Below are 230,686 nucleotides of genomic sequence, written 5' to 3'. Positions count from 1 at the left end.
ACCGCAGGCGTGCAGGGCGACGGGTGTGTGTTCGGCGCTGATGGTTACGGGGGCCATGACGTCTTGCAGGCGATGGGTCGCGGGCAGGCCATGGTGATCGCTCAGTGCCTGCCCGGCGGCGACCAACGCCGGGTCATATTCAAGGCAAGTCAGCTGTTGCCCGGTTTGCAGCAAGCGGCGGCCCAGGTGGCCTTTGCCGGCGCACCAGTCCAGCCAGTGCTTGGGGGCTTGCGCGAACTGCAGGGCGGCGCCGAAGGCTTCGATCTGCTGCCACTTGCGGCCCGGCACATCGACATTCAGGCGGTGATGCGCGGCGGGCAGGGGGCGGGTCGGCAACTTATCCACAGCACTGAGCTGGCGAGCCTGCGCAGCGAGCTGTGGAAACGGCGCGGGCGCCGCAAGATCGTAGGGGTTGTTGTGGCTGGCTTCGGCGTCGTCCAGCGAGCGTTGACGCAGCCAGCGCGCAAGCTCGGGGTGTCGGGATTCCCAGGCCAGTTGGCGATGGGTAAAGGGCCGTGGTTTCCACAGCCCTTGATGCTCGATCAGGAAGGCATCGAGTGCCTGGAAGCGCGCCTCAACGTCCCTGGCAGGCATCGACGCGCAGCCAGCGTTCCAGCAGTTTGAAACCGCGTACCAGGATGTACGCCATCAACAGGTAGAACAAACCGGCGGCAAAGAAGATCTCCACCGGCAGGTAGGTCCGGGCAATGATGGTTCGCGCCATGCCGGTCAGTTCCAGCAGCGTCACGGTACTGGCCAGGGCGCTGGCCTTGAGCATCAGGATCACTTCGTTGCTGTAGGCCGGCAGGCCAATGCGCGAGGCGCGGGGCAGGATGATATAGAACAGCGTCTTGGGCCTGGACATGCCCAGGGCGCGGGCGGCTTCGATTTCACCCGGTGGGATGGCCTGGATCGCCCCGCGCAGGATCTCGGCGATATAGGCGGCGGTATGCAGGGTCATGGTGGCGGTGGCGCACCAGAACGGATCGCGCAGGTAGGGCCACATGAAGCTGTTACGCACCGCATCGAACTGTGCCAGCCCGTAGTAGACCAGGAACAGCTGCACCAGCAGTGGCGTACCCCGAAAGAAGAAAATGTAAGCGTAAGGCAGGGCGCTCACATACCAGCGGCGCGACGAGCGGGCGATGCCCAGGGGGATTGCCAGCAGCAGCCCGGCGATGACCGCGATGGCCACCAGCTCCAGGGTGAGGACGGCGCCCTGTGCCAATTTGGGCAGCCATTTGATGATCACGGCCCAGTTCAGGCCCAGGTCGAAATGCGCCAGCCAGCTGTAGTCGCCGCTCATTGGGTGCTCCTTGCAAAGCCGCGGGCGGCGCGTTTTTCCAGGAAGTGCAGGGTGGTCATGGCCAGTACGGTGAGCCCCAGATACATGAGCGCCGCGACCATGAAGAACGTGAACGGTTGCTTGGTCACCGTAACGCCGATCTGTGCGTGACGCATGATTTCTTCCAGGCCGATCACCGACACCAGTGCAGTGTCTTTCATCAGGATCATGAACAGGTTGCCCAGGCCCGGCAGGGCGATGCGCCACATCTGCGGCATGATCAGGCGGGTGAAGATCCGCAGCTTCGACAGCCCCAGTGCGACGCCCGCTTCGCGGTGGCCCTTGGGGATGGCGAGGATCGCGCCACGGAATACTTCGGTGGCGTAGGCGCCGAAGCACAGGCCGAGGGCGATGACGCCTGCGGCAAAGGCGCTGAGGGACAGGTCGGGATTGCCGAAGAACTCCCCGAGCGCGCGCATCAGGTTGACGGTGCCAAAGTAAATCAGCAGCACCCATAGCAGCTCGGGAATGCCGCGAACAAGGGTCGAGTACGCACCGCCAAGCCACTGCAGCGGCTTGTACGGGGATGTCTTGGCCAGGGCGCCGGCCAGGCCGAGCACCAGCCCCAGGCACAGGGCCGTGAGTGCCAGTTTGACGGTCATCAGCGCGCCGGCGGCGAGCGCCGGGCCGAATCCGTAAAGGTCGAAATTCATGGTGTTTTCATATCGCGGCAGGCATTGCTAAAAGCCGACGCGCGCAAACGAGCGCGCCGGGCAGGCCGTTCAGGTCATTCGATGCTGAACGGGAAGTACTTGTCGTTGATTTTCTTGTAGGTGCCGTCTGCCTTGATCTCTGCCAGGGCTTTGTTCAGGCGCTCGCGCAGCGGGTCGCCTTTGCGTACGGCGATACCGATCTTGTCGCTCTCCACGACAGGCTCACCTTTGAATTCAAAGTTGGAGCCGTCTTTGCTTTTGAGCCACTCATACTGCACGTACTTATCCGCCAGAATGCCATCGACACGCCCGGAGATCAGGTCGAGGTAGGCGTTTTCCTGAGTGTCATAAAGGCTGACCTTGACGTTGTAGTCATCTTCCATGTTGCGGTCGTCCAGCCAGGTGCCGGCGAGTGTTGCGCGTTGGGCACCGATGGTCTTGCCGCTGAGATAAGCCTTGTCTGTCTTGAAGTCGGTGGCCTTGGGCGCGATGAACTGCAGCTTGTTGGAGTAGTACGGTTCGGTGAAGTCGACGGCCTGCTTGCGTTCGTCGGTGATCGACAGCGAGGACACCAGGAAGTCGAATTTCTTGGCGTTCAGGGCCGGGATGATGCCGTCCCAGTCGGACACATACACTTCGCACTTCTCGACTTTCATCTTGGCGCACAGGGCGTCGCCGATGTCTTTGTCGAAGCCGACCACTTGGCCACTGGCGTCTTTATTGTTGAACGGCGGGTAGGCCGCCTCGATCCCCATTTTCAAGGTTTCTGCCATGGCCGTGGCGCTGAACGCCATCGAAACGGCTGCGGCCAGAAGGAATTTTTTATAGTTCTGCATGCATGTTGCTCCGTTAGCGGTTGCTGGACATGAATTGTTTGCAGCGCGCCGAAAGCGGGTTTTCAAACACCTGCTGTGGCGATCCTTGTTCCTCGATCAAGCCCTGATGAAGGAACACCACCTCACTGGACACCTGGCGGGCAAAGCCCATTTCGTGGGTAACCAGCAACATGGTGCGGCCTTCTTCGGCCAGCGCGCGGATCACACTAAGTACTTCCTGAACCATTTCCGGGTCAAGCGCGGAAGTGGGCTCGTCGAACAGGATGACCTTGGGCTGCATCGCCAGGGTGCGGGCAATGGCGGCGCGTTGCTGCTGGCCGCCGGACAATTGCGCCGGGTAGGCATGGCGCTTGTCGGCAATGCCGACCTTGGCCAGCAGGGCTTCGGCCACTTCGATGGCTTCGGCCTTGCTCTGCCCGAGCACACGGCGGGGCGCCTCTATGATGTTGTCGAGGATGCTCATGTGCGGCCACAGGTTAAAGTTTTGAAACACAAAACCGATTTCGCTGCGCAGGCGGTTGATCTGCCTGCCGTCGGCAGCCATCAGCTCGCCGTTCTTGGCAGCCTTGAGCTTGAGTTCTTCGCCGGCCACCAGGATCTGGCCCTGGTGTGGGTTCTCCAGCAGGTTGATGCAGCGCAGGAATGTGGACTTGCCGGAACCGGAAGAACCCAGGATCGAGATCACGTCGCCGTCGCGAGCGGTCAGCGAGATACCTTTGAGTACCTCCAGCTCACCATAACGTTTATGCAAGTTGCGGATTTCAAGCGCGGGCGTGGCCTCGGCCATGTGGGGTCCTCATTGTGTTCTGCGTGCCTGCTGCAGGGCCGCCTTCATGGCGAGGCGCCAAGCTAGCATAGCGTCCGGATGGCAGCCAACAGCGTGGCGGGCGGTAAACAGACGGCGTGCGGCAGGGTGTCGCATCGGCACAGCGGCGTGTCGCGCCGTCAACAACCGAACAAGCGTTTGAACCCGCAACGCCGCAGGCTTCGCGTCAAAAAGGGCGCGATGGTGCCAGCTTTGGCAAGGTGTTGGAAGGGTTAAAGGGGCAAACGGTCGCTATCGGCGCTTTTATGGGGCGCTACTTATTTTTTGTGTGTGTTTTTGGTGCGCGTATCGGCCTGAATAGTGAGTCGCTCGGTAACGCTATAGCGGAATGCCATTGTTCTCAATGACTTGCGTGCGCTGTGGAAAAGTCCTACAGCCCGCGTCAATCGCGGCTTTGTAACATTTTGGCGCAAATCTTGCGTAAAAAATAAAGAACGCCCTGTTGGTTTCTTTTCACGAGGAGGATCCCAGGTCGGGCGGACCGTTTTCGCAATTCCTCGCAAAGGTGTGTCAATGAGTAGTACGCAAAGCTCCAATGACCTCGAACAGGGGCTCAAGCCGCGCCACGTCACGATGCTGTCGATTGCCGGCGTCATCGGTGCCGGTCTGTTTGTCGGCTCCGGCCACGCGATTGCCGCTGCCGGCCCAGCGGTGCTGCTGGCCTATGCCGCCGCGGGCACGTTGGTGGTGCTGGTGATGCGCATGCTGGCCGAAATGGCCGTGGCGTCGCCCGACACCGGTTCGTTTTCCACGTATGCCGACCGTGCGATCGGCCATTGGGCCGGTTTTACCATCGGTTGGTTGTACTGGTGGTTCTGGGTGCTGGTGATTCCATTGGAAGCCAACGCGGCCGCCACGATCCTGCATGCCTGGTTCCCTGACGTGGCGATCTGGGCGTTCACGCTGGTGATTACCCTGCTGTTGACGGCCACCAACCTGTTCAGTGTGAAGAACTACGGTGAGTTCGAGTTCTGGTTCGCGCTGATCAAGGTCGTGGCCATCGTGGGTTTCGTGATCCTCGGCCTGGCGGCGATTTTCGGTTTCCTGCCGACCAGCCAGGTCAGCGGCGTCTCGCACCTGTTCGACACTCAGGGCTTTATGCCTAACGGAATGGGCGCGGTGCTGGCTGCCATCCTGACCACCATGTTCTCGTTCATGGGCACTGAGATCGTCACCATCGCCGCGGCCGAGTCGAAGAACCCGGGCCAACAGATCACCAAGGCGACCAACTCGGTCATCTGGCGTATCGGCCTGTTCTACCTGTTGTCGATCTTCATTGTTGTCTCCCTGGTGCCTTGGAACGATCCGACTCTGGCTGCGGTAGGTTCCTACCAGACCGTGCTTGAACGCATGGGCATTCCGAATGCCAAGCTGATCGTTGACCTGGTAGTGCTGGTGGCGGTGACCAGTTGCCTGAACTCGGCGCTGTATACCGCATCGCGCATGCTGTTCTCCCTGGGCCGTCGTGGTGACGCCCCGGCCGTGGCCAAACGCACCAACAAGAGCGGTACGCCTTACTGGGCGGTGATGCTGTCCACCGGCGCGGCATTCCTTGCCGTGTTCGCCAACTACGTGGCTCCGGCCGCGGTGTTCGAATTCCTGCTGGCCAGCTCCGGCGCTATCGCCTTGCTGGTGTATCTGGTAATCGCAGTGTCGCAACTGCGCATGCGCCAGAAACGCACGGCGGCAGGCGAGAAGATTGTCTTCAAGATGTGGCTGTTCCCCGGCCTGACCTACGCGGTGATGGTGTTCATCGTGGGCACGTTGACCATCATGCTGTTCCAGGAAGCGCATCGCGTGGAGATCATCGCGACGGGCATCCTGAGCCTGCTGGTAGTGGCGGCGGGGTTGATGGTGTCGAGCCGGCGCAAGGCTCAGAGAGTAGGGGCTGCGGTGCTTAACTGACCGCCATTCCAATGTGGGAGGGGGCAAGCCCCTCCCATTTTTTGTCAGTCTTGCGAGTTGGTAAGGGCTTGGGAGGCGGCAATGTAGTCCGCTTGAAACTGCGGCGATTCGATCCACGCCAGTGCGGCGGCTTCATCATCGCTGTCCGTGGCCCACTGCCGGTACTCGATCAGTGCCGCCAGGATAAAGTCGGTAGCTTCTTCTTCGCCTTCCTGCTCAAGTACCAGCGCGAGCAGCGGGTGGGCCAGGAATGCCGCGCATAGCGCTTGCTGACTGATCTCGCCGGCAACGCGCATCTCCACGAACAGCTCTGTTAAATCCACCGACTCCAAATCGATACGGCTGTCATCGCCGGCGAACGCATCCGGCTTAGTCGCGACCGCGCGCTGGGTGCGGTTCTGTTTGGCCTTGGCCTTGGCCCGGTGGGCACGTTTTTGCTGCTTGTTCGGCGAGGCCATGGGCTCACGTCCTTGGGGTCAGGATCTGGGTCAGGTATTGAAGCGCAGGTTGGCGCAAATCCCAAGGGTATCTGCCATTAATTGGCTGGCATGTTCTCGCCGTTCCAGCCGCTCGCCTGGTAATCACGCCAGTAGATGCTTAGGCTTGCGCCTTTGCGTTCCACCAGGGCGTTTCCATGACCCGCGACACCCTCGAACATCACCAAATCCCTATCTACTTCGTCACCGTCCTGCTGGCTGTCGGCTTCGGCCTGCTTGCGCCTTCGTGGGGGCACGGCCTGGGTGTGTGGATCACACCGGCCATCGCGGTGCTGATGTACGCGATGTTCCTGCAAATTCCGTTTCTGGACCTGCGCGAAGGCTTGAGCCGCAAGCGCTTCATGGCGGCCTTGCTGCTGGCTAATTTCATCCTGGTGCCCTTGCTGGTGTGGGGGCTGACCCTTGGCTTGGCGGAGCGTCCGGCGCTGCTGGTGGGGGCGTTGCTGGTGTTGCTGACGCCGTGCATTGATTACGTGGTGGTGTTTACCCATATCGGTAAGGGCGATTCGCGGTTGATGCTCGCGGCGACGCCGGTGCTGCTTTTGCTGCAGTTGCTGCTGTTGCCGCTGTACTTGGGGCTGATGCTGGGGGCGCAATCCGGCGTGGTGATTGACGCGCAGCCGTTTGTGCAGGCGTTTGTGCTGCTGATTGTGGTGCCGATGGTGGCGGCGGTGGCGACCACGTTTGTGGCGCGCAGGTCGGCGCAGGTCGGCGCTTGGAGCGCGGCTTGGGCCTGGCTGCCGGTGCCAGCGATGGCGCTGGTGCTGTTTGTGGTGATCGGTTCGCAGATCACGTCGGTAGTGCGCGATTTCAGCCTGTTGCTGCCGGTCATTCCGGTCTATGTAGGTTTCCTGTTGCTGGCGCCGCTGACGGGCGCCTTGGCCGCGCGGCTGTTCGCGTTGCCGAGTGCGCCCGCGCGGGCGGTGACGTTCAGCGCGTCGACGCGCAATTCGCTGGTGGTGCTGCCGCTGGCGTTGGCATTACCCGAGGAGGTGCGTGGGCTGGCCGCTACGGCTGTCATCCTGCAAACCCTGGTGGAGCTGGTCGGCGAATTAATCTACGTGCGCCTGGTACCCGCACTGGTATGGCGTGGCGGGCGCTGAAGGGTGAAAGATTGAGGGTTGTTCAGGCGTTATTCAGCAGGGCGACCGGCACCATAGGTCGGCGCTTTCTACCTGGCAGGTCAATCGATGGATCACCGCAACCGCTTTCGCCTGGAGTCCCTGGGCATTTTTCTGTTCGCCCTGATGCTGTTTACGCTGGGCATCTGGGACCAGCAGCCGCAGGGATTTGACGGGCGCTGGGCGCTGTTCCTGCAAGAAATGTATCGCCATGGCGCCAGTCTTTTTCCCACCACGTACGGCCAGCCCTACGCGGACTACCCCGGCACCGCGACCTTCTTCAGTTACCTGTTTGCCCGCCTGTTCGGTGCGCCCAATCATCTGGCCAACGTGCTGCCCACGGCGCTGGCTTCCGCCGGTGTGGTAGCGCTGATGTATCGCTTGCTGGCCCCTTCGAGTCGTCAGTGGGCGCTGCTCAGCGTGCTGTTGACACTGCTCACCACGCAATTGCTCGAAAAGTCCCGTTCGGTGTGTCTGGATCAGATGGTGGCGTTGCTCTGTGTAGGTAGTTTCTATCTGCTGCACACGGGGGAGCGCTTGGGTTCTCGATGCAGGCACCTGGCGGTCTTCCCGCTATTCGTGCTGGGCTTTGCCATACGCGGGCCGCTGGGGTTGATCGAGGTGTGCGGTGTGGTGTGCGTGTATTGGGCGCTGGGCAAACCGGGCGAGCGGGTCAGGCAGGTACTGATCCACGGCATCATCGGACTGATTTTGCTGGCGGCGTGCTGGCTGCTGCTGATGAGGCTCGCGCGGTTCAGCGGGGGCGAGGGGTTTGCCGCCGAGGTATTCAGGATGCAAGTGGGCGGGCGCCTGGATGAAAGCGGCGAGCCGTTCTATTTCTACTTCCAACTGAGTTTGTACCGCTACTTTCCGGTAGTGCCCCTGGCGCTGGCAGCGTTGTTTGCGTTGCGTCATCGCTGGTCTGAGCGTTGGGTAAATGATGACATGCAGCTCATGGTGCGACTGGGAGCCTGCGGTTTGATGATCCTGATCGGGTTGTCGGTGCCGCATTTCAAGCGGGCTTATTACATCCTGCCCATGGTGCCGATGTTCGCCGCTGTCGCCGCCTATGGGCTGCTCCAGGCGCAAGGCTGGCTGACTGGCGTGCGCCGCTGCTACGAAGTGCTTGTCGCGGCTTTGCCGTCGTTGTGCGTGGTCGCGGTGTTTGTGTGTCGGCATGCATGGGAGAAACACGGTTACTGGCCTGACATCTCGTTGCCGCTGTTGATTGGTTCGCTGCTGGTGCTGCAGGTGGCCGCGCTGATCGCCTGGCGTCGGCCGCTGCGCTTGGTGTGGCTCAGTTTGATAGCGCTGCTGGGGCAATGGCTGATGCTGGTAAGCGTGGTGGAGCCGGCCAAGGACCTGCAATTCGATACGCGGCAGTTTGTCGGCCAGGTCGAGGCCCTGCGTGCCACGCAGCCGGGGCCGTTGGTGTTTGTCAATCTGGCGCGGGACACCTGGGCGGTGCGCTACATGATGAACCTGAATCACGATGAACAGCCGCTGTTCGTCGGTCGTGATCAAGTGCAGCGCCTGGCAGCGTTACCGCGCCCGGTATGGGTGATCGTCGCGCGCAAGGAAACCGCGTTGTTGAAGCAGACGCCGTTGGAGCATCTGGCTCCGGCGTTCAATGGGCGATTGAATGACAATCCGCTGATGGTGTTTTTGCTGGAGTGAGGTGAGTTTTTTGTCTTGCGGGAAAGCCTCGAAGGAATGGGGCTAATAGAGCGGTTCATTGCTTCGAGAACAGGCCTGGGGGCGTCAAATCCCAGGCAATAAAAAACCCGCACCAGGCGGGTTTCTTATGCGTTTCAGATGATATGTGCACCACCTGAAACTAATGAGTGGTGCCCAGAGACGGAATCGAACCGCCGACACGGGGATTTTCAATCCCCTGCTCTACCGACTGAGCTATCTGGGCAACGGGGCGCATTAAACGGGTTTTTCAGGGGGTCGTCAAGCAAGTTTTCAAAAAATATTTAATTATTACCGTCGCTTACGTTCCGACCCCGGTTTTTGATCAGTTATTGAGCAGGTGGTACGTAGCCGTCGGCCTTGGCGTAATCCTCGCCGGAAAAGAACTTGTCCATTTCGCCCTGCAGGTATTTGCGGTCTTCGGCGTTCATCATGTTCAGGCGTTTTTCGTTGATCAGCAGGGTCTGGTGTTTTTGCCAGTCGGCCCAGGCTTTGGCGGAGACGTTGTCGAAAATGTCCTGGCCCTTGGCGCCGGGAAACGGCGCGCGTTCCAGGGCAGGCAATTCTTCGTGGTACTTGCGGCACATGATGGTGCGGGTCATGACGACTCTCCTGCGTTCAATACATCGGCCGCGCGTTTGAGCAGTTCTTTCACCGGGGCGGCAAGGCCCAGGCGCGGCGGGGTGGCGAGGTTATACCAGAGCCAGTCGGCCTCGGCCACGTGATGGGCCGATTCCTGCACACGGACCAGCAGCGGTTCGATGGCCAACTGGAAGTGGCTGAAGGTGTGGGTCAGCCCCGGCAGTGCCTGTTGCCTGCCCAGCTTGAGCGCATGCTGGTGGGCGAGGTGTTCCAGGTCCTGCAGGTCGTCCAGTTCCGGCAGGCTCCACAGGCCGCCCCACAAACCGGTGGACGGGCGGCGGTAAAGCAGAATCGCGCCCTCGGCATTGGCCAGCATCGGCATGAGCGTGCGCTTCTGCGGAATGCTCTTGCGTGGCTTGGGAATCGGGTAGCGCGTTTCCAGGCCTAGCCTATGGGCCTCGCAGCTCGTTTCCAGCGGGCACAACAGGCAACTGGGTCTGCTGCGGGTGCACAGGGTTGCGCCCATGTCCATCATCGCCTGGGTATAGGCGTTGACTCGGTCATGAGGTGTAAATCGCTCGGCGGTGGCCCACAGTTGCTTGGCTACCTTGGGCTCGCCTGGATAGCCTTCCTGAGCGGTAAATCGTGCCAGTACGCGCTTGACGTTACCGTCGAGGATCGGTGCGCGCAGGCCCATGCTCAGGCTGGCGATCGCGCCGGCGGTGGACAGGCCGATACCGGGCAGCTCGGTGAGTTTTTCCACATCCCGCGGAAACTCGCCGCCGTACTCGGCGACCACAATCTTCGCGGTCTTTTGCAGGTTGCGTGCGCGGGTGTAGTAACCCAGGCCCGTCCACAGGTGCAGCACTTCGTCTTCCGGTGCGGCGGCCAGGGCTTGGACCGTCGGCAGCGAGGCCATGAACCGGTCGAAGTAGTTGAGCACGGTGCTCACCTGGGTCTGCTGCAACATGATCTCCGAAACCCACACCCGGTAGGGTGTGATGCCCTGTTGCCAGGGCAGGTCATGGCGACCGTGGCGGTCGTACCAATCCAGCACCGCCGTTGAAAACTGCTCGTTTCTCATCGTTTGAACAGGCCTTTGAGCGCGTCTTTGAGTTGCGGGTTGACCTTGTCGAGTTTCTCTTCGAGCTTCTCGTTGAGGCGGTTGCCGGCGGCCTTGACGGCAACCTGGCCGAGGCCGTCCTTGTCCAGGCGGCAGGCTTTGGCGCCCAGCTCCAGCGGGCCGCGGCAACGCAATGGCACTTCGATACCCTGGAAGTTGGCACCCACTTCGCAGGCCGGGTCGGGCACTTCGCGCTGGTCGCCCTCGACAATGATGCCAACCCGGTAATCCATGCCCAGCACGCGCAGGTCCACGTCACCGTTGCCGTTGACCGTCAGGCCGGGGATGCGCACTTTCAGGTCCGGGTTGTTGGCCACGCCGTTACGGAACGTCAAGTTGCCCCTCAGCTCCTGGAATGGCGTGTCCTTGCCGCGTTGCTCGCCGCTCAAGGTTTTGCGGTTGAGCAGGGCGATGCCGGTGCACAGTTGCTGTTCAAGGTTGGCGTTGAGCAGCACGCCATTGTTGATTACGAAGCTGGCGGTGCCGTTAAGGCTGTCGATCAGGGCTTTCTGGCTGTTGCCACGGCCGCTGAGGTTGCTGTCCAGCGTCACCTGGCCTTTGACCGGCGGCGTCTGCCCCTGGGCCTGCAGGATGCGTTCGACGGGGACTTGTTTGATGCGGGTTTGCAGCGCGAGCACCGGGATGTCCTGGCGCACATCCAGATTGCCGTTTGCCTGGAAGGTGCCGTTGTAGAGCCCGCCGCTCAGGGTGTCGAGCTTGAGCTGGCCATCGACGCCGGATGCTTTGAGCACCGCGTTCTGGATCGGCAGTTTGCTCAAGGTCAATTGGCCGAACGCGAGGTCTGCATTCACGTCGAGCGTGCGCAGGCGCGTCAGCGGCAGCAGCTTGTCGGTGCTCCAGGCGCCTTTGGTCGGCGCCTCCGGCAGCGGCGTGGTGCCGCCGGCGGCCATCGCGCCGGCCTCGCTGTTCTGGACTTCGGCCTGGCGTGCGGCGCTGGCACCCTTGGCAGATTCGGACTTGGCGGGTAGGTAATTGTCGGCGTTGAACGTGTCGCCCTTGAGTTGAACGCGCAGCGACTGCCTGGCGAAGTCATCCACCGCCACGCGACCGGTGAAGGTGCTGCCGTCGAGTTTCAGGTTCAAATCTTCCAGGGCGAGGCTGGTCGGCGTGCCTTTGATACGGCTGACCAGTTCGACTTTGCTCAGGCTGCCCTCGGCCATCGGCGGCAGCGGGTTGCCCACGCTGTCGAGGAACTTGGCCAGGTCGAACTGAGCGATCGACAAAGCGCCGTTGAGTTGCGGGGTCTTGTCCAGGTCGTTGATCTTCAGCTCGCCCAGGGCACGCAATTGGTTGGCCGAGAGCTTCAGGTTGGTCCATTCGGCGATGTTGGCCGCCTGGTCCACCAGCAACTGGCCTTGGGTGGAAAAGCTTACGGTCTTGCCTTGCAGCGGTTCGCCCGTGGCTTCGCCGCTGATGCGCATGTCTTCGAACTGGTAGCGCTTGAGCGCACGCTGGATGCGCAGATTGCCGGTCAGTTCGGTCTTGAGGCGCATCACCGGCTGGTTACTGCCGAAGAACGCAGTGAGCTTGACCGGAATGCTCGCGCCTTCATGAATGGCGCCGGCGCTCAACTGAATGCTTTCGGCGCTGAACTGCTTGCCGGTCTGTTCGTCGTTGTATTCGACGCGCGCGTTGTTGATGGTCAGGCTGTCGATGTCCAGGCGGATGGGCTGGGCCGGTTTCTCCGGTTTGACCTCGGCGGCTGGCTGCGCCGGTGTGGGCGCGCTGGCGGTCGCTTCGGAGGCGTCAGGGACGTTCTTGCCGATGTCTTCCCAGTTGCCGTGACCCTGCTTGTCGCGGTTCAGGCGCAGGTTCAGGCCTTCGACACGCACATCGCTCATTTGCACTTCACGGCGCAGCAGCGGCAGCACGCGTACCGACAGGCCGAGCATCTGCAGGTCGGCGAACGGTTGGGTCGGATTGGTCAGGGTCGCCACGCTGGCTTCGTGCAGTTCCAGGCCCAGCCAGGGGAACAGGCTCCAGCCGATGTCGCCATTGAGCGTCAGCTCGATGTGGGCCTTGTCGCGGGCAATCTGGCGGATCTCATCTTTGTAGTCGTTGGGATCGAAGAGGTGGGTCAAGGCAAAGCCGAGAGCCACAATGATCAGCAACAGCCCGAGAAGTACCAGACCCAGGATTTTGCCGAACGCTTTCATGGGCGAGTCCTTGTATGTCGATTTCAAAAATTAGCCGCAGAGTATAACGCCCGACGGCCTGCGTCAGTTCACCGATCGTTACATTGTATCCATGGGGGCGAGAACAGGTTTTTGGCGTCAAACAAACTGAAATTCCTTAAAAAGGTGATGGCATTTTGGTTTTTTTCGCGTTTGTAGATGCTAATCTCTGCGCGTTCGTCCGCCTTCTGCGACCTATCGTCGCGCCAAAATGGAGTTTCGCTCAATAAAACGGCCACGCTTTGCGTGCAAGGCCGGGGGGAAGCGCGCCTGACGGACGCATACCAATAACTGGGGGAAACACCAATGAGCACTCGCACGGCGGCCGCTTCTACAGCCGCACAGCCAGCGTTCCTGTCCAAGGAACGCATCATCGCCAAGCCCGGGTTCAACCGCTGGCTGGTCCCACCGGCCGCCCTGGCCATCCACTTGTGCATCGGTATGGCCTATGGCTTCTCGGTGTTCTGGTTGCCGTTGTCCAAGGCGCTGGGGATCACCGCTCCGGTTGCCTGCGCGCCGGACATGAGCTTCATCGCACAAGTTTTCTCGTCCCAATGTGACTGGCCTATCTCGATGCTGGGCTGGATCTACACCCTGTTCTTCATCTTCCTGGGCTGCTCGGCGGCGATCTGGGGCGGCTGGCTGGAACACGCCGGGCCGCGCAAGGCCGGCGTTGTATCGGCATTGTGCTGGTGCGGCGGCCTGCTGATCTCGGCGCTGGGGATCTATACCCACCAGATCTGGCTGATGTGGATCGGCTCCGGCGTGATCGGCGGTATCGGCTTGGGCTTGGGGTACATCTCGCCCGTGTCGACCCTGATCAAGTGGTTCCCGGACAAGCGCGGCATGGCCACCGGCATGGCGATCATGGGTTTCGGCGGCGGCGCGATGGTGGGTGCACCGCTGGCCGCGGCGCTGATGGGCCATTTCGCCTCGCCGACCAGCGTCGGCGTGTGGCAGAGCTTTCTGGTGATGGCTGCGATCTACTTCGTGTTCATGATCGGTGGCGCGCTGTCCTATCGCGTTCCGCCGACCGGCTGGAAGCCTGAGGGCTGGACCGCACCGGCGAAAAAAGCCAGCAATGCGATGATCACCCACCGTCACGTACACGTGAACGTGGCGTGGAAAACCCCGCAATTCCGTCTGGTATGGCTGGTGCTGTGCCTGAACGTCTCGGCCGGTATCGGCATTCTGGGCATGGCGTCGCCGCTGTTGCAGGAAGTGTTCGGCGGCAAGCTGCTGGGCGTGGACGTACCGTTCGGCCAGCTGGATGCCGGGCAACTGGCCTCGATCGCAGCGATTGCCGCAGGCTTCACCGGTCTGTTGAGTCTGTTCAACATCGGTGGCCGGTTCTTCTGGGCGTCGTTCTCCGACTACCTGGGGCGTAAAAATACCTACTTCGTGTTCTTCGCCCTGGGCTTTGCCCTGTACGCGTTGATCCCGAACCTGGGGCACCTGGGCAATGTGGCGCTGTTCGTGGCCGCGTTCTGCATCATCCTGTCGATGTACGGCGGTGGTTTTGCGACCGTGCCGGCGTACCTGGCCGACCTGTTCGGTACCCAGATGGTCGGTGCGATCCACGGTCGACTGCTGACGGCCTGGGCGGCGGCGGGCGTATTGGGCCCGGTGCTGGTGAACTACTTGCGTGAATATCAACTGAGCATCGGCGTTGAACGCGCTGCGGCCTATGACATCACCTTGTACATCCTCGCCGGCCTGCTGGTGCTGGGTTTCATCTGCAACCTGCTGGTGCGCCCGGTGGCCGACAAGTACTTCATGACCGACGCGGAACTGGCCGCCGAGCAGGCGCTGGGCCATGACAAGGGTGCCGATGCCAGCACCGTGCTGGAGTGGAAAGCATCCGCCGCCAGCAAGCCAATGGCGATCGCCGCCTGGCTGGTGGTGGGTATACCGTTGGCGTGGGGTGTGTGGGTAACCCTGCAGAAGACGGCTGTCCTGTTCCACTAAGTTGATCGCAGGCGGGCGCACCATCCTGGAGCGCCCGCTTGTATGCACATGTCTATCCCCGACATTGCCCGCCTCAACTCGTCAGTCTTATCCCCTCCGATGTTTCTGTTTAGCGCCCGCGCCCCTATAATGGCTGCCTTTTTCGCCCAACGATTTTGCGGAGCTGGTAATGGTCGAACGTATGGCGTCCGTCGAGCGCGACACTCTGGAAACCCAGATCAAAGCCTCGATCAACCTGGATGGCACCGGAAAGGCCCGATTCGATATCGGCGTCCCTTTTCTTGAGCACATGCTGGACCAGATCGCCCGTCACGGGTTGATCGACCTGGATATCGTCTGCAAGGGCGACCTGCATATCGATGACCACCACACCGTGGAAGACGTCGGCATCACGCTCGGGCAGGCGTTTGCCAAAGCCATCGGCGACAAAAAAGGCATCCGTCGCTACGGTCACGCCTATGTGCCGCTGGACGAAGCGCTGTCGCGCGTGGTGATCGACTTCTCCGGCCGCCCTGGCCTGCAGATGCACGTGCCATACACCCGCGCCACCGTGGGCGGCTTCGATGTCGACCTGTTCCAGGAATTCTTCCAGGGCTTCGTTAACCACGCCCTGGTCAGCCTGCACATCGACAACCTGCGCGGCACCAATACCCACCACCAGATCGAAACCGTGTTCAAGGCTTTCGGCCGCGCGCTGCGCATGGCCGTGGAGCTGGATGAGCGCATGGCCGGGCAAATGCCCTCGACCAAGGGCGTGCTGTAATGCAGACGGTCGCGGTTATCGATTACGGCATGGGTAACCTGCACTCGGTGGCCAAGGCCCTCGAGCACGTAGGCGCCGGCAAGGTGCTGATCACCAGCGATGCCAAGGTGATTCGCGAAGCCGACCGTGTGGTGTTCCCAGGCGTTGGCGCGATTCGCGATTGCATGGCCGAGATCCGCCGCCTGGGCTTTGACAGCCTGGTGCGTGAAGTCAGCCAGGACCGCCCGTTCCTCGGCATCTGCGTGGGCATGCAAGCCTTGCTCGACAGCAGTGAAGAGAACGAAGGCGTCGACTGCATCGGCCTGTTCCCAGGCCAGGTGAAGTTTTTCGGCAAAGACCTGCATGAAGACGGTGAACACCTGAAGGTCCCGCACATGGGCTGGAACGAAGTCCGCCAGACCGTGGATCACCCGCTGTGGCACGAAGTGCCGGACATGGCGCGTTTCTACTTCGTGCACAGCTACTACATCGCCGCCGCCAAGCCCGGCCAGGTGGTGGGTGGCGGGCACTACGGCGTCGACTTTGCCGCGGCGCTGGCCGACGGTTCGCGGTTTGCCGTGCAGTTCCACCCGGAGAAAAGCCATACCCATGGCCTGCAATTGCTGCAGAACTTCGCCGCGTGGGACGGGCGCTGGTAAGTGGCCAGGAAGCCGAAACCGCCGATCCTGACCCTCACGCCCGAACAGGAGAGTGAGGCGACCGTCAAGATCAAGCGATTCATGGAGGACCGCTTCGAGCTCAAATTGGGCTCGTTCGAGGTCGCCGAGATTCTTGAGCTGTTCACCACCGAAGTGGCTCCGCACTATTACAACAGGGCGATTTTCGATACGCAGACGCTCCTTAAAGAACGGTTCGAAAGCATAGAAAGCGACCTTTGGTCGCTTGAAAAGAGCAGCTGAAAGCTTCAAGCCCAGGCTGCAAGAATTGATACGCGTGCTTGCTTGCAGCTTATAGCTTGCAGCTTGCAGCTCTTTGACGAAGGAAAAGCATGCTAATTATCCCCGCTATCGATCTCAAGGACGGCGCCTGCGTACGTCTGCGCCAAGGCCGCATGGAAGATTCCACCGTGTTCTCCGATGACCCGGTGAGCATGGCTGCCAAATGGGTGGAAGGGGGCTGCCGTCGTCTGCATCTGGTGGACTTGAACGGCGCCTTCGAAGGCCAGCCGGTCAATGGTGAAGTCGTCACCGCCATCGCCAAGCGCTACCCGAACCTGCCGATCCAGATCGGCGGCGGTATCCGCTCCCTGGAAACCATCGAGCATTACGTCAAGGCAGGCGTGAGCTACGTGATCATCGGCACCAAGGCGGTCAAAGACCCGGCGTTTGTCGCCCAAGCCTGTCGCGCGTTTCCCGGCAAAGTGATCGTGGGCCTGGATGCCAAGGACGGTTTCGTCGCCACCGACGGCTGGGCTGAGATCAGCACCGTGCAGGTGATCGACCTTGCCAGGCAGTTCGAAGCCGATGGCGTGTCCGCCATCGTTTATACCGACATCGCCAAAGACGGCATGATGCAGGGCTGCAACGTGCCGTTCACCGCGGCACTGGCGGCGGCGACGAAGATTCCGGTGATCGCTTCCGGCGGTATCCACAACCTGGGTGACATCAAGTCACTGCTGGACGCCAAGGCCCCCGGCATCATTGGCGCCATCACCGGCCGTGCGATCTATGAGGGCACGCTGGACGTGGCTGAAGCTCAAGCTTTTTGTGATGGCTACGCGGCCAGCTCCAAGTCGTAGGCTGCAAGCTGCAAGTAAAAGCAGATCTGCTTCTACTTGCAGCCTATAGCTCAAAGCTTGCAACTCTTATCGGAGATAAGCCCATGGCTTTAGCCAGACGCATCATCCCTTGCCTGGACGTCGACAACGGTCGCGTGGTCAAGGGCGTCAAGTTCGAGAACATCCGCGACGCCGGCGACCCGGTGGAAATCGCCCGTCGCTACGATGAGCAGGGTGCCGACGAGATTACCTTTCTCGACATTACCGCCAGCGTCGACGGCCGCGACACCACCCTGCACACCGTTGAGCGCATGGCCAGCCAGGTGTTTATCCCGCTGACCGTCGGCGGTGGCGTGCGCACCGTGCAAGACATCCGCAACCTGCTCAATGCCGGCGCCGACAAGGTTTCGATCAACACGGCGGCAGTGTTCAATCCCGAGTTTGTCGGCGAAGCGGCACAGCACTTCGGCTCGCAATGCATCGTGGTGGCCATTGACGCCAAGAAGGTCTCCGGCCCCGGCGAAACCCCGCGCTGGGAGATCTTCACCCACGGCGGCCGCAAACCTACCGGCCTGGACGCGGTGGAATGGGCGATGAAAATGGAAGGCCTGGGCGCCGGTGAAATCCTGCTGACCAGCATGGACCAGGACGGCATGAAAAACGGCTTCGACCTGGGTGTGACGCGCGCCATCAGCGATGCTTTGGGCATTCCGGTGATCGCTTCCGGCGGCGTCGGCACCCTGCAGCACTTGGCTGACGGTGTCATCGAAGGCCACGCCAGCGCGGTGCTGGCGGCGAGTATTTTCCACTTTGGCGAGTACACCGTTCCTGAGGCCAAGGCCTACATGGCAGCTCGCGGTATCGTCGTTCGCTAAACGTTGCTGGACACCATGGCAGGCGCGCGGCACTCTCTGCGCTTGCCATGGATTTCGGTAACCTTCATGTTCAAACACCTGCTGCTCGCCCTCGCCGGCACCTCCCTCCTGTTGGCCGGCTCGGCCCGCGCCGACGACGCATCCGGCAGCCCTCTGGTGCTGCTCACGGAAAATTTCCCGCCCTATAACATGGCCAAAAACGGCAAGAACTTCGCCAAGGACGAGAACATCGAAGGCATCGCCGTGGACATCGTGCGCGAAACCTTTAAGCGCGCCGGGATCTCTTACGACCTCACCTTGCGTTTCCCTTGGGAACGAATCTACAAGCTCGCCCTGGAAAAGCCCGGTTATGGTGTGTTCGTCATGGCGCGCCTGCCGGACCGCGAAGCGCTGTTCAAATGGGTCGGCCCCATCGGTCCGGATGACTGGGTATTGCTGGCCAAGGCCGACAGCACTATCCAGCTGGACGACCTGGAGCACGCACGGCGCTACAAGATCGGCGCCTACAAAGGTGACGCCATCGCTGAAAGCCTCGAAAAACAGGGGCTCAAGCCTGTGGTCGTGCTGCGTGATCAAGACAACGCGCAAAAGCTCATGGATGGCCGGATTGACCTATGGGCCACCGGCGACCCGGCCGGGCGATACCTGGCGCGGCAAGTCGGCATCACCGGCTTCAAGACGGTTTTGCGCTTCAATAGCGCCCAGCTCTACCTCGCGCTGAACAAGAACGTACCGGACGAGCAGGTGAGCAAACTGCAGGCGGCGCTGGATCAGCTGCGCAAAGAAGGCGTGATCGACGAGATCATGGCGCGTTACCTCTAGCCTCAGCGCGGCTTGAGCAGGTCCACACGCAGGGTAGACGGCTGGTCCGCCTGGTCGAAGGCATAGGTACAGATTTTGTACGGTGTGTTTCTGACGCTGATCACCTGGGCATACTTTTCCAGCACCATGCCGGGGTGATCATTGAGTGGGTAGACCAGGTCGATGATCTCGTCCTCTTCATCCGCCGCCGCAGGCGCCGGCGGGATGGGCTGATAGCCCACGGGGCGCAGGCAATCGGTGGTCGCCGCAGGGCCGTACTTGTAGGTATAGCGGTGCATGAATGGCGGCGCCAGGTTCCAGATGACGGTATAGGCCGCCGAGCCTTGTTTATCCAGGTTGATGGTCACATTCGGCGTACGTGCCGGCCCTGGCTCGGCGAGCTCGACCGCAAGGGTCAGGGCGTTTCTCATCATGCCGTTGGTTACGCGCTGTTCTGCGGACTCGACCCCGACAATACACAGCATGTGCATCCCCGTTTGCGGGCCGATGGCGTCGTTCACGTAGGCGCCTTGCGCTTTGATCGGCACGCTGTAGAGCGCCGGATTTTCGCAGTCGATGGCGCGGCGGGTGGTCTTGTAGCGATAGAACGGAGTATTGGTGGTGAAGGTCAGGTTCCAGCGCGGCACGATGTCTTTGCCTTTGCCATCTGCGGGCTTGATGAAGTACTGCTGGATGGGCTCCGGGTTCTGAAAGGTGATGGATGTGGTCGGGTAGAGATCGCAGTGTTCGCTGTCGGCCTGCAGCATGCCGTCGACGAAACACTGATTGAGGAAGCTCACCGGGCTGCCGTAGTTCGTCTCGGGGTGCCAGACAGCTGTACCGCCATGGATTTCACACGGTGCATCGCGCTGGCATTTGCGCTCCTCTGGCTGGCCTGTGGTGCTGGTGCTGAGGATGCCGAACAGCTGGTTGGTCGTCCGGTCCAGCAAAGGCGCGCCGAAGCTGCCCACGCCGACGCCCTGGCACTGGTTCTTCATGGTGACCCGCCACACAAACGGCTGCTCCACCAGTTCGCGTGACGTTTGTTGCGTGCAGGCGGACAGGTGCAGGGTGTCCCATTCCGGAGCGATCAGGGTGAGAATATCACTGCCACTGGCAGGCACTTCTTCCGCCAGTTTCAATGGCTGGATGCCGGCCTTGATCAGGTCGGCCAGTGAAGCCTGCAACTCGACAATCGCCAGGTCGACCCCTTGGCTGCTTCCCCATTTCAGGGTTTTCAGCGGGTAGGTCTTGAGGGCTTCGAGGGTGTCGTCGAAGTAGTTGAAGCTGATGCTGCCCTTGATCGGCAAGTCGCGTTGCACCGCGCCGTTCAGGCGGTGCAGGCAGTGACTGCTGGTCAGCACATAGGCCGGACCGGACGTGCCGTCCTCGGTGCGCGTGTCCAGCAGGCTGGCGGTACAGAGCGTCTGGGTTTCGTTTCTGATTCGGCCGATACCGTTCCAGTGGTCGTGCTGATGCTGGGCGTTGGTTAGAAGGCGGGCAGGGCTGGCGTTGGCCAGGCCTTCGCCGAAATCCTTGGGCGCGGCATGCAGCGTGGCGCAGAGACTGCCGAGCAGCAGCCCTGAAACAACCCTGTGTGTGATGTTCATAGAGTGTCCTTACAGAATGAGTCGAAGGCTCACTATTCAGGACTGAGGGGCGCGAAACGCTGTAGTTATCTAGGGGCCGGGCGGTAAGTGCCGTCCCTGCCATGCCCGGCCATGGCCAGGTTGCTGCGCACGCTGATCATCAATTTGATATCGATCCACTCAACGCCTTGGGCCTTGAGCTTGGGCAACTCGCGCTCCAGCACCGCGAGGGTTTGCGGGTAAGGATGCCCGATCATTACTGCCGAGCCCTGTTTGTGCGCCAGCTTGATCGCGGTTTGCAGTTGCGTGGTAATCGCCGCTTCCGTGCGTTCGTCGTCCAGGAATACATCCCGCGAAACATGGGCCAGGCCAATTTTCTGCGCCTCGGCGGCGGCCACGGTCTGTGCGCTGGTGCGGCTGTCGACGAAAAACTTGTTGCGCCGTTGCAGCTCTGCCATCAGCCAGGCCATGGCTTGTGGCTGGGCGGTCATGCGGCTGCCCATATGATTATTGATGCCGGCCGTATAGGGCACCGCATTGAAAGCCGCATCCAGGCGTTTGCCGAGTTCTTCGATGGGGAGTTCGGGGTGCCAGGCGAATGGGCCGGTGGCTGGGTCCATGGGCATGTGCAGGATCACGATCTTGCCGGCCTTGTGTGCCTCGCGGGCGAATTCGGCGGCATGGGGCGTGTCGGGCATGATCGCCGTGGTGACCGGCCCCGGCAGGGCCAGCACGCGACGATCCCTGGGCAGGTTTTGCCCAAGGTCGTCGATGATCAGGGTGAGATAGGCTTTGCGGGGCTCGCCGGCAGGGGCCGCGTGGGCGACACCTGCCAGGCTGCACAGCACAGCGATGATCAGGGCAAAACGCATATCAACGGCTGCGCGTGATGCTCAAGCCCTTGAGCAGGCTCAACGCCTGGGCCAGTTGGTAATCGTCGTCCTGCGGCATCGGCTTGGCTTTGGCGCCGCTGCCGGTCGGCTGGTCGGCGCCGCCGTTGCCATTGCCCAGGTGACCTTGCAGGTCGGCCTCTTTGTAGTACTCGCTGTCGATCTCGTTGGTGATCCTGGCCTTGCGTACTTCGATGTCCGGCACGATGCCCTGAGCCTGGATCGAACGCCCGTTCGGCGTGTAGTACAGCGCCGTGGTGATCTTCAGAGCGCGCTCGTTGTTCAGCGGCAACACGGTCTGTACCGAACCTTTGCCGAAACTGGTGGTGCCCATCAGCACGCCACGCTTCTGGTCCTGCAGGGCACCGGCGACGATTTCCGAGGCCGAGGCGCTGCCGCCGTTGATCAGCACGGCCAACGGCACGTTCTCGCTGAGGTCGTTGCCGGTGGCCGAGAAGCGCAGCTCGGAATTGGCGATGCGGCCCTTGGTGTAGACGATCAGGCCCTTGGTGATGAAATGGTCGACCACTTCCACCGCCGACTGCAGCACGCCGCCCGGGTTGTTGCGCAGGTCGAGCACAATACCGCTGAGCTTCTTGCCGTTGTCCTTGCGCAGCTTGGCCAGGGCCTTGGCCACTTCGTCGCCGGTCTTGACCTGGAACTGCGTGATGCGGATATAGCCGTAGCCCGACTCCAGCAACTGGCTCTTCACGCTCTTGACCGTGATGGTTGCGCGGGTCAGCGTCACGTCGAACGGGTTGCCGCCGTCGCGCACCAGGGTCAGGGTGATTTTCTGGCCGATCTTGCCGCGCATCTTGTCGACGGCTTCGGTCATGGTCTGGCCGCGGGTCGGCTGGCCGTTGATCTTGACGATAAAGTCGCCGGCCTGGATACCGGCCTTGGAGGCCGGGGTGTCGTCGATCGGCGAGACGACCTTGATGTTGCCGTCTTCGGCGCCGACTTCAATGCCCAGGCCGCCGAACTCACCGCTGGTGCTTTCCTGCAGCTCGGCGAAATCTTCCGGCCCGAGGTACGCGGAGTGCGGGTCGAGGTTGCTGAGCATGCCCTTGATGGCATTTTCCAGCAGGGTCTTGTCGTCTACGGGTTCGACATAGGCTGCCTTGATGCGGTCCATGACCTCGGCAAAGGTGCGCAGCTCTTCCAGCGGCAACGGCGCCTTGGTGGTCGCGGCCGTGGCGGCGGGTGCAGCCGGAGCGGCCTGGTCGGCAAAAGCCAGAGGCGCGCCGATCACCAGGGCGATCGTCAGGGCCAGCGAAGTGAGGCGGGACAAATGCAGCATGTCGAACGAACTCCTAATGTAGATGCGACCCTTATCCTTGGGTTCTGCACCATTGTGCGGGATCGCTTGGGCGACCCTGCTGACGAATAGCGAAGTACAACGCCGGGGTGTCCTGGCCGCCACTGTTACCGACAGTGGAGATGGATTCACCGGCTTTTACAACATCACCTGCCGACTTGAGTAATGTCTGATTGTGGCCGTAAAGGCTCAAATAGCCATTCCCGTGGTCGAGAATCACCAATAAACCGGCCCCGCGCAGCCAATCGGCAAACACTACGCGGCCACCGTGGACGGCGTGGACCTGGCTGCCGGCAGCGGCGCTGATCATTACACCATCCCACTTGGCGCGGGTGTCGTCGCCGCGGGTTTCTCCGAAGCGTGCCAGTAATCGACCATCAACCGGCCATGGAAGTTTGCCGCGTGCCGAAGCAAATGGCCCGCCGAAGGATTCCCCGGCGCTGGAAACCAGCGGGCCGGGAGCCGCGTGCGCCGGTTTACGCGGCGCCGGCGCATCCGAGGTGGCGGCCAGCTCGGCCTCGCGCTGGCGCTTTTTTTCCGCTTCCTGCTGGGCGATCAGCGCTTTTTGCCGTGCTTCTTCGGCCTCACGCGCCTGGCGGGCCAGGGTTTCTTCGATGGTCTTGAGTACTTTCGCCAGGTCGGCCTGGTCCTGTTCACGGGCCTGCAGCTTGGCGTCGCGTGCCTTTACATCGTCATTGAGCTTGGCCAAGGCCAACTGGCGTTCCTTGCGAACCTTGTCCAGTTCGTTGCGCTGGGCGTCCAGGCTGCTCTTCTGGTCTTCCAGCTGCGACTGCTGGTTAGTGATCTCCTGTTCCACATTGGCCAACTGGCGCAGGGTCTCGTTGAAGCTTTTCAATTGCTCCAGGCGGGCCTTGCTCAGGTAATCGTAGTAGGTCAGGGTGCGCGCGAATTTTTCCGGGTTCTGCTGGTTGAGCAGCAGTTTTAAGTATTCCTGGCGGCCGCTCTGGTAGGCGGCGCGGGCCTGGATCGCGATCAGGCGTTGCTGTTCAACGCGTGCGCTCTGGAGTTTTTTTTTCTCAGCGTCGAGTCGCTCCAGTTCCGACTCGCTCTTCTTTAGTTCTTTTTGCAACTCTTGGACTTGCTTCTCCAGCTTGCCCATTTCGGTTTCCGTACCGCGCAGGTCTTTCTGCACTCCGGATTTTTCTTCCTGGAGCTTGCCGAGCAGTTTCTTCAACTCGGCAATGTCCTGACGCGTAGCGTCCAACTGTTGTTGGGTTTGTGCGCGCTCGTCGGCAAACGCCGGTTGGAGCAGGCAGACAAGAGCAAGGGTAATCAAGGCGCGAAGCATAGAGGCGGGCGACACCAGGGGGAAAGGGACGGCCTAGTATGCCCGCCAAGCGCTGCAAAAAAAACGCCCAATTCGGGCTCGCGGACAAGTTAGGCGCCGAGTGGCGGTGGTATGGCAAAAAGATATCTACCAAACACCGCAGATCCAATGTGGGAGAGGGCAAGCCCCTCCCACACGGTTGTTTAGATCAAACCAGGATTGAGGTGCCAGTCATCTCTTTGGGCTTCTCCAACCCCATCAGCATCAACATGGTCGGTGCCACGTCCGCCAGCACGCCGCCCTCACGCACTTTGAAATCGCGCTTGCCCACATAGATGAACGGCACCGGCTCGGTGGTGTGGGCCGTGTGGGCCTGACCGGTGGATTCGTCGGACATCTGCTCGCAGTTGCCGTGGTCGGCCGTGATCAGCGCTTCGCCGCCGACGTTTTCCAGGGCGTCGACAATGCGGCCGACGCACCGGTCCAGGCATTCGACGGCCTGGGTGGCGGCCTTGAGATTGCCGCTGTGGCCGACCATGTCGCCGTTGGCGTAGTTGACCACGATCACGTCGTAGCGCTGGTGTTCGATGGCGTCGACGATTTTGTCGGTGACTTCCGGCGCGCTCATTTCCGGCTGCAGGTCGTAGGTGGCGACTTTCGGCGATGGGATCAGGATACGTTCTTCGCCGGGAAACGGCTCTTCGCGGCCGCCGGAGAAGAAGAAGGTCACGTGGGCGTATTTCTCGGTTTCAGCGATACGCAGCTGGGTCTTGCCGTTTTTCGCCAGGTAATCACCCAGTACGTTTTCCAGGCTGCCGGGGGCGAAAGCCGACGGCGCCGGGATGTTCGCGGCGTATTGGGTGAGCATCACGAACTCGACTTTCGGCTGGCGCGCGCGCTCGAAGTCTTTGAAGCCGGCGTCGACGAATACGTGGCTCAGCTCGCGGGCGCGGTCGGCGCGGAAGTTCATGAACACCACGGCGTCGCCGTCTTCGACTTTCACCGGCTCGCCGATGGTGGTGGCTTTGACGAACTCATCGCTCTCGCCCCGCGCATAGGCAGCTTCCAGGCCTTCCTGGGCGGTGGCGGCGTGGAATTCGGCCTGGCCGTCGACAATCAGGTTGTAGGCCTGGGACACGCGATCCCAGCGATTGTCGCGGTCCATGGCGAAGTAGCGGCCCACCAGGCTGGCGATGCGGCCCTTGCCCAAGGCGGCAAAGGTGGCATCCAACAGCTCGATAGACGATTGTGCGCTTTTGGGCGGCGTGTCGCGGCCATCAAGGAAGGCATGCAGGTAAATCTTGTCGGCGCCGCGCTTGAACGCCAGTTCTGCCATGGCGACCAGATGGTCCTGGTGGCTGTGCACGCCGCCATCGGACAGCAGGCCCATGAAGTGCACGGCCTTGCCCGCAGCGACTGCTTTATCTACCGCCGCGCAGATGGTTGGGTTTTCGAAGAACTCGCCATCGCGGATCGCTTTGGTCACGCGGGTAAAGTCCTGATAGACCACTCGTCCGGCGCCCAGATTCATATGGCCGACTTCCGAGTTGCCCATCTGGCCGTCCGGCAGGCCCACGTCCATGCCCGAGCCGGAGATCAGGCCGTTGGGCACAGTGGCGCTCAGGCGATCCAGTACGGGCTTGTCGGCCGCGTATACGGCGTTGTCGTGGTGGCTTTCACTGTGTCCGAAGCCATCGAGAATTATCAGGACCAAAGGTTTAGGCGTAGTAGTCATAGATCCTCTCGCGGCGTTAATAAGGAAGACAATAGAAAAGGGAGTGGCAGTTTAAAGCGAAGTTCAGACCACGTCACCGCTTTACGGGGGTTGGCCCCCCCTGGCGGCTGTGTATACTTACCGCCATTTTAACGCCCTGGAACCTCCTTGATGGTTGATCACCTGATTGCATTTGCCACTGCCCACTATCTGCTCGTGGGTGCCTTTGTCATTCTGCTGGCGCTGCTGATCGCTCATGAAATGAGCCGTGGTGGCCGCAGCCTGAGCACATCGGAACTGACCGCGCTGGTCAACAAGGATGAAGCCATCGTGGTGGATATCCGCCCCGCCAAGGATTTCGCCACCGGCCATATCGTCGGCGCCCTGAACATTCCGCAGGACAAGCTGATCGCACGCCTGCCCGAGCTGGAAAAGCACAAGGCCAAGACCATCATTCTGGTCGATGCCCAGGGCCAGCACGCCGGCACCCACGCCCGCGAGATGCTCAAGACTGGTTTCACCGCTGCCAAGCTGTCGGGCGGTATCAGCAGCTGGCGCGCCGATAATCTGCCGCTGGTGAAGTGATATGAGCCAGGTCATCGTGTATTCCAGCGATTGGTGCCCTTACTGCATGCGGGCCAAGGCCTTGCTCGAGAAGAAGGGCGTTGCTTTCGAAGAGATCAAGGTCGACGGCAAACCCCAGGTGCGTGCCGAGATGGCCCAGAAAGCGGGGCGTACGTCCGTGCCGCAGATCTGGATCGGTAGCCGGCATGTTGGTGGCTGCGATGATCTGTTTGCCCTGGAGCGCGCCGGTAAGCTCGATGCGTTGCTGGACGCCTGACTCCCAACCCTTAAAGACCCCAAGATAAAGAAGGATCTGCGATGACTGATCAACAGAACACTGAAGCAGCAGAAGCCCAAGGCCCGCAATTCTCGCTGCAACGCATCTATGTGCGCGACCTGTCGTTCGAAGCGCCGAAAAGCCCGGCAATCTTCCGCCAGGAATGGTCCCCCAGCGTTGCACTGGACCTCAACACCCGCCAGAAATCCCTGGAAGGCGACTTCCACGAAGTGGTGCTGACCCTGTCGGTTACCGTCAAGAACGGCGAAGAAGTGGCCTTTATCGCTGAAGTTCAACAGGCCGGCATCTTCCTGATCCAGGGCCTGGACGAAGCGTCCATGAGCCACACCCTCGGCGCGTTCTGCCCGAACATCCTGTTCCCGTATGCCCGCGAGACCCTGGACAGCCTGGTCACCCGTGGCTCGTTCCCTGCGCTGATGCTGGCTCCGGTGAACTTCGATGCCCTGTACGCTCAAGAGCTGCAGCGTATGCAACAGGAAGGTTCGTCGACGGTTCAGTAAGCGCGAACCCAATGTGGGAGGGGGCTTGCCCTCGATAGCGGAGTTTCAGTCGTCATCCAGGTGACTGACCTACCGCTATCGGGGGGCAAGCCCCCTCCCATATTTGTTTGTGTATTACTTGAAACCGAGCTGGCGCCAGCCCTCGTAGACGGCTACGGCGACGGTGTTCGACAGGTTCAGGCTGCGGCAACCCTCGCGCATCGGCAGGCGCAGGCGATGGCCATCGGGCAGTGCGTCAAGTACGTCGGCGGGCAGTCCCCGGCTTTCAGGGCCGAACAGGAAGGCATCGCCTTCGGCAAAGCTGGCATCGTGGAACGGCCGCGAGCCTTTGGTGGTGAACGCGAACAAGCGCGGCTGGCCTAGGCTCTCCAGGCAGCTGGCGAGGTCGGCATGACGCTTGAGGGTTGCGTACTCGTGATAATCGAGGCCGGCGCGGCGCAGGCGTTTGTCGTCCATGTCGAAGCCCAGCGGCTCGATCAGGTGCAGGTGGCAGCCACTGTTGGCGCACAGCCTGATAACGTTGCCGGTGTTCGGCGGAATTTCTGGTTGAAAAAGGATGACGTGAAACATGCACGGCTCCGAAGGCAAAGATGGGCTGCATTCTACCCTCGAAGAGGACCCAAGACCGAAGCTATTGCCGAAGGTCATGGGCTCGCTGGCGATTGTCGGCCTGATGGTGGGCCTGATGATCGGCCGCTTGACCATTCCCGGCCCGGTTGAATTGCAGCAGGTAGAGACGGCGGCGGACGGCGTTGTACTGTGGTTCAACAGTGAACCCAAACTGCATGGCGAACACATCGACGGTACGCTGGCGTTGTTGTTTGACGCCCAGGGAAAGTCTGCCAGTGGGCAAGTCAAGGTCAACGACAGGGATGTGAATTGGCGCATCCGCAAGACCGACGGCGGCTTGCTGCTGAACCTGGTCGCGGCGCGGCCGTTGCGTGGGGAGTGGAAAGGCGAGGAGGTCGATGACCGCTGGCGGCTGGAGGTCCATCTCCAAGGGCAATAAAAGAGGGAGTTCCCGGCCTGCCTGTACCAGGGCTCCCAAAACGGGGTGAAGCCGCGAAGGCTTCGATATTAAAGAGGGGATTCTCGGCCTGCCTGTACCAAGGTCCCCGAAACTGGGTAATACAAGAGTTATTGCAGGGCGCGTGCCAGAGTGGCTAAGTTGTGCCAAAAAACTTCTTCAGAACGCGCAAGGCCCCGGGATACGGGGCCTTGATGTTTTCGGTGTTCAATTTTTACTCCGCGGCTCTGAGGTTTCAGGCCTTGGATCCATGCTCGATGCCGGTTCATGGTGCATTGAAGCGGTGCATGCTCTTGAAGCTTTATGAAGGTCCAAATGTGGGAGCCCTTCCCACATTAAACCTAGGTAGATTGGAGATCAGGCGTCGTCGCCCTCATCGTCATCCCCACCATCCACCTTCATGCCCAGTTCCTTGATCTTGCGCGTCAGGGTATTACGACCCCAACCCAGCAACACAGCGGCATCGCGACGGCGGCCGGCGGTGTGCTTCAGTGCGGTCTCGATCATGATCCGCTCGAATGCCGGTACAGCGCTGTCCAGCAGGTTCGACTGACCGCGTGCCAGGGCCTGGTCGGCCCATTGGCGCAAGGCCTGTTCCCAGTTGGTCACTGGTGCCGAATCCTGCGGCAGGCTCAGCAGCTCCGGCGGCAAGTCGCTGATGTGCACTTCGCGCCCGGACGCCATCACCGTGATCCAGCGGCAGGTGTTCTCCAGCTGGCGTACGTTACCCGGCCATGGCAGGTTCTTCAGGTATTCCTCGGTTTCGCTTTTGAGCACCTTCGGCTCGACGGCCAGTTCCAGGGCGGCGCGGCTGAGGAAGTGGCGGGCGAGGGTCGGGATATCTTCGCGGCGGTCCGACATGCGTGGGATATGGATGCGGATCACGTTGAGACGGTGGAACAAGTCTTCACGGAATTTGCCCGCGTGCACCAGGGTTTCCAGGTTCTGGTGGGTGGCGGCGATGATGCGCACATCGACCTTGACTGGGGTGTGCCCGCCGACGCGGTAAAACTCGCCATCGGCCAGTACGCGCAGCAAGCGGGTCTGAGTGTCGGCCGGCATGTCGCCGATTTCGTCGAGGAACAGCGTGCCGCCGTCGGCCTGTTCAAAGCGCCCGCGACGCAGGTTGGCCGCGCCGGTGAAGGCGCCTTTCTCATGGCCGAACAGCTCGGACTCCATCAGATCCTTGGGGATCGCCGCCATGTTCAGCGCGATAAACGGCGATGCCGCCCGCGGGCTGTGGCGGTGCAGGGCGTGGGCCACCAACTCTTTACCGGTACCCGACTCGCCGTTGATCAACACGGTGATGTTGGAATGGCTCAGACGCCCGATAGCGCGAAACACTTCCTGCATCGCCGGCGCTTCGCCGATGATTTCCGGGGTGCGGGTCAGAGTCGGTGGCGCTTCCTGATTCTGCTGCTCCTGGGCGTGCTGGTTGGCGCGCTTGACCAGCGCCACGGCCTCGTCCACATCGAAAGGCTTGGGCAGGTACTCAAAGGCGCCGCCCTGATAGGAGGCGACAGCGCTGTCCAGGTCCGAGTGCGCGGTCATGATGATCACCGGCAGGCGCGGATGCTGCTCGCGAATCCGCGCCAGCAGGTCCAGGCCACTGGCGCCGGGCATGCGGATGTCGGAGATGATCACGTCCGGCTGCTGGCGTGCCAGGCGGCTCATCACGCCGTCGGCGCTGTCGAAACTCTGGGTGGTCATGCCTTCCTGTTGCAAGGCTTTCTCCAGGACCCAGCGGATAGAACGGTCGTCATCGACGATCCACACAGTTTCACTACGGCTCATGTCGATGGGGCTCCTTGTTCCAGTGGCAGAAAGATCGAGAACGTGGTGTGGCCGGGATGGCTCTCACATTCGATCAAGCCCTGATGCTGGCTGATGATGTTCTGGGTAATGGCCAGGCCCAGCCCGGTACCGTCCGGGCGGCCGCTGACCATGGGAAAGAAGATTGTTTCCTGCAGTTCCGCAGGAATGCCCGGGCCGTTGTCGATGATCTCGACCTTGGTCACCAGGCGGTGGCGCACATGGCCGATGGTGAACTGGCGCAGGGCGCGGGTGCGCAGGCTGATGCGACCCAGGCGCAGCTCGTTCTGGCTGCTGATGGCCTGCATGGCGTTGCGCACGATATTGAGCACCGCCTGGATCATCTGCTCGCGGTCGATCAACACGTCGGGGATGCTGGGGTCGTAGTCGCGCACCAAGGTAATGCAGCCTTGGCTTTCGGCCTCCACGAGTTGGCAGACGCGTTCGAGCACCTCGTGCACGTTGGTCAGCGCCAGCGACGGCAACTTGTTGGAGCCGAGCATGCGATCCACCAGGTTACGCAGGCGGTCGGCTTCTTCGATGATGACGTTGGTGTAGTCCTTGAGGTTCTCGTCCGGCAACTCGCGGGCCAGCAGCTGTGCCGCGCCACGGATACCGCCGAGGGGGTTCTTGATCTCGTGGGCCAGGCCGCGCACCAGCATCTTGCTGGTTTCCTGCTTGGACAGCTGAGCTTCCTCTTTGGTAATGCGCAGCAGGCGATCGCGGGGGTGTACTTCAAGCAGCAGCAGGGTGGCGCCGTTGCTCAGGATCGGGGTTACGGCGTAGTCGACGGTGAGGGTCTGGCCGGTAAGGGCGGTGAGCATCGCTTCGCGCTTGGTGAAGGGATGCGCCTGTTCAACCGCCTGGCGCAACGAACTCAAGGCCTCGGCCGACTCGGTGAACAACTCGCTGATGAACTGGCCATGGCTGCGCTGGCCGCTGATGGCCAGGAGCATCTCCGCCGCCGGGTTCATGTACTCAAGACGCAGATCGTCGTTGAGCAGGATGGTCGCGGTGGTCAGGTTGTCGAGTAGCAAACGGTGCAGTGCATCGCTGATGGTCATCAGGACCTCTTTTGGAGCAAGGCGCGGGCTTGAGGCACACGCTGATACCAAGAAAATGCAAAAACCAAACCAAGGCTCCGAAAAGAAGCGCGCAGGCCCTGAAATAGGGGTTTTTAGCGCGCAACTATGGCGTTCTGCCAGCTTTGCCGTGAAGTTTCGAACCAAATTGGGCTGATGGGTTGAGTAGGGTGCAGCTTGTTGCACCAATATAGTGCGAATTGATGACGTTTGTTCAGCAAGCGTGAGGGCAGGGTCGTTTAGGGCAAACGATCCTGCGCTGCGTACAACGGTCAGTGGGTTCGAGAAAGCGGTATACCGGGGCTGCCGGCATAGAACACCAGCAGTTCGACCGGCGTGTCGCCGGTATTGCCGCGATGCTCGATGCCCACCATTTCGGCCAGCGTATCGCCTTGGCGCAATGTGCGGGTGGCACCGCTCTTACGGGCTTCGACCAGCAATTCGCCGGAGAGGATATACGCCGCGTTGGGAATGGGATGGGTGTGCCACGGCAATTGGGTATTGGCCGGGATTTTGAGGCGTATCAGGGTCAGCTGTGGGACGCCCGAAGGGTAAGCCGTGTAAGGCGTGCCATCCCATGACTCGCTGCTTTGCAGCAGTAACTCGGTTTTGATGGGGGTCGTATTCGGTTGTGAAGTGGTGCAGCCGAGCGCGGACAGGCACGCGGCTGCAGCGATCAAGCCGTGGAGGGATTTCATGGGGCCATCCTGTGTGGTGAATGACCCGTCAGGCTAGGGTGAGCCTCCAGTCGGAAGATGCCGGAAACTGCCTAGGATGAGGTAGTCCACGTATTTATTTGCTGACGGGTGCCTGGAGGCAAAGCTCGCCAGTGGCGCGGGCTCCCGCTATCTGCATCAAGGGCTCGTGCAGCGGCTCGTGAATTGCCATGGCCACCCATTGAGGGCATTGCGGGTTGTGGCGCTCTGGGGCGAAGTCGGCTAATTGCTGCAAGAGGCGTTTTTGCAGCTGATCCAACTGCGGGCGGATTTTACCCACCAAGTCCGGGCGTGGCAGGTCCGGGGCCTTGCCCATGAACTGCCAGTCGGACAGGCGCGTGTATTGCACGAGTTTGTTGGCCTCGATCTGCGCGGCGAAAAACTGCTCGGCAACGGCGGGGTCGAGTTTGTAGCTGGGTGCCTGGGCTGCGACGCTGGCGAGCACGTCCTGTTCACGCTGTTTATCCTCAACCGGCTTTTTGCTGTCCCATTTGCTCAGGGCGACCTGGTCGGCGATGGTCAGGCGTTCGGTGATGCTGTTGAGTAAAGGTTCCAGGCTGGGCGGTGCAGCGAATGCACTGGCGCTGACAAATAACAAAGCGAACACAAGTCGACGTTTCAAGGCTGTTCTCCTTGTGGCAGGGGGCTAAACCCCGATAGCAGCGTGTCAGTCAGCACCTGTATCAGCTGATCCACCGCTATCGGGAGCAAGCGCCCTCCCACCTGATTGGGTTTGCAGATACGGAGCTGTGTAATCCGCGGGCAAAAAAAGACCTCCCGAAGGAGGCCTTTTTCATCACGCTGCGTCAAGCAGCGCTACCGGATCAGCAGCTGTAGTACAGCTCGTATTCCAGTGGGTGTACGAAGGTGCGAACTTTGATTTCTTCTTCGCTTTTCAGCTCGATGTAGGCATCGATGAAGTCGTCACTGAATACGCCGCCTTTGGTCAGGAACGCACGGCCCTTGTCCAGCTCTTCCAGGGCTTCTTTCAGGCTGCCGCACACTTGTGGGATCTCTTTGGCCTCTTCAGGCGGCAGGTCGTACAAGTTTTTGTCGGCGGCGTCGCCAGGGTGGATCTTGTTCTGGATGCCGTCCAGGCCGGCCATGACCAGGGCCGCGAAAGCCAGGTACGGGTTGGCTGCCGGGTCCGGGAAGCGCGCTTCGATACGGCGAGCGCGTGGGCTGGACACGTAAGGAATACGGATCGAGGCGGAACGGTTGCGAGCCGAGTAGGCCAGCATGACCGGTGCTTCGAAACCTGGGACCAGACGCTTGTAGGAGTTGGTCGACGGGTTGGTGAAGCCGTTCAGGGCCTTACCGTGCTTGATGATGCCGCCGATGAAGTACAGGGCGGTGTCGGACAGGCCGGCATAACCTTCGCCGGCGAAGGTGTTCTTGCCTTCTTTGGCGATGGACAGGTGAACGTGCATACCCGAACCGTTATCGCCGTACAGCGGCTTAGGCATGAAGGTCGCGGTACGGCCGTAGGCATCAGCCACGTTGTGTACGCAGTACTTCAGGGTCTGGACTTCGTCAGCCTTGGCGACCAGGGTGTTGAACTTCACACCGATTTCGTTCTGGCCGGCAGTCGCCACTTCGTGGTGGTGAACTTCGATAACCAGGCCCATTTCTTCCATGGCGTTGCACATGGATGTACGGATTTCGTGGTCGTGGTCGAACGGCGGGACCGGGAAGTAGCCACCTTTGACGCCTGGACGGTGGCCTTTGTTGCCGCCTTCCACGTCCTGGTCGGACATCCAGGAACCCTGTTCGGAGAAGATCTTGAACATCGAGCCGGAGATGTCGGATTTGAATTTGACCGAATCAAAGATGAAGAACTCTGGCTCCGGGCCTACGAATACGGTGTCGCCGATACCGGTGGACTTCAGGTATTCCTCGGCGCGCTTGGCGATCGCACGTGGGTCGCGGTCGTAGCCTTGCATGGTCGAAGGTTCGATCACGTCGCAGACGATGATCAGGGTTGGGTCTTCGGTGAACGGGTCGAGGACGGCAGTGCTGTCGTCCGGCATCAGGATCATGTCGGAGGCTTCGATGCCTTTCCAGCCGGCGATGGAGGAACCGTCGAACATTTTGCCTTCTTCGAAGAACGCATCATCCAGCGCATCGCGAGCCGGCATGGTCACGTGGTGCTGAGTGCCTTTGGTGTCCGTGAAGCGCAGATCAATCCATTTGACGTCATGATCTTTGATGAGTTGAACCGACTTCGACATAGTGTCCTCCGGGTGGCTTCGGGCTGGGGTAGTGGAGTTAGCCCTTAGAATGTGGGTGATGCCGGCGCGGATAGTCCGCCATGGCAACCTGCCTCACAAGAGAGCAAATTGCATGCCAGTGCGCCAACATGGGTTTTCTGTTCCAAAAACGCCCCTATAAAGGTGCATTGCGACAAAACCGCAAAAACAGCGCACTGCAATGTCGCATCATCTGCATCAAATGCACTTCTTTGGTGCGTGACAGCTGATGTGCATATTAACTGGTTAAACCTTGAGCGATTTCCGCTATAATCCGCGCCCCCCTTTTTCGGCAGGCCCTGCGCGCGCTGTTTCCATGAAATTAATCGTTAAAGTCTTCCCCGAGATCACCATCAAGAGCCGACCGGTACGGACGCGTTTCATCCGTCAGTTGGCCAAGAACATCCGTGCCGTGCTCCGCGATCTGGACCCGGCTGTGGTGGTGAATGGCGTGTGGGACAACCTCGAGCTGGAAACCCGTGTCACCGACCCCAAAGCCTTGAAGGACATGACCGAGCGCCTGAGCTGCATGCCGGGTATCGCGCATTTCCTGCAGGTGGACGAATACCCGCTGGGCGACTTCGACGACATCACCGAGAAGTGCAAGCGGCACTACGGCGGCGCGCTGGAAGGCAAGATTTTTTCGGTGCGCTGCAAGCGTGCCGGCAGGCATTCGTTCAGCTCGATGGATGTCGAAAAATACGTCGGCAGCAAGCTGCGTCGCGAGTGCGGCGCAGCCGGAATTTCCCTGAAAGCGCCGCAAATTGAAGTGCGCATGGAAATTCGCGACCAACGGTTGTTCGTGATCCATAGCCAGCACAACAGCATCGGCGGCTACCCGCTGGGCGCTTTGGAACAGACCCTGGTGCTGATGTCCGGCGGTTTCGATTCCACGGTGGCGGCCTACCAGATCATGCGCCGCGGCCTGATGAGCCATTTCTGCTTCTTCAATCTGGGCGGGCGTGCACACGAATTGGGCGTGATGGAAGTCGCGCACTACATCTGGAAGAAGTACGGCAGCTCCCAGCGTGTGCTATTTGTGAGCGTGCCGTTCGAGGAAGTGCTTGGGGAAATTCTCGGCAAAGTCGATAACAGTCATATGGGCGTAGTATTGAAGCGTATGATGTTGCGCGCTGCGTCCCGAATCGCCGATCAATTGCAGATCGACGCGCTGGTGACCGGCGAAGCGATTTCCCAGGTCTCCAGCCAGACGCTGCCCAACCTGTCGATCATCGACTGCGTTACCGAGAAACTGGTGCTGCGCCCACTGATCGCCAGCCACAAGCAGGACATCATCGACCTGGCAGAGCAGATCGGCACCGCCGCCTTTGCCAAGCATATGCCGGAGTACTGCGGGGTCATTTCGGTGAACCCCAAGACCCACGCCAAGCGTCACCGCGTGGAGCATGAAGAGAAAGAATTCGACATGGCGATTCTGGAGCGTGCGCTCGAGAACGCCAAGCTGGTCCCGATCGATCGCGTGATCGACGAGCTGGGCCAGGATGTGCAGATCGAAGAAGTCAGCGAAGCCCTTGCCGGCCAGATCGTCATCGACATCCGTCATCCGGATGCCGCTGAAGATGAGCCGCTGGAAATTCCTGGCATCGACGTACAAACGCTGCCGTTCTATGCATTGAACGCGCGTTTCAAGGAACTGGATAACAGCCGTCAGTACCTGCTGTATTGCGACAAAGGCGTCATGAGTCGCCTGCATGCTCACCATTTGCTCAGTGAGGGGTATGCCAATGTGCGCGTTTATCGACCGAGCTAAGAGCCCGGGGCTGTTTGCCTGTGGCCTGCGTCACCGGCCCCCCGACTCTGCCGTCAAGCTGTAACGGCAAGGCCTGACTCTACTGTTAATCGCTGCCACGACCTGACAGCACACCGAATCCTCTGATCGAGATACACAAGTGATCGAAAATCTACGTAACATCGCCATCATTGCTCACGTTGACCATGGTAAGACCACCCTGGTAGACAAACTCCTGCGTCAATCCGGCACCCTGGAGCGCAACGAGCTCAACGACGAGCGCGTGATGGACTCCAACGACCAGGAAAAAGAGCGCGGTATTACCATCCTGGCGAAAAACACCGCCATCAACTGGAACGGCTACCACATCAACATCGTGGACACCCCGGGCCACGCCGACTTCGGCGGCGAAGTAGAACGCGTAATGTCGATGGTCGACTCCGTGCTGCTGCTGGTTGACGCTCAAGACGGCCCTATGCCGCAAACCCGTTTCGTGACCAAGAAGGCTTTCGAAGCCGGCCTGCGTCCGATCGTGTGCATCAACAAGGTTGACCGTCCAGGCGCGCGTCCGGACTGGGTTCTGGACCAGATCTTCGACCTGTTCGACAACCTGGGCGCCACCGAAGAACAGCTGGACTTCAAAGTCGTCTACGCCTCGGCCCTGAACGGCATCGCCGGTCTGGACCACAACGACATGGCCGAAGACATGACCCCGCTGTACCAGTCGATCGTCGACAACGTACCTGCGCCGAAAGTCGACCGTGACGGTCCGTTCCAGATGCAAATCTCGGCACTGGACTACAACAGCTTCCTGGGTGTTATCGGCGTTGGCCGTATTGCCCGCGGCAGCGTCAAGCCGAACACCCCGGTTGTGGCTATCGGCGCCGATGGCAAGAAACGCAACGGCCGTATCCTGAAGCTGATGGGTCACCACGGTCTGCACCGTATCGACGTTGAAGAAGCTTTCGCCGGCGACATCGTATGCGTGAGCGGTATGGACTCGCTGTTCATCTCCGACACCCTGTGCCAGCCGGACAACGTCGAGGCGATGAAGCCTCTGACCGTTGACGAGCCAACCGTTTCCATGACCTTCCAGGTAAACGACTCGCCGTTCTGCGGTAAAGAAGGCAAGTTCGTGACCTCCCGTAACATCAAGGAGCGTCTGGACAAAGAGCTGCTGTACAACGTTGCACTGCGCGTTGAAGAAGGCGACTCGGCCGACAAGTTCAAGGTATCCGGCCGCGGTGAGCTGCACCTCTCGGTACTGATCGAAACCATGCGTCGCGAAGGCTTCGAAATGGGTGTTGGTCGTCCGGAAGTGATCATCCGTCAAGTTGACGGCGTGAAGCAGGAACCGTTCGAAAACGTCACCATCGACACCCCTGAAGAATCCCAGGGCAAGGTCATGGAAGAGATGGGCCTGCGTAAGGGCGACCTGACCAACATGGTGCCGGATGGCAAGGGCCGTGTACGTCTGGAATACAACATCCCTGCTCGCGGTCTGATCGGTTTCCGTAACCAGTTCCTGACCCTGACCAACGGTGCTGGCATCCTGACCTCGATCTTCGATCGCTACGACACCATGAAGTCCGGCGACATGTCCGGCCGTCAGAACGGTGTTCTGGTTTCGGTTGAAACCGGCAAGGCGCTGACCTACTCCCTGGAAACCCTGCAGGCGCGTGGCAAGCTGTTCGTTGAACACGGTCAAGAGATCTACAACGGTCAGATCGTTGGTCTGAACAGCCGTGACAACGACATGGGCGTCAACCCAACCAAGGGTAAGAAGCTCGACAACATGCGTGCTTCGGGTAAAGACGAAACCATCGCCCTGGTTCCACCTGTTCGCTTCACCCTGGAACAGGCCCTGGAATTCATCCAGGACGACGAGCTGTGCGAAGTCACGCCGAAGTCGATCCGCCTGCGTAAGAAGATCCTGGACGAAGGCGAGCGTACCCGCGCTGCCAAGAAAGCCAAGAACTGAGTTAACTCAGGCTGAATGAAAAACGCCCCCGGTCGAAAGGCCGGGGGCGTTTTTTTATGCCTGATCGTTCCCGCGCTCTGCGTGGGAATGCAGCCCGTGACGCTCTGCGTCGCAAGGTGCACAAGGCTCGGGTCTTGCGTGCTTGTCGGGACGCGGAGCGTCCGGGAAGGCGTTCCCACGCAGAGCGTGGGAACGATCAGATCAGAACTTATCGAGGGTCTTGAAGTTAGTCTCGCGCACCACTTCTTTAGGCTTATACGCGCAATACCCCGGCCGCGGCCCGATCTTCGGGTGGTTACGGCAGGTGTCCGGGCGCTTGTCGTAGATGGTGCAGAAGCGCGTCTTGCGGTCCAGGTACAGGCAATCGTTGTTGCTCATGCGCTGCAGGGTAAAAATCTCGGATTTGTTGTTGTAGCGCTCGACGATGCCTTCCTTCTGCAAGCGCTTGGCGATGTTCTTCGGCGGGTCGCCGCGTTCGAACTCATCAACGATGCCAATGCGGATCAGGTCCTTGATCTTCACCTCAACCGGCAGCGTGCAGCAGCTGGACACGCAGCCACCGCACATATGGCTGGAATATTTCTGCCAGGTTTCGAGACGGTCGAGTTCCGCGGCGGCGATCAGTTGAGGCTTCATCAGGGTTCCAGGATGGGGCGGTAGCAGGGCGCGCGATCATACCGGGATTGATGATTTTTTGAACAATATTTTCAGCTTTTTCCTTTGCGGCAGGGATTGGGCACGCCCCCTGCATCTAATCCCGTCAACAGTAAATGAGTTAAAAAATTGACGAACCAGAGCCTGCAACCGCGTGTCAGAGCGTCTAGGCTCTAGCAACTCCTTCTATCTCGCCCGAGGTCGCATTTGATGTCTCAGGAACCACTTGCACGAGAAGCAGAGGTAGCCGCGTTCCGCGATGCCGTCTTGACCAAACTCACCTACGCGGTGGGCAAGGACCCCGATCATGCCTTCGACCACGACTGGTTCGAGGCCATTGCGCTTGCCGCCCGCGACCAGATGGTCGAACACTGGATGGACCATACCCGGCGCATCTACCGTAAGGGCCAGAAGCGGGTGTATTACCTCTCGCTGGAATTCCTGATCGGTCGCCTGCTCTACGACAGTCTGAGCAACCTCGGCGTGCTGGAGATCGCCCGCGATGCGCTGGCCGAACTGGGCGTCGACCTGGAACGCATCCGCCTGCTCGAACCCGATGCGGCGTTAGGCAACGGTGGCCTCGGACGCCTGGCTGCATGCTTTATGGAAAGCATGTCGACCTTGGGGATTGCCGGTCACGGTTATGGCATTCGTTATGAGCACGGCCTGTTCCGCCAGGCGATTGTCGATGGCTGGCAGCAGGAGCAGACCGAACGCTGGCTGGACTTCGGCAACCCGTGGGAGTTTGAGCGGGCCGAAGTGATTTACCCGGTCGGTTTTGGCGGTGCGGTGGAAACCCTGCCCGACGCTTCCGGCAAAATGATTCAGGTATGGACGCCGGCCGAGACCGTACGCGCAGTAGCCTACGACACGCCTGTGGTGGGCTGGCGCGGTGCCAGCGTCAACACCCTGCGTCTGTGGCGTGCCCGGGCGGTCGAAGACTTGCACCTGGAGCGCTTCAACGCCGGTGACCATTTGGGCGCCGTCGCCGAGGTGGCCCGCGCCGAAAGCATCTCCCGTGTGCTTTACCCGGCCGACAGCACCGAAGCCGGTCAGGAACTGCGCCTGCGCCAGGAATATTTCTTCGTCGCAGCCTCTTTGCAAGACCTGCTGCGCCGCCACAAGAACATGCACGGCTCGGTGCTGAGCCTCGGCGAGCATGCCGCGATCCAGCTCAACGACACCCACCCCTCCATCGCCGTGGCCGAATTGATGCGCCAGTTGGTCGACCTGCACGATATTCCGTGGGAAGCCGCGTGGGACGTGACTGTCGAAACCCTGTCGTACACCAACCACACCCTGCTGCCCGAAGCACTGGAAACCTGGCCGGTCGGCCTGATGGAGCGCATGTTGCCGCGGCACATGCAGATCATCTACCTGATCAACGCCCAGCACATCGACTCGCTGCGCGCCAAGGGCATCCACGATTTCGACGTATTGCGCGCCGTGTCGCTGATCGAAGAAGACAACGGCCGCCGCGTGCGCATGGGCAACCTGGCGTTCCTGGGTTCCCACAGCGTCAACGGCGTATCCGGCCTGCACACCCAACTGATGCGCAGCACGGTGTTCTCCGAGCTGCACAAGCTGTACCCGGAACGTATCAACAACAAAACCAACGGCATCACCTTCCGCCGCTGGCTGTACCAGGCCAACCCCAAGCTCACCCAGATGCTGGTAGACGCGTTGGGCCCGGATATTCTCGACAACATGGAGACGCGCCTGGGCGAGCTGGAAACCTTCGCCGAGAAGCAGGCCTTCCGTAAAGCTTTCGCCGAGCAGCGTCTGCACAGCAAACGCGCCCTGGCCGAGATCATCCACGAGCGCCTGGGCATTTCGGTGAACCCGGCGGCGATGTTCGACGTGCAGGTCAAGCGCATCCACGAATACAAGCGCCAGTTGCTCAACCTGCTGCACACCGTGGCGTTGTACCAGGCGATCCGTGCCGAGCCGGGCACCGACTGGGTGCCGCGCGTGAAGATCTTCGCCGGCAAGGCCGCGGCGAGTTATCACCAGGCCAAGCTGATCATCAAGTTGACCAACGACATCGCCCGCACCGTCAACAACGACCCGACCGTGCGCGGACTGCTCAAAGTGGTGTTCCTGCCTAACTACAACGTCAGCCTGGCGGAAAGCATCATCCCGGCGGCGGACTTGTCGGAGCAGATCTCCACGGCGGGCTTCGAAGCTTCGGGCACCAGCAACATGAAATTCGGCCTCAACGGTGCGCTGACCATCGGCACCATGGACGGCGCCAACGTGGAGATGCACGAGCGCGTGGGCGCCGATCACATGTTTATCTTCGGCCTCAGCGCCCAGCAGGTGGAAGCGCGCAAACACGCCGGTGAATTCCACGCCGGGCCGGACATTGCCGTGTCCCATCGTCTCAACGATGTGCTGCAGGCGATCCGTGGCGGGGTGTTCTCGCCGGACGATCCGGGCCGCTACGTCGGTTTGATCGACGGTCTGATCGATTACGACCGTTTCCTGGTGTGTGCCGACTTCGATTCCTACTGGGATGCCCAGGCGCGGGTCGAAGCGCATTGGCATGACTCCAAGGCGTGGTGGCGTTCGGCGGTGCTCAACACCGCGCGGATGGGTTGGTTCTCTTCGGACCGGACCATTCGCGAATACGCCACCGAGATCTGGAAAGCGCTCGACTAAACCTGGCAAATCGAAAGTACGGGAGGGGGCTTGCCTCCGATGGCAGGGTGTCAGTTTGCAGATATGTGGACTGGTACACCGCTATCGGGAGCAAGTCCCCTCCCACATTGGTTGCGCGTCGATATACTGAGCGCCGGTTCGCTTAGGGAATATCGTCGATGCAATGGATTTTCATGCTGGTTGGCCTCGTGCTCGGCTGGACGCTCGATGAGTCGTTCTATGATGCAGGCATGGCTGCGCTGCTGGGGCTGGGCATTGGCCAGGCCATTCGCCTGTCGATGCTGTCGTCCAAGGCGGACCAACAGGCGCGCCAGCTGGAGATCGCGCAAAAAGCCCTGAGCGCTGTCGAGCAGCGTCTGGCGCAATTGGAGAAACCCGCACGACAACCCGATCCCACGCCTGCGCCGGCTGCACGCGCGGTGTTTGTCGAGGCGCCTGTCGCCGAATCCGCCAAAACCCCACCCACACCGCAAACCAAGGCGCCCGAACTCGTCTGGGAATTGCCGCCTGACCTCGCACCCGTGGCCGTCGCCAAACAAGCCAGCCAACCATTGCCCGACGATGTGTGGGCATCGGCTCCAGTACCTGCACCTGCACCGCGTGCTAAAGAACCTGCCGTACCCCGTGGCCCCAACCTGATTGAGCGTGCCCTCGGCGGCGCGCGTAACTGGCTGTTTGGCGGCAATACCGTGCTGCGCGTCGGTGTGGTGCTGTTATTTCTCGGCCTGGCGTTCCTGCTGCGCTATGCCACCGAAGGCATGGTGGTGCCGATCGAGGTGCGTTACGCCGGGGTGGCGGCGGCGGCCGTCGGCCTGCTGGGCCTGGGCTGGTGGTTGCGACTGCGCAACAGTCACTATGGGTTGATGCTGCAAGGCACCGGGATTGCGGTGTTGTACCTCACGGTGTTCGCCGCGATGCGTCTGCACCCGCTGATCGATCCGAGCGCGGCGCTTGGGCTTTTGGTGGCGGTGACGGTGTTTTCGGCCATCCTGGCGATTACCCAGGACGCGCTGGGGCTGGCCTGCGCGGCGGCGCTTGGCGGGTTTGCCGCGCCGATCCTGACGTCTACCGGTTCAGGTAATCATGTGGCGTTGTTCAGTTACTTCGCCTTGCTCAATACCGGCATCCTCGCCATCGCCTGGTTCAAGGCCTGGCGCTTGCTCAACCTGATCGGTTTCGTCGGCACCTTCGGTATCGGCTTTGCCTGGGGCCTGCGTTCCTACACCCCGGAACTGCTGTGGAGCACCGAGCCGTTCCTGGTGTTGTTCTTCCTGATGTACCTGGCCATCGGCCTGTTGTTTGCGCGCCGCAAATTGTTGGAGATGCGCGACGCGCCGGAAGACGACAGCCGTGGCGCACTGTTGCGCTGGTCGGCGGCCAAGGGCGATTACGTCGACGGCAGCATGCTGTTCGGCCCGCCGCTGGTGGGCTTTGGCCTGCAGTTCGCGCTGGTGCAGCACCTGGAATTCGCGGCGGCGTTCAGCGCGTTGGGCCTGGGCATCATCTATATGGGCCTGGCCCGAATACTCAGCGGCGGGCGCGCGTTGCTGCTGGCGGAAACCTGCCTGGCTCTGGGCGTCATATTCGCCAGCCTGGCTATTCCACTGGGGCTGGACGCACGCTGGACCGCTGCCGCCTGGGCGGTGGAAGGTGCCGGCATCTTCTGGCTCGGCTTGCGTCAGCAGCGGCCATTGGCCCGGGCATTCGGCCTGTTGCTGCAACTGGGCTCTGCGTTGGCGTTCCTCAGCGAACTGCATCGGGGCGAGCACACCCTACTCGAAGGCGCGCCATTGGGCGCGCTGCTGCTGGGCGCGGCGTTGCTGTTCAGCTTCGATCAATTACGCAAAGCTTCGACCGAGCAGGCCGCAGAGTGGGAGCGTAAAGGCCTGCCGGTACTGGCCAGCCTTGGCTTGAGCTGCCTGTACCTGCTGGCACCGTTGCTGCTGCTGACCCAAGGTACCGCGATCAGCTGGGCCGTCGCCGGCCTGGTGACACTGTTGATCGGCCTGCGCATCGGCTCCAGGACGTTCCTGTTTACCGCATTCGCCGTACAACTATTGGGCGGAGCGCTGTTCCTGCTGCGCCTGAAGGGCGGTGAAGGCGAAGCGGTGTTCGACGCCGGCTGGAGTGGTTTGTTGACCGCGTCACTCATCGGCCTGGCCTTGATCGGCGGCATGTTGCTGGCGGCGCGTGACGACCGGGTGCGCGGCGATGTGCGGCTGTTGCGTGGGTTATCGGTGGTATTGCTCGCCGGCCTGGTGCTGATCAACCTCGCGGTGCTGTTCGTGCTGCCATGGGCCAGCGCCAGTGGCGTATGGGCACTCAGTGGTTTGTTGATTATCTGGCTGAGCCTGTACCTGCAACAGCGCGTGAGCTTTGTGTTTGGGTTGTTGCTGCAACTGATCGGCGGCGGTTCGTTCCTGCTGTCGGTGTCGGCGCTGCTCGGGCCGTTGTCCGGCGAGGCTCTGCGGCCCCTGGCGCACAGCGGCTTCTGGACACCGATGGTGCTGGGCCTGGCCGCGCTGGTCGGCGCCTGGCGCCTGCAACGTCAGCCTCATGCGCCGCTGTTTACCGCGCTGAAGCTGCAGCGTCTGTCCGACCTGCTGCTGGTGTGGGGCGCGGCCTGGTGGACCCTGGCGGTGAGCGGCGAAGTGCTGCGGTTTATTCCCGACGAGCTGCAAGGCTCCGTCTTGCTGGGGACTGCGGCGCTCAGCGTGGCGATCTGGAGTGTCTGCGCGACGCGCTTGCGCTGGGCCTCCCTGGGCATGCTTTGCACCCTGCTGATGCCGGCGGCGGGCATGGTGTTGCTGGTGTCCGCCCATACCTATTACCACCCGGCGGCGCACTACGGCTGGCTGGCCTGGTTGGCAGTGTTTGCCGTGCATTTCGTCTCGCTGCGGCGGTTGGCGGCGGTGGTGCCTGGCAAAGTGCTGAGTATTGCCCACGTGTTGGGCTGCTGGATGCTGATCGGTGTGCTGGCCCTGGAACTGCGTTACGGCCTGTTGAGCCTGTCCAGCGAATACAACGCCTGGCGTTGGCTGGGCTGGGCGATTCTGCCGAGTCTGTACCTGGTGCTGGCCGCCGCGCCGCGCCAATGGCCGTGGCCGGTGGCGGTGTATCCGCGTGAGTACCGTGTGCTCGCCGCGCTGCCCCTGGCGGTGTTGATGCTCGGCTGGTTCTGGCTGGCCAACACCTTCAGTGACGGCACGGCCAAGCCGCTGCCGTATGTGCCGCTGCTCAACCCGCTGGACCTGGGCCTGCTGTTCGCCTTGCTGGGTGTGTACCTGTTGTCGCGCAGTGTGGCGCCGCAACGTGGACCACGGGCGCAGCTGATCGCACAAGGTGTGGCGGGTGTTTCGCTGTTTGCGTTCTTCACCGCGCTGGTGATGCGCACCGCGCACCATTGGGGCGGCGTGCCATTCCAGCTGGATGCGCTGCTGGCGTCGATGCTGGTGCAGGCCAGCCTGTCGATCGTGTGGACGCTGATCGCCCTCGGCCTGATGATCGGCGGCCATTTGCGTCATCGTCGCGATGTATGGCTGATCGGTGCGGCGCTGATCGCAGTGGTGGTCGCCAAGCTGTTCTTTGTCGAGCTGAGCAACCGTGGTGGCCTGGCGCGGATCGTATCGTTCATCGGCGTGGGCGCGTTGTTGCTGGTGGTGGGCTATTTCGCACCGCTGCCGCCCAAGCGTGCCGAACCCGTATTGGAAACTGAAGGAGCAACCTCTTGATCGGTAAGTTGAGCGTGGCCGTGGCGGGCATGTGTGTGGCGCTGTCTGTGGGGGCCCAGGAAGGTCCGGCTGATTTCACCACGCAGGTGCCGCTGAGCGTCAGCGGCAACGGCCCCTGGTATCGCCTGGAACTGCCCTTGGCCGTACAACTGAATGCGCGCCAGGCCGATCTGAGCGACCTGCGGGTGTTCAATGCCGCCGGCGAGCCGCAGGCGTATGCGTTGTCGCGCCAGGCATCGTCAAGCTCGGAAAGCCGTGTGCTGACCGACGTGAAGTGGTTCCCGCTGTACGCCGCCGACACCCGCGAAACGTTACCCGGCGTGGTGATGAAAACCACCACCGAAGGCACTCTGGTAGAGATCAAGCCGTCCACTGCCGCCAAGCCCGGCGGGCAGGTGCTGCGCGGTTGGGTGCTGGATGCCAGTGCGATCAAGGCGCCGTTGCAGCAGTTGAGCCTCGACTGGAGCCTTGAACAGGAAGGCTTCCAGCGTTTCACTATCGAAGCCAGCGATGACCTGCAGCACTGGGAATCCTGGGGCGATGGGCAAGTGGCGCGATTGTCGTTCGCCGACCAACGGGTTGAACAGCATGATGTCAGCCTGCCCGGTCAGTCCGCGCGTTACCTGCGCCTGCTGTGGCAGGGCCAGGCAGCGCCAGTGCTGACATCGGCCAAGCTGGTAAGCGCTACTCGCAGCAGCCTGCCGCAGCCGCTGGTGTGGTCGCCGCCGCTGGCGGGCGAGCGATTGGGGGCCGGTGAATACAGCTGGCAACTGCCCGCGGGCCTGAGTGCCGAGCGCATGCGCATCGAATTATCGCAGCCCAACACCCTGGCGCCGGTCAATGTGTCCGGGCGGCGCGACAGCCAGCAGAGTTGGCAGCCGTTGAGCTCGGGCCTGCTTTATCGCCTGACTCAGAACGGCCACGACGTGGTGCAGGATGAGTTGCCGTTGCCGGGCCAGGTGCTCAACCAGATCCGCTTGCAGGTGGACGAGCGCGGCGGTGGCCTGGGTGCCCAGGCGCCGGCGTTGCGTTATGCGGTGCGCGCCACGCAGGTGGTGTTCCTGGCGCGGGGCGAACCGCCGTTCACGCTGGCGCTGGGCAATATCACGGTGAAGGCCGCAAGCCTGCCGCTGTCCACGCTGATCCCTGACTACAGTGCCGAGCGTCTGAACGCCCTGGGGCAGGCCAGGGTAGCGGGCGAGGCAGTGGTCAAACCGGCTGTCGTTGTCGTAGCCCCCGAGGTGGGTCGCGACTGGAAGAAGCTGGGTCTATGGGCCGTGCTGCTGCTGGGCGTGGCCGTGCTGGGAGCCATGGCCTACAGTTTGTTGCGCAAACCGCAGGGCCAGCCGTGAACTCTATTGGGGTTAAATCCTCTGATGAGAGGAAATCAGCCCCGACTCGCGCTAAACTGCGCGGGTTTTCAAGCCCCCCCATTCATCGGAGCCTTCCATGTCCCGCGTTACCTTGAGTCGCTATTTGATCGAGCAGACCCGCAGCAACAACACGCCTGCCGATCTGCGCTTCCTTATCGAAGTGGTGGCGCGTGCCTGCAAGGAAATCAGCCACGCCGTGTCCAAAGGTGCACTGGGCGGTGTCCTGGGCAGCATGGGCACTGAAAACGTGCAGGGCGAAGTGCAGAAGAAGCTCGACGTGCTGTCCAACGAGATCCTGCTTGAAGCCAACGAATGGGGCGGTCACCTGGCCGGCATGGCGTCCGAAGAAATGGACAATGCCTACCAGATCCCGGGCAAATACCCTAAAGGCGCCTACCTGCTGGTATTCGACCCTCTGGACGGTTCTTCCAACATCGACATCAACGCACCGGTGGGCACGATCTTCTCGGTACTGCGTTGCCCGAACGAATACCTGAGCCAGAACGAAGCCCTGAACGAAAAGGCCTTCCTGCAGCCAGGCACCGAGCAGGTCGCCGCCGGTTACGCGATCTATGGTCCACAGACCATGCTGGTACTGACCCTGGGCGACGGCGTCAAGGGCTTCACCCTGGACCGCGAGATGGGCAGCTTCGTGTTGACCCACGAAGACATCTCGATTCCTGCTTCCACCCAGGAATTTGCGATCAACATGTCCAACCAGCGTCACTGGGAAGCGCCGGTACAGCGCTACGTCAATGAGTTGATGGAAGGCGAAGAAGGCCCGTTGAAGAAGAACTTCAACATGCGCTGGGTGGCGGCAATGGTGGCCGACGTGCACCGTATCCTCACCCGTGGCGGCCTGTTCATGTACCCACGCGACAGCCGCGAGCCGTCCAAGCCGGGCAAGCTGCGCCTGATGTACGAAGCCAACCCGATGTCGTTCCTGGTCGAGCAGGCGGGCGGTGCGTCCACCGACGGCCACCAGCGCATTCTCGACATCCAGCCTGAAGGCCTGCACCAGCGCGTGGCGGTGTTCCTGGGTTCGAAGGAAGAGGTTGAGCGCGTCACGGCCTATCACAAGCAGTAAGCTGCCGCGACCGGTAATCGGTGTGGTTGTGAGCCGGTTCACCGTTAAGGAAGCCCCGAAACGTTTCAGCGTTTTCGGGGCTTTTTTGTTTTCGCCCGTCGGGAACCAGACACCTCTTTTCCCTTCTAAGCTTCTGGCAGATACCCAAGCTGCTTCGCCCCTCCAGGAGTTTTCCCATGTCGTTACGTCGTCTCGCCCTGCTGACTTTTTGTGTTGTGTTGGCCGCTTGCAGCAAGGTCAACCAAGAGAACTACGCAAAGTTGTCGGCCGGGATGCCCAAGGCCGAGGTGGAGTCGCTGCTGGGTAAGCCGACGGACTGTTCCGGCGCACTGGGTATGTCCAGCTGCACCTGGGGCGATAAAAACAGCTTTATCAGCGTTCAATATGCCGGTGACAAGGTTCTGATGTTTTCCGGGCAAGGCCTGAAGTAAACCGGGGCGAGAGCCTACGGGAGAAGAAGAATGATGCGTTTTGTTTTGTTTCTTTGTGCCAGCCTGTTTTTGGCGGGCTGCGCCAGTCATTCTGGCGATGATCTGCAACCCAAGACCGCGAGCAACGTCAACCTGCATCGCTACCAGGGCACCTGGTATGAGCTGGCTCGCTTGCCGATGTACTTCCAGCGCAACTGCGCGCAATCCGAAGCCCGCTACACACTGATGCCCGACGGCGATATGTCGGTGTTCAACCGCTGCCTGACGAACCAGTGGAAGTGGGAAGAAGCCAGGGGCACGGCCACACCGCAGGTGCCGGGCAAGACCGACAAGCTCTGGGTCGAATTCAATAACTGGTTCACTGCACTGTTGCCGGGCGTCGCCAAGGGCGATTACTGGGTGTTGTATGTCAGCGATGACTACAAGACCGCCATCGTCGGCAGCCCGAGCCGTCGCTATATGTGGATTCTGTCGCGCACGCCGACCGTGAATGCCGACACCCGCGAAGACCTGCTCAGCAGGGCGCGTCAGCAGGGGTATGACACCACCCGGTTGATCTGGCGTACGCCGGACAAGCAGATGGCCAAGAGTTCGCAGTAACCCTGGATCACCACAAGGCTACATGTGGGAGGTGGTAAGCCCCTCCCACATTAGTGATGGGTCGTCTGTCAGCCCAACAAATCCTTCAGCACTTGTGTGAATGCCCGGCGACTGTCTTCCTCTCCAGCATGCTGCACATCGCGCACGACCCACTGGCCGTTGACCAGCACATCGCGCACCTGCCGATCACCGCCGGCAAATAACCAGCGATTGAGAATGCCGTCCTGCGTGGCGGTGGCCAGGTACGGGTCGTTACCGTCCAGCACGATCCAGTCCGCGCGTTTGCCCACTTCCAATCGGCCTATCGGCTGCCCCAGCGCCTGGGCGCCGCCGTCCAGTGCGGCATCGAATAAAGTGCGCCCGACCATCGGTTGATCGCTGCGATACAAGCGATTGCGGCGCTGATCGCGCAAGCGTTGGCCGTATTCCAGCCAGCGCAGTTCTTCGACCACGCTCAGGGACACATGGCTGTCGGAGCCGATGCCCAGGCGCCCCCCTTGAGCAAGAAAATCCACCGCCGGGAAAATCCCATCGCCCAAATTGGCTTCAGTGGTCAGGCACAGACCGGCAATCGCCCGGCTTCTGGCCATGCGCGCGACCTCTGCCGCGTCGGCATGCGTGGCGTGCACCAGGCACCAGCGCTCGTCGACTTCGACGTTGTCATACAGCCATTGCAGCGGACGCTTGCCGCTCCAGGCCAGGCAGTCGTCGACTTCTTTTTGTTGCTCGGCGATATGGATATGCACCGGGCACGCCTTGTCGCTGGCTGCCAGGACGTCATTGATCTGTTGGGGCGTCACAGCGCGCAAGGAGTGGAAGCACACGCCCAGATGCTGTGCCGGTTGTGCTGCCAGGATCGGTTGCAGGCGTGCTCGCAGATCCAGGTAGCTTTCCGTGCTGTTGATAAAGCGCCGCTGGCCGTCATTTGGCGCCTGGCCACCAAACCCGGAGTGGCTGTAGAGCACCGGTAGCAGGGTCAGGCCGATGCCGCTGGCACTCGCCGCCTGGCTGATCTGTCGCGACAGTTCCGCAGGGTCGGCATAAGGCTGACCATTGATGTCGTGGTGCACGTAGTGAAATTCGGCCACCGAGGTGTAGCCCGCCTTGAGCATCTCGATATACAGCTGACGCGCGATCACCTGCAGTTGGTCCGGGTTGATCTTGCCCACCATGCGGTACATCAGGTCGCGCCAGGTCCAGAAACTGTCATTCGGGTTGCCGGCCACTTCGGCCAGGCCCGCCATGGCGCGTTGGAATGCGTGGGAGTGCAGGTTCGGCATGCCCGCCAGCACCGGGCCTCTGAGCCGTTCGGCGCCATCTGCGCTCGCGTGGGGTTCAACGTGGGCCAGCAGGCCATCGGCGCTGACTTCAAAGCGTACATCGTTGGCCCATCCACTAGGCAGCAGCGCGCGTTCGGCGAAGAAAGCGGACATGATTAGAGCACCCCGGTCGTGTGTTTATTTGTATATACATATACAGACGTTTGCCTGCTCGGTAAACTCCGGCAATCTATGCATCTTTTCCTACTGCAAGGATCCCCCGTGCCGACTCCGCCCGCCAACTCTTCGCTGGCTGCCCACATGGACGAAAGTCCGGCGCCCTTGTACGCCCGCGTCAAACACATGATCAGCCAGCAGATTCTCAACGGTAACTGGCCGCCTCATTACCGCGTACCGTCGGAGAGCGAGCTGGTCAGCCAATTGGGCTTCAGTCGCATGACCATCAACCGCGCCCTGCGCGAGCTCACCGCTGAAGGTTTGCTGGTGCGCATGCAGGGCGTCGGCACCTTCGTCGCCGAGCCGAAAAGCCAGTCGGCGCTGTTCGAAGTGCACAATATCGCCGATGAAATCGCCTCCCGTGGCCACCGGCATACCTGCCAGGTCATCACCCTGGGCGAGGAAGCGGCGGGCTCCGAACGCGCCGTCGCCCTGGAGATGCGCGAAGGCGGGCGGGTATTCCACTCGTTGATCGTGCATTACGAAAACGATATTCCCGTGCAAATCGAAGACCGTTTCGTCAACGCCCTGGTCGCGCCGGAATACCTGCAGCAGGACTTCACCCTGCAAACCCCCTACGCGTATCTCAATCAAGTGGCGCCGCTGACCGAAGGCGAGCACGTGGTGGAAGCGATCCTTGCGGACGCCGCCGAATGCCAGTTGTTGCAGATAGAACCCGGCGAGCCGTGCCTGTTGATCCGTCGCCGCACCTGGTCCGGCCGTCAGCCGGTGACCGCCGCGCGTTTGATCCACCCCGGTTCCCGTCACAGTCTGGAAGGACGTTTCAGTAAATGAGTGCAGTAAAAGTCTGGCGCGCCACTGAATACGTGCGCATGCCGTGGAAGAACGGCGGCGGCAGCACCGAAGAAGTCACCCGCGATGCCGGCGAGGGCCTGGAAGGCTTCGGCTGGCGCCTGTCGATTGCCGACATCGCCGAATCGGGCGGGTTTTCCACCTTTGCCGGCTACCAGCGCGTGATCACTGTGATCAAAGGCGCAGGCATGGTGTTGACGGTGGATGGCGAGGAGCAGCGCGGGTTGTTACCGCTGCAACCGTTTGCCTTCAAAGGCGACAGCCAGGTGTCATGTCGCTTGATCACCGGGCCGATCCGCGATTTCAACCTGATCTATTCCCCTCAGCGTTACCACGCGCGGTTGCAATGGGTGGATGGTGTGCAGCGGTTCTTCAGCACTGCGCAAACCGTGCTGGTGTTCAGTGTTGCGGATGAAGTGAAGGTGATGGACCACATATTGGGTCAGCATGATTGCCTGCAGGTAGACGGTAACAACGGCTTGCTGGATATCGCTATCGCCGGTCGCAGTTGCATCATCGAACTCACTACGCGCGGTTAAAAAAAGTGGGAGGGCTTGCCCCCTCCCACATTTTTTTCTCACTGTTCTTACGATGTGTTTCCAGGTCTCGCACCAATTTGTTACCGAACGCCCCAGCGTGGCGCAAAACCGCGCTGTCGTGACAAATCTTCCTCGCTATAAAACTCCTTCGTAAGAAATTTCATCATCCCTCGAAGCCTCAATTTCCAAGGCTCGTGCGGTCTTTGCAAAAAAAACCAAATCCCCTGCACAGAAAGTTGGCCGCTTGATTGCATATGCTTGTATGTACAAGTAAAGATGTGTGTGTAAGACCCTGCTTCGCACCATCCCTGTTCGCGCATCGATCGCCGAGGAGTCTGAGTTGTGACCAAGCCTACAAAATACCGTGACGTTGAAATCCGCGCCGCCCGCGGTAACAAGCTCACTGCCAAGAGCTGGCTGACCGAAGCGCCTCTGCGCATGCTGATGAACAACCTCGACCCGCAAGTGGCCGAGAACCCGAAAGAACTGGTGGTCTACGGCGGTATCGGCCGTGCCGCGCGCAACTGGGAGTGCTACGACCAGATCGTCGAGAGCCTCACCCAACTGAACGACGACGAGACCCTGCTGGTGCAATCGGGCAAACCGGTCGGCGTGTTTAAAACCCATAGCAACGCTCCGCGCGTATTGATCGCCAACTCCAACCTGGTGCCGCACTGGGCCAGTTGGGAGCACTTCAATGAGCTGGATGCCAAGGGCCTGGCCATGTACGGCCAGATGACTGCCGGCAGTTGGATCTACATCGGTAGCCAGGGCATCGTCCAGGGCACCTACGAAACCTTCGTCGAGGCTGGCCGCCAGCATTACGACAGCAATCTCAAAGGCCGCTGGGTGCTTACCGCCGGCCTCGGCGGTATGGGCGGCGCGCAGCCGCTGGCCGCGACCCTGGCCGGTGCATGCTCGTTGAACATCGAATGCCAACAGGTCAGCATCGATTTCCGCCTGAATAGCCGCTACGTCGACGAGCAGGCCAGCGACCTCGACGACGCCCTGGCCCGCATCGCCAAATACACCCAGGAAGGCAAGGCCATCTCCATCGCGCTGCTGGGTAACGCGGCGGAAATCCTGCCGGAACTGGTCAAGCGCGGCGTGCGCCCGGACATGGTCACCGACCAGACCAGCGCTCACGACCCCCTTAACGGCTACCTGCCGGCCGGCTGGACCTGGGACGAATACCGCGCCCGCGCCAAGACCGAACCGGCCGCCGTGATCAAGGCCGCCAAGCAGTCGATGGCCGTGCACGTCAAGGCCATGCTGGAGTTCCAGAAACAAGGCATCCCGACCTTCGACTACGGCAACAACATCCGCCAGATGGCCCAGGAGGAAGGCGTCGAAAACGCATTCGACTTCCCAGGTTTCGTACCGGCCTACATCCGTCCGCTGTTCTGCCGTGGCATCGGCCCGTTCCGCTGGGCGGCGCTGTCGGGCGACCCGCAGGACATCTACAAGACGGACGCTAAAGTCAAAGAGCTGATCCCCGACGATGCACACCTGCACAACTGGCTGGACATGGCGCGCGAGCGCATCAGCTTTCAGGGCCTGCCGGCGCGTATCTGCTGGGTCGGCCTGGGCCAGCGCGCCAAGCTCGGCCTGGCGTTCAATGAAATGGTGCGCAGCGGCGAGTTGTCGGCACCGGTGGTGATCGGCCGCGACCATCTGGACTCCGGCTCGGTGGCCAGCCCGAACCGCGAAACCGAATCCATGCAGGATGGCTCCGACGCCGTGTCCGATTGGCCACTGCTCAACGCCCTGCTCAACACCGCCAGCGGCGCCACCTGGGTTTCGCTGCATCACGGCGGTGGCGTGGGTATGGGCTTCTCCCAGCACTCGGGCATGGTCATCGTGTGCGACGGCACCGACGAAGCGGCCGAGCGAATTGCCCGCGTGCTGCACAACGACCCGGCCACCGGGGTGATGCGTCACGCAGACGCCGGGTACCAGATCGCCATCGATTGCGCCAAAGAACAGGGCCTCAATCTCCCGATGATCAAGTAACCCCATGTGGGAGGGGCCAAGTCCTCTCCCACCGTTGACCGGCGGCGAACTCAAGACAATCCATCAGAGGTTGAAAGTAAATGGCTGACACACGTGCAACCACCCCATTGATCGAAAGGCGTTCGATCGATTACATCCCGGAAGCGGAAAGACACGGTCGTCTCTTGAGCCAGTTCACCCTGTGGATGGGCGCCAACCTGCAGATCACCGCCATCGTCACCGGAGCCTTGGCCGTGGTGCTCGGCGGCGATGTGTTCTGGTCGTTGATCGGTCTGTTGATCGGCCAACTGCTGGGCGGCGGCGTGATGGCATTGCACGCGGCGCAAGGCCCCAAGCTGGGCCTGCCGCAGATGATCTCCAGTCGGGTGCAGTTCGGGGTCTACGGCGCGGCCATTCCGATTGTGCTGGTATGCCTGATGTACCTGGGCTTCACCGCCACCGGCACGGTGTTGTCCGGCCAGGCGCTGGGCCAGTTGTTCGGCGTCACCGACAGCGTCGGAATTCTGATCTTCGCCAGTGTCATCGTGTTGGTCACGGTGCTCGGTTATCGGGTGATCCACTTCATCGGCCGCGTGGCCAGCGTTATCGGCGTGATTGCCTTTGTCTACCTGTTCAGCCGCCTGATCAGCCAGGCCGACGTCGGCGCGCTCCTGCAGATCCGTCATTTCAGCTGGAGCAGCTTCCTGCTGGCGGTGTCGCTCGCGGCATCCTGGCAGATCGCTTTCGGGCCTTACGTGGCGGACTATTCACGCTACCTGCCGAGCGGGACGTCCTCGGTGAAAACCTTTCTCGCCGCAGGCGCAGGTTCGGTGGTTGGCGCGCAAGTGGCGATGGTCCTCGGCGTGTTTGCCGCGGCCATGTCCAACGGGCAATTTGCCGGTCACGAAGTGGCCTACATTGTGGGGCTGGGCGGCACGGGTGCCACTGCGGCGCTGCTGTATTTCAGCATCGCGTTCGGCAAGGTCACCATCTCCACGCTGAACTCCTACGGCAGCTTCATGTGCATTGCGACCATCATCAGCGGCTTTCGCGGTCGCCTGGAGGTCACGCGCATGCAGCGTCTGGTGTTCGTGCTGGGCATTGTCGGTACGGCGACCCTGATCGCCTTGCTCGGGCAGCACTCGTTCCTCGGCGCGTTCAAGTCCTTCATCCTGTTCCTGCTGGCGTTTTTTACCCCCTGGAGTGCGATCAATCTGGTCGACTACTACTGCATCACGCGCGATCGCTATGACGTGCCGGCGCTGACCGATCCGAATGGTCGCTATGGACGTTGGAACCTGCTCGGTATCAGCGTTTATGTCGTCGGTGTACTGGCGCAGTTGCCGTTCATCTCCACCAAGTTCTACACCGGCCCCCTGGTGGCCGCCCTGGGCGATGTGGATATTTCCTGGATCATCGGCCTGCTGCTTCCCGCCGCGCTTTACTACTGGGCTGCGAAAAAGTGGCCTGCCGCACACCCCGAACACCTGATCCTGCCGCCAGAGCAGGGCGCTGCACCGATGACAAACGGGCTGGTTGCACAAGCCTGAGGGGACGTGGACAGGGCAGGATGCCTACTGACTGCCGTAATCCATTTCATGATTGGGAGCGTCACAACAATGAAAATGCATAAGACCCTGTTGGCCACCGTGTTCTCTGCGGGCTTGCTGGCCACTGCCGGCGCCCAGGCGGCCGGTTGGTGCGAGTCCGGCAAACCGGTGAAATTCGCCGGCCTGAACTGGGAAAGCGGCATGTTGCTCACCGACATCCTGCAAACCGTGCTGGAAAAAGGCTACGACTGCAAAACCGACAGCCTGCCGGGCAATTCCATCACCATGGAAAACGCCCTGAGCAGCAACGACATCCAAGTGTTCGCCGAAGAGTGGGTCGGCCGCAGCGAAGTCTGGAACAAGGCCGAGAAGGCCGGCAAAGTGGTCGGCGTCGGCGCTCCAGTGGTAGGGGCGATCGAAGGTTGGTACGTGCCACGCTACGTGATCGAAGGCGACGCCAAGCGCAAGCTGGAAGCCAAAGCGCCGGGCCTGAAAAACATCGCTGACCTGGGCCAGTACGCCGCCGTGTTCAAGGACCCGGAAGAGCCGTCCAAAGGCCGTTTCTACAACTGCCCGGCGGGCTGGACCTGCGAGCTGGACAACAGCGAAATGCTTAAAAGCTACGGTCTGGAAAGTTCCTACACCAACTTCCGCCCAGGCACCGGCCCGGCGCTGGATGCCGCCGTATTGTCGAGCTACAAGCGCGGCGAGCCGATCCTGTTCTACTACTGGTCGCCGACGCCGCTGATGGGCCAGGTCGACCTGGTCAAGCTTGAAGAAAAACCCGGTGTGGATAAGAGTGTGAGCATCAAGGTCGGCCTGTCCAAGACCTTCCACGAGCAAGCGCCGGAACTGGTGGCCGTGCTGGAAAAGGTCAACCTGCCGATCGACCTGCTCAACCAGAACCTGGGTCGCATGGCCAAGGAGCGCATCGAGTCGCCGAAGCTGGCGAAAATCTTCCTCAAGGAACACCCTGAAGTCTGGCACGCCTGGGTGAGCGACGAGGCTGCCAAGAAAATCGACGCGGCCTTGTAGGTCGAGCGTGCCCGGCTACCCTGAGAGGCAGCCGGGCGCCTGGCCACACCCCACTGGATCGAGAGCACGCTATGTTTCCTGAGAGTTTTACCTTTTCCATCGCCGACTGGGTCAACGGTTGGGTGGATTCACTGGTCACCAACTATGGCGATGTGTTCAGGCACATCTCCGACACCCTGTTATGGGCCATCGTCAACCTGGAAGGCCTGCTGCGCGCCGCGCCCTGGTGGCTGATGCTGGCCATCGTCGGCGCCGTTGCCTGGCACGCCACCCGTAAAGTCCTGACCACGGCGGTGATCGTCGGGCTGTTGTTCCTGGTGGGTGCCGTCGGCCTGTGGGACAAACTGATGCAGACCCTGGCGCTGATGCTGGTCGCCACGGTGATTTCGGTGTTGATCGGCATCCCGCTGGGCATTCTGTCGGCCCGCAGCAATCGCCTGCGCTCGGTATTGATGCCGCTGCTGGACATCATGCAGACCATGCCCAGCTTCGTGTACCTGATCCCGGTGCTGATGCTGTTCGGCCTGGGCAAAGTGCCGGCGATTTTCGCCACGGTGATCTACGCCGCACCGCCGCTGATTCGCCTGACGGACCTGGGCATTCGCCAGGTCGACGGCGAGGTCATGGAAGCTATCAACGCCTTTGGCGCCAACCGCTGGCAGCAACTGTTCGGCGTGCAACTGCCGCTGGCGCTGCCAAGCATCATGGCCGGTATCAACCAGACCACCATGATGGCGTTGTCGATGGTGGTGATCGCCTCGATGATCGGCGCCCGAGGCCTGGGTGAAGATGTACTGGTCGGCATCCAGACGCTGAACGTCGGCCGTGGCCTTGAAGCCGGGCTGGCGATCGTGATTCTTGCAGTGGTCATCGACCGCATAACCCAGGCCTATGGTCGTCCACGGCATGAGGCGAGCAAATGACTACCGTCAGCAAAATCGAAGTGAAAAACGTCTTCAAAATTTTCGGCAATCGTGCCAAGGACGCGCTCTCGCTGATCGGCCAGGGCAAGACCAAGGACCAGGTGCTGGCCGAGACCGGCTGCGTGGTCGGTGTCAACGACCTGTCCCTGAGCATCGGCACCGGCGAAATTTTTGTGATCATGGGCCTGTCCGGCTCGGGCAAGTCGACCCTGGTGCGCCATTTCAACCGCCTGATCGACCCCACCAGCGGCGCGATCCTGGTGGACGGCGAAGATATCCTGCAACTGGACATGGAAGCCCTGCGTCAATTCCGTCGCCACAAGATCAGCATGGTGTTCCAGAGCTTCGGCCTGCTGCCCCACAAAAGCGTGCTCGACAACGTCGCCTACGGCCTCAAGGTGCGCGGTGAAAGCAAACAGGTGTGCGCCGAGCGCGCCCTGCACTGGATCGACACCGTGGGCCTGAAGGGCTACGAAAACAAATACCCGCATCAGCTCTCCGGCGGCATGCGCCAACGGGTGGGCCTGGCTCGTGCCCTGGCGGCCGACACCGACATCATCCTGATGGACGAAGCCTTCAGCGCCCTCGATCCGCTGATCCGCGCCGAGATGCAGGACCAGTTGCTGGAACTGCAGAAGACCCTGCACAAGACCATCGTGTTCATCACCCACGACCTCGACGAAGCCGTGCGCATCGGCAACCGCATCGCGATCCTCAAGGACGGCAAATTGATCCAGGTCGGCACCCCGCGCGAGATCCTGCATTCGCCGGCGGATGAGTATGTAGACCGGTTTGTCCAGCGGCGGGCGGCGGTGGTCTGACCCAGGTCCTGTGGTGAGGCTGCTGGCCCTATCGGGAGCAAGCTCCTTCCCACATTTGATCGGGTTCACACTGTCCCAACGTGGGAGGGGGGCTTGCCCCCGATGAGGCCGGCAAAGCTGTAGAGAATATGAAGAGATCAACAATGTCCCAGGCACCAAAAATCACCATCGCCGACACGCCATTGCGCTGGCAGGACGTGGTCGCCGTGGCCCGTCATGGCGCGGTCCTCGAACTGTCGACCCAGGCCTGGGCGCGGATCGATAACGCCCAGGCCATCGTGCAGCGCATCGTCAGCAGCGGTGAGCGCGCCTACGGCGTGAACACCGGGCTGGGGGCGCTGTGCAATGTGTCGCTGCAAGGCGAACAACTCAGCCAGCTGTCGCGCAACACCTTGCTCAGCCACGCGTGTGGCGTCGGCCCGGCGCTGAGCGATGAACAGACCCGCGCGATCATCTGCGCGGCCCTTGTCAACTACAGCCACGGCCATTCCGGCCTGCACCCGCAGGTGGTGCGGGCGCTGCTGGCGCTGCTCAACCATGGCATCACCCCGCAGGTGCCGTCCCAGGGATCGGTGGGTTACCTGACCCATATGGCCCACGTCGGCGTAGCGTTGCTGGGTGTCAGCAATGTGAGCTATCGCGGCGGCATCGTCTCGGCGCAGCAAGCCTTGCAGGCCGAAGGCTTGCAGCCCGTTGAGCTTGGCGCCAAGGACGGGCTGTGCCTGGTCAACGGCACGCCGTGCATGACCGGCCTGAGCTGCCTGGCCCTGGCCGATGCCCATCATCTGCTGCAATGGGCCGACGTGATCGGCGCCATGAGCTTCGAGGCCCAGCGCGGTCAGCTCGATGCGTTCGACGCAACCATCATCGCCCTCAAGCCCCACCCAGGCATGCAACAGGTGGGCGCCAACCTGCGCGCGTTGCTCGACGGCAGCGAGGTGATCGCCGCCAGCCAGGGCATTCGTACCCAGGACGCTTTGAGCCTGCGCTCGATCCCGCAGATCCACGGTGCGACGCGTGACCAGGTGGCGCACGCCACGCGGCAGATCGAGACCGAACTCAACAGCGTGACCGATAACCCGCTGGTGCTCGGCACGCCGGACAACTACCGGGTGGTGTCCCAGGCCAACCCCCACGGGCAGTCGGTCGCGCTGGCGGCGGATATGCTCGCCATCGCCATGGCCGAAATCGGCTCGGTGGCCGAGCGCCGCCTGGACCGCTTGATCAACCCCCATGTCAGCGGCTTGCCGGCGTTTCTGGTGAGCAACCCCGGGGTCAACTCCGGCATGATGATCGTGCAGTACGTCGCCGCGTCGTTGTGCGGGCAGAATCGCCAACTGGCGCAGCCGGCGGTGCTCGACAATTTCGTTACCTCGGGCCTGCAGGAAGACCACCTGAGCATGGGCACCAATGCCGCGCTCAAGCTGCACCAGGTATTAGCCAACGTGACCCAGATCCTCGCCATCGAGTACTTGCTGGCGGCCCAGGCCTTTGAATTTTTAAAGGCGCAGCGCTTCGGCGTCGGCACCGAGCGTGCCTGGCGTTTACTGCGTGAACATATCCCGCCCTATGAGCAGGACCGCTGGCTGGCGCCGGATATCGCGACCGCCGCCGCGTTGCTCAAGGACACCGCTTTGCTGCATCAAGCACTTCCCCATTTGCACTGAACAATAATTCCAAAGGAGCATCACTGTGACTGCGCTAAACCTGATTCCGGGCCAACTGAGCCTCGCCCAACTGCGGGCCATCTATCAGCAGCCGGTAACCCTCAGCCTGGATGACAGCGCATCGGCGCAGATCGACGCCAGCGTGGCGTGTGTCGAGCAGATCCTCGCCGAAAACCGCACCGCCTACGGCATCAACACCGGTTTTGGCCTGCTGGCCTCCACGCGTATCGCCAGCGCCGATCTGGAAAACCTCCAGCGTTCCCTGGTGTTGTCCCACGCCGCCGGTGTTGGCGAGCCGATCAGCGACGCGTTGGTGCGGCTGGTCATGGTGCTCAAGGTCAACAGCCTCAGCCGTGGCTTCTCCGGTATCCGCCGCGTGGTGATTGACGCGCTGATCGCGCTGATCAACGCAGAGGTGTACCCGCATATTCCTTTGAAAGGTTCGGTGGGCGCCTCCGGTGACTTGGCTCCCCTGGCCCACATGTCCCTCGTGCTGCTCGGCGAAGGCAAGGCGCGCTACAAAGGCGAATGGCTTGAAGCGAAAGACGCGCTCAAGATCGCCGGCCTCGCGCCGCTGACCCTGGCGGCGAAGGAAGGCCTGGCGCTGCTTAACGGTACTCAGGTGTCCACGGCGTATGCCTTGCGCGGCCTGTTCGAAGGTGAAGACCTGTTCGCCGGCGCCCTGGCGTGCGGCGGTCTTACCGTGGAAGCGGTGCTGGGTTCGCGCTCGCCCTTCGACGCACGCATTCATGCGGCTCGCGGTCAACGCGGGCAGATCGATTCGGCGGCGGCCTACCGTGATCTGCTGGGTGAAAGCAGCCAGGTCTCGCAGTCGCACCAGAACTGCGACAAGGTGCAGGATCCGTATTCCCTGCGTTGCCAGCCACAAGTCATGGGCGCCTGCCTGACCCAGTTCCGCCAGGCTGCCGAAGTGCTGGCGGTGGAGGCCAACGCCGTCTCCGATAACCCCCTGGTATTTGCCGCCGAAGGCGACGTGATTTCCGGCGGTAACTTCCACGCCGAGCCGGTGGCCATGGCCGCCGACAACATGGCACTGGCCATCGCCGAAATCGGTTCGCTCAGCGAGCGCCGTATCTCGCTGATGATGGACAAGCACATGTCCCAGTTGCCGCCGTTCCTGGTGGGCAATGGCGGGGTCAACTCCGGCTTCATGATCGCCCAGGTCACCGCCGCCGCGCTGGCCAGTGAGAACAAGGCATTGGCCCATCCCCACAGCGTCGACAGCCTGCCGACCTCCGCCAACCAGGAAGACCATGTTTCAATGGCCCCGGCTGCCGGCAAGCGCCTGTGGGAAATGGCCGAAAACACCCGTGGCATCCTCGCCGTGGAATGGCTGGCGGCGTGCCAGGGCCTGGACCTGCGCGAAGGCTTGAAAACCTCGCCGAAACTGGAAAAAGCCCGTGGCATCCTGCGCAGCAAAGTGGCGTTTTACGACAAGGACCGCTTTTTCGCCCCGGACATCATCGCCGCCAGTGAACTGCTCGCCGGCCGCTGCCTGAACGAGCTGGTCCCGGCCCGGTTGCTGCCGAGCCTGTAACCCAAGGAGTGTCGGATGAAAACCCTTTGGCAGCACTGCCACGTCGCAACCATGGCCCAGGGCAAGTACTCGATCATCGAGGATGCGGCCATGGTCACCGCCGGTTCGCTGATCGAGTGGATCGGCCCACGCAGCCAGGCGCCGAGCGCGGATTACGCCCAGGTCCACGACCTGCAAGGCGCGTGGGTAACCCCCGGGCTGATCGATTGCCACACTCATACGGTGTTCGGCGGCAACCGCAGCGGCGAATTCGAGCAACGCCTTGAAGGCGTGAGCTATGCCGAGATCGCGGCCCAGGGCGGCGGGATCGCCAGCACCGTGCGCGCCACCCGCGCCGCCAGTGAAGATGAACTGTTCGCCAGCGCTCATAAGCGCCTGCGCAGTCTGCTGCGTGACGGTGTGACCACGGTGGAAATCAAATCCGGCTACGGCCTGGACCTGGCCAACGAGCGCAAGATGCTGCGCGTGGCCCGACGCCTGGGGGAAGCGCTGCCGGTCAGCGTGCGCGCTACCTGCCTGGCCGCCCATGCCTTGCCGCCGGAGTACAAGGACCGTACCGACGACTATATCGAGCATATCTGCAGCGAAATGCTGCCGGCCCTGGCGGCCGAAGGGCTGGTGGATGCGGTGGATGCGTTCTGCGAATACCTGGCATTTTCCCCGGCACAGGTGGCCCGCGTGTTTGACGTCGCGCAGCAACTTGGCCTGCCGGTGAAGCTGCACGCCGAACAACTGTCCTCGCTGCACGGCTCCAGCCTGGCGGCGCGTTATCACGCATTGTCGGCGGACCACCTGGAGTTTATGACCGAAGAAGACGCCATCGCCATGGCCGCCGCCGGCACCGTTGCGGTGTTGCTGCCGGGGGCATTCTACTTTCTGCGTGAGACTCAGTTGCCGCCCATGGAGGCCCTGCGCAAGCACGGTGTGAAAATCGCCATCGCCAGCGACCTCAACCCCGGCACCTCGCCAGCGCTGTCTGTGCGCCTGATGCTGAACATGGCCTGCACCTTGTTCCGCATGACCCCGGAAGAAGCCCTGGCCGGCGCCACGCAACACGCGGCCACCGCCCTGGGCATGGGCCACACCCACGGTTCGCTGGAGGTGGGCAAGGTTGCGGATTTTGTCGCCTGGCAAATCGACCGTCCAGCCGACCTGGCTTACTGGCTGGGCGGCGAACTGGATAAACGCGTCGTGCGCCATGGCGTCGATGCCATCGTCTAAGGAGTACCGTTGTGGATAAGGTTCTGAACTTCAAACAAGGCCGCACACCGCTGCTGATCAGCATGCCTCACGCCGGCTTGCGCCTGACGCCTGCGGTAAAGGCCGGGCTGATCCCCGAGGCGCAAAGCTTGCCGGACACCGACTGGCATATTCCTTTGCTGTATGACTTTGCCGAGGAATTGGGTGCCAGCACCTTGTCGGCGGAGTATTCGCGGTTTGTCATCGATCTGAACCGACCGTCCGACGACACGCCGCTGTATGCCGGCGCCACCACCGGCCTGTACCCCAGGACCCTGTTCGATGGCGTGCCGTTGTTTCTCGACGGCCAGGAACCCTCCGAGGAAGAACGGGCGACCTACCTGCAGAAAATCTGGGGCCCCTACCACCGCGCGCTGCAGGAGGAGCTGGCACGCCTCAAGGCAGAGTTCGGCTATGCGCTGCTGTTCGATGCGCACTCGATTCGCTCGGTGATCCCGCACCTGTTCGACGGCAAACTGCCGGACTTCAACCTCGGCACCTTCAACGGCGCGGCCTGCGCCCCGGAACTGGCCGGCCAATTGGAAGCCATCTGCGCCAGGCACCCGCAGTACACCCATGTGCTCAACGGGCGCTTCAAGGGCGGGCATATCACCCGGCATTACGGCGACCCGGCCGAGAATATCCACGCCGTGCAGCTGGAATTGTGCCAGAGCACCTATATGGAGGAGTTCGAACCGTTCAAGTACCGCGCCGACCTGGCCGAGCCGACGCAGGTGGTGTTGAAACAGTTGCTCGAAGGCCTGCTGGCCTGGGGGCGCAAGCGTTACGGCTAGGCAGGATCTGCAGCGCAGGTCTTGCCCTCAGCCCAAGACAGCCCCAACCGTGGGAGGGGCCTGCCCTGGATAGCACCCTGCCAGGCACTTATCCCACCAATGGCTGGCTAAGCCTTCCTAAGCTGGGCGAAGGGCTGACACAGGTCTAAGCGCTCAAGGACATGCTCATTGCACAATTCGGGTTTATAGTGCCAGACGGCAGAATAATAGACGTCCCCCCAGGGATGAACCCGAACCCCTACGGAGCGCGCAATGCAGACTTGGTTCCCGCAGATCAAACCCTACGCCCGGCACGATCTGGCTGTCGATGACACGCATACCCTGTATGTCGATGAAAGTGGCTCCCCCGAAGGCTTGCCGGTTGTATTCATCCATGGTGGCCCCGGCGCCGGTTGCGATGCCCAAAGCCGTTGCTATTTCGATCCCAACCTGTATCGCATCGTTACCTTCGACCAGCGCGGTTGCGGTCGCTCTACGCCGCGCGCCAGCCTGGAGAACAACACCACCTGGGACCTGGTCGCCGACATGGAGCGCATCCGCGAGCACCTGGGCATCGATAAATGGGTGCTGTTCGGCGGTTCCTGGGGCTCGACCCTGGCGCTGGCCTATGCGCAGACCCATCCCGAGCGCGTGCATGGCCTGATCGTGCGCGGCATCTTCCTGGCCCGCCCGCAGGACATTCACTGGTTCTACCAGGAAGGCGCGAGCCGCCTGTTCCCGGATTACTGGCAGGATTACATCGCGCCGATCCCGGCCGACGAGCGTCACGACATGATCGCGGCGTATCACAAACGCCTCACCGGCAATGACCAGATCGCCCAGATGCACGCGGCCAAGGCCTGGTCCGGCTGGGAAGGGCGCATGCTCGGCCTGTGTCCGAGCCCGCAGCATGTGGAGCGGTTTTCCGAGCCGCAGCGGGCGCTGTCGATTGCGCGCATCGAGTGCCATTACTTCACCAACCACTCGTTCCTGGAGCCTGACCAGCTGATTCGCGATATGCACAAGATCGCGCACCTGCCTGGCGTAATCATCCACGGGCGCTACGATATGATCTGCCCGTTGGATAACGCCTGGGAATTACACCAGGCGTGGCCCAACAGCGAGCTGCAGGTGATCCGCGAGGCGGGCCATGCGGCGTCCGAGCCAGGCATCACGGATGCGCTGGTACGCGCGACCGGCGAAATGGCCCGGCGTTTGCTCGACCTGCCGCCTGAAGAAGCATGAAGGGCCTGCTGCAGCGGGTGCTTGGCGCCCGAGTCGAGGTGGCGGGTGAAACCGTGGGTGCCATCGACCAGGGGTTGCTGGTGCTGGTGGCGGTGGAGCCTTCAGATACGCCCGAAAGCGCCGACAAACTGCTGCACCGGCTGCTGAACTATCGGGTGTTCGGCGATGACGAAGGCAAGATGAACCTGTCGCTCAAGGACATTGACGGCGGATTGCTGCTGGTCTCGCAGTTCACCCTGGCGGCGGACACCAAGAGCGGGTTGCGGCCCAGCTTCTCCACAGCGGCCCCTCCGGCCCTGGGAGCGGCGCTTTTTGATCACTTGCTGTTACAAGCGCAACAATTGCATGGCAAGGTGGCTTCGGGCCGTTTTGGCGCGGATATGCAGGTGCATTTGGTCAATGATGGCCCTGTGACCTTCCTCCTGCAGACGTGAATGTATTGAAAACGACTTTTAATGCTTAAAAACGCAGGTTTTCGCTACAAATACTTCGTTGCCCCTGATGCGTTGTCTCGCGGGCTACTAGATAATCGCGCGCTACGGGGATCAGCGTTGTTTGGTCCATTTTTGACTTAGGTAGAGACTTGTCCGACATCCACTGGGGAATCATTTTGACCCAGGGGAGTCGGAACAATGCTCGCCAACCTGGCATATAGATAGCTGGCCGTTGGTTTTTTGATCTGTTTTCGGCGAGGGTTGCTCGTGATTGTTAGTCCCTGTAATGCACCAAAATTGTCTGCCAAACGGTTACGAAACGCACTGGTGACGGGCTCTGCCCTGTTTTGCCTGTTCGGCGCGGGTCAACTGTGGGCATTCAGTCTGGATGATGTGTCGGCCAAGGCAAAAGAGCTGGCTGGGCAGAAATACGAAGCTCCGCGCAGCAATCTGCCGAACGAATTCCGCGAAATGAAGTTCGCGGACTACCAGAAGATTCGTTTCCGCAATGAAAAAGCCGAGTGGGCCGATCAAAACACCCCGTTCAAGCTGTCCTTCTATCACCAGGGTATGCACTTCGATACACCGGTGAAAATCAACGAAGTGACCGCTGACAGCGTCCAGGAAATCAAATACGACCCGTCGCGTTTTGACTTCGGCGACGTGAAATTTGACCCTAAAGCCACCGAACAGCTGGGTTATGCCGGTTTCCGTGTGCTGTACCCGATCAACAAGGGCGACAAGCAAGACGAAATCATGACCATGCTCGGCGCCAGCTACTTCCGCGTCGTGGGCAAGGATCAGGTGTATGGCCTGTCCGCCCGCGGCATGGCGATCGACACCGCGCTGCCGTCCGGCGAAGAGTTCCCACGCTTCACCGAGTTCTGGATCGAGCGTCCTAAGCCGGGTGACAAGCACCTGGTGATCTTCGCCCTGTTGGACTCGCCACGCGCGACCGGCGCCTATCGCCTGACCCTGCGTCCGGGCACCGACACGGTGGTCGACGTCAAATCCCAGATGTACCTGCGCGACAAGGTCAGCAAGCTGGGCGTTGCCCCATTGACCAGCATGTTCCTGTTCGGCGCGAACCAGCCGTCCAAGGTGCTCAACTACCGTCGCGAGCTGCATGATTCCAGCGGCCTGTCGATCCATGCCGGCAACGGCGAGTGGATCTGGCGTCCACTGAACAACCCTAAACACCTGTCGGTCAGCAACTTCAGCGTAGAAAACCCGCGTGGTTTCGGTCTGCTGCAACGTGGCCGCAACTTCAGCCACTACGAAGACCTGGACGATAACTACGACAAGCGTCCAAGCGCCTGGATCGAACCTGAAGGCGATTGGGGCAAAGGCTCCGTGGACCTGGTTGAGATCCCGACCGCCGACGAGACCAACGACAACATCGTTGCGTTCTGGAGCCCGGAAAAACTGCCGGAAGTCGGCCAGCCGCTCGACGTCGCCTACCGCCTGCACTGGACCCTCGACGACGCCGCGTTCCACTCGCCGGACAGCGCGTGGGTCAAGCAGACCCTGCGTTCGACCGGTGACGTCAAGCAATCCAACCTGATCCGTCAGCCGGATGGCAGCGTCGCGTACCTGGTGGACTTCGAAGGCCCGTCCCTGAAAAAACTGCTGCCGGATGCGCCCGTGCGCAGCCAGGTGAGCGTGGGTGACAACGCTGAACTGGTTGAAAACAGCGTGCGTTACAACGAGCACACCAAAGGCTGGCGCCTGACCCTGCGCATGAAGATCAAGGACGCGAGCAAGCCGACCGAAATGCGTGCTGCCCTGGTGCAGGACGTTGCTCCGGCCGAGCCTGAGCATGTGTCCACCCAGGTTCTCAAGGCCGACAAGGTCCTGGCCAAGCAACATGAGAAGCAGGCCAAAAAAGACGCCAAGGACAAGGAAGCCAAGCAGCCGGAAGCTGCCCCAGCCACACCGGAGCCGATCAAGACTGAAGAAGTCCTGACCGAAACCTGGAGCTATCAGTTGCCTGCCGATGAGTAATTCCCAAGCCCAGCCAGAGACTCTGTCCGAGTATCTGGCGCATCTCCCGATGACCCCAGAGCAGCGCGCCGAACTGGCGGGCTGCACCTCCTTCGCCGAACTGCACGAGCGCCTGTCGTCCGCAACCTTCGACGCGCCGGTCGACGCCGCACAGGCGTCGGTTGGCCGCCGGTTGACGCTCAACACCGCCGAAGAGCTGCAGGACGCGGAAATGCTTGCGGTCGACGCCGCCGGTCGCGTGTGCCTTAAGGCCACGCCGCCGATCCGTCGTACCCGCGTAGTGCCGGAGCCGTGGCGCACCAATATCCTGGTGCGCGGCTGGCGTCGCATCACCGGGCGCAGCAACCCGCCCAGGCCGCCGAAGGATGAACGCGTACTGCCGGCCGCGCGCTGGCGCACCGTCGGCTCGATCCGCCGCTACATCCTGCTGGTGCTGATGCTGGGCCAGACCATCGTGGCCGGCTGGTACATGAAAGGCATCATGCCGTACCAGGGCTGGTCGCTGGTCGACTTCGACGAAATCCGCAACCAGACCTTGCTGCAGACCGCGACCCAGGTGCTGCCCTACGCGCTGCAGACCAGCATCCTGATCATGTTCGGGATTTTGTTCTGCTGGGTGTCGGCCGGTTTCTGGACGGCGCTGATGGGCTTCCTCGAATTGCTCACCGGTCACGATAAATACCGGATCTCCGGTAAAAGTGCCGGTGACGAGCCGATTCCGAAAGACGCCCGTACCGCGCTGGTGATGCCGATCTGCAACGAAGACGTGCCCCGGGTATTCGCCGGTCTGCGCGCCACGTTCGAATCGGTGGCCGCCACCGGTGACCTGGACCGTTTCGACTTCTTCGTGCTCAGCGACAGTAACGACGCCGACATCTGCATCGCCGAACAGCAGGCCTGGCTCGACGTGTGCCGCGAAGCCGGTGGCTTCGGCAAGATCTTCTATCGCCGTCGCCGTCGTCGCGTCAAACGCAAGAGCGGCAACCTCGACGACTTCTGCCGTCGTTGGGGCGGTGACTACAAGTACATGGTGGTGCTTGACGCCGACAGCGTCATGAGCGGCGAATGCCTGACCAGCCTGGTACGCCTGATGGAAGCCACGCCGGATGCCGGGATTATCCAGACTGCGCCACGTGCGTCGGGCATGGACACCCTGTATGCGCGCATGCAGCAGTTCGCCACCCGCGTGTACGGCCCGCTGTTCACCGCCGGCCTGCACTTCTGGCAGCTGGGTGAATCCCACTACTGGGGTCACAACGCTATCATCCGCATGAAGCCGTTTATCGAGCACTGCGCCCTGGCGCCGTTGCCGGGTAAAGGTGCGTTCGCCGGGTCCATCCTGTCCCACGACTTTGTTGAAGCGGCGCTGATGCGCCGTGCCGGCTGGGGCGTGTGGATTGCCTACGACCTGCCGGGCAGCTATGAAGAACTGCCGCCGAACCTGCTGGACGAACTCAAGCGTGACCGTCGCTGGTGCCACGGCAACCTGATGAACTTCCGTCTGTTCCTGGTTAAAGGCATGCACCCGGTACACCGTGCGGTGTTCCTGACCGGCGTGATGTCCTACCTGTCGGCGCCGTTGTGGTTCCTGTTTCTGGTGCTGTCCACCGCGCTGCTGGCGGTAAACACCCTGATGGAGCCGCAGTACTTCATGGCGCCGCGCCAGCTTTACCCGCTGTGGCCGCAATGGCATCCGGACAAGGCGGTGGCGCTGTTCTCCACCACCATCGTGCTGCTGTTCCTGCCTAAACTGCTGAGCATCATCCTGATCTGGGCCAAGGGCGCGAAAGAGTTCGGCGGCAAGTTCAAGGTCACGATGTCGATGCTGCTGGAGATGCTGTTCTCCATGCTGCTGGCGCCGGTGCGGATGATTTTCCACACCCGTTTCGTGCTCGCCGCCTTCCTCGGCTGGGCCGCGACCTGGAATTCGCCCAAGCGGGATGACGACTCCACCACGTGGGGCGAGGCGTTCAAACGCCACGGCACGCAAACCTTGCTGGGCTTCCTGTGGGCCTTGCTGGTGGTGTGGTTGAACCCAAGCTTCCTGTGGTGGCTGGTGCCGATCGTCGGTTCGCTGATGTTGTCGATTCCGGTGTCGGTGATCTCCAGCCGGGTGAACCTGGGCATCAAGTCCCGCGATGAGAGCCTGTTCCTCATTCCTGAGGAATACAATCCGCCGCAGGCGCTGTTGTCGACCGACAAGTACACCCACGAGAACCGTTGGCACGCGCTGCACGACGGCTTCGTGCGCTCGGTGGTCGACCCGCAGCAGAATGCCCTGGCCTGTGCACTGGCGACGTCGCGTCACGGCCAGGCCGAGCCGATCGAGTACCTGCGTGCCGAACGGGTTCGTCATGCCTTGAAGGTCGGTCCCGCCGGCCTCAACAATGCCGAACGCGTGGCTTTGCTCAGCGACCCGGTGGCCCTGGCTCGCCTGCACGAGCAGGTCTGGAGCGAAGGGCATCCCGAATGGCTCGCCGCCTGGCGTGACTCGATCAAGGCCGACCCTCACGCGCCGTTGCTGCCGTTGCAACCGCAGTCGTCCCAGGCCCAACCAGCCTGATTCAGACACCCCCGAGGGCTCACCTCGGGGGTGTTTCAAGCGCAGTTCCTACAGCGCTTACCGCTTGCCTCCTATCGCCGTAACCTCTTGTTATTTCGAAACAAAATACCCGGTTCCAGGGCGTATTGACGTGCCCGTGAGTAGGTTAGGATCGCCCCCAAATTCGACTCGGCCACAGGGGGATTCATGATCAAAAGGTACTGTTCGGCGTTGCTGATGGGGGCTGTCGCGTTGATTCACAACGGCGTGACGCAGGCGGGCGCCATTGACGATGCTGTGCGGCGGGGCGTGCTGAAAGTAGGCACTACGCCCACCTACATTCCTTTTGAAATGACCGATAAGCAGGGCCGCATCGTCGGTTTTGAAATCGACCTGCTCAAGGAAATGAGTCAAGCCATGGGCGTCGAGCTTGAGCTGGTCGCCGTGCCGTATACCGAGCTGTTGCCGGGGCTGCTGGCGAAAAAATTCGACATCATCGGCAGCGGCATGACCGTCACCCAGGAGCGCAACCTGAAGCTCAACTTCAGCGACTCCTTCATCGTGGTCGGCCAGACCGTGCTGCTGCACCCAAGCCTGGCCGGCAAAGTCACCAGCGTGGAAGATCTGGACGATGCCGGTTATCGCATCGCTGTCACCGAAGGCACCACCGGCGAAGTCGCGGCGAAACGCTTCCTGGGAGCGGCCCGATTGAGCAGCTTTGCCACCCCGGAGGAGGGCGTGCGCCAAGTCGTCAACGGAAACGCCGATGCGTTTATCCACGACGCGCCCTACAACCTGATCGCCCTGAGCCGGATGCAAAACAGCCGGTTATTGCTGCTGGAGCAGCCGTTCACCTTTGAGCCCTTGGCCTTCGGCTTGAAAAAAGGCGATTTCGACAGCCTCAACTGGATCAACCACTTTCTCAATCAAGTGGCCCAGGACGGCACCTACGATCGCCTGCATGACAAGTGGTTCAAGGACACGGGCTGGCTGGTGGGCGTCGACTGACCGCTGAGGGTTTGCATATCGGTGTCTCGCAGGTATTCCGACAAGCGCCGACAACAATTGCCTGTGAAACCTTTGTGACAGGCGGCGAGTGGGTTAGGATCGCACCCCGAAATGGTGCAGCCCTTTTGCGCGCCGACCTTATAAGAATGGTTCAGGGGACTTGATGATGAAAAAGTATCTTTCGATGCTGCTGCTGGGCGTCACCGCACTGGTTGCCGCCCATGCGGCCCAGGCCGGCGCCATCGACGATGCGGTCAAGCGCGGCACGTTGAAAGTGGGCATGGACCCGACGTATATGCCGTTCGAAATGACGGACAAGCGCGGCGAGATCATTGGCTTCGAAGTCGACATCCTCAAGGCCCTGGCCAAGTCCATGGGCGTCAAGCTGGAGCTGGTCTCCACCGGCTACGACGGCATCATCCCGGCCTTCCTGACCGGCAAGTTCGACATGATCGGCAGCGGCATGACCCTGACCCAGGAGCGCAACCTGCGCCTCAACTTCAGCGAACCGTTCATCGTGGTCGGCCAGACCCTGCTGATTCGCAAGGACCTGGAAGGCACCATCAAGTCCTACAAAGACCTGAACGACGAGAAATACCGCCTGACCTCCAAGCTCGGCACCACCGGGGAAATGGTCGCCAAAAAGCTGATCGCCAAGGCCAAGTACCATGGCTACGACAACGAGCAGGAAGGCGTGCTGGACGTGGTCAACGGCAAGGCCGATGCCTTTGTGTATGACGCTCCATATAACGTGGTGGCCGAGAAGAAAGTCGGCAATGGCAAGCTGGTGTTCCTGGAAGAACCCTTCACCTTCGAGCCTCTGGCATTTGGTTTAAAGAAAGGCGACTACGACAGCATCAACTACATCAACAACTTCCTGCACCAGATCAGGAACGACGGCACCTACGATCGCATCCATGACAAGTGGTTCAAGAGCTCCGAGTGGCTCAAGGACATGGAATAAGGTCTGACTGAACACCGCGTAGCGCCCATCGCGGGCAAGCCCGCTCCCACCGTCGACAGTTGGAACTCGGTCAAGTTGTGGGAGTGGGGCTTGCCCACGATGGCGGCCTGCCAGGCAACACACATCCGGAAAGTGAAATGAAACAGAAAAAAGCCCAATGGCCCTGGCACCTGCTGACCGTGGTCGTGCTGGTCGGCCTGGCGGGCGCCCTGTACTACGCCACCTCGTTGATGTCCTACGAATGGCGCTGGAACCGCGTGCCGCAGTACTTCGCTTATCAGGCCGAGCAAGCCGAGCGTGCAGCGGACATCTCCACCGTCATCGAGCTGGTCCGCAAAGGCGACGTGGCCGAAGTGACCCTGCGCAATGACGCAGGCGCCGAGCAAAAGGTGACGGTCGCCGACAATAGCCTGCACGTGGCCCGTGGTGACGATGTCGCCGAAGGCGATGTCATTGGCGTAAACCGGCATTGGGCATTGGGCCCGCTGATGTGGGGCTTGTGGACCACGCTGTGGCTGTCGGTGGTGTCCGGCATTCTCGGGCTGGCGATTGGCCTGGCGACCGGTCTGTGCCGCTTGTCCAGCAACCCGACCCTGCGTGACCTGTCGACGCTCTACGTCGAATTGGTGCGCGGCACGCCGCTGCTGGTGCAGATTTTCATTTTCTATTTCTTTATCGGCACGGTGCTCAACCTGTCCCGCGAGTTTGCCGGGATCGCCGCACTGTCGCTGTTCACCGGGGCCTATGTGGCGGAAATCGTGCGCGCCGGCGTGCAGTCCATCACCCGTGGCCAGGACGAAGCCGCACGCTCCCTGGGCCTGAGTGCCAGCCAGTCGATGCGCCACGTTGTGTTGCCGCAGGCGTTCAAGCGCGTGCTGCCGCCGCTGGCCGGGCAATTTATCAGCCTGGTGAAGGACACCTCGCTGGTGTCGGTAATCGCCATCACCGAACTGCTCAAGAGCGGCCGCGAAGTGATCACCACCTCGTTCTCGCCGTTCGAAATCCTGTTCTGCGTCGCAGGGTTGTACCTGCTGATCAACCTGCCGCTGTCGAAAATGGCTAGCCGGCTTGAGCGGAGGCTCGCGCAAAGTGATTGAAGTCCGCGATCTGGTAAAAGTCTTCGACACCCGTGGCCAGGTGGTGCGCGCGGTGGATAACGTTACCACCCAGGTGGCCAGGGGCGAAGTGCTGGTGGTAATCGGCCCGTCCGGCTCCGGCAAATCGACGTTCCTGCGCTGCCTCAATGGCCTGGAAGAATTCGACTCGGGCTCGGTGAGCATCGACGGCCTGCAACTGGCCGACCCGAAAACCGATGTGAATGCCTACCGCCGTGAAGTCGGTATGGTGTTCCAGCATTTCAACCTGTTCCCCCACATGACAGTGCTGGAGAACCTGTGCCTGGCGCAGAAGGTTGTGCGCAAGCGCGGCAAGCAAGAGCGCGAGGCCAAGGCCCTGGCGCTGCTGGAGAAGGTTGGTATTGCGCAAAAAGCCAATGAGTTTCCGTCCCGTTTGTCCGGCGGCCAGCAGCAGCGCGTCGCCATCGCCCGTGCGCTGGCGATGGAACCCAAGGTCATGCTGTTCGACGAGCCCACGTCGGCGCTCGACCCGGAGATGGTCGGCGAAGTACTCGACGTGATGAAAACCCTGGCCCTGGAAGGCATGACCATGGTCTGCGTCACCCACGAAATGGGCTTTGCCCGCGAAGTGGCCGACCGGGTGCTGTTTTTCGACCACGGCAAGTTGCTGGAAGACGCGGCGCCGGCGGAGTTTTTCGAGGCGCCCAAAGACCCTCGCGCCCAAGCGTTCCTGCGTCAGGTTCTGTAGTGCTGTCAGGCCGGTTTAGAGCTTGAATCTATCGATCAGCGTCTGCAGATCCAGGCTCAACCGGGTCAACTGAACGCTTGCCGTCGCAGTCTCCTCGCTGGCGGCGGCGGTTTGTTCGGATACGTCCCTCACCTTCAATACGCTGCGATTGATCTCTTCGGCTACCGCGCTTTGTTCCTCGGCGGCTGCGGCAATCTGCGGGTTCATTTCCTGGATGACCGACACCGTGCGGGCAATGGCCATCAGTGCGTCGCCGGCGTCGCGGGTCAACTGCACGCTGTGGTCGGTCAGGCTGCGACTGCTGTCCATGATGTCCGCGACTTGCTGGGTGCCGTTGTTCAATCCGAGGATCAAGCCTTCGATTTCTTCGGCCGACTCCTGGGTGCGTTGGGCCAGGCTGCGCACTTCATCGGCGACTACCGCAAAGCCTTGGCCGGCACTCCCCGCGCGGGCCGCTTCAATGGCCGCATTTAATGCCAGCAGGTTGGTCTGCTGCGACACCGACTTGATCACGTCCAGCACGCTGCCGATCTTCTGGCTTTCCCGCTGCAGCCTCAGCATCGCCTGGCCGGAAAGCTCCATTTCACTGGCCAGGTTGCCGATCTGCTCGATCGCCTGCGCGACCACTTTGTCACCGGCGCTGGCCTGCAGGTCGGCTTCATTGGCCGCCTGCGAGGCTTGCTCGGCATGCCGGGCGACTTCCTGGGCGGTGGCGAGCATTTGGTTCATGGCGGTGGCGACCTGGTCGGTTTCTTCCTTCTGATTGTTCACCCCGGTGCGTGTCTGTTCGGTGACGGTGGAGAGCTGCCCGGCCGCGCCGGCGATCTGCCGCGCACTGTCGCCAATGCCGCTGATCAGCTCGCGCAGGTTGAGGGTCATGCGCCGGATGCTGTGCTGTAACTGGCCCAGCTCATCCTGGCGCTGTGTCTCGGCATCATGGCTAAGGTTGCCCTCGGCAACGCGATTGGCGGCAGCGAGGGCCTGGCGCAACGGCAGGGTGATCAGCCGCGCAATCCACCAGGCGGCGAGGCCCCCAAGCAGCAGCGCAGCCGCCGTGACACTGACCAGCAGCGTGCGGGTGTGATCCGCCTCCAGGTCGCGCTTGGCGGTCTGGCCCTGGCTGACTTGATCGCTGTGCTCCAGTAACTGGTCCAGTTGCTGTTCGAATCTGTCCTGCACGGTTTCGGTCTTGACCTGGGCCTCCTTGAGCAGGAGCAACTGGGTGCGGTAGTTGTCCAGGTCGGTTTTGAGCAATGTTGAATTCACCGGCAGGCGGGTGACGGCCGTCAGCGCAACGTTCAGCGCCTCCAGTGTCCGGTCGACGGCCTCGGTGTAGGCTTGCAACGACGTGGCGGCCCAGGCCGGGCTCTGGGCGCGATCCTCCGCGTGCTCCATGGCCTGGCGCAATGCCTCGATGGCGTCGAGGGCGCTCTGATCCTCCTGGTCGGGCAATTCGCTGGCCAGTTGCGCGAGGGTGTCGCTGGCCTGGAGCGAGACTTTTTTGAGGGGCGGGCGAATACTTTCACGGTGCTCGATCAAGTCGGGCAACTCGCTGATCTCTTCTTTGAAAAGCGCCACCAGGCGCTCCGCTTCTCTGATGTGTTGCAGGTCGTTGGGGTCTTTGAGGGTCTGGGACAAGTAGCCCAGGTGCTCATCGATAGTTGCGATCTGCGCATTCATTTTGCCCAGGCTGGCGGCGTCACTGAGGGTTCGATAAAGGATACGGTCGGCACGCATGGCCTCGGCCGACACGGCCAATTGCCCCAGAACGGTCAGGTTGCCCGACCGAAACAACGCGGCATTCAGGGCTTGCCAGCCTGTCACCGCAATCACCAGGCTGAGCAACAGCACTTGGACAAAGCCCAGGGCGAGTTTGATGCGGACGCTGGCATTGACCAGCAAGCGGATCAGTTGAGGAAACATGGGTTGAGCTCCTAATCTGAAAAAAGCGCTTCTCGACGGAAGAAACGCTAAATCGATTCGGAGACCCGAGGGGCTGATAACCGCGTAGGAAATTTCACAACTTGCCCTGCGCGACGACCAGGGGCGGCCGTCGCGCAGGACGGATCAGATGCGGAAGCGTCCGACCAGGGTCTGCAAGTAAACGCCCAGGCGGGCCAACTCGGCGCTGGAGGCGGCGGTTTCTTCGCTGGCGGCCGAGGTTTGCTCGGACACGTCGCGCACGTTGAGCACGCTGCGGTTGATCTCTTCGGCCACCGCGCTCTGCTGCTCGGCGGCCGTGGCGATCTGCGAGTTCATCGCCTGGATTGTCGATACCGTGCGCGTGATGCTGGCCAGGGCGCTGCCGGCGCGGCGGGTCAGTTCGACGCTGCTGTCGGTAAGGCCACGGCTGTTGTCCATGATGCTCGCCACTTGCTGGGTACCGCTTTGCAGGCCGGCAATCAGTTCTTCGATCTCTTCGGTGGACTTCTGGGTGCGCTGGGCGAGGCTGCGCACTTCATCGGCCACGACCGCGAAACCGCGCCCGGCTTCACCGGCGCGCGCGGCTTCAATGGCCGCATTAAGGGCCAGCAGGTTGGTTTGCTGGGCCACGGATTTGATCACGTCGAGCACGCTGCCGATCTTGTCGCTTTCGCGCTTGAGATGGCCCATGGCTTCGGTGGAGTTGCCCACCTCGGTGGCCAGGCGTTCGATCTGCGTGATGGCTTCGTTGACGACTTTGTCGCCTTCGCGAGCCTGCTGGTCCGCCGCCACGGCGGCTTCCGAGGCTTCTTCGGCGTTGCGTGCCACTTCCTGCACCGTTGCAGCCATCTCGTTCATCGCGGTGGCCACCTGATCGGTCTCGACCTTCTGGCTGTTGACCCCGGCGCTGGTCTGTTCGGTCACGGCCGACAGTTGCTCGGCGGCACTGGCGATCTGGGTGACGCCTTCGCTGATGCCGCCGATCAACTCGCGCAGGCCCACGGTCATGCTCTGCATGGCGCGCTGCAATTGGCCCAGTTCGTCCTGGCGCAGTGAGGTCAGGTTGTGGCTCAGGTCGCCTGAAGCGACGCGTTCGGCGACCTTGAGGGTCTGCTCCAGTGGAATGATGATCTGGCGGGTGATGGCCCATGCGGCCACCAGGCCTACGATCAGCGCCAGGACGGTGGCGAGCAACAACAGGTTTTTTGCGTGGGCGGCATCGGTGTCGCGCACGACGGTCTGGGACGCGGTCAACTTGTCGCTGCGGTCCAGCAAGGTATCGCCTTGTGCGCCCATGATTTTTACCGCGGCGGCGCTCGCTACCTGGGAATCGCGGTATTGGCTGACTGCGGCGCGGTAGGCTTGCAGCGAGACGCTGGCCTGTTGCAGGTTGGTCGAAAATTGATCAGGGAGTTGGCCATTGAGGCTGGTGATTTTCTTCAAGGCGTTGTCGATGGCATCCAGCGCGGGTTGTTCGGCTTCGACTTTGCCGCTGTAGGTGTAGCCGCGCACCTGGAAGCGGGCCTGCTGAATCAGCTTGCTCAGGTCGACGATGCTGTTGAACTGGCTGACGCTTTCGCCTTGCAGCAGAGCCTTTTCAACTTCAGCGACCTTGAGTACCGCATTGTCGGCGGTATCGCCCAATTTGCTGCGGGCGTTTTCGCGGTTGGCACCGGCTTGCGCCATGGCGTCGAACGCGCGCTTGTAGGCGTCGACCGCCGCTAATTGTTCGTCGATCAAGGCAATGTCGGCAGGCTGCTCGATCAGCGTGCGCGCGGTTTTCAGGCCGCCGTCCAATTTATCCAGCAGGCCGTTGACGGCGGTCGTGCCCTGTTCGCCACGGCGCATTTCGTAATCCATGCGTGCGATACGCAGGTCTTTGGTCAGGTCGTTGAGGCTGGCGATATACCCCAGCTTGTCACCGCGACTGATCACGCCCGACAGGCCGGTCCAGCCGGTGAGCGTGATCATCAAGGTCAAGAGCAGCACCAGGCCGAAGCCCACGGCCAGCTTGGTTTTAACGCTGACATTTCCCAGTTTTTCGGCTAACCAACGGTACATGCTGCAAACTCCCCTGGAACAAGGCTTGGACTTATTCAGGAGTTATCGGCCTGCCTGCGCAATTCTGTAGCGACGCTGTCCCCCTCAACCCAGGCACTTCGGCGTGTCAGGTGGAACCGCGTCGCGTGGAAGGGGGCCGCTTTGCGTCCCAGCGCAGGGCAAGCCTGCTCACCACAGGGCAAGCCTGCACACCACAGAGTTATTGGAGCCTTTGGTTCCACTGCGTGCTCAGTGTTAACTGAAAAAATGTGGGAGGGGCAGGTCGTGTTAGAAGAGGCGGGCGAGCAGGGCGGTGACGGCCGTTTCGACGCGCAGGATACGCGCGCCCAATTGCACCGGCTGCAAGCCGGCCTTGGTCAGCAGCTCCACCTCGTAGGGGATCCAGCCGCCTTCCGGGCCGATCGCCAGTGTGACCGGCTCATCCAGTGCGCGCGGGCACGCCGGGTAATCCCCGGGATGGCCGATCAGGCCCAGTGTGCCGTCAGTCATGGCCGGCAGGCGGTCTTCGACGAATGGTTTGAAGCGCTTCTCGATGATGATTTCAGGCAGCACTGTGTCCCGCGCCTGCTCCAGGCCCAGGACCAGTTGCTCGCGAATCGCCTCGGGCGCCAGGAACGGGGTCTGCCAGAAACTTTTCTCCACCCGGTAGCTATTGACCAGCACCACCTTGGGCACACCCATGGACGCCACGGTCTGCAGCACCCGACGCAGCATCTTCGGGCGTGGCAGGGCCAGCAGCAGGGTCAGCGGCAGTTTGTCCGGGGGCGGCAGATCGAAGCTGACCTGCAACTCAGCCTCCGTGGCGTCAAGGCGCAGCAGTTGCGCGTTGCCCATCAGCCCACCGATGCGCCCGACGCGCAGGTTATCGCCCACCGTTGCACGATGGACATCCTGCATATGCACCAGGCGCCGATCGCGCAGGATCACCCGGTCGGCCGCGATAAAGTCGGCGTCTTCCAGCAGCAGCAGGTTCACGGTTGCGTCGCTGGCGGCTGGTCGTCGTCGGCGGGTTGGTCATCCGGGTGGTCGCTGCGCTTGCTGATCAGCCCGCTGAACAGAATGCCGATCTCGAACAGCATCCACATCGGCACGGCCAGCAGGGTCTGGGAAAAGATGTCCGGCGGGGTCAGGATCATGCCGACCACGAAGCAGCCGATGATCACGTAAGGGCGGATCTTCTTCAGGTATTTAACGTCGACCACGCCGATCCACACCAGCAGCACCACCGCCACCGGGATTTCGAAGGCCACGCCAAAGGCGAAGAACAGCGTCATCACAAAGTCGAGGTAGCTGGTGATATCGGTCATCATCTCCACGCCGGCCGGGGTGGCGGCGGCGAAGAATTTGAAGATCAACGGGAACACCAGGAAGTAGGCGAACGCCATGCCGGTGTAGAACAGCAGGATGCTCGACACCAGCAGCGGCACCGCGATGCGCTTCTCATGCTTGTACAGGCCCGGTGCGATAAAGCCCCAGATCTGATGCAGGATCACCGGGATCGCCAGGAACAGCGAGACCATCATCGTCAGCTTCAACGGCGTGAGAAACGGCGATGACACATCGGTGGCGATCATCGTCGCGCCGGCCGGCAGGTACTGGCGCAGGGGCGTGGAGACGAACGTATAGATCTGCTGGGTAAAGGCAAACAGCCCGGCAAAGATAATGAAGATGGCCGCTACGCAACGCAGCAGGCGGGTACGCAGCTCGGTGAGGTGCGAGACCAGCGGCATGTGCTGGTCGTTTTCCGGTTTATCAGCGCTCATGGGGCTCGCGGCGGCAATGTAGGGTCATGGGGAGCCGGCGACGCGGTCGGCGCCGGTGCTGGCTCCGGCGGGGTCGGCGCGGCCTCGATGGCGGGTGCCGGTGCAATGCTGTGTTCAATCACAGGCGCTGCCGGTTTGTCCGGCTCCTGCACGGGCGACAGGATCTTGCGCGCCTCCTGCTCCAACGACAGGATGTGTTCGTTGTGCAGTTGCCGGCGAATTTCGTCGGCGCCGATTTCCCGTTCAACTTCCTGTTTGATGGCGTTGAAACTGCGTTTCAGGCGCCCGATCCACAGGCCGGCCGTGCGTGCCGCGCCGGGCAGGCGTTCCGGCCCCAGCACCAGCAAGGCGACGAGGCCGACGAGGAGCAGTTCAGAGAAGCTGATACCAAACATTAGTCAGTGCTCACGAGTCTTTGCGGGTCGGCTCTTCGACTTTTTCGGCCTGCACGTCGAAGGTGCGACGCTCGGTGATCGGCTGGGCGGCCTGAGGGTGCACAGGCTGGGCTGGTGGCACCGGGTTGGCGGCAGGGTCGGCAGGCTTCTCATCGTCGTTCATGGCCTTGCGAAAGCCCTTGATCGACTCGCCGACGTCGGTGCCGAGGTTTTTCAGTTTCTTGGTGCCGAACACCAGCACCACCACCACCAGAATGACGATCCAGTGTTTCCAGTCAAAAATGCCCATGCTGCAAATCCTCTAATAAACGTTATTCAAGCGGACGGGCGCGAGGCCTTTTCGGCATGCCCGGACAGGCCGAAGCGACGGTCCAGTTCATCCAGCACGGCCTGCGGATGCTGCCCCAGTTGGGCGAGCATGACCAGGCTGTGGAACCACAGGTCGGCGGTCTCGTAGATCACATCGCTGCAGTCGCCACTGATCTGGGCGTCCTTGGCGGCAATGATGGTCTCGATCGATTCTTCGCCGAGCTTCTCCAGGATCTTGTTCAAGCCCTTGTGGTACAGGCTGGCGACGTAGGAGCTGTCGGCGTCCGCACCTTTGCGGTCCTCCAGCACCTGGGCCACACGGTTCAGGGTATCGCTCATGTTCAGTGTCCTGCGGAGTAAATGGCGTGCGGGTCTTTAAGCACCGGTTCGACCACTTTCCATTCGCCGTCCTCGAACACGCGATAGAAACAGCTGTGACGGCCGGTGTGGCAGGCAATGCCGCCGATCTGCTCGACTTTCAGGATAACGACATCCGCATCGCAATCCAGACGCAGCTCGTGCAGGGTCTGCACATGCCCGGACTCTTCGCCCTTGCGCCACAGTTTGCCACGCGAACGTGACCAGTAGATGGCGCGCTGCTCGGTGGCAGTAAGGCTCAGGGCCTCGCGGTTCATCCAGGCCATCATCAGCACGCGCCCGGTCTTGTAGTCCTGGGCAATGGCCGGCACCAGGCCGTCACTGTCCCATTTGATTTCGTCCAGCCAGTCTTTCATGTTCGGCTCCGGCAATTTGCGACAGTGTATAACCGGATGGGTTATCGACGCACGATCAGATAAACACCCACCGCGACCATGATGCCGGCTGGCCAGTGGCCCAATTGGGTCGGCGTGCCGCCGATCGCCAGCATCACGCCACCCACCAGGTGGGCCGCACCCAGCAGGCGCAGGAACCAGTCGTCCCGGCGCTGGCGCCAGGGTGGCGCGGGGTCTTTGGCATGGGGCTGGGACATGCGTTCGAGCAGGTCGCGGGTCATATTGGCCAGGTGCGGCAGTTGTTCGAACTGGCTGTGCAGGTTGCCCAGCAGGGTCTTCGGGCTGACCCGCTCGCGCATCCAGCGTTCCAGGAAGGGCTGCGCCGTCGCCCACAAATCGAGGTCCGGGTACAGCTGGCGACCCAGGCCTTCGATGTTGAGCAGGGTCTTTTGCAGCAGGACCAACTGCGGCTGCACTTCCATATTGAAGCGCCGCGCGGTCTGGAACAGGCGCATCAGTACCTGGCCAAATGAAATATCTTTTAATGGTTTTTCAAAGATCGGCTCGCACACGGTACGGATTGCCGCTTCGAACTCATTGAGCTTGGTCTCCGCCGGCACCCAGCCCGAATCGATGTGCAGTTGCGCCACGCGGCGGTAATCGCGCTTGAAGAAGGCGAACAGGTTGCGCGCCAGGTAATCCTGGTCTTCCGGCGTGAGGCTGCCGACGATGCCGCAGTCGATCGCGATGTACTGCGGGCTCCACGGGTTGACGGTGCTGACGAAAATGTTGCCCGGATGCATGTCGGCGTGGAAAAAACTGTCGCGGAACACTTGGGTGAAGAAGATTTCCACGCCGCGCTCGGCGAGCATTTTCATGTCGGTGCGCTGGTCGGCCAGGGTGGCCAGGTCAGTGACCTGCACGCCATAGATGCGCTCCATCACCAGCACTTTCGGGCGACACCAGTCCCAGTACACCTGCGGCACGTACAGCAACTGCGAGCCTTCGAAGTTGCGGCGCAACTGGCTGGCATTGGCGGCCTCGCGCAGCAGGTCGAGCTCGTCGTAGATGGTTTTTTCGTAGTCCGCGACCACATCCACCGGGTGCAGCAGGCGTGCGTCGGCGCTGAAACGCTCGGCGGCGCGGGCGAGGATGAACAGCCATGCCAGGTCCTGGCCGATGATCGGCTTGAGGCCGGGGCGAATCACCTTGACCACCACTTCTTCGCCGGTCTTGAGCTGCGCCGCGTGCACCTGCGCCACCGAGGCCGAGGCCAGCGGCTCGACGTCGAAGCGGCTGAACACTTCGCTGATCTTGCGGCCCAGTTGCTCTTCGATCAGCTTCATCGATTGCTGGGAATCGAACGGCGGCACGCGGTCCTGCAGCAGCATCAGTTCGTCGGCGATGTCTTCGGGCAACAGGTCGCGACGAGTGGAGAGGATCTGCCCGAACTTGATAAAGATCGGCCCCAGGTCCTGCAACGCCAGGCGCAGGCGCGCGCCACGGCTGAGCGCCAGGCGTCTGCGCGGAAACCAGCGCCACGGCAGCACATAACGCACCGCCAGCAGGAACCACGGCAGCGGCAGGGCGAACAGCAGGTCATCGAGGCGGTAGCGGATTACGACGCGCTGGATACGAAACAAACGGCGGACGGCGAGCAGCTTCATGCGTTATCGCTTGGATCAAGGGAACGGCTCAGGCGCTCGAGGCGGGCCTCAAGGCGTTCCAGGTCGATTTTGGCCTTGTCGAGTTCGCGAAAGCGCGCTTGCGCTTCCCGTTGCCCGACCAGGGTGCGCGATTCTTCGCTCAGGTATTCGGCGAGATTCTGGTTAAGACTGGCGAACCCTTGCTGGTACCAACGTGCGCGGCTGCGCAGGTGGCCGCTGATCAACTGGGTGGCGACGGGGCCGATCCAGCGCGAGAGCTCGTATTCCCAATCCAGTTCCAGATCCTGCAGCACGGCGGCCAGATCCATCAGCACCGCGCTGTCGCCTTCCAGCTCCACTTCGGTGCTGTGCAGGATGGCGGTCTTGTTGCGGCTCAGCGCCAGGTGCAACAGGCTCGATGCCGGCGCGCGCAGGGTGCAGTCGGCGTCGGCGGCCCATTGGGTCGCCAGCATCAGGCCTTCGTCGCTGGGCAGGATAAACAGCTGCAGGGCAGGGCTGCTGCAGTCCACGGCGATGACCTTGCCGTTCAAGTGCGCAAGCCGCGCCAGAGCGGTGCTGTCCAGGCGCAGTACACGGTTGAGGCCGTGTTCGACGCTGGCGAGAAGGCCCTTGAGCAGCATCAGGGCTTGATACCGCGATGCAGGGCGACGATGCCCGAGGTCATGTTGTGGTAGGTCACGCGGTCGAAGCCGGCCTCTACCATCATCGACTTCAGGGTTTCCTGGTCAGGGTGCATGCGGATCGATTCGGCCAGGTAGCGGTAGCTCTCGGCGTCATTGGTGATCAGCTTGCCCATCAACGGCATGAAGGCGAAGGAGTAGGTGTCGTAGACCTTGGACATCAGCGCGTTGGTCGGCTTGGAGAACTCCAGCACCAACAAGCGGCCACCGGGCTTGAGCACGCGCAGCATCGAGCGGATCGCGTCTTCCTTGTGGGTCACGTTGCGCAGGCCGAAGGCGATGGTCACGCAGTCGAAGTGGTTGTCGGGGAACGGCAGCTTTTCAGCGTCGGCCTGGACGAATTCGATATTGCCGGCCACGCCCTTGTCGAGCAGGCGGTCGCGGCCGACCTTGAGCATCGAGCCGTTGATGTCTGCCAATACCACCTGGCCGGTCGGGCCGACGAGCTTGGAAAACTTGGCGGCCAGGTCGCCGGTGCCGCCGGCGATGTCCAGCACGCGATTGCCGGGGCGTACGCCCGACAACTCGATGGTGAAGCGCTTCCACAGGCGGTGCATGCCACCGGAGAGCACATCGTTCATCAGGTCGTACTTGGCGGCTACCGAGTGGAACACCTCAGCGACTTTTTCCGCTTTCTGGCTTTCCGGGACGTTCTTGAAGCCGAAGTGAGTGGTGGGTTCGGCATCGCTGCCTTTGCGCTGATCAGTCATATCGCTGTCACCAAAAGAGAATGCGGCACATGATAATCCCCAAGGCCTGCTTTGTCTTGGCAAGGCTGCAGGTAAGATAGGCGGCCACCGAGGCGTTTTGCCGCATTCACAGGGTGCAAGTCGCTGTTTTTCAAGTCTCTGCAAGAGGAATCATCGCAATGGCCCGTATCACCGTTGAGCGTGCACACTCCCTGGGTAAAGAAGGGGCGCGGGCAAAGGCCGACAAGTTGGCCAGTAAACTCAAGGAACAATATGGCGTGGACTCCTCCTGGTCCGGCGATACCCTGAACCTCAAGCGCTCCGGGGTTAAGGGCACGGTAGCCGTTGAAGACGATTCACTGCGTATCGATGTGGAACTGGGCCTGTTGATGTCGGCCATGAGCGGCACTCTCAAGGCCGAAATCGAAAAAGCCCTGGACAAGGCGTTGGCCTGACCGGTTGCCGTTAGGGTGCCGATTCTAATTTTTGCTCCTACTTTGTGCCCAAGCCCGCAACTCCTGCGGGCCGTTCCTCCACCCAATCCTGCGTGAGGTGCACCATGGCCAAAGTTATCCTGAAGAAAAAAATCGACGCCCCGTCCAGCGCCCTGGGTGATGTCAGAAGCTATGCCCGCAAGATCTGGCTGGCCGGCCTGGGGGCCTACGCCAAGGTCGGCAGCGAGGGCGGCGAATACTTCAAGGAACTCGTTAAGAGCGGACAACATATTGAAAGCAAAGGCAAAAAAGTTGCAGTTGAACAACTTGATGCGGCCAACAGTCAGATTGATCAAGTAAAGAGTAATGTCTCGTCGGTCAAAGGTCTGGTAGAAGTTCAGCTGGATAAAGTTGAAAAGGCTTTTGATACTCGTGTTGCAAGTGCCTTGAATCGAATCGGCATTGCGTCTAAACATGACGTTGAGACACTCTCTGCTAAGCTCGAAGAGCTGACGGCATTGCTCGAACGTGTCGCGCGTAAACACTAAGGAGACAACGGGATGGCTGTTAAAAAGAATACTCAGAAAGAAGGCAGCTCGTGGATCGGGGAAGTTGAAAAATACTCCCGTAAGATCTGGCTTGCTGGTTTAGGCGTGTACTCGAAGGTCAGCAGTGATGGCGGCAAGTACTTCGAGACATTGGTCAAGGATGGCGAGAAAGCCGAGAAGTTGACCAAAACCACGGTCGGCAAGAAAGTCGACGCGGCCAAGGCAAGCGCGGGTTCAGCCAAGACAAGCATTTCCGATACCTGGGGCAAGTTGGAAGAAACATTCGACAAGCGTCTCAACAGTGCCATTTCACGCCTGGGCGTGCCCAGTAAAGCTGAACTCAAGACGCTGCACAGCAAGGTCGACACCCTGACCAAGCAGATCGAAAAACTCACCGGCGCCAAAGTGGCCCCGGTAAAAGCCGCCGCTGCCAAACCTGCGGCTAAAACGGCGGCTGCCAAGCCGGCCGCAAAAACCGCCGCCAAGCCGTTGGTGAAAGCCGCCGCCAAGGCGCCGGCCAAAGCGGCAGCCAAACCGGCTGCGACTGCCAAGCCTGCGGCCAAAACCGCTGCAGCGAAACCGGCCGCCAAGGCCGCCACTAAGCCGGCAGCGGCTAAAGCAGCGGCCAAGCCCGCCGCCAAAGCCGCGGCAAAACCTGCGGCCAAGCCAGCAGCGAAGCCTGCGGCCAAAACCGCCGCCGCCAAGCCGGCCAGCGCAAAGCCTGCGGCCAAACCTGCCGCGACGAAGAAACCCGCCGCCGCCAAAAAGCCTGCGACCAGCAAGGCAGCGGCCCCGGCAGCGTCACCTTCCAGCGCCAACTCGGTGTCCGCGCCGACGCCTGCCGCGACCACCCCGACTGCAACGCCGTCCAGTGCGACGCCTTCCAGTCAGTCCTGATTTTTCCAGGACCTGAAAAATGCCCGGCCTGCAAAGGTCGGGCATTTTTTTGCGCGCTCAGTGGTAAGTGATCGACACGGTCACGGTGCTGGCCAACGTACCCTGGGTCAGTATTGCGCCGGTTTTATGGTAGGCGGCCGTCAGCGGCAGTACGGCCTTCCTGTTGCTGGTCGCCACCGTGCGGCTGCGTTGCGTCGGGGTGCCGTTGGCCGGAATGATCGAAAAGGCTGGCGCCCGATGGGCCAGCCACAGCGCCGTGCCGCCTGAGGTGCCGGTGTTGGCGAACAGCGAGGCGTCCCCGCCCGCGGGTGTGCCGGTGAACAGGAACGTCACACTGCTGATATCCGATTCGCAATCGGCGGAGAGCTCAAAATCCAACGTTCCGGCATAGGCGGCCTGGTCGAAGTCTGAAATTTTGATGGTCGGCAGGGTGATGCTGCGATTGACGTCGCCGGCATCGAGGTCGCAGGTGCCGGCGTCGACCTGGCCGCTGAAACGCAAGGTGCCGGTGGTGGCGGCCTGAGCCGCGGTTGTCGCCAGGCAGGCAGTCATTGCCAGCCGGAGCGCAAGGTTTCGGATGCTTATCAAATCGTTCTCCAGGCCTCAGTTGTACGTCAGGGTCACGGTGGCGGTGCTGGCGAGGGAGCCTTGGCTGACCGTGCCGTTCTTGTGATAGGCCGCGCCGAGCGGCAGTACGGCGCGATTGGCGGATACGGCCACTGTGCGACTGCTGTCGGTGCCATTGGCAAGGATGTCCTGGGTGCCGCCGTTAAGCCGTGAATACAGGCGCAGCGCGATTCCGCCGGCAGTCCCGGTGTTGGCAAACAGTCGGTCATTGCCTGGTGCCGGACTGCCGGTGAAGCGAAAGGTGACCTGTGCGGCATCGCTGCAATTGGCGGTTAACTCAAAGTTGCGCGCACCTGCGCTGGTGGCGCTCTGAAAGTCGCTGACTTTTACCGGCGCCAGGGCAATCGTTCGGTCCACGTCGCCGACGGACAGATCGCACGTTGCAACGGGACGGACAAAGCGCACCGAGTTGCCCAGCCGCAGCAAAAAACCGTTGGGCCCGCTGCCCCAGCGATCCAGGAAAATATCGCCGCTGGGCACGACCCCGGTGGTGACTGGCCCGATTTTGTAGAACGTCGCCTCTGCACGGGTGAGGGTGTAGTACGAGCCGGGCGGCATCACGGTGCTTTGGCTGAACAGTCCGTAGGCATTAGTCACGCCTCGGGCATCGGTAATGGTGATGCGGATGCCCACCCCTTGCACCTCGGTGTGATAGGCGCCGGTGCTCGGATCGGTAACCTGTGGATAACGCCCGATGACGGTCCGCCACGTGTGTGAGGGGCAACGAATGAGCTGGCCCGGTGCCGTGCCGCTGAAATGCGCGCGGGTTATGACGCCTCCCACCGCCAGACTGTTGGGCACGGTGATTGTTGCCGGAAGGGTGAGCGTGTGCGTGGAGTTGGGGTAGCTTACGCAATCGGCCCGGGCGCCGAGGGCCAGGCCCAGCCCCAGGAGTATCGACAGGCCAGTGAGGACGCGCTTCATCTTTGATCTCCCAAAAAACAGGGGTGAACCTTGGCCGGTCATAGGGACGCAGGCCGTGGGTGGCGGGTCGGCTTCAGTTGTACGGCAATGGCGGGGCTGCCCCGGCACGTGCCGGCGTTCACGTGGCGCAAACGCCTGGCGCTGTCGGTGTTGCCCCTGGTGCCGAGGGCATACGCCAATCGGCAGCTGGCATGGGCCTGGGTGCCCCACTTGACGCTCAACCACCCCTGGGGCTGTGCCACGCGCACAAAGGCTTTGCCACCCTGGGCGACAATCCCGACGCTGGCGCCCTGCTCATCGAACACGTCCGAGCCGAACGGCAGCGCGCTGCCGTCTTCGCGCAGGGCTGTGATCAACAGCGCCTGGCCGCTGACCGTCTCAAAGTGCAGCCTGACCACCGCGCCCGCGCGCGGCGCCACGTTTTGCGCGGCGGTCTTGAGTTCGACGTCCACCGACAAATCCTTGGGGTCCAGCTCGACGACGTTCTGTCGATAGGGCGTGAGATGGGGTACCACGGCATAGCCGTTCCCGCCGATCTGGCCACTGTGGTTGCCATTGATGCGCGCGCCTTGCGCATCCGGCGCCTGCACAATGCCAAGGGTGTCGCCCAGCTCTGGGGCGAAGGTCACGCCGCCGGCGTGGGCGACCAGGCCGCCTGTCATGCCCAGCGAGGTGGTGCGGTAGGCGTTGCTCTGGCCAAACCCGGCGGACAGCGCGCTGTAGGGCGTCTGGTACTTCACGTCCGCATAGGTGGCCTGGGTGCTGCCGCGTGCGCGGCTGGCACCCAGGCCGTAGGTCAACTCACTGCGCTCACCGAGGCTGCCGCCCAGGCTGACAAGTTCGCCGCTGCTTTGGCTGCCGTGGTACGCGGTGGTGGTCAGGGTTGGCGAGCGCGCGCCGTGGCCCAGGGGCAGGCTGAAGGTAAGGTCGATTTGTTTGTCGACCTTTTCCGTCAGCAGATCGCGGGTTCGTTGGGCGCTGAGGGTGCAGTGCAGCCCGCGCCAATTGGCGCTGTAACCGGCGGTGAAGGTCAGGTTGCCCTGGGTGCGGTTCCAGTAATTCTGCGACGACCCGGTGAAGTACACCGAGCCGTTGCCCAGGCTCTGGTTAAGGCTGAGGTCCATGCGGTCACGCAGGCGCGACACGTTATCGAGGTTGCCGGCGTCGATGGCCAGGTCACGTAGGCGCGCCGAATCGCGCACGCTCAGGAAACCCTCGGTGGAGTATCGATAGGCACCGAGCGCGAAATGGGTGCCGGTCTCGGTGAAGTTCTTGCTGTAGCGAAGCTGCACACTTTGCCCCTGGCGAGTGCCGTGGCCGGGCAGACTGGCATCGGAGTGAGTCAGGTCCAGCGACAACGCGCCCAGGGGGGTATTGAAGGCTGCGCCCAGCAATTGCGAGCGATAGTCCTCGCCCAGCACCGCGCCGGCGTAACCGGTGAGCAGGTTGCTCAGGCCACGCTGATAGGTGGCCTGCAGCAGCTTGGGCGGATGGCGCAGGCCCACCTCATCCAATTGGCCGACGCTCAGCGCATAGCGCTGGTGGCCGGGGCGCAGCAGGTTGGCGTTGGCGGCGAACGGCACGATGAATTCACGCTTGCGTCCGTCGGCCTCAGTCACCGTTACCGTAAGATCGCCGCCGTAGCCGGTGGGAAACAGATCGTTGAGCACAAACGGCCCGGGGGCCACCGACACTTCATCGAGCAGCACGCCGCGCTGGCGCACGCTGACCCGCGCATTGGTGAGGGCGACGCCACGCACCACCGGCGCAAAACCGGTCTGGGAGTCGGGTAGCATCCGATCATCGCTGAACAGGCTGGCACCGCGCAGGCGAACACTGTCGAACAGCTCGCCGGGGGTGTAGATCTCACCCGTCAGCAGTTGCGCGCGCAGCGGGCTCACTTCGCGTTGCACATAGGTGGCGCTGCTCTGATACCCGGAAGCGGCCTGGGAGTGGCTGTAACTGCCGTCGTGGCGCCAGTGCCAGTCGCCCAGATTGAGTCCGGTGTTCAGGCCCAGGTAGCGGGAGGCCAGGGAGCGGTCGTTGGTCCTGGTGGAAAATGTATCGGCGTTGTAGCGCACAAAGGCGGCGTCCACGCCGCTGTCCCAGTGCCGAGGGTCCACATAGCCGCGCGCCGTGCGTGGCAGGTAGATCTGCGGAATGTGCAGGTCCAGGCGGTTTTCACCCGAGTCGTACAGGCTGCGGGCGCCGGGCAGGTAGGTTGCGATGTCGGCGCAAGCGGCAAACGGTGCGATGGCGGTGGTGCCTGCTTCGATGGCGTGCTGCTGGACATTGTCCATGTCGACGCCCAATCGCAGCAGCGCCTCGCGCGAAAGGCACAGCTGGGCGTTATCGCGACCGTCGAGCGCGGCGAACACCAGGGTTTCTCGTCCCATCCATTGGCCATTCAGATGCACGTCGGCGCGGTAGCTGCCGGGCAGTACAACGTTGCCCTGGCTGAACCTGGACACATCCACCGACTGGCCCGCCGCGCTGTCGGTAAAAAACGCCGGGTTGAACTCGACGTACTCGGCACCGTGGGCCTGCAGCACGTCGGCGCCGGCAAGCAGCAACAAAGAGCGGGCGGCCAGTTTCAACCGATGGTGGTCCAGGGACCAAGTGCCGGGTCTGGCCGGCGTGTGCGAACTCATGTCTAGCGTTTCCAAAAAGCGGGGGCGGTGCGAATGCCGGCATGGGAAATCCCTGCCCGCATAAAAGGGCATCAGCCGAAGGTGTGTGATCGATCCAATAGCGTCGGCGACGACGCTACGGCGGATGGCGTGGCGCCAGGGCGGTCATTGCGCGACCTTCGCCTGGTGTGAAACCTTGACCCCGAAGTCGTCGAGCGTCTGGAACGCGACGGTCGCCGCAGCCGCGGGCGGCGGGTTGAACCCCGGCAGAGCGAAGCGGCTGCGTGCACCGGGCGCCACCATGGTGCCGGCGCCGTATGTCGCGACCGCATAGGCCGGGCGTTGGTCGGCGCCACGCAGTTCGATGTGTTCGAACGTCACGTGATACGGGCTCGGGTTATAGGCTTCCAGCACCTGGCCCTGAGCGGTCTGCACGTAGCGCCATTGCAGCTTGGCGGGCGCCGCTTCGACCGCGTACGCCAGGTTCGGTGGGCGCAGGAACAGCTTGATCCGCGAACGAAAGGCCAGTTGCAGCTGGTTGCTGCGTGGTGCGTCCGCCGGCTGCGACGGCACCTCCAGCAGGTTGAGCCAGAACAGACGCTCCTGGGCGCCGGGCTGCAGATCGCCGGTGTAGGCCAGCCGTAGCACCTGTTGCTTGCCCGGGTCCATGCGAAAGATGGGCGGGGTGGCAATGAAGGGAACGGCGGTGAGGTCCGGCGTGGCGTTTTCGTCGCCGTCGTCCAGCCAGGCCTGGATCAATACGGGGGCCTGGTTCTTGCTCTCGAGCCTGACCGTGACCTCCTTATCGTTCTGGGGGTAGACGATGCGCGTGCTGTTGATCACCACGCTCGCCCGCGCCGAAGCCACACTCGACAGCACTGACACCAGCAGTACAAGTAGGGTCGGTGCGTGGAAAATCGACGTCGCGTTCATGGCTCAGTCACCCGGCGCAGGAGAGGGCAAGGTCGGTCGAGTGCGGCACTCGCGCGCCGAAGTCGCTGACCGTGGTGAATTCGACCGTGGCTGAGCCGCAAGGACGATGGCGCAGCAGCGGCAGTGCGAACCGTTTGACGTCACCGGCCGGCAGTAACAGGCTGTCATTGGCTGCCTGGTTCGGGGCTTTTTCAAAACGTCGGCCGGCGCTGAGCAAGGTCACCTTGGCCAGGGAAACATGGTACGGCGTAGGGTTGGTGGCCTGCAGCGCGAACCCTTGGGAATGCTCGACCAGTTTCCATTGCAGCCTGGCGGCCGCAGCGGCGACGGGGTAGGGCAGGGCGTGCGGGCGCAGGAACACGCGCAAGCGGGTGCGGAAGGACAGTTCCAGCTGATTGTTTTGCCCCGCATCCACCGAGCGCGGCGGTACTTCCAACACGTTGAGCCAGAACAGCCGCTCCCGGTCGGCCGCCAATGGCTCGCCGACGTAGCGCAGGCGCAAGGCCTGTTGTTGCTGGGGCTCGATGCGAAAGATCGGCGGCGACAGGGCGAAGGGCGTCCTGGCTGTGGCCGGGGTGGACTGACGGTCGCCCGTGTCCACCCAGGTCTGCACCAGGGCGGGTCGGTTACCGCGGTTTTCCAGGCGAACCACGACTTCCGCCCTGTCGGCCGGGTAAACCACACGCGTGCCATGCACGATCACGCCGGCGTGGCCGGTGGAGGCCGCCAGGGCACAGGCGGCAAGTGTGAAACAGACCCATGTCTTCATCGTTTGAACGCTCCCCGAATCAGGGGGGCCCCCGACACCTTGGGTGCAGCCCCCACGAGCCTCACTCGGCGTACTCGACCGTGAAGCCGACCCGCGTACTGACCGTGCCCTCGGAAGCGGCTCCGGTGGCATACAGCTGCGCGGCCAGCGGGATGACGGCCTGGTTGTCGGCAATCACCACGCCGGCGGACTTTTCGGTGTAGACATTGATCGGCGAGCCGTCGCGGTTGGTGACTTCCACTTGGACGTTCTTGGCGTGAGTGGTGTCGGAAGGGTCGTCAAAACCGTCGATGTTCAAGCGGCCGGTGGCCACATCGATGGCTGCGCTGGTGGGGTCGAAGGCCACCATCGCGGTGCGTCCGTTGGTGCAGCTGCCTTCGCCGGGTGCGCCTATGCGAATCGTGAAGCCCGTGAGGTTGGCGCGGCTGCCGGCGGTGGCCAGACGCGAGGCCGAGACGCCTCCCAGGTTGACGTCCTTGACCACGGCACCCGAGCCCGGTGCCGCGCCTTCCACGGTGCAGGTCACATCGGTGACCAGGCCGCTGAAGTTGATAACACCGTCGTTGGCGTATGTGGCCTGTGACGCGGCAACGGACAAGACCAGCGCAGCGGTTGCAGTGCAGAGAGCATTAACGTTCATGGTATTTCCAAGGCTGATGGAGAGTGTTCCCGGTCGCGGGTGATGACGCTGCATCCGGGATGCGTGTCCAGTTGTTCGCGATTGGCGGGATCACTAATTTGTATCTAGAAGTTAATTGTCTCTATAGAAGAGTGACGAGTTTCAGTTCGAAAATGTTCGAAAGCGTACTGTTTTACTTGAACTTTCTAAAATAGCTGTTGGGTGTGTATGAAGTTTCGTTAAGTCTTTTCTGTCGGGAAGTTCTGTAGGGCAAGTGGGTATTAATTGTCGGCTTGTATTGAAGCGTAGATATCGCTGGGCTATACCGAGCAGGTAATAACCGATGATGGTGCGTGCAGCGTTGCATTAACTTGGGTGGGTGCCTTTATGCCTGCAGCAGATTCCACTCCTTATACGGTCATGTTGCTTGATGACCATGAAATGGTGCGGCAGGGCATCGAGTGGGGCCTGAGCCAAGCCGCCGACATCAAGGTGATCGGTTCCTTCGGGACAGGCAGGCAATTGCTCGAAGCGCTCGCCCGGCAGACTGCGGACGTGGTGGTGATGGATTTTATCCTGGCACCCTCGGAAATCGACGGCCTGAACCTGCTCCAGGCGCTCAATCGGCGCTTCAGTCAGTGCCGGCCGTTGATTGTGTGTTCGCACTACACGCCAGCGACGGTGGCGCTGTCGTTGAAGGCCGGTTGCTGGGGGATTCTCGGTAAAACTCAGAACCTGGCTGAGTTGACCACGGCTGTACGCACCGTCGCACAGGGCCGACTTTACTTGCAGCCGTGTATGGTGCCCGAACTGCAGGGCATGCAGTCGGTGTTGGAAGTGGCGAACAAGAGAGCGAATGCGGACTTTTGCGCGTCGGGTCGTTTGAATAACGGTCTTACGCCCAAAGAGCAGGAAGTATTGCGCTGTTTTCTGGATGGCATGTCCGTCAGTTCAATTGCCGCCAAGTTCTCACGCAGTGCAAGTACCATCAGCACACAAAAACAATCGGCTTATCGAAAACTGGGGATAAGCAGCGACAGTGAGCTGTTCAAGTTTTCTCACCAGTTCGGTGAACCTGGATAGCCACCCCAACGCTTAAATCCGATCATCCAGATAACGCAGTGCCAGGCGCTCGGTGGCGTGCCGCGCCGGCGCCAGCAGATGCGGCGCCACCAGCATCATGATTTGGTACACCACCACGCGCACTTCCCCTTCGCGGTCGAGAATGCGTTGGTAGTCCAGGGAAAACAGTAACGTCAGGGTGATCTGTTCCACCAGTTGCCCGAGTGCCTGCGTATCGCTGACCAATTGCCCGCCCGCCTTCAAGCGTGCCAGCAGTGACGCCAGTGTGCGCTTGAGCGCCGTGAGCAGATTGCGAATGCCCTTGGCCAGCTTCGGCAGGCGCCCGGCCAGGTTCGACAGGTCCTGGAACAGGAACCGGTAATGGGCCATGCGTTCGATGATCAGGTGCAGGAACAGCCAGTAATCCTGAGGCTCCAGCTGCGCATCCGCCGGTGGGTCGAGCAGCGGCGCCAGTTCATTTTGAAAACGTTCGAACAACCCCAGTACCAACGGCTCCTTGCCGTGGAAGTGGTAATAGAGGTTGCCGGGACTGATCCCCATTTCATTGGCCACCTCCATGGTCGACACGTTGGGTTCGCCCTTGTGGTTGAACAGTTGCAGAGCGCATTCAAGAATTCGATCGCGGGTCTTCATCCAGTCTTCTTAATCTGTCGTCGAGCTCAGCGCACCCGCACATAGGTGCCCGGCGCCGCTTCCATCGGTGGGTAATTCTGGTTGCCCAGGGCGGTAAGGGTGTCGCGCTGCACGCCCGAACGTTGCTGTACCCAGTCCAGCCACTGCGGCCACCAGCTGCCTTCGACATGGTTGGCGTCGTAGTACCAGGCGCGTGGGTCGCTGCTCAGCCTGGGGTTTTCGACGTAATTGGCCTTGGGGTTGCCCGGCGGGTTAAGGATGCTCTGGATATGCCCGCTGTTGGACAGCACGAAGCGGCGATCACCGCCCAGTAATTGCGTGGAGCGATACACCGCGTCCCACGGCGTGATGTGGTCGTTGATACCGGCCACGCTGAAGCTGTCCACGGTGACCTTCTGCAGGTCGATGGGCGTGCCGCACACTTCCAGGCCGCCTGGATGGCTGAGCGGGTTGTGCTTGAAAAAGTCCAGCAGGTCGCCGTGCAGCGCGGCGGGCAGGCGTGTGTTGTCGTTGTTCCAGTACAGGATGTCGAACGCCGGCGGTTCCTTGCCCAGCAAGTAATTGTTGATCCAGTAGTTCCAGATCAGGTCGTTGGGGCGCATCCAGGCAAACACCTTGGCCATGTCGCGCCCGTCCAGCACACCTTGTTGGTAGGACCGACGCTTGGCGGCTTCCAGGGTCTGTTCATCGGCGAACAGCGTGGCGGGGCTGTCGATCTGGCTGTCCAGCAGGCTCACCAGGTAGCTGGCGCTGGAGATACGCCGCAATTGGCGCTTGGCCTGCAGGTGGCCTTGCAGGGCGGCGATGGTCAGGCCGCCGGCGCAGGCGCCCATCAGGTTGACCTCGCGCGCACCGCTGATGGCCCGGCAAACATTGAGCGCTTCTTCCAGCGCCGCCACGTAGGTCGACAGGCCCCATTCGCGATGCCGCACATCCGGGTTGCGCCAGCTCACGATAAACGTCTGCAGGCCGTTCTTGAGCGCGTACTGCACAAAGCTGTTGGCCGGGCTCAGGTCGAAAATGTAGTACTTGTTGATTTGCGGCGGCACGATCAGCAGCGGCCTGGTGTACTGTTTTTCGCTCATCGGTTTGTACTGGATCAGCTCCAGCAGCTCGTTGCGAAACACCACCGAGCCGGGTGTAGCGGCAACGGTCTTGCCGACTTCGAACGCGTGCTTGCTGACTTGGCGCGGCAGTCCATTGTTGTGCAGCAAGTCGTCGAACAGGTTGCTCACCCCGCGCACCACGCTGTTGCCGCCGGAGTTGAGCAGCTCTTTGACCGCCAGCGGATTGAGCAAGGTGTTGGAGGGCGATACCGCATCGTTGAACAGCGACAGGGCAAAGTGCGCCCGCGCCCGGTCATCGTTGCCCAGGGTGCTGTCGTCGATCCAGTGCCGGGTCTGTTTCTGCCAGCTCAGGTACGCCTGCAGGCTGCGCCGATACAAGGGGTTGAGTTGCCAGGTGGGGTCGACGAAGCGGCCGTCGCGGGGGTTGGGCTCATGCACCGTCTCGCCGAGCAGGACGCGGCCCAGCTGGCCGCCCAGGGCGAGGGCGTGACGCGCAGTGTGCACCGGGTTACGCAGGCCATGAGCGGCCACGCTGCGCAGGGTCGACAGCAGGTCGCGGCCTCTCAGCCCGGTGATCGCATTTTGCGCATTGATGAACGCGGCAGGGGTGGGCGCCGGGTTCGTCACGGGTCTTTCTCGCATGAGCCAACACTCCTTCGTCAAACCATCAACAGGCAGGCCAAGTCAGAACCATAGTCGGTTCCTGGCAAGTTGCGCGGCGGTGTGGTCCTTACACCGCGGGTCGTGGGTGAATCACTGCGCGCAGGCGCTCCTCCTCCAGGAATTTCATGATGATCGGCGCCACGGCCTCTGCGCGGGTGATCAGGAACAGGTGGCCGTCATCGATGATGTGCAGCTGCGCATTGGGAATGCGCCAGGCAAGCATGCGCATATTGATCAGTGGGATCAGCGGGTCGTCGTCCCCGGCCAGTACCAGGGTGGGCTGGCGGATCTTGTGCAGCCAATGGATGCTGGTCCAGCCCAGCCCCGCGAACAGTTGCCAGTAGTAGCCGAGCTTGCCGGCCGAACGCACTTTGCTGGCATGTTCGGCCGCCAGCTTGGCGTCGCGACGGAATGAGCCGCCGTAGATCATCGGCGCGATGCGCACCACATGAGACGGCTGGATATAGCGGCGCGGGCTCGCCATCAGCCACAGCACCTTCGGCTTGCCCGGTACCATGAAGGCGCCTGCGGCGGTCGCCGCCAGGATCAGCTTCTTGCAGCGCTCCGGGTAGTCATAGGCGAACTGCTGAGCCAGCGCGCCGCCCCAGGACACCCCGACTGCGTTTACCTGGCCGTAGTCGAGGTAATCGAGCATGCGCGCGGTGAGCTTGGCCAGGCCGGGGAAGCGGTAAGGCCGGCTGGGCGTCGAGGAGCCGCCCACCCCAGGAACGTCGAAGGCAATCACCTCCAGGTCCGGGTCCAGGGCCTGGACGAACGGAAACACCAGCTCCAGGTTGGCGCCGATGCCGTTGAAGATCAGCAATGGCGTCAAGTGAGGCTTGCCCGGACGTACCGCCGTGCGGATGGTCTGGCCATCCAGGTCGATGGTACGAAAGATGAACGGTTGCGGCATGGGGGAACCCTTAGGGTTAGAGGGGCAGCTTCAAGCTACAAGCCTCAAGCTGAACTCAATCGGCTCGAGGCTTGTAGCTTGAAGCTAACGTTCATGCACATAGGTACCTGGCGCCGCTTCGGCTGCGGCGTACGTCTTGTTGCCTAATACCGTTGGGGCCTTTTTCAGCTTGCCCGCCCGCTCCGCCTGCCATGCCTGCCAATGCAACCACCACGAATCGGTGTGCTTGGTGGCGTTTTCCTGCCATTCCAGCGGCTTGCCTGCCAGGCCATCGCTGGTCTGGTAGCGCGCCTTGGGGTTGCCCGGCGGGTTGAGGATGCTCTGGATATGTCCGCTGCTGGACAGCACGAACTCCACCTTGCCCCCAAACAACTGCGCCGATTTGTAGCACGACTGCCATGGGGTGATGTGGTCGTTGGTGCCGGCCAGGGAGTAGATATCGGCGGTCACTTGCTTGAGGTCGATCGGCGTGCCGCACACTTCCAGGGCGTTGGGGCGAACCAGCGGGTTGTTCTTGAACAACTCGATCAGGTCGCCGTGAAACGCCGCCGGCAGGCGCGTGGTGTCGTTGTTCCAGAACAGGATGTCGAACACCGGCGGCTCGTTACCCAGCAGGTAGTTGTTGACCCAGTAGTTCCAGATCAGGTCATTGGGGCGCATCCACGCGAACACCTTGGCCATGTCGCGGCCTTCCAGCACGCCGGCCTGATAGGAGTGACGCTTGGCCGCTTCCAGGGTCTGCTCGTCGACAAACAGCGCGACCTGGGTGTCCAGGGTGGTGTCCAGTACGCTTACCAGCAATGTCAGGGCGTTGACTTTCTTCTCGCCCAGCGCCGCGTAGTGGCCCAGCAGCGCAGTGCAGGTGATGCCGCCGGAGCAGGCGCCGAGCATGTTGATGTCCTTGCTGCCGGTGATCGCCGTGACCACATCGACGGCTTCCTTGAGCGCCTCGATATAGGTCGACAAGCCCCACTCGCGCTGGGCCTTGGTCGGGTTGCGCCAGCTGATGATGAAGGTCTGCTGGCCGTTGCGCAGGCAGAAGCGCGCCAGGCTTTTATCCGGACTCAAGTCGAATACATAGAATTTGTTGATCTGCGGCGGTACCACCAGCAGCGGGCGTTCGTGCACCTGCTCGGTGACGGGCTTGTACTGGATCAGCTCCAGCACATCGTTGCGAAACACCACCGCGCCTTCGGTGGTGCCCAGGCTCTTGCCCACTTCGAAGGCGCCCATATTGACCTGGCTCGGCATGCCACCGTTATGCACCATGTCCTTGGCCAGGTGGGACAGGCCGTCGAGCAGGCTCTTGCCGCCGGTTTCAAAGAAACGTTTGACCGCCGCCGGGTTGGCCGCGCTGTTGGTGGGCGCCATGGCTTCGGTCATCAGATTGATCACGAAGTGGCCGCGGCTGATGTCCTGTTCGGACAGGTTGCTGTCGCCGATCCAGTCGTGCAGTTCCTTGCGCCACGCCAGGTAGGTTTGCAAGTAACGTTTGTAGAGCGGGTTCTGGCTCCAGGCCGGATCGTGGAAGCGACGGTCATCGCTTTCCGGCGCCAGCGCCGATTTGCCGAACATCACGTTTTTCAGTTCCACGCCGAAATGGGCGACATGCTTGACGCTGTGCAACGGTTGCTTGATGGCTTGGGTCAGTACCATCTTCGCCGAGGCCAATAAATCCTTTTTGCGTAGCGCGATGATCGGGTTCAACCCCAGGGTGTTTTCCGAGGCCTGGCGTTTCAAGTCATCGTTGTTCTTGTTACTCATCTACGACGCTCCATTGTCCGAAAGACGAGTACCGGGTACCGCTGCGCACCAAGTTTCGATACACAACACAAGCCTGGTACTGCGACTCGGGTGACCGTTGATACCGCATCGTCAAATGCAGGGAACTTGCCAGTTCCATTGGTTACCCGAGTTTAATTTTTTTCGCAAGCCGGCCAATCATTGGCCTATAGACAGGGCATTCAAGCAGATGGAATTAGAAAATGCCCTCTAAAGAGCAAGACGGCTGACTTAGAGCATCAGGCGCACGACCGATTCACTCGGGTCGCGGGTTTTGCCGGCGGCCTTGAGTTCGGCGAGATAATCGGCCCACAACGTTTCCTGACGCACGGCCAGTTGGTAGAGGTAGTCCCAGGTGAACAGCCCGCTGTCGTGACCGTCGTCGAAGGTCAATTTCAGTGCGTACTGGCCGGCGGGCTCGACCTTGGTCAGCCGCACGTTCAGCTTGCCGAATTGCAGGATGGGTTTGCCGTGGCCCTGGACCTCGGCGGAAGGCGAGTGCACCCGCAGAAACTCGGCGGGCAACTGGTAGACCTCATCGGGGCCGTAGGTGAGGCCGAGGGTGTTGGAGGTTTTGTGCAAATTAACAGCGGTGGGGAATTTCGGCATTGGGGACACCTTGGGCTGCAAGCTACAAGCCGCGAGTTGAATGTGCTCAACTCGCGGCTTGTAGCTTACAGCTTGCGGCTTACAGAATGTACCGCGACAAGTCTTCGTTCTGCGCCAATTCGCCCAAGTGGCTGTTGACGTAGTCGACGTCGATTTTGATCGCTTCGCCATTCTGCAAGCCCGCCATGTCGCCGGCGCTGAAGGACACTTCTTCAAGCAGGCGCTCAAGCAGGGTGTGCAGGCGACGGGCACCGATGTTCTCGGTCTTCTCGTTGACTTGCCAGGCGATCTCCGCCAGGCGCTTGATGCCATCGGCCTGGAACTCGATGCCCAGCCCTTCGGTTTTCAGCAACTCGCGGTATTGCTCGGTAAGCGAAGCGTGCGGCTCGCTGAGGATGCGCTCGAAGTCGCCCGGAGTCAGGGCCTTGAGCTCGACGCGAATCGGCAGGCGACCCTGCAGCTCCGGCACCAGATCGCTGGGCTTGCTCAGGTGGAACGCACCGGAAGCGATGAACAGGATGTGGTCGGTCTTGACCATGCCCAGCTTGGTATTGACGGTGCAGCCTTCGATCAGCGGCAGCAGGTCGCGCTGTACGCCTTCACGGGACACATCGACGCCGCCGGAGTTGCCACGCTTGGCCACCTTATCGATCTCGTCGATAAACACAATGCCATGCTGCTCGACCGCTTCGAGGGCCTTGGCCTTGAGTTCTTCTTCATTCACCAGGCGCCCGGCTTCCTCGTCGCGCACCAGCTTGAGCGCTTCCTTGACCTTGAGCTTGCGGCTCTTCTTCTTGCCCTTGCCCATGTTGGCGAACAGGTTCTGCAACTGGCTGGTCATTTCTTCCATGCCAGGCGGCGCGGAGATGTCGACGCCGGACACTTCGGCTACTTCGATTTCGATCTCCTTGTCATCCAACTGACCTTCGCGCAGACGCTTGCGGAACAGCTGGCGTGTGTTGGAATCCGACGCTGGTGCGGCGTCTTCATTGAAACCCATGCGCGCCGGTGGCAGCAGGGCGTCAAGAATGCGTTCCTCGGCGGCGTCTTCGGCGCGATGGCTGACCTTGGTCATCTCCTGCTCGCGCAGCATCTTCAGCGCGGCGTCGGCCAGATCGCGAATGATCGACTCGACGTCACGGCCCACATAGCCCACTTCGGTGAACTTGGTGGCCTCGACCTTGATGAACGGGGCGTTGGCCAGTTTGGCCAGGCGTCGGGCGATTTCGGTTTTACCGACACCGGTGGGGCCGATCATCAGGATGTTCTTGGGTGTTACTTCAACGCGCAATTCTTCGGGCAATTGCATCCGGCGCCAGCGGTTACGCAGTGCGATGGCAACGGCGCGCTTGGCATCGTCCTGGCCGATGATATGGCGGTTGAGTTCATGGACGATTTCACGGGGAGTCATGGACATAGTGTTTGGCGGCCTCAAGCGGAATAAGCCTACGGCTTACTCGGCGAGGTCCTGCTCCTCAATGGTCTGGTTGTGGTTGGTGAACACGCAGATATCGCCGGCGATACCCAGGGCGGTCTCGACGATTTCCCGTGCCGACAGGTCGGTTTTCTTCAACAGCGCACTGGCCGCGGCCTGGGCATAGCCCCCGCCGGAGCCCATGGCAATCAGGCCATGCTCGGGCTCGACCACATCGCCATTGCCGGTAATGATCAGGGACGCGTCTTTGTTGGCGACGGCCAGCATGGCTTCCAGACGGCTGAGTGAGCGGTCGGTGCGCCATTCTTTGGCGAGCTCGACGGCGGCGCGCACGAGGTGGCCCTGGTGTTTTTCCAGTTGGCCCTCGAAACGTTCAAAGAGGGTGAATGCGTCGGCAGTGGCACCGGCGAAACCGGCGAGCACCTGGCCGTGGTACAGGCGACGCACTTTTTTCGCGTTGCCTTTCATCACGGTATTACCCAGGGAAACCTGGCCGTCGCCGCCCATGACGACTTTGCCGTGGCGACGTACTGAAACGATGGTGGTCAAGGGGAGAGTCTCCACGCAGCGGGGCGAAAATGCCCTGATGGAAACTCATATGGGGGTGGCGGGGGGGATTTCAACCATGGGGGGTGATGGCGGACGAGTGGTGCTCAAGGGTCTGACACACATTCCAGAGCCGGCAATACCAAGTGTGGGAGGGGGCTTGCCCCCGATGACGGTGCATCAGTAACAGATGTACTGGCTGACACACTGCATCGGGGGCAAGCCCCCTCCCACACTGTTTGGTGCTGATTCTGGGTCAGCGGCTCTGGCGCTGTTGTAACAACAGGTTGCTAAACCCGGCCCCGGCTAACTGCTTCTGCGCCACGGTCAGCTGTTCGCGGTTGCTGAACGGCCCCACCAACACGCGATACCAGGTGGCATCCTTCACCGTGCCCGACTCCACCGTCACCGTCTGGCCCAACAGAATGATCTGGGCACGCACGCGATCCGCATCGGCCTGCTTCGGGAACGAGCCCGCCTGCAGGAAGAACTTGGTCACCGGTGCGGCCTTGGTTTCGGCAACCGGCGGTGCTGGCGGAGGAGTAATCCCGGCCAACGCCGCCTGGGCCCGCGCCGTGTCGATTTTCGCCGCTTCCGCCGGGGTGACTGGGGTGGTCGGCACTTGCGGTGTCGGCAGGGTTTTCTCCGGCACAGCGTCAGGCGGCACGATCACTTCTGATTCCGGCAACAGCGTGTAGAAGTCGTATTTCGGCTTCACCGGCGCCGTAGGGCTTGGAGTGGTCTTGTTGGCTTCGGCGATCTTCGAGGCTTTCTGCTGTTCCTGCTTGACCCGTTTGACGTCATCGCCCTGACCCGGGTCCAGCTTCATCAGAAACACCACAAACGCACCGACCGTGAGGCCGATAGCCATCCACAACCAGCCCGGGATCGGCTTCTTCGCCGGGGCCTGGTAGCGGCTCGCGCCGCGCTTGGGTGCAGGTTTTTTCTTGGCAGCCAACTTACATACGCTCCAGGGTTTCCAGGCCCAACAACTCCAGGCCTTGCTTGAGGGTCCGTCCAGCCAGTGCGGCCAGGCGCAGGCGACTCTGCTTCTGGGCTTCGTCGTCGGCGGTGAGGATCGGGCAGTTCTCGTAGAAGCTGGAGAACAACCCGGCTACTTCGTACAAATAGGTGCAAAGGATATGCGGCGTGCCTTTTTCGCCGACGCTGTTCAGCACTTCGCCGAACTGCGCCAGCTTGGCGGCCAGGTCCTGTTCATGGGGCGCGTCCAGCACGATCCGGCCTTCGACCTGGCTGAAGTCCTTGCCCAGTTTGCGGAACACACCGGCCACGCGGGTGTAGGCATACAGCAGGTACGGCGCGGTGTTGCCTTCGAAGTTGAGCATCAGGTCGAAGTTGAAGCTGTAGTCGCTGGTGCGGTGCTTGGACAGGTCGGCGTACTTCACCGCGCCGATGCCTACTACGCGGGCGATATTGCGCAAGTCGGCCTCTGCCAGCTCCGGGTTCTTTTCCTTCACCAGGTTGTAGGCCCGCTCCTGGGCTTCGTTAAGCAGGTCGATCAGCTTGACCGTGCCGCCATCGCGGGTCTTGAACGGTCGGCCGTCGGCGCCGTTCATGGTGCCGAAGCCCATGTGTTCCATGTGCATCGGGTGGGTGACGAACCCGGCGCGACGTGCCACCTCGAACACCTGTTGGAAGTGCAGGGCCTGGCGCTGGTCGACGAAGTACAACGCACGGTCCGCCTTGAGCACGCCGCTGCGGTAGCGCACGGCCGCCAGGTCGGTGGTGGCGTACAGATAGCCGCCATCGGCCTTGACGATGATCACCGGCAGCGGCTCGCCGTCGGCGGTCTTGAATTCTTCGAGGAACACGCACTGCGCGCCGTTGCTCTCCACCAGCAAACCCTTGGCCTTGAGGTCGTTGACCACATTGATCAGGTCGTCGTTATAGGCGCTCTCGCCCATCACGTCGGCCATGGTCAACTTGACGTTGAGCAGCTCGTAGATTTCCTGGCAGTGGGACAGCGAGATATCGCGGAAGCGATTCCACAGGTCCAGGCATTCCTCGTCGCCGGCCTGCAGCTTGACCACCAGGCCACGGGCGCGATCGGCGAACGCTTCGGATTCGTCGAAGCGCTTCTTGGCGGCGCGGTAGAAGTTTTCCAGGTCCGACAGCTCATTGCTGGTGATCGGATTTTCCTGCAGGTAGGCCATCAGCATGCCGAACTGGGTACCCCAGTCGCCGACGTGGTTCTGGCGAATCACGGTGTCGCCGAGGAACTCCAGCACCCGTGCCACGCCGTCGCCGATGATGGTCGAGCGCAGGTGGCCGACGTGCATCTCTTTAGCCAGGTTGGGCGCCGACAGGTCGATGACCACGCGTTGGATGTCGCCGGCCTTGCGCGCGCCGATACGGGCATCGGCCAGCGCGGCGTCCAGGCGCGAGGCCAGGGCCTGGGTGTTCTGGAAAATATTGATAAAGCCCGGGCCTGCGATCTCGGCCTTGCTCACCTGCGGGTCGGCGGGCAGGGCGGCGATGATTTTCTCCGCCAGGTCGCGCGGCTTCATGCCGGCCGGCTTGGCCAGCATCATCGCAATATTGCTGGCGAAGTCGCCGTGGGTCTTGTCACGGGTGTTCTCCACCTGGATCGCCGGCGTCAGGCCTTCAGGCAACACACCTTCGTTGACGAGTTGGGTGAGGGCTTGTTGGATCAGCTGGCGAATGGTGTCTTTCATGGTGTTCTCTTTCGACCGCAAGCGGCGGCGCGCGATGCGCAGGTGGAAAAACTGGGCATTATCCGTGGCGGGGGCGGGCTTGCCAACCTTCGCGGGACCTGTGGCCAGGCTTAATACAAATCTACCGGGTCTACGTCCAACGACCATCTCACCTGGCGACCGCTTGGCATTTGCTCCAGCGCAAGTAACCAGCTACTTAACAGGCGATGCAAGGGCGCACGTGACGTTGCCTGCAAAAGCAGTTGAGCACGATAACGTCCGGCGCGGCGTTCCATGGGCGCGGGCACCGGGCCGAGCAGTTCGATGCCGGTCAGACCCAGCTCGCCGAGCAAACGTTCGGCGGCGCTGCAGGCTTCATCCAGAAAACCTTCGGCCTGCCCGGGTTTATGAGCCTCGGCGCGCAGCAGCGCCAAGTGCGCGAATGGCGGCAGGCCGGCGGAACGACGCTCGCTCAGGGCCTGTTCGGCAAAGGCAAAATAACCTTGTTCGGTCAGCTGGATCAGCAACGGATGGTCGGCCAGGTGCGTCTGGATGATCACTCGCCCAGGCTCCTCGGCGCGTCCCGCGCGGCCGGCGACTTGCACGATCAACTGGGCCATGCGTTCGCTGGCACGGAAATCCCCGGAAAACAGGCCGCCGTCGGCGTCCAGGATCGACACCAGCGTCACCCGAGGGAAGTGATGACCCTTGGCGAGCATCTGCGTGCCCACGAGGATGCACGGCTGGCCCTTCTGGATCGTGGCGAACAGCTGGTTCATCGCGTCTTTGCGCGAGGTGCTGTCGCGGTCGACCCGCAGCACCGGGTAGTCAGGGAACAGAATGCCCAGGCGCTCCTCGGCGCGCTCGGTACCCGCGCCGACCGGTCGCAGGTCCACTTTGCCGCATTGCGGGCAGTGGCGTGGCACCCGTTCCACGTGGCCGCAGTGATGGCAACGCAACTCGCCGTAGCGCTGATGCACGGTCATGCGCGCATCGCAGCGTTCGCACTCGGACATCCAGCCGCAGTCATGGCACAGCAGGGTGGGGGCAAACCCGCGGCGGTTGAGGAACACCAGCACCTGCTGGCCGGCGGCAAGGGTCTGGCCGATGGCTTGCTGCATCGGCCCGGAAATGCCGCTGTCCAGCGGGCGACTTTTCACGTCCAGCCGCAGGAAACGTGGTTGTTTGGCGCCACCGGCTCGCTCATTCAAGCGCAGGAGTCCGTAACGGCCGGTGTAGGCGTTGTGCAGGCTCTCCAGCGATGGCGTGGCCGAACCCAGCACAATCGGAATGTCTTCCTGGCGCGCGCGCACCAACGCCAGGTCGCGGGCGTGGTAGCGCAGGCCTTCCTGCTGTTTATAGGAGCCGTCGTGCTCCTCGTCGATGATGATCAGCCCAGGGTTTTTCATTGGCGTGAACAGCGCCGAACGGGTGCCGATAATGATATCGGCCTCGCCGTCCCGCGCCGCCAGCCAGGACTCCAGGCGCTCACGGTCGTTGATCGCCGAATGCACCAGGGCAATGCGTGCATTGAAGCGTTGTTCGAAGCGGGCCAGGGTTTGTGGGCCGAGGTTGATCTCCGGGATCAGCACCAGGGCTTGTTTGCCGGCCTGCAGGGTTTCACGGATCAGTTGCAGATAAACTTCGGTCTTGCCACTGCCGGTCACGCCGGCCAGCAGGAACGCATGGAAGCTGTCGAAGCCGGCGCGAATCGCTTCATAGGCGGCACGCTGCTCGGCATTCAACGGCAGTTCCGGCTGGGCCAGCCAGTGTTCGTGGCGGGCGTCGGGGGCATGCTTGCGGATTTCCACCTGCACCAGGCCTTTGGCGAGCAGCAGGTCGAGGCTGTCCTTGCTCAGCATTAGCTTGCTCAACAATTGATGCGCCACGCCATGGGGGTGTTGAGCCAGCGTCGCCAGGGCTTCACGCTGGCGCGGGGCGCGGGCGATGCGTGGGTCGTCCAGGCGCGCGCCGGGCACCGTCGACCAGAAACGTTCCTGGCGCGCCTCGGCCAGTTCGCCCTGGCGCAGCAGAACCGGCAGCGCCCAGCTCAAGGTATCGCCCAGGCTGTGCTGGTAATACTGCGCGGTCCACAGGCATAGCTTGAACAGCGCAGGCGGCAGCGGCGGGGTGGCGTCGAGGATCGCCAAGGCCGGCTTGAGTTTCTCGGCCGGCACCTCGCTGTGGTCGGCCACTTCCACCAGGATCCCGATCATTTCCCGACGGCCGAACGGCACACGCACGCGCATCCCCGGCTGCAACTGCGCACGCAGCACGCCGGCCGGCGCACGGTAATCGAACAGGCGGCGCAGGGGCGAGGGCAGGGCGAGGCGCAAAATGGCGTCGGGCACGCGGGGAGTCTCTTATAAAGGCAGGCGGTGGCGCAGGGGCGCGAGCCTAGCAGAGGAGGGCGTTAATGGGTATGCCGTGGTTTTCTGATGAAAGGGGCTTTTCTGGCATAGGGGCCGCTTGCGCGATTACAAAGGTCTGGTAGAATCCGCGGCCTAATTACGTGCGGTATTCGACAATAGTGTCGAGTGGCGGCACGCTAGCCCGAGGAAGTCACCATGAAAGCCGATATCCATCCAGCGTACGAAACCATCGAAGTGACCTGCAGCTGCGGCAACAAGTTCGAAACTCGTTCGAACCTGTGCAAGCCACTGGGTACTGACGTATGCAACGAGTGCCACCCGTTCTACACCGGTAAGCAGAAAACTCTGGACACCGGCGGCCGTGTACAGCGCTTCGCAGATCGCTTTGGTGCTTTCGGCAAGAAGCCTGCTGCTACTCCAGCAGAGTAAGGTTCAAAAGCCTTATGGGCTTTTACCTGTGGTTGAAGAAGGCGTCCCTTGTGGGCGCCTTTTTTGTGCCTGGGATTTGGCTGTCGGCCGTTCAAGCGCAGGCCTTTTGCAGCGCGCCGGCGTCCTTGGTGCAGGTGCAGGTGGCGCGGGTGGTGGATGGCGACACCGTGCGTCTCAGCGATGGTCGCAGCGTGCGCATGATTGGCCTCAATGCGCCGGAAATCGGCCAGAAGGGGCGCCCTGACGAGCCGTTCGCTGTCGCCGCGCGCCAGCGTCTGCAGGCGTTGGTGCAGGCCAGTGGCGGGCGAGTCGGCCTGGTGCCGGGACGCGAGGCCAAGGATCGCTACGGGCGAACCCTGGCCCATCTATACGGCGCCGATGGCCGCAACCTGGAAGCGCAGTTGCTCGCCGACGGCCTGGGGTTTCAGGTCGCGGTCGCGCCGAATGTCGACCTGGTGACATGCCAGCAGGCTGCCGAAGCCAGCGCGCGCAATGCGCAAAAGGGGTTGTGGCGCCAATCGCCGGTGCGCACGGTGGCACACGTCAAACGTTCCGGATTCGCCGTGATCAGTGGGCAAGTTCGCGGTATCGAACGCAACCGTGGCGGAATCTGGATCGAGTTGCAGGGCTCATTGGTATTACGCATTGCGCCCGATCTGGCCGGGCACTTCGACAGTCGCCTGCTGAGGAATCTGCAGGGCGAGACCGTCGAGGCTCGAGGCTGGGTGCAGGATCGCGCCCGGCGCGGTGGCATTAAAACTCATCAGGCGCGTTGGTTATTGCCACTGACCGATCCCGGCATGCTGAAAGTGCATCGCTGATAAAAAATTGTAGACATTTTTTAAGTGGATTGTGAACAGTCAAGCCCTTGTATCCCGTGGCTTTAGACCAAAGTACGGCGCTTTGGGGCCTTGACACCGGTGACTGCCCAGTCTTGTAGGGACTTTGCGACACGCGTATCCTCGGCGGTCCGTCGACCAACAGTAAAAGCGGAATGCCGATATGTCTGATTTGAAAACTGCCGCTCTCGAATATCATGCCCATCCTCGTCCAGGAAAGCTGAGTGTAGAGCTCACCAAAGCCACCGCCACCGCCCGCGACCTGTCGCTGGCTTACAGCCCTGGCGTGGCCGAGCCCGTACGTGAAATCGCTCGCGACCCCGAGCTGGCGTACAAGTACACCGGCAAAGGCAACCTGGTTGCAGTAATTTCCGATGGCACCGCGATTCTCGGCCTGGGCAACCTCGGCCCATTGGCATCCAAGCCGGTCATGGAAGGTAAAGGCGTGCTGTTCAAGCGCTTTGCCGGCATCGACGTGTTCGACATCGAAGTCGATTCCGAAAGCCCGCAGGCCTTCATCGACACGGTCAAGCGCATTTCCATCACTTTCGGTGGCATCAACCTGGAAGACATCAAGGCGCCTGAGTGCTTCGAGATCGAAAAGGCCCTGATCGAACAGTGCGACATTCCGGTATTCCACGATGACCAGCACGGCACCGCGATCGTGACCGCGGCCGGCATGATCAATGCCCTGGAAATCGCCGGCAAAACCCTGGCTGACGCCAAGATCGTCTGCCTGGGTGCCGGTGCGGCGGCCATCTCCTGCATGAAGTTGATCGTCAGCATGGGCGCCAAGCTGGAAAACATCTACATGGTCGACAGCAAGGGCGTTATCCAGTCCGAGCGTACCGACCTGAACCAGTACAAGGCGATGTTTGCCCACCCGTCCTCCAAGCGCACCCTGGCTGACGCGCTGAACGGCGCTGACGTATTCGTCGGCCTGTCCGGCCCGAACCTGCTGAGCGCCGAAGGCCTCAAGTCCATGGCGGCCAACCCGATCGTGTTCGCCTGCTCCAACCCGGACCCTGAAATCGCGCCGGAACTGGCTCACGCCACCCGCAGCGACGTGATCATGGCCACCGGCCGTTCGGACTACCCGAACCAGGTCAACAACGTATTGGGCTTCCCGTTCATCTTCCGTGGTGCCCTGGACGTTCGCGCCAAGCGCATCAACGAAGAAATGAAAGTAGCGGCCGCCAACGCCCTGCGTGAGCTGGCCAAGCTGCCGGTGCCTCAGGACGTGTGCGACGCCTACGGTGGCGCCAAGCTGGAATTCGGACGTGAGTACATCATCCCGAAACCAATGGACAAGCGCCTGATCACCCTGATCTCCGACGCCGTGGCCAAGGCTGCGATCGAGACCGGTGTGGCGACCCTGCCGTATCCGAAGAACTACCCGCTGCAGAGCGTGGATGATGTGTTCAACGGCTAAGCCGTAGACCCGTAGACCCATAAAAAAAACCGGCTAAGAACGCCGGGTTTTTTTATGGGGAAGTTTCAAGCTGCAAGCGACAAGTTCAAGAACGGCACATCGCAGCTCTTAACTTGCCGCTTGTAGCTGACAGCTTGCCGCTCTCTAAAAGAGATCGATCGGCGCGCCTTCATCCGCCGGCAGCGGGCTGCCCGGCACGACGCCATTGCCCAGTTCGTTGACCGACGGCGGCGTGTCTTCGCTCTTGAACAGTTCGAAGTACGCATTCGGCGTGCTTGGCGAGGCCGCACGGCCACTCACCGGGTCGATCCTCAGGCTGAGGATGCCTTCCGGTTCCGGCTGGGTGTGCAGCGGCTTGTCCTTCAAGGCTGCGCCCATGTAGCTCATCCAGATCGGCAGCGCGACGGTGCCGCCGAACTCACGGCGACCGAGGCTTTCCGGTTGGTCATAGCCGGTCCACACCGTGGTGACGTAGTCGCCGTTGTAGCCGGAGAACCAGGCGTCCTTGGATTCGTTGGTGGTACCGGTCTTGCCCGCGATATCCGCGCGGCCCAGGGCCAGGGCGCGGCGGCCGGTGCCCTTCTTGATCACATCTTCCAGGATGCTGTTGAGGATGTAGGTGGTACGGCCATCCACCACGCGCTCGGCCACAGCCGGTGCCTGCGGTTCGCTGGGGGCGCTGGGGTTGGCGGCTGCCGGAGTCGTGCCGGGTGTTGGCTCGATGGTGATGCCGCCGTGGCTCGGCGCGGCCAGGCCGTCAGTGGCCGCCACACCGTTGACCACATCGCCCGGAACGCGTGGCGGGTTGGCGGTGAAGAGGGTGTCGCCGTTGCGGCTTTCGATCTTGTCGATCAGGTACGGCGTGATCTTGTAGCCGCCGTTGGCAAAGGTGCTCCAGCCGGTGGCGATTTCCATCGGCGTGAGGGTGGCGGTGCCGAGCGCCAGCGACAGGTTCGGCGGCAGGTCTGACTTGTTGAAGCCAAAGCGCGTGATGTAGTCGATGGTCTTGCCGACGCCCATGGCCTGCAGCAGGCGGATCGACACAAGGTTGCGCGACTTGTACAGCGCTTCACGGATACGGATCGGACCGAGGAAGGTGTTGGTGTCGTTCTTCGGGCGCCAGACCTTGTCCAGATACTCGTCTACAAACACGATCGGCGCATCGTTGACCAGGCTGGCAGCCGTGTAGCCGTTATCCAGCGCGGCGCTGTAGATGAACGGTTTGAAACTCGAACCCGGTTGGCGCTTGGCCTGGGTGGCGCGGTTGTAGTTGCTCTGTTCGAACGCGAAGCCGCCGACCAGGGCACGAATCGCACCGTTCTGCGGGTCCAGCGATACCAGCGCGCCCTGGGCCAATGGCACCTGGCTGAATTTCAGGCTGTCGTCCTTCTGGCGTTGCACACGGATCAGGTCGCCCACCTGCGCGACGTCCGATGGCTGCTTGGGCATGGCGCCCATGCTGTTGGTATTCAGGAAAGGGCGCGCCCATTTCATGCTGTCCCAGGCCACATGGGCTTCGCCGGTACGGGTGAGCACTTGCAGGCCGTCTTTCTTGACCTGGGTGACAATGGCCGGCTCCAGGCCGCTGATCGGGCGCTGTTTACCCAACTCTGCGGTCCAGGCGCTCAGGGTCTTGCCTGGCAGGCGTGATTCTGGACCGCGGTAGCCGTGACGCTGGTCGTAGGCAACCAACCCGGAATGCACCGAATCGTTGGCAATTTCCTGCAAATCGCTCGGAACGGTAGTGGTCACGCGAAAGCCTTCGGTGTAGGCGTCGCTGCCGTAGCGACCGACCATCTCGGCGCGGGCCATTTCGGCGATATACGGTGCATTCACTTCCGGCGTCGGCACGTGATAGCTGGCATTCAGCGGCTCGGCCACGGCGCTTTCGTAAGCACTCTGGGAAATCTTGCCCAGCTTGTACATGCGTCCCAGGATCCAGTCGCGACGCTCTTTGCTGCGTGCCGGGTTGGCCAGGGGGTTGAAGCGCGACGGAGCCTTGGGCAGACCGGCGATCATGGCCATCTGCGCCAGGCTGGCGTCGCGGATGGACTTGCCGTAGTACACCTGGGACGCGGCTTCGATGCCGTAGGCGCGGTTGCCCAGGTAGATCTTGTTGACGTACAGCTCGAGGATCTCGTCCTTGGTCAGCTGGCGCTCGATCTGCAGGGCCAGGAGGATCTCGGTGGCCTTGCGTGAAAAACTGCGCTCGCTGGTGAGGAAGAAGTTCTTCGCCACCTGCATGGTGATGGTGCTGCCGCCGGATTGAATATGTCCGCTTTTTACCAACTGTGTCGCGGCGCGCACCAGGCTGCTGGGGTCGACGCCATAGTGGTTGGCAAAATTATCGTCCTCGGCCGACAGCAGGGCGCTGATGAAATTGGGCGGAATGTCGGCAAAACGGATCGGTGTGCGGCGCATTTCGCCGAACTCCGCGATCAGTTTTTCATCGCTGCTGTAGACCCGCAGAGGAATCTGCAACTGGATACTTCTGAGGGCCTCTACCGACGGTAAACCCGGACTAAGGTAGAGATACGCCCCGCTGAGCACGAGCAGGAGCCCGCAGACGATGGCGACAATGGAGTACCCGAAAAACTTCAGCAGACGAATCAAGGCTTTTGGATTTCCAGAGAAAAGAATGGGTTAGGCGTCGGGGCATGCATGGCGAACGATGGATCAACCCGAGCTGCAGATAAAAGCGGGAAAAAACGCTGGGCATTAAAGCATTTTCGGCCTGGGGCGTCATTCGCGCCTCTGCAACAAGGCGACCGAATGCACGGTGTCAGGCAACCAGGCGGTATGACAGGGAAAGTTTTGGGGAGTTTTATGAGAAAAGGATTATTCAGGCGAAAAGTCGACACCTTGCTGGGCATCGATATCAGCGACACGGCCATCAGGCTCGTCGAGTTGCGGCTCGATCCCGCTGGTTACAGCGTCGCAGGGTATGCCATCCACGGGTTGCCCGCCCGGGCGGTGGTAGATGGTGCTTTTTTGGACTTCGAAGGCATCGGGCAGGCCCTGCGCGCGGCGCTGCCCAGGGTTCAGGCAACGTCCAGGCGCGCTGCAGTGGCGGTGTCGGGCCCTTCGGTCATCACGCGATTGATCGAGCTGGAGGCCGGGCTCGCGGAGGAAGAGATGGCGGGGGTGGTCGAGAGGGAGGCAGAGCAGTACATTCCATACCCGTTGGATGACATGGCCTTCGACTTTCAAGTCCAGGGGCGCTCGGTTGCTGACCCGACACGGGTCGAGGTATTGCTGGCGGCGTGCCTGAAGGAACATGTGGAGGCCCGGGAGGCCGTTCTAGCCATGGCTGGGCTGGTGCCGGCGGTGGTCGATGTTGAAGCGTTTGCAATGGCGCGCGCGAGCAGTCAGGATTTCGCCAGCTTCACGTCGGGCCATCGAGTCGATGGTGCACAATGGGCCATGGACGCCCAAGGAATGGGAATCGCCTGCGGACTGGCCCTGAGGAGTTTCGCTTGAAGACACGTATCAATCTTTTGCCCTGGCGCCAGGCTCGGGCCGAGCGGCGACGCCGCTACTTTATGGTGTTGATGCTGGTGTTCGTCTGCGTGGCGTTGGTGGTTGTGTGGCTGGCGGACCAGGTCATTGACCAGGCCATAGATCGGCAGGTGACGCGTAATAATCACCTGGACAAAGATCTCGCTCTTCAGGATTCCAGCATCAAGACCCTTGACGACCTGGAGGCGCAAAGCCAGCAATTGGCCGAGCGTATGAAGATCGTGCAGGACTTGCACAATGGTCGCTCTTCCGGCGCCCAGTTACTGGACCAACTGGCGCGTGCGGTGCCGGATGGGGTGCATCTGCATGAAGTAGTGGCCAAAGGCGATACGGTGAGTATTCGCGGCAGTGCCGAATCCAGCCAGGACATCGCCCAACTGATGCGCCGGCTGGAGGTGTCGCAAGGCGTCCACACAGCGCGCCTGCAGCACGTGCGCACCGAAGGTGCGAGCGGTGATAACGAATTTCAATTGATGGTGCGCCAGGGAGAATCCTCCGAGGCCCAGCCATGAGCCTGCCCAGGCTCGAACTCGGCGCACTCTCTTACCACGCTGCAAAATGGCCCTTGCCTGGCAAGCTCTTGCTCGGCTGCGTCCTGGCCGGTGCAGTGCTGGCTGTGGGTGAATGGATGCTCTTGAGTCCTGCACGGGCTCGGTTGCATCAGGCACAGGCGCAGGAGGGGATTCTTCGCCAGCAACTCGCGCAGCAGAGCGCCGTAGCGGCCAGCCGTGACGTGCGTGCGCGGCAGCTCCAGGTGATGCAGGCCGAGGCCGATGCACTGTTACGGCTGTTGCCCGGCGGGTCCGAAATGCCCGGCCTGCTGGAGGATATCGCGCGGTTGGCGCTGGCCAATGGCGTGTTAGTCGAAAGGGTGGCTCCGCAGGAAGAACAGCCGGCGCCGCTGTATACCGCGCAACCGGTGCAGATCGGCGTCACGGGTGCCTATCACGATCTGGCCATGTTTATGAGCGCCGTTGAAGGGCTTTCGCGACTTACCACGGTGCATGAGATGGACGTGCAGCGTGAGGGCCGATTATTGCGCCTCGATCTGCTGGTCAAGACGTACCGGCGTGATCAGGCCGCCGTTGGGGCTCCGGTGCGTGAGCGACCACTGCCACAAGGCCCGTCCTTTGTCTATCAAGGGGCCGGTTTGCGCGATCCGTTCCAGCCGTCGACCTTGCAGGTTGAGCATAGGCCTGGGCGGCGTGCGCCTGCGCCGGATCTGGAGCGGCCCAGAGGCCCTCTGGAGCGCCAGGCGCTGGAACGCTTCCAGATGGTCGGCACGCTCGCGCGAGGCGCGCAGACCTTTGCGCTGTTGCGCGTGGCGACCGATGTGTATCGCCTGGCGCTGGGCGATTATCTCGGGCCGGACCACGGGCGCGTTACGGCTATTCATGACAGCCATATTGAAGTGGTCGAGCTGTTTCCCGATAAACAGGGTGCGTGGCTGGAGCGCCCCAGAACCCTCGTGTTGAACGTCAACTCATAACGGAATCGAACAAATGAAAAGGACTTTCTCGTCCTTCGGTGTGGCGCTATGGATAGCGTTCACAGCACCGATGGCTGCCGCTGTGCCCAACCGTATAGATCTTATTCAACTGCCGCCGCCGGGTGGGGCCATGGCGGGTGCCTACAGCGGCGACAAGCTCACGCTCAACTTCCAGAACATAGAGCTGCGCGCGGTATTGCAGCAGATTGCCGATGTGGCCGGCCTTAACCTGGTCGCCAGCGATGACGTCCAGGGTTCGATCACACTGCGCCTCAAAGATGTGCCCTGGGATCAGGCGCTGGAGCTGGTGTTACAGACCAAGGGGTTGGATAAGCGCATTCACGCCGGCGTATTGCTGGTAGCGCCCGCCGAGGAATTGGCAGCCCGCGAACTGCTGACGCTGGAGTCGCGCAGGCAGATAGCCAACCTCACACCGCTGCGGCGGGAGCTGTTGCAGGTCAATTATGCCAAGGCAGCCGATCTGGCCAGGCTGTTCCAGTCGGTGACCGGCCTTGAAGGGGCCACCGACGAACGCGGTTCGGTGGCGGTGGATGAGCGCACCAACAACATCATCGCCTACCAGACCGGCGAGCGGCTCGACGAGCTGCGGCGCATCGTGGCGCAGTTGGATATCCCCGTGCGGCAGGTCATGATCGAAGCGCGGATCGTGGAGGCCAACGTCGATTACGACAAAAGCCTGGGAGCACGCTGGGGCGGACGGCTCAATCGCGGCGACTGGCAGGCCGGTGGCATTCCAAAGCCCCTGCCCGATGGCGTAGAACCGCCGGAAAATCCGCCTGGCTCACCGTTTGTCGACCTCGGCGCAATAGCCGGCGCGTCCGGCCTGGGTGTGGCTTACATCACCGACAACGTGCTGCTGGACCTGGAACTGACGGCCATGGAAAAGACCGGCAACGGCGAGATCGTTTCCCAGCCCAAGGTCGTGACCTCCGACAAGGAGACCGCGCGCATCCTTAAGGGCACCGAGATTCCGTACCAGGAGTCCAGCTCCAGTGGCGCCACGTCGGTGTCGTTCAAGGAGGCCTCGCTGTCGTTGGAAGTGACCCCTCAGATCACCCCTGATGACCGGGTGATCATGGAAGTGAAAGTCACCAAGGATGAGCCGGACTACCTCAACAGGCTCAACGACGTACCACCGATCAAGAAAAACGAGGTCAACGCCAAGGTGCTGGTCAAGGATGGCGAGACCATTGTGATCGGCGGAGTTTTCTCCAATACCCAAAGCAAAGTGGTAGATAAAGTGCCATTTTTGGGCGATGTGCCGTATCTTGGCCGCCTTTTCCGGCGCGATGTGCTGGCGGAGAAAAAATCCGAGCTGCTGGTATTCCTGACTCCGCGTATTATGAATAACCAGGCGATTGCTGTGAGTCGTTGATTCTGTGCGAAATTTGATTCTTGTGGGACCGATGGGGGCTGGAAAAAGCACCATCGGCCGTTTGCTGGCCAAAGAGCTGCGCCTGCCGTTCAAAGACTCCGATAAGGAAATTGAATTGCGCACGGGTGCCAATATCCCGTGGATCTTCGATAAAGAAGGCGAACTGGGCTTTCGCGACCGCGAGCAGGCAATGATTGCTGAATTATGCGGCTGCGATGGCGTGGTATTGGCCACCGGCGGTGGCGCAGTGATGCGCGATGAAAACCGCCGTGCGCTGCATGCCGGTGGTCGGGTGGTTTACCTGCATGCATCGGTCGAGCAGCAGGTCGGTCGGACTGCGCGCGATCGCAATCGCCCATTGCTGCGCACCGCCGATCCGGCGAAAACCCTGCGCGATCTACTGACGCTGCGCGATCCGCTGTATCGGGAAATTGCCGATCTGGTGGTGGAAACCGATGAGCGGCCGCCACGTATGGTGGTGCTCGACATTCTTGAGCGCCTGCAACGGCTGCCTCCCCGTTAAAGCCAGGGGCGAAATGCGCTATTCTCGGCGTCGCGCCATCGCCCTGCGGGTTGTGGCGTAGAGCCATCAGGCAGCGTCGTATCCTGACGTTACCGGTCGTCAATTCATCTCTCACGCGGGGACACATGCAGACACTTAAGGTCGATCTAGGCGAGCGCAGCTACCCGATTCACATTGGCGAGGGCCTGTTGGACCAGCCCGAGTTGCTCGCACCGCACATTGCCGGGCGGCAAGTGGCGATCATCTCCAACGAAACGGTCGCGCCGCTGTATCTTGAGCGTCTGAGCCGCAGCCTTGCGGCCTACTCGGTGATTTCGGTAATACTGCCCGACGGCGAAGCCCACAAGAACTGGCAAACCCTGCAACTGATTTTCGATGGCCTGCTGACCGCGCGCCATGACCGGCGTACCACGGTGGTGGCCCTCGGAGGCGGCGTTATCGGCGATATGGCTGGTTTCGCCGCTGCCTGCTACCAGCGCGGCGTGGACTTTATCCAGGTGCCGACCACCCTGCTGTCCCAGGTCGATTCGTCGGTGGGCGGTAAGACCGGCATCAACCATCCGCTGGGCAAGAACATGGTCGGTGCGTTCTATCAGCCCAATGCCGTGTTGATCGACACCGCTACCCTTAACACGCTGCCGCCGCGTGAGCTGTCGGCGGGCCTGGCGGAAGTCATCAAGTATGGATTGATCTGCGATGAGCCTTTCCTGACTTGGCTGGAAGAGCACATGGACGCCTTGCGCGGCCTCGATCAGGTGGCGCTCACCGAAGCGATTTCCCGCTCCTGCGCCGCCAAGGCCCTGGTGGTCAATGCCGACGAGCGTGAGTCCGGCGTGCGGGCCACGTTGAATCTGGGTCACACCTTCGGGCATGCGATCGAAACCCACATGGGCTATGGTGTGTGGTTGCATGGCGAGGCCGTGGCGGCTGGCACGGTGATGGCTATGGACATGTCGCACCGGCTTGGATGGATCAGCGCCCAGGAGCGGGATCGCGGTATTCGCCTGTTTCAGCGGGCCGGTCTGCCGGTCGTTCCGCCGCAGGAGATGACCGAGGCGGATTTCCTCGAACATATGGCAATAGACAAGAAAGTGATCGACGGTCGACTGCGACTGGTGCTGCTGCGCCACATGGGCGAAGCGGTGGTGACCGACGATTATCCGAGAGAGATTTTACAGGCCACGCTGGGAGCGGATTACCGCGCCCTGGCCCAGCTTAAAGGTTAACAGGATCACCATGACTAGTTTGCATGCCGACGAGGCGTTCCTCGGCCATTACCAGTTAAGCCACGACCCTTTTGCTCCACGGGTGCCGGGTTTCAAATTCTTCCCGGCCCAGCGCAAGCCGGTGCTGGGGCAGCTTCACCATCTCGCGCGCTACAGCCAGTTGCTGCTGGTCGTCACGGGCCCCTTGGGCAGCGGCAAGACGTTGCTGCGCCAGGCCCTGGTTGCCAGTACCAACAAGCAATCGGTACAGAGCGTGGTGGTGTCGGCCCGCGGCGCCGCTGATGCGGCGGGTGTGCTGAGCCAGGTGGCCCAGGCGCTGGATGTGGCCACCGCCGAGCCGAGCGCGATCCTCAAGCAGGTGGTGCAGTTGGGCTTGACCGGCCAGGAGGTCTACCTGCTGGTGGACGATGCCGAGCAGCTCGACGAATCGGCCCTGGAAGCCCTGCTGGCGTTGGCTGCGGGTACGCCGGAAGGTCGCCCCCATGTGTTCCTGTTTGGTGAGTCTTCGCTGATCGCCGACCTTGAGCAGATCAGTGGCGATCAGGAACTGTTCCACGTCATCGAACTGCAGCCGTATGAAGAGGAAGAAACCCGCGAATACCTGGCTCAACGCCTCGAAGGCGCAGGGGCGGGCATCGAACTTTTCTCCGCTGCGCAGATCTCTGATATTCACGACAGCGCAGGCGGCTGGCCTGGCACCATCAACCAGGTTGCCCGCGATGCGATGATCGAAGCCATGATTGCCAGCCGCTCAGCGGTCAAGCGTCCAAAGATGGGGTTCACTATGCCTAAGAAGCACGTACTGGCCATTTCCGCAGTGGTCGTGGTTGCCGTTGCCGCCGCCTGGTTGATCCCAGGCCGCAACAAGGCTCCCACCCCTGCTGGCGCGCCTGCCGAACAGGCGCAGTTGCCACTGGGCAAACCCACACCGAATGTCGAATTCGCCAACTCCGGTCAGCCGACCAACCTGCCGATGGTCGGTCAGCCTGTGATGCGCGGCCCGCTCGCCGAAGAAGCCGGTGGCATTTCCGAAGGCGACGACGGCGTGCCGGTGGAAGGCTCCAGCGCCACGCCGCCGACCGTAACCACCACCGCGCCGCCTGCGGGCGTACCGGCCGGCCAGCCCGCTGCCAAGCCGACGCCTGCCCCAACGCCGGCACCGACCGTCGCAACCGCCAAACCTGCACCGGTCACCAAGCCTGTGGTCGCAGCGCCTGCGCCAGCCCCTGCGGCCAAGCCGGCCCCGGCCGCCAAGCCCGCTGAAAAACCCGCCACCACCGTGGCCAAGGCAGGCGCCGCCGGCAGCAGTTGGTACGCCAGCCAGCCGAGCGGTAACTTCGTGGTGCAGATCCTCGGCACCAGCTCCGAAGCCAATGCCCAGGCGTTCGTGAAAGAGCAGGGCGGCGAGTACCGTTATTTCAAGAAAGTGCTCAACGGCAAGCCTCTCTATGTGATCACCTACGGCAACTTCTCCAGCCGTGCAGCCGCTGATTCCGCTATCAAGGCCTTGCCAGCGAAGGTTCAGGCTGGTAAACCTTGGCCTCGCACTGTTGCCAGCGTTCAACAAGAACTCGCAACAACTCGCTGAAGATCCGGCGGCCTTACCCAGGCCGCCCTCCCGGCACCTCAAAAAAATCGCATGGCGTGCAGTCTCCAGGGACCGCGCGCTTTGTGGTGTCTGCGTCACGGTAGCTTTTGAGTCGTAGCGGTCAGAATTAAAAAAGTTTTGACTAGCACAGCATATCGCTTTAAACCTTTCATAAATGCGACATAGATTTGCGACATTTCGTCGCTAAATTTGTGAGCGTCTGTGTCGGTGTGTACAATGACCTCCCTTTTGCCCCCGCTAAGCCGGCGAACGTTCGGCGTGGAAGGTAACCGGTTGAATTGAAAAGAAATTTGCCTCGGTATAAGAGGCAGCCTGGTGAGAAAGTGTCTATGAAAGCAGGTCTGTACCAACCCGATGAATTCAAGGATAACTGCGGATTCGGCCTGATAGCCCATATGCAGGGCGAGCCCAGTCATACCCTTCTGCAAACGGCCATCGAGGCCCTGACCTGCATGACCCACCGCGGTGGGATCAACGCCGACGGCAAGACCGGTGACGGTTGCGGCTTGCTGATTCAAAAGCCCGACCAGTTCCTGCGCGCTGTCGCCAAGGAGCATTTCGCGGTCGACCTGCCCAAGCAGTACGCCGTGGGCATGGTGTTTTTCAACCAGGACCCGGTCAAAGCCGAAGCCGCTCGCGAGAACATGAACCGCGAGATCGTCGCCGCCGGCCTGCAACTTGTCGGCTGGCGCAAAGTGCCGATCGACACCAGCGTGCTCGGCCGTCTGGCCCATGAGCGCCTGCCGCAGATCGAACAGGTGTTCATCGCCGGTGAAGGCCTGAGCGACCAGGACATGGCGATCAAGCTGTTCACCTCCCGTCGTCGCTCGTCCGTGGCCAACGCTGCCGACACCGACCACTACATCTGCAGCTTTTCCCACAAGACCATCATTTATAAAGGCCTGATGATGCCGGCGGACCTCACCGCCTTCTATCCAGACCTGAGCGATGAGCGTCTGCAGACTGCAATCTGCGTGTTCCACCAGCGCTTCTCCACCAACACCCTGCCGAAATGGCCGCTGGCCCAGCCGTTTCGCTTCCTCGCCCACAATGGCGAGATCAACACCATCACCGGCAACCGCAACTGGGCCGTGGCCCGTCGCACCAAATTCGCCAATGACCTGATGGACCTGGAAGAGCTCGGCCCGCTGGTCAACCGCGTGGGCTCCGACTCCTCCAGCATGGACAACATGCTCGAACTGATGGTCACCGGCGGCATCGACCTGTTCCGTGGCGTGCGCATGATCATTCCGCCAGCGTGGCAGAACGTCGAGACCATGGACCCGGACCTGCGTGCATTCTACGAGTACAACTCGATGCACATGGAGCCGTGGGACGGCCCGGCCGGCGTGGTCATGACCGACGGCCGCTACGCGGTGTGCCTGCTCGACCGCAACGGTCTGCGCCCGGCGCGTTGGGTCACCACCACCAACGGCTTTATCACCCTGGCGTCGGAAATCGGCGTATGGGACTACAAGCCTGAAGACGTGATCGCCAAAGGCCGCGTCGGCCCTGGCCAGATCCTGGCCGTGGACACCGAAACCGGGCAGATCCTCGACACCGACGCCATCGACAACCGCTTGAAGTCGCGTCACCCGTACAAACAATGGCTGCGCAAGAACGCCCTGCGCATCCAGGCGACCATGGAAGACAACGACCACGGTTCGGCCTTCTACGACATCGACCAGCTTAAGCAGTACATGAAGATGTATCAGGTCACGTTCGAAGAGCGCGACCAGGTGCTGCGTCCGCTCGGCGAGCAAGGCTACGAGGCGGTCGGCTCCATGGGCGACGACACGCCGATGGCCGTCTTGTCCCAGCGCGTGCGCACGCCGTACGACTACTTCCGCCAGCAATTCGCCCAGGTGACCAACCCACCGATCGACCCGCTGCGCGAAGCTATCGTGATGTCCCTGGAAGTGTGCCTCGGTGCCGAGCGCAACATCTTCCAGGAGTCGCCCGAGCACGCCTCCCGTGTGATCCTCAGCTCGCCGGTCATCTCCCCGGCCAAGTGGCGTTCGTTGATGAACCTGGAGCGCCCAGGCTTCGACCGTCAGATCATCGACCTGAACTATGACGAGAGCCTCGGCCTTGAAGCCGCAGTGCGCAACGTCGCCGACCAGGCCGAAGAAGCCGTGCGCGCCGGGCGTACCCAGATCGTGCTGACCGACCGTCATATTGCGCCGGGCAAGCTGCCGATCCATGCCTCGCTGGCTACCGGTGCCGTGCACCACCGCCTGACCGAAAAAGGCCTGCGCTGCGATTCCAACATCCTCGTGGAAACCGCCACCGCCCGCGACCCGCATCACTTTGCGGTGCTGATCGGCTTCGGCGCCTCGGCGGTGTACCCGTTCCTCGCCTATGAAGTGCTGGGTGACCTGATCCGTACCGGTGAAGTACTGGGCGACCTCTACGAGGTGTTCAAGAACTACCGCAAGGGCATCACCAAAGGCCTGCTGAAGATCCTGTCGAAGATGGGCATCTCCACCGTCACCTCCTACCGTGGGGCGCAGTTGTTCGAAGCCATCGGCCTGTCGGAAGAAGTCTGCGAGCTGAGCTTCCGTGGCGTGCCGAGCCGTATCAAGGGCGCGCGGTTCGTCGACATCGAAGCCGAGCAGAAAGCCCTGGCGGCCGAAGCCTGGAGCGCGCGCAAGCCGATCCAGCAAGGCGGCCTGCTCAAGTTTGTGCACGGTGGCGAGTATCACGCGTACAACCCGGACGTGGTCAGCACCCTGCAAGCCGCCGTGCAGCAGGGCGACTACGCCAAGTTCAAGCAATACACGAGCCTGGTGGATAACCGCCCGGTATCGATGATCCGTGACTTGCTCAAGGTCAAGACCTTGGACACGCCGATGGACATCAGCGAAGTCGAGCCGCTGGAATCGATCCTCAAGCGTTTCGACTCTGCGGGTATTTCCCTGGGCGCCTTGTCGCCCGAGGCCCACGAAGCCCTGGCCGAAGCCATGAACCGCCTGGGCGCGCGCTCCAACTCCGGCGAAGGCGGTGAAGACCCGGCGCGCTACGGCACTATCAAGAGTTCGAAAATCAAGCAGGTCGCGACTGGTCGTTTCGGCGTCACCCCGGAATACCTGGTCAACGCCGAAGTGCTGCAGATCAAGGTAGCCCAGGGCGCCAAGCCCGGTGAGGGCGGCCAACTGCCGGGCGGCAAGGTCAACGGTCTGATCGCCAAGCTGCGTTATGCGGTCCCGGGCGTGACCCTGATCTCGCCACCGCCGCACCACGACATCTACTCGATCGAAGATTTGTCGCAGCTGATTTTCGACCTCAAACAAGTCAACCCGCAGGCGCTGGTCTCGGTGAAACTGGTCGCGGAAGCCGGCGTGGGTACCATCGCCGCCGGTGTGGCCAAGGCCTATGCCGACCTGATCACCATCTCCGGTTACGACGGCGGCACCGGCGCATCGCCGCTGACCTCCATCAAATACGCCGGCGCGCCGTGGGAGCTCGGCCTGGCCGAGACCCACCAGACCCTGCGCGGCAACGACCTGCGCGGCAAGGTCCGTGTGCAAACCGACGGCGGCCTGAAAACCGGTCTTGACGTGATCAAGGCGGCAATCCTCGGCGCCGAGAGCTTCGGCTTCGGCACCGCGCCGATGATCGCCCTGGGCTGCAAATACCTGCGCATCTGCCACCTGAACAACTGCGCCACCGGCGTCGCCACTCAGAACGAGAAGCTGCGCAAGGATCACTACATCGGTACCGTCGACATGGTGGTGAATTTCTTCACCTACGTCGCCGAAGAAACCCGTGAGTGGCTGGCCAAGCTGGGCGTGCGCTCGCTGGAAGAGCTGATCGGTCGTACCGACCTGCTGGACATCCTTGAAGGCCAGACCGCCAAGCAACAGCACCTGGACCTCACGCCGCTGCTGGGCAGCGATCACATCCCGGCAGACAAGCCGCAATTCTGCCAGGTAGACCGCAACCCACCGTTCGACAAAGGCCTGCTGGCCGAGAAAATGGTCGAGATGGCCAGCTCCTCGATCAACGACGCCAGCGGTGGCGAATTCGCCCTGGACATCTGCAACTGCGACCGTTCCATCGGCGCACGCATCTCCGGCGAAATTGCGCGCAAGCACGGCAACCAGGGCATGGCGAAGGCGCCGATCACGTTCCGCTTCAAGGGCACCGCTGGCCAGAGCTTCGGCGTATGGAACGCCGGTGGCCTGAACATGTACCTCGAAGGCGACGCCAACGACTACGTGGGCAAGGGCATGACCGGCGGCAAGCTGGTGATCGTTCCGCCTACAGGCAGCGTCTACAAGACCCAGGACAGTGCCATTATCGGCAACACCTGCTTGTACGGCGCCACGGGCGGCAAGCTGTTCGCCGCCGGTACGGCCGGTGAGCGTTTTGCCGTGCGTAACTCCGGTGCCCACACCGTGGTTGAAGGCACGGGCGACCACTGCTGCGAGTACATGACCGGTGGTTTTGTCGCGGTACTGGGCAAGACCGGTTACAACTTCGGTTCGGGCATGACCGGCGGTTTCGCCTACGTGCTGGATCAGGACAACACCTTCGTCGACAAGGTCAACCACGAGTTGGTCGAGATCCAGCGGATCAGCGGCGAAGCCATGGAATCCTACCGGAACCACTTGCAGCACGTGCTGGACGAGTACGTCGAGGAAACCGGCAGCGAATGGGGTCGCAACCTCGCCGAGAATCTCGATGATTACCTGCGTCGTTTCTGGCTGGTCAAGCCCAAGGCTGCCAACCTGAAATCGTTGCTTTCCAGCATCCGTGCCAACCCGCAGTGATATGCGCCTGAAGAGTTTGATGAGGTTTTAACATGGCTGAACGTCTGAATAACGACTTCCAGTTCATCGATGTCGGGCGCAAAGATCCGAAGAAGAAACTGTTGCGTCAACGCAAGAAAGAGTTCGTGGAAATCTACGAACCCTTTAAACCCCAGCACTCGGCCGAACAGGCACACCGTTGCCTGGGCTGCGGTAACCCGTATTGCGAATGGAAGTGCCCGGTGCACAACTTCATTCCCAACTGGCTGAAACTGGTGGCCGAGGGCAACATCCTCGCCGCCGCCGAGCTGTCGCACCAGACCAACACCCTGCCGGAAGTGTGCGGCCGGGTGTGCCCACAGGATCGTCTGTGCGAGGGTGCCTGCACCCTTAACGACGGTTTCGGTGCGGTGACCATCGGTTCGGTTGAGAAGTACATCACCGACACGGCGTTCGCCATGGGCTGGCGCCCGGACATGTCCAAGGTCAAGCCGACCGGCAAGCGCGTGGCGATCATTGGCGCAGGCCCGGCGGGCCTGGGTTGTGCCGACGTGCTGGTGCGTGGCGGCGTGACCCCGGTGGTGTTCGACAAGAACCCGGAAATCGGCGGCCTGCTGACCTTCGGTATCCCCGAGTTCAAGCTGGAAAAAACCGTCCTGAGCCATCGTCGCGAAGTCTTCACCGGCATGGGTATCGAGTTCCGCCTCAATACCGAAATCGGCAAGGACGTGACCATGGAGCAACTGCTCGAAGAATACGATGCCGTGTTCATGGGCATGGGCACCTATACCTACATGAAGGGCGGTTTTGCCGGTGAGGACCTGCCGGGCGTGTACGACGCTCTGGACTTCCTGATCGCCAACGTCAACCGCAACCTGGGTTTCGAAAAGTCGCCGGAAGATTTTGTCGACATGAAAGGCAAGAAGGTCGTGGTGCTGGGCGGTGGTGACACCGCGATGGACTGCAACCGTACGTCGATTCGCCAGGGTGCCAAGTCGGTAACCTGTGCCTACCGTCGTGACGAAGCCAACATGCCGGGTTCGCGCAAAGAGGTGAAGAACGCCAAGGAAGAGGGGGTGAAATTCCTCTACAACCGCCAGCCGATCGCGATTGTCGGTGAAGATCGCGTCGAAGGCGTCAAGGTGGTCGAGACCCGTCTCGGCGCACCGGATGCCCGTGGCCGTCGCAGCCCCGAGCCGATCCCGGGCTCCGAAGAGATCATCCCGGCCGACGCCGTGGTCATCGCATTCGGTTTCCGCCCAAGCCCGGCGCCGTGGTTCGAGCAGTTCCAGATCCAGACCGACAGCCAGGGCCGCGTCGTCGCGCCGGAACAGGGCCAGTACAAGCACCAGACCAGCAACCCGAAAATCTTCGCCGGTGGCGATATGGTGCGCGGTTCCGACCTGGTGGTAACCGCGATCTTCGAAGGCCGTAATGCGGCTGAAGGGATCCTGGATTACCTGTGCGTCTGATGACGTAGCGGCAAGTTTCAAGCGGCAAGCGGCAAGTTAAAAGCACAATGGCTTCAACTTGCCGCTTGTAGCTTGCCGCTTGCCGCTGTCTTTTGAGACCATACCCGCACTTTTTTTGCGGATGCCGACATGACTGCCCTCAAGAACGACCGTTTCCTGCGTGCCCTGCTCAAGCAGCCTGTAGACGTCACTCCCGTGTGGATGATGCGTCAAGCCGGTCGCTACCTGCCGGAATACCGCGCCAGCCGCGCCCACGCCGGCGACTTCATGAGCTTGTGCATGAACCCTGCGTTCGCCTGCGAAGTCACGATGCAGCCGCTGGACCGCTACCCACAACTGGATGCGGCCATTCTGTTCTCCGATATCCTCACCATCCCCGATGCCATGGGCCAGGGCCTGTACTTCGAGACCGGTGAAGGTCCACGTTTCCGCAAAGTCGTCAGCACCCTGGCCGACATCGAGGCCCTGCCGATTCCCGATCCGCACAAGGACCTGGGCTACGTGATGGACGCCGTCAGCACCATCCGCCGCGAGCTCAACGGGCGCGTGCCGCTGATCGGCTTCTCCGGCAGCCCGTGGACCCTGGCCACCTACATGGTCGAAGGCGGTTCGTCGAAAGACTTCCGCAAGACCAAAGCCATGCTCTACGACAACCCACAAGCCATGCACCTGCTGCTGGACAAGCTGGCCCAGTCGGTGACCGCGTACCTCAACGGCCAGATCATGGCCGGTGCGCAAGCCGTACAGATCTTCGATACCTGGGGCGGCAACCTGTCGGCAGCGGCGTACCAGGAATTCTCCCTGGCCTACATGCGCAAGATCGTCAGCGGCCTGATCCGTGAACACGAAGGCCGCCAGGTGCCGGTGATTCTGTTCACCAAGGGGGGGGGCCTGTGGCTGGAAAGCATCGCCGATGCCGGTGCGGACGCCCTGGGCCTGGATTGGACCTGCGATATCGGCGAGGCCCGCCGTCGCGTCGGCAGCCAAGTCGCGCTGCAAGGCAACATGGACCCGACCGTGCTGTACGCCAAGCCGGAAGCGATTCGCGCCGAAGTCGGGCGCATCCTGGCCAGTTATGGCAACGGCACCGGACACGTGTTCAACCTCGGCCATGGCATCACCCCGGAAGTGAATCCAGACCACGCCGGGGCGTTCCTGCAAGCTGTGCACGAATTGTCCGCGCAATATCACCAGTAACATCCCGCCCCAAGCGAGCCGCCCCCTGCCTGGCAGAGGGCGGCTCGCTGCGCTTCAGCGTTCGTTAAGTCCTGCCTTGATAGTCTGCAGAGGTTGGGATTTCTCCTACAGCCTCTGGTAACTCGCCTCGGTAAAAATCCTACCCGACGTTTCCACTCGCCAGCGATTGGCGTTCATTGTCAGGTGCTATCAGGATGAACACTTCAGCGTATTCAACGGGCCAGAAACTGCTGCATTGGGTTTCGGCCGTCATCATTATGTGGTCTTTGTTGTCCGGTTTTGCCGTGGCCGTCTTCAGCGTGCCGGCGTCGGTAAAGGCATGGGTCGCGTTCTTCAATGTGTCGTTGACCACCCTCTATATTCCGGTTTTTGCCTTGCGGGTGTACTGCTCCTTCGGCCATGGCCTGGATTTTTCCATCAAGCGCACGTTGCAGGAATACATGGCGTTGCTGGTGCATAAGGCCATGTACCTGGTGCTGGCCGTGGTGCTGGCGACGGGCGTGCTGATGATGGATCGACCGATCAATATCTTTAACCTGGCCTTCATTGCGCCATTTGAAACCGACCCTGCGCGTATCGCCCTCTATACCCGCGTACACGTGCTGTCCTGCGTGGCGCTGTTGTTGATGCTGGTGCTGCACATCGGCGCGGTGGTCCTGCATGAACGTCGCGGCAAGCGGGTGATGGCGCGGATGTCGTTCGCGGCGGCCGCTCCTCAGGCCGAGGCCAGCGGTGGCAGCTTTGCCAGCTTCAACGCCACCAGCAAGGCGCCGATCAACAGCGCGACGATAAAACCGCCAATGCCATGCCATCCGCCAAAGTGCCAGAAGAACCCGCCCGCCGTGCCGGCAATACTCGACCCGGCGTAGTAGCAGAACAGGTACAGCGACGATGCTTGCCCTTTGGCTTTCACCGCACGGCGGCCGATCCAGCTGCTGGCCACCGAGTGGGCGCCGAAAAACCCGAAAGTGAACACCAGCATGCCCGGAACGATCAGCCACAACGGTGTGAACAGGGTCAGGGCCATGCCCGCCAGCATCACCAGGATGGTGGCCCACAGCACGCGCCGGCGGCCGAGGCGGTCGGCCAGCGAACCGATCCTGGCCGAGCTGTAGATGCCCGAGAGGTAGACCAGCGATAACAGGCCCACCCACGCCTGGCTCAGATCGTAAGGGGCGGCGAGCAGGCGATAACCGATGTAGTTGAACAAGGTCACGAACGCACCCATCAGCAGGAACGCTTCCAGAAACAGCCACGGCAGCCCGGCATCCTTGAAGTGCATGACAAACCCGTCCAGCAGGCTGCGCGGCCTCAGGCTGCGAGGGCGGAAATTGCGCGATTCGGGAAGGATTTTCCAGAACACCGTCGCGGCAACCAGCGCCAGGGCGCCGATGATCAGCATCCCGGTGTGCCAACTGACGAAATCGATCAGTACTCCCATGATCAGGCGCCCGCTCATGCCGCCGATGGCGTTGCCGCCGATATACAGGCCCATGGCCAGACCGATGTGTTGAGGGTGGATCTCTTCGCTCAAGTACGTCATGGCCACGGCCGCCAGCCCACTGAGCGCCAGCCCCACCAGCGCACGCATAAACAGGATGCCTTCCCAGGAAGGCATCAGGCCGCTGGCGATGGTGGCAAGCGCGGCACAGAACAACGCGGCCACCATCACCGGTTTACGCCCCAGGGTGTCTGAAATCGGACCGGTGATCAGCAGCCCCAGCGCCAGCATCGCCGTGGAAACCGAGAGGACCAGGCTGCTCTGCGCCGCGTTGATGGAAAACTCATGGGACAGCGCCGGCATCATCGGTTGTACGCAATACAGCAGGGCAAACGTGGCGAAGCCGCCGGAGAACAGCGCGAGCACCGTGCGCATGAACAGCGGCGTGCCTTTTTCGATGTACTCGTCGTTAAGTTGCGCCACCACCTCATCCAGAGCGGTGGGCGGGGCATCTTGAGTGAGTGGCGCGACAGCAGGTTTCACAGAGACCTCGGGACGATAAAAGCCGGGCAGAGCAGGCAATGCAAAAAAGCATATAGCTGGCTAATGATTCTTTCCAATATATTGTTCGACCTGTTTGATAGCTTTAACGACCTAATGAGGCAAGCATGGAATTACGTCATCTGCGGTATTTCATCGCGGTCGCCGAAGAGCTGCATTTTGGCCGTGCGGCGCAGGTACTGGGCATCTCGCAACCGCCCCTGAGCCAGCAGATCCAGGCGTTGGAGAACGAAGTGGGGGCGCGGCTGTTCGAGCGCACCAATCGTCGGGTCGAATTGAGTGAAGCGGGGCGCCTGTTCCTGCAAGAGGCACGCCTGGTGCTGGCCCAGGTCGATAAAGCCGCAGACGTGGCGCGGCGGGCACAGTTGGGCGAACTGGGAGAATTGAAGATTGGCTTCACGTCATCGGCGCCGTTCAATGCCAGCATTCCCCAGGCGATCTTTGCCTTCCGTCAGGCATTCCCGGCGGTTCACCTCAACCTGCAGGAAATGAGCAGCACCGAGGTGGCCGAGTCGCTGGTGGATGAGTCGATTCAGGTCGGGCTGATGCGTCCGTTGCCCTTGCCGGATTCGCTGGCTGTGATCGAGCTGATGCGCGAACCGCTGGTGGCCGTGCTGAGCGCCGGCCACCCTCTGGCGCAAGGCTCCGAGCGTGGCTTGCACCTGGCGCAATTGGCGCAGGAGCCGTTTGTGTTTTTCCCACGCAGTTACGGCAGTGGCTTGTACGCCCAGCTGCTCAACCTGTGCCGCGACGCCGGCTTCAGCCCGCGCTTCGCCCAGGAAGCTGGGGAGGCGATGACGATTATCGGGTTGGTGGCGGCGGGGTTAGGCGTGTCGGTACTGCCGGCGTCGTATCAGCGTATCCGCATCGATGGCGTGGTCTATCGCACGTTGCTGGATCAGGAGGCGGTGACGGCGGTCTGGCTGGTGCAGCGCAAAGGCGCACAAACGCCGATGGCGAAGGCGTTTGTGGAGTTGTTGGTGGCGAGCGGGCTTGCCCCGCGTTGGGCTGCGCAGCAGCCCCAAATCTGACGCTGTGATCTGTCTGAAAAAACGCGGTGATCTTGTTGGGGCCGCTTCGCAGCCCAACGCGGGGCAAGCCCGCTCGCCACAGAGGTGGTGCCTGGCTTTGGTTTTACTTCGACGTTCCCGTCTGCTCAAACAACTGCGCCGCCGACCCTGCCTCGCCACTTACACCATTACTGCGCAACCCCGCCATGATGTCGTTATCCAGGTTGTTCACCCAGCGGTTGTAATTGCGATGGATCTTGCCGTCCTTGTAGCCCAGGTCGCGGCTGTCGCGGTAGGTGATGGCATAGCTGCTGCGGGTGTAGCGGATGTCGATTTCAGCGTGGTACTGGCCGCGTACGGTGATTTCGGCCTGCACCAGTTGCGGGCTCAGGCGCTGCACGGTCCATTCGCGTTTCTGCAAGGCGTTGACGATCACCTGCTTCATTTTTTCTTCGCTGACCTGCGTTCCGGCCGGTAGCTCACTGTGAGGGTTGAGCACCGGTTTGCTGGTGCAGCCGGCGGCGCTCAGCAGAGCCAAAGTGATGAAGGTGGCGCGTAGCAAGGAAGACATTCCGTTTTCTCCAATCGATTAAAAAATCAGGACCAGCGGCGAAAGATCAGCGACGTATTGACGCCACCAAAGGCAAAATTGTTGTTCATCACATAGTCGTGATGCATCTGGCGAAAGCCGCCCTGCAGGTAATCCAGCTCGCCGCACTGCGGGTCGACCGTGTCCAGGTTGAAAGTGTGCACGTACTGGTCGCGGTTCATCATTTCGATGCTGAACCACGACTCCAGCGCCCCGCACGCGCCCAGGGTGTGGCCCAGAAAGCTCTTTTGCGAACTGATAGGCATGCGACTGCCGAACAGGCTGCTGGTGGCCAGGGTCTCGGCGATGTCGCCCTGATCGGTGGCGGTGCCATGCCCGTTTACGTAACCGATGGCGGCCGGTGCCAGCCCGGCGTCTTCCAGGGCCAGTTCCATGGCACGGCGCATGGTTTTCTGTTCCGGGCGGGTGGTGTGCTGACCGTCGGCGTTACTGCCGAAGCCGACGATTTCCGCATGGATATGCGCACCGCGCGCCAGGGCGTGTTCCAGTTCTTCGAGCACCAGCATGCCGCCGCCTTCACCGATCACCAGGCCGTCGCGGCCGCTGTCGTAGGGGCGTGGGCTGGTCTGCGGTGCGTCGTTTTTCAGGCTGGTGGCGTACAGCGCATCGAATACCATGGCTTCGGTGGGGCACAGCTCTTCGGCACCGCCGGCGAGCATCAACGGCAGGCGCCCGAACTTGATCGCCTCGTAGGCATAGCCGATGCCCTGGCTGCCGCTGGTGCAGGCGCTCGAAGTGGGAATCAAGCGCCCGGTCAGGCCAAAAAAGATGCTGATATTGGCCGCCGTGGTGTGCGGCATCATGCGCACATAGGAGTTGGCGTTGAGCCCCTCGGCCACCGAGTTGAGCAGCATGTTGCCGAAAGCCTTGATCTCATCGGTGCTGCCGGTGGACGAACCACAGGCCACGCCCATGCGCCCGTCCTTGATCGACTCATCGCCGAGCAAACCGGCATCCTGCAACGCCTGCTCCGCGGCCCACACCGCCAGGCGCGAGACGCGGCCCATGCTGCGCAATTGCTTGCGCGTCCAGTGAGAGGGCACCACGAAATCGTCGATGGGCCCGGCCAAGCGCGTGTTCAGTTCGGTGAAACGGTCCCATTCGTCCATGCGCCGGATACCGCTGCGGTTGGCGCGGAAGTTGGCCGAAATGGTCGGCCAGTCGCTGCCCAGGGAGGTCACGCCGGCCATGCCGGTGACGACGACACGCTTCATCAGCACAGGCCCCCATTCACCGCCAGCACCTGGCGGGTGATGTAACCGGCTTCCGCAGACATCAGGAAGTTCACCGCCCCGGCCACTTCTTCCGGGGTGCCCATGCGTTGTGCCGGAATCATTTTCATCAGTTCCTCGACGGGTACGTTTTCGTCCAGCATGGCCGTGTCGATCAGCCCCGGCGCGACGCAGTTGACCGTGATCCTGCGCTTGCCCAGCTCGATGGCCAGGGCCTTGGCCGCGCCGATCAGGCCGGCTTTCGAGGCACTGTAGTTGACCTGCCCGCGATTGCCGATCAGCCCCGATACCGAGGTAATGCACACGATGCGCCCGGCCGCGCGACGACGGATCATCGGCATCATCACCGGGTGCAGCACGTTGTAGAAACCGTCCAGATTGGTGCGCATCACCACGTCCCAGTCGTCCTCCGACAAGGCCGGGAACGCGCCGTCGCGGGTCAGGCCGGCGTTGAGCACCACGCCGTAATAGGCGCCGTGTTGCTCCACATCGGCTTCAAGGATGTGCTTGCAGCTGGCGCGATCCGCCACGTCGAACTGCAGCACCCGCGCCTGACGGCCCAGGGCCTGGATCTGCACCTGCACCGCATCCGCCTCGGCGCGGCCGCTGCGGCAGTGCAGCACAATGTCGTGGCCCGCCTGGGCCAGGCGCAGGGCAATGGCGCGGCCGATGCCACGGCTGGAGCCGGTGACCAGTACGGATTCAGTCATGGCGTTTCGTCCTTCGATTCATCTAAATAGGCGGCCGCCTGGGGCGGTCGAAATACGTTCAAGCGCGCGCTGGCGTGGAACCCGTCGCCGCGCAGGTGGCATTCGAACACACCCATGCCGTTGTCGTCTTCCAGCGACCGCAGGCCGTGGATGCTCAGCTCGGCGCCGGCCGGGAAGTGCTCGACGTTGCACTCGAACTTACGCGTGCCCAGCAGGAAGCCCAACGCCACCGGCTCGCCTTTGCGGCGGGCGTGGCAGCCGGCGTAGGCGGCGACGCTCTGGGCCATCAGTTCGATGCCGACCCAGGCCGGCAGGCTGCCGTCAGGGCGGTTGAACAGGCCACCGGGCTTGACGGTGGCGCGGGTGTGAATCTGTTCTTCGTCGAACGACAGCACCTGGTCGATCAGGATCATGTCGCCCGCGTGGGGGATCAGTTCGGCGAGTGGCCAATCGATCATGGGGCCTCTCCGATAATCAGGCTGACGTTGTTGCCGCCGAAGGCAAACGAGTTGCTCATCAGGCAGGTTTTCTCCAAAGGTTCGCCGACACGCGCCCATTGCAAGGCCGGGAGCACAGGGTCGGCCTCGCCGTCCCACACATGCGGTGGCACCTGGCCGTGGCGCAGGCTCAGCCAGCAGAACGCGGCTTCCAGCGCGCCGGCGGCGCCCAGGGTATGGCCGCTCATGGGTTTGGTCGACGAGCAGGTCACGCCGGCGGGGAACAGGCTGGCGACTGCCAGGCTTTCCATGGCGTCGTTGTGCTGGGTAGCGGTGCCATGCAGGTTCAGGTAGCCGATCTGCTCAGGCATCAGTTTTGCGCTGGCCAAGGCCTTGCGCATCGCCTGCAACGCGCCCTTGCCGCTCGGCTCCGGCGCGGAAATATGGTGCGCATCGCAACTGGCGCCGCTGCCCAACAGGGCGATGGGCGCCGGTTGCCTGCTCATCAGGAACAGCACGGCCGCTTCACCGATATTGATGCCGTCGCGGTTGCGCGAAAACGGGTTGCAGCGCGTGTCGGATACCGCTTCCAGCGCGCTGAAACCGTTGAGGGTCAGCTTGCACAGGCTGTCCACGCCGCCGCAGATCACCGCGTCGCACAGGCCCAGGTCCAGCAGGCGCCGGGCACTCATCAGCGCACGGGCGCTGGAGGTGCAGGCGGTGGAAATCACATAGGCCGGGCCGCTCAGTTGCAACCAGTCGGCGAGGAAATTTGCCGGCGCGCTGAGTTCCTGTTGCTGATAGTCATAGGTGCCGGGGAAGTGGTTGTCACGCAGGTACTCGGCGATGCCACGACTGGCCTCATCGATGCCCGAAGTACTGGTGCCGAGCACCACGCCCACGCGCGAGGTGCCGTAGGTGTGGATCGCCTGGCGAATCTCGTCCTCGATCTGCAACGCCGCTTCCAGCAACAGTTGATTGTTGCGGCTGCTTTGCTGGCCCAGTTCAACCGGGATACGCGCCAGCTCACCCTGCACGCCGCCCACCGGCAATACGCGTTCCGGCACCCAGCCACTTTCGGCGCGCATGCCCGAGCAATCGCCGGCGAACAGGTTGCGGCTGACTTCGGCCTGGCCTCGGCCAAGGGCGCAGATCAGGCCGAGGGCGTTCAGGTAGGCGCTCATCGGGCGGCTCCAAGCGGCGTGATGCGGTAGCTCAAAGGCTGCCCCGCGATGTTCACGCTGAATACTTCGGAAGACTGGTACACGATCTGCCAATGGCCCGGCAGGGTGCGCGTCAGGTCCCGCGCCTGGGCGCTGGGGTACAGCGCGCGCACCTCATCCGCCGACGTCAGGGCAAATAACAGCGCGGCGAACAGCTCACGCGCCTGCGGGTTGGGCGGCAGCAAGCCATCGGCCTGCCACTGGCCGTCGACCAGTTTCTGCCGGGCCTGGGGAATACCCAGCGGGTCCATCATCGACCAGCGCAATGCGGCGCCTTCGCGTTGCACCACCAGCAGCCAATCCTGGGTCTGGCCGTCCGCCAGGCGTTGCACATGCAGTTGCAGCGGCAGCGGCAGGCGCGGGGTGGTCGCGGGCAGCGGCGGCTGGCTGGCGCAGGCGCTGAGCAGCAACAGGCAACCGATCAATAACGCGCGGATCATGGCGCAACGCTCGCCAAGGGTTTGCGCGCCACGCAGTTGACCAGGGTTTCTTCGCGCTGGCCCACCGGTTTCGGCCGGCGCAGGCGCAGGCGTTCGAGCAGGCCGAAATCCTTCGAGCGGCTCCACCACAGGTAGGGGTATGAAACGTTCTGCGGGCCAAACTCAAAGCCTTGCTCGCGCAGCATCGCCAGGTATTCTTCGGCGCTTTTCTGCACGTGCATGGGGTGGCGGAACAGCCACCGGATCACCCAGGTGTCGATATAGGCTTCGGTGGATTCGGCAAATAACAGGTAGCCGCCGGGTTTGAGCACCCGGTAGAACTCTTGCAGCGCACGGTGCTGTTCCACCAAGTGGTGAAAGGTCTGGTGGCAGAACAGCAGGTCGACGCTGTCGTCGGCCATGTCGAGGGTGGCGCAATCGCTGCCGATCAGCTCGACGTTCAGGCCCTGGCGCTCGGCTTCGACCTGGCTCATCTGCAAACTGTGGGGGTCGGCATCCAGGCCGATCAGGCGCGCCGGTGCAAACGCTTGCTGCAGCAGGGTGAACGATTTGCCCTGACCGCAACCGGCGTCCAGCAGCACCGGCGCCTGGGGCAGCGGCTCGCTGAACAGGCCGCGCAGGTCGTTGATGGCCACGCGCAGCACGTAGTATTGCCAGGTGTGGCTGCGCAGGAACCACAGGCCGAAGCGGGTTTCCTCGACGTAGTTTTTGCTCAGGTAGGGCGTACTCATACCGGCTCACTCGCACAGATTTCCGACAACATCCGCAAGCGTCGCTTGGGCTCGCTGACAAACGGGTTGCGCTCGTCCCATGCATAGCCGGCAAGGATCGAGCTGATCATGCGGCGAATCTCCGGGGCGCTGCCGGGATGGAAAATTACATCCTGGAACGTCCCGGCGTACCAGCCTTCGACGTAGCAACGGAAAGTATCGACGCCGCGCTTGAGGGGCGCGGCGAATTCGGTCTGCCAATCCACCGTCTCGCCGCTCAACTGGCGGTGCAGCACGCCGGCGGCCATGCTGGCCGAGCGCATGGCGATGGTCACACCGGAGGAGAACACCGGGTCGAGGAATTCCGCTGCGTTGCCCAACAGCGCAAAGCCCGGGCCGTGCAAGGTGGTGACGTTCGCCGAGTAGCCGCCGATGCTGCGCGCCGGCGTATCCCACACAGCGTTTTGCAGCACGCCGGCCAGGCTCGGCGTTTCGGCGATAAAGCCGCGCAGGCAAGCGTCGAGATCATCGCCACGGGTGTCGAAATGCTCCTTGGCCGCAACCACCCCCACCGAGCAGCGGCCGTTGCTGAACGGTATGGTCCAGAACCAGATGTCGCGCTGGGTGGGATGGGTGGTCACGAGGATCTTGGTGCGGTCGAAGCCTGGGTGTTCGATGCGGTCTTCGACGTGGGTGAACACCGCCTGACGCACCGGAAAATTCGACGGAGCTTCCAGGTCCAGCAGGCGCGGCAGCACGCGGCCGTAGCCGCTGGCATCGAGCACGAACTTGGCCTTGAGGTGGTACTCGCTGCCGTTCTCGCGACGCACATGCAAGTAACGGCAGTCACCTTTGAAGTCCACGCCGACGATGGTTTCGCCGTAGCGGATATCCACACCCTGCAGTTCGGCCTGGTCGGCCAGCAACTTGTCGAACTCGCCGCGCTGCACCTGGAACGTGGTGGGCTTGCCATCGCTGAACGTATCGCTGAAATCGAAGGCGCTGTAGCGCTCGCCCCAGGCGAACGCGGCACCGGTTTTCAGTTGGAAACCTGCTGCCTGCACGGCGTCCAGCATGCCGGCCTCTTCGATGAAATCGATGCAGTGGGACAGCAGGCTTTCACCGATCGAGAATCGCGGAAAGTGCTGGCGCTCGATGATCAATACGTCATGCCCCTTGCGTTTGAGCAGCGCGGCGGCGATAGCGCCGGACGGGCCGGCACCGATCACCACGACCTGGCGACGTTCCATTTCAACTGTGGGCACGAGGGCTCCTTGCCGCATGGGCGATAATCACATTCATAAGGCGTGTTTCTGTTGGCCGGCCCAGGGCGCCAGCATAAAGCTGAACGCCAGGCCCAGGCTGACCGATAGGCCGAAATTACTCACCGCCGGTGTACTCGACACCGCCAGCAGACCAAACGATAGCCATGTCGTCAGCGCCGCCAGCAGTGTACCCAGCAGGCTGACCGCCGCGCCGCCGATCTGTTCGCGCATCAGGATCGCGTAGTCGACACTGATCGCCGTGACCAGCAGCAGGCCGAACAGGCTGAACAGCGTCAGCGGCTGGCCCAGCCAACCGAGGCTGGCCAGGCTGCACAGCGCGGCCAGCAGCGGCAGTGCGACGATGCGCAAGGCACCGCCGACACCAAACGGCATGATGAGCAGCAGGACGATCAACCCGCACGACAGCAGCTTCAATTCGGCGGCGCTGATCTGCGTGGCGGCGAACACCCGGTTCAGGTCACCCAGGCGATCCACCAGTTGCACGCCCGGCAGGTCCGCCGCCTGAGCGTGCAGCAACGCCGGGTTGTTCAAGCCTTGCAGGCTGACCATCGCCGCCACGCCGCCGTCCACCGGCCCCAGCCACAGTGTGCGCCAGGGTTCGGCCAGCGGGCCCGCCAGTGCGGCGTCGATGTCTTCGGTGGGCAGCGCCTGCAGTTGTGCGATTTCCGCCTGCAGGGCACTGGCGGGCACGCCGAGGTCCAGCAGCGGCTGCCAATGCTGGGGCAGGCGGTTCAATGCGTCGCGCACCTGCTGTTGCTCGGCGGGGCGGCTGACCAATTGGTTGAGTGCCAGGTAGCCCTGTAGTTTGCCCGTGTTCACCAATTGATCCAGACGCTGGCCCAGGGTGTCCAGGCGCTCCAGCAACTGGGGCTGGTCCGGCGCGCGCACCAGAAAGAACTGGCTGGTGGGCTGGAACCCGGTGATGCGCGCCACGGCCTGGGCCTCCTGTAGCAACTGCGGCGGCGCGCCGATCCATTGGCGAATGTCGTTCTTGGTATTCAACTGCCACAGGCCGCCGGCGCAGAACAGCAGCACCAACGCCAGCAACACCGCACTGGGCACGCGCTTGAGCAACGCGGCGCGCAGCTGCCATAGGCGTTCGGCGATGCGCAACGGCCAGTGCGCCGGGCGCAGTTCGACGCCGTTGAGCAGCGCCGGCAACAGGCACACCGCCGACAGGTACGCCCCCACCAGCCCGGCGGCGGAGAACACAGCGATCTGGGTCAGTGCCGGGAACGGCGTCCAGGCCAGCGCCAGGTAGCCGATGCAACTGGTCGCCAGGCTCAGGCTCAGCCCCGGTAACGTCAGGCGCAGCGCCGGCCAGCTGCGCCACGGTTGCAGGCTCCAACTCTTGGACAAGTAGTGCAGCGGGTAATCCACCGCCACGCCGATCAAGCTCGAGCCCAGCACCAGCGTCATCACATGCATATGGCCGAACAGCGCCACACAGGCCACCGCGCCGAACAGCATGCCCACCAGTACCGGCACGAACGCCAGCAGCACGCGCCAGCGCCGGAACGCCAGCAACAGCAGCAACAGAATGCCTACGGTCGCGCCGCCGCCAACCCAGGTGATTTCGCGAGTGGCCTGTTGCTGACCGTTGGCGGCGTACAGCAGGCCGCTGGCGGCCAGCAATTGCGCGCCCTGTGCGTCGGCCTCGGCGCGGCTGGCCTGGAGCAGGTCCGCCACGCGCAGTGGCAGGTGCATATCGAAGGCGTTGCCGGTGGTGCGCGCGCGCAGCAGCACCCAGCTCTTGCCGTCGGCATCGGCAATCAGTGCACCGCTGCCGATATCCAACTGCACCGCGCCACGTTGCGGTTGGCTGTTCTGGATGCGCCCCGTCAGGCCCAGCCAATCCTCCTGGCTGGGCACCAGGCTGAAGCCGGTGAAGGGGTCGAACAGCGCTTGCACACGCTGCTGGATGAAAGCGTCGGGATGCTCGATCAGTTGCGCGCGGTCCTTGGCCGACAGCATCGCCAGACGTCCGCGCAGCAGTTGCTCGCGCAGCGCCGGTAGATCGGCCTGCAGGTTCCACTGCACCTTTTCGAACAGGCCGCTGGCCTGCCAGCGTTCGCCCAATTGCCGGGCCACGGCCACCGCCTGCTGGCGGTCGGTGTGCCCCACCAGTACCAGCATCTCGCGGTTCAGCGGCTCCTGCATGCGCTGCTCGGCCTGCTGCTCCAGAGCATTCGGCGTGCTGCCGGGCACCAGCTCCATCAGGTTGGCCGACAGTGGCGCGCCGTGGCGCCACTGCCAGCCGGCCAGGGCCAGCACGGCCACCAGCAGGATCAGGAACAGGCGCGGCAGCTGGCGCTCACTGGGCAAAATCGTGTTGCTCCGCATCGCTCAAAGGTTGATCGGCGGTGCTGTCCTGCATACGCAATACGGTGCTGTCGCCCTGGGTTTCCAGCAGTTCGATGGTTTGCACCAGCGCGCCACCCTCGATGTTGATCCGGGTGAACACTTGCTTGAGCAGCAGCGAGCGCGGGATCAGCGTGAGCTTCCACTGCGTGGCCTCGCCTTGCAGTTGCAGCTCGAAGTCACGTTGCAAGCCACTGCTGTCGCCTTGCAGCACGGCGAGGAACAAACGATTCTGCTCGGCGCCGGCGCTCTTGTTCGGCAGCAACTGCCAGCCATTGGCATCACGGCGGGCGATGCCTTGGGCGCTGATGCGGTAATCCTGTTGCAACGGCGTCTTGAGCAGCCATAGCAAGCCGTGGTCCTTGGCCAGGACGAAGGTGCCTTTGCTGACCAACGGCTGCGGCAGGGCGCGCAGGTGTTTTTCCTGGGTGAAGCTGCCGTGGATCACCGAGGGTTTGGCCAACTGGTCGCTGAGTTGCTGCAGGTCGAAGGCCTGGGCTTGAAGCGACAGCAGCAATGCGCCGAGGAAGGTGATCAGTTTCATGACAAGGCCCTGTCGACGGCGTCGGTGAAGACTTTGGGGGACGCCAGCTGCATCTCGCGAGTGGCGATTTCTACCGCCACCTGCACGGTGCTGGCGCGGGTCAGGCGCTCGCCGCTGGCCCGGTCGGTAATCAGGTAGTTGACCTTCAAGCGGTTCTCCCATTCCACCAGGCTGGCGCGCACATTGAGGGTCTGGCCGAACACCGCCCCCCGCACATAGCGCAGTTGCATGTCGATGACCGGCCAGGCATAGCCCGAGTCGAGCATGTGCGTGTAGTTGTGGCCGATCTTGTCCAGCAGCGCGCAGCGCGCCACTTCCAGGTATTTCACGTAGTGCCCGTGCCATACCACATGCATGGTGTCGACATCGAAAAACGGCACGAGGATCTCGGTGTCGCAGTGCAACACGCCTTGACTACGCATGCAGCCTCCAATGTTGTTCGGCGATGCGTTGCAGACACAGGCGCAGCTCGCCTTCCAGGGCGCGGTCTTCGATCACCGGTGGGAAGTCTTGGGTCAGTTCTGCGTGCATGGCCGCCAGCGCCGGTGGCAGCGGGCGCGCGTCGTCGGCCTGGGCGCGCAGCCACACGCCCTGGTTGGCGGCCAGCAGCGTGGCGGCGGCGACCTGTTCGGTCAGCTCCAGCACGCGGATCGCATCGCGGGCGGCGATGGTGCCCATGCTGACTTTGTCCTGGTTGTGGCATTCGGTGGAGCGCGAGAACACGCTGGCCGGCATGGTGTTTTTCAGCGCTTCGGCGGTCCAGGCGCTGGTGCCGATCTGCACCGCCTTGAAGCCGTGGTTGATCATCGCGCGGTCGGCCGGCGCGCCGGACAGGTTGCTCGGCAGGCCGTGGTTGTAGCGCACATCCACCAGCAGGGCCAGTTGTCGGTCGAGCAGGTCGGCGACGTTGGCCACCAGGGTCTTGAGGCTGTCCATGGCGAAGGCGATATGCCCGCCGTAAAAATGCCCACCGTGCAGTACGCGTTCTTCCTCGGCGTCGATGATCGGGTTGTCGTTGGCGCTGTTCAGCTCGATTTCGATAAACGAACGCAGCCAATTCAGGCTGTCGGCCAGCACGCCGAGCACATGGGGAGCGCAGCGCAGCGAATAGCGATCCTGCAAGCGGTGCAGCGGCGCGGTGGGTGCATCAATCGCCAAGTCCTTGCGCAGCCAGGCGGCGACTTGCATCTGCCCCGGGTGCGGCTTGGCGGCGAACAGGCGCTCGTCGAAGTGTTCGGGGTTGCCTTGCAGCGCCACCACGTTCAGCGCGGTGATACGCGTGGCCAGTTGCAGCAGATAGTCGGCGCGGGCAAACGCCAGGCAGGCCAGGCCGGTCATTACGGCGGTGCCGTTCATCAAGGCCAGGGCTTCCTTGGGGCGCAGCACCAGCGGTTGCCAACCCAGTTCGCGATGCACATCGGCGGCCGCGCGGCGTTCGCCACGGAACAGCACCTCACGTTCGCCGGACAGCGTCGCCGCCACATAGGACAGCGGCGTAAGGTCGCCGCTGGCGCCCACCGAACCTTCCTGCGGGATCAGCGGCAGCACGTCGTGTTCCAGAAACGCTTGCAGACGCTCCAGTAACTCAACGCGTACCCCGGACACGCCGTGGCACAGCGACTGCAAGCGCGCGGCCAGCACGGCGCGGGTGGCCTGGGCGTCGAGTAACTGCCCCAGGCCGCAGCCGTGGAAGGTATACAGATGACGGGGCAGGGCTTCGACGTGCTGCAACGGCACCGCCACCACGCACGAGTCGCCGTAGCCGGTGGTCACGCCGTAGATCACGCCTTCCTTGTCCAGCAGCGAGTCGAGGAACTGCGCGCCCTTGGCGATGCGCTGGCGATAGGCCGCGTCGCTTTGCAGCTGGGTAGGTACCTGACGGTTGGCCAGGGCCAGCACGTCTTCGATGCGCAGGGGGCGTTCGCCAAAGGTTACCGGCTCAAGATGCGTCGTCATCGGTCTTCCAGAAAGGGTAAAAGTTGAACCATTGTTGGGGCGCTTCCAGGCAGAAATCGGCCAGGCGCGCGGCGTAGCGTGAGGTCCACTGGGCGATGACCTGCTCGCGGGTGCTGCGTTTCCATTCGATCGATGGCGCGAACGGTTCGATGGTCAGGCGATAACGGCCATTGTGCTTGAGGCACATCAGCAGGTTCACCGGGCAGTTGAGCAGGCCGGCCAAGAGCCAAGGGCCCTGGGGAAATGCGGCGGCGTGCCCGAGGAAATCCACGCGCACCGTGCGCCCGCCGTGCAGCGGCACGCGGTCGCCGGCAATCGCCAGCCATTCGCCTTCGTCCAGGCGCTGGCTGAGCAACAGCATGGTCGCCGGGTCCAGCTCGCTGACCTGAATCAGGCGCAAATGGGTCGCGCCGGCTTCGCCCAGCAGACGGTTGAAGCGTTCGGCGTGCTTGGTGTGCACCAGCACGTTCATGGTCACCTGTTCGCCGATTTCCGCCAGGGCGCGGCACACTTCCAGATTGCCCAGGTGTGCCCCCACCAGCATCTGCCCGCGCTCGCCGCGCAATTGCCCGCGTAGTTTGGCCGGGTCGTCGATGTCGATCTGTTCGATGCGCAGCTTGCCGTTCCACACATCGAGCTTGTCGAGCAGAGCGTCGGCGAAGGCCATGAACTGGCCGAAGACTTTTCTATGGGAGGGGCGCAGTTCATCGCGCCCGCTCCACTCGGCCAGGCGCTGCTGGTACTGCCAGGCGCTCTGGCGCGCGGTGCGGCCGAACACGAAGAAGTACAACACGATGCCGTACAGCACCGGGCTCAGCAGGCGCCGGCCCAGCACTTTGGCGGCGAACGCGGTGAGTTTCATCAGCCAATAGCTGCCGCGTTCTTCGCGGTCGGCCCAGTGCTTGGTACTGTCGCTCATGCCTGCCACCGTCGCCACAGGATCATCGGCGCCCGCACCAGCATGCCGAAGAACAGCCGCGCATGCATGGCGCTGATGCGCACGTTGTCGCGCAACAGGCGAAAGTGCGACAGGCCGTCGGCCGGGTAGTGCACCTGCGTCGGCAGCCAGCGCATGGGCTGGTTGCGCCAGGCCAGACGCACCAGGATGTCGGAATCAAAATCCATGTGCGTGCCGATGTAGGCCGAATCCATCAGGGCCAACACCGGCGCCAGCGGGTACACGCGAAAGCCGCACATCGAGTCGCGGATCTGCAGCGACAGGGTATTGATCCATACCCATACGTGGGTCAGGTAACGCGCGTACAGCCGGCCTTTGGGCACGCTTTCGTCGTATTCGGGGTAGCCGCAGATCAGCGCGTCGGGCTGGCGGCGAGAGGCGTCGATAAAGGTCTCGACTTCGCGCAGGTCGTGTTGGCCGTCGGCATCGACCTGCAAGGCATGACTGAAGCCCAGGCGCGCCGCTTCGCGAAAGCCCGCCATCACCGCGCCGCCTTTGCCCTGGTTGGTCGGCAGGGTCAGCAGGGTGACATTCTCCATCCGCGCCAGTTGCGCCAGCACCGCTGCGCAGGCCGGGCTGCTGCCATCGTCCACCAACAGGCACGGCAGGCCGCTGTTCAACAGGCTATGGACCACGGCGGGCACGGCGGCTTCGTGGTTATAGACCGGGATCAGCGCGCAGGGGTTATGCATGGGCAGGTTCCAGCAGAATGCGGCCACTGGAGCACGCGGCGACGTCGTTGCGATAGGCGAAATACAATTTGCCGCGCTCTGTGTCGAAACGCAGGTGCAGTTCGATCTGGTCGCCGGGACGTACCAGTTGCTGGAACTTGAGCACTTCCATGCCGGCAAAGGTCGGCGGCAGGTCGAGCAGTTGTCGGCCGAGGTTGAACGCCCATTCCACTTGCACCACCCCCGGCAGAACCGGTGTGACCGGAAAGTGCCCGCTGAAATACGCCAGGTCCGGCGGTACGCTCAATTGCAGCGTCCATTCGCCGTCGATTTCAACCTGTTCCAACACCTGCGGTGCCTTCGGCCGTGGCGCCATGAGCAGCGCCGCCACGTCGGCCTGGGGCAGTTTGCCTTGGGCGTTGAGTGGCAGTTGGCTCAGCAGGCGCCAGCGGCGCGGCAGGGCCAGGGCTTCGCAATGTTGGCTCAAGTGCTGGCGCAGGGTCTGGGTGACGCTGCGCCGCCCCTGATTGCGCAGGGCGTGCACACCGGCGGCGCTTAACACCACGAGGGCGCCGAGGGACGCGCGGTTTTCCTCGACCACGCCCAACCGTGTTTCGGCCACCCACGGGTGGGCCATCAACGCCTGTTCGAGCATGGGCAGGGAGATGCGTTTTTCTTCCAGTTTGACGATGCGATCCAGACGCCCCAGCAGCTCGAAGCGGCCATCGGCATGCAGGCGCGCGGCGTCGGCGGTCTGTTCGATATGCCCGGCCGGCAGGTACGGCGAAGCGATGCGCAGGGCGCCGTCGGCGTCCTGGCTCAGGTGCACATCGGCAAACGGCTGCCAGGGTTGATTGCCCTGGCGCCAGGCAATGCCGCCGGTTTCCGAGCTGCCGAGGATTTCCGTCGGCCATTGCTGCAGGCGTTCATACAGACTGCCGGCGGCTTCCATCGGCAACGCGCCGCCGGAGGAGAACACGCGCGCTACCTGGCTCAGCGCCGGCCAATCAAGGTTGTCGCCCATGCGCTTGAGCAACGCCGGGCTGGCCACCCAGGCAAACCGTGTGTGTTCGCGGCTGGCGCGCTGTAAATCTTCGGGGAAGGCCAGTTGCTGACGCACAAACGTGCGACCGGCACACAGCGGCCACAGCACACGGAACAGCAAGCCGTAGATATGCTGCGTGGCGACACTGCCGATGATGCAGGCACCGTCGAGGTCGGCGCCCCATAGGGTTTCCAGGGCCTGCACTTCGTTGGCCAACTGGCGCAGGGTCTTGTCGATGCGTTTGGGTTCGCCGCTGGAGCCGGAGGTGCACAGGCTCAGTTGGCAGGTGTCCAGGTCCAGCGCGGCCGGGTTCAGGGGCGACTGATACACGGCGTCAAGGTCAGCGGCCTCGGTCAGCCAGGCATCCACGCATTCGTCCCAGCGTTGACGGGTCTGGGGTTGCAGGTCGGCGGGCAGCAGCACGCTGACCCCGGCACGCCAGGCGCCCAGCAGGGCGATCGCCAGCAGGCCGGCATCTTCCAGGTGTACGGCCAGGCGCTGGATGCCACGGCGTTGCAGCCCGGCGGCCAGGCACAGGGCCTGGTCGCGCAGTTGGGCGTGATTCAGGTTGGCGCACACCGAACGCTGCGCCACCGGCTCAAGCAACAGATGCTCAAGGTTCAACCAATTCATATGCGGCCCCGCACCCTTTGTCGTACCAGCCATTCCACGGCAAACAGCAGCCCCATCAGCCCGTAGGCGATCAGGCCGTTGTACAACGTCCACCAGCTCAGCGGTGCCCACAAGGTGAGGGCGGCCGCGAGCAGGCCATTAACCAAGAAAAAGACACTCCAGACCACGGTGACCTGGCGCGTGTACACGATGGCTTCGGGTGGCAGCTCCGGTTCCGTCATGCGCGCCAGGCGTTCAACCATCGGCGGGCCGTATTTCAGGCTCAAGCCGAACAGCGTGAGCATGAACGCGCTGACCAGGCTCGGGTACCAGCGCAGCAGCTGCGGGTTGTCGAACCAGGCCAGCAGCAGGCAGAACACGCTCACCGCCACCGCCATCCAGCGGCTGCCGGGTCTGCGCGCGGCGGTGAGCGCCCGCAACAGCCACAGGCCGCCCAGCAGCAGGCCGAATTGCCACGGCGCAAAATGCTCGGTGCCGTAATACACCGCGAAGGGGTACAACAGCCCCGCCAGCAACAGGCCAAGGCCGATCAGCCGGCTCATGCGGCCGGTTGGACCAGACGGTACACCGCCTCAACCACATCGTTCACAGTGCGCACGGCCTTGAATTCCTCGGCGGCGATCTTCTTGCCGGTCTGGCGCTTGATATGGTCGATCAGGTCCACCGCATCGATGCTGTCGATTTCCAGGTCCTGATACAGGTTAGCGTCGAGGGTGACGCGCTCCGGGGGCAGTTCAAACAGTTCCACCAAGGCATCGCGCAGGGTGTTGAAAATATCGTCACGAGTTTGCATGGTCCGGTCTCAAGCTGCCTGTCTGGCCGTGACGAACGCCGCAAGGCTGGCCACGTTGGTGAAGTGATTGCGGGTGTCCTTGGCGTCGGCATCGATCTTGATACCGTACGTTTTCTGGATCGCCAGGCCCAGTTCCAGGGCGTCTACCGAATCCAGGCCCAGGCCTTCGCCGAACAGGGTTTGATCGCTGCCGATGTCGTCGGCGCTGATGTCTTCCAGGCCCAGGGCCTCGATGATCAGCATCTTTATGTCGTGCTCAAGGCTACGTTGGTCGCTCATCTTCGGCGAGCTCCTTAGTGAAATAGTGATGCAGGTAATCGTTGAGCTTGCGTGAAGCCTGGGGCGCGGGCCCCAGAGTTGCGAACGCCTGTGGTTCTATATCGGCCCCGACCCGCAAACTGAAGTGCACGCGGCGTTTGGGGATGCGATACCAGGGTTCGGCCTTGGTCAGGGTGCTGGGGCTGACTTTGATCACGACGGGGGTGATGATTGTCGCACCTCGCAGGGCAATGGCGGCGCCCCCGCGATGAAAGGCCGGCGCAGCGCCGGGCGTGGTGCGGGTGCCTTCGGGGAAGATGATCAGGGTTTGCCCGCTTTGCAGGGCGCCGGCGGCGGCGTCGAGCATCTCGGCGCTGCCGTCGTTGCTGATATATCCGGCGTCGCGTACCGGCCCGCGGGTAAAGGGGTTCTGCCACAGGCTCTGCTTGACCACACAATTGGCCTGGCGTACCAGGCCGATCAGGAACACCACATCGATCAGCGAAGGGTGATTGGCAATGATCATCTGGCCGGGGCGACCAAGTTTTTCGGCGCCTTCGACGCTGTAGGTCAGCACGCCGGCGCGTTGCATCAGACCAATGAAGAACCAGAACAGCCAACTGATCATGTGCCGCGCACGACCTCGATGCCGGGCCGCGCTGCCCGGCAGGCAATTGAGCAGGGGAAACACCAGCAGGCGCAGGCACAGCCCGCCGACACCGAACAGCGCAAAACTGGCGGCCGTGGCGCACAGGCGCCAGTAGTAGGCGTCCCTTGGCTTGTCGGTCATGGCGTGCGTTGCCAATTCCATACGCGGTTCTTCCAGGCATGTTGGCACGCGCCCTGGTCGGTGAGCAGGGTGCGCAGCAGGTTCAGGGCGTGGGGCCACTGGGTTTGAGTGGCTTGGACAGTGCCGGTGGTGAGTTCCAGTTGCCACTCGTCGCCTGGGGTGAGCAGCAGGCCAAGCGCGTAGGGGAAGGGCACGTCATGGATCCAGCTGGCATAGGCGGCGGGCGGCTGCTCTTCGGTGATCACCAGCAACACCGCCGGTGCGCCTTCATTGAGCAACGCGGCGGCTTCGAGCAGGCCGTGTTCCAGGCCGTCGCCGGCGGCGGCGAGGGCGGTCATTTCGCTGGTTTCATTGCGCAGGATCGACCACAGGCCGATCACTGCGTTGTGCACCGACAGGCTGAACTGGGTCGGCGACAATGGCTGTTCGTGGGCCAGGTCGCTGAGGATGTCGAGGGTGCGCGGGGTTTCGCCGTGACGCGACACAAATACCAGCGGCAGGTCCTGCAGGCCCTCGGCCAGCGGCCAACCCACACTGAAAGCCATGCGCGCCAGGCGGCTCAGGCGTCGGCGTTGAATGGCTGGCAGAAATGACACGTCGGGAGAGGCTTCGCTTTCGGGCAGCAACACCGGGGCCTTGCACCAGGCGTGCCAGTCGTCCGCACTCTCCAGGCCAGGAGCCCAGGCGCGCCATTGGGCGATGTTGAAGTTGATCACTGAGAAGTTATCCCGCCCCTGCGGGCTTCCATGTGCGGCATTTGGCCCCGAATACCGGGACAGGGAGCAAGCGCCGAATGGCGCGCATTATCCGGGTGCCGTGGGGTTCTAGCAAACATTGGTAAAAAAATGTTCAAGGTCGATTACAAAATCACGGGAAAGATTGACAGATTGTCCGTTACCCAAGCGCTGGTTGGATTGTCAGACCGTTCCGAATCATTCGTGTGTGTCATACGACTGCGTTCTGTCGATGCAGCACTGCATGGATGAACGAGGTAGCTAACAGGCGCTTTTGCCCTCTACACTCGGACATTCATTGATACACGGAGGTTTTTCCATGCGGCGTGTGGTGTTCAATCAGAAAGGCGGCGTGGGTAAATCCAGCATCGCCTGCAACCTGGCGGCGGTCAGCGCCAGCGAAGGCTATCGAACCCTGTTGGTGGACCTGGATGCACAAGCCAATTCAACCCAGTACCTCACCGGCTTGACCGGCGACGACATTCCCATGGGAATCGCCGATTTTTTCAAGCAGACCCTGTCTTCCGGGCCGTTTTCCAAGAAGAACAAGGTGGATATCTACGAAACGCCGTTCGACAACCTTCACGTGATCACCGCCACCGCCGAACTGGCAGACCTGCAACCTAAACTCGAAGCCAAGCACAAGATCAACAAGCTGCGAAAGCTGCTGGATGAACTGGGCGAAGATTACGACCGGATTTACCTGGATACACCCCCGGCATTGAATTTTTATGCGGTTTCGGCGCTGATTGCCGCTGATCGCGTGTTGATCCCCTTCGACTGTGACAGCTTCTCGCGCCAGGCCCTGTATGGCCTGCTGGCGGAAATCGAAGAGTTGAAGGAAGACCACAACGAAGGGCTGGAAGTGGAAGGCATCGTGGTCAACCAGTTCCAGGCCCGCGCCAGCCTGCCGCAGCAGATGCTCGACGAGTTGATCGCCGAAGGCCTGCCGGTGCTGCCCGTGTACCTGGCCAGCTCCGTGCGCATGCGCGAATCGCACCAGGAAAGCCGGCCGCTGATCCACCTTGACCCACGGCACAAGCTGACCCAGCAATTTGTGGAGCTGCATAACCTGCTGGAAGGCACCTGAGCTCAAGCGCCACACAGATCCAAGGCGGGAGGGGCTTGCCCCGATAGCGTATTGCCAGCTAACTCATTTGGAGCTGACCCTCCGCATCGGGGGCAAGCCCCCTCCCACAGTGTCCAGCATTGTGTCGGTCCGGTTATATCCCCTGGCTACGCAACCAGCTGATTAATTGCGGCAGCGGGAACGCCCCGCTCTGGCGCGCCACTTCACGGCCGTTTTTGAACAGAATCAGACTGGGTATCGACCTAATCCCCAGTTGTGCCGACAACGGCTGGTTGGCTTCGCTGTCCAGCTTGGCCAGCCGGCACTTGCCTTCCAGCTGCCCGGCCGCCTGCTCAAACACCGGCGCAAACGACTTGCACGGCCCGCACCAGTCGGCCCACACATCCACCAATAGTGGCAGATCGCCCTTGATCTGACTGGCGTAGTCGCCTTGCATCAACTCGAAAGGCTTGCTCAGTAGCACCGCTTGCTTGCAGCGCCCGCACTTGGGCGCATCACCCAGACGTTCGCCGGGGATGCGGTTGAGGCCGTTGCAATGGGGGCAAGGGATGACGAGAGGTTCGGACATGGTGGGCTCCTGGGATGGCCAATGGATTTTATTTGGCGCCGCCGCCGGTGTTTATCAAGGTAGCCAGCATGCGTCGACCTCTCGATTTCACGACGAACAACTGATCTCCAGATGCTTACCCCAATCCGGCGGCCGTTGCGCGTACTGTTCCATGCCGGGCTGCTCCTCAAACGGCTTGGAAAGCACCTCGTGCAGCCGCCGTACTTCGCTGTAGTCACCTGACTCGGCGGCGGTAATGGCGTTTTGCGCCAGGTAATTGCGCAGGATGTACAGCGGGTTTACCGCGTGCATCCGTCCACGACGCTGTTCTTCGCTGTAGTCCCCGTCCCGCGCTACACGGGCTTTATACAGTTCCGCCCAGGCATCGAACCCGGCCATGTCGACAAAATCATCGCGCAGCTTGGCCACCGCCAGCGCTGCCGATTCATCCCCCAGGCGGCGCCAGAACAGTGTGTAATCCACGCCGCTGTTCTGCATCAGCTTGAGCAACCGCTCGACCAGCTTCTGGTCGTCGTCCTCGGCGGTGGTCAGCCCCAATCGGCGGCGCATCAGGTCCAGGAAGTGGGCCTGGTAGTACGGCAGGTACAGGCCAAGCGCTTCCTTCAAGGCGTCCACGCTGATAAACGGCGTGAGCGCCTGGGCCAGCGCGCTGAGGTTCCACTGGCCAATCGGCACTTGGTTGCTGAAGGAATAGCGCCCTTCATGATCGGAATGGTTGCAGATGAAATGCGCGTCAAAATCATCCAGAAACGCAAACGGCCCGTAATCGAAAGTGATGCCCAGGATCGACATGTTGTCAGTGTTCATCACACCGTGGCAGAAACCATAGGCCTGCCATTTGGCGATCAGCTCGGCAGTGCGTTCGACGATTTCGCGGAACATCGCCAGGTACGGCTCGGGCTGTTCGCGGCATTCGGGGTAGTGCAGGTTCAACACGTGTTCGGCCAGTTGCGCCTGCTGCTCGGGCTGCTTGGTGTAATAAAAATATTCGAAATGCCCGAAGCGGATGTGGCTGGGCGCAAGGCGCAGGACCATTGCGCCGCGCTCTTGCTTCTCGCGCCATACCGGCGTGTCGGAGCCGATCACGCACAGCGCGCGGCTGGTGGGAATGCCCAGGGCGTGCAGCGCTTCGGACGCCAGGAACTCGCGAATCGACGAGCGCAGGACCGCGCGGCCATCCCCCATGCGCGAGTAGGGTGTCATCCCCGCGCCCTTGAGGTGCAGGTCCCAGTGTTCGCCGGCTTCGTTGTACACCTCGCCCAACAGCAACCCACGGCCGTCGCCGAGTTGCGGCGTGTAGCCGCCGAACTGGTGCCCGGAATACACCATCGCCCGCGGTTCGGCTTCGGCCCACAGCTTGTGGCCACCGAACAGTTCGGCAAACACCGGCGTTGCCGCCACCGCCGGGTCGAGATCGAGCAGGGCCATGGCCGCATTGCTTGCCACCACCAGGCGTGGCTCGTCGAGGGGCTCGGGCAGAACGTGGGTTGAGAACGCGTCGCCCAAACGGGCGAAGCGGTTGTCGAAGGTCAGTTCATCGAGGGCTTTCACCGGCCATCTCCAGCAGAATGCCCCCGCATTTTGCTGGGGCTGGATGCGTTAGTCGAGTTTGCTCGGTGGCGGTTCAGGTGCATCCTGGACTTTTCCGGCGGGCGGCTCGGGTGCGTCCTGCTCCGGCGTCGAGGTGGCGATGGTCTTACGCTCGTCCTCGACCGGCACCAGCTTATATTCCTGACCGTGCATGTTCTTGAGGTACACCTCCATCTGCCGGAACGAGATGTTGATGTGCTGTTTCTTGAACTCACGGTTGATATAGCGGTTGACCTCGTCCAGTACCGGGTTGCGGTCGCCCAGGTCGCGCACGTGCATGCGCAGTTCGTGGTCCAGAGTGCTTTCGCCGAAGTTGAGGAAGTACACATGGGGTTCCGGATCTTTCAGAACCCGTGGGTTTTCCCTCGCGGCCTTGAGCAACAGTTCCTTCACCAGGTCCAGGTCGGAGCCGTAGTCCACGCCCAGTTTCAGCGTGACGCGGGTGATGGTGTCGGTCAGCGACCAGTTGATCAGTTGCCCGGTGATAAACGTTTTGTTCGGGACAATGATGTCCTTGCGGTCGAAGTCGGTGATGGTGGTGGCGCGGATGCGGATCTTGCTCACCGTGCCCGACAGGTTGCCGATGGTGATGGTGTCGCCGATGCGCACCGGGCGTTCGAACAGGATCATGATGCCGGAAATAAAGTTGGCAAAAATTTCCTGCATGCCGAAGCCCAGGCCCACCGACAGCGCGGCCACCAGCCATTGCAGCTTGTCCCAGCTCACGCCGAGGGTGGACAGGGTCGAAACAAAGCCCACGCCGGCAATGATGTAGGACAGCAAGGTGGTGGTGGCGTAGGCGCTGCCCTGGGCCAGGTCCAGTTTGGACAGTACGAGCACTTCCAGCAGGCCGGGCAGGTTGCGCGCCAGGGCGAAGGTAATGCCAATGATGATCAGCGCGCCAAGCAAGTCGCCGATGCTGATGGGCACCATGCTGATATTCGCGCCGGTGCCGCTGGTGTATTCGTACAGGGTGACGTTGTCCAGGTAGGAAAATACCGAGATCAGGTCCGACCACACCCAGTACAGGGCCGCGATGAAGCCGCCGAGCAAGGCCAGGCGGATCAGGCGCATGGACTGTTCGTTGACCTGTTCGATGTCCAGGGTCGGTTCTTCGATCACCGCTTCGCCTTCGCCGGCTTCCTTGGCAGCCTGGCGTTTGGCCAGGGCACGCGAATAAGCCAGGCGCCGCGCCGCGACACCGAGGCCGCGCACAAAGGTGGCTTCGATCACCAGCCAGAGCATCAGCAGGTAGAGGGTGTTGATCAAACGGTCGCTGAGCTTGAGAGCGGTGTAGTAGTAGCCGAAGCACACCGCGATAAACAGCGCGACGGGCAGCGCGGTGAACAACAGGCCCACGGCTTTGCGAAACAGCGAGGCTTTTTCGTGGGTCGGGCTATAGAGCAGCAGGCGACCCAGCAGCCAGGCCATCAACGCGTAGCAGGTCAGCACCACGCCGATGCCCAGCACATCGTCGGCCAGCGCCGCCGGCTGGTGTTCGGCGATAGCTACCACCGCCACGAGTGCCAGCACCACCAACCCGAGCTTGCGCACCCAGCCTTGGAGGAATTCAACCTGGGGTTTTTCCCAGCGGAAGTGCAATTCGGCCACGCCGCCCGGCGCCAGAATCCGGTAAGCGGTGTAGAACACCAGCCACGCCTGGGCCAGCTGCAGCAGCGCCGAACCCAGGTTGGCGTTCTGCCCTCGGGCGTCGATCTGCAGCGCGTAGCCGCACAAGGCCAGGCCCAGGGACACCGGCATGGCCAGCAGAATGTTGATCAGGATGGCCTGCGGCGTGTGCCACTGGCTGTCGCGCTTGAAGTGGCCGATGTCCAGGTGCACCTTGTTCAGGCGCTGATACAGGGCCTTGCGGCGCCACAGCAGCGCGCCGATCAACAGCAGCAATGGCAGAAACAGCAGCGGGCGCTGGATCAGGCCGTCATACAATTCGCTGACGCTGGAGGCCCAGGGCAGGGTGGTGACTTGCTTGCTCAGGTGCGCCGGCACGGTTTCCAGCCACTCAGTGTCCAGCGGCTTGTTGCTGGGGATCCAGAACATCTGTTCGTCCAGCGTGGCGCGCAGGGTGGTGGCGGTGCTGAGCAGTTGTTTCTGGTTCAGTTGCAGGGTGATGGATTCGTTCAGCAGCGCGCTTAACTCGCGGCTCAGGCGTTCGAGCAGGTCGCTGCGGGTAATCGCCAGTTCCAGCAGGGTGCGCCGCAGTTGCGGGGTCACTTCGTCCGGTGGCTGATTGGTCAGCAGGTTGTCCACATAGGCACTGGGGGAGCTGATCAGCTCGCGCTGCTGGTTGACCTCGAACTGGTACAGACGAATGTTGGCGATATCGTCCGCCAGGTCGCGGTCCACCGTCAGACGCGGCAATGCCTGTTTTTGCTTATAAAGAATCTTGGAAAGCAGCAGGCTGCCCTTGAGCACGTTGATCTGCTCGTCCAGCGCCGAGTCGCTCTGGGTGACGGTGTCCAGCTGCTGCTTGGTCTGTAGGTTTTTCTGGGTCAGGTCGTTGAGGCGGTCGGTGCTTTTGAGCAGGTAGTCCGAGAGCTTCAGGTTGGCCGCGCTTTCGGTGGCCAGCAGGCTGCTGCCGCCGGCTTTCTGCGCTTCGATGGACTGCTGCGTAACGGTTTGCTGCGATTGGGCCAGGCGCTTCTGGTTGATCAGGGTTTGCAGGTCCTGGATTTCCTGCTCCAGGCGCGCGGTTTTTTCCTGGATCAGGTCGTGCTGGCTGTTGCCCAGGTCTTGCAATTGGCTGTTGCCGGCCAGTTCCTGGCGGCGCAACGGGATCAATGCGTTCAAGGCGGCGAGTTCAGCGTTCAGCTGGTTGCGCTGGTCGCCACTGAGGGCTTTGCCATTGTCCTTGCCGGTCTTGAGGATTGTATTGATCTGCTGTATGCGCGTCTGGCTGCTGCTGATTTCGGTCTGCGCCCGCTCGGGGCGGGTCTGGGCGGCGATGGTCAGGCTATTGGCGTCGGCCAGCTCTTTTTGCAGGTCGCCTTGCTGGGTGCTGCGCTGCACCAGCAGTTGTTCGAGCTGCGGCACCGGCAACGTGGCGTAGCGCTGGGCCACGGGCACGATTTTGGTGGCCTTGAGTCGGGCCAGCTCGCGCTGGTTATCGGCGGTCTCGCGTGGCGCATTTTCCAGCTGGCGCTTGAGGTCGGCCAGGCGCTGCTCGTAATCCTGCTTGTTGCTCAGGTAAGTCAGCGTCTGCTGCAGGATCGCCTGCAGCGCCTTCATGTCGGCGTCGGGCAGCTTGCGGTCGGGCAGTTTGTCCAGGGATTGCTGGATGGCGTCGGCGCTGGGAGGGTCGGCGGCGTAGACGCTGCCGACACAAAGAGTCAGGCCCAGCAGGGCAGTGGCGAGAAAAGTGCGCAGGATTGGCATAGAGACCGGTCGAGCAAGTGAAGAATCGGGGGCATTGTCGCCCCGCAGTTTAGAGGAAGAGCCCGGGGCCCGGGCGACTTCCTTCGGGGAATCTGACGCCGACTTTGCCGATCTTGTTCCCGTCCATGACCGCGACGGTCCAGATGGTGTTGTTCCACTCCACCTGGTCGCCCACCACCGGGGCGCCGCCGACTTTCTGGGTGATGAATCGGCTCAGCGGCATGTCCGGATCGATGCCGTCGAGTTTGAGGCCGTACAGCGCCGATACCGCACCCAGTTGGGCGTCGCCTTCGAGGACGAAGTCGCCGAAGAAGCGCAGGTCCAGGCCACGTTGCGGCGCCTGGCTGAACAGTTTGCCCAGGGCCGGCAGGTTGTGTTCGTGGCCGATGACACAGAGCAGATCGCCGACTTCCAGCACCGTACTACCCGACGGATGGAGCAGTTGTTGGCCACGAAACAGCGCAGCGATGCGCGTGCCTTCGGGCATTTTCAGCTCACGCAGGGCCGCGCCGATGCACCATTTTTCCGCGCCCAGGCGGTAGACGAACAACTCCCACTCGCTGGTGACGTGGACCTCGAGTGCCGCGCGGGAGATCGGCGCCGGGTCCGGCGGAACGGTGACCTTGAGCAGCTTGGCCACCCACGGCAGGCTCGTGCCCTGCACCAGCAGCGACACCAGCACGATAAAGAACGCCAGGTTGAAGTACAGCTGCGCATGGGGCAGGCCGGCCATCAGCGGGAACACCGCCAGGATGATCGGCACCGCGCCGCGCAGGCCGACCCAGGCGATGAAGGCTTTTTCGCGGCCGTGGAAGGCCTTGAACGGCAACAGGCCGACCATCACCGACAGCGGCCGCGCGAACAGGATCATCCACAGCGCCAGGCCCAGGGCCGGCAGGGCGATCGGCAGCAGGTCATGGGGCGTGACCAGCAGGCCCAGCACCAGGAACATGCCGATCTGCGCCAGCCAGGCCATGCCATCGAGCATATGCAAGATGCCATGCCGGCTGCGCACCGGGCGGTTACCGATGACGAGGCCGCAGAGGTACACGGCGAGGAAGCCGCTGCCGTGGAAGGCGTTGGTCAAGGCGAAAACGAACAGGCCGCCGGCGATCACCAGGATCGGATAGAGGCCGGTGGCCAGGTTGATACGATTGACCAATTGCAGCATCAGCCAACCGCCACCCAGGCCGACCAGGCCACCGATGCCGAATTCGCGCACCAAATGTGTCAGCAGGCTCCAGTGCAGGCCGGTCTGGCCGCTGGCGAGCATGTCGATCAGGGTGACGGTGAGGAACACCGCCATCGGGTCGTTGCTGCCGGATTCGATTTCCAGGCTGGCGCTGACCCGCTCATTCAGGCCCTTGCCGCCCAGCAGTGAGAACACCGCTGCGGCGTCCGTGGAACCGACAATCGCGCCGATCAGCAAGCCTTGGATAATGTTGAGGTTGAACAGCCAGGCCGCCGCCATGCCGGTAAGGCCGGTGGTGATCAACACCCCGACCGTGGCCAGCGATAAAGCCGGCCAGAGCGCCACGCGGAAACTCGCCACCCGGGTTCGCAGGCCGCCGTCGAGCAGGATCACGGCCAGTGCGAGGTTGCCCACCAGGTAGGCGGTCGGGTAGTTGTCGAAGATGATGCCGCCGCCGTCGACGCCGGCGACCATGCCCACGGCCAGGATGATCACCAGGATCGGGATGCCCAGACGTGAAGAAAGAGAACTGACCAGAATGCTCGCACTTACCAGCAACGCGCCGATCAAGAACAGGCTGTTGATGGTCGTCGCATTCAAAGGCAGTACTCCATAAGCAGATACATAAGACGAGGCGCAAACTGACCATGCAGTCTGCGTGCCAGGGATTCTAACCTGTTGAATTGCCGCCCTGTCAAAAAGCTTTTCTGATTCACCTGGATCCAAATGGGGGAGGGGCAAGCCTCTCCCACATTTTTCAAGCATGTGCAGGCAGTTAGAGGCGGAAGCGGCCTACCATCCCGTTCAGGTCTACCGCCAGGCGTGACAATTCGCTGCTCGCGGCGCTGGTCTGGCTGGCGCCCGTAGCCGATTGCACCGACAAATCACGAATATTCACCAGGTTGCGATCCACTTCCCGCGCCACCTGCGCCTGCTCTTCCGCCGCGCTGGCGATCACCAGGTTACGTTCGTTGATCTCGACGATTGCGCTGTTGATGGTCTCCAGGGACATCCCTGCGCCTTTGGCGATGTTCAGCGTCGATTCCGCGCGCTCGGTGCTGTTGCGCATCGAGTTCACGGCGTGTTCGGTGCCGGCCTGGATGCTGCCGATCATCCGCTCGATTTCGCTGGTGGACTGCTGCGTGCGATGGGCCAGGGCGCGGACTTCGTCGGCGACCACCGCAAATCCACGCCCGGCTTCGCCGGCACGAGCCGCTTCGATGGCGGCGTTCAGGGCCAGCAGGTTGGTCTGGTCGGCCAGGCCGCGGATCACATCCAGCACTTTGCCGATGTCCCGCGACTCAGTGGCCAGGTCACCGATCAAGGTAGCGGTGGCCTGCACGTCGCCGCTCATGCGCTCGATGGCGCTGACGGTCTCCTGCACCAGATCGCGGCCGTCGCCGGCTGAAGCGGTGGCATTGCGTGAGGCTTCGGACGTGCTCACGGCATTGCGCGCGACTTCTTCGACGGCGCTGGTCATCTCGTTGACCGCCGTGGCGGCCTGTTCGATTTCGTTGTTCTGTCGGGTCAGGCCGCGCGCGCTTTCGTCGGTGACTGCGTTCAGTTCTTCCGCCGCCGAGGCCAACTGAGTGGCCGAGCCGGCGATACGCTGCAGGGTGTCGCGCAATTTGGTCTGCATCTTCGCCATGGCGGCGAGCAGGCGACCGGCTTCGTCGTTGCCTTCGACCTGGACCGGCTGCGTCAGGTTACCCTCGGCGATGGTCTCGGCGGCGCTCAATGCCTGGGAAATCGGCAGCGTGATGCTGCGGGTCAATAGCCAGGCGAACAGCATCGTCAACGCGGTGGCGAGCACCAGCAGGCCCACCACCAGGTCAAAGGCGAGGGTGTATTGATCCTTGGCTTCCTGATTGGTCGCCAGCGCCATGCTGTTGTTGATATCCAGCAGGCGTGTCAGCACTGCGTTGACCTGCTCCGAGTTACTCAACAGCTCAGTGTTGAGCAGGGTCCGCAACTGATCCATCTGATTGGCCTGGGACAGGCTCTTCATGCGCGCTTCGATCTGGTGGTACTGGCCGAGCAGCCGCACGTACTCATCGTAGGCAGCGCGCTCCTCGCGGCTTTCAATCAGCTTTTCGTAGGTAGCCTGGGCGGTGCGGATCTGTTGGTTGCGCAGTTCGAACGCTTCCAGGGTTTTTTGCTGCACGTCCGGTTCGCGATTGGTCAGCAGGCGGTACGACAGTACCCGCAGGCGCAGGGTCAGTTGGGTGAATTCATCCAGTGCGCGGATGCTCGGCACACTGGACAGGGTGATGTCTTGCGCGGCGGCTCGGATCTTACTCATCTGGTTCAGGGCAAACACACCGAGAAACAACATCAGTGCACCAATCAACGCGAAACCGAGGAAAGCCCTCGGCGCGATATTCATATTACGAAGCGACATGCTGAAATCCTGAAGGGGGAAAAGCGCGATCCGTGCGGCCGTGAGACGGGATGTGCATGGCTATCGGTCGTAAGACTAAAGTCTAAAGGGGGCTGTGCGTTTTTGTCGCACCTGACGAGGGGTTTGGCCGATTCAGGAACCAGATGGGGGAATTGCAGTCACTAAGGCTCGAAAGCGTGGCCTGCCCCTTGAAAAACCGGGCTGCGCGCCGGGATAAGCCTGGCATCCGAGGTGAATTTTCTTTATCGTCACCGCCCTTTTAAAAAACTCGAGAAATCAAAATGTTAGAAGCATCCCTCAGCCAACTGGAACAACTGGTCAGCGACTTGGTACAGCAAAACCAGGACTTGCTGGGCAGCAATGAAGCCCTTAAGGCAGAACTCGCTCGTGCCAAGGATGAAAACGACAGCCTGCAACTGAACCTGATGGAACAGGAAGAAAAGCACGGTGCTACCGCTGCCCGTATCCAAGCGCTGGTTGAGCGCGTGAGCGCAGGTCCTGTGAGCGCATGAATGAAGGGATAAAGGTCGTTTCGATCCTCGGCGAGGATTACTCGATCAAGGCGCCGGCCGGGGAAGACACGACCCTGATGCACGCCGTGACCATGCTCAAGGCCTCCCTGGCCACCACCAAGAAGAAGTACCCGACGTTGATCGGTGACAAATTACTGGTGCTGGCGGCGCTGAATCTATGCGCCGAGCAGATCGAAATGCAGCAGGCCCATCAACAGGAACTCGACCGTTACCAAGAGCAAGTCAGCGCCACGGTCGAGGTGATTTCCAAGGCGATCCAGCCTTAGAACCACTCATCCTGCATCGCGAGGCACGTATCGTCCCGTGCCTCCAGAATCGCCAGTTCATGATGGCAGCTCGGTACTTCCCAGGTCAGGAAGTACCGGGCAGCCTGGAGCTTGCCTTTATAAAACGCAGCGTCCGCTGCATTGCCCTTGGCCAGTCCTTCCTCGGCGCGAATCGCCTGTTCCAGCCAGCGCCAGCCAATCACCGTGTGCCCGAACACCTTCAGGTACAGCGCCGAGTTCGCCAGGCTGCTGTTGACCTTGCCTTGCGCGAGGTCCGTCAACAGGCCGAGTGTGACGCTTTGCAGTCTGTTGAGCAGGTGCTCCAGCGGTTCACGCAATGCGGTGAGTGACGGGTACTGCTGGGCGCGCGCGCCGGTGTCGGCGATCAGGCGGATCAGTTGCTTGAGCCCCGCGCCGCCGTTCTGCGCCAGCTTGCGACCCAGCAAGTCCAGGGACTGGATGCCATGGGTGCCTTCATGGATCGGATTGAGGCGGTTATCACGGTAGTACTGCTCCACCGGGTATTCGCGGGTGTAGCCGTGGCCGCCGAGAATCTGGATCGCCAGCTCGTTGGCCTTGAGGCAGAACTCCGACGGCCAGGATTTAACGATGGGGGTGAGCAGGTCCAGCAATTCGTGGGCCTGCTTGCGCTCTGCCTCGCTGACCAGCGTAGTGGTGTCGTCGAACAGGCGCGCCGCATACAGGCCAAGATCGAAGGCACCTTCCACGTAGGCTTTTTGCGTCAGCAGCATGCGCTTGATGTCCGCGTGCTGGATGATCGAGACCGGTGCGGTCGTGGGGTCCTTACTGTCCGGCAAGCGGCCTTGCGGGCGTTCGCGGGCGTATTCCAGCGAGTACAGGTAACCGGCGTAGCCGAGCATCACCGCGCCCATGCCCACGCCAATACGCGCCTCGTTCATCATCTGGAACATGCAGCTCAGGCCCTGATGCGGCTTGCCTACCAGGTAGCCCACGCAGTTGCCGTTGTCACCGAAATTCAGCGCTGTGGACGTGGTGCCACGCCAGCCCATCTTGTGAAACAGCCCTGCCAGCAGCACGTCGTTGCGTGCGCCCGGGCTGCCGTCGTCGTTGACCAGGAATTTAGGCACGATAAACAGCGAAATGCCCTTCACCCCAGGCGGCGCATCCGGCAACTTGGCCAGCACCATGTGCACGATGTTTTCCGACAAGGGGTGATCACCGCCGGAAATAAAGATCTTGTTGCCTTTGAGGCGATAGGTGCCGTCATCCGCAGGTTCTGCGCGTGTACGAATATCCGACAACGACGAGCCGGCATGGGGCTCGGTCAACGCCATGGTGCCGAAGAAGCGTCCTTCGATCATCGGCTGCAGGAAGCGCTGTTTCTGCTCCTCGGTGCCGAAGCTTTCAATCAGGTTGGCCGCGCCCATGGTCAGGAACGGGTACGAGGTGGACGCCGCGTTGGCCGATTGGAAGTGCGCGAAGCAGGCTTGGGACAGCAGGGTCGGCAACTGCATGCCGCCAGCCTCGAAACTGCGCGCGGCATTGAGAAAGCCAGCCTCCAGAAACGCGTCCACGGCCGGCTTGACCTCCGGGATGAGGATGGCCTTGCCGTCTTCATAGCGCGGTTCGTTTTCGTCGTTTTTGCGGTTATGGGGCGCGAAATACTTTTCGGCGATGCTGCGTGCGGTGCTGATGGCCGCATCGAAGGTTTCACGGTTGTGCTCGGCAAACCGCTCGCGCTGGGTCAGGCCCTCGGCATCGAGGACTTCGTACAGCTCGAAAGCCAGATTGCGGGAACTGAGCAGCGTCTCGGACATGGCGGATTACCTTTGTAGGAATTGGCCTGAGTCTAAGGGCGCGAATTAAGGGTGAATAGCAAGATTGATCTAAGTGATGGAACGGCAAAACACAGATGATCATTTGCAATGCAGTCGAATGTGGGAGGGGGGGTGCCCCTCCCACATTGTCCAGCTGTATTTCTTTCAGGGTTAGCCGATGGTCATCAGGCTGGCGTTACCGCCCGCCGCAGCGGTGTTGACGCTCAATGCCCGCTCGATCACCAGGCGCTCCAACGCAATGGAGGTCTCGCCCTGGGACAACCCATGCACCCCGACAATCGCCCCGCCACGCTGTGCCACTTGCTGGCATACCGCGCGCAATTGATCGGAGTCGCCGTGGTGCAGAACGGCGTCGAACACCACGCCGTCCTTGGTCCAATCGGCTACGCGCTTGATCTTCGCCTGAATATCCTTCGGCAGGCGTGGGAACAAGGCTTTGGTCAGGTCGGTTTCCGGCCATACCGCCGAGCCACCCACCGCCAATACCGCTGCCAATTGAGTCAACAGGTCGCCTTCCACGTCTGCCAGGCACAGAACGTGCTCGCGAGGGAGGATGGCGTAGCTGTTGCGCTCACCGGTCGGGCCGGCCAGTTGGCGGGTGATACCGCTTTGCGATTGCGCGGCGAATTGAGTGCACAGGGCGCTCAGTTCGCTGAACTTATTGCTGTCTGCCCAGCTTTTCAGGGCGGTCAGCGGTTGGCTCATGGCGTCGCGCAGGCGCATGTCCGGTGCGGCCACTTTGTCGGCGCGAACGAAGGATTGCTCGATCGCATCGGTAGGACGAGTCGACAGCAAACGGTACAGGTACAGCGGACCACCGGCTTTCGGGCCGGTGCCCGACAGGCCTTCGCCGCCGAACGGCTGCACGCCGACCACGGCACCTACGATGTTGCGGTTAACGTAGACGTTACCGGCATGAACGTTGTCGATCACTTTGGCGATGGTTTCGTCGATACGCGTGTGCACGCCCAGGGTCAGGCCATAGCCGGACGCGTTGATCTGACCGATCAACTGGTCGATCTCTTTGCGCTTGTAGCGCACTACGTGCAGCACCGGGCCGAAGATCTCGCGCTGCAGTTCGTCGAAGCTTTCCAGTTCGATCAGGGTTGGCATCACGAAGGTGCCGCGCTTGATTTCTTCGCCGTCGGCAATCGCCACCTGGTACACAGTGCGGCCTTTATCGCGCATGGCCTGGATGTGTTTCTCGATGCCGGCCTTGGCTTCGGCGTCGATCACCGGGCCGATGTCCACCGACAGGCGCTCCGGGTTGCCGAGGCGACATTCGGCCATGGCGCCCTTGAGCATTTCGATGACGCGGTCCGCTGAATCTTCCTGCAGGCACAACACGCGCAGGGCCGAGCAACGCTGGCCGGCGCTGTCGAAGGCCGACGACACCACGTCGATGACCACTTGTTCGGTCAGCGCCGAGGAGTCGACGATCATCGCGTTCTGGCCGCCGGTTTCGGCGATCAACGGGATCGGACGGCCCTGGGCATCCAGGCGACCGGCCACATTGCGTTGCAGCAGGCGCGCCACTTCGGTGGAACCGGTGAACATCACGCCTTTGACGCGATCGTCACCCACCAGACGCGCGCCGACGGTTTCGCCCTGGCCCGGCAGCAGTTGCAGCACGCCTTCCGGGATACCGGCCTCCAGCAGGAGGCGCACAGCCTGGGCCGCCACCAGCGGGGTTTGCTCGGCAGGCTTGGCGAGCACCGGGTTACCGGCAGCCAGCGCTGCGGCGACCTGGCCACTGAAGATTGCCAGCGGGAAGTTCCATGGGCTGATACATACCACCGGGCCCAGCGGGCGGTGGGCGTCGTTGGTAAAGTCGTTGCGCGCCTGCACCGCGTAGTAGCGCAGGAAATCCACGGCCTCGCGCACTTCGGCGATGGCGTTGGCAAAGGTCTTGCCGGCTTCGCGGGCCAGCAGGCCCATCAGCGGCTGGATCTCGCCTTCCATCAGGTCGGCGGCGCGTTCCAGGATGGCGGCGCGCTCGGCCGGCGGGGTGGCCTGCCAGATCGGACCGGCGTTGATCGCGCATTGGATGGCGTTGTCGACGTCTTCGACGGTGGCTTCCTGTACCTGGCCGACCACATCGCGCAGGTCGGACGGGTTCAACACCGCTGTCGGCGCTTGCTCGCTGGAGGCGCAACCGAGCATCGGTGCGGCTTTCCAGTTGTTGTGGGCGGTGGCCAGCAGGGCGCAGGACAGCGATGCCAGGCGGTGTTCGTTGGCCAGGTCGATACCGGCCGAGTTGGCACGGTCGCTGCCATACAGGTCACGCGGCAGCGGAATGCGCGGGTGCGGTAGGCCGAAGCCGCCTTCCACGGTGGCCATCTGCTCGATGCTGGCCACCGGGTCGGCCACCAGCTCCTGGATCGAAATCGACTGGTCGGCGATGCGGTTGACGAACGAGGTGTTGGCGCCGTTTTCAAGCAGGCGACGCACCAGGTAAGCCAGCAGTGTTTCGTGAGTGCCGACCGGGGCGTACACGCGGCACGGACGATTCAGCTTGCCGTCGGCCACTTTGCCTACCACCTGCTCGTACAGCGGTTCGCCCATGCCGTGCAGGCACTGGAACTCGTACTGGCCGGGGTAATAGTTCTGACCGGCAATATGGTAAATGGCCGACAAGGTGTGGGCGTTGTGCGTAGCGAACTGCGGATAGATGACTTCCGGCACCGACAGCAGTTTGCGCGCGCAGGCAATGTAGGAAACGTCGGTGTATACCTTGCGCGTGTACACCGGATAGCCTTCCAGGCCTTCGACCTGGGCGCGCTTGATCTCGCTGTCCCAGTACGCGCCTTTCACCAGGCGGATCATCAGGCGATGGCGGCTGCGGCGCGCCAGGTCGATGACGTAGTCGATCACGTATGGGCAACGCTTCTGGTAAGCCTGGATTACGAAACCGATGCCGTTCCAGCCGGTCAGTTGCGGCTCGAAGCACAGGCGCTCCAGCAGATCCAGCGACAGCTCCAGGCGGTCGGCTTCTTCGGCGTCGATGTTCAGGCCGATGTCGTATTGCTTGGCCAGCAGGGTCAGGGACAGCAGGCGCGGGTACAGCTCATCCATCACGCGCTCGTATTGCGCACGGCTGTAGCGCGGGTGCAGCGCCGACAGCTTGATGGAGATACCGGGGCCTTCATAAATCCCACGGCCGTGGGAGGCTTTGCCGATGGAGTGAATAGCTTGCTCGTACGAGGCCAGGTACTTCTGGGCGTCGTGTTCGGTCAGGGCGGCTTCACCGAGCATGTCGTAGGAGTAACGGAAGCCCTTGGCTTCGAACTTGCTCGCGTTGGCCAACGCTTCGGCGATGGTTTCGCCGGTCACGAACTGCTCGCCCATCAAGCGCATGGCCATGTCGACGCCCTTGCGGATCATCGGCTCGCCGCTCTTGCCGATGATGCGGCTCAGGGACGAGGTGAGGCCGGCTTCGTTATGGGTGGCGACCAGCTTGCCAGTCAGCAACAGACCCCAGGTGGCGGCGTTGACGAACAGCGACGGGCTGTTGCCCAGGTGCGGCTGCCAGTTGCCGGTGCTGATCTTGTCGCGGATCAGTGCGTCGCGGGTGCCCTTGTCCGGAATGCGCAGCAGCGCTTCGGCCAGGCACATCAGCGCCACGCCTTCCTGGGACGACAGGGAAAATTCCTGCAGCAGGCCCTGAACAATCCCGGCACGGCCGCCGGCACTCTTCTGATTGCGCAGTTTCTCGGCAATGGTGGCAGCCAGTTTATTGGTGGCCTCGGCCATTGGCGCCGGGAGGCGGGCCTGCTCGATCAGCATCGGCACCACTTCCGGCTCAGGGCGGCGGTAAGCGGCGGTAATCGAGGCACGCAATACGGACTGCGGCAGGATGCTTTCGGCAAACTCGAGGAAGCATTGGTGGGCGTGGTCGGTCTGGATGTCGCCTGCGTCGTCGGCGTCCTTGGTGCCCGAGCCGTTGAGTTCGGTCAGGGTTGCACCACCCTCGAGTTTCTCCAGGTAATTGAAAATCGCCTGCTTGATCAGCCAGTGCGGCGTGCGATCAATGGAGGTCGCGGCCGCCTTCAAGCGTTCGCGGGTCGGGTCGTCGAGTTTGACCCCAAGGGTGGTCGTCGCCATTTTCTTATCCTCATGGGTGCCACTACCGCGTGGCATTAGCTGGCGGCAAGATTAGCTTTGCCCATCAAGAGGTGCAACCGGGTGCAACCCTTTTTATTTGTGAAATGTGAGTGGCTTCGTCGGAAATAATTTGGCGGCTGCACAATCCGCTGTGTCTTGGTGCATTTACTTCTGAGATCGGCGCTCCTTGCTCCGAAAAGGAGCAAAAACGAGGCCTTTTCTGCAAATTGCGTCAGGGTGCAACTTATTCTCGAGAAACTGGTTGCACCTTATTTGCTTTGTTGAATAGCATTCGCGGCCAAGGTGCAACCAGCTTACGGGCTCGGTTCATCGGCTGGCGGCTTTCCTGGGGAAACGCCAGTCATAAATGCGCGGCGTGCAGGTTCGTCCAGCCCTTAAACGGGAGGCGTCTGACAGGTCGCCGCTACATAAAAACAAAGCCAGGGCGTCACTTCTTATGAGCGTTAGCAATCCAACCCTGATCACATTCGTGATCTATATCGCAGCAATGGTGCTGATCGGCTTCATGGCCTATCGCTCCACCAACAACCTTTCCGATTACATCCTGGGCGGTCGCAGCCTCGGTAGTGTGGTAACGGCTTTGTCGGCCGGCGCTTCCGATATGAGCGGCTGGTTGTTGATGGGCCTGCCGGGCGCCATCTACATGTCCGGTCTGTCGGAAAGCTGGATCGCCATCGGCCTGATCGTCGGTGCCTACCTCAACTGGCTGTTCGTGGCCGGTCGCCTGCGGGTACAGACCGAACACAACGGCGACGCCCTGACGCTGCCGGACTATTTTTCCAGCCGCTTCGAAGATAAAAGCGGCCTGCTGCGGATCATCTCCGCAGTGGTAATCCTGGTGTTCTTCACCATCTACTGCGCCTCGGGTATCGTCGCCGGCGCGCGTCTGTTCGAAAGCACCTTCGGCATGTCCTACGAGACTGCGCTGTGGGCCGGTGCGGCGGCGACCATTGCCTACACCTTCGTTGGCGGTTTCCTGGCGGTGAGCTGGACGGACACCGTACAGGCCACGCTGATGATCTTTGCGCTGATTCTCACGCCGATCATCGTGCTGCTGGCCACCGGCGGCGTCGACACCACGTTCCTGGCGATCGAAGCCAAGAACCCCGACAACTTCAACATGCTCAAGAACACCACCTTCATCGGCATCATCTCGCTGATGGGCTGGGGCCTGGGTTACTTCGGCCAGCCGCACATTCTCGCGCGCTTCATGGCGGCCGATTCGGTGAAGTCGATCGCCAACGCGCGCCGCATCTCCATGACCTGGATGATCCTGTGCCTGGGTGGCACCGTGGCCGTGGGCTTTTTCGGCATCGCCTATTTCTCGGCACACCCGGAAGTGGCCGGGCCGGTGACCGAGAACCACGAACGTGTGTTTATCGAACTGGCCAAGCTGCTGTTCAACCCATGGATCGCTGGCGTGCTGCTGTCAGCCATCCTGGCGGCGGTAATGAGCACCTTGAGCTGCCAGCTGCTGGTGTGCTCCAGCGCCCTGACCGAAGACTTCTACAAGACCTTCCTGCGCAAGAGCGCGTCCCAGGTTGAATTGGTCTGGGTCGGCCGGCTGATGGTGCTGCTGGTGGCCTTGATCGCCATCGCCATGGCCGCCAACCCGAACAACCGCGTCCTGGGCCTGGTGAGCTACGCCTGGGCCGGTTTCGGCGCCGCGTTCGGACCTGTGGTGCTGATTTCGGTAATCTGGAAAAACATGACCCGCAATGGCGCTCTGGCCGGCATCCTGGTCGGCGCGATTACCGTGATTGTGTGGAAACACTTCGCTCTGCTGGGGCTGTACGAAATCATCCCTGGCTTCATCTTTGCCAGCCTGGCGATCTACATCGTGAGCAAGCTGGGCGCGCCGACCGCGGGTATGGTCGAGCGTTTTGATGCTGCGGAAAAAGACTACAACCTCAACAAGTAATTCGACGGGCGCCCAGCGTCTGATGAGTTAAACGAAAGGCCCGCATCCTATGGATAGCGGGCCTTTTTTTGCGAATGATTTGGCGCATGCAAGCTGACGATTCGCACACTCGTGCGTAGGGCTTTACTGATTTGTGCGAGCAGTGCTCAGCAGGACTCGACACTGTTGCAGAATCGCCCCCCCCCCAGCCTTCGCAGAGAAACATCGGATGTTCGCGCCTGCCAATCAAAGTGCCTTTACCCTGACCCTGGATGGGGTGCCCAGCGACCTAAAGGTCTACCGTTTCAAAGGTCGTGAAGTACTCAGCCAGCCCTATCATTTTGATTTGGAACTGGTCGGCGAGCAGCCTGACCTTGACCTGGAAGGTCTGCTGCATCGCCAGGCTTATCTGGGGTTTGATGCGCATGGGCACGGTGTGCATGGCGTGGTGGACCATGTGGCGCAGGGCGACTCCGGGCGGCGGCTGACCCGTTACAGCGTTCGTCTGGTACCTCAGTTGGCCTATCTGGCCCACAGCAGCCACCCACGCATTTTCCAGCATAAGACCGTGCCGCAGATCGTTGCCCAGGTTCTTAAAGAGCAGGGCATCCAGGCCGATCGATTCGAGTTTCGCTTAAGTGGCACCTACCCCGAACGCGAGTATTGCGTGCAGTTCGCTGAGACCGACCTGGCATTCATCCAGCGCCTGTGTGCCGAGCTGGGCATTCACTACCACTTTCGGCATTCGCCCGAAGGCCATTTGCTGGTATTTGGCGATGACCAGACCGTGTTCGCCCAGGCCGAGCACGCCACGCCCTACGCCGCAGGGTCCGGGATGGTGGCGGACACGCCGGCTATCAAGCGTTTCGCGGTGCAACTGCGCACCTGTACGACGGCTCTGAGCCTGCGCGATTACGATTGGAGCAAGCCACGCCTGACGCTGGAAAGCACGGTGTCCGACGAGCAGAATCCGCGCCTTGAAGCGCAGGGCTACCCCGGCCATTTCACCGACCGTGTAGAGGGTAAGCACCTGGCGCAGCGGGGCCTGGAGCGTCACCGCAGCGAGCATTGCTTAGCCGTCGGCAGCGGGGATGAGCCGGCGCTCGCCTGCGGACGCTTCCTCAAGCTGGCCGGGCATCCGCGCCAGGAGTGGAACGACTTGTGGCTCATGATCGACGTGACTCACGAGGGCAGCCAGCCCCAGGTACTCGAAGAGGCGGTGACCGAGGTCGCCGGTGGGGAAATGCGTCAGGGCTACTCCAACCACTTCGTCGCAGCGCCCTGGGAGGTGGTTTTTCGCCCACCCTTGCCATCGCGCAGGCCGCTGACGGGTTACCAGAACGCGGTGGTGACCGGCCCCACCGACAGTGAAATCCATTGCGACGAATACGGTCGCGTCAAAGTGCAACTGGCCTGGGACCGCCACGGCACGCATGACGAGCATTCCAGTTGCTGGCTGCGGGTCGCCAGCGGCTGGGCCCATGATCGCTACGGCGCGGTACTGATCCCACGGGTGGGCATGGAAGTGCTGGTGGGCTTTTTGAATGGCGACATGGACATGCCTGTGGTGGTCGGCTGCCTGGCCAACGCCGCGACGCCGTTGCCCCTCGACCTGCCGGCGGACAAGACCCGCAGCATCCTGCGCAGCCAAAGCAGCCCTGGCGGCGGCGGATACAACGAACTGCGCATCGAGGACCGCAAGGGCGCCGAGGAAATCTACCTGCGCGCTCAGCGCGATTGGACCCAGCATGTGCTGCATGACCAGCAGGTGCGGGTGGACAACCGGCGTCGAATCACCGTGGGCGGCGAGTCGCACCATGAACTGCAGGGTGAAGAGCAGCGCATCACCCATGGCAACCGCCTGACGCAACTCAAGCAGGACGACCACCTCGTGATCGGTGGTTCACAGCAGGTACGCGCGGAGCAGGTGATCCGGATCGGCGCCGGCCAGAGCGTCGTCATCGATGCGGGTGCCAGTGTCACGATTCAGGCCGGTGGGCAGTCGATCACGGTGTCCGCCGCCGGCATCTTCAGCAGCGTGGAGATCCAGTTGGGCGGTGCTCCCGCGCCTGCACCGGCGCCGTTACTGCCCGGGCTGAGGGATAAAGTGCTGGCGGTGCTCCCGGCCCCGTTGAGCCGTGTGCAGATAGCCAGCCTGAAACGCAGCGCGCCGTTCTGTGAAGAGTGTGAGCGCTGCAAGAACGGGCAGTGTGATGTCGCTGATCGCCCCATCAGTCAACTTTGAACCCAAGGAACTTATCCCCAATGGAGCAACCTCTGTCACCCGGTGCCTGGCTGGCCCAATGGCCCCTGCAACCCCATGAGCAACTCTTCGCGGTGCTGGGCGGTGCCAGCGATGCCAAGCCGTTCGACGCCTGGCAAGGCATGGCCGCGGGAGCCTCGCCGCGCGCCATCTGGGCAGGCACCGCCTACGCGGACTGGACGCAGGTCATGCCTTACCTTGCACGGGTCGAGCCCGGCAGCGCGTTTCTCGATTGGGTGACGCACACCCAGGCCGAGGACTGGGGTTGGCTGGCGGTGTCATCCAGCCCGTTGGAGGTGGTACTCGCCCATCTGCAGGGCTTGACCCAAGTGAACCTGCCCGAGGGGCAGGCAGTGTTCCTGCGCTTTTGGGATGGCACGCAGGTGCTGCCGCTGCTGCAGCACCTGGGCAATGGCGCGGGGCAGGTGCTGCCGGTGTTCCAGCGCTACTTGATCAATGGGCAGCCGCTGGCCGTTGCGACGGGCCCGGTCGGCGCCGCCAAGACCAGCCCCTGGTGGCAAGTGCCTGCCACGTTGCTGGAGCATCTGGCCGAACAATCGCCGCAGACCCTGATCGACAACCTGCTGCAATGGCTTGAGGAACAGCGCCCGGACCTTTGCACCGCCTTCACGCCCCCGACCCTGCAGCACAAGGTCGCGTATTTCGCCCGTGGGCCCGTGGTCACCTATGCGGCGCTGACGGACTATCTCGACTCAGAGGCGAGTTGAGCCCAGTGCCTGCTGCAAATCGTCGATCAGGTCTTCAATGGCTTCGATGCCGACCGACAGGCGAATCATCTCCGGCTTCACGCCAGCCTTGGCCTGCTCCTGTTCGTTCATCTGCCGATGGGTGGTGGACGCCGGATGGCAGGCCAGGGATTTGGCGTCGCCGATGTTCACCAAGCGTTTGAAGATCTGCAGTGCATCGTAGAAACGCACGCCGGCGTCATAGCCGCCCTTCAGGCCGAAAGACAGGATCGCCGATGGCTTGCCTTGCATGTATTTCTGCGCCAGTCGATGGTGCGGGTGCTCCGGCAGGCCCGCGTAGCTGACCCATTCCACGTCGGCATGCCCTTGTAGAAACTGCGCAACCTTGAGCGCGTTCTCGGTGTGGCGTTCCATGCGCAGCGCCAGGGTTTCCAAGCCTTGCAGCAACAGAAAGGCATTCATCGGCGCCAGGGCCGCACCGGTGTTGCGCAAGGGCACGGTACGCGCGCGGGCGATGAACGCGGCGGGGCCGAATTTTTCGGTGTAGACCACGCCGTGATAAGCCGGCTCGGGCCGGTTGAGGCCGGGGAATTTTTCCGGGTACTGCGTCCAGGGGAAGGTGCCACTGTCGACGATCACTCCGCCGAGCGAATTGCCATGGCCGCCGATGTACTTAGTTACCGAATGCACGACGATATCGGCGCCGAACTGAATGGGTTTGCACAGGATCGGCGTGGCGACGGTGTTGTCCACCATCAACGGCACACCTCGGGCGTGTGCCACCTTGGCCAGGGCCTCCAGATCGATGATATTGCCCGCCGGATTGCCGATGCTCTCGCAGTACACCAGCTTGGTCTGGTCATCGATCAGCTCGGCGATGGCCTCGGCGCTATCGTCCCGGGCGAACCGCACGTCCACACCAAAGCTGGGCAGCAAATGGGCAAACAAGGTATAGGTGCCGCCGTACAGTTGCGGCGTGGTGACGATATTGTCTCCGGCGCGGGTCAGGGTCTGGATCGCATAATGGATCGCCGCGCTACCGGCTGACACCGCCAGCGCCGCGATGCCGCCTTCGAGGGCGGCGATACGTTGCTCCAGGACATCGTTGGTGGGGTTCATGATGCGCGTGTAGATATTGCCGGGTACGTCCAGGTTGAACAGGTCGGCGCCGTGCTGGGCGTTGTCGAATTCGAAAGCGACGTTCTGGTAGATCGGCACGGCCACGGCCTTGGTGGTCGGGTCCGACTTGAAGCCGTGGTGCAGGGCGAGGGTGGCGTCTTTCATGATGGCAATTGACCTCCTTGGATTGGGTGCCCGCCACAATAAATCCGCGCTCAGGCGGGTATTTAGATTTTTTTCCGCCCGTCTGCTGCCTTTAGGGCATAAGCACCGCCCGGCATGCCGCCCTGCACCTTTGTCCGTGTAGAAGGTAAACTTCGCCCCCTGCGCAGGAGCAACCATGAATTATCGTCACGCCTTTCACGCCGGCAACCACGCCGATGTCTTCAAACACCTGACCTTGACCCGCCTCATCGCCCTGATGTCGCGCAAGGAACAGCCGTTCGCCTACCTTGATACCCACGCGGGCATCGGCCTGTACGACTTGCAGGGCGATCAGGCCAACCGCACCGGCGAATACCTGGAAGGCATTGCGCGACTGTGGGGCCGGACCGATTTGCCGCCGCTGACCGCCGACTACATGCGCGTGCTGCATGAGATGAACCCGGACGGCCAGTTGCGCTACTACCCCGGTTCGCCGGAACTGGCGCGTCGGCTCACGCGCCCGCAGGACCGTGTGTTGCTCAACGAGAAACATCCTGAAGACGGTGTATTGCTAAAGGACAACATGAAGGGCGATCGCCGGGTCAAGGTGCACCTGGGCGAAGGCTGGCATGTGCCGCGAGCGTTGCTGCCCGTGCCGGAAAAACGCGCCCTGATGCTGATCGACCCACCGTTTGAAAAGCTCGACGAGATGCAACGCTGCGCCGCGTCCCTCAAGGAAGCAGTCGGCCGCATGCGCCAGACCGTGGCGGCGATCTGGTACCCGGTCAAGGACCAGCGCATGTTGCGTCGCTTCTATCAGGACCTGGCCGGCACGGGGGCGCCGAAATTGTTGCGGGTGGAATTGCTGGTGCATCCGCTGGACACGCCCAACACCCTGACCGGTTCGGGCCTGGCGATTGCCAACCCGCCATGGGGCTTGGAGGAAGAACTGCGTGAGCTGTTGCCGTGGCTGTCCAAGCAACTGGGCCAGACCCAGGGCGGGTGGCAGATGGATTGGTTTATAGCTGAGTAGGTGTGAGTTGTAAGGTGCAAGCTTCAAGGTGCAAGCTGCAAGCTGCAAGCTTCAAGCTTCAAGCTTCAAGCTACAAGTGAGGGCAGAAAGCACCACTTGCAGCTTGCCGCTCCGATCTTCAGATCGGGCAAACCACGCCTGTTCCGCCAATGCCGCAATAACCCTGTGGGTTTTTCGCCAGGTATTGCTGGTGATACGCCTCGGCGAAATACACGGTCGGTGCCTGGTCGATTTCGGTGGTGATCTGCCCCAGGCCGGCCTTGTTCAGTTCGGCCTGATACGCCTCGGCACTGGCCTTTGCAGCCTCCAGTTGTTCCGGTGTGGTCGCGTAGATTACCGAACGGTATTGGCTGCCGATGTCGTTGCCCTGGCGCATGCCCTGGGTTGGGTTGTGCAATTCCCAGAACATCTTCAGCAGGTCTTCGTATTTCACCTTGGCCTGGTCATACACCACCAGCACCACTTCGCTGTGGCCGGTCAGTCCGGAACACACTTCTTCGTAGGTCGGGTTGGGCGTGAAGCCGCCCGCATAACCCACCACGGTGCTGACCACGCCGTCGCGCTGCCAGAACTTGCGTTCCGCTCCCCAGAAGCAGCCCAGGCCGAAGATCGCAAAGCCTACGTCATCGAGGAATGGGCCCAGCAGAGGGTTGCCGTTGACGAAGTGCGTCTCGGGCAGGGTCATCGGCGTTTCACGCCCAGGCAACGCTTGTTCTTGAGTAGGCAGCACGTTTTTGTTCACCAGAATTTCCGAGCGCAAGACCATGAGCAGTCCTCTCGTCAGGTTGAGTGATGGTAAAAATTCAGACAGTCAGTGTGCCCGAGTGTTACAGCGATGTCAGGCGATTGGGCCACGCGGGTAGCGTTTAAGCATGGCCGGCAGCTCTGCTCCGGGAATCGGCCGATCGAACAGGTAACCCTGGCCCACATCGCAACGGTGCCGCCGCAGGAAGGCCAGTTGTTCGGCGGTCTCGATGCCTTCGGCCACCACCTTGAGCTTGAGGTTGTGCGCCATGGCGATCACGGCGGAGGTGATTTCCATGTCGTCCTGGTTGTCCGGGATCTCGTGGATAAAGCTGCGATCGATCTTGATGATATCGATGGGGAATTTTTTCAAGTAACTCAGCGATGAGTAGCCGGTGCCGAAGTCGTCCATGGCCAGGGTCAGGCCGAAGCTCTTTAACTGGTCCAATTGCAGGCGCGTGTCTTCGGTGGCTTCCAGCAGCAGGCCTTCGGTCAGCTCCAGCTCCAGCAGGTTGGCCGGCAGCTGTTCTTCCTTGAGGATCGTGGCAATCGAGGCCACCAGGTCCGGGTCGGAGAACTGCTTGGGGGACAAGTTGATCGCCACCTGCAGGTTGCCCAGGCCGGCGGCGCTCAGTTGCCGGCTCATGCGGCACGCCTGGCGGGCAATCCATTTGCCGATGGGGATGATCAAGCCAGTCTCTTCGGCCACGCTGATGAACTGGTCGGGGCGGATCATGCCCTTTTCCGGATGGTTCCAGCGCAGCAGCGCCTCCATGCCGAGCAGGCGGCCGCTGCGCAGGCATAGCTTGGGCTGGTAGAACACGTCCAGCTCGTTCTGCGTCAGGGCGCGGCGCAGGTTGTTCTCTACAAACAGCTTGTAGCTGGCTTCGGCATTGAGGGCTTCGGTGAAGACCTGGACCTGATGCTTGCCGTTGGCCTTGGCTTTATGCAGTGCCAGGCCGGCGTTACGCATGAGGGTTTGCGGGTCGCGGCCATGCAGCGGCGCGCAGGCCAGGCCCACGGAGCCGGTGACGCTGATCAACTGGTTGTCGACGAACATCGGTTTGTCGAGGGTCGCCAGCAATTGGCTGGCCACTTGCTGACCGGTTTCCAGATCGGTTTCATCCAGCAGCACCGCGAACTCGTTACTGGCAAAGCGCGCCAGGCTGCCACTGCTGCTTAAGCTGTTGCGCAGGCGTCGGGCCAGGCTGATCAGCAACTTGTCGCCGGTCTGGTGGCCGAGGCTGTCATTGATGCGCTTGAAGTTATCGATATCCACCAGCAGCAGGCTGATCGGGCTGTCGCTGTCGCGGGCAAAGCGTTCATCGAGGTTGCGGATGAACGCCGGGCGGTTGCCCAGATTGGTCAGGTTGTCAGTGTAGGCCAGACGCTCGATGCGCTGCTGGGCCAGCTTGGTCTGGGTGATGTCTTCGTAGATGCCGATGTAGTGGGTCAGCTCACGGTTGTCGCCATAGACCTTGGAAATCGACAACTGCCCCCAGTACGGTTCCAGGTTCTTGCGGCGGCTTTTGAACTCGCCCTGCCAGCTGTTGCTCTTGGCCAGGCTCGACGGCGCGTCGAACAGCAACTCACTGAGGTTCTCCAGCGCCGGCAACTGCGCCAGGCGATGGCCGTGGACCTCTTCTGCGCTGTACTGGGTGATCGCGGTGAAGCTGGGGTTGACGTACTCCACCACGCCGTCGCAGTTGACCAGCAGAAAGGCGTTGGCGCTTTGCTCTACGGCCCGCTGGAACAGGTGCAGGGCGCTCGTGGCGGTGCGACGGTTATGGTTGTTGATGACTTGTGCAAACTGATCCGCCAGCTCCCCGGCAAAGGCAATTTCATCGGCCTGCCACGCGCGCGAACCGCCGCTCTGTTCCAGGCACAGCACGCCGACCACCTGCCCGTCGACGCGGATGCTGGCGTCGAGCATGGCGTGCACATCGTTGGCTCGCAGGCTCTCGGCCATTTCGCGAGTGCGTGGGTCGCGCATCGCGTTGGTGGCATCGATGGCTCGGCTGGTGTGCAAGGCTTCCAGATAATCCGGGAAACAACTGGCGTCGATGGGATCAGGCAAATGGTGCTGTTGATCGGCGCGATGGTAGGCGGAAATCGGCACCAGGCGCTGGCCTTCAAGGTTCCAGATACTGGCGCAATCGAGCTGGTAGATTTCGCAGGCGCTGCGGGTGATCAGCTCGGCGGCTTCCTGCAGCGAATTGTTGGCGGTGTAACGCTGGCGGGCCAGCAGCAGGATCAGCTCCTGCTGGGCGCGCACCCGTTCCAGGTGCTGCAATTGTTCCTGCTGGGCCCGTTGGTTGAGTTCCAGGGCGATCTGCAGACGACTGTTCTGACTCTCCAAATCTTCTGAGGAGGGAAGGGGCAAAGGCACCTCGCTGAACAGGCCGTCGACTACCATCAGGTAACCGCGCAGCAAGTGACGATTGTGTTGTTTGTAGGCTTCGCCCATTTCCAGCAGGCTTAGCGGGCCATCGTTGGTGTGCAGGGTGTAACGCACCAGATAGTGCGGGCTCTGGGTCAGTTGCTGCTGGATGGCGTCGTGCAACTGATAGCGGGCCTGGGGTTCCATCAGGCTGGCGTAGGGCGTGCCGATCAGGGCGCACAGTTCAACCGCCGGCAGGCCGAATTGGCGCTCGCAGTTGGGATCGAGGTAGAGCAGAGCCCAGCTTGCCTCATTAAGCCGCTCGAAACGCAGCATACCGAGGCGCGAAGGCACCGGTAACTGCGTCACTACCTCGGCCGCCGTACGGGCGACATCGGGTTGGCTTTTCATGGGGGAAACTCACTTGAAATAACGCGCACGGCGCCGGGCTCACGCCCTCTTTTCTGTTGCCTGCGGCAAGGTTGCATCATGCGGCGCGGGCTGACAAGAGAGGATGAAGGCTAAGTGCTATATGTGTGTTATCGGCCGCTTGGGGGATTTCTACAGTCGCAGTGACAGAAGGTGTACAAACCTGTTCTCTCTGTCCAGTTTTTGCGATGCAGCACGCAAAAAAAGCCCCGCCAAGTGGCGGGGTTGAGGTACGAGCGTGGCGCTCGGAAATCGGTGCAAACGGGCCTTCCGGGTTAAGAAGGAAGGCCCGTCGCGGGTTACAGCAGGATGGTGCGGATGTCGTTCAGCAATTGGCTCAGACGCTGGGTGAAACGTGCAGCGGCGGCGCCGTTGATCACACGGTGATCGTAGGACAGCGACAGTGGCAGCATCAGCTTCGGCTGGAACGCCTTACCGTCCCAGACCGGCTGGATTGTCGCCTTGGACACACCCAGGATCGCCACTTCCGGCGCGTTGACGATTGGCGTGAAACCGGTACCGCCAATGTGGCCGAGGCTGGAGATGGTGAAGCAGGCGCCCTGCATATCGTCTGGGGTGAGCTTCTTGTCACGGGCCTTGGCCGCCAGTGCGGCAGCTTCAGCGGCGAGCTGCAGCAGGCTCTTCTGGTCGACGTTCTTGATGACCGGCACCAGCAGGCCATCCGGGGTGTCGACCGCAAAGCCGATATGCACGTACTTCTTGCGAATGATCGCCTTGCCGCTCGGCGCCAGCGAACTGTTGAAGTCCGGCAGTTCCTTGAGCAGGTGCGCGCAGGCCTTGAGCAGCAGTGGCAGGACGGTCAGCTTGACGCCGGCCTTTTCGGCCACGGCTTTCTGCGCAACGCGGAATGCTTCCAGGTCGGTGATGTCGGCCTGGTCGAACTGCGTCACGTGGGGGATGTTCAGCCAGCTGGCGTGCAGACCTGCCGCGCCGATTTGCATCAGACGGGTCATCGGCACTTCTTCGATTTCGCCGAAGCGGCTGAAGTCCACGGTGCGGATCGGCGGAATGCCCGAGCCACCGGTAGCGCCGCCGGCAGCCGGCGCTTCCTTGGCCTTTTGCATCATGGCTTTGACGTAAACCTGCACGTCTTCCTTCAGCACACGACCGTGAGGGCCGGTGGCGGCGACGGCGCTGAGCTCGACGCCGAATTCACGGGCCAGCTGACGCACGGCCGGGCCGGCGTGAACCTTGGCACCGCTCGGTGCAGGCGCGGCAGCAGCTGGGGCCGGTGCGGCCTCGGCTTTTGCGGCGGGTGCGGGCGCGGCAGCCGGAGCCTGGGCGGCTTCAGCTTTGGCCGCCGGAGCGGCGGCCGGTGCTGGAGCAGCGGCAGGCGCGGCGCCTTGTACTTTGAGCTTGAGGATGAAGTCACCGGTGCCGACTTCGTCTTCCAGCTTGACCGCAATGCTTTCCACCACGCCGGCAGCCGGCGATGGAATCTCCATGGAGGCCTTGTCGGACTCCAGGGTGATCAGCGACTGGTCGGCTTCGACCGTATCGCCGACCTTGACCAGCAGCTCGATGATCTTGGCTTTGCCCGACGAGCCGATGTCCGGAACGTGAATGTCCTGAACGGTAGCGGCAGCCGGTGCAGCGGCCGGGGCCGCTGGGGCCTCGGCGGCAGCGGCAGGCTTTTCAGCCGGCGCGGGAGCGGCTGCAGGAGCGGCCGCCGCAGGCGCCGCATCGGCGGCACCTTCGATTTCCAGCTCGAGCAGTTCGTCGCCTTCTTTCAGGCGGTCGCCCAGCTTGACCTTCAGGCTCTTGACCACGCCGGCCTTGGGAGCAGGAATTTCCATGCTCGCCTTGTCCGATTCCAGGGTCAGGATGCTCTGGTCGGCTTCGACGGTGTCGCCGACCTTCACAAACAGCTCGATTACTTCACCTTCACCGCTGCCGATGTCAGGTACGCGAATGAGTTCGCTCACAAAAAGTCTCCTCAGCAGTCCAGTGGGTTGCGTTTTTCCGGGTTGATACCGAACTTGACGATGGCGTCAGCCACCACCTTGGGTTCGATCTCACCACGGTCAGCCAAGGCTTCCAGGGCTGCCAACACCACGAAGTGACGGTCGACTTCGAAGAAGTGACGCAGCTTCTTGCGGCTGTCACTGCGGCCGAAACCGTCGGTGCCCAGGACTTTGAACTCCTTGGACGGGACCCACTGGCGAATTTGTTCGGCAAACAGCTTCATGTAGTCGGTGGAGGCGATGACCGGGCCCTTGCGGCCGGCCAGGCATTCTTCGACGTAGCTGGTTGCTGGTTTCTGGCCAGGATGCAGACGGTTGCTGCGCTCTACGGCCAGGCCGTCGCGACGCAGTTCGTTGAAGCTGGTCACGCTCCACACGTCGGCGCCGACGTTGAACTCGTCACGCAGGATCTTCGCCGCTTCACGCACTTCGCGCAGGATGGTGCCGGAGCCCATCAGTTGAACGTGGTGCGCCGCTTCCTTGGTGTCTTCTTCGAGCAGGTACATGCCCTTGATGATGCCTTCCTCGACACCGGCCGGCATGGCTGGCTGCTGGTAGGACTCGTTCATCACGGTGATGTAGTAGAAAACGTCCTGCTGTTCTTCGGTCATTTTCTTCATGCCGTCCTGGATGATCACCGCCAGCTCGTAGCCGTAGGTTGGATCAAAGGTGCGGCAGTTCGGGATGGTGGCAGCCAGGATATGACTGTGACCGTCCTCGTGTTGCAGGCCTTCGCCGTTCAGCGTGGTGCGCCCGGCGGTGCCGCCGATCAGGAAGCCACGGGTACGGCTGTCGCCCGCCGCCCAGGCCAGGTCGCCGATGCGCTGGAAACCGAACATCGAGTAGAAGATGTAGAACGGCAGCATCGGCTGGTTGTGGCTGGAGTACGAAGTACCGGCGGCGATGAAGGAGCTCATGGCGCCCGCTTCGTTGATGCCTTCTTCGAGGATCTGGCCCTTCTTGTCTTCCTTGTAGAACATCACCTGGTCTTTATCGACTGGCTCGTAGAGCTGGCCGACGGAGGAGTAGATGCCCAACTGACGGAACATGCCTTCCATACCGAAGGTACGGGCTTCGTCCGGAATGATCGGAACGATGCGCGGGCCGATGTCCTTGTCCTTGACCAACTGCGCGAGAATCCGCACGAAGGCCATGGTGGTGGAGATTTCACGGTCGCCCGAGCCGTCAAGGATAGCCTTGAGGGTGCTGAGGTCCGGCGTCGGCACGCTGAAGCTGTTGGCGCGGCGCTGTGGCACGAAACCGCCCAGCGCGGAGCGACGCTCGGCCAGGTAACGGGCTTCGGCGCTGTTCGGCTCCGGCTTGAAGAACGGCAGGTTCTCCAGCTCTTCGTCCTTGACCGGGATGTCGAAGCGGTCGCGGAACAACTTCAGGCTGTCGACATCGACTTTCTTGGTGTTGTGCGCGGTGTTCTTCGCTTCGCCGGCACCGGTGCCATAACCCTTGATGGTCTTGGCCAGGATGACGGTCGGCTGTTCTTTGTGGTTGACCGCTTCGTGGTACGCCGCATAGACCTTGTACGGGTCGTGGCCGCCACGGTTGAGCTTCCAGATCTCGTCGTCGGACAGGTCGGCAACCATCGCCTTGAGTTCAGGCGTGTTGAAGAAGTGTTCACGTACGAATGCGCCGTCTTTGGCTTTGTAGTTCTGGTACTCGCCGTCGATGACTTCGTCCATGCGGCGTTGCAGGATGCCGTCGACGTCCTTGGCCAGCAGCGGGTCCCAGAAACGGCCCCAGATGACTTTGGTCACGTTCCAGTGAGCACCGCGGAACACGCCTTCGAGTTCCTGGATGATCTTGCCGTTGCCGCGAACCGGGCCGTCGAGGCGCTGCAGGTTGCAGTTGATGACGAAGATCAGGTTGTCCAGTTTTTCGCGGCCGGCCAGGGAGATGGCGCCCAGGGATTCCGGCTCGTCGCACTCGCCGTCGCCCAGGAAGCACCAGACCTTCTGCTTGCCTTCAGGGATGAAGCCACGGGCTTCCAGGTACTTCATGAAACGTGCCTGGTAGATCGCCTGGATCGGGCCAAGGCCCATGGATACGGTCGGGAACTGCCAGAAATCAGGCATCAGCCAAGGGTGCGGGTAGGACGACAGGCCCTGACCGTCGACTTCCTGGCGGAAGTTGTTCATCTGTTCTTCGCTGATGCGGCCTTCCATGAACGCACGGGCGTAAACGCCTGGAGACGTGTGGCCCTGGAAATAAATCAGGTCGCCGCCGTGTTCGTCGGTCGGGGCCTGGAAGAAGTAGTTGAAGCCGATGTCATACAGGGTTGCGCTGGAAGCGAAGCTGGAGATGTGACCGCCCAGGTCCGAATCTTTCAAGTTCGTGCGCATTACCATCGCCATGGCGTTCCAGCGTACCAGCGAGCGAATGCGGCGTTCCATGAACAGGTCGCCAGGCATGCGTGCTTCGTGGGTAACGGGGATGGTGTTGCGGTATGGCGTGGTGATGGCGTAGGGCAGTTGCGAGCCGCTGCGGGTTGCGAGTTCGCCCATACGGGTCATCAGGTAGTGAGCACGGTCTTCGCCTTCTTTGTCGAGAACCGATTCCAGGGCGTCCAGCCATTCCTGGGTTTCGACGGGATCGAGGTCTTGCATGGCTTGCTCCAGGGCGGAAAGGCTACCAGAATCGGTTGCCTGAAGTTTGCGACTGGCCTTGTGGGCAGACGACATAAATTCTTGGATGGCCGAAGGTTGCTTCGGCGTCCTGTAGTTTTACTACAAATCGTCGGCCATTTCAGCCTTTCGAATGTATATACGAGTAGTAAAACTACACAAGACTGAGCGTATGACTCGGTCTGGCTGGTGAGCATAATCGTTATTGTTGATCTTTTGCGAACAAGAAAAGGTAGAAGTTTAATGTTGCCTGCCAAAATTAAAGAATTTTCAGCTATTTCTAACTTTTGTTCGACAGTCCTTCATTTGGCGCGGTGCTCGCGCTTGTCGCTACAAGCCTTCCACGCGCCGATCAAGGATAGACCATGAGCCTTCCAACGCTGGCCGAATTGCCGGCCATTCTGCTTCCGGCTGCCCAGCGGGCCGAGCAGTCATTTCGTGACGCCGTGGCCGCGCTGGATGCCGATCATGGCCTTTCCGGGTGGGCGCCGCAACGCTGGGCCGACTTCGCCCGGGTGTGCGCCGCCAGTGATTTCGTCATTGAACAGAGCATTCGTGACCCTTTGATGTTGCTCGAACTGGCCGCCTGGGGCGAGCTGGATCGCGGCTTTGCGCCTGGTGAGTTGTGCGGGCAGATCGCGGCAGCGGTGCAACAAGCCGAAACAGAAGATGAGTTGGGCCGGGTCCTGCGTCGTCAGCGTACGCGCCAGCAGGTGCGCATTATCTGGCGCGATCTGACCCGTCAGGCCGACCTGGTGCAAACCTGTCGCGATTTGTCCGACATGGCCGACGCCAGCATCGACCAGGCCTACCAATGGCTCTACCAGCGCCACTGCGCACAATTCGGCACGCCCACCGGGCGGCGCAGCGGCGAGGCCCAGCACATGGTGATCCTCGGCATGGGCAAGCTCGGCGCGGTGGAGCTGAACCTGTCATCGGACATCGACCTGATCTTCGCTTACCCCGAGGGCGGCGAAACAGTGGGCGTGAAGCGCGCCCTGGATAACCAGGAATTCTTCATTCGTCTTGGTCAAAAACTGATCAAGGCCCTCGATCCGATGACCGTCGACGGATTCGTATTCCGCGTCGATATGCGTTTGCGCCCCTACGGTTCGGCCGGGGCGCTGGTGCTCAGTTTCAATGCGCTGGAGCAGTACTACCAGGATCAGGGACGCGACTGGGAACGCTACGCCATGATCAAGGCGCGGGTGGTGGCCGGCGATCAGGTGGCGGGCGCGCAATTGCTCGATATGCTGCGGCCGTTCGTCTACCGACGTTACCTGGATTTTTCCGCCATCGAAGCGCTGCGCACCATGAAGCAGCTGATCCAGCAGGAAGTGCGGCGCAAAGGTATGGCCGACAATATCAAGCTGGGCTCGGGCGGCATTCGTGAAGTGGAATTCATCGCCCAGGCGTTCCAGTTGATCCATGGCGGCCGCGACCTGAGCCTGCAGCAGCGGCCGTTGCTCAAGGTGCTGGGCACGCTGGAAGGCCAGGGCTACCTGCCGCCGGCGGTGATCGCCGAGTTGCGCAACGGTTATGAATTTCTGCGTTACACCGAACACGCGATCCAGGCGATTGCCGACCGGCAGACCCAAATGCTCCCGGACAGCCCGCAGGACCAGGCCCGCATCGCCTTTATGCTCGGCTTCCCCGATTGGGCGGCGTTTCATGAGCGCCTGATGTACTGGCGAGGTCGGGTCGACTGGCATTTCCGCCAAGTGATTGCCGATCCGGACGAAGAAGATGGCGAAGAAAGCGAGCTGGTCGTAGGCGGGGAATGGTTGCCGCTGTGGGAAGAGTCACAAGATGACGACGCGGCCTGCCGTCAGTTGGCCGACGGCGGCTTCACCGACGCGCCCAAGGCGCTCAAGGCCCTGGCCAGCCTGCGCGGCAGCCCGCAACTGCGCGCCATGCAGCGCCTGGGGCGCGAGCGCCTGGATGCATTTATCCCGCGCCTGCTGGCGCAGGCCGTTGAACACGCCAATCCGGACCTGGTGCTGGAGCGCGTGTTGCCGCTGGTTGAAGCGGTTGCGCGGCGTTCGGCCTACCTGGTGCTGCTTACGGAAAACCCCGACGCCTTGCGTCGCCTGTTGACCCTGTGCGCTGCCAGCCCGTGGATCGCCGAGCAGATCACGCGTTTCCCGTTGTTGCTCGACGAATTGCTCAACGAAGGTCGGCTGTTCAAGCCGCCGTTGGCGCCGGAACTGGCCGCCGAGCTGCGCGAACGCCTTACACGTATCCCCGAAGACGACCTTGAGCAACAGATGGAGGCCCTGCGCCACTTCAAGCTTGCGCACCGCCTGCGCGTGGCCGCTTCGGAAATTGCCGGCAGCCTGCCCTTGATGAAAGTCAGCGACTACCTGACCTGGCTCGCCGAGGCGATCCTGGAGCAAGTACTGGCCCTGGCCTGGCGCCAGACCGTGGCGCGGCACGGTTCGCCGCAGCGGCTGGATGGCACCTTGTGCGATCCTGGGTTCATCATTGTCGGTTATGGAAAAGTCGGCGGCATCGAACTGGGGCATGGTTCGGACCTGGACCTGGTGTTCATCCATGACGGCGACCCGCATGCCGAAACCGATGGCGCCAAGCCGATTGACGGTGCGCAGTTCTTTACGCGCCTGGGCCAGCGCATCATTCATTTGCTGACCACCCAGACCAACTCCGGCCAGTTGTATGAAGTGGACATGCGCCTGCGCCCGTCCGGCGCATCCGGGCTTTTGGTGAGTTCGTTGGGCGCGTTCGATCGCTATCAACACAATGAAGCCTGGACCTGGGAACATCAGGCGTTGGTCCGCGCCCGCGTGCTGGTGGGCAGCCAGGACGTCGGCCAGGCCTTCGAGCAGGTGCGGGCCAGGGTGCTGGGGCGCGAACGTGATCTGGCGAAGCTGCGCCAGGAGGTCAGCGAGATGCGCGCCAAGATGCGTGACAACCTGGGCACCAAGAGCACCGCGGCCGGCACGGGCGCCAATGCGTTCGAAGCCACGGCGCTGTTCGACCTCAAGCAGGACGCTGGAGGTATCGTCGATATTGAATTTATGGTGCAATACGCGGCTTTGGCATGGTCTGCGCAACATCCCTCGTTGCTGCGCTACACCGACAATATCCGCATTCTGGAAGGCCTGGAGCAGGTGGGGTTGATGCCCGCCGCCGATGCCCACCTGCTGCGCGAGGTCTATAAGGCCTACCGTTCCGCCGCGCATCGCCAGGCCTTGCAGAACGAGGCCGGTACGGTGGCCGGCGATCAGTTCGTCGATGAGCGGCGCCAGGTGATGCGGATCTGGCAGGAGCTGGGTCTGAGCTGAACACATTATTAGGGCGGGGAGGCATAAGCCTCCCCGCATCGTTTGTGGAAACTACATGAATATTCTGATCGTTGGGCCCAGTTGGGTCGGTGACATGGTGATGGCACAGACACTGTTCCAGTGCCTGCGCCTTCGCCATCCAGATTGCCAGATCGACGTGCTCGCCCCTGAGTGGAGTCGGCCGATCCTGGAACGCATGCCCGAAGTGCGCAAGGCCTTGAGCTTTCCGCTCGGCCACGGCGCCCTGGAGCTTGCGACCCGTCGTCGCATCGGCAAATCCCTGGCCGGCCAGTACGACCAGGCGATCCTGTTGCCCAACTCGCTCAAGTCCGCGCTGGTGCCGTACTTTGCCGGCATCCCCAAGCGCACCGGCTGGCGTGGCGAATTTCGCTATGTGCTGCTCAATGATGTGCGTACGTTGGACAAGGCACGCTACCCGCTGATGATCGAACGCTTCATGGCCCTGGCCTATGCGCCCGGTGCCGAGTTGCCCACGCCGTATCCGCGTCCGAGCCTGCGGATCGACCCGGTCACCCGCGACGCGGCGCTGGCCAAGTTCGGCCTGAGCCTGGATCGCCCGGTGCTGGCGCTGTGCCCCGGTGCCGAGTTTGGCGAGTCCAAGCGCTGGCCCTCGGAGCATTACGCCAAGGTCGCCGAGATGAAGATCCGCGAAGGCTGGCAGGTGTGGCTGTTCGGCTCGAAGAACGATCACTCGGTGGGCGAAGACATCCGCCAGCGCCTGATTCCGGGCCTGCGCGAAGAGGCGGTGAACCTCAGCGGCGACACCTCGCTGGCCGAGGCGATCGACCTGCTGTCCTGCGCCGATGCGGTGGTGTCCAACGACTCCGGCCTGATGCACGTGGCGGCCGCTTTGAATCGCCCGTTGGTGGCGGTCTACGGCTCCACTTCGCCAGGGTTTACCCCGCCGTTGGCCGATAAGGTTGAAGTGGTGCGCCTGGGCCTGGATTGCAGCCCCTGTTTTGAGCGCACCTGCCGTTTCGGCCACTACAATTGCCTGCGCCAGTTGTTGCCGCAGCCGGTCAGCGAAGCCTTGCAGCGGTTGCAGGGCGACGTGGTCGAGGTTCACTGAGTTGCGGGTACTGGTAGTCAAGACCTCATCCCTGGGCGACGTGATCCATGCCTTGCCGGCACTGACCGACGCGGCGCGGGCGATCCCCGGCATTCAATTCGACTGGGTGGTGGAAGAAGGCTTTGCCGAAATTCCCACCTGGCATCCGGCCGTGGACAAGGTGATCCCGGTGGCGATCCGCCGCTGGCGCAAAAACCTCTGGCAGACCTTCAAGAGCGGCGAATGGCGGCTTTTCAAACAGCGCATCCAGTCGACCAAGTACGACCTGGTCATTGACGCTCAAGGTCTGTTCAAAAGCGCCTGGCTGACCCGTTACGTGCGTGCGCCGGTGGCCGGCTTCGACAAGCAGTCCGCACGCGAGCCGATCGCGGCGCGCTTTTATTCCCGGCGCCTGGCGGTGGCCCGCGGGCAGCATGCCGTCGAACGTTTGCGCCAGTTGTTCGCCGTGGCCCTCGGTTATGACTTGCCCAAAGGCTTGGGCGACTACGGCCTGAGGGTCGACAAACTGCTGGGCCTGCCGCCGAAAAAACCGTTCGTGCTGCTCCTGCACGGCACCACCTGGGACACCAAGCACTGGCCCGAAGCCTACTGGCGCGAGCTGGCCGAGCGCATGGGCCGTCTGGGCGTGGACGTAAAGTTGCCATGGGGCAACGCCGCCGAAAAGGCGCGCGCCGAAAGGCTGGCCCAAGGCCTGCCGAACGCCGAAGTGCTGCCCAAGCTGAACCTGGCCGGCGTGGCCCGCGTGCTGGCCGGCGCCCGCGCCTGCGTGGCGGTGGACACCGGCCTGGGGCACTTGGCTGCAGCGTTGGATGTGCCGACCATTTCGCTGTTCGGTCCTACCAATCCGGGGCTTACCGGCGCCTATGGCAAGGCGCAGATTCACCTGGCCAGCGATTGGCCGTGCGCGCCATGCCTGCAGAAACGCTGTACCTATCAACCGACGGCCGACGACCTGCGTCGGTTCGACATCACGCGCGAGTCGCCCCTGTGCTTCACGCGCCTGAACCCTGAGCGTGTGGCAAGCCGACTGAGCACGTTGTTACTGGCTGAGGAGCTGCACTGATGCAACTGGCTTTTGTCCTGTACAAATATTTCCCCTTCGGCGGCCTGCAGCGTGACTTCATGCGCATTGCCCTGGAGTGCCAGCAGCGCGGCCACAGGATTCGTGTCTATACGCTGATCTGGGAAGGCGATATTCCGCAAGGTTTCGAAGTGCTGGTGGCGCCCGTGAAGGCGCTGGTCAACCACCGTCGCAATGAAAAGCTGCATGCCTGGATCCAGGCCGACCTGGCCAAGCGCCCGGTGGACCGCGTGGTGGGTTTCAACAAAATGCCGGGGCTGGACCTGTACTTCGCCGCCGACGGCGTATTCGAAGACAAGGCCCAGACCCTGCGCAACCCGATGTACCGCTGGTTCGGGCGCTACAAGCACTTTGCCGAATACGAGCGCGCGGTGTTCGATAAAAACGCCACGACCCGGATCATGGTGCTGTCCGAGCGTCAGCAGCAGCTGTTCACGCAGTATTACGGCACCCAGCCCGAGCGTTTTCACCTGCTGCCGCCGGGCATTTCCCGAGACCGACGCGCGCCGCCGAACGCCGGCGAGATCCGCGCCGAGTTTCGCGCCGAATTCGGCCTGGCCGAGGAAGATTTACTGCTGGTGCAGATCGGTTCTGGCTTCAAGACCAAGGGCGTCGACCGTAGCCTGAAGGCTGTGGCTGCGTTGCCTGCAAAGCTGAAGAAACGCACCCGGCTGTTTGTAATCGGCCAGGACGACCCCAAAGTATTCCAACTGCAGAGTGCCGCACTCGGCCTGGGTGACCAGGTGCAGTTCTTCAAGGGGCGCAACGATATTCCGCGTTTCCTGTTGGGCGCGGACTTGCTGATTCACCCTGCTTACAACGAAGCGGCCGGCATGGTGCTGGTCGAAGCGATAGTCGCCGGCCTGCCCGTGCTGGTGAGCCAGGTCTGCGGCTACGCGTTTTATATCGATAAGGCCCAGAGTGGCCGCGTGTTGGACGAGCCGTTCGAGCAGGCCCAGCTCAATCAATACCTGGTGGATATGCTCGACGATCCGCAGGCGCGCGCGACCTGGAGTCGCAATGGCCTGGCTTTCGCCGAGACGGCCGACCTGTTTAGCATGCCGCAGTACGCTGCGGACTTGATTCTGGCGGAGCCAAACCGATGAAGTTGATTCTTGCCGAACCCTTCAAGACCCTGTGGGCCGGACGCGATGCGTTCGCCGAGGTCGAGAAACTGCAAGGCCAGGTGTTCCGCGAGCTGGCCGCCCGTCGTACGTTGCGTACGGTGGTGGAGGGTCAACCCTATTTCGTGAAAATCCATCGCGGTATCGGCTGGGGCGAGATCCTCAAAAACCTGGTCACCGCCAAGTTGCCGGTCCTGGGCGCGGGCCAGGAGTGGCTGGCGATCCAGCGCTTGCATGAGCTGGGCGTGCCCACCATGACCGCCGTGGCTTTTGGTGAGAAGGGCAGTAATCCGGCTGATCAGCACTCGTTCATCGTTACGCGCGAGCTGACCCCGATTATCAGCCTGGAGGATTTGACCCTCGACTGGCTCAAGCAGCCGCCGGTGCCGGCGATCAAGCACGCCTTGACCGCCGAGCTGGCGCGTACGGTCGGCGCGATGCATCGTGGCGGCGTCAATCACCGTGATTGTTACCTCTGCCACTTCCTGTTGCACACCGACCGACCGATCGCCGTGGATACTCTCAAACTGTCCGTGATCGACCTGCACCGCGCCCAGGTGCGCGCGACGATCCCCATGCGCTGGCGCAACAAGGACCTGGCCGGGCTGTATTACTCCGCCCTGGACATCGGCCTGACCCGGCGCGACAAACTGCGCTTTCTCAAACATTACTTTCAGCAACCGTTGCGCCGGATCCTGGCCGAGCAAGCGGCGCTGCTGGCCGAGTTGGAGCGCATGGCCGCCAAACTCTATGCGCGCAAGCAACGTTACGGGGATGCGCTCTGATGGCGGGCTGGAACCTGGAACCGGCCTACGCCGCCCTGGCGGACGACTTCGGCAGCCTGGAGGCGGTGTTCGCGCTGCAAGGCGAACGGTTGACTCGAGACCCGTTGTCGGAAGTGATCCGGGTTGAGCGTGGCGGGGTCAATTACTACGTCAAGCGTTACTCCGGGGCGGGCAAGGGCTTGCGCCGTTACCTGGGCAAGCCGCGAGTGAAATCCGAATGGCAGAACCTCAAGCGTTTCGCCAAGTGGGGCATCCCTACCGCTGATGTAGTCGCCTGGGGCCTGGATCGCAACGGGCTGGCCTACAACCGTGGGGCGATGATTACCCGCGAATTGCCCAAGACCGAAGACCTGTCGGTTCTGGCCGAACGCAATGATGCGCGGCTCAAGGACCCCCGCTGGGTCGATGCCATCAGCCGGCAGCTCGCCGAATATACGCGCACCATGCACGATCACCGCTTCACCCATAACGACTTGAAGTGGCGCAACCTGCTGGTGGACGATCAGTGCACCCTCTACCTGATCGATTGCCCCAACGGCGATTTCTGGCGCGGTTTCTGGCTCAAGTACCGCATCACCAAGGACCTGGCCTGCCTGGACAAGGTCGCCAAATATCATCTGTCGGCCACCCAGCGCCTGCGTTTCTATATGCAATATCGACAACGCACCCACCTGACGGCGTCCGACAAACAACGAATTCGCCATGTGGTGAAGTTTTTCGAGGGACGTGAATGAGTGACTTCCTGGCGGCTGCCGACCGGGCCTTGCTGGAGCGCAACGGCCTGGCCACGTTCGACGCGTTGTGGGCCAAGCAGCTCGACGCGGTGGACGAGCCGAACACCAGCCGTGGCGGCTGGAGTAGCGTGTTTCGCCTGGAGCTGGAGGGGCAGGGTTACTACCTCAAGCGTCAGAGCAACTACCTGACGCGCAGCCTGCACCGGCCATTCGGCGAGCCGAGTTTCTCCCGCGAGTTTCGCAATATCAGTCGTTACCGCGCCCTGGGGATCCCGGCCTTGCAGGCGGCGTTCTACGGCGAGCGCAAGATGGCCGGCGAGTATCGCGCCATGCTGTTGACTCGTGCCCTCGACGGCTGGAACGACCTGGAGTCGTTGCTCGAGCAGTGGTCGTCGCTCAGCGATGTCCAGCACCGCGCGATCCTGCGGGCCTGCGGTGAATTGGCGCGCCGGCTGCACGGCGTCGGCCAGGTGCATGGCTGTTTCTACCCCAAGCATATTTTTCTGCAGGCCACCGGCGACGGTTACGCCGCGCAACTGATCGACCTGGAGAAAACCCGTCCATTGCTGTTCGGCTGGCGTGATCGCGTCAAGGATCTGGAGCCTTTGCTGCGCCGGTCCCCGCAGTGGTCCGAGGTGCAGGTGCGTCAACTGTTGGCGGCCTATCTCGAGCAGCCCGAGGACAGCGCGTTGGTCTCGACCTGGCTGCAGCGCCTCACGGCCCGGCGCAGCCATAAGGAGAAGCGCTGATGCGCCTGTCGGAGCTGAAAAACGTCGGCCGCGCGCCGAGCCTGCCGTTGACGCTGGAGCTGGCGGACGCCGCCGGCCCTGGGCAGTTGCAACTGTTGAGCCTGCTGCGCGTGTTGCCAGGCCAGCGCTACGTTGGCGCGGCGGTGTGGCGCGGGCGTGCCGTGCTGGCCAAGCTGCTGGTAGGCAGCAAGGCCGCGCGGCATTTCCAGCGTGAGCTCAGCGGCGTTCGTCTGCTGGCCGAACAGGGCCTGACCACGCCGTTGCTGCTGGCGGACGGCCTGCAGGAAGGCGAGGGAGGCTGGTTGCTGTTCGAATTCATAGAGGGCGCACAAAGCCTGGCCGACGCCTGGCAGACGGTCGAAGGTTTGCCGCCGTTGGCCGACGAACAAACCGCCGTGCTCGCTGAGGCGCTGGGCGCGATCGCACAGATGCACACCAAAGGGCTGTGGCAGGAAGACCTGCACCTGGACAACCTGCTGCGCCAGAACGGCAAACTGTACCTGATCGACGGTGCCGGGATTCGCGCCGAAGAGCCTGGCAAGCCACTGTCGCGCAACCGTGTGCTGGAAAACCTGGGCGTATTTTTCGCCCAGTTGCCCAAGAATCTTGAGCCGTTCACCGAAGAGTTGCTGGTGTACTACCTGCTGGGCAATGGTGAACACGCCTTGCCCCTGGAGGCCTTGGAAAAACAGGTGCGTAAGGTCAGTGCGTGGCGCTTGAAAGACTATCTGGACAAGGTCGGCCGTGAGTGCACGCTGTTCAGCGTGGAGCGCGGTGCCTTTGGGTTGCGCGCGATCCGTCGCGAGGAGGTGCCGGCGATGCTGCCGGTACTGGAACAGGCCGACGCCCTGCTCGAGCAGGGCCACTTGTACAAGACCGGCGGCGCCGCCAGCGTAGCCAGGGTCGAGGTGGCCGGTCGGCCGCTGGTGATCAAGCGCTACAACATCAAGGGTTTCGCCCATTGGCTCAAGCGCTTCTGGCGCCCAAGCCGCGCCTGGCATTCCTGGCGCGAAGGCAACCGTCTGGCGTTCCTCGGCATCAGCACGCCCAAGCCGCTGGCCGTGCTGGAAAAGCGTTTCCTCTGGCTGCGCAGCCGCGCGTACCTGATCACCGAATACCTGCCGGGGCCGGACATCATCGAGCGCTTCGCGCCCTTCGTTGAACACGGCGACGCACCGGAAAACGAACTGCAGGCGCTGGATCGTCTGTTCGCCGAGTTGATCCGCGAGCGCATCAGTCATGGCGATTTCAAGGGCCACAACCTGTTCTGGCACGAAGACCGCTGGGCGCTGATTGACCTTGACGCGATGTGCCAACACCGCAGCCTGGCCAGCTTCGCCCCGGCCTATGCCAAGGACCGTGCGCGATTTATGCGTAACTGGCCGCAGGACAGCGCGCTGTATCAGCTGATCGATGAGCGTTTGCCCAAGCAGCCCACCTGATCGCTTCGACGCTCAGAATTGATACTCGGCCCCGGCGCCGGCGTACCACGAACGGCCGGGCGCGGCTTCGTAGTAGCGGCCGTTGCCATCGCCGACAATGACCGAGCCCACATACTGCCGGTCCAGCACGTTATCCAGGCGCAAGGTCTGGTGGAAAGTCCAGTGCTCGACCTTCTGCTCCAAGCGCGCCCGCCAGTTGAATACGCTGTACCCCGGCGCGACGTGCTGCTGGTTGGTGTCTTCGACATAGACCTTGCTGCGGTACAGGCCTTCAATGGCGCTGCTGACCCAGTCCCGCGGTTTCCAGTTCAGCTCGGCAAATAGCGTGGTCTGCGGTACGCCGGGGAGGTAATTGCCTTTATCCACCGGGTTGCCGCCGCCCATGAAGGCGCTGTCGTAGGTGGCTTGCAGGCGGGTGTAGGCGAGGTGGGTGCTCCATTGTTCCGCCAGCTGGCTTTGCAGGCCAAGTTCGAAGCCGCGACGCAGGGTGCGGCCGGCGTTTTGATAGCTGGTGCGCCCGCCCAGGGATTGATTGACCACCAGTTCATCCTCGGTGGTGATCTGGAACACGGCGGCGTTGACCCGCGTGCTCCCCACCTGCGCCTTCAAGCCCACTTCATACTGGGTGCTGTCTGACGGCTTGAGGCCAAAGTTGAAGCCTTCGGCGTTACCCGGTGCGTAGGCCAATTCGGCCTGGGTGGGCGTTTCGAAGCCCTTGCCTGCGCTGACGTAGCCGTGCAGGTCGGGGGTGAAGGCGTACATCACGCTCATGGAAGGCGTCGTTTTTCGATAGATCTTGCGTCCGCTGGCGTCGCCATTGCTGAGGAATTGATCGTCGACGTCCATCTCCATGCTGCTATGGCGCACACCTGCTTGCAGGGTCCAGCGATCAAGGGCCCAATTGGCTTGCAGGTAGGGATCAAGGCTGCGCGCCGTGTCGACTTCGTCACGACGTAACTGGCCTTTTACGCCCAGCGTGTTGCCGCTGTAGTTCTGGTAGCCGTGGCGGCTGTCCTGGCTCTGGTCGAAATCCAGCCCGCCGATAATCATCAACTCCCCCGGCGCGCTGTCAATGGGCTGCATCCAGCGCGCGCCGGCGCCGTAGAACTGGCGATCGAATTGCACGACGCCGCCGCCCCGCTCATTGGCGGGCGTGCCTTTGGGGATCGACAGGTACTGAATGACGCTGCGCCGCCCCGTATACGCATTCACCTGCAGCGTCGCGTCACCCACATACCGCTCGTAGTTCATCCCCACTTGCTGGTGGTCGATGCTTTTTCGCGTGTTGTACGTCAGGGCGTTGGCGCTCACTGAGCGTGGATCGGCTTTGTAGGCGGCCCACGTCTGCCCCAGCGGGTCCTGGGTGCCGTTCTGCTCCAGGCTGCTGTAGATCAGTGCCAGCTTGCTGTCATCGTCCGGGTGAAGGTTGAGCTTGGCGAAGGTCTGGTCGCGACGGGCGCTGCTGTGGTCGCGGTAGCCGTCGGTGTCCATGCGCGAGGCATCCAGCACGAAGCCGGCGCCATGGGTGGCGCCTTCTGCGGTGAGGTGGTTCTTGTTCAGGCCGTCGCTGCCCACCAGGGTTTCGGCGCCGATACGCGGCGCGCCTTCGCCTTCACGCGAGAACATCTGAATCACACCGCCGGCGTTGCTGCCGTACAAGGTCGCGGCCGGTCCGCGCAGCACTTCAATGCGTTCGGCGGTATCCAGGTTGAACGTGGCGGCCTGGCCCTGGCCGTCCGGGGTGCTGGCGGGGATGCCGTCGGCAAACAACTTGATCCCGCGTACGCCAAACGCCGAACGGGCGCCAAAGCCACGGGACGAAATCTGCAGGTCCTGCGCGTAATTCTGACGGTTCTGGACCACCAGTCCGGGCACGCGCGCCAAGGCTTCGGAGGCGTTGATGCCCAGTTGGCCGTCGCTGATCTGGTCGCGGTCGATTGCGTCCACTGAGTAAGGCAGGTCGAAGGTCGGGCTGGCGCTGCGTGAACCGGTGACGACGCTGGGGTCGAGTATCAGGGGCGCGTCTTCCGCGCCTGCGGTGTCACATAGGGCCAACAGGCCGGGCAGCAAGAGGGTGAGGCGGGTGAGGTGGTTCATCAATCGGCCGAATTCCGTGGCGCTTAGGGTGTAAACGCGCAAAAAGGCGCGAGTTTAGTGGCTCGCGCAGCTTTTATCATTTCGGAATCAGCCTACGCTGCAAATCGGCATTCCCACGCTGGGCCTCCAGGGGCGTCGATGTTAGCGTGGCACGCTTCGTTAATGGCAAGCAAAAGGAGCGGTTTGTGAAGACTCTGTCCTGCGTCTTATGGTTGCCTGTGCTGCTGGCGCTGGCCGGTTGCGGCACGATCAACACCGTGTTCCGCCCCGACGCCGTGACCAGCCAGAATCTCAAGGATTCGCGCAGCCACTGCGACAACGTACCGCGCATTTACAGCGGTGTAATCTATGGGTTCTGTACGCTCAATGGCGAGCCCAAGCCTGAAAAAAGCCTGAACGACCAAAGCCTGTCGGACCATGCCGGTAACGCTTTTCCGATCATCGCCATCGAGTTCGTGGCGTCCGGCGTACTGGACACATTGGCACTGCCTTATACGATCTATCGCCAGAACAAGGATGGCAGCATCGAGATCTACCGCTAGGCCCACTTGCCGCTTGCCGCTAACAGCTTCCCACTGCTTTTAAGCTATAATCCCGCCCTTTAGCTGTTTCCCGCCTGGGCGGGAAGCGCACTTTTTTCAGGCGCAACCCGCCTGCATGCAGACTAAAAGAGGCTAGACCCCTGTGGCATTGACGATTCTTGGCCTGTCCGGCGCCCTTAGCCATGATCCTTCCGCAGCCCTGTATATCGACGGCAAGCTGATCGCGGCCGCCGAAGAAGAGCGCTTCGTACGCGACAAACATGCAAAGAACCGCATGCCCTACGAGTCGGCGAAGTTCTGCCTGGAGCAGGCCGGCATCAAGCCTTCGGACGTTGACGTGGTGGCGATCCCGTTCGCCCCGATCAGCCTGTTCGGCGAGGCGCGCTGGCACTATGCCAAGCGTTACTGGTACGCCCCGGACCGCGCGCTCGACGCGATCCTGATGGGCAATCGTCGCTACAAGCGCTATCGCAACAAGATCGTATGGTGCCTGGAGCAACTGGGCTTCGATCCCAAGAAGATCAAGATCGAGCCGGTCGAGCATCACCTTGCCCACGCCTCCAGTGCCTACCACTGCTCCGGCTTCCAGGAAAAAACCGCGATCCTCGGTATCGACGGTAAAGGCGAGTACGCCACCACGTTCTTCGGCTACGGCGAGAACGGCAAGATCCACAAAATCAAAGAATTCTACGACCCGGACTCCCTCGGCGGCCTGTACGGCGCGATCACCGAGTTCCTCGGTTTCGAAATGCTCGACGGCGAGTTCAAGGTCATGGGCATGGCGCCGTATGGCGATGCCAGCAAGTACGACTTCTCGCGCCTGGCCTCGTTTGAAAACGGCGAGCTGGTGATCAACACCGACTACGCCAACGTGATCGGCCTGCGTCGCTACAAAGAGAAGGGCAAGGGCTTCTACTTCTCGCCGAAACTGATCGAGTGGCTGGGCCCCAAGCGCGAAGGCGATATCGCCGACGAGCCATACATCCACTACGCCGCCAGCATGCAGGCGCTGTTTGAAAAGCTGGCCTTGCAGATGATCGACCACTATCTGGGCGACATTCTGAAGGACACCGGCAAGCTGGCCTTCGCCGGTGGCTGTGCGCTGAACGTCAAGCTGAACCAGAAAATCATCGCCCGTGACGACGTCAAAGAGCTGTTCGTGCAGCCGGCGTCCGGCGATGCCGGCACCGCTGTCGGTGCGGCCGCCTATGTGTCCCACGCCCGTGGTGTGCCGGTGGAGAAGATGGAGCACGTCTACCTCGGCCCGTCCTACAGCAACGAAGACGTGATTGCCGCGTGCGCCAAGCACGAGAGCAAGCCGAACTGGCGCAAGATCGAGAACATGCCGCAGCGCATCGCCAGAATCATGGTCGACGGCAACCCGGTGGCCTGGTTCCAGGGCCGCATGGAGTTTGGCCCGCGTGCGCTGGGCGGTCGTTCGATCATCGGTTGCCCGAGCGCCACCGGCGTGGCCGACCGCATCAACCACCAGATCAAGTTCCGCGAGCGCTGGAGGCCTTTCTGCCCGTCGATGCTCGACACCGTAGCCCCGCAGATGATCAAGGTCGATCACCCGGCGCCGTTCATGACCTTCACTTTTGAAGTGGCCGAAGAATGGAAAACCCGGGTGCCGGAAGTGGTCCATGAAGATGGCACCTCGCGCGCCCAAGTGCTCAAACGTGAGTACAACCCGCGCTACTACGACATGATGAAAGAGCTGGAAGTCCTCACCGGTAACGGTGTGTCGTTGAACACCTCGCTCAACCGCCGTGGCGAAGCGATGATCTGCTCGCCCACCGACGCGCTGAACATGTTCTTCGGCTCCGACCTGCAGTACCTGATCATGGAAGACATCCTGGTGGTCAAGGATGGCGTGGACCCTTATGACGCTGTGGTCTAAATGCTGAATCGCTTCCAGGCATGGCGTGAACGTGGCGGCTGGCAGCCTGTAGAGGCTGAGGTTTACGCCCAGGCCTGGCAGCGCTTCGGTGGCAGCGTGGCGACTCACCCGCAGGTGGTCGAGCGTCTGGCCGGCCTGGCGCGGATTCCGGTGCGCTACCTGGGGTGGGAACAGGACGGCGAACTCAAGGGGGCGATTGCCACGTGGGGGCGCGACCTGGCGCTGTCCAAGGACGTGCTCAAGCGCAACGGCAAGAAGGCCTTGTTCGACCTGGGCAATGCCGAGATCATCCTGCCGATTGCCGCCGATGCCCAGTTGCCGGTGCGCCATCGCGGGCGCTATCTGTCGGCCTTGAATGAAGGGCGGGTGGGTACCCTCAAGCCCCAGGCCGAACAATTGGCCATGGCGCGCACCCCTGAAGACTTGTCGAAAAAGTTTCGCTACAACCAGCGTCGCGAATTGCGCCTGCTGGAAGAAGCGGGCGGTGTGGTGCGCGCGGTCAGCGAGTTCTCCAGCGTGGAGCTGGCGGCGATTTATTGCGACCTGTTCCAGCGCCGCTGGGGGTTTCCGGCGGCAGGCGCGGCGCGCTTGGCTGAGGTGCTGGAGTTGCTCAAGGAGTTCCTGTTCGGCTCGGTGCTGTTTCTCAATGACGCCCCGATCGCCGTGCAATTGGTGTATCAGGTGCAGTCTCGCGAGTGGTTCAGTGCCGAGTACGTCAACGGCGGCGTCGACCCGCAAACCCGTGCGTTCAGCCCCGGCAGCGTGCTGAGTTTTCTCAATACCCAGAGTGCCTGGGAGCAGGCGCGTGCGGCGGATAAGTCACTGCGCTTTTCCTTCGGTCGCGCCGACCGTGAATACAAGGAGCGCTGGTGCAATCCGGTGCCGGTGTTCAGCCTATGACTCGCAAGCAGCAACTGCTCAAGCGCCATCGGCGCAACAAGCGCATCGCGCTGCTGGTCAGTTTGCTGATACTGGTCGCGACCGGCTTACTGGTGGCCTGGTGGTTGCCGTTGATCCTCGCAGTGCTGCTGTGGATGGCTCATGAGGCCTGGTTTTCCGACCACCTGTTTTACTCGCCCAAAGACAACTATGAATACGCGTTTCCCGCCGGCAGCGAACAGCCTGGCTTGCGCCTGGAGGCGGGACGCTTGCTGCTGGATACACCGCTGGACGCGGACGACACGCTGATTGTCGGTATTGAACTGCGAAGCTCATGGCTTGGGCGTTTCTGCGATCCGGCGGTGGAGCTGCTGGGCCTGGATGCGCCGGATCGCCAAGCCTTCGAGCGTGGGGTCGGTGGGCGTCGTTATCTGAATCTGACCGGCGCCGCCGAAGCATTGGCCGCGGGCAGGGTAAAATTGCGCGGCCGGTTTTGTCGGATCAAAGGGCAGCCTGTGCTGTGGCGCTTGCGCCAGCCGGACTATCGCCAGCAACGGGTCATGGTGATCGCGCCGCACGCCGACGATGCTGAGCTGGCGGCGTTCAGTCTTTACAGTCAGGCGGCCGAAAGCTGGATCGTGACCCTGACCGCAGGTGAGATCGAAGCCGAACATTATCAACGCATGGGCCTGCCCAAAGCTGAGGCTGCGCGTCTGAAAGGGCGCTTGCGCGCCTGGGACAGCATTGCCGTGCCACGCTGGGCTGGCGTGCCGGAGGCGCAGTGTGTGCAGCTGGGTTACTTCTGTATGCAGCTGCAGGCAATGCAGGCCGCGCCGGACCGACCCCAGGCCTCGCGCGAGGCCGAGTTGAGCGATACGCGGCTGTTTCGCCAGTTCAACGGTTTCGCGCTGCCCGGCGATGTGGACGGCGCGCCGACCTGGCACAACCTGGTTGCCGATCTGCGCGCGCTGCTGCTCAAGGCGCGGCCACAGGTGATCGTGCTGCCGACGCCCTTGCTGGATCCCCACGCCGATCATATCTGTGCCCATGCCGCGGTACTTGAAGCCTTGCAAGGGCTGGAATGGCGACCCGACACATTGCTCGGCTACGCCAATCACCTGCATGATAACGACCGCTGGCCCATGGGGGACTCCGGCACCGGAGTCGCACTGCCGCCGCATTTTGATTCGGCAGCTGAGCTTGTGCCCTGCTGTGTTGCGCTGACCTTGAGTCAGCAGCGGGACAAGGCCATGGCGTTGGGCATGATGCACGACCTGCAGCCGCGAGCACCGTTCAAGCGCCGCGTGCGCAAGTGGTTGCAGCAGGTTCTGGCGGGCCGTGGTCCATCGCCCTATGGCGAAAATGAATTCTTTCGCAAGGCCGTGCGTCGTCACGAGCTGTTGTGGGTCCTGAGGCAGGACTGAAATCCCATTGAAGGCAGGCCGGGCCTGTCGCTCCTTTTTACCGGGCCGTGTGCCCGTAGCCAGATCGCTGCATGGAGAGTTATGAAGCCGCGTTTCAAGGTTTTGCAGTTACAGCCGGACTACAACGTCAAGACCCATGACTTCGCCGACCTGGGTGAGCAGATCGTCAAATCGCTGCCGGTTGAGCGTTTCGAGGTGACATCCGGCTTTCTCAGCGGGCGCCCGCTGCCCGGCCAACCCCTCAGCGTCGCCGAGCACTCACATTATTTCGAGCTGCCGGAAAAGTCCCTCAAGGGCATTCGCTTTGGCGCCATGTGGCAGATCTACAAGTACTGCCGCGAGCAGAAATTCGATGTGGTCATCTGTAACCGCTTTAAATCGGTGAACATGATGCTATCGCTCAACCGCTGGTTGAAGATCCCGCTGTGTATCGGCATCTCCCATGGTTTTGGCGAATACGCGCGCGGTTATCGTCGACGTCAGACTCGGCGCTGGGTCAGCCCGGCCTGGCGCTTTGTCGGTGTGTCGGAGGCGGTGAAGGACTACCTGGTCGGCCTCGACTGCGGGTTCACGCGGGAAAACACCACCTACGTGACCAACGCCATCGACATTCCTCAGGCAGAAGCGTTGCAGTTGTCCCGCGAGGACGCGCGCAAGGCCCTGGGCCTGCCAATGGATGCGCGGATGATCGGTGCATTGGGCCGCCTGGTGCCGATCAAAGGCCACACCCATTTGCTGCAAGCGTTCGCCACGCTCAAGGACAAATACCCTCAAGCGCAGGTCGGAATCATCGGCTCCGGTCGTGCCGAAGCCGATCTGCGTGCGGACATCGAGCGCCTGGGTCTGACCGGCCGCGCGCACTTGCTGGGCTTTCGCGAAGACGGCATGAAATACGTGCGCGGCTTCGACATCTGGACCATGCCATCGCTGTTCGAAGGCCTGGGCCTGGCGCTGCTGGAAGGCATGAGCGGTCATTTGCCGGTGATTGCCTCCAATGGCCCTGCGATGCTGCCCTTGGTACAGGGCGCGGGTGGCCTGTCCCATGACCCCGGCAATGTCGAACAGTTGGCCGCGGCCCTGGATACCTATCTGGCGCTGAGCGATGAGCAGTTGCGTGCCAAGGGTGAAGAGGTGTTCCGCTACCTGCAAGCCAACCACACGCTTGATGAATTCAAGCACAAGTACCTGACTCTGATTGAAACCGGTTTGCGTGAAGTAGGTAGAGCATGAATCAGCCACAACCCCTGGTCTCGGTGATCATCGCGTCCTACAACCACGGCCGGTATATCGAAGAAAGCATTCTCAGCGTACTGGGGCAAACGTATCCCAATATCGAATTACTGGTGGTGGACGACGGCTCCAAGGATGACAGCGTCGAGCGTATCCGGCGTTTGCAGGCCGAGCACGGTTTTGACTTTCAGGTGCAACAGAATCAGGGGCTCAGTGCCACCCTCAATGGTGCGATCGCGCGCGCGAAAGGGAGCCTGATCGCACCGTTCGGTTCGGATGACATCATGCTGCCCGATCGTATCGCGACCCAGGTAGCGTACATGGAGGGCAAGCCAACGGTGGGGATGTGCGCCGGCAACATCGAGCTGATCGACGGCGACGGTAATCTGCACCCTGAGAAGAAACAACGTCGCGACGTGCCATTTCGCCGTCTCGACTTCGATGACATCTTCATGGATCGCAAGCCTTTCCCACCGGCGCCGACCATGCTGATTCGCCGTGAAGTGCTGGAGCAGGTCGGAGGTTTTGACCCGCAGATTCCTCTGGAAGACCTGCTGATCCAATTGAAAATCACAGCGGCGGGCTACACCATCGACGCCCTCGACCAGGTGATGGCGCGCTATCGGCAGCACGCGAGCAATACCTACAAAAACCACCGCTACATGATTCAGAACATTCTCAAGACCTATGCCAAGTTCAGCGAACACCCGGCCTATGACGCGGTGCGCTACAACTTCCTGAACTCGATGTTCCTCAAGACAGCCGACCGTGATCGGCCACTGGCGAAGGAAATCCTCAGGCAGATCCCGCTGAAGTTCTGGGGGCGCAAGACTTTGCGCGGCCTGGTGAGGTTGTATCTGCTGCCGCTCAAGCACTGAGCGGGCAGGCGGTGAAAAAGGCGACTATCAGCAGTGATAGTCGCCTTTTTTATCAGGTGGCGGGATGGGCCAACGCCAGGACCTGCTCGCGGATCTTATTGGTGGCGCCCTGGCTGGCAATGCAGGCATAACCTTTGGCCAACTGTTCGAAGTGGGTCTCGAACAACCAGGCGCGATCCTGCGGGTAGCGCTGCATATGGCGCAGGTTGCGTTGGCGCAAGGTGTTGCGCAGCGGCGACGGAAAGATGCGCAGGTCGGCGATATCAATCAGGCCGAACTCGCCGTCATCCATCAGCAGCACATTGCCCAGGTGCAGCGACCGGAAGTACACACCGCGTTCATGCAGCTGGGCCATGAACTGGCCAAAGCGTTCGATCAGTGACTCGCGCAGGCTGCTGTCCAGGCTTTGCAGGGCCTGGCGCAGGGTCAGGCCAGGCAGCGGCGAGTAAACGACCGCGCTGCTGCCATCACGCATTCCATACAGGGCAAGGATCTGCGGCGTGGGGATACCCAGGGTGCGCAGGCGCTCGGCGTTGTTCGCAAATCGTTCAGAGTAGGGGTTGAAGCTGCCCGAGGTGTACCAGCGGCGCGGGCGGAAAACCTTGAGGAAGCGCCCGTCGGACAACCGCAGCACTTTCGGGCCCAGGCCATCGGCTTCTATGACATGGGCATCGCTGCACAGTTGCTCGAACGCTTCTGGCTTGAGCGGCTGAGCCGACCTGTCCAGCACGCTGCGACGACGTTGGGCGATGCTCAGGCCGGCGATGATTGCCAATGGAATCCACAACAGGAACCAGTGCTCCTTGGGGCGCGACAAAATCCCACCGCCTTCGGTCAGGCCGGCGCCGATGCCGTAGGCGAGCAGCGATGACGCCAGGATGAACAGCGGCTGCGCCCGTTCCTTGAGACTCTTGTACAGGCCCCAGCCGAGCATGAAGATCCAGGGGATAAAGCCGATGATGCCCACGTAATACAGCACGCCCAAGGCAAAGCTGTGGGGCTCGCGCAGTTGATAACCGTCGGCCAGTGTCAGGTACAGCTCGGAGTCGTAGCTGTGGCCGATCCAGGGATGTTCGGCGATGAGCTTGAGCGACATGTCCCACAGCACAAGGCGGAATGAGCTGCCACGGGTGGTGATGATCTCGGGGTAGAACAGCAGCGCCGCAGCGCCAGCGAGCAGTGCGATGATCAACAGCGCAGCGCGGCGGTTACGGCTGATGAAGATTATCCAGAGGATGCTCAGGGTCAACGCCACCATGGGTGTGCGTGAGCCCGTGGCGATGACCGCGGCGGTCATGATCGCCAGGGCGGGCACGCTGAACCACAGCACGTGCAGGCGTTGGGTGGTAACGCAGACATATAGCCAGTAAACGCAGAAAAACCCGAATACGTGGGAGCTGAGCAATGGGTTGTCGAGAGCGCCGCGCCCGCCGATCATGCGCATCCCGGGCTCGTAGGCCTGGATGAATACCACCAGGTTGCATGCGCACACCACCAATGCGATCACCGCCGCACTGAAGAAAATCGGCTTGAACAGTTCATGGCGGTAATGCAGCAATAACCCGCAACCGGCGAACAGCATGAACGTGTGCAGGGGGCGCTTGAACAAGTCGGTGTCGGGATGGTGCTCCGGGCTCCAAAGCAGACTGATCAGCGCCCAGGCGGAAAACAGCAGAAACGCGATCGCCAGCGGCTCGCGCAACAGCTCCTTGATTTCCCTGGGGCGCAGGCACAGCAGCAGCAAGGTCGGCGCGCTGAAAAGACCGTAGTAGAACTTGTGCAGCACATTGCGGTTGGTCACAAAGAACAGCGCACTCAGAAGCAACAACAAGCCTATGGGCAGAATCCAGAGGACCAGGAAGTCGAAGACGCGATTTTTGCCATAACTGAGGCGATTGGAGTGCATATAAAAAGCCATTCCAGAAAGAGAAAGCCGACCATCTTAAGGTAGTGGCATTATAATGTCGCTGGTTGTGGCCAGCCCGGCATTGGGTCATGCCGGGTGCAAGTACAACAGAGAAGCTGTGCTAAAGTCAGCCTCCTTTTTTAAAACGCCGCGTGATATGACCGATTCCAGTCCGAGCGCAAGCCCTTCGAGCTTGAAAATATACTTCCGTCTGCTCAGTTATGTGAGGCCCTACGCGGGCTTGTTCGCGCTGAGTATCCTCGGATTTCTGATTTTCGCGTCGACCCAGCCGATGCTGGGTTACATCCTCAAATACTTTGTCGACGGCCTGTCCAACCCTGAGGCCGTGCTTTTCCCCAGCGTGCCGTACCTGCGCGACTTGCAGTTGCTGCAAGCCGTGCCCTTGCTGATCATCCTGATCGCCGCCTGGCAGGGCCTGGGTTCGTTCCTGGGCAACTACCTGCTGGCCAAGGTCTCCCTGGGCCTGGTCCACGACCTGCGCGTGCAGTTGTTCAATAACCTGCTGACGCTGCCCAACCGCTATTTCGACAATCACAATTCCGGGCATCTGATTTCACGTATCACCTTCAACGTGACCATGGTCACGGGCGCTGCGACCGATGCGATCAAGGTTGTGATCCGTGAAGGCATGACGGTGATCTTCCTGTTTGCCTCGCTGCTGTTCATGAACTGGCGCCTGACGCTGGTGATGATCGCCATCCTGCCGTTGATTGCGGTGATGGTCAGCACGGCGAGCAAGAAATTTCGCAAGCAGAGCAAGAAGATTCAGGTGGCGATGGGCGATGTGACTCACGTGGCTTCGGAAACCATCCAGGGCTACCGCGTGGTGCGCAGCTTCGGCGGCGAGGTGTATGAAGAAAAACGCTTCCTCAAGGCCAGCCAGAGCAACACCAACAAACAGTTGCGCATGACACGCACCGGGGCAATCTACACGCCGGCGCTGCAACTGGTGATCTACACCGCGATGGCGGTGCTGATGTTCCTGGTCCTCTATCTTCGTGGCGATGCATCGGCCGGTGACATGGTGGCCTACATCACGCTGGCCGGTCTGTTGCCCAAGCCGATCCGCCAGCTCTCGGAAGTCAGCTCGACGATCCAGAAGGGTGTAGCGGGCGCCGAAAGCATTTTCGAACAGCTGGACGAAGAGGTCGAAATCGACCACGGCACGATCGAGCGCGACAAGGTCAGCGGGCGCCTCGACGTGCGCAACCTGAACTTCACCTACCCAGGCACCGAACGTCATGTGCTCAAGGACATCAGCTTTACCGCCGAGCCTGGGCAGATGATCGCGCTGGTGGGGCGCTCGGGCAGCGGCAAGTCGACCCTGGCCAGTCTGATCCCGCGTTTCTATCACCATGAAAGTGGCGAAATCCTGCTCGACGGTATCGAGATTGAACACTACAAGCTGCTCAACCTGCGCAAGCATATTGCCCAGGTGACCCAGCACGTGACTTTGTTCAGCGATACCGTGACCAACAACATCGCCTACGGCGACCTGGCCGGCGCCCCCCGCGCGGACGTCGAAGCCGCCGCGGCGGATGCCAACGCCAAGGACTTCATCGATCAGTTGCCCAAGGGTTTCGATACCCAGGTCGGCGAAAACGGTGTGCTGTTGTCCGGTGGCCAGCGCCAACGCCTGGCGATTGCCCGCGCGCTGCTCAAGAATGCGCCGTTGCTGATCCTCGACGAGGCCACCTCGGCGTTGGATACCGAGTCCGAGCGCCACATTCAGGCGGCGCTGGACAAGGTCATGCAGGGCCGCACCACCCTGGTGATCGCGCATCGCTTGTCCACCATCGAAAAGGCCGACCTGATCCTGGTGATGGACGATGGCCGAATTGTCGAGCGTGGTACGCACAGCGAACTCCTGGCACAGAACGGCTACTACGCCCGCCTGCATGCCATGGGCCTGGATGCACCGATTGCCGCCGACATTACCTGAACCTTGTGTGGGAGCCGGCGACCGGCTCCCACATTGCAAAACCCTCCCGCAAACCTCCTGTAACCCTGTGCTAATATCGCGCCCCTGTTCATTTTGTATGTGGGTTGCTCCATGAAGTTGTCCATGCCGCGATTCGATCAAGCCCCCGTCTTGGTGGTCGGCGATGTCATGCTCGACCGTTACTGGCATGGTGGTACCTCACGGATTTCCCCTGAGGCGCCGGTGCCGGTCGTCAAGGTCGAGCAAATCGAAGACCGCCCGGGCGGCGCTGCCAACGTCGCCCTCAATATCGCCGCGCTCGGCGCGCCGGCCTCCCTGGTCGGCGTGACCGGCGACGACGAAGCCGCCGACAGCCTGGCCAACAGCCTGCGCGGCGCCGGCGTGCGCGCGTTGTTTCAGCGCATCGCCCATCAGCCCACCATCGTCAAATTGCGAGTGATGAGTCGTCATCAGCAATTGCTGCGGATCGATTTCGAAGAACCCTTCGCCACCGATGCACTGGCTCTCAGCGACCAGGTCGACGAGTTGCTTGAAGGCATCAAGGTGCTGGTGCTGTCCGACTACGGCAAAGGTGCATTGAAGAACCATCAGATGCTGATCCAGGCCGCGAAGGCCAGGGGCATTCCGGTGCTGGCCGATCCCAAGGGCAAGGACTTCTCGATTTACCGGGGCGCCAGCCTGATCACGCCGAACCTCAGCGAGTTCGAAACCATCGTCGGCGGTTGCGCCGATGAGCACGAACTGGTCAGCAAAGGTGCGGCGCTGATGGCTGACCTGGACCTGGGGGCCTTGCTGGTCACCCGTGGCGAGCACGGCATGACGCTATTGCGCCCCGGCCACCCGGCCATGCACCTGCCGGCGCGGGCCCGTGAAGTGTTCGATGTCACCGGCGCAGGCGATACCGTGATTTCCACATTGGCCGCCTCCATTGCTGCCGGCGAAGAGCTGCCGCACGCGGTGGCACTGGCCAACCTGGCGGCGGGCATCGTAGTCGGCAAATTGGGTACCGCTGCGATCAGTGCGCCTGAGTTGCGCCGCGCCATCCAGCGTTCCGAAGGCTCGGAACGTGGTGTGCTGAGCCTTGAGCAATTGCTGCTGGCGATTGACGATGCCCGTGCCCATAACGAGAGCATCGTGTTCACCAACGGTTGCTTCGACATCCTGCATGCCGGCCACGTGACTTACCTGGAGCAGGCGCGCGCCCAAGGCGATCGCTTGATCGTCGCGGTCAACGACGATGCCTCGGTCAGCCGCCTCAAAGGCCCAGGCCGCCCGATCAACAGCGTCGACCGGCGCATGGCGGTCCTGGCGGGTCTGGGCGCGGTGGACTGGGTCATCAGCTTTCCCGAGGGGACCCCGGAAAACCTGTTGGCCCAGGTTAAGCCGGATGTGCTTGTCAAAGGCGGAGACTACTCGGTCGACCAGGTGGTAGGTGCCGATATCGTCAGCGCCTACGGCGGCACGGTCAAAGTGCTGGGCCTGGTCGAAAACAGCTCGACCACGGCGATTGTTGAAAAAATCCGCAACAATGAGTGACGCTGGTAAGCGGGCCTGATCGCTGTCAGGCCTGCTTGCCAGGGCTCACGCCTGGTTCAGGTGGCTCGTTTCTTCTTCGGCACGATCTTGCGCAGCATCTGCCGCGCTCGGCCGGTCAAGCGCTTCAATTTCGATTCTTTCTCAGGCTCAGCCAGCCCCTGTTGGCGCAGCCAGTCCTTCCAGCGAATCCGCTCTTCACGCACCACCCAGCCTTCCTGCTGGGCGAAGCTTTCCGCCAGGTACAGGCCCCGTGTGCTGGCCGGGTACAGCTGATCCTTCTTGACCGTATACAACTCGGCCAGCGGCTGGCCGTCCTTGAGCGGCATCAGGTACAGGTCCGGGCGCTGGCGATCCAGGCGTGCCACCAACTGGTCGCCTTCCAGACGCTCGTCCACGTGGAACAGGCTCAAGGACTTGGCTTCCTTCGGAACTTCCAGGCGCAGGTCGTAAATCAATTGCAGCGAGGCCGTCGGCAAATGCACGTAGGCTCGCGGCCGCTCGATCAACTGAGTGGTCGCGCAGCGTACCGGGCGCGCGGCGCCGGACAGCGGGCTGAGGCGAAACGGCAGGGCTTCGCGGTAATGCAGGGCGGTGGCGTAGGGCGCCGGCAGCCACGTCTCGTTGAAGCGCCCGCCGAGCCAGCCTTCGGGGGTCTCAAGCAGGCATTCCTCGGCGATTTCCTGAATGGCGGTGTGCAGCGGCAGGTTCAATTCGTGGGCGGGGACGTAGCCGGAAATCAGCTTGAGCACCACGTCGCCACGGTCCTGGCGACGTTGGCGCACCAGCACCCAGTAATCACGGTTTTGCCAATGGAGGGTCAGGCGCACCGACACCCCGAGGTTGGCCAGCTCCACGGCGAAGCGCTCGGCATCCGGCACTTCCACCGGTTTGCGCCGTTGCAGCGTCTGGGCGAAGTTGAGCGGCATGCCGACGCTCTGGTAGCTCAGACCTTCGGGTGTGGCTTCGACGTGAAGCGGCAGTGTCTTGAAGTTGCTGGGGTTTTTTCTTATGAGCGTGCGCGGCATGTCGGCTCCTTCTTGCGACGGCGTCGCCGCGTCGGCGGCATCAGAGTTGACGAATGACCTGGGCAGCGGTCGCCACGTTATGGGCCAGGTGCAGCGGGTTGATGGTCCCGACAATAGCACTGGCGACGCCCGGTTGCGCAAACAACAAGGTGAAACTGGCGCGAATTGGATCCATTCCTGGCGCCAGGCACACGTGACCGCTGGCCAGGGCCTTTTTGACCAGGATGCCTTTGCCGTGGGCCGCCGCATAATCAATGACGGCTTTCTCGGCCTGTTCGTTCAGATTGTAGGTAACCATCGCGCAGTCCCCCTGTTCCAGAGCCTGCACGCCGCCTTCGACGGTTTTGCCGGAGAAGCCGAAACCGCGAATCTTGCCCTCGTGCTTGAGCTGCGCCAGCGTCTGGTACACCTCGCAGTCGTTGAGGATGTGCAAGTCGTTGCCGTCCGAATGCACCAAAACCAGGTCGATAAAATCCGTTTCAAGTCGTTTCAAACTACGTTCTATCGACAGGCGTGTATGGGCGGCGCTGAAATCGTGACGCGACACGCCCGACTCGAATTCTTCGCCCACCTTGCTGACGATCACCCACTCCTGACGCTGGCCGCGCAACAACGGCCCCAGGCGTTCTTCGCTCATGCCGTAGGCTGGTGCGGTGTCGATCAGGTTGATGCCCAATTCCCGGGCCTGGCGCAGCAGCATGCGCGCCTCGTCGTCGGCGGGGATCTGGAAACCATTGGGGTATTTCACCCCTTGGTCGCGACCCAGCTTGACGGTGCCCAGGCCCAGCGGCGAGACGAGCAGGCCGGTGCTGCCCAGCGGGCGATGCAGGTCGTGCAGGGTAGGCAGGCTCATGGCAACAGGGTCTCCCAGACGGGCACGCCGAGGGCGGGCTTGGGCAGTTCCGGCAGCGGTTGCGTGGCGCCAGGCTGAATGCCGTCGCGTTCCAGGCTGTGCAGCACGCGATCGGCGAAGTCCGGCGCCAGGGCCAGTTTGGTTGGCCAGCCCACCAGCAGGCGGCCCTGCTCGGCGAGGAAGGCGTTGTCGGGGCGGCTCAGGCCCGACTGCAGGGGCTCGGCGCGATCGACACGCAGGGTGGCCCAGCGGGTCTGGCTCATGTCGATCCAGGGCAGCAGGTGTGCCAGCTCTTGCTGCGCGGTGGCGATCTGTGCCTCTGGTGTGCGCGCCACGCCATCGGCTTCGGCGATGTCGCCGCCCATGTACCAGACCCATTCGCCATTGGCGGCCGGGTGCGTGGTGATGGTCAGGCGCGGCTTGGTGCCACCGCCCAGGCAGTGAGCGTACAGCGGCTTCAGGCCGGGGCCTTTGGCGAGGATCATGTGCAGCGCCCGCTTCTGCATGGCCGGCTGGCTCAGGCCCAGGGCGCTGAGCAAGTCTGCGGTGCCGGCGCCGGCGCTCAACACGATGCGTTGGGCGCGAATCTCGCGGCCGTCCACTTTCAAGCCCACCAGGCTGTCGCCGTCCAGCAGCGGTTCAATGTGCTGCCCGGCGAGCAGGCTGTCACCGGCCAGCTGCGCGAGGCGCTCGATGACGCTGGGTACGTCCACTACCAGTTCGGCCAGGCGGTAGACCTTGCCCTTGAAGCGTTTGTCTTGCAAAGCCGGCGGCAACTCGTCGCCCTTGACCTGATCCACCCGGCCACGTACGGCCTTGCTGGCGAAGAAACTGGTGAGGTTGCCGGCGAGTGTGCCGGGGGACCACAGGTAGTGGGCCTGGGACAGCACGCGCACGCCGGACAGGTCCAGCTCGCCGTCGCCGGCCAGAGCTTCGCGCCAGCGGCGCGGCATGTCGGCGATGGCTTCGGAGGCGCCGGTGAGGGCGCCGTGCAACGCATACTTGGCGCCGCCGTGAATGATCCCCTGGGACTTGACGCTTTGTCCGCCACCGAGGGTGGCGCTCTCCACCAGCACCGTGGCGAATCCCTGGCCGCGCAGGCGCGCGTTGAGCCAGAGGCCGGCAACCCCGGCGCCGACAATCAGAACGTCGGTGGAAATAGGCATGCGCGCGGGACCTCTGCGTTGGAAATGGGCGCGTAGTATAGCGCGCAGTGCCCCGTTATCAGTGCGACACGTTGGCCGCGGCTCAATGCCCTGCGGTTTTGGAGAACAACTGAATCACCACCACTCCCAGCACAATCAAGCCCATGCCCAGCATCGCCGGCAGGTCGAGCTTCTGCCCGTAGATAAACAGTGCCGCAACGCTGACCATCACGATCCCCATCCCGGCCCACACGGCATAGGCCACGCCCACCGGCACTGTGCGCACCACCAGGGTGAGCATCCAGAACGCTACGCCGTAGCCGACGATCACCAGCAGCAGTGGGATCGGGGTGCTCCAGCCCTTGATAGCTTTCATGGAAACAGTGGCGATCACTTCCAAGCAGATGGCGATGGCCAGGTAGCAATAGGCGGCGTTCATAGGGAAAATCCTCGGCGTAGGGCGGGTCAATCAGGCCGGCATTTTAGCTGCAGCCTGGATGGGGTAAAGTCATTACCTATCCGTATAAGAGATAGGTTGCGTATGAGCGTTCAATGGGATCTGGAGCAGATGCGTCTGTTTGTCAGCGTGGCCGAGCAGCGCTCGTTTTCGGCGGTGGCACGCGGGCAGCGCAAGGCACAGTCGGCGGTCAGCAACGGCATTGCAATGCTGGAGGCTGACTTGGGCGTGAGCCTGTTCGAACGCAGCAGCGGTCGCCAGCCGCGCCTGACCGAAGCCGGCGCTGTGTTGCTCGAAGAGGCGCGCGAAGTCTTGCGCCAGTGTGAACGCCTCAGCGGACGCGCCCTGTCATTGATGCGTGGCGAAGAAGCCTGTCTGCGCCTGGCTCAGGACGAGGCGATGCTGTATCAGCCGGTGCTCGACAGCCTGGACGCCCTGGCGGGGAAATTTCCCAATCTGGAAGTGCAGCTTTCCAGCGCCGCCCAAGGCGATGTCGCGCGCAAATTGGTGGAGCGCAAGGCTGACCTGGGCATGCTGTTCTATCACGACCAAATTCCCGAAGCATTGGAGCGTCGGGTGGTGGGCAGTGTGGAGATGGTTACGGTCTGCGGGCGCCGGCATCCGCTGGCGGCGCAGAACCGCGTGGATTGCCAGGGTCTGGCGCAATATCGCCAGTTATTGATGTCGACCCAGACCAGTGTCTATCCCGGCAGCGAAGCCGCCAGCCCGCAGGTCTGGCGGGCCGACAGCTTCTACGTGCTGGCCGAATGGCTGATCCGTGGCCTGGGCTGGGCCTGGCTGCCTCGGCACGTGGTGCAATACCCCGCCTACCAGAACCTGATGGTCGAACTCGACAGCGAATGGACCCCACCGGCGCTGGTGGTCGAGTTGGTCTGGCGGCGCGATGAGCCCCTGGGGCCTGCCGCGCGATTTCTCGCTGAGCGTTTTGCCGAGTGTCTGCGGGCGATTGACTGAAAAAGTCGATAAACTCCGCCGCCATGAATAGAACTCTCTACACCTGTCTGTTTTACCTGGCGCTGCCGTTGGTGGCCTTACGTCTGTGGCTGCGCGCGCGCAAGGCGCCGGCTTACGCCCAGCGCGTGGGCGAACGGTTCTCCTATGGCTTGCCGACGTTGCAGCCGGGCGGGATCTGGGTGCATGCCGTCTCGGTGGGCGAAAGCATCGCGGCCGCGCCGATGGTCCGTGGGTTGCTGGCGCGTTATCCACACCTGCCGATCACGCTCACCTGCATGACGCCCACCGGTTCCGAGCGGATCCAGGCCCTGTTCGCCAACGAGCCGCGCATCCAGCACTGCTATTTGCCGTATGACTTACCCTGCGCGGCCAAGCGCTTTCTGGATCGCGTGCAGCCGAAACTGGCAGTGATCATGGAGACCGAGCTGTGGCCCAACCATATCCACGCCTGTGCCCGGCGCGGCATTCCGGTGGCGCTGGCCAATGCGCGGCTGTCGGCGCGCTCGGCCAAAGGTTACGGGCGCTTCGCCAAGTTAACCGCGCCGATGCTGTCGCAGATGAGCCTGTTGGCCGTGCAAACGCAGACCGAAGCCCAGCGCTTCCTGAGCCTGGGCGCACGCCCTGAAACCGTCGAGGTGACCGGTTCGATCAAGTTCGACCTGACCGTCGACCCGCAATTATCGGCCCGCGCCGCCGCGCTGCGTGCGCAATGGGGCGCCACTGAACGGCCGGTGTGGATCGCCGCCAGCACCCACGCCGGCGAAGATGAAGTGGTGCTGGCGGCCCATCGCCAACTTCTCGACAGCTACCCCAATGCGTTGCTGATTCTGGTGCCGCGCCATCAGGAACGCTTCGGGCCGATGTTCGATCTGTGCCGGCAGCAAGGCTTTACCACGGTTCGGCGCTCCAGCGGCGAGCCCGTCACGGCGCAGACCTCGGTGCTGCTGGGCGACACCATGGGCGAGCTGTTGTTTCTGTATGCCCTGGCGGACAGCGCCTTCGTCGGCGGCAGCCTGGTAGCGACCGGCGGTCATAACCCATTGGAACCGGCAGCCTTGGCCTTGCCGGTGATCATGGGGCCGCACGTATTCAACTTTCTCGAAATTACCGCAATGATGCGCGAAGCCGGGGCGTTACGCGAAGTGGATGACGCCCAAGGGTTGGCCGAAGCCGTGCGACAGTTATTCGAACTGCCGCAGGATGCGCGCAAGATGGCGCAGGCGGGGCTCAAGGTGATGCAGGCCAACCAGGGCGCGCTTGAGCGACTGCTCGATGGTCTGGGCCGATTGATCGCGATTTAACGTGAGAAGGAGGCTTGCCCTTGATGGCGATCTGCCAGATCAACTAGTGTTGGCTGTCTTGCGCTAACGGGGGCAAGCCCCAATGCCAGTCAGTTAAGAGACGGAACGGGCAACCAGTAACCTGTGGCGAGCGGGCTTGCCCCGCGTTGGGCTGCGAAGCAGCCCCAAAACCTAGTCCCGGAGCTGCCTGGCATACTGCGACGCTCCTATTGGGGCTGCTGCGCAGCCCAACGCGGGGCAAGCCCGCTCACCACAGTTACAGTGTTCCTCCTTAACTGACCGGCATAGGGGCAAGCCCCCTCCCACATGATCAAGCCCCTCACACATGATTTAGCAGCGTGATTAATTATTCGGGCGGGCCTTGAGCTGTTCGGCGGCGGCTTTGGCCAGGTCGGGTGGCAGGAAGTCGCGGTCCGGGTTGTAGTCAGCCTTGAGGTAGCGCGCCAGGTCCTGTAGATCCCCTGGGTTCAGCGTGCCCGCGGCCTGCTTCAAGCGCAGGTTGTCGAGAATGTAGTCGTAGCGGCTGTTGTTGTAGTTACGCACCGAAGCATAGAGCTGGCGCTGGGCGTCGAGCACGTCGACGATGTTGCGGGTGCCCACCTGATAGCCGATTTCCGTAGCTTCCACCGCGCTCTGGTTGGAGATGATCGACTGGCGGCGTGCCTGTACCTGCTCAACATCGGTGTTTACCGCACGGTGCAGGTTGCGGGTGTTTTCCACCACCTGGCGGCGCAGGCCCTCGCGTTGCTGTTCGGTCTGGCCCAGGCGCGAATAGGATTCGCGCACCTGTGAGCTGGTCAGGCCGCCGCTATAGATCGGGATATTCAGGCGCAGGCCGATGGTGCGCTGTTCCACATCACCGCGATAGGGCGTGCCGAAGGCATTCGGGTTGCTGAAACCGAGGGCGTCGTTATCGCCTTTTTCATATTGCGCCACCGCGTCCAGGGTCGGCGCGTGGCCGGCCTTGCGCTGCTTGAGGACTTCTTCGGCGGCGGTGACGGCATAGTTGCTGGCCAGCAGGTTGAGGTTCTGGCGCCCGGCGGTTTCGACCCAGGCTTTGGCGTCGTTCGGCAGCGGCGGCAACACCGGTAGCGTGTGGACAATGCCCTGGATCGAGTTGTACTGACGGTTGGTCAGGGTGATCAGCGCTTCAAATGCGTCCTCCACCTGGCGCTGCGCGAGGATTCGGTTGGCCCGCGCGGTGTCGTAGCTGGCCTGGGATTGCAGCACGTCGGTCTTGTCCGACAGGCCCACGTCGAAGCGTTCGTTGGACTGGTCCAGTTGGCGCTTGAAGGCGTTCTCTTCGGCCTTGGTCGAGGCCAGGTTGTCCTGGGCGCGCAGCACGGCGAAATAGTTCTCGGCGCTCTGCAGGATCATGTTCTGTTCGGTGGCCGACAGTTGCAGGGCCGCCTGTTCATTGGTGGCTTCGGCAGCCTGCAGCTGGAACCAGCGATCGGCGCGGAACAGCGGTTGGCTGAGGGTGGCGCGCCAGGAGTGGGCATCGCGGTTGGCGGTGGCGGCCGGGGTATCGATCTGGGTGCGCACATTGTTGATATCGGCACCGCCCGAGAGGTTCGGCAGCAAGCCGGCGCGGGCCTGTGGCACCACTTCTTTCTGCGCGCCGTACTGGGCGCGGGCGGCAGCCAGGTCGGCGTTGTTATCCACCGCTTCCTGATAAACGCTGACCAGGTCGGTTCTGGCGGACAAGGGCGCTTCAGCTGCCCAGACCATTCCGTTGGTCGCACAAGACACGGCAAAGGCCAGTGAGAGTTTGCGCAGCATGAGGCGATCCCTGAATAAATATTATGGTGATAATTCGATGGCCAAGGCTACGGCGACTGGTTCAGAGCGTCAAGCCTCAGGCAGTAGCCGAGTGTAGTGGTGCTGACCCGGCGCAACAATCCTGCATTCACGCCATTCATCACGCTGAATGCAGCGCCATTGGCAATTTGCCCACACCCTGGTCTAGACTGGCGACGTTCTTGTCGGGGTGCCTTGTTGGAAGGCTGAGATCGGTAAATACCGGATCCCGTTGAACCTGATCAGGTTAGCGCCTGCGTAGGGAACAAGATTTCTCGTCACCCGGCGAGTCCTCTTGTGCTTCGTCCGGGATGCTGTTCGTTTATCGAGCAGCCCTCGTGCGCCAAGCACAGCACTGGTTCCAGTGCGTCCATCCGTCACAGGTTCGCTCCGACAAACATCCACCGCCTGGAGAGTTGGAGAGCCCGTGATGAGCACTGAATTAAAAAGCCAAAAAGCAAAAAACACCGTGCACTTGAGTGATTCGGCCAAGGTCGATTCCGGCTCCGTGCAGCCGTTTACCCGCTCGCAGAAGATTTATGTGCAGGGCTCTCGCCCCGATATCCGTGTGCCGATGCGTGAAATCAGCCTGGATGTCACGCCTACCGAGTTTGGTGGTGAAATCAACGCGCCCGTGGTGGTCTACGACACGTCCGGTCCCTACACCGACCCCAACGTCATCATTGATGTGCGCAAGGGCCTGGCCGATGTGCGCTCACCTTGGATCGAAGCGCGCGGCGACACCGAGCGGCTGGCCTGCCTGAGTTCCCGCTATGGCCAGGAGCGGCTGGATAATCCCGATCTTGCTCACCTGCGCTTTGCGCACCTGCAGAACCCACGCCGCGCCAAGGCCGGGGCGAACGTCTCGCAGATGCACTATGCGCGCAAGGGCATCATCACGCCGGAGATGGAATACGTCGCCATCCGCGAGAACATGAAGCTGGAGGAAGCCCGTGCCACCGGCCTGCTCAAGCAGCAGCACGCCGGGCACAGTTTCGGCGCGAGTATTCCAAAGATCATTACCCCGGAGTTCGTACGCGAAGAAGTTGCCCGCGGTCGCGCGATCATCCCCGCCAACATCAACCACACCGAGCTTGAGCCGATGATCATCGGCCGCAATTTCCTGGTGAAAATCAACGGCAATATCGGCAACAGCGCCCTGGGGTCGTCCATCGAAGAAGAAGTGGCGAAGATGACCTGGGGCATTCGCTGGGGCTCGGACAACATCATGGACCTGTCCACCGGCAAGCACATTCACGAAACCCGTGAATGGATCATCCGCAACTCGCCGGTGCCGATCGGTACCGTACCCATCTACCAGGCCCTGGAGAAAGTCGATGGTGTCGCCGAGGACCTGACCTGGGAGTTGTTCCGTGACACCCTGATCGAACAGGCCGAGCAGGGCGTCGACTACTTCACCATCCACGCCGGCGTGTTACTGCGCTATGTGCCGCTGACCGCCAATCGCGTGACCGGGATCGTCAGTCGTGGAGGCGCGATCATGGCCAAGTGGTGCCTGGCCCATCACAAGGAGAACTTCGCCTACACCCATTTCGAAGAAATCTGCGAAATCATGAAGGCGTACGACGTGAGTTTCTCTCTCGGCGATGGCCTGCGCCCCGGCTCGGTGGCCGACGCCAACGACGCGGCCCAGTTCGGCGAGTTGGAGACCTTGGGCGAGCTGACCAAGATCGCCTGGAAGCACGACGTGCAAACCATGATCGAAGGGCCCGGCCATGTGCCTATGCAGTTGATCAAGGAGAACATGGACAAGCAGCTCGAATGCTGCGACGAGGCGCCGTTCTATACCCTTGGCCCGCTGACCACCGACATTGCACCGGGCTATGACCACATTACCTCCGGCATCGGTGCGGCGATGATCGGCTGGTTCGGCTGCGCCATGCTCTGCTATGTCACGCCCAAGGAACACCTGGGCCTGCCGAACAAGGATGACGTGAAGACCGGCATCATTACCTACAAGATTGCCGCCCACGCGGCCGACCTGGCCAAGGGGCATCCGGGCGCGCAGATCCGTGACAACGCCTTGAGCAAGGCGCGCTTCGAGTTCCGCTGGGAGGACCAGTTCAACCTCGGCCTGGACCCGGACACCGCCCGCGCCTTCCACGACGAGACGCTGCCCAAGGAGTCGGCCAAGGTTGCCCACTTCTGCTCCATGTGCGGGCCGAAATTCTGCTCGATGAAAGTGACCCACGAGGTGCGTGAGTACGCGGCCAACCAGCGCATCGACGCGGTGGATGTGGATGTGGCCAAAGGGTTGGCGGAGCAGGCGGAGCGGTTCAAGCAGGAAGGCAGTCAGTTGTACAAGAAGGTCTGACCGCAGACGGCGGTGTCTGTACCGCCGTCATCGGGGGCAAGCTCCCTCCCGCACCTGAATGTGGGAGGGGGCTTGCCCCCGATTGCAATCTCCCAAACAAAAAAGTCCCCAAGAGATACCCACCTTGAGCATTCAACCGAGTACCTATTCTCCTGACCTCGCAGTGCCTGCTGACAAAAGAGTATTTGGCGCCCGCGACCTGTTTTCCCTGTGGTTCTCCCTCGGCATCGGCCTGATGGTCCTGCAGACCGGCGCATTGCTCGCGCCCGGCCTGGGCTTGTCCGGTGCACTGCTGGCGATTTTCCTCGGCACCCTGGTTGGCGTGATGTTGCTGGCTGCCGTCGGCGTAATCGGCAGCGACACCGGCCTGTCCGCCATGGCCGCCCTCAAGCTCAGCCTCGGTGCCAAGGGCGCCGGCCTTCCGGCGCTGCTCAACCTGCTGCAGTTGGTCGGCTGGGGCGCGTTCGAAATCATCGTGATGCGTGATGCCGCCAGCCTGTTGGGCGCGCGGGCGTTCAGCGCGGGCAGCTTGATGGCCAGCCCCTGGTTGTGGACGCTGTTTTTCGGTGGTTTGGCCACCTTGCTGGCGGTCAGCGGGCCACTGACGTTCGTGCGGCAGATCCTGCGCAAGTGGGGCATCTGGTTGCTGTTGGCGGCCTGCCTGTGGCTGACCTGGAACCTGTTCGCCAAGGTCGATCTCGGCGCACTCTGGGCCCAGGCCGGCGACGGGTCGATGCCCTTTGCGGTGGGGTTCGATATCGCCATCGCCATGCCGTTGTCCTGGCTGCCGCTGATCGCCGACTACTCGCGCTTCGGCAAACGCGCCAAAAGCGTATTCGGCGGCACCGCACTGGGCTTTTTTATCGGTAATTTCTGGCTGATGAGCCTGGGCGTGGCCTATACCCTGGCGTTTGCACCGAGCGGTGAGGTAAATGCACTGCTGCTGGCGTTGGCCGGCGCCGGCTTGGGAATTCCGCTGTTGCTGATCCTGTTGGACGAGTCGGAGAACGCCTTCGCCGATATTCACTCGGCGGCGGTGTCCAGCGGGATATTGCTGCGCATGAAAGTCGAGCACCTGGCATTGGCTATTGGCGTGATCTGTACCCTGATCGCCTGCCTGGCGCCGCTGGCGCAGTACCAGAACTTCCTGCTGTTGATCGGTTCGGTGTTCGCGCCGCTGTTCGGCGTGGTGCTGGTGGATCACTTTATCCTGCGCCGTCGTGGCCAGGGCGTACCCGGCAACGTGCGCTGGCCGGCGCTGTTGGCCTGGGTAGGCGGGATCGCCACCTATCACCTGCTGGCCAACCTCTACCCGGATGTCGGCGCGACCCTGCCGGCGCTGATGCTGGCAGGGGTGCTGCAGTTTATCTTCGCACGCGTTTTCAGCGGCGCGCAGGCACCAGCTCAGGCTTGAGGATGCCATCCAGGCGCGAGTAGGGGATCTGCAACTCGACGTGGCCCAGGGCGTACGGTGCGATGGTAGAGGTGGGGTACTTGAGGATCACGCCGCCGTAGGTCAGCGCCACGTTCGGGGTTTTCTGGAAGGGGTAGGTTTTCACGAACTCCTGTTCCAGGCTCAAGCGTGTGCTGATCAGCCAGCTGTTGTGGGCGACCTGGGCGGCTTTCCAGAAGGCGTCTTCCTTGCCCGGCAGCAGCATGTCGGCCAGCGACAGGGCCTTTTGCTGTTGACGCGAATAGTTGATGAATGCGCGGCCGGGCTCGCCATGGGTGGCGCCCTGATCCAGGTAGCTGGACAACTCGATAATCACCAAGCCGTCATGCTGCTCGCGTACCTTGGCCTGCAAGTACATGCTGTTGCGTGGCGCGGCGGTCTTCAGAAACTGCTCGCGATAGGTTTCCAGGCTCGAGGGCAGCGGCTCGTTCGGGGCGGTGCGGGTCATCTCCAGCAGGCGCTGCTCGATCAAGGCGTCCAGCTTGGGCTCCTTGGCAAAGTGCACGGTGTCGATGTTCACCAGCGGGCAGTCGGCGCTGGCGCAGCCCGGCCTGCTCTGCTCGGTGGCGTCGCGGGTGGCTTCCAGCGGGGTGCGATAGCTCGGTTGAAACAGGCTTTGGCAGGCACCGAGGGTCAATGCGATGCAGGCCACGGAAGCAATCTTTAAAAGCGACATGGATGTCCTTCGTCTAACGATAAGAGCCAGATTTGTGCAGCTTCGACTCCCGGCAAGGCAGTCAGTTCGCCACTAAGCTCATTAGAGTGAGTTTGACGCTCGCCGTCTATCCCGGCAACCGGAAAGGGGCTGCGCCGACGGGCTTGAGCGCGTTAGGATGGCGCGAATTGCCCAGGCATAACGAGGAAGGGATATGACGGACACAGCAAAATCGAAGCCGAGAGCGATTGAAATCGTGCAGCGCGACAATGCCTACAAAGGCTTCTACAAGCTTGATCGCGTGCAATTGCGCCACGAGAAATTCGACGGCGGCATGAGCCGGGTGATCAACCGCGAAGTCTTCGTCCGTCACGACGCCGTGTGCGTGCTGCCCTACGACCCGCAGCGTGATGAAGTGGTGTTGATCGAGCAGTTTCGCGTGGGCGCCATGGGCCGTACCGACAACCCCTGGTTGATCGAAATGGTCGCCGGCCTGATCGACAAGGATGAGCAACCTGAGGAGGTTGCGCACCGCGAAGCCGAGGAGGAAGCTGGGCTGACCTTCTCCGCGCTGTGGCCGATCACCAAGTATTTCCCGTCGCCCGGCGGCAGCACCGAATTCGTACACTTGTACCTGGGTCGTTGCGACAGCACGGGCGCAGGCGGCGTTCACGGCCTGGAAGAAGAAGCAGAAGACATCCGCGTCACCACCTGGGCCTTCGAAGACGCCCTGCAAGCGGTGCGCGACGGCAAAATTTCCAACGCAGCCAGCATTATCGCCCTGCAATGGCTAGCGCTTAACCGCGCGCAAGTGAGGGGGTTATGGCAGTAAAGGCACGGGAACGTTATCGCGTCGACCTGATCGGGCTGCAAGCCGCCTGCGAGGCCAATTATGCGCGGCTGATGCGCTTGCTCCCCGACATGCGCCACGCCCCCGAGGCGCGGCGCATCGGCGTGACCCATGGTGACCAGATGCTCGGTGTGCTGGCCCTGGAAGTCATCGTCAACTGCCCGTACACCACCACCCTGCGCATACGCCAGGAGCACAGCCTGCCGTGGTTGCCGGTGCCGCAACTGGAAGTGCAGGTGTACCACGACGCGCGTATGGCCGAAGTCATCAGCGCCGAACATGCGCGGCGCTTTCGCAGCATCTATCCTTACCCGAACGTGTTCATGCACCAGCCTGATGAAAAAGCCCAGCTCAATGTGTTCCTGGGTGAGTGGTTGAGCCATTGCCTGGCCCTGGGGCACGAGTTCGAAGTCGTGCGATAGATGTGAACTGTGTCTGCTTCCCCAGGTTTCCTCTTTGTGGCCTGCCCAGCATAATCGCGTCAACCGTCCATTCCTGTGATTGCCTTGGGAGAGCGCCTTGCCGAGCGTATCCACCGTGAGCCCCGACGCTTCGGCGTTGCTGGTACAACTGTCCGACAGCCACCTGTTTGCCGAAGGCGACACGACGCTGCTGGGTATGAATACCCGCCAGAGCCTGCAACGGGTGATTGAATTGGTGCGCGAGCAGCAGCCGACTATCGACCTGGTGCTGGCCACGGGGGATTTGTCCCAAGACGGTACGCTGGAGTCGTATCAACAGTTTCGTGCCCTGACCGCGAGCATCGGCGCTCCCACGCGCTGGATTCCCGGCAACCACGACGAGCCGCAGATCATGGTTCAGGCTGCCGTGCACAGCGATTTGCTCGAGCCGGTGGTGGATGTTGGCAACTGGCGCATTACCCTGCTGGACTCTGCCGTTCCCGGTTCCGTGCCCGGCTACCTGCAGGACCAACAGCTGCAATTGCTCGCTCAGGCCCTGAGCGAGGCACCGAACCGTCATCATCTGGTGTGCTTCCACCACCATCCGGTGTCGATCGGCTGTGCATGGATGGACCCCATCGGCCTGCGCAATCCCGAGGCGTTGTTCGCCGTGCTGGACCGCTTCCCCCAGGTCAAGGCGCTGCTCTGGGGTCATGTGCATCAGGAAATCGATCGCGAGCGCAACGGCGTGCGCCTGCTGGCGTCGCCTTCCACGTGTATTCAATTCGCGCCCGATAGCGAGGATTTCAAGGTCAGCGAACAGGCACCGGGCTATCGCTGGTTGCGTTTGCATGCCGACGGACGGTTGGAGACCGGCGTGGAGCGGGTCAAGGGATTCGCCTTCAGCGTCGATTACGGCAGCAACGGCTATTAACGGCTGCAAACACTGAACAGAAACTGTGGGAGGTGGTTGGATGATCGGGTGCTCACACCGCCCCGATCCCTGTAAACTGCGCGTTTTAGCGCAAGCACGGAGAGCCCGGCATGTCGGCTTCGATCCTGTATATCCACGGTTTCAACAGCGCGCCGGCCTCCAACAAGGCCAGCCAGTTGATAACCGTGATGGATAACCTCGGCCTGTCCGACCGGTTGCGTGTCCCGGCGCTGCATCACCACCCGCGTCAGGCGATTCCTCAATTGGAGGCAGCCATCGCAGAACTGGGCAGCCCACTGCTGGTCGGCAGCTCGCTCGGCGGCTACTATGCAACCCATCTTGCCGAACGCCATGGCCTCAAGGCGCTGCTGGTCAATCCGGCGGTCAGCCCGCATCGAATGTTCGACGGTTACCTGGGCACCCAGAAGAACCTCTATACCGATGAAACCTGGGAGCTGACCCACGATCATGTAACGGCGCTGTCCGAGCTGGAAGTGCCCGCGCCCCAGGACCCCACGCGTTACCAGGTGTGGTTGCAGACCGGCGATGAAACCCTGGATTACCGTCTAGCCCAGCAGTACTACCGGGCCTGCGCCCTACGCATCCAGGCGGGCGGCGACCATGGTTACCAGGGGTTTGCCCGGCAACTGCCGGCGTTGCTCGGTTTTGCCGGCATTGGCGCAGATCAGTATCAATCCTTCGATTTCTCGGCACTGTAAGCGCCTTGCCAATCGCAGGTTACTTTTTAATCGAACGACTCACGATGAGACCCCATGGCCACTCCCAGCGCTAGCTCTTATAACGCCGACGCCATCGAAGTCCTCTCGGGCCTCGACCCGGTGCGCAAACGCCCCGGCATGTACACCGACACCAGCCGGCCTAACCACCTTGCCCAGGAAGTCATCGACAACAGTGTCGACGAAGCCCTGGCTGGCCATGCCAAGTCGGTGCACGTCATTCTCCACGCGGACCATTCCCTGGAAGTGTCCGACGATGGTCGCGGCATGCCCGTGGACATCCACCCCGAAGAAGGCGTGTCGGGCGTCGAGCTGATCCTCACCAAGCTTCACGCCGGCGGCAAGTTTTCCAACAAGAACTACCAGTTCTCCGGTGGCTTGCACGGCGTGGGTATCTCCGTGGTCAACGCCTTGTCTACCCTGGTGCGGGTCAAGGTCAAGCGCGACGGCAACGAGTACCAGATGACCTTCGCCGATGGCTACAAAGCCACCGATCTGGAAGTGATCGGCAGCGTTGGCAAGCGCAACACCGGCACCAGCGTTTACTTTGCGCCGGACCCGAAATACTTCGATTCGCCGAAATTCTCCATCAGCCGCCTCAAGCACGTGCTCAAGGCCAAGGCGGTGTTGTGTCCGGGCCTGCTGGTCACCTTTGAAGACAAAGGCACCGGCGAGAAGGTCGAATGGCATTATGAAGACGGCCTGCGTTCCTACCTGGAAGATTCCGTCAGCGACTTCGAACGCCTGCCCAACGAGCCGTTCTGCGGCAGCCTGGCCGGCAACAAGGAAGCCGTCGACTGGGCACTGCTATGGTTGCCCGAGGGCGGCGACAGCGTGCAGGAAAGCTACGTCAACCTGATCCCCACCGCCCAGGGCGGTACTCACGTCAATGGCCTGCGCCAGGGTTTGCTGGATGCCATGCGCGAATTCTGCGAATACCGCAGCCTGCTGCCGCGCGGCGTCAAACTGGCCCCGGAAGACGTGTGGGAGCGCATTGCGTTCGTGCTGTCGATGAAGATGCAGGAGCCGCAGTTCTCCGGCCAGACCAAGGAGCGCCTGTCGTCACGTGAAGCGGCGGCGTTTGTTTCCGGTGTGGTCAAGGACGCCTTCAGCCTGTGGCTCAACGAGCACCCGGAACTGGGCCTGGCCCTGGCCGAGCTGGCGATCAACAACGCCGGTCGCCGCCTCAAGGCCAGCAAGAAAGTCGAGCGCAAGCGCATTACCCAGGGGCCGGCACTGCCTGGCAAGCTGGCCGATTGCGCCGGGCAGGACCCGATGCGCTCGGAACTGTTCCTGGTCGAAGGCGATTCCGCCGGCGGCTCCGCCAAGCAGGCGCGGGACAAAGAATTCCAGGCGATCCTGCCGTTGCGCGGCAAGATCCTTAACACGTGGGAAGTCGATGGCAGCGAAGTCCTGGCCAGCCAGGAAGTGCACAATATTGCCGTGGCCATCGGCGTCGATCCCGGCGCGGCCGATATGAGCCAGCTGCGTTACGGCAAGATCTGCATTCTCGCCGACGCCGACTCCGACGGCCTGCACATCGCTACGCTGCTGTGTGCACTGTTTGTGCAGCACTTCCGCCCGCTGGTGGATGCCGGCCACGTCTACGTCGCCATGCCGCCGCTGTATCGGATCGACCTGGGCAAAGAGATTTTCTACGCTCTGGATGAAGCCGAGCGTGATGGCATCCTCGACCGCCTGGTGGCCGAGAAGAAACGTGGCAAGCCCCAGGTCACACGATTCAAGGGCCTGGGCGAAATGAACCCGCCGCAATTGCGTGAAACCACCATGGACCCCAATACCCGGCGCCTGGTGCAGTTGACCCTCGACGATTTCGCCGCCACCAGCGAAATGATGGACATGCTGCTGGCGAAAAAACGTGCCGGCGACCGCAAGTCCTGGCTGGAGACGAAGGGCAATCTGGCTGAGGTACTGGGCTGATGCGCACAGGTTTCGCCCTGGCGATCCTGATATTGAGCGGGTTGGCGAGCGCCCAGGTGGCCGCCGCGCCCGTGGCTGAGCTGGTGCTGTTGTCCGAGCACCCGGTGGAAGGCATGCGCGGCGGCAACCTGTCGGGCCTTGCGGTGTGCGCCAATGAATTGTGGACGGTGTCCGACCGCGACGACGACCGGATCTACCGCCTCGATATCAGCGCGCCGACCTGGCAGGCCGAAACCGTACAGATCGATGTGCCGCCGGTACCCGAGTCCGGCCTGCCCTGGGGGTTGCGTTCGCGCACCAAGGCGGCGTCGTTCATTCGCGGTGGGGACCTGGATTTTGAAGGCATCACCTGTGACGCCATGGGTAACCGCTACATTGTCAGCGAGGCTCATGCGGCGGTGCTGCAAGTACCGGTGGCCGGTGCGCCGCAGTGGTTGAAGATCGCCCCCGGCATGGTGCGCGAAGCCCGCGCCAGTGGCATGTTGCTGCACTTCAATGCGCTGTTCGAGGGCCTGGCGGTGAATCCGCAGGGCAATCAGCTCTGGCTCGCGGCCGAGCGTGAGCGGCGCGGGCTGGTGTCCATCAAGCGCCCGCAGAGCTTGTGGGACTGTGACGGTCGCTGCGTACTGCTGAGTGAGGCCGGCACAGAGATGCAGCCGGCCCAGGTGCCCAACGCCAAGGCGGTATCGAGGAATTTTTCTGACCTAGCGTTGTTCGACGGCAAGTTATTTACCCTTGAAAGCAGCCAGTACCAGATCTGTCGCCGCGATGCCGTTACGGCCGCGGTCGAACGGTGCTGGTCGTTTGCCGAAGGCATGCTGGCGCCGCAACGCCGGTATGACCAACCCTATGGGCTGGCCGAGGCGCTGGTGATCGACGCCGAGGGCGCCTGGATCGGGCTGGACAATAACTTCGGCCCCCGCGCCGATGGTGAGAAGCGTCCGGTGGTCTATCGTTTTGCCGCCCCGGCCGGTGGCTGGAGCGCCCAGCCGTGAACCCTGCATTTTTTGAATTGATTCAGCGCCGCGGCCGTTCCGCTGCGCCTTACCCGACCATGATGAGGCCCGCATGAGTGACATCCTCGCAGACAGCTTAGACGGCGTAGAACGCCGCTCGCTGGCTGACTTCACCGAAAATGCCTACCTCAACTACTCCATGTACGTGATCATGGACCGTGCCTTGCCGCATATCGGCGACGGCCTGAAACCCGTGCAACGGCGCATTATCTACGCCATGAGTGAGTTGGGTCTGGACGCCGATTCCAAGCACAAGAAGTCGGCGCGTACCGTCGGTGACGTGCTCGGTAAGTTCCACCCCCACGGCGACTCGGCCTGCTACGAAGCCATGGTGCTGATGGCGCAGCCGTTCAGCTATCGCTACACACTGGTGGATGGCCAGGGTAACTGGGGTGCGCCGGATGATCCCAAGTCCTTCGCCGCCATGCGTTACACCGAAGCGCGCCTGTCGCGTTACTCCGAAGTGCTGCTCAGCGAGCTGGGGCAGGGCACGGCGGACTGGGGGCCGAACTTCGACGGCACCCTCGACGAACCCCTGGTGCTGCCGGCACGTTTGCCCAATATCCTGCTCAATGGCACTACCGGCATTGCGGTGGGCATGGCCACTGACGTGCCGCCGCACAACCTGCGCGAAGTGGCCACCGCGTGCGTGCGCCTGCTGGATGAACCCAAGGCCACCGTGGAGCAGCTCTGCGAACATATCCAGGGCCCGGACTACCCGACCGAAGCGGAGATCATCACGCCGCGCGCCGATTTGCTGAAGATGTACGAAACCGGCAAAGGCTCGGTGCGCATGCGCGCCGTGTACCACATCGAGGACGGCGACATTATCGTCACCGCGCTGCCGCACCAGGTGTCCGGCGCCAAGGTGCTGGAGCAGATCGCCGCATTGATGCAGGCCAAACCGTCGAAACTGCCCCAGGTCGCCGACCTGCGTGACGAGTCCGATCATGAGAACCCGTGCCGTATCGTGATCATCCCGAGCAACAGCCGGGTCGATCACGAAGTGCTGATGCAGCATTTGTTCGCGAGCACCGACCTGGAGTCCAGCTACCGGGTCAACGTCAACATTATTGGCCTGGATGGCAAGCCGCAGTTGAAGAACCTGCGCAACCTGCTGGTGGAGTGGCTGGAGTTCCGCGTGCGTACCGTTCGTCGCCGCCTGCAATTCCGCCTCGATAAGGTCGAGCGTCGCCTGCACCTGTTGGACGGTTTGTTGATTGCCTACCTCAACCTGGATGAAGTGATTCATATCATCCGTACCGCCGAGCACCCGAAAGCCGAGCTGATCGCCCGTTTCGAGCTGAGCGAGATCCAGGCCGATTACATTCTCGACACCCGTCTGCGCCAGTTGGCGCGCCTGGAAGAGATGAAGTTGCGCGATGAGCAGGATGCATTGCTCAAGGAGCAGGCCAAGCTGCAAGCCCTGCTGGGCAGCGAAGCCAAACTGAAAAAGCTGGTGCGCAGCGAGCTGATCAAAGACGCCGAGACCTACGGCGATGACCGCCGTTCGCCCATTGTCCAGCGCGCCGAGGCCAAGGCTCTGACAGAAACAGAGCTGCTGCCCAATGAGAAAATTACCGTCGTTCTGTCGGAAAAGGGTTGGGTTCGCTCCGCCAAAGGGCATGATATTGACGCTACCGGCTTGTCCTATAAGGCCGGTGATGGGTTCAAGACCGCAGCCGCCGGGCGTTCCAATCAGTTTGCGGTGTTTATTGACTCGACCGGGCGCAGTTACTCGGTGCCGGCCCATACGTTGCCATCGGCACGGGGGCAGGGCGAACCACTTACCGGGCGCCTGACACCGCCGCCTGGGGCGAATTTCGAATGTGTACTGTTGCCGGACGATGATGCGCTGTATGTGATCGCTTCCGACGCCGGGTATGGCTTCGTGGTCAAGGGTGAAGACCTGCAGGCCAAGAACAAGGCGGGCAAGGCATTGTTGAGCCTGCCGAACAACGCCAAGGTGATTCTGCCGCGCCCGGTGGCGGATCGCGAGAGCAACTGGCTGGCGTCGGTGACCACCGAAGGGCGCCTGCTGGTATTCAAGATCAGTGATTTGCCGCAGTTGGGCAAAGGTAAAGGCAACAAGATTATTGGCATTCCCGGGGAGCGGGTGGCCAGTCGTGAAGAGTACGTAACTGACATAGCAGTGATCCCGGAAGGCGCTACGCTGGTACTCCAGGCGGGCAAACGCACACTGTCGCTGCGCCCTGATGACCTGGAGCACTATAAGGGCGAGCGTGGTCGACGCGGCAATAAATTGCCTCGTGGTTTCCAGCGAGTGGATGCTTTGTTGGTGGAAACGTCCGTTTAAGGCGGATTAGAGCCCTCGATCTACGATTTAACGCGTAGATCGACGCTTTGGCGCTGGAGTCATGGCGCATATTCACGGATGATATGGCCTCTTCAGCGCCGGCGTGGCCGAGCGTGTACAGGTTATTTTTTAGTATTACATTGTGGTTCGCCTTGTGGCAGCCACCTGGATGGGATGATGACTGCTCCACGCCTTCCTTTTATTTTCATGCTCGCTGGCCTTTTGGGGCTGGCGGGTTGCAGCACACATCAACCCGTGTCGCTGTATCAGCTGGACAGCGGAAGTCCGGCTCAACCAGCTCAAACCGCCGGCATGGCGGTTTTGCTGGGGCCGGTAATCGTCGCGGACTACCTGCAGCGTGAAACCCTGCTGCAACGTCAGAACGACGGCAGCCTGCAAGGTTCCACCGATGGTCGATGGGCGGGCAGTTTATCGTCCGACATCAACCAACTGATGCTGCGCCAGGTGGCAGGTCAACTGGACAGCCAGCGGGTGGTCCTCGCGCCCGCACCGACCGGGTTCACCCCGGATGTGCAGGTATTGCTGACGATCACACGTTTGGACTCGGGCAGCTCGCAGCCGGCCATCCTTGATGCACAGTGGCGTCTGATCGACCGTCGTGGCCAGGTACGCGACAACCGCATCGTGCACTTGCAGGAACAGCACACCGGCACCACCGCGTCCCAGGTCCAGGCCCAGGGCGTGTTGTTGCAGCACTTGGCCCAGCAATTGTCGGTGGCACTCAAGCCGTTGGCCAACCAGCCGCCGATCGCCGCCGAAGCCCCGCGCAAACAAGCGCCGGCCCAGGCCAAGCCGGTTGCTCCGGAAAAGCCCAAGATGCCCATGGCCACACCGATTCGTACCGATATGGAAGTGTTCAGGTTTTGATCTGAATGCCACACAAACAAAAGGCCCGCTGATTCAGCGGGCCTTTTGTTTGTGTGCGATTTACTTGAAGTTTTTAGCAGTCCCAATGTGGGAGGGGCTTGCCCCTCCACATTATTCTTGCCGTGCTCTTCAGGGTTTTGCGCGGGTCTCGTGCATACGCGCTAACTGACGTTCCAGCATCGACGGATACGGTTCCATCAGGCGCTCCACGCAGCTGGCGCCCTCGGGGCTGGCAATCGGGCGGATGCGGGCGCGCTGGCGAATCAGCGCGTCTTCACTGATCTTGCGCTCCACCAGCAGCAGGTTGCGGCTGTGCTGGGACAAGGCCAGCGCATCCTGGGCGATTTCAGTGAGCAGCAGGTCGATCTGACTCATGCCGAACAGATCGTCACCCACGGTCAGCCCCAACTGCAGTTGCAAGGTGATGCCGCTGTCGGCCACCTCGATCTGCAAGGCGTGGCCCAAGGCGCGCAGCAGCTCGCCGCAGCAGATGGCGTTGGTCAGGTAGTCTTCGCCGCTGTCTTCGCTGTGGAACAGCATCAACGTGCTGCCATCGTTCAGGGTATGCAGTTCGCTCTGGTACAGCGAGGCGGCCTGGTCGAGGCAGTCGCGGTAGCGTTCCAGCAATTCCGTGAGGCGCGCGCGGGGCAGGCGACGCAGTTGGTCCTGGGCACCCAGTTGCACGGCCAGCACGGCACTGTGCTGCGGTTCGGCGTTCTTCATCGGCGCTGCCTTCGGCACGACGGCCGGGGTGCCGGCCGAGGTATCGCGCAGGTCGGCGAACGGGTCTTCGTCGTCCAGTTCGTCCTCTTCGGCGATGAGAGCCTTGCGCGTTACGGGCTTGAGGCCCGCCACCGGCGGCTTTTCGTCGAAGCCGGGGTCGCGCAGGTCGCGCACTTCGAACTCGGGTTCGTCGTCGTAATCGGTGTCTTCGAGCTCGGGTTCCGGCTCAATTTCTCGGACCACCGGCTCCGGGGCGAAGCTGGCGTGGAGCTGGCGCGCCAAGTCGCCGATTTCGTCCTGGCGGTCAGTGGCCGGAGTGTGTTCGTCGATGTCCCGCAGCCAGATGCGCAGTTGCATCAGCGGCGTGGAGATGTGCCGACCCAGGCGCAGGCTCAAGGCCAGCGCCAATGCCAGCAGAATCGCGCTCAGGATGCCCATGCTTTGCAGGCTGATGGTCATCGGCTGCTGGAATTGCTGCATGTCCAGGCTGATGCGCAATTGGCCGGCCTTCACATCCTGAAAGGTGATATTGCTCTGGTACAGGCCTTCGGCCTCACCCAACAGGCCGTTTTTCGGGCGCTGACCGGCTTCGGCCATGATCCGGTTGTCGACGCTGTAGATGGCGGCGTGAGCCACCAGCGGATTCTTGGTGAGGTTATTGAGCAGCACGTTGAGACTGAGGATGTCGTTGGACACCAGCAGCTCGGTCGCCGAGGTGGCGGTTTGGGTGGTCAAGCTTTCGCCCAGGGCGTCGGCTTGCTCGTGCATGGCCTGTTTGAACTGCAAACCCATCACGCAGGCGTAGATCACCAGGGCCAGGGCGACCAGGATCACGTTATGGCTGGCGATGCGTAATGCGATCGGTACACGGCGGTGGCGCAGTGCCCGGAAGATCAGCAGGAAGAAGTTGTCGGTTTTTACTGGCGTGGGCCGGTTCACTTGAGCTCGGCTCTTGGTCCGTGAAGTTGACGCGCAGTATAGCGACAGGCCCATGACCGGCAAAGCGTTGGCTGTGCCCGATGGTCACTGAAAGTGGGTAGAATGCGGTTTTTTTCCAGCCTGGGGGTGCGCCTTGCGCGAAATTGTCCTGATTAACATCACTGGGGAAGACCGCCCGGGTCTTACCGCCGCCATTACCGGTGTTCTGGCCCAGGGTGGTGTAAACATTCTCGACATCGGCCAGGCAGTGATCCACGACACCCTGTCGTTCGGCATCCTGGTGGAAATCCCGAGCAACGAACAGTCATCATCCGTGCTCAAGGACATTCTGTTTACCGCGTATAAGCTGGACCAGCAGGTGCGTTTCACGCCGGTCTCCGAAGCGGACTACCGGCAGTGGGTGGCCGGCCAAGGCAAGAAGCGCCATATCGTCACGCTGTTGACCCGCAAGGTCACCGCCGAACAGCTGCAGCGCGTCAGTTCCATTACCGCGCACTATGGGTTGAATATCGACCATATCGACCGTCTGTCGGGGCGCATGCCGTTGGACACGCCAGCCGACCAGGGCAAGGGCTGCATTGAGTTCTCCGTGCGCGGCGAACCGGCCGATCCGCAGGCCCTGCGGGCTGAATTCCTCAGTGTGGCCCAGGAACTGAACGTCGATATCGCCTTCCAGGAAGATTCGCTGTTCCGACGCAACCGTCGCCTGGCGGTGTTCGATATGGACTCCACACTGATCGAGGCCGAAGTCATCGACGAGCTGGCCAAGGCCGCCGGCGTGGGTGAGCAGGTCAGTGCCATCACCGAACGTGCCATGGCCGGTGAGTTGGACTTCCGCGCCAGCTTCAAGGAGCGTCTGGCACTGCTCAAAGGCCTGGATGTGAGCGTGCTGGATTCCATCGGCGCCTCCCTGCGCCTGACCGAGGGCGCCGAAACCCTGTTCGCCGAACTCAAGCGCCTGGGCTACAAGACTGCGATCCTGTCCGGCGGCTTTACCTATTTCGCCAAGCAGTTGCAGGCCAAGCTGGGCATCGACTACGTCTTTGCCAACGAGCTTGAAGTGGTCGACGGCAAAGTGACTGGCGTAGCGGTCGAGCCGATTGTCGATGCGCAGCGCAAGGCCGACTTGCTCAAGGAGCTGGCCCACAAGGAAGGGTTGCGTCTGGAGCAGACCATCGCGGTCGGCGACGGTGCCAACGATTTGCCGATGCTGGCGATTGCCGGGTTGGGCGTGGCGTTCCGGGCCAAGCCACTGGTCAAACAGTCAGCCAAGCAGGCAATTTCGACCTTGGGGTTGGACGGTGTGCTGTACCTGCTGGGCTTTCGCGACCGCGACGGCCAGCTCTGAGACTCAATGCGGTCAGAAATGTAGGAGGGGGCAACCCCCCTCTCACATTAGATCTCTGCAAATATCGGATCAGGCTTTCGGCAGGCCGATCCCCTGACCCATCTGCACCGGCGAACCGGCCAGCAGCGCTTCTGACCACTGCACCTGATCCGGCCCGAACAGCACGATCGCGGTGGAGCCCAACTTGAAGCGTCCCAGCTCCGCACCTTTTTCCAGGTGGATCGGCGCGCGGGCGGCTTCGTCATAGCGGAAGGTTTTCAGCTCGCGCTTGGGTGGCGTAACCAGGCCGGCCCATACGGTTTCAATCGACGCTACGATCATCGCGCCCACCAGCACCACAGCCATCGGGCCGAGTTCGGTGTCGAACAGGCAAACCACCCGCTCGTTGCGCGCGAACAGCTCCGGCACGTTTTCGGCGGTGGTCTGGTTGACCGAGAAAATCCGCCCCGGCACATAGACCATCTCGCGCAGGGTACCGGCCAGCGGCATGTGCACGCGGTGATAGTCCTTCGGCGACAGGTAAATAGTGGCGAAATCGCCGCCCATGAACGGCGCGGCCATGGCTGCATCGCCGCCCAGCAGTTCCAGCACGCTGAAGCTGTGGCCTTTGGCCTGGAACACGCGGCCATGTTCGATCGGACCGAGCTGGCTGACCGCGCCGTCGGCGGGGCTCAGCACGGCGCCGGGGGTCGGGTCCAGAGGCCGCGCGCCGTCTTTCAAGGCGCGGGTGAAGAATGCATTGAAGTGCTCGTAAGCGGTCACGTCCTCGACCAGTGCCTGGGACATGTCCACTTGATAGCGCTTGGCGAACCAAGTGGTGAACGCATTCTTGAACCAGCGCACGCGGCACTCGGCCACGCAACCGGCCAGGCGCGACAGTAAGTGGTGCGGCAGCAAATACTGGCTGAGGATAAACAACTGCTTTTTCATAACTGTCCTTAAACCTTAAGTCTTTTCAACGGGCGTATCGGGGTGATTGCCCCATTCGCCCCAGGAACCGGCATAACCTTTGACTCGCGGATAACCGAGCGCCTTGGCCACCAGATAGGTGAAGCCAGAGCGGTGGTGAGTCTGGCAATGGGTGATGATTTCTTTGTCGGGCGTCAGGCCCAGGTTTTCAAGAATCTGGGGCATATCGCGGCGGATTCGCAGGTTGCGCGCCTTATCCATGCCTTCAGTCCATTCGAAGTTGACCGCGCCGGGGATGTGCCCGCCCTTGGCCGCGAGCACCTTCTCGCCGGAATACTCCAGCGGGCCGCGCGCGTCCCAGATCCCCAGGTCGGCAGCGCCGAGACGGCTTTGCAGGTATTCGCGCGTCGCAGTAGGGCCATCGTGCAGTGTGAGGCTGACCGGGCCGCCGGCCGACGGGGGAGCATCGGTGGACACGGGCTGGCCGTCTGCTAACCATGCCAGCAGGCCGCCGTCGAGATAGTGGTATTTCTGGTGGCCGATCACGTCGAGCAACCAGATAAAACGCCCGGCCCAGCCTCCGCCTTCGTCGTCGTACACCACATAGGTAGCGTCCGGCGTGTGGCCGAGTTCGCCAAACAGCTTTTCCAAGTCCGCCTTGTTCGGCAGCAGGCCGGGAGCTGGCGGTTGGCCCAGTTGAGTGCGCTTCGGGTCAACGAAATGTGCGCCGGGGATATGCCCTTCGGCGTAGCGGGCGGCACTGGTGAGGTCCACCACAATCAGGTGTTCGGCACCCAGGCGACTGTGCAGGTCGGCGGATTCGATCACCAGCGGCAAGCCAGAGAAGTCAGGCATGTGAGGTCTCCTGGGCATAAAGGTCGGCGATAAGGGACGGCGATTGTAGCGCAAGCATCAGGCGCCGCGGTTGGTAAAGCCGTGCAGGGCCTTTTCGATGCATTGGGCGGTTTTGCCAAAGGCTTGCACGGTGGTTTCCGAGAATGGCCCACCGCCCTGGTCGGCCACCATCAGCATCACGACCTTGCCATTGCAGCTCAAGGAACGCAGCAGCAAGTGTTCGCCACTGAACAGGCGACTCAGGATTGGCGGCAGCAGCGCGGAGAACTGGGCGTGGTTGTCCGGCGTGAAGCGGACCTGGGCGGATTTTTCCAGCAGGCGCTGCAGCATCGTACTGTGCACCACGTCCAGGCTCAGGTTGGCGGCGTCCTTGGGCAAGCCGTCGACCTGGTGTACGCGCAAGGTGCTTTGGGCGCGGTCGGTCATCAGCAGCATCACCCGTTGCATACCGCTGGCGACCAGCGCCTCTTTGGCGCAGGTGGTCAGGTGCATGGCGTTGGCAAACCGGCTCGGTTCCATCAGCAGTTCGGTGCAGCGGCTGCGCCATACGGCCAGGGCTTCGGCGGTAGGGGGCGGAGCGGGCAGCAAGCCTCGATGGATCTTCTGCACATGCCACGGCCAGATCAGCGACAGCGCCGGATGCCAGAGATCGGGCATCAGCGCGGTGCGGGCGCTGGTTACGGCTTGTTGGTGGACTTGCTGCTGCACCTCGCCCAACGGTTGTTGCAGGTACAGGGCGGTGAGCAATTGCCAGCGCTGCGTGTGCGGGCAGGTCCAGGATTCCTGGGCGGACATTGCCAAGCCATTGGCCAGCAGTACGGTATTGGCCGGCTGGTTCAGCCAGCGGCGCAGGCCGGGGTCGGCGTCGAGCAATTGCTGTTGGTGCAGAGGGTCTTCGTCGCGGGCGACACGCAGCGACTTGACCAGCATGCGTTGCTCGTTCAGCAGCAGGGTGTAACCCTGGGAGACCCACATCGGCAAGTGCCAGGCTTCGGTCAGGCCGATGCACAGGTCCAGCAGGCGCACGCCGAATAATTGCTGCTCGACCACGCGCGCCGACTCGCCCTTGTGGATAACCCGCAGTTCCCATTCTTCCAGCAGCTTGGGATAGGCCACTGCCATCGGCCACAGCGGCGATAGAAACAGCAGGCTGCCCCAGTGAATGTCTTGCCACAGCCGCGCCAGGCGGCTGCCGAACAGGCCATTGGCCTGCTGCGAGGCGTGCTGACTGACCAGCAACAGCTGGCGCAGCGCCGCTGGAATGTCCTGGGCGGGCACTGACGGCAAGCGCGCCAGTAATTCCTCGGCGCGCTTGAGGCCCAGGCGGTTGAGCGCCACCTCGAGGTTTTCCGCCGGCTCGGCCAGGCTGCCATGGGTATGGCTGTTGGCCTCGCGCATCACGCTGAGTACCAGGGCCGGGCTGTTTTGCATCAGCTCGGCAATATCTCGCAACGAACTGCGGCTGTCGCGAATGGCTTTGCATACGCGGTCATGGCTGGCCTGTGGAACAGGCAAGTGCACCTCGTCCAGACGCTTGATCCAGTCGGGGAGGGAGGCAGGTTTTGCAGTTGGGTCGGTTTTTTGTTTAGCCATGGTAGGGGCGCGATCATCACTTGCGGTCAACACGCCCGGAGCGGGCCGAACTGGCTTTTCGCCTTAACGGGCTATAGTCTGGCGCAGTTTTGCCGATAAGTAGAACAAGAGTTTTCCAGTTCCCCCAAATATGTCCATGAACCTGACGGCGCAAGTACTCATCTCCTATGGCTAAAATTATCGGCATCATCGTCGTCCTCGCGAGCGTGCTCGGCGGTTACGTCCTTTCCCACGGTAAAATCGCCGCGTTGATCCAGCCTTTCGAAGTGATGATCATCGGCGGGGCGGCGTTTGGTGCATTCCTGCAAGCCAACCCTGGGTACATGACCATGCACGTGGTCAAAAAATCCCTGAGCATGTTCGGTTCGCGCTTCTCCCATACTTTCTATCTGGAAGTGCTGGGCCTGGTCTACGAGATCCTCAACAAGAGCCGCCGCGAAGGCATGATGGCCATTGAGGCCGATATCGAAGACGCCGCAGCCAGCCCGATTTTCGCCAAGTACCCGGCCGTGCTCAAAGACGAGCGCATGACCGCCTATATCTGCGATTACCTGCGCATCATGTCTTCCGGCAACATGGCGCCCCATGAGCTGGAAGGCCTGTTCGACATGGAATTGTTCAGCCTTAAAGAAGAGTTGGAGCACCCATCGCACGCGGTGACTGGCGTCGCCGACGGCATGCCCGGTTTCGGTATCGTGGCGGCGGTACTCGGTATTGTGGTGACCATGGCCTCGCTGGGCGAAGGTGACCAGGCGGCCATCGGCATGCACGTAGGTGCGGCATTGGTGGGTACGTTCTTCGGTATTCTCGCGGCCTACGGTTTCTTCGGCCCGCTGGCGACCTCCCTGGCCCATGACGCCAAGGAAGAAATCAACCTGTACGAATCGATCAAGGCCAGCCTGGTGGCGTCCGCCTCCGGCATGCCGCCTTCGCTGGCGGTGGAGTTCGGTCGCAAGGTGTTG

190 protein-coding genes, 1 tRNA gene, 3 pseudogenes and 1 riboswitch (2 of these 195 only partly in view) are annotated in these 230,686 nt (G+C 62.1%); of the genes and pseudogenes, 97 read left to right on the top strand and 97 right to left on the bottom strand.

Annotation, left to right across the window (positions count from 1 at the left end; genetic code table 11):
• The 5 genes from QRN10_RS01200 to QRN10_RS01180 form a co-directional block, all read right to left on the bottom strand.
• Nucleotides 1–594, bottom strand: partial view of a methyltransferase gene (locus tag QRN10_RS01200; protein ID WP_285427719.1) — the 5' portion only. 606 nt of this gene lie to the left of the window's left edge; 594 of the gene's 1,200 nt are visible here — the first part of the coding sequence; it begins with the start codon at nucleotides 592–594; the stop codon falls past the left edge of the window.
• Nucleotides 575–1,264 carry an ABC transporter permease gene (locus QRN10_RS01195; protein WP_181080340.1) on the bottom strand — a complete coding sequence of 230 codons (690 nt, stop codon included), beginning with the start codon at nucleotides 1,262–1,264 and terminating at the stop codon, nucleotides 575–577. Before QRN10_RS01195 ends, QRN10_RS01200 begins: the two co-directional genes overlap by 20 nt.
• 38 nt (nucleotides 1,265–1,302) lie before the next feature.
• Entirely contained in the window at nucleotides 1,303–1,998 is a 696-nt protein-coding gene (locus tag QRN10_RS01190; protein ID WP_181080264.1) for an ABC transporter permease, read from the bottom strand.
• A gap of 74 nt (nucleotides 1,999–2,072) precedes the next feature.
• Nucleotides 2,073–2,834 (bottom strand): ABC transporter substrate-binding protein, encoded by a 762-nt coding sequence (locus QRN10_RS01185; protein ID WP_266245465.1) that lies wholly within the window; start codon nucleotides 2,832–2,834, stop codon nucleotides 2,073–2,075.
• Nucleotides 2,835–2,847: 13 nt separating this feature from the next.
• Nucleotides 2,848–3,621, bottom strand: a complete 774-nt coding sequence (locus QRN10_RS01180) for an ABC transporter ATP-binding protein (protein WP_181080266.1) — start codon at nucleotides 3,619–3,621, stop codon at nucleotides 2,848–2,850.
• A gap of 552 nt (nucleotides 3,622–4,173) precedes the next feature.
• Here QRN10_RS01180 and gabP point away from each other — a divergent pair.
• Nucleotides 4,174–5,565 (top strand): GABA permease, encoded by a 1,392-nt coding sequence (gene gabP, locus QRN10_RS01175; RefSeq protein WP_253509992.1) that lies wholly within the window; start codon nucleotides 4,174–4,176, stop codon nucleotides 5,563–5,565.
• 44 nt (nucleotides 5,566–5,609) lie between these two features.
• Here gabP and QRN10_RS01170 read toward each other — a convergent pair whose 3' ends face one another.
• Nucleotides 5,610–6,023, bottom strand: coding sequence for a hypothetical protein (locus QRN10_RS01170; protein ID WP_040265693.1), 414 nt, complete (start codon nucleotides 6,021–6,023; stop codon nucleotides 5,610–5,612).
• Between the two features lie 176 nt (nucleotides 6,024–6,199).
• On the opposite strand from QRN10_RS01170, the gene QRN10_RS01165 reads away from it, so the two are divergent.
• Together QRN10_RS01165 and QRN10_RS01160 are read left to right on the top strand one after the other, a co-directional pair.
• Nucleotides 6,200–7,165: an arsenic resistance protein gene (locus QRN10_RS01165; protein WP_285427717.1), complete on the top strand. Its 966-nt coding sequence runs from the start codon at nucleotides 6,200–6,202 to the stop codon at nucleotides 7,163–7,165.
• 87 nt (nucleotides 7,166–7,252) lie between these two features.
• Nucleotides 7,253–8,860, top strand: coding sequence for an ArnT family glycosyltransferase (locus QRN10_RS01160; RefSeq protein WP_285427716.1), 1,608 nt, complete (start codon nucleotides 7,253–7,255; stop codon nucleotides 8,858–8,860).
• 168 nt (nucleotides 8,861–9,028) lie between these two features.
• Here the strand turns inward: QRN10_RS01160 and QRN10_RS01155 are convergent.
• The 4 genes from QRN10_RS01155 to QRN10_RS01140 all read right to left on the bottom strand — a co-directional run bounded on the left by QRN10_RS01155 (nucleotide 9,029) and on the right by QRN10_RS01140 (nucleotide 12,760).
• Nucleotides 9,029–9,104 (bottom strand) — tRNA-Phe (locus QRN10_RS01155).
• Nucleotides 9,105–9,207: 103 nt separating this feature from the next.
• Nucleotides 9,208–9,480 carry an oxidative damage protection protein gene (locus QRN10_RS01150; RefSeq protein ID WP_106577463.1) on the bottom strand — a complete coding sequence of 91 codons (273 nt, stop codon included), beginning with the start codon at nucleotides 9,478–9,480 and terminating at the stop codon, nucleotides 9,208–9,210.
• Nucleotides 9,477–10,544, bottom strand: a complete 1,068-nt coding sequence (gene mutY, locus QRN10_RS01145; RefSeq protein ID WP_285427715.1) for an A/G-specific adenine glycosylase — start codon at nucleotides 10,542–10,544, stop codon at nucleotides 9,477–9,479. The genes QRN10_RS01150 and mutY overlap by 4 nt, the downstream gene beginning before the upstream one ends.
• Nucleotides 10,541–12,760 carry an AsmA family protein gene (locus tag QRN10_RS01140; protein WP_285427714.1) on the bottom strand — a complete coding sequence of 740 codons (2,220 nt, stop codon included), beginning with the start codon at nucleotides 12,758–12,760 and terminating at the stop codon, nucleotides 10,541–10,543. The genes mutY and QRN10_RS01140 overlap by 4 nt, the downstream gene beginning before the upstream one ends.
• A 324-nt stretch (nucleotides 12,761–13,084) precedes the next feature.
• Between QRN10_RS01140 and QRN10_RS01135 the strand changes: the two genes are divergently transcribed.
• The 7 genes from QRN10_RS01135 to QRN10_RS01105 all read left to right on the top strand — a co-directional run bounded on the left by QRN10_RS01135 (nucleotide 13,085) and on the right by QRN10_RS01105 (nucleotide 18,923).
• Nucleotides 13,085–14,746: an OFA family MFS transporter gene (locus QRN10_RS01135; protein ID WP_266245478.1), complete on the top strand. Its 1,662-nt coding sequence runs from the start codon at nucleotides 13,085–13,087 to the stop codon at nucleotides 14,744–14,746.
• Nucleotides 14,747–14,915: 169 nt separating this feature from the next.
• A complete protein-coding gene (gene hisB, locus QRN10_RS01130) occupies nucleotides 14,916–15,509 on the top strand; it encodes an imidazoleglycerol-phosphate dehydratase HisB (RefSeq protein WP_181080274.1) in 594 nt (197 codons plus the stop codon).
• A complete protein-coding gene (hisH, locus tag QRN10_RS01125; protein ID WP_253510000.1) occupies nucleotides 15,509–16,147 on the top strand; it encodes an imidazole glycerol phosphate synthase subunit HisH in 639 nt (212 codons plus the stop codon). Before hisB ends, hisH begins: the two co-directional genes overlap by 1 nt.
• Nucleotides 16,148–16,408: a DUF2164 domain-containing protein gene (locus tag QRN10_RS01120; RefSeq protein WP_181080276.1), complete on the top strand. Its 261-nt coding sequence runs from the start codon at nucleotides 16,148–16,150 to the stop codon at nucleotides 16,406–16,408.
• An 89-nt stretch (nucleotides 16,409–16,497) separates the two neighbouring features.
• Nucleotides 16,498–17,247, top strand: coding sequence for a 1-(5-phosphoribosyl)-5-[(5-phosphoribosylamino)methylideneamino]imidazole-4-carboxamide isomerase (hisA, locus tag QRN10_RS01115; RefSeq protein ID WP_181080277.1), 750 nt, complete (start codon nucleotides 16,498–16,500; stop codon nucleotides 17,245–17,247).
• 83 nt (nucleotides 17,248–17,330) lie between these two features.
• Nucleotides 17,331–18,101: an imidazole glycerol phosphate synthase subunit HisF gene (gene hisF, locus QRN10_RS01110; protein WP_181080278.1), complete on the top strand. Its 771-nt coding sequence runs from the start codon at nucleotides 17,331–17,333 to the stop codon at nucleotides 18,099–18,101.
• Between the two features lie 66 nt (nucleotides 18,102–18,167).
• Nucleotides 18,168–18,923 carry a substrate-binding periplasmic protein gene (locus QRN10_RS01105; protein WP_253510004.1) on the top strand — a complete coding sequence of 252 codons (756 nt, stop codon included), beginning with the start codon at nucleotides 18,168–18,170 and terminating at the stop codon, nucleotides 18,921–18,923.
• A 2-nt stretch (nucleotides 18,924–18,925) separates the two neighbouring features.
• Here the strand turns inward: QRN10_RS01105 and QRN10_RS01100 are convergent, their stop codons facing one another.
• The 5 genes from QRN10_RS01100 to gpmI form a co-directional block, all read right to left on the bottom strand.
• Nucleotides 18,926–20,512 (bottom strand): serine protease, encoded by a 1,587-nt coding sequence (locus QRN10_RS01100; RefSeq protein ID WP_285427713.1) that lies wholly within the window; start codon nucleotides 20,510–20,512, stop codon nucleotides 18,926–18,928.
• A gap of 65 nt (nucleotides 20,513–20,577) precedes the next feature.
• A complete protein-coding gene (locus QRN10_RS01095) occupies nucleotides 20,578–21,363 on the bottom strand; it encodes a divergent polysaccharide deacetylase family protein (RefSeq protein WP_181080281.1) in 786 nt (261 codons plus the stop codon).
• A 1-nt stretch (nucleotide 21,364) separates the two neighbouring features.
• Nucleotides 21,365–22,681, bottom strand: coding sequence for a S41 family peptidase (locus QRN10_RS01090; RefSeq protein ID WP_181080282.1), 1,317 nt, complete (start codon nucleotides 22,679–22,681; stop codon nucleotides 21,365–21,367).
• A gap of 31 nt (nucleotides 22,682–22,712) precedes the next feature.
• On the bottom strand, nucleotides 22,713–24,008 hold the full coding sequence (locus QRN10_RS01085) for a murein hydrolase activator EnvC family protein (RefSeq protein ID WP_181080283.1): 1,296 nt from the start codon (nucleotides 24,006–24,008) through the stop codon (nucleotides 22,713–22,715).
• Nucleotides 24,009–24,195: 187 nt separating this feature from the next.
• Complete coding sequence (gene gpmI / locus QRN10_RS01080; protein WP_253510009.1) at nucleotides 24,196–25,722, bottom strand: 2,3-bisphosphoglycerate-independent phosphoglycerate mutase; 1,527 nt, start codon at nucleotides 25,720–25,722, stop codon at nucleotides 24,196–24,198.
• Nucleotides 25,723–25,872: 150 nt separating this feature from the next.
• Here gpmI and QRN10_RS01075 point away from each other — a divergent pair, with 150 nt between their 5' ends.
• The 3 genes from QRN10_RS01075 to secB are packed head-to-tail and all read left to right on the top strand — an operon-like array spanning nucleotide 25,873 to nucleotide 27,063.
• Nucleotides 25,873–26,286 carry a rhodanese-like domain-containing protein gene (locus QRN10_RS01075; RefSeq protein ID WP_078731164.1) on the top strand — a complete coding sequence of 138 codons (414 nt, stop codon included), beginning with the start codon at nucleotides 25,873–25,875 and terminating at the stop codon, nucleotides 26,284–26,286.
• A gap of 1 nt (nucleotide 26,287) precedes the next feature.
• Nucleotides 26,288–26,542, top strand: a complete 255-nt coding sequence (gene grxC, locus QRN10_RS01070) for a glutaredoxin 3 (RefSeq protein ID WP_181080285.1) — start codon at nucleotides 26,288–26,290, stop codon at nucleotides 26,540–26,542.
• A 41-nt stretch (nucleotides 26,543–26,583) separates the two neighbouring features.
• Nucleotides 26,584–27,063, top strand: a complete 480-nt coding sequence (secB, locus tag QRN10_RS01065; protein WP_181080286.1) for a protein-export chaperone SecB — start codon at nucleotides 26,584–26,586, stop codon at nucleotides 27,061–27,063.
• Nucleotides 27,064–27,177: 114 nt separating this feature from the next.
• On the opposite strand, the gene QRN10_RS01060 is transcribed toward secB, so the two are convergent.
• The gene (locus QRN10_RS01060) at nucleotides 27,178–27,633 is read right to left on the bottom strand and encodes a tRNA (cytidine(34)-2'-O)-methyltransferase (RefSeq protein WP_181080287.1); all 456 of its coding nucleotides are present in this window, start codon (nucleotides 27,631–27,633) and stop codon (nucleotides 27,178–27,180) included.
• On the opposite strand from QRN10_RS01060, the gene QRN10_RS01055 reads away from it, so the two are divergent.
• A complete protein-coding gene (locus QRN10_RS01055) occupies nucleotides 27,632–28,072 on the top strand; it encodes a hypothetical protein (RefSeq protein ID WP_285427712.1) in 441 nt (146 codons plus the stop codon). The two genes, QRN10_RS01060 and QRN10_RS01055, sit on opposite strands and share 2 nt — an antisense overlap.
• 375 nt (nucleotides 28,073–28,447) lie before the next feature.
• On the opposite strand, the gene ntrC is transcribed toward QRN10_RS01055, so the two are convergent.
• The 5 genes from ntrC to glnA form a co-directional block, all read right to left on the bottom strand.
• Nucleotides 28,448–29,884: a nitrogen regulation protein NR(I) gene (gene ntrC, locus QRN10_RS01050; RefSeq protein ID WP_181080289.1), complete on the bottom strand. Its 1,437-nt coding sequence runs from the start codon at nucleotides 29,882–29,884 to the stop codon at nucleotides 28,448–28,450.
• Nucleotides 29,881–30,966, bottom strand: coding sequence for a nitrogen regulation protein NR(II) (gene glnL, locus QRN10_RS01045; protein WP_181080290.1), 1,086 nt, complete (start codon nucleotides 30,964–30,966; stop codon nucleotides 29,881–29,883). Before glnL ends, ntrC begins: the two co-directional genes overlap by 4 nt.
• A gap of 290 nt (nucleotides 30,967–31,256) precedes the next feature.
• Nucleotides 31,257–31,682: a cupin domain-containing protein gene (locus QRN10_RS01040; RefSeq protein WP_285427711.1), complete on the bottom strand. Its 426-nt coding sequence runs from the start codon at nucleotides 31,680–31,682 to the stop codon at nucleotides 31,257–31,259.
• A 94-nt stretch (nucleotides 31,683–31,776) separates the two neighbouring features.
• Nucleotides 31,777–32,322: a chorismate mutase gene (locus QRN10_RS01035; RefSeq protein ID WP_285427710.1), complete on the bottom strand. Its 546-nt coding sequence runs from the start codon at nucleotides 32,320–32,322 to the stop codon at nucleotides 31,777–31,779.
• A 202-nt stretch (nucleotides 32,323–32,524) separates the two neighbouring features.
• The gene (gene glnA, locus QRN10_RS01030) at nucleotides 32,525–33,931 is read right to left on the bottom strand and encodes a glutamate--ammonia ligase (RefSeq protein ID WP_017529544.1); all 1,407 of its coding nucleotides are present in this window, start codon (nucleotides 33,929–33,931) and stop codon (nucleotides 32,525–32,527) included.
• A 334-nt stretch (nucleotides 33,932–34,265) separates the two neighbouring features.
• Between glnA and thiI the strand changes: the two genes are divergently transcribed.
• Complete coding sequence (gene thiI / locus QRN10_RS01025; protein ID WP_285427709.1) at nucleotides 34,266–35,720, top strand: tRNA uracil 4-sulfurtransferase ThiI; 1,455 nt, start codon at nucleotides 34,266–34,268, stop codon at nucleotides 35,718–35,720.
• 139 nt (nucleotides 35,721–35,859) lie between these two features.
• Nucleotides 35,860–37,680, top strand: coding sequence for a translational GTPase TypA (gene typA, locus QRN10_RS01020; RefSeq protein WP_181080294.1), 1,821 nt, complete (start codon nucleotides 35,860–35,862; stop codon nucleotides 37,678–37,680).
• Between the two features lie 201 nt (nucleotides 37,681–37,881).
• Here typA and QRN10_RS01015 read toward each other — a convergent pair whose 3' ends face one another.
• On the bottom strand, nucleotides 37,882–38,316 hold the full coding sequence (locus QRN10_RS01015) for a YkgJ family cysteine cluster protein (protein WP_034095454.1): 435 nt from the start codon (nucleotides 38,314–38,316) through the stop codon (nucleotides 37,882–37,884).
• A gap of 228 nt (nucleotides 38,317–38,544) precedes the next feature.
• Between QRN10_RS01015 and QRN10_RS01010 the strand changes: the two genes are divergently transcribed.
• From QRN10_RS01010 to QRN10_RS00985, 6 genes are all read left to right on the top strand, one after another.
• The gene (locus QRN10_RS01010; RefSeq protein ID WP_285427708.1) at nucleotides 38,545–40,995 is read left to right on the top strand and encodes a glycogen/starch/alpha-glucan phosphorylase; all 2,451 of its coding nucleotides are present in this window, start codon (nucleotides 38,545–38,547) and stop codon (nucleotides 40,993–40,995) included.
• A gap of 158 nt (nucleotides 40,996–41,153) precedes the next feature.
• Nucleotides 41,154–44,726 (top strand): DUF2339 domain-containing protein, encoded by a 3,573-nt coding sequence (locus QRN10_RS01005; RefSeq protein ID WP_285427707.1) that lies wholly within the window; start codon nucleotides 41,154–41,156, stop codon nucleotides 44,724–44,726.
• Nucleotides 44,726–46,078 carry a DUF3999 domain-containing protein gene (locus QRN10_RS01000; protein ID WP_266247448.1) on the top strand — a complete coding sequence of 451 codons (1,353 nt, stop codon included), beginning with the start codon at nucleotides 44,726–44,728 and terminating at the stop codon, nucleotides 46,076–46,078. Before QRN10_RS01005 ends, QRN10_RS01000 begins: the two co-directional genes overlap by 1 nt.
• Before the next feature lie 97 nt (nucleotides 46,079–46,175).
• Entirely contained in the window at nucleotides 46,176–47,186 is a 1,011-nt protein-coding gene (locus QRN10_RS00995) for a class 1 fructose-bisphosphatase (protein ID WP_060754592.1), read from the top strand.
• 176 nt (nucleotides 47,187–47,362) lie between these two features.
• On the top strand, nucleotides 47,363–47,617 hold the full coding sequence (locus QRN10_RS00990; RefSeq protein ID WP_034095458.1) for a lipoprotein: 255 nt from the start codon (nucleotides 47,363–47,365) through the stop codon (nucleotides 47,615–47,617).
• Nucleotides 47,618–47,647: 30 nt separating this feature from the next.
• The gene (locus QRN10_RS00985; RefSeq protein WP_181080298.1) at nucleotides 47,648–48,217 is read left to right on the top strand and encodes a lipocalin family protein; all 570 of its coding nucleotides are present in this window, start codon (nucleotides 47,648–47,650) and stop codon (nucleotides 48,215–48,217) included.
• A 68-nt stretch (nucleotides 48,218–48,285) separates the two neighbouring features.
• On the opposite strand, the gene QRN10_RS00980 is transcribed toward QRN10_RS00985, so the two are convergent.
• Entirely contained in the window at nucleotides 48,286–49,650 is a 1,365-nt protein-coding gene (locus QRN10_RS00980; protein WP_285427706.1) for a formimidoylglutamate deiminase, read from the bottom strand.
• A gap of 147 nt (nucleotides 49,651–49,797) precedes the next feature.
• Between QRN10_RS00980 and hutC the strand changes: the two genes are divergently transcribed.
• The 19 genes from hutC to QRN10_RS00885 all read left to right on the top strand — a co-directional run bounded on the left by hutC (nucleotide 49,798) and on the right by QRN10_RS00885 (nucleotide 72,644).
• A complete protein-coding gene (hutC, locus tag QRN10_RS00975) occupies nucleotides 49,798–50,508 on the top strand; it encodes a histidine utilization transcriptional repressor HutC (RefSeq protein ID WP_370694752.1) in 711 nt (236 codons plus the stop codon).
• Nucleotides 50,505–51,065 carry a HutD/Ves family protein gene (locus tag QRN10_RS00970; protein ID WP_181080301.1) on the top strand — a complete coding sequence of 187 codons (561 nt, stop codon included), beginning with the start codon at nucleotides 50,505–50,507 and terminating at the stop codon, nucleotides 51,063–51,065. The genes hutC and QRN10_RS00970 overlap by 4 nt, the downstream gene beginning before the upstream one ends.
• A 342-nt stretch (nucleotides 51,066–51,407) precedes the next feature.
• A complete protein-coding gene (gene hutU, locus QRN10_RS00965) occupies nucleotides 51,408–53,078 on the top strand; it encodes a urocanate hydratase (protein WP_253510024.1) in 1,671 nt (556 codons plus the stop codon).
• Between the two features lie 80 nt (nucleotides 53,079–53,158).
• Nucleotides 53,159–54,607 (top strand): purine-cytosine permease family protein, encoded by a 1,449-nt coding sequence (locus QRN10_RS00960; RefSeq protein WP_181080303.1) that lies wholly within the window; start codon nucleotides 53,159–53,161, stop codon nucleotides 54,605–54,607.
• A 69-nt stretch (nucleotides 54,608–54,676) separates the two neighbouring features.
• The gene (locus QRN10_RS00955; RefSeq protein WP_181080304.1) at nucleotides 54,677–55,642 is read left to right on the top strand and encodes an ABC transporter substrate-binding protein; all 966 of its coding nucleotides are present in this window, start codon (nucleotides 54,677–54,679) and stop codon (nucleotides 55,640–55,642) included.
• 71 nt (nucleotides 55,643–55,713) lie between these two features.
• The gene (locus QRN10_RS00950) at nucleotides 55,714–56,565 is read left to right on the top strand and encodes an ABC transporter permease (protein WP_034095466.1); all 852 of its coding nucleotides are present in this window, start codon (nucleotides 55,714–55,716) and stop codon (nucleotides 56,563–56,565) included.
• Entirely contained in the window at nucleotides 56,562–57,386 is an 825-nt protein-coding gene (locus QRN10_RS00945; protein WP_181080305.1) for a quaternary amine ABC transporter ATP-binding protein, read from the top strand. Before QRN10_RS00950 ends, QRN10_RS00945 begins: the two co-directional genes overlap by 4 nt.
• Before the next feature lie 143 nt (nucleotides 57,387–57,529).
• Nucleotides 57,530–59,053 carry an HAL/PAL/TAL family ammonia-lyase gene (locus tag QRN10_RS00940; RefSeq protein ID WP_285427705.1) on the top strand — a complete coding sequence of 508 codons (1,524 nt, stop codon included), beginning with the start codon at nucleotides 57,530–57,532 and terminating at the stop codon, nucleotides 59,051–59,053.
• Nucleotides 59,054–59,078: 25 nt separating this feature from the next.
• Nucleotides 59,079–60,611 (top strand): histidine ammonia-lyase, encoded by a 1,533-nt coding sequence (gene hutH / locus QRN10_RS00935; RefSeq protein ID WP_181080307.1) that lies wholly within the window; start codon nucleotides 59,079–59,081, stop codon nucleotides 60,609–60,611.
• Between the two features lie 15 nt (nucleotides 60,612–60,626).
• Nucleotides 60,627–61,832: an imidazolonepropionase gene (gene hutI, locus QRN10_RS00930; RefSeq protein WP_181080308.1), complete on the top strand. Its 1,206-nt coding sequence runs from the start codon at nucleotides 60,627–60,629 to the stop codon at nucleotides 61,830–61,832.
• Between the two features lie 11 nt (nucleotides 61,833–61,843).
• Nucleotides 61,844–62,644 carry an N-formylglutamate deformylase gene (gene hutG / locus QRN10_RS00925; RefSeq protein WP_253510027.1) on the top strand — a complete coding sequence of 267 codons (801 nt, stop codon included), beginning with the start codon at nucleotides 61,844–61,846 and terminating at the stop codon, nucleotides 62,642–62,644.
• Between the two features lie 252 nt (nucleotides 62,645–62,896).
• Nucleotides 62,897–63,868 (top strand): prolyl aminopeptidase, encoded by a 972-nt coding sequence (gene pip, locus QRN10_RS00920; protein ID WP_181080310.1) that lies wholly within the window; start codon nucleotides 62,897–62,899, stop codon nucleotides 63,866–63,868.
• Nucleotides 63,865–64,302 (top strand): D-aminoacyl-tRNA deacylase, encoded by a 438-nt coding sequence (gene dtd, locus QRN10_RS00915; protein ID WP_181080311.1) that lies wholly within the window; start codon nucleotides 63,865–63,867, stop codon nucleotides 64,300–64,302. Before pip ends, dtd begins: the two co-directional genes overlap by 4 nt.
• 324 nt (nucleotides 64,303–64,626) lie before the next feature.
• Nucleotides 64,627–66,306 (top strand): glucan biosynthesis protein G, encoded by a 1,680-nt coding sequence (locus QRN10_RS00910; RefSeq protein ID WP_219855356.1) that lies wholly within the window; start codon nucleotides 64,627–64,629, stop codon nucleotides 66,304–66,306.
• On the top strand, nucleotides 66,299–68,869 hold the full coding sequence (mdoH, locus tag QRN10_RS00905) for a glucans biosynthesis glucosyltransferase MdoH (protein ID WP_285427704.1): 2,571 nt from the start codon (nucleotides 66,299–66,301) through the stop codon (nucleotides 68,867–68,869). Before QRN10_RS00910 ends, mdoH begins: the two co-directional genes overlap by 8 nt.
• A gap of 186 nt (nucleotides 68,870–69,055) precedes the next feature.
• Nucleotides 69,056–69,856 (top strand): transporter substrate-binding domain-containing protein, encoded by an 801-nt coding sequence (locus QRN10_RS00900; RefSeq protein WP_285427703.1) that lies wholly within the window; start codon nucleotides 69,056–69,058, stop codon nucleotides 69,854–69,856.
• Between the two features lie 166 nt (nucleotides 69,857–70,022).
• Entirely contained in the window at nucleotides 70,023–70,820 is a 798-nt protein-coding gene (locus tag QRN10_RS00895; protein WP_181080315.1) for a transporter substrate-binding domain-containing protein, read from the top strand.
• A gap of 137 nt (nucleotides 70,821–70,957) precedes the next feature.
• Nucleotides 70,958–71,917: an amino acid ABC transporter permease gene (locus tag QRN10_RS00890; RefSeq protein ID WP_181080316.1), complete on the top strand. Its 960-nt coding sequence runs from the start codon at nucleotides 70,958–70,960 to the stop codon at nucleotides 71,915–71,917.
• Nucleotides 71,910–72,644 (top strand): amino acid ABC transporter ATP-binding protein, encoded by a 735-nt coding sequence (locus tag QRN10_RS00885; RefSeq protein ID WP_181080317.1) that lies wholly within the window; start codon nucleotides 71,910–71,912, stop codon nucleotides 72,642–72,644. The genes QRN10_RS00890 and QRN10_RS00885 overlap by 8 nt, the downstream gene beginning before the upstream one ends.
• A gap of 15 nt (nucleotides 72,645–72,659) precedes the next feature.
• Here QRN10_RS00885 and QRN10_RS00880 read toward each other — a convergent pair whose 3' ends face one another.
• The 11 genes from QRN10_RS00880 to ubiE form a co-directional block, all read right to left on the bottom strand.
• A complete protein-coding gene (locus QRN10_RS00880) occupies nucleotides 72,660–74,567 on the bottom strand; it encodes a methyl-accepting chemotaxis protein (protein WP_285427702.1) in 1,908 nt (635 codons plus the stop codon).
• A 144-nt stretch (nucleotides 74,568–74,711) separates the two neighbouring features.
• Nucleotides 74,712–76,628 (bottom strand): methyl-accepting chemotaxis protein, encoded by a 1,917-nt coding sequence (locus tag QRN10_RS00875; RefSeq protein ID WP_253510033.1) that lies wholly within the window; start codon nucleotides 76,626–76,628, stop codon nucleotides 74,712–74,714.
• Between the two features lie 267 nt (nucleotides 76,629–76,895).
• Nucleotides 76,896–77,603 carry a 16S rRNA (uracil(1498)-N(3))-methyltransferase gene (locus tag QRN10_RS00870; RefSeq protein ID WP_181080320.1) on the bottom strand — a complete coding sequence of 236 codons (708 nt, stop codon included), beginning with the start codon at nucleotides 77,601–77,603 and terminating at the stop codon, nucleotides 76,896–76,898.
• On the bottom strand, nucleotides 77,600–78,391 hold the full coding sequence (tatC, locus tag QRN10_RS00865) for a twin-arginine translocase subunit TatC (protein WP_181080321.1): 792 nt from the start codon (nucleotides 78,389–78,391) through the stop codon (nucleotides 77,600–77,602). The genes QRN10_RS00870 and tatC overlap by 4 nt, the downstream gene beginning before the upstream one ends.
• Entirely contained in the window at nucleotides 78,388–78,786 is a 399-nt protein-coding gene (tatB, locus tag QRN10_RS00860) for a Sec-independent protein translocase protein TatB (RefSeq protein WP_181080322.1), read from the bottom strand. The genes tatC and tatB overlap by 4 nt, the downstream gene beginning before the upstream one ends.
• 10 nt (nucleotides 78,787–78,796) lie before the next feature.
• Nucleotides 78,797–79,075: a twin-arginine translocase TatA/TatE family subunit gene (locus QRN10_RS00855; RefSeq protein ID WP_017738835.1), complete on the bottom strand. Its 279-nt coding sequence runs from the start codon at nucleotides 79,073–79,075 to the stop codon at nucleotides 78,797–78,799.
• A gap of 26 nt (nucleotides 79,076–79,101) precedes the next feature.
• Entirely contained in the window at nucleotides 79,102–79,434 is a 333-nt protein-coding gene (locus QRN10_RS00850) for a phosphoribosyl-ATP diphosphatase (protein ID WP_027605032.1), read from the bottom strand.
• A gap of 2 nt (nucleotides 79,435–79,436) precedes the next feature.
• Nucleotides 79,437–79,829 (bottom strand): phosphoribosyl-AMP cyclohydrolase, encoded by a 393-nt coding sequence (gene hisI / locus QRN10_RS00845; protein ID WP_181080323.1) that lies wholly within the window; start codon nucleotides 79,827–79,829, stop codon nucleotides 79,437–79,439.
• A 41-nt stretch (nucleotides 79,830–79,870) separates the two neighbouring features.
• Complete coding sequence (gene ubiB, locus QRN10_RS00840; protein WP_253510037.1) at nucleotides 79,871–81,475, bottom strand: ubiquinone biosynthesis regulatory protein kinase UbiB; 1,605 nt, start codon at nucleotides 81,473–81,475, stop codon at nucleotides 79,871–79,873.
• Nucleotides 81,472–82,095: a ubiquinone biosynthesis accessory factor UbiJ gene (locus QRN10_RS00835; RefSeq protein ID WP_285427701.1), complete on the bottom strand. Its 624-nt coding sequence runs from the start codon at nucleotides 82,093–82,095 to the stop codon at nucleotides 81,472–81,474. Before QRN10_RS00835 ends, ubiB begins: the two co-directional genes overlap by 4 nt.
• Complete coding sequence (ubiE, locus tag QRN10_RS00830; RefSeq protein ID WP_034095486.1) at nucleotides 82,095–82,865, bottom strand: bifunctional demethylmenaquinone methyltransferase/2-methoxy-6-polyprenyl-1,4-benzoquinol methylase UbiE; 771 nt, start codon at nucleotides 82,863–82,865, stop codon at nucleotides 82,095–82,097. The genes QRN10_RS00835 and ubiE overlap by 1 nt, the downstream gene beginning before the upstream one ends.
• Nucleotides 82,866–83,023: 158 nt before the next feature.
• Here ubiE and QRN10_RS00825 point away from each other — a divergent pair, with 158 nt between their 5' ends.
• From QRN10_RS00825 to QRN10_RS00815, 3 genes are all read left to right on the top strand, one after another.
• Entirely contained in the window at nucleotides 83,024–83,299 is a 276-nt protein-coding gene (locus tag QRN10_RS00825) for a polyhydroxyalkanoic acid system family protein (protein ID WP_181080326.1), read from the top strand.
• 104 nt (nucleotides 83,300–83,403) lie between these two features.
• Nucleotides 83,404–83,826, top strand: a complete 423-nt coding sequence (locus tag QRN10_RS00820) for a phasin family protein (RefSeq protein WP_285427700.1) — start codon at nucleotides 83,404–83,406, stop codon at nucleotides 83,824–83,826.
• A gap of 12 nt (nucleotides 83,827–83,838) precedes the next feature.
• Nucleotides 83,839–84,723 carry a phasin family protein gene (locus QRN10_RS00815; protein WP_285427699.1) on the top strand — a complete coding sequence of 295 codons (885 nt, stop codon included), beginning with the start codon at nucleotides 83,839–83,841 and terminating at the stop codon, nucleotides 84,721–84,723.
• Between the two features lie 57 nt (nucleotides 84,724–84,780).
• On the opposite strand, the gene QRN10_RS00810 is transcribed toward QRN10_RS00815, so the two are convergent.
• From QRN10_RS00810 to QRN10_RS00785, 6 genes are all read right to left on the bottom strand, one after another.
• Nucleotides 84,781–85,275, bottom strand: a complete 495-nt coding sequence (locus QRN10_RS00810) for a fimbrial protein (RefSeq protein WP_219855352.1) — start codon at nucleotides 85,273–85,275, stop codon at nucleotides 84,781–84,783.
• A 51-nt stretch (nucleotides 85,276–85,326) separates the two neighbouring features.
• A complete protein-coding gene (locus tag QRN10_RS00805; RefSeq protein WP_181080329.1) occupies nucleotides 85,327–86,274 on the bottom strand; it encodes a fimbrial protein in 948 nt (315 codons plus the stop codon).
• Nucleotides 86,275–86,312: 38 nt separating this feature from the next.
• Nucleotides 86,313–88,925 (bottom strand): fimbria/pilus outer membrane usher protein, encoded by a 2,613-nt coding sequence (locus QRN10_RS00800; protein ID WP_285427698.1) that lies wholly within the window; start codon nucleotides 88,923–88,925, stop codon nucleotides 86,313–86,315.
• A 144-nt stretch (nucleotides 88,926–89,069) separates the two neighbouring features.
• Nucleotides 89,070–89,837, bottom strand: coding sequence for a fimbrial biogenesis chaperone (locus QRN10_RS00795; RefSeq protein WP_253510048.1), 768 nt, complete (start codon nucleotides 89,835–89,837; stop codon nucleotides 89,070–89,072).
• A gap of 7 nt (nucleotides 89,838–89,844) precedes the next feature.
• Nucleotides 89,845–90,606: a fimbrial biogenesis chaperone gene (locus tag QRN10_RS00790; RefSeq protein ID WP_285427697.1), complete on the bottom strand. Its 762-nt coding sequence runs from the start codon at nucleotides 90,604–90,606 to the stop codon at nucleotides 89,845–89,847.
• 61 nt (nucleotides 90,607–90,667) lie between these two features.
• Nucleotides 90,668–91,246 (bottom strand): fimbrial protein, encoded by a 579-nt coding sequence (locus QRN10_RS00785; protein ID WP_181080333.1) that lies wholly within the window; start codon nucleotides 91,244–91,246, stop codon nucleotides 90,668–90,670.
• 399 nt (nucleotides 91,247–91,645) lie between these two features.
• Between QRN10_RS00785 and QRN10_RS00780 the strand changes: the two genes are divergently transcribed.
• Entirely contained in the window at nucleotides 91,646–92,308 is a 663-nt protein-coding gene (locus tag QRN10_RS00780) for a response regulator (RefSeq protein WP_502941357.1), read from the top strand.
• A gap of 12 nt (nucleotides 92,309–92,320) precedes the next feature.
• On the opposite strand, the gene QRN10_RS00775 is transcribed toward QRN10_RS00780, so the two are convergent.
• The 10 genes from QRN10_RS00775 to QRN10_RS00730 form a co-directional block, all read right to left on the bottom strand.
• Nucleotides 92,321–92,941 (bottom strand): TetR/AcrR family transcriptional regulator, encoded by a 621-nt coding sequence (locus tag QRN10_RS00775; RefSeq protein WP_181080334.1) that lies wholly within the window; start codon nucleotides 92,939–92,941, stop codon nucleotides 92,321–92,323.
• Nucleotides 92,942–92,967: 26 nt separating this feature from the next.
• The gene (phaC, locus tag QRN10_RS00770) at nucleotides 92,968–94,650 is read right to left on the bottom strand and encodes a class II poly(R)-hydroxyalkanoic acid synthase (RefSeq protein ID WP_285427695.1); all 1,683 of its coding nucleotides are present in this window, start codon (nucleotides 94,648–94,650) and stop codon (nucleotides 92,968–92,970) included.
• Nucleotides 94,651–94,738: 88 nt separating this feature from the next.
• Nucleotides 94,739–95,584, bottom strand: a complete 846-nt coding sequence (phaZ, locus tag QRN10_RS00765) for a poly(3-hydroxyalkanoate) depolymerase (protein WP_285427694.1) — start codon at nucleotides 95,582–95,584, stop codon at nucleotides 94,739–94,741.
• Between the two features lie 84 nt (nucleotides 95,585–95,668).
• On the bottom strand, nucleotides 95,669–97,348 hold the full coding sequence (phaC, locus tag QRN10_RS00760) for a class II poly(R)-hydroxyalkanoic acid synthase (protein ID WP_181080337.1): 1,680 nt from the start codon (nucleotides 97,346–97,348) through the stop codon (nucleotides 95,669–95,671).
• A 249-nt stretch (nucleotides 97,349–97,597) separates the two neighbouring features.
• On the bottom strand, nucleotides 97,598–97,975 hold the full coding sequence (locus QRN10_RS00755) for a gamma-butyrobetaine hydroxylase family protein (protein ID WP_253510051.1): 378 nt from the start codon (nucleotides 97,973–97,975) through the stop codon (nucleotides 97,598–97,600).
• Between the two features lie 79 nt (nucleotides 97,976–98,054).
• Complete coding sequence (gene hslU / locus QRN10_RS00750; RefSeq protein ID WP_181080339.1) at nucleotides 98,055–99,392, bottom strand: ATP-dependent protease ATPase subunit HslU; 1,338 nt, start codon at nucleotides 99,390–99,392, stop codon at nucleotides 98,055–98,057.
• A gap of 36 nt (nucleotides 99,393–99,428) precedes the next feature.
• Nucleotides 99,429–99,959, bottom strand: a complete 531-nt coding sequence (hslV, locus tag QRN10_RS00745; RefSeq protein ID WP_003171209.1) for an ATP-dependent protease subunit HslV — start codon at nucleotides 99,957–99,959, stop codon at nucleotides 99,429–99,431.
• 253 nt (nucleotides 99,960–100,212) lie between these two features.
• A complete protein-coding gene (locus QRN10_RS00740) occupies nucleotides 100,213–100,914 on the bottom strand; it encodes an SPOR domain-containing protein (protein ID WP_285427693.1) in 702 nt (233 codons plus the stop codon).
• 1 nt (nucleotide 100,915) lies between these two features.
• The gene (gene argS / locus QRN10_RS00735) at nucleotides 100,916–102,652 is read right to left on the bottom strand and encodes an arginine--tRNA ligase (RefSeq protein WP_181080345.1); all 1,737 of its coding nucleotides are present in this window, start codon (nucleotides 102,650–102,652) and stop codon (nucleotides 100,916–100,918) included.
• Nucleotides 102,653–102,762: 110 nt separating this feature from the next.
• Nucleotides 102,763–104,982: a primosomal protein N' gene (locus QRN10_RS00730; protein WP_285427692.1), complete on the bottom strand. Its 2,220-nt coding sequence runs from the start codon at nucleotides 104,980–104,982 to the stop codon at nucleotides 102,763–102,765.
• A 216-nt stretch (nucleotides 104,983–105,198) separates the two neighbouring features.
• On the opposite strand from QRN10_RS00730, the gene rpmE reads away from it, so the two are divergent.
• The 3 genes from rpmE to QRN10_RS00715 all read left to right on the top strand — a co-directional run bounded on the left by rpmE (nucleotide 105,199) and on the right by QRN10_RS00715 (nucleotide 107,703).
• Complete coding sequence (gene rpmE / locus QRN10_RS00725; protein WP_005784030.1) at nucleotides 105,199–105,432, top strand: 50S ribosomal protein L31; 234 nt, start codon at nucleotides 105,199–105,201, stop codon at nucleotides 105,430–105,432.
• Between the two features lie 14 nt (nucleotides 105,433–105,446).
• Nucleotides 105,447–106,253 carry a thermonuclease family protein gene (locus QRN10_RS00720; protein ID WP_285427691.1) on the top strand — a complete coding sequence of 269 codons (807 nt, stop codon included), beginning with the start codon at nucleotides 105,447–105,449 and terminating at the stop codon, nucleotides 106,251–106,253.
• A gap of 181 nt (nucleotides 106,254–106,434) precedes the next feature.
• Nucleotides 106,435–107,703 carry a malic enzyme-like NAD(P)-binding protein gene (locus QRN10_RS00715; RefSeq protein WP_181080348.1) on the top strand — a complete coding sequence of 423 codons (1,269 nt, stop codon included), beginning with the start codon at nucleotides 106,435–106,437 and terminating at the stop codon, nucleotides 107,701–107,703.
• Nucleotides 107,704–107,847: 144 nt separating this feature from the next.
• Here the strand turns inward: QRN10_RS00715 and QRN10_RS00710 are convergent, their stop codons facing one another.
• Nucleotides 107,848–110,313, bottom strand: a complete 2,466-nt coding sequence (locus QRN10_RS00710; protein WP_409567517.1) for a penicillin-binding protein 1A — start codon at nucleotides 110,311–110,313, stop codon at nucleotides 107,848–107,850.
• A 216-nt stretch (nucleotides 110,314–110,529) separates the two neighbouring features.
• On the opposite strand from QRN10_RS00710, the gene pilM reads away from it, so the two are divergent.
• The 11 genes and pseudogenes from pilM to QRN10_RS00655 form a co-directional block, all read left to right on the top strand.
• Complete coding sequence (pilM, locus tag QRN10_RS00705) at nucleotides 110,530–111,183, top strand: type IV pilus biogenesis protein PilM (protein ID WP_181080350.1); 654 nt, start codon at nucleotides 110,530–110,532, stop codon at nucleotides 111,181–111,183.
• Entirely contained in the window at nucleotides 111,180–111,734 is a 555-nt protein-coding gene (locus QRN10_RS00700; RefSeq protein WP_253510060.1) for a PilN domain-containing protein, read from the top strand. The genes pilM and QRN10_RS00700 overlap by 4 nt, the downstream gene beginning before the upstream one ends.
• Nucleotides 111,731–112,711 carry a pilus assembly protein PilP gene (locus QRN10_RS00695; protein WP_285427690.1) on the top strand — a complete coding sequence of 327 codons (981 nt, stop codon included), beginning with the start codon at nucleotides 111,731–111,733 and terminating at the stop codon, nucleotides 112,709–112,711. Before QRN10_RS00700 ends, QRN10_RS00695 begins: the two co-directional genes overlap by 4 nt.
• Nucleotides 112,712–112,850: 139 nt before the next feature.
• Nucleotides 112,851–114,107: pseudogene (locus QRN10_RS00690) on the top strand (type IV pilus secretin PilQ); the annotation flags it as partial.
• A gap of 4 nt (nucleotides 114,108–114,111) precedes the next feature.
• Nucleotides 114,112–114,630, top strand: coding sequence for a shikimate kinase AroK (gene aroK / locus QRN10_RS00685; protein ID WP_034105907.1), 519 nt, complete (start codon nucleotides 114,112–114,114; stop codon nucleotides 114,628–114,630).
• 125 nt (nucleotides 114,631–114,755) lie between these two features.
• Nucleotides 114,756–115,856 carry a 3-dehydroquinate synthase gene (aroB, locus tag QRN10_RS00680; protein WP_253510064.1) on the top strand — a complete coding sequence of 367 codons (1,101 nt, stop codon included), beginning with the start codon at nucleotides 114,756–114,758 and terminating at the stop codon, nucleotides 115,854–115,856.
• A gap of 10 nt (nucleotides 115,857–115,866) precedes the next feature.
• A complete protein-coding gene (locus QRN10_RS00675; protein ID WP_181080354.1) occupies nucleotides 115,867–117,444 on the top strand; it encodes an SPOR domain-containing protein in 1,578 nt (525 codons plus the stop codon).
• 350 nt (nucleotides 117,445–117,794) lie between these two features.
• Entirely contained in the window at nucleotides 117,795–122,240 is a 4,446-nt protein-coding gene (gltB, locus tag QRN10_RS00670; RefSeq protein ID WP_181080355.1) for a glutamate synthase large subunit, read from the top strand.
• A 32-nt stretch (nucleotides 122,241–122,272) separates the two neighbouring features.
• Entirely contained in the window at nucleotides 122,273–123,691 is a 1,419-nt protein-coding gene (locus tag QRN10_RS00665; RefSeq protein ID WP_181080356.1) for a glutamate synthase small subunit GltD family protein, read from the top strand.
• Nucleotides 123,692–123,820: 129 nt separating this feature from the next.
• A complete protein-coding gene (gene hemE, locus QRN10_RS00660) occupies nucleotides 123,821–124,888 on the top strand; it encodes a uroporphyrinogen decarboxylase (protein ID WP_181080357.1) in 1,068 nt (355 codons plus the stop codon).
• 194 nt (nucleotides 124,889–125,082) lie between these two features.
• Nucleotides 125,083–125,571: pseudogene (locus QRN10_RS00655) on the top strand (cytochrome b/b6 domain-containing protein); the annotation flags it as partial.
• Nucleotides 125,572–125,603: 32 nt separating this feature from the next.
• Here QRN10_RS00655 and QRN10_RS00650 read toward each other — a convergent pair.
• A complete protein-coding gene (locus tag QRN10_RS00650; RefSeq protein ID WP_266245558.1) occupies nucleotides 125,604–126,872 on the bottom strand; it encodes an MFS transporter in 1,269 nt (422 codons plus the stop codon).
• Nucleotides 126,873–126,997: 125 nt separating this feature from the next.
• Here QRN10_RS00650 and QRN10_RS00645 point away from each other — a divergent pair, with 125 nt between their 5' ends.
• Nucleotides 126,998–127,921, top strand: coding sequence for a LysR family transcriptional regulator (locus QRN10_RS00645; protein ID WP_285427689.1), 924 nt, complete (start codon nucleotides 126,998–127,000; stop codon nucleotides 127,919–127,921).
• A gap of 103 nt (nucleotides 127,922–128,024) precedes the next feature.
• Here QRN10_RS00645 and QRN10_RS00640 read toward each other — a convergent pair whose 3' ends face one another.
• From QRN10_RS00640 to QRN10_RS00545, 20 genes are read right to left on the bottom strand one after another with little or no spacing between them, the layout of a single operon-like run.
• Nucleotides 128,025–128,471, bottom strand: coding sequence for a hypothetical protein (locus QRN10_RS00640; RefSeq protein WP_285427688.1), 447 nt, complete (start codon nucleotides 128,469–128,471; stop codon nucleotides 128,025–128,027).
• Between the two features lie 26 nt (nucleotides 128,472–128,497).
• Entirely contained in the window at nucleotides 128,498–129,724 is a 1,227-nt protein-coding gene (locus QRN10_RS00635) for a beta-ketoacyl-ACP synthase (RefSeq protein ID WP_034095712.1), read from the bottom strand.
• Nucleotides 129,724–130,452: a 3-oxoacyl-ACP reductase FabG gene (gene fabG, locus QRN10_RS00630; RefSeq protein ID WP_181080361.1), complete on the bottom strand. Its 729-nt coding sequence runs from the start codon at nucleotides 130,450–130,452 to the stop codon at nucleotides 129,724–129,726. Before fabG ends, QRN10_RS00635 begins: the two co-directional genes overlap by 1 nt.
• Entirely contained in the window at nucleotides 130,449–130,910 is a 462-nt protein-coding gene (locus QRN10_RS00625) for a hotdog family protein (protein ID WP_034136590.1), read from the bottom strand. Before QRN10_RS00625 ends, fabG begins: the two co-directional genes overlap by 4 nt.
• Nucleotides 130,907–132,073: a beta-ketoacyl-[acyl-carrier-protein] synthase family protein gene (locus QRN10_RS00620; protein WP_181080362.1), complete on the bottom strand. Its 1,167-nt coding sequence runs from the start codon at nucleotides 132,071–132,073 to the stop codon at nucleotides 130,907–130,909. Before QRN10_RS00620 ends, QRN10_RS00625 begins: the two co-directional genes overlap by 4 nt.
• On the bottom strand, nucleotides 132,070–132,552 hold the full coding sequence (locus tag QRN10_RS00615; protein ID WP_253510076.1) for a hypothetical protein: 483 nt from the start codon (nucleotides 132,550–132,552) through the stop codon (nucleotides 132,070–132,072). The genes QRN10_RS00620 and QRN10_RS00615 overlap by 4 nt, the downstream gene beginning before the upstream one ends.
• Nucleotides 132,549–133,283, bottom strand: coding sequence for a class I SAM-dependent methyltransferase (locus tag QRN10_RS00610; protein WP_285427687.1), 735 nt, complete (start codon nucleotides 133,281–133,283; stop codon nucleotides 132,549–132,551). The genes QRN10_RS00615 and QRN10_RS00610 overlap by 4 nt, the downstream gene beginning before the upstream one ends.
• Entirely contained in the window at nucleotides 133,280–134,527 is a 1,248-nt protein-coding gene (locus tag QRN10_RS00605; RefSeq protein WP_266245571.1) for an NAD(P)/FAD-dependent oxidoreductase, read from the bottom strand. Before QRN10_RS00605 ends, QRN10_RS00610 begins: the two co-directional genes overlap by 4 nt.
• 33 nt (nucleotides 134,528–134,560) lie before the next feature.
• Nucleotides 134,561–136,891, bottom strand: coding sequence for an MMPL family transporter (locus QRN10_RS00600; RefSeq protein WP_181080366.1), 2,331 nt, complete (start codon nucleotides 136,889–136,891; stop codon nucleotides 134,561–134,563).
• Nucleotides 136,863–137,453, bottom strand: a complete 591-nt coding sequence (locus QRN10_RS00595; RefSeq protein WP_181080367.1) for an outer membrane lipoprotein carrier protein LolA — start codon at nucleotides 137,451–137,453, stop codon at nucleotides 136,863–136,865. Before QRN10_RS00595 ends, QRN10_RS00600 begins: the two co-directional genes overlap by 29 nt.
• Nucleotides 137,450–137,875 carry an acyl-CoA thioesterase gene (locus QRN10_RS00590; protein WP_034095527.1) on the bottom strand — a complete coding sequence of 142 codons (426 nt, stop codon included), beginning with the start codon at nucleotides 137,873–137,875 and terminating at the stop codon, nucleotides 137,450–137,452. Before QRN10_RS00590 ends, QRN10_RS00595 begins: the two co-directional genes overlap by 4 nt.
• Entirely contained in the window at nucleotides 137,868–139,409 is a 1,542-nt protein-coding gene (locus tag QRN10_RS00585) for an HAL/PAL/TAL family ammonia-lyase (RefSeq protein WP_181080369.1), read from the bottom strand. The genes QRN10_RS00590 and QRN10_RS00585 overlap by 8 nt, the downstream gene beginning before the upstream one ends.
• Nucleotides 139,393–140,328: a lysophospholipid acyltransferase family protein gene (locus QRN10_RS00580; protein WP_034095529.1), complete on the bottom strand. Its 936-nt coding sequence runs from the start codon at nucleotides 140,326–140,328 to the stop codon at nucleotides 139,393–139,395. Before QRN10_RS00580 ends, QRN10_RS00585 begins: the two co-directional genes overlap by 17 nt.
• Entirely contained in the window at nucleotides 140,325–141,059 is a 735-nt protein-coding gene (locus QRN10_RS00575) for a glycosyltransferase family 2 protein (protein WP_285427686.1), read from the bottom strand. Before QRN10_RS00575 ends, QRN10_RS00580 begins: the two co-directional genes overlap by 4 nt.
• A complete protein-coding gene (locus QRN10_RS00570; RefSeq protein ID WP_181080371.1) occupies nucleotides 141,052–142,716 on the bottom strand; it encodes an acyl-CoA synthetase family protein in 1,665 nt (554 codons plus the stop codon). Before QRN10_RS00570 ends, QRN10_RS00575 begins: the two co-directional genes overlap by 8 nt.
• Nucleotides 142,713–143,258, bottom strand: coding sequence for a COG4648 family protein (locus QRN10_RS00565; protein WP_285427685.1), 546 nt, complete (start codon nucleotides 143,256–143,258; stop codon nucleotides 142,713–142,715). Before QRN10_RS00565 ends, QRN10_RS00570 begins: the two co-directional genes overlap by 4 nt.
• Nucleotides 143,255–143,509 (bottom strand): acyl carrier protein, encoded by a 255-nt coding sequence (locus QRN10_RS00560; protein WP_003187949.1) that lies wholly within the window; start codon nucleotides 143,507–143,509, stop codon nucleotides 143,255–143,257. The genes QRN10_RS00565 and QRN10_RS00560 overlap by 4 nt, the downstream gene beginning before the upstream one ends.
• A 9-nt stretch (nucleotides 143,510–143,518) precedes the next feature.
• Entirely contained in the window at nucleotides 143,519–143,788 is a 270-nt protein-coding gene (locus QRN10_RS00555; protein WP_253510088.1) for a phosphopantetheine-binding protein, read from the bottom strand.
• Nucleotides 143,772–144,578: a lysophospholipid acyltransferase family protein gene (locus QRN10_RS00550; protein WP_266245583.1), complete on the bottom strand. Its 807-nt coding sequence runs from the start codon at nucleotides 144,576–144,578 to the stop codon at nucleotides 143,772–143,774. The genes QRN10_RS00555 and QRN10_RS00550 overlap by 17 nt, the downstream gene beginning before the upstream one ends.
• On the bottom strand, nucleotides 144,554–145,273 hold the full coding sequence (locus QRN10_RS00545; protein ID WP_253510092.1) for a beta-ketoacyl synthase chain length factor: 720 nt from the start codon (nucleotides 145,271–145,273) through the stop codon (nucleotides 144,554–144,556). Before QRN10_RS00545 ends, QRN10_RS00550 begins: the two co-directional genes overlap by 25 nt.
• Before the next feature lie 337 nt (nucleotides 145,274–145,610).
• Between QRN10_RS00545 and QRN10_RS00540 the strand changes: the two genes are divergently transcribed.
• Entirely contained in the window at nucleotides 145,611–146,381 is a 771-nt protein-coding gene (locus tag QRN10_RS00540) for a ParA family protein (RefSeq protein WP_181080377.1), read from the top strand.
• A 133-nt stretch (nucleotides 146,382–146,514) separates the two neighbouring features.
• Here QRN10_RS00540 and trxC read toward each other — a convergent pair whose 3' ends face one another.
• The 6 genes and pseudogenes from trxC to QRN10_RS25215 all read right to left on the bottom strand — a co-directional run.
• Nucleotides 146,515–146,949, bottom strand: coding sequence for a thioredoxin TrxC (gene trxC, locus QRN10_RS00535; protein ID WP_285427684.1), 435 nt, complete (start codon nucleotides 146,947–146,949; stop codon nucleotides 146,515–146,517).
• Between the two features lie 87 nt (nucleotides 146,950–147,036).
• Complete coding sequence (gene selO, locus QRN10_RS00530; protein ID WP_285427683.1) at nucleotides 147,037–148,500, bottom strand: protein adenylyltransferase SelO; 1,464 nt, start codon at nucleotides 148,498–148,500, stop codon at nucleotides 147,037–147,039.
• Nucleotides 148,501–148,548: 48 nt separating this feature from the next.
• Complete coding sequence (mscK, locus tag QRN10_RS00525) at nucleotides 148,549–151,932, bottom strand: mechanosensitive channel MscK (RefSeq protein WP_285427682.1); 3,384 nt, start codon at nucleotides 151,930–151,932, stop codon at nucleotides 148,549–148,551.
• 49 nt (nucleotides 151,933–151,981) lie between these two features.
• Entirely contained in the window at nucleotides 151,982–153,724 is a 1,743-nt protein-coding gene (locus tag QRN10_RS00520; RefSeq protein ID WP_181080381.1) for a potassium/proton antiporter, read from the bottom strand.
• Between the two features lie 175 nt (nucleotides 153,725–153,899).
• Nucleotides 153,900–154,763: a methyl-accepting chemotaxis protein gene (locus tag QRN10_RS25220; RefSeq protein ID WP_400814952.1), complete on the bottom strand. Its 864-nt coding sequence runs from the start codon at nucleotides 154,761–154,763 to the stop codon at nucleotides 153,900–153,902.
• Nucleotides 154,755–155,510: pseudogene (locus QRN10_RS25215) on the bottom strand (MCP four helix bundle domain-containing protein); the annotation flags it as partial. The gene QRN10_RS25220 and the pseudogene QRN10_RS25215, both read right to left, overlap by 9 nt.
• Before the next feature lie 296 nt (nucleotides 155,511–155,806).
• Between QRN10_RS25215 and QRN10_RS00510 the strand changes: the two are divergent.
• Together QRN10_RS00510 and QRN10_RS00505 are read left to right on the top strand one after the other, a co-directional pair.
• Nucleotides 155,807–156,037: a hypothetical protein gene (locus QRN10_RS00510; protein WP_024073014.1), complete on the top strand. Its 231-nt coding sequence runs from the start codon at nucleotides 155,807–155,809 to the stop codon at nucleotides 156,035–156,037.
• Entirely contained in the window at nucleotides 156,034–156,324 is a 291-nt protein-coding gene (locus tag QRN10_RS00505; protein WP_181080383.1) for a cell division protein ZapA, read from the top strand. The genes QRN10_RS00510 and QRN10_RS00505 overlap by 4 nt, the downstream gene beginning before the upstream one ends.
• On the opposite strand, the gene QRN10_RS00500 is transcribed toward QRN10_RS00505, so the two are convergent.
• A complete protein-coding gene (locus QRN10_RS00500; RefSeq protein WP_285427681.1) occupies nucleotides 156,321–158,123 on the bottom strand; it encodes an acyl-CoA dehydrogenase in 1,803 nt (600 codons plus the stop codon). The genes QRN10_RS00505 and QRN10_RS00500 overlap by 4 nt on opposite strands.
• 171 nt (nucleotides 158,124–158,294) lie before the next feature.
• Entirely contained in the window at nucleotides 158,295–162,248 is a 3,954-nt protein-coding gene (gene putA, locus QRN10_RS00495; protein ID WP_253510100.1) for a trifunctional transcriptional regulator/proline dehydrogenase/L-glutamate gamma-semialdehyde dehydrogenase, read from the bottom strand.
• A gap of 457 nt (nucleotides 162,249–162,705) precedes the next feature.
• On the opposite strand from putA, the gene putP reads away from it, so the two are divergent.
• From putP to QRN10_RS00480, 3 genes are all read left to right on the top strand, one after another.
• Nucleotides 162,706–164,190 carry a sodium/proline symporter PutP gene (gene putP, locus QRN10_RS00490; protein ID WP_181080386.1) on the top strand — a complete coding sequence of 495 codons (1,485 nt, stop codon included), beginning with the start codon at nucleotides 162,706–162,708 and terminating at the stop codon, nucleotides 164,188–164,190.
• Between the two features lie 208 nt (nucleotides 164,191–164,398).
• Nucleotides 164,399–166,414 (top strand): type VI secretion system Vgr family protein, encoded by a 2,016-nt coding sequence (locus QRN10_RS00485; RefSeq protein ID WP_285427680.1) that lies wholly within the window; start codon nucleotides 164,399–164,401, stop codon nucleotides 166,412–166,414.
• Nucleotides 166,415–166,434: 20 nt separating this feature from the next.
• Nucleotides 166,435–167,160: a DUF4123 domain-containing protein gene (locus QRN10_RS00480; RefSeq protein WP_285427679.1), complete on the top strand. Its 726-nt coding sequence runs from the start codon at nucleotides 166,435–166,437 to the stop codon at nucleotides 167,158–167,160.
• Here QRN10_RS00480 and QRN10_RS00475 read toward each other — a convergent pair.
• Nucleotides 167,146–168,423: an O-acetylhomoserine aminocarboxypropyltransferase/cysteine synthase family protein gene (locus QRN10_RS00475; RefSeq protein WP_285427678.1), complete on the bottom strand. Its 1,278-nt coding sequence runs from the start codon at nucleotides 168,421–168,423 to the stop codon at nucleotides 167,146–167,148. The two genes, QRN10_RS00480 and QRN10_RS00475, sit on opposite strands and share 15 nt — an antisense overlap.
• Before the next feature lie 175 nt (nucleotides 168,424–168,598).
• Between QRN10_RS00475 and QRN10_RS00470 the strand changes: the two genes are divergently transcribed.
• Nucleotides 168,599–169,435, top strand: a complete 837-nt coding sequence (locus tag QRN10_RS00470) for a 23S rRNA (adenine(2030)-N(6))-methyltransferase RlmJ (protein ID WP_285427677.1) — start codon at nucleotides 168,599–168,601, stop codon at nucleotides 169,433–169,435.
• Between the two features lie 118 nt (nucleotides 169,436–169,553).
• Here the strand turns inward: QRN10_RS00470 and msrA are convergent, their stop codons facing one another.
• The 4 genes from msrA to aceE all read right to left on the bottom strand — a co-directional run bounded on the left by msrA (nucleotide 169,554) and on the right by aceE (nucleotide 177,591).
• Complete coding sequence (gene msrA, locus QRN10_RS00465; protein ID WP_253510110.1) at nucleotides 169,554–170,201, bottom strand: peptide-methionine (S)-S-oxide reductase MsrA; 648 nt, start codon at nucleotides 170,199–170,201, stop codon at nucleotides 169,554–169,556.
• 72 nt (nucleotides 170,202–170,273) lie between these two features.
• A complete protein-coding gene (locus tag QRN10_RS00460; protein WP_181080392.1) occupies nucleotides 170,274–172,970 on the bottom strand; it encodes a putative bifunctional diguanylate cyclase/phosphodiesterase in 2,697 nt (898 codons plus the stop codon).
• A gap of 317 nt (nucleotides 172,971–173,287) precedes the next feature.
• Nucleotides 173,288–174,934: a dihydrolipoyllysine-residue acetyltransferase gene (aceF, locus tag QRN10_RS00455; protein ID WP_253510112.1), complete on the bottom strand. Its 1,647-nt coding sequence runs from the start codon at nucleotides 174,932–174,934 to the stop codon at nucleotides 173,288–173,290.
• A gap of 11 nt (nucleotides 174,935–174,945) precedes the next feature.
• On the bottom strand, nucleotides 174,946–177,591 hold the full coding sequence (aceE, locus tag QRN10_RS00450) for a pyruvate dehydrogenase (acetyl-transferring), homodimeric type (RefSeq protein ID WP_181080394.1): 2,646 nt from the start codon (nucleotides 177,589–177,591) through the stop codon (nucleotides 174,946–174,948).
• 383 nt (nucleotides 177,592–177,974) lie between these two features.
• Here aceE and glnE point away from each other — a divergent pair, with 383 nt between their 5' ends.
• Genes glnE through QRN10_RS00410 form a run of 8 tightly spaced genes read left to right on the top strand, consistent with a single transcriptional unit; the run spans nucleotide 177,975 to nucleotide 187,919 of the window.
• Nucleotides 177,975–180,914: a bifunctional [glutamate--ammonia ligase]-adenylyl-L-tyrosine phosphorylase/[glutamate--ammonia-ligase] adenylyltransferase gene (gene glnE / locus QRN10_RS00445; protein ID WP_181080395.1), complete on the top strand. Its 2,940-nt coding sequence runs from the start codon at nucleotides 177,975–177,977 to the stop codon at nucleotides 180,912–180,914.
• 55 nt (nucleotides 180,915–180,969) lie between these two features.
• A complete protein-coding gene (gene waaF, locus QRN10_RS00440) occupies nucleotides 180,970–182,004 on the top strand; it encodes a lipopolysaccharide heptosyltransferase II (protein WP_253510114.1) in 1,035 nt (344 codons plus the stop codon).
• A 1-nt stretch (nucleotide 182,005) separates the two neighbouring features.
• Entirely contained in the window at nucleotides 182,006–183,067 is a 1,062-nt protein-coding gene (waaC, locus tag QRN10_RS00435; RefSeq protein ID WP_285427676.1) for a lipopolysaccharide heptosyltransferase I, read from the top strand.
• The gene (locus tag QRN10_RS00430) at nucleotides 183,067–184,191 is read left to right on the top strand and encodes a glycosyltransferase family 4 protein (RefSeq protein ID WP_266245604.1); all 1,125 of its coding nucleotides are present in this window, start codon (nucleotides 183,067–183,069) and stop codon (nucleotides 184,189–184,191) included. Before waaC ends, QRN10_RS00430 begins: the two co-directional genes overlap by 1 nt.
• Complete coding sequence (gene rfaP / locus QRN10_RS00425) at nucleotides 184,188–184,994, top strand: lipopolysaccharide core heptose(I) kinase RfaP (RefSeq protein WP_181080399.1); 807 nt, start codon at nucleotides 184,188–184,190, stop codon at nucleotides 184,992–184,994. Before QRN10_RS00430 ends, rfaP begins: the two co-directional genes overlap by 4 nt.
• Nucleotides 184,994–185,728, top strand: coding sequence for a lipopolysaccharide kinase InaA family protein (locus tag QRN10_RS00420; RefSeq protein WP_181080400.1), 735 nt, complete (start codon nucleotides 184,994–184,996; stop codon nucleotides 185,726–185,728). The genes rfaP and QRN10_RS00420 overlap by 1 nt, the downstream gene beginning before the upstream one ends.
• Nucleotides 185,725–186,477, top strand: coding sequence for a lipopolysaccharide kinase InaA family protein (locus QRN10_RS00415; protein WP_285427675.1), 753 nt, complete (start codon nucleotides 185,725–185,727; stop codon nucleotides 186,475–186,477). Before QRN10_RS00420 ends, QRN10_RS00415 begins: the two co-directional genes overlap by 4 nt.
• Complete coding sequence (locus QRN10_RS00410; RefSeq protein ID WP_285427674.1) at nucleotides 186,477–187,919, top strand: lipopolysaccharide kinase InaA family protein; 1,443 nt, start codon at nucleotides 186,477–186,479, stop codon at nucleotides 187,917–187,919. Before QRN10_RS00415 ends, QRN10_RS00410 begins: the two co-directional genes overlap by 1 nt.
• Before the next feature lie 12 nt (nucleotides 187,920–187,931).
• Here the strand turns inward: QRN10_RS00410 and QRN10_RS00405 are convergent, their stop codons facing one another.
• Nucleotides 187,932–190,016: a TonB-dependent receptor family protein gene (locus QRN10_RS00405; protein ID WP_285427673.1), complete on the bottom strand. Its 2,085-nt coding sequence runs from the start codon at nucleotides 190,014–190,016 to the stop codon at nucleotides 187,932–187,934.
• A 185-nt stretch (nucleotides 190,017–190,201) separates the two neighbouring features.
• Between QRN10_RS00405 and QRN10_RS00400 the strand changes: the two genes are divergently transcribed.
• The 6 genes from QRN10_RS00400 to QRN10_RS00375 all read left to right on the top strand — a co-directional run bounded on the left by QRN10_RS00400 (nucleotide 190,202) and on the right by QRN10_RS00375 (nucleotide 196,869).
• Complete coding sequence (locus tag QRN10_RS00400; RefSeq protein ID WP_285427672.1) at nucleotides 190,202–190,558, top strand: YceK/YidQ family lipoprotein; 357 nt, start codon at nucleotides 190,202–190,204, stop codon at nucleotides 190,556–190,558.
• A gap of 142 nt (nucleotides 190,559–190,700) precedes the next feature.
• Nucleotides 190,701–192,458, top strand: a complete 1,758-nt coding sequence (locus QRN10_RS00395; protein ID WP_181080405.1) for a carbamoyltransferase family protein — start codon at nucleotides 190,701–190,703, stop codon at nucleotides 192,456–192,458.
• A complete protein-coding gene (locus tag QRN10_RS00390) occupies nucleotides 192,459–193,358 on the top strand; it encodes a GNAT family N-acetyltransferase (RefSeq protein ID WP_181080406.1) in 900 nt (299 codons plus the stop codon).
• On the top strand, nucleotides 193,355–194,761 hold the full coding sequence (locus QRN10_RS00385; protein WP_266245609.1) for a PIG-L deacetylase family protein: 1,407 nt from the start codon (nucleotides 193,355–193,357) through the stop codon (nucleotides 194,759–194,761). Before QRN10_RS00390 ends, QRN10_RS00385 begins: the two co-directional genes overlap by 4 nt.
• A gap of 81 nt (nucleotides 194,762–194,842) precedes the next feature.
• The gene (locus QRN10_RS00380; RefSeq protein WP_181080408.1) at nucleotides 194,843–195,991 is read left to right on the top strand and encodes a glycosyltransferase; all 1,149 of its coding nucleotides are present in this window, start codon (nucleotides 194,843–194,845) and stop codon (nucleotides 195,989–195,991) included.
• The gene (locus QRN10_RS00375; RefSeq protein WP_181080409.1) at nucleotides 195,988–196,869 is read left to right on the top strand and encodes a glycosyltransferase; all 882 of its coding nucleotides are present in this window, start codon (nucleotides 195,988–195,990) and stop codon (nucleotides 196,867–196,869) included. The genes QRN10_RS00380 and QRN10_RS00375 overlap by 4 nt, the downstream gene beginning before the upstream one ends.
• Before the next feature lie 52 nt (nucleotides 196,870–196,921).
• On the opposite strand, the gene QRN10_RS00370 is transcribed toward QRN10_RS00375, so the two are convergent.
• The gene (locus QRN10_RS00370; RefSeq protein ID WP_266245610.1) at nucleotides 196,922–198,775 is read right to left on the bottom strand and encodes a bifunctional O-antigen ligase/aminoglycoside phosphotransferase family protein; all 1,854 of its coding nucleotides are present in this window, start codon (nucleotides 198,773–198,775) and stop codon (nucleotides 196,922–196,924) included.
• A gap of 157 nt (nucleotides 198,776–198,932) precedes the next feature.
• Between QRN10_RS00370 and msbA the strand changes: the two genes are divergently transcribed.
• Both msbA and hldE read left to right on the top strand, forming a co-directional pair.
• Nucleotides 198,933–200,738, top strand: a complete 1,806-nt coding sequence (gene msbA / locus QRN10_RS00365) for a lipid A export permease/ATP-binding protein MsbA (RefSeq protein WP_181080411.1) — start codon at nucleotides 198,933–198,935, stop codon at nucleotides 200,736–200,738.
• Nucleotides 200,739–200,849: 111 nt separating this feature from the next.
• Nucleotides 200,850–202,274 carry a bifunctional D-glycero-beta-D-manno-heptose-7-phosphate kinase/D-glycero-beta-D-manno-heptose 1-phosphate adenylyltransferase HldE gene (gene hldE / locus QRN10_RS00360; RefSeq protein ID WP_266245612.1) on the top strand — a complete coding sequence of 475 codons (1,425 nt, stop codon included), beginning with the start codon at nucleotides 200,850–200,852 and terminating at the stop codon, nucleotides 202,272–202,274.
• A 56-nt stretch (nucleotides 202,275–202,330) separates the two neighbouring features.
• Here the strand turns inward: hldE and QRN10_RS00355 are convergent, their stop codons facing one another.
• The 4 genes from QRN10_RS00355 to QRN10_RS00340 all read right to left on the bottom strand — a co-directional run bounded on the left by QRN10_RS00355 (nucleotide 202,331) and on the right by QRN10_RS00340 (nucleotide 205,736).
• Nucleotides 202,331–203,299 carry a metal ABC transporter ATPase gene (locus QRN10_RS00355; protein WP_253510139.1) on the bottom strand — a complete coding sequence of 323 codons (969 nt, stop codon included), beginning with the start codon at nucleotides 203,297–203,299 and terminating at the stop codon, nucleotides 202,331–202,333.
• A gap of 40 nt (nucleotides 203,300–203,339) precedes the next feature.
• The gene (locus QRN10_RS00350) at nucleotides 203,340–204,152 is read right to left on the bottom strand and encodes an aldo/keto reductase (protein ID WP_253510142.1); all 813 of its coding nucleotides are present in this window, start codon (nucleotides 204,150–204,152) and stop codon (nucleotides 203,340–203,342) included.
• Nucleotides 204,149–205,318: an NAD(P)/FAD-dependent oxidoreductase gene (locus QRN10_RS00345; RefSeq protein WP_266245616.1), complete on the bottom strand. Its 1,170-nt coding sequence runs from the start codon at nucleotides 205,316–205,318 to the stop codon at nucleotides 204,149–204,151. Before QRN10_RS00345 ends, QRN10_RS00350 begins: the two co-directional genes overlap by 4 nt.
• Nucleotides 205,319–205,400: 82 nt before the next feature.
• The gene (locus QRN10_RS00340; RefSeq protein WP_285427671.1) at nucleotides 205,401–205,736 is read right to left on the bottom strand and encodes a DMT family transporter; all 336 of its coding nucleotides are present in this window, start codon (nucleotides 205,734–205,736) and stop codon (nucleotides 205,401–205,403) included.
• A gap of 102 nt (nucleotides 205,737–205,838) precedes the next feature.
• Here QRN10_RS00340 and QRN10_RS00335 point away from each other — a divergent pair, with 102 nt between their 5' ends.
• Nucleotides 205,839–206,729: a LysR family transcriptional regulator gene (locus tag QRN10_RS00335; RefSeq protein ID WP_181080416.1), complete on the top strand. Its 891-nt coding sequence runs from the start codon at nucleotides 205,839–205,841 to the stop codon at nucleotides 206,727–206,729.
• Between the two features lie 23 nt (nucleotides 206,730–206,752).
• On the top strand, nucleotides 206,753–208,030 hold the full coding sequence (gene waaA / locus QRN10_RS00330) for a lipid IV(A) 3-deoxy-D-manno-octulosonic acid transferase (RefSeq protein WP_181080417.1): 1,278 nt from the start codon (nucleotides 206,753–206,755) through the stop codon (nucleotides 208,028–208,030).
• Between the two features lie 342 nt (nucleotides 208,031–208,372).
• On the opposite strand, the gene QRN10_RS00325 is transcribed toward waaA, so the two are convergent.
• Complete coding sequence (locus QRN10_RS00325; protein WP_181080492.1) at nucleotides 208,373–209,812, bottom strand: TolC family outer membrane protein; 1,440 nt, start codon at nucleotides 209,810–209,812, stop codon at nucleotides 208,373–208,375.
• A gap of 194 nt (nucleotides 209,813–210,006) precedes the next feature.
• Nucleotides 210,007–210,112: riboswitch (TPP riboswitch) on the top strand.
• 148 nt (nucleotides 210,113–210,260) lie between these two features.
• Here QRN10_RS00325 and thiC point away from each other — a divergent pair.
• Both thiC and cytX read left to right on the top strand, forming a co-directional pair.
• Nucleotides 210,261–212,165 (top strand): phosphomethylpyrimidine synthase ThiC, encoded by a 1,905-nt coding sequence (thiC, locus tag QRN10_RS00320; RefSeq protein ID WP_181080491.1) that lies wholly within the window; start codon nucleotides 210,261–210,263, stop codon nucleotides 212,163–212,165.
• Nucleotides 212,166–212,289: 124 nt separating this feature from the next.
• Nucleotides 212,290–213,579, top strand: coding sequence for a putative hydroxymethylpyrimidine transporter CytX (gene cytX / locus QRN10_RS00315; RefSeq protein ID WP_285427670.1), 1,290 nt, complete (start codon nucleotides 212,290–212,292; stop codon nucleotides 213,577–213,579).
• On the opposite strand, the gene QRN10_RS00310 is transcribed toward cytX, so the two are convergent.
• Complete coding sequence (locus tag QRN10_RS00310; protein WP_181080489.1) at nucleotides 213,548–214,294, bottom strand: RsiV family protein; 747 nt, start codon at nucleotides 214,292–214,294, stop codon at nucleotides 213,548–213,550. The genes cytX and QRN10_RS00310 overlap by 32 nt on opposite strands.
• Before the next feature lie 193 nt (nucleotides 214,295–214,487).
• Between QRN10_RS00310 and QRN10_RS00305 the strand changes: the two genes are divergently transcribed.
• The 8 genes from QRN10_RS00305 to QRN10_RS00270 all read left to right on the top strand — a co-directional run bounded on the left by QRN10_RS00305 (nucleotide 214,488) and on the right by QRN10_RS00270 (nucleotide 223,357).
• On the top strand, nucleotides 214,488–215,105 hold the full coding sequence (locus tag QRN10_RS00305; protein ID WP_181080488.1) for an NUDIX domain-containing protein: 618 nt from the start codon (nucleotides 214,488–214,490) through the stop codon (nucleotides 215,103–215,105).
• A complete protein-coding gene (locus QRN10_RS00300) occupies nucleotides 215,096–215,545 on the top strand; it encodes a DUF1249 domain-containing protein (protein WP_181080487.1) in 450 nt (149 codons plus the stop codon). Before QRN10_RS00305 ends, QRN10_RS00300 begins: the two co-directional genes overlap by 10 nt.
• 97 nt (nucleotides 215,546–215,642) lie before the next feature.
• Nucleotides 215,643–216,458 (top strand): 3',5'-cyclic-AMP phosphodiesterase, encoded by an 816-nt coding sequence (gene cpdA, locus QRN10_RS00295; RefSeq protein ID WP_253510152.1) that lies wholly within the window; start codon nucleotides 215,643–215,645, stop codon nucleotides 216,456–216,458.
• 110 nt (nucleotides 216,459–216,568) lie between these two features.
• Nucleotides 216,569–217,177 (top strand): YqiA/YcfP family alpha/beta fold hydrolase, encoded by a 609-nt coding sequence (locus tag QRN10_RS00290; protein ID WP_266245626.1) that lies wholly within the window; start codon nucleotides 216,569–216,571, stop codon nucleotides 217,175–217,177.
• A gap of 54 nt (nucleotides 217,178–217,231) precedes the next feature.
• The gene (gene parE, locus QRN10_RS00285) at nucleotides 217,232–219,136 is read left to right on the top strand and encodes a DNA topoisomerase IV subunit B (protein WP_181080484.1); all 1,905 of its coding nucleotides are present in this window, start codon (nucleotides 217,232–217,234) and stop codon (nucleotides 219,134–219,136) included.
• A complete protein-coding gene (locus tag QRN10_RS00280; RefSeq protein ID WP_181080483.1) occupies nucleotides 219,136–220,131 on the top strand; it encodes an esterase-like activity of phytase family protein in 996 nt (331 codons plus the stop codon). The genes parE and QRN10_RS00280 overlap by 1 nt, the downstream gene beginning before the upstream one ends.
• A gap of 73 nt (nucleotides 220,132–220,204) precedes the next feature.
• Complete coding sequence (gene parC / locus QRN10_RS00275) at nucleotides 220,205–222,469, top strand: DNA topoisomerase IV subunit A (RefSeq protein ID WP_253510154.1); 2,265 nt, start codon at nucleotides 220,205–220,207, stop codon at nucleotides 222,467–222,469.
• Nucleotides 222,470–222,646: 177 nt separating this feature from the next.
• Nucleotides 222,647–223,357, top strand: coding sequence for a PqiC family protein (locus QRN10_RS00270; RefSeq protein WP_181080481.1), 711 nt, complete (start codon nucleotides 222,647–222,649; stop codon nucleotides 223,355–223,357).
• Nucleotides 223,358–223,486: 129 nt separating this feature from the next.
• Here the strand turns inward: QRN10_RS00270 and QRN10_RS00265 are convergent, their stop codons facing one another.
• Nucleotides 223,487–225,019, bottom strand: coding sequence for an AhpA/YtjB family protein (locus QRN10_RS00265; RefSeq protein ID WP_253510156.1), 1,533 nt, complete (start codon nucleotides 225,017–225,019; stop codon nucleotides 223,487–223,489).
• A gap of 133 nt (nucleotides 225,020–225,152) precedes the next feature.
• On the opposite strand from QRN10_RS00265, the gene serB reads away from it, so the two are divergent.
• Complete coding sequence (serB, locus tag QRN10_RS00260) at nucleotides 225,153–226,367, top strand: phosphoserine phosphatase SerB (protein ID WP_181080479.1); 1,215 nt, start codon at nucleotides 225,153–225,155, stop codon at nucleotides 226,365–226,367.
• 69 nt (nucleotides 226,368–226,436) lie between these two features.
• On the opposite strand, the gene asd is transcribed toward serB, so the two are convergent.
• The 3 genes from asd to QRN10_RS00245 are packed head-to-tail and all read right to left on the bottom strand — an operon-like array spanning nucleotide 226,437 to nucleotide 229,724.
• Nucleotides 226,437–227,297, bottom strand: coding sequence for an archaetidylserine decarboxylase (gene asd, locus QRN10_RS00255; RefSeq protein WP_285427669.1), 861 nt, complete (start codon nucleotides 227,295–227,297; stop codon nucleotides 226,437–226,439).
• 15 nt (nucleotides 227,298–227,312) lie between these two features.
• Entirely contained in the window at nucleotides 227,313–228,131 is an 819-nt protein-coding gene (locus QRN10_RS00250; RefSeq protein WP_285427668.1) for a rhodanese-like domain-containing protein, read from the bottom strand.
• Between the two features lie 57 nt (nucleotides 228,132–228,188).
• Nucleotides 228,189–229,724 (bottom strand): HDOD domain-containing protein, encoded by a 1,536-nt coding sequence (locus tag QRN10_RS00245; RefSeq protein WP_181080477.1) that lies wholly within the window; start codon nucleotides 229,722–229,724, stop codon nucleotides 228,189–228,191.
• A 167-nt stretch (nucleotides 229,725–229,891) separates the two neighbouring features.
• Between QRN10_RS00245 and motA the strand changes: the two genes are divergently transcribed.
• Nucleotides 229,892–230,686, top strand: partial view of a flagellar motor stator protein MotA gene (gene motA / locus QRN10_RS00240; RefSeq protein WP_181080476.1) — the 5' portion only. Its footprint extends 57 nt past the window's final position; 795 of the gene's 852 nt are visible here — the first part of the coding sequence; the start codon lies at nucleotides 229,892–229,894; its stop codon lies off the right edge, out of view.

This window comes from Pseudomonas sp. lyk4-R2A-8 (genome assembly GCF_030209095.1).
Taxonomy (GTDB): Bacteria; Pseudomonadota; Gammaproteobacteria; order Pseudomonadales; family Pseudomonadaceae; genus Aquipseudomonas; species Aquipseudomonas quebecensis.
The sequence above is the reverse complement of the archived record's forward strand: the minus strand, read 5'-3'. Positions and strand labels throughout refer to the sequence as shown.

Excerpts from the sequence above, each read along its gene's own strand:
- QRN10_RS01190 (WP_181080264.1), bottom strand. The coding sequence starts at position 1,998 with ATGAATTTCGACCTTTACGGATTCGGCCCGGCGCTCGCCGCCGGCGCG.
- QRN10_RS01185 (WP_266245465.1), bottom strand. The coding sequence starts at position 2,834 with ATGCAGAACTATAAAAAATTCCTTCTGGCCGCAGCCGTTTCGATGGCG.
- QRN10_RS01180 (WP_181080266.1), bottom strand. The coding sequence starts at position 3,621 with ATGGCCGAGGCCACGCCCGCGCTTGAAATCCGCAACTTGCATAAACGT.
- gabP (WP_253509992.1), top strand. The coding sequence starts at position 4,174 with ATGAGTAGTACGCAAAGCTCCAATGACCTCGAACAGGGGCTCAAGCCG.
- QRN10_RS01170 (WP_040265693.1), bottom strand. The coding sequence starts at position 6,023 with ATGGCCTCGCCGAACAAGCAGCAAAAACGTGCCCACCGGGCCAAGGCC.
- QRN10_RS01165 (WP_285427717.1), top strand. The coding sequence starts at position 6,200 with ATGACCCGCGACACCCTCGAACATCACCAAATCCCTATCTACTTCGTC.
- QRN10_RS01160 (WP_285427716.1), top strand. The coding sequence starts at position 7,253 with ATGGATCACCGCAACCGCTTTCGCCTGGAGTCCCTGGGCATTTTTCTG.
- QRN10_RS01150 (WP_106577463.1), bottom strand. The coding sequence starts at position 9,480 with ATGACCCGCACCATCATGTGCCGCAAGTACCACGAAGAATTGCCTGCC.
- mutY (WP_285427715.1), bottom strand. The coding sequence starts at position 10,544 with ATGAGAAACGAGCAGTTTTCAACGGCGGTGCTGGATTGGTACGACCGC.
- QRN10_RS01140 (WP_285427714.1), bottom strand. The coding sequence starts at position 12,760 with ATGAAAGCGTTCGGCAAAATCCTGGGTCTGGTACTTCTCGGGCTGTTG.
- QRN10_RS01135 (WP_266245478.1), top strand. The coding sequence starts at position 13,085 with ATGAGCACTCGCACGGCGGCCGCTTCTACAGCCGCACAGCCAGCGTTC.
- hisB (WP_181080274.1), top strand. The coding sequence starts at position 14,916 with ATGGTCGAACGTATGGCGTCCGTCGAGCGCGACACTCTGGAAACCCAG.
- hisH (WP_253510000.1), top strand. The coding sequence starts at position 15,509 with ATGCAGACGGTCGCGGTTATCGATTACGGCATGGGTAACCTGCACTCG.
- hisA (WP_181080277.1), top strand. The coding sequence starts at position 16,498 with ATGCTAATTATCCCCGCTATCGATCTCAAGGACGGCGCCTGCGTACGT.
- hisF (WP_181080278.1), top strand. The coding sequence starts at position 17,331 with ATGGCTTTAGCCAGACGCATCATCCCTTGCCTGGACGTCGACAACGGT.
- QRN10_RS01105 (WP_253510004.1), top strand. The coding sequence starts at position 18,168 with ATGTTCAAACACCTGCTGCTCGCCCTCGCCGGCACCTCCCTCCTGTTG.
- QRN10_RS01100 (WP_285427713.1), bottom strand. The coding sequence starts at position 20,512 with ATGAACATCACACACAGGGTTGTTTCAGGGCTGCTGCTCGGCAGTCTC.
- QRN10_RS01095 (WP_181080281.1), bottom strand. The coding sequence starts at position 21,363 with ATGCGTTTTGCCCTGATCATCGCTGTGCTGTGCAGCCTGGCAGGTGTC.
- QRN10_RS01090 (WP_181080282.1), bottom strand. The coding sequence starts at position 22,681 with ATGCTGCATTTGTCCCGCCTCACTTCGCTGGCCCTGACGATCGCCCTG.
- QRN10_RS01085 (WP_181080283.1), bottom strand. The coding sequence starts at position 24,008 with ATGCTTCGCGCCTTGATTACCCTTGCTCTTGTCTGCCTGCTCCAACCG.
- gpmI (WP_253510009.1), bottom strand. The coding sequence starts at position 25,722 with ATGACTACTACGCCTAAACCTTTGGTCCTGATAATTCTCGATGGCTTC.
- QRN10_RS01075 (WP_078731164.1), top strand. The coding sequence starts at position 25,873 with ATGGTTGATCACCTGATTGCATTTGCCACTGCCCACTATCTGCTCGTG.
- grxC (WP_181080285.1), top strand. The coding sequence starts at position 26,288 with ATGAGCCAGGTCATCGTGTATTCCAGCGATTGGTGCCCTTACTGCATG.
- secB (WP_181080286.1), top strand. The coding sequence starts at position 26,584 with ATGACTGATCAACAGAACACTGAAGCAGCAGAAGCCCAAGGCCCGCAA.
- QRN10_RS01055 (WP_285427712.1), top strand. The coding sequence starts at position 27,632 with ATGCACGGCTCCGAAGGCAAAGATGGGCTGCATTCTACCCTCGAAGAG.
- QRN10_RS01060 (WP_181080287.1), bottom strand. The coding sequence starts at position 27,633 with ATGTTTCACGTCATCCTTTTTCAACCAGAAATTCCGCCGAACACCGGC.
- ntrC (WP_181080289.1), bottom strand. The coding sequence starts at position 29,884 with ATGAGCCGTAGTGAAACTGTGTGGATCGTCGATGACGACCGTTCTATC.
- glnL (WP_181080290.1), bottom strand. The coding sequence starts at position 30,966 with ATGACCATCAGCGATGCACTGCACCGTTTGCTACTCGACAACCTGACC.
- QRN10_RS01040 (WP_285427711.1), bottom strand. The coding sequence starts at position 31,682 with ATGAAATCCCTCCACGGCTTGATCGCTGCAGCCGCGTGCCTGTCCGCG.
- glnA (WP_017529544.1), bottom strand. The coding sequence starts at position 33,931 with ATGTCGAAGTCGGTTCAACTCATCAAAGATCATGACGTCAAATGGATT.
- thiI (WP_285427709.1), top strand. The coding sequence starts at position 34,266 with ATGAAATTAATCGTTAAAGTCTTCCCCGAGATCACCATCAAGAGCCGA.
- QRN10_RS01015 (WP_034095454.1), bottom strand. The coding sequence starts at position 38,316 with ATGAAGCCTCAACTGATCGCCGCCGCGGAACTCGACCGTCTCGAAACC.
- QRN10_RS01010 (WP_285427708.1), top strand. The coding sequence starts at position 38,545 with ATGTCTCAGGAACCACTTGCACGAGAAGCAGAGGTAGCCGCGTTCCGC.
- QRN10_RS01005 (WP_285427707.1), top strand. The coding sequence starts at position 41,154 with ATGCAATGGATTTTCATGCTGGTTGGCCTCGTGCTCGGCTGGACGCTC.
- QRN10_RS00995 (WP_060754592.1), top strand. The coding sequence starts at position 46,176 with ATGTCCCGCGTTACCTTGAGTCGCTATTTGATCGAGCAGACCCGCAGC.
- QRN10_RS00990 (WP_034095458.1), top strand. The coding sequence starts at position 47,363 with ATGTCGTTACGTCGTCTCGCCCTGCTGACTTTTTGTGTTGTGTTGGCC.
- QRN10_RS00985 (WP_181080298.1), top strand. The coding sequence starts at position 47,648 with ATGATGCGTTTTGTTTTGTTTCTTTGTGCCAGCCTGTTTTTGGCGGGC.
- QRN10_RS00980 (WP_285427706.1), bottom strand. The coding sequence starts at position 49,650 with ATGTCCGCTTTCTTCGCCGAACGCGCGCTGCTGCCTAGTGGATGGGCC.
- hutC (WP_370694752.1), top strand. The coding sequence starts at position 49,798 with ATGGACGAAAGTCCGGCGCCCTTGTACGCCCGCGTCAAACACATGATC.
- QRN10_RS00970 (WP_181080301.1), top strand. The coding sequence starts at position 50,505 with ATGAGTGCAGTAAAAGTCTGGCGCGCCACTGAATACGTGCGCATGCCG.
- QRN10_RS00960 (WP_181080303.1), top strand. The coding sequence starts at position 53,159 with ATGGCTGACACACGTGCAACCACCCCATTGATCGAAAGGCGTTCGATC.
- QRN10_RS00955 (WP_181080304.1), top strand. The coding sequence starts at position 54,677 with ATGAAAATGCATAAGACCCTGTTGGCCACCGTGTTCTCTGCGGGCTTG.
- QRN10_RS00950 (WP_034095466.1), top strand. The coding sequence starts at position 55,714 with ATGTTTCCTGAGAGTTTTACCTTTTCCATCGCCGACTGGGTCAACGGT.
- QRN10_RS00945 (WP_181080305.1), top strand. The coding sequence starts at position 56,562 with ATGACTACCGTCAGCAAAATCGAAGTGAAAAACGTCTTCAAAATTTTC.
- QRN10_RS00940 (WP_285427705.1), top strand. The coding sequence starts at position 57,530 with ATGTCCCAGGCACCAAAAATCACCATCGCCGACACGCCATTGCGCTGG.
- hutI (WP_181080308.1), top strand. The coding sequence starts at position 60,627 with ATGAAAACCCTTTGGCAGCACTGCCACGTCGCAACCATGGCCCAGGGC.
- pip (WP_181080310.1), top strand. The coding sequence starts at position 62,897 with ATGCAGACTTGGTTCCCGCAGATCAAACCCTACGCCCGGCACGATCTG.
- dtd (WP_181080311.1), top strand. The coding sequence starts at position 63,865 with ATGAAGGGCCTGCTGCAGCGGGTGCTTGGCGCCCGAGTCGAGGTGGCG.
- mdoH (WP_285427704.1), top strand. The coding sequence starts at position 66,299 with ATGAGTAATTCCCAAGCCCAGCCAGAGACTCTGTCCGAGTATCTGGCG.
- QRN10_RS00900 (WP_285427703.1), top strand. The coding sequence starts at position 69,056 with ATGATCAAAAGGTACTGTTCGGCGTTGCTGATGGGGGCTGTCGCGTTG.
- QRN10_RS00895 (WP_181080315.1), top strand. The coding sequence starts at position 70,023 with ATGAAAAAGTATCTTTCGATGCTGCTGCTGGGCGTCACCGCACTGGTT.
- QRN10_RS00890 (WP_181080316.1), top strand. The coding sequence starts at position 70,958 with ATGAAACAGAAAAAAGCCCAATGGCCCTGGCACCTGCTGACCGTGGTC.
- QRN10_RS00880 (WP_285427702.1), bottom strand. The coding sequence starts at position 74,567 with ATGTTTCCTCAACTGATCCGCTTGCTGGTCAATGCCAGCGTCCGCATC.
- QRN10_RS00875 (WP_253510033.1), bottom strand. The coding sequence starts at position 76,628 with ATGTACCGTTGGTTAGCCGAAAAACTGGGAAATGTCAGCGTTAAAACC.
- tatC (WP_181080321.1), bottom strand. The coding sequence starts at position 78,391 with ATGAGCGCTGATAAACCGGAAAACGACCAGCACATGCCGCTGGTCTCG.
- tatB (WP_181080322.1), bottom strand. The coding sequence starts at position 78,786 with ATGTTTGGTATCAGCTTCTCTGAACTGCTCCTCGTCGGCCTCGTCGCC.
- QRN10_RS00855 (WP_017738835.1), bottom strand. The coding sequence starts at position 79,075 with ATGGGCATTTTTGACTGGAAACACTGGATCGTCATTCTGGTGGTGGTG.
- QRN10_RS00850 (WP_027605032.1), bottom strand. The coding sequence starts at position 79,434 with ATGAGCGATACCCTGAACCGTGTGGCCCAGGTGCTGGAGGACCGCAAA.
- hisI (WP_181080323.1), bottom strand. The coding sequence starts at position 79,829 with ATGAAAGACTGGCTGGACGAAATCAAATGGGACAGTGACGGCCTGGTG.
- ubiB (WP_253510037.1), bottom strand. The coding sequence starts at position 81,475 with ATGAAGCTGCTCGCCGTCCGCCGTTTGTTTCGTATCCAGCGCGTCGTA.
- QRN10_RS00835 (WP_285427701.1), bottom strand. The coding sequence starts at position 82,095 with ATGCTGCTCAAGGGCCTTCTCGCCAGCGTCGAACACGGCCTCAACCGT.
- ubiE (WP_034095486.1), bottom strand. The coding sequence starts at position 82,865 with ATGACTGATCAGCGCAAAGGCAGCGATGCCGAACCCACCACTCACTTC.
- QRN10_RS00825 (WP_181080326.1), top strand. The coding sequence starts at position 83,024 with ATGGCCCGTATCACCGTTGAGCGTGCACACTCCCTGGGTAAAGAAGGG.
- QRN10_RS00820 (WP_285427700.1), top strand. The coding sequence starts at position 83,404 with ATGGCCAAAGTTATCCTGAAGAAAAAAATCGACGCCCCGTCCAGCGCC.
- QRN10_RS00815 (WP_285427699.1), top strand. The coding sequence starts at position 83,839 with ATGGCTGTTAAAAAGAATACTCAGAAAGAAGGCAGCTCGTGGATCGGG.
- QRN10_RS00810 (WP_219855352.1), bottom strand. The coding sequence starts at position 85,275 with ATGACTGCCTGCCTGGCGACAACCGCGGCTCAGGCCGCCACCACCGGC.
- QRN10_RS00805 (WP_181080329.1), bottom strand. The coding sequence starts at position 86,274 with ATGAAGCGCGTCCTCACTGGCCTGTCGATACTCCTGGGGCTGGGCCTG.
- QRN10_RS00800 (WP_285427698.1), bottom strand. The coding sequence starts at position 88,925 with ATGAGTTCGCACACGCCGGCCAGACCCGGCACTTGGTCCCTGGACCAC.
- QRN10_RS00795 (WP_253510048.1), bottom strand. The coding sequence starts at position 89,837 with ATGAACGCGACGTCGATTTTCCACGCACCGACCCTACTTGTACTGCTG.
- QRN10_RS00790 (WP_285427697.1), bottom strand. The coding sequence starts at position 90,606 with ATGAAGACATGGGTCTGTTTCACACTTGCCGCCTGTGCCCTGGCGGCC.
- QRN10_RS00785 (WP_181080333.1), bottom strand. The coding sequence starts at position 91,246 with ATGAACGTTAATGCTCTCTGCACTGCAACCGCTGCGCTGGTCTTGTCC.
- QRN10_RS00780 (WP_502941357.1), top strand. The coding sequence starts at position 91,646 with ATGTTGCTTGATGACCATGAAATGGTGCGGCAGGGCATCGAGTGGGGC.
- QRN10_RS00775 (WP_181080334.1), bottom strand. The coding sequence starts at position 92,941 with ATGAAGACCCGCGATCGAATTCTTGAATGCGCTCTGCAACTGTTCAAC.
- phaC (WP_285427695.1), bottom strand. The coding sequence starts at position 94,650 with ATGCGAGAAAGACCCGTGACGAACCCGGCGCCCACCCCTGCCGCGTTC.
- phaZ (WP_285427694.1), bottom strand. The coding sequence starts at position 95,584 with ATGCCGCAACCGTTCATCTTTCGTACCATCGACCTGGATGGCCAGACC.
- phaC (WP_181080337.1), bottom strand. The coding sequence starts at position 97,348 with ATGAGTAACAAGAACAACGATGACTTGAAACGCCAGGCCTCGGAAAAC.
- QRN10_RS00755 (WP_253510051.1), bottom strand. The coding sequence starts at position 97,975 with ATGCCGAAATTCCCCACCGCTGTTAATTTGCACAAAACCTCCAACACC.
- hslU (WP_181080339.1), bottom strand. The coding sequence starts at position 99,392 with ATGTCCATGACTCCCCGTGAAATCGTCCATGAACTCAACCGCCATATC.
- argS (WP_181080345.1), bottom strand. The coding sequence starts at position 102,652 with ATGAAAGACACCATTCGCCAGCTGATCCAACAAGCCCTCACCCAACTC.
- rpmE (WP_005784030.1), top strand. The coding sequence starts at position 105,199 with ATGAAAGCCGATATCCATCCAGCGTACGAAACCATCGAAGTGACCTGC.
- QRN10_RS00720 (WP_285427691.1), top strand. The coding sequence starts at position 105,447 with ATGGGCTTTTACCTGTGGTTGAAGAAGGCGTCCCTTGTGGGCGCCTTT.
- QRN10_RS00715 (WP_181080348.1), top strand. The coding sequence starts at position 106,435 with ATGTCTGATTTGAAAACTGCCGCTCTCGAATATCATGCCCATCCTCGT.
- pilM (WP_181080350.1), top strand. The coding sequence starts at position 110,530 with ATGAGAAAAGGATTATTCAGGCGAAAAGTCGACACCTTGCTGGGCATC.
- QRN10_RS00695 (WP_285427690.1), top strand. The coding sequence starts at position 111,731 with ATGAGCCTGCCCAGGCTCGAACTCGGCGCACTCTCTTACCACGCTGCA.
- aroB (WP_253510064.1), top strand. The coding sequence starts at position 114,756 with ATGCAGACACTTAAGGTCGATCTAGGCGAGCGCAGCTACCCGATTCAC.
- QRN10_RS00675 (WP_181080354.1), top strand. The coding sequence starts at position 115,867 with ATGACTAGTTTGCATGCCGACGAGGCGTTCCTCGGCCATTACCAGTTA.
- gltB (WP_181080355.1), top strand. The coding sequence starts at position 117,795 with ATGAAAGCAGGTCTGTACCAACCCGATGAATTCAAGGATAACTGCGGA.
- QRN10_RS00665 (WP_181080356.1), top strand. The coding sequence starts at position 122,273 with ATGGCTGAACGTCTGAATAACGACTTCCAGTTCATCGATGTCGGGCGC.
- hemE (WP_181080357.1), top strand. The coding sequence starts at position 123,821 with ATGACTGCCCTCAAGAACGACCGTTTCCTGCGTGCCCTGCTCAAGCAG.
- QRN10_RS00645 (WP_285427689.1), top strand. The coding sequence starts at position 126,998 with ATGGAATTACGTCATCTGCGGTATTTCATCGCGGTCGCCGAAGAGCTG.
- QRN10_RS00640 (WP_285427688.1), bottom strand. The coding sequence starts at position 128,471 with ATGTCTTCCTTGCTACGCGCCACCTTCATCACTTTGGCTCTGCTGAGC.
- QRN10_RS00635 (WP_034095712.1), bottom strand. The coding sequence starts at position 129,724 with ATGAAGCGTGTCGTCGTCACCGGCATGGCCGGCGTGACCTCCCTGGGC.
- fabG (WP_181080361.1), bottom strand. The coding sequence starts at position 130,452 with ATGACTGAATCCGTACTGGTCACCGGCTCCAGCCGTGGCATCGGCCGC.
- QRN10_RS00625 (WP_034136590.1), bottom strand. The coding sequence starts at position 130,910 with ATGATCGATTGGCCACTCGCCGAACTGATCCCCCACGCGGGCGACATG.
- QRN10_RS00620 (WP_181080362.1), bottom strand. The coding sequence starts at position 132,073 with ATGAGCGCCTACCTGAACGCCCTCGGCCTGATCTGCGCCCTTGGCCGA.
- QRN10_RS00615 (WP_253510076.1), bottom strand. The coding sequence starts at position 132,552 with ATGATCCGCGCGTTATTGATCGGTTGCCTGTTGCTGCTCAGCGCCTGC.
- QRN10_RS00610 (WP_285427687.1), bottom strand. The coding sequence starts at position 133,283 with ATGAGTACGCCCTACCTGAGCAAAAACTACGTCGAGGAAACCCGCTTC.
- QRN10_RS00600 (WP_181080366.1), bottom strand. The coding sequence starts at position 136,891 with ATGCGGAGCAACACGATTTTGCCCAGTGAGCGCCAGCTGCCGCGCCTG.
- QRN10_RS00595 (WP_181080367.1), bottom strand. The coding sequence starts at position 137,453 with ATGAAACTGATCACCTTCCTCGGCGCATTGCTGCTGTCGCTTCAAGCC.
- QRN10_RS00590 (WP_034095527.1), bottom strand. The coding sequence starts at position 137,875 with ATGCGTAGTCAAGGCGTGTTGCACTGCGACACCGAGATCCTCGTGCCG.
- QRN10_RS00585 (WP_181080369.1), bottom strand. The coding sequence starts at position 139,409 with ATGACGACGCATCTTGAGCCGGTAACCTTTGGCGAACGCCCCCTGCGC.
- QRN10_RS00580 (WP_034095529.1), bottom strand. The coding sequence starts at position 140,328 with ATGAGCGACAGTACCAAGCACTGGGCCGACCGCGAAGAACGCGGCAGC.
- QRN10_RS00575 (WP_285427686.1), bottom strand. The coding sequence starts at position 141,059 with ATGCATAACCCCTGCGCGCTGATCCCGGTCTATAACCACGAAGCCGCC.
- QRN10_RS00570 (WP_181080371.1), bottom strand. The coding sequence starts at position 142,716 with ATGAATTGGTTGAACCTTGAGCATCTGTTGCTTGAGCCGGTGGCGCAG.
- QRN10_RS00565 (WP_285427685.1), bottom strand. The coding sequence starts at position 143,258 with ATGAGCCGGCTGATCGGCCTTGGCCTGTTGCTGGCGGGGCTGTTGTAC.
- QRN10_RS00560 (WP_003187949.1), bottom strand. The coding sequence starts at position 143,509 with ATGCAAACTCGTGACGATATTTTCAACACCCTGCGCGATGCCTTGGTG.
- QRN10_RS00555 (WP_253510088.1), bottom strand. The coding sequence starts at position 143,788 with ATGAGCGACCAACGTAGCCTTGAGCACGACATAAAGATGCTGATCATC.
- QRN10_RS00550 (WP_266245583.1), bottom strand. The coding sequence starts at position 144,578 with ATGGAATTGGCAACGCACGCCATGACCGACAAGCCAAGGGACGCCTAC.
- QRN10_RS00540 (WP_181080377.1), top strand. The coding sequence starts at position 145,611 with ATGCGGCGTGTGGTGTTCAATCAGAAAGGCGGCGTGGGTAAATCCAGC.
- trxC (WP_285427684.1), bottom strand. The coding sequence starts at position 146,949 with ATGTCCGAACCTCTCGTCATCCCTTGCCCCCATTGCAACGGCCTCAAC.
- mscK (WP_285427682.1), bottom strand. The coding sequence starts at position 151,932 with ATGCCAATCCTGCGCACTTTTCTCGCCACTGCCCTGCTGGGCCTGACT.
- QRN10_RS25220 (WP_400814952.1), bottom strand. The coding sequence starts at position 154,763 with ATGCAGACCAAATTGCGCGACACCCTGCAGCGTATCGCCGGCTCGGCC.
- QRN10_RS00510 (WP_024073014.1), top strand. The coding sequence starts at position 155,807 with ATGTTAGAAGCATCCCTCAGCCAACTGGAACAACTGGTCAGCGACTTG.
- QRN10_RS00505 (WP_181080383.1), top strand. The coding sequence starts at position 156,034 with ATGAATGAAGGGATAAAGGTCGTTTCGATCCTCGGCGAGGATTACTCG.
- QRN10_RS00500 (WP_285427681.1), bottom strand. The coding sequence starts at position 158,123 with ATGTCCGAGACGCTGCTCAGTTCCCGCAATCTGGCTTTCGAGCTGTAC.
- putA (WP_253510100.1), bottom strand. The coding sequence starts at position 162,248 with ATGGCGACGACCACCCTTGGGGTCAAACTCGACGACCCGACCCGCGAA.
- putP (WP_181080386.1), top strand. The coding sequence starts at position 162,706 with ATGAGCGTTAGCAATCCAACCCTGATCACATTCGTGATCTATATCGCA.
- QRN10_RS00485 (WP_285427680.1), top strand. The coding sequence starts at position 164,399 with ATGTTCGCGCCTGCCAATCAAAGTGCCTTTACCCTGACCCTGGATGGG.
- QRN10_RS00480 (WP_285427679.1), top strand. The coding sequence starts at position 166,435 with ATGGAGCAACCTCTGTCACCCGGTGCCTGGCTGGCCCAATGGCCCCTG.
- QRN10_RS00475 (WP_285427678.1), bottom strand. The coding sequence starts at position 168,423 with ATGAAAGACGCCACCCTCGCCCTGCACCACGGCTTCAAGTCGGACCCG.
- QRN10_RS00470 (WP_285427677.1), top strand. The coding sequence starts at position 168,599 with ATGAATTATCGTCACGCCTTTCACGCCGGCAACCACGCCGATGTCTTC.
- msrA (WP_253510110.1), bottom strand. The coding sequence starts at position 170,201 with ATGGTCTTGCGCTCGGAAATTCTGGTGAACAAAAACGTGCTGCCTACT.
- QRN10_RS00460 (WP_181080392.1), bottom strand. The coding sequence starts at position 172,970 with ATGAAAAGCCAACCCGATGTCGCCCGTACGGCGGCCGAGGTAGTGACG.
- aceE (WP_181080394.1), bottom strand. The coding sequence starts at position 177,591 with ATGCAAGACCTCGATCCCGTCGAAACCCAGGAATGGCTGGACGCCCTG.
- glnE (WP_181080395.1), top strand. The coding sequence starts at position 177,975 with ATGAGCCTTCCAACGCTGGCCGAATTGCCGGCCATTCTGCTTCCGGCT.
- waaF (WP_253510114.1), top strand. The coding sequence starts at position 180,970 with ATGAATATTCTGATCGTTGGGCCCAGTTGGGTCGGTGACATGGTGATG.
- QRN10_RS00430 (WP_266245604.1), top strand. The coding sequence starts at position 183,067 with ATGCAACTGGCTTTTGTCCTGTACAAATATTTCCCCTTCGGCGGCCTG.
- rfaP (WP_181080399.1), top strand. The coding sequence starts at position 184,188 with ATGAAGTTGATTCTTGCCGAACCCTTCAAGACCCTGTGGGCCGGACGC.
- QRN10_RS00420 (WP_181080400.1), top strand. The coding sequence starts at position 184,994 with ATGGCGGGCTGGAACCTGGAACCGGCCTACGCCGCCCTGGCGGACGAC.
- QRN10_RS00415 (WP_285427675.1), top strand. The coding sequence starts at position 185,725 with ATGAGTGACTTCCTGGCGGCTGCCGACCGGGCCTTGCTGGAGCGCAAC.
- QRN10_RS00410 (WP_285427674.1), top strand. The coding sequence starts at position 186,477 with ATGCGCCTGTCGGAGCTGAAAAACGTCGGCCGCGCGCCGAGCCTGCCG.
- QRN10_RS00405 (WP_285427673.1), bottom strand. The coding sequence starts at position 190,016 with ATGAACCACCTCACCCGCCTCACCCTCTTGCTGCCCGGCCTGTTGGCC.
- QRN10_RS00390 (WP_181080406.1), top strand. The coding sequence starts at position 192,459 with ATGCTGAATCGCTTCCAGGCATGGCGTGAACGTGGCGGCTGGCAGCCT.
- QRN10_RS00385 (WP_266245609.1), top strand. The coding sequence starts at position 193,355 with ATGACTCGCAAGCAGCAACTGCTCAAGCGCCATCGGCGCAACAAGCGC.
- QRN10_RS00380 (WP_181080408.1), top strand. The coding sequence starts at position 194,843 with ATGAAGCCGCGTTTCAAGGTTTTGCAGTTACAGCCGGACTACAACGTC.
- QRN10_RS00375 (WP_181080409.1), top strand. The coding sequence starts at position 195,988 with ATGAATCAGCCACAACCCCTGGTCTCGGTGATCATCGCGTCCTACAAC.
- QRN10_RS00370 (WP_266245610.1), bottom strand. The coding sequence starts at position 198,775 with ATGCACTCCAATCGCCTCAGTTATGGCAAAAATCGCGTCTTCGACTTC.
- msbA (WP_181080411.1), top strand. The coding sequence starts at position 198,933 with ATGACCGATTCCAGTCCGAGCGCAAGCCCTTCGAGCTTGAAAATATAC.
- hldE (WP_266245612.1), top strand. The coding sequence starts at position 200,850 with ATGAAGTTGTCCATGCCGCGATTCGATCAAGCCCCCGTCTTGGTGGTC.
- QRN10_RS00355 (WP_253510139.1), bottom strand. The coding sequence starts at position 203,299 with ATGCCGCGCACGCTCATAAGAAAAAACCCCAGCAACTTCAAGACACTG.
- QRN10_RS00350 (WP_253510142.1), bottom strand. The coding sequence starts at position 204,152 with ATGAGCCTGCCTACCCTGCACGACCTGCATCGCCCGCTGGGCAGCACC.
- QRN10_RS00345 (WP_266245616.1), bottom strand. The coding sequence starts at position 205,318 with ATGCCTATTTCCACCGACGTTCTGATTGTCGGCGCCGGGGTTGCCGGC.
- QRN10_RS00340 (WP_285427671.1), bottom strand. The coding sequence starts at position 205,736 with ATGAACGCCGCCTATTGCTACCTGGCCATCGCCATCTGCTTGGAAGTG.
- QRN10_RS00335 (WP_181080416.1), top strand. The coding sequence starts at position 205,839 with ATGAGCGTTCAATGGGATCTGGAGCAGATGCGTCTGTTTGTCAGCGTG.
- waaA (WP_181080417.1), top strand. The coding sequence starts at position 206,753 with ATGAATAGAACTCTCTACACCTGTCTGTTTTACCTGGCGCTGCCGTTG.
- QRN10_RS00325 (WP_181080492.1), bottom strand. The coding sequence starts at position 209,812 with ATGCTGCGCAAACTCTCACTGGCCTTTGCCGTGTCTTGTGCGACCAAC.
- thiC (WP_181080491.1), top strand. The coding sequence starts at position 210,261 with ATGAGCACTGAATTAAAAAGCCAAAAAGCAAAAAACACCGTGCACTTG.
- QRN10_RS00310 (WP_181080489.1), bottom strand. The coding sequence starts at position 214,294 with ATGTCGCTTTTAAAGATTGCTTCCGTGGCCTGCATCGCATTGACCCTC.
- QRN10_RS00305 (WP_181080488.1), top strand. The coding sequence starts at position 214,488 with ATGACGGACACAGCAAAATCGAAGCCGAGAGCGATTGAAATCGTGCAG.
- QRN10_RS00300 (WP_181080487.1), top strand. The coding sequence starts at position 215,096 with ATGGCAGTAAAGGCACGGGAACGTTATCGCGTCGACCTGATCGGGCTG.
- QRN10_RS00290 (WP_266245626.1), top strand. The coding sequence starts at position 216,569 with ATGTCGGCTTCGATCCTGTATATCCACGGTTTCAACAGCGCGCCGGCC.
- parE (WP_181080484.1), top strand. The coding sequence starts at position 217,232 with ATGGCCACTCCCAGCGCTAGCTCTTATAACGCCGACGCCATCGAAGTC.
- QRN10_RS00280 (WP_181080483.1), top strand. The coding sequence starts at position 219,136 with ATGCGCACAGGTTTCGCCCTGGCGATCCTGATATTGAGCGGGTTGGCG.
- parC (WP_253510154.1), top strand. The coding sequence starts at position 220,205 with ATGAGTGACATCCTCGCAGACAGCTTAGACGGCGTAGAACGCCGCTCG.
- QRN10_RS00270 (WP_181080481.1), top strand. The coding sequence starts at position 222,647 with ATGACTGCTCCACGCCTTCCTTTTATTTTCATGCTCGCTGGCCTTTTG.
- asd (WP_285427669.1), bottom strand. The coding sequence starts at position 227,297 with ATGAAAAAGCAGTTGTTTATCCTCAGCCAGTATTTGCTGCCGCACCAC.
- QRN10_RS00250 (WP_285427668.1), bottom strand. The coding sequence starts at position 228,131 with ATGCCTGACTTCTCTGGCTTGCCGCTGGTGATCGAATCCGCCGACCTG.
- QRN10_RS00245 (WP_181080477.1), bottom strand. The coding sequence starts at position 229,724 with ATGGCTAAACAAAAAACCGACCCAACTGCAAAACCTGCCTCCCTCCCC.